This window comes from Algoriphagus sediminis (genome assembly GCF_030403435.1).
In the GTDB taxonomy this organism is placed as follows: Bacteria; Bacteroidota; Bacteroidia; order Cytophagales; family Cyclobacteriaceae; genus Algoriphagus; species Algoriphagus sediminis.
On sequence record NZ_JAUEPH010000004.1, the window covers coordinates 1 to 230,686 of the forward strand.

202 protein-coding genes, 4 tRNA genes, 1 pseudogene and 1 riboswitch (1 of these 208 cut by a window edge) are annotated in these 230,686 nt (G+C 40.5%); of the genes and pseudogenes, 103 read left to right on the forward strand and 104 right to left on the reverse strand.

The annotated features are described in order from the left end of the window. Nucleotides 1-77: 77 nt before the first annotated feature. The 8 genes from mnmE to QVH07_RS09355 all read right to left on the reverse strand — a co-directional run bounded on the left by mnmE (nucleotide 78) and on the right by QVH07_RS09355 (nucleotide 7,878). Nucleotides 78-1,460: a tRNA uridine-5-carboxymethylaminomethyl(34) synthesis GTPase MnmE gene (mnmE, locus tag QVH07_RS09320; RefSeq protein WP_289999905.1), complete on the reverse strand. Its 1,383-nt coding sequence runs from the start codon at nucleotides 1,458-1,460 to the stop codon at nucleotides 78-80. Next, complete coding sequence (locus QVH07_RS09325) at nucleotides 1,457-1,921, reverse strand: thioredoxin family protein (protein WP_289999906.1); 465 nt, start codon at nucleotides 1,919-1,921, stop codon at nucleotides 1,457-1,459. The genes mnmE and QVH07_RS09325 overlap by 4 nt, the downstream gene beginning before the upstream one ends. An 11-nt stretch (nucleotides 1,922-1,932) precedes the next feature. After that, complete coding sequence (locus QVH07_RS09330) at nucleotides 1,933-2,814, reverse strand: metal ABC transporter permease (protein ID WP_289999907.1); 882 nt, start codon at nucleotides 2,812-2,814, stop codon at nucleotides 1,933-1,935. Next, nucleotides 2,814-4,094 (reverse strand): metal ABC transporter permease, encoded by a 1,281-nt coding sequence (locus tag QVH07_RS09335; RefSeq protein WP_289999908.1) that lies wholly within the window; start codon nucleotides 4,092-4,094, stop codon nucleotides 2,814-2,816. Before QVH07_RS09335 ends, QVH07_RS09330 begins: the two co-directional genes overlap by 1 nt. After that, a complete protein-coding gene (locus tag QVH07_RS09340) occupies nucleotides 4,095-4,883 on the reverse strand; it encodes a metal ABC transporter ATP-binding protein (protein WP_289999909.1) in 789 nt (262 codons plus the stop codon). Continuing rightward, a complete protein-coding gene (locus tag QVH07_RS09345; RefSeq protein WP_289999910.1) occupies nucleotides 4,880-5,791 on the reverse strand; it encodes a metal ABC transporter solute-binding protein, Zn/Mn family in 912 nt (303 codons plus the stop codon). The genes QVH07_RS09340 and QVH07_RS09345 overlap by 4 nt, the downstream gene beginning before the upstream one ends. After that, the gene (locus tag QVH07_RS09350) at nucleotides 5,788-6,447 is read right to left on the reverse strand and encodes a metal-dependent transcriptional regulator (RefSeq protein WP_289999911.1); all 660 of its coding nucleotides are present in this window, start codon (nucleotides 6,445-6,447) and stop codon (nucleotides 5,788-5,790) included. The genes QVH07_RS09345 and QVH07_RS09350 overlap by 4 nt, the downstream gene beginning before the upstream one ends. Nucleotides 6,448-6,756: 309 nt before the next feature. Beyond that, nucleotides 6,757-7,878 carry a glycosyltransferase family protein gene (locus tag QVH07_RS09355; protein ID WP_289999912.1) on the reverse strand — a complete coding sequence of 374 codons (1,122 nt, stop codon included), beginning with the start codon at nucleotides 7,876-7,878 and terminating at the stop codon, nucleotides 6,757-6,759. A 20-nt stretch (nucleotides 7,879-7,898) separates the two neighbouring features. Here QVH07_RS09355 and QVH07_RS09360 point away from each other — a divergent pair, with 20 nt between their 5' ends. Then, nucleotides 7,899-8,714, forward strand: coding sequence for a 2,3,4,5-tetrahydropyridine-2,6-dicarboxylate N-succinyltransferase (locus tag QVH07_RS09360; protein ID WP_289999913.1), 816 nt, complete (start codon nucleotides 7,899-7,901; stop codon nucleotides 8,712-8,714). A 13-nt stretch (nucleotides 8,715-8,727) separates the two neighbouring features. Beyond that, a complete protein-coding gene (locus tag QVH07_RS09365; protein ID WP_289999914.1) occupies nucleotides 8,728-9,327 on the forward strand; it encodes a tetratricopeptide repeat protein in 600 nt (199 codons plus the stop codon). Between the two features lie 49 nt (nucleotides 9,328-9,376). On the opposite strand, the gene QVH07_RS09370 is transcribed toward QVH07_RS09365, so the two are convergent. Both QVH07_RS09370 and QVH07_RS17725 read right to left on the reverse strand, forming a co-directional pair. Beyond that, on the reverse strand, nucleotides 9,377-10,126 hold the full coding sequence (locus tag QVH07_RS09370) for an outer membrane protein assembly factor BamD (RefSeq protein ID WP_289999915.1): 750 nt from the start codon (nucleotides 10,124-10,126) through the stop codon (nucleotides 9,377-9,379). Nucleotides 10,127-10,175: 49 nt separating this feature from the next. Beyond that, nucleotides 10,176-10,220 (reverse strand): annotated as a pseudogene (locus tag QVH07_RS17725) (ComC/BlpC family leader-containing pheromone/bacteriocin); the annotation flags it as partial. Nucleotides 10,221-10,308: 88 nt separating this feature from the next. On the opposite strand from QVH07_RS17725, the gene QVH07_RS09375 reads away from it, so the two are divergent. The 6 genes from QVH07_RS09375 to QVH07_RS09400 all read left to right on the forward strand — a co-directional run bounded on the left by QVH07_RS09375 (nucleotide 10,309) and on the right by QVH07_RS09400 (nucleotide 16,500). Then, the gene (locus tag QVH07_RS09375) at nucleotides 10,309-10,716 is read left to right on the forward strand and encodes a DUF4332 domain-containing protein (RefSeq protein WP_289999916.1); all 408 of its coding nucleotides are present in this window, start codon (nucleotides 10,309-10,311) and stop codon (nucleotides 10,714-10,716) included. 68 nt (nucleotides 10,717-10,784) lie between these two features. Continuing rightward, nucleotides 10,785-12,320 (forward strand): helicase HerA-like domain-containing protein, encoded by a 1,536-nt coding sequence (locus QVH07_RS09380; protein WP_289999917.1) that lies wholly within the window; start codon nucleotides 10,785-10,787, stop codon nucleotides 12,318-12,320. Nucleotides 12,321-12,340: 20 nt separating this feature from the next. Beyond that, nucleotides 12,341-13,573, forward strand: a complete 1,233-nt coding sequence (locus QVH07_RS09385; RefSeq protein ID WP_289999918.1) for a BaiN/RdsA family NAD(P)/FAD-dependent oxidoreductase — start codon at nucleotides 12,341-12,343, stop codon at nucleotides 13,571-13,573. Next, nucleotides 13,566-13,910, forward strand: coding sequence for a hypothetical protein (locus tag QVH07_RS09390; RefSeq protein ID WP_289999919.1), 345 nt, complete (start codon nucleotides 13,566-13,568; stop codon nucleotides 13,908-13,910). Before QVH07_RS09385 ends, QVH07_RS09390 begins: the two co-directional genes overlap by 8 nt. 56 nt (nucleotides 13,911-13,966) lie before the next feature. After that, nucleotides 13,967-14,926, forward strand: a complete 960-nt coding sequence (locus QVH07_RS09395; RefSeq protein WP_289999920.1) for a YheT family hydrolase — start codon at nucleotides 13,967-13,969, stop codon at nucleotides 14,924-14,926. Between the two features lie 50 nt (nucleotides 14,927-14,976). Then, a complete protein-coding gene (locus tag QVH07_RS09400; protein ID WP_289999921.1) occupies nucleotides 14,977-16,500 on the forward strand; it encodes an FMN-binding glutamate synthase family protein in 1,524 nt (507 codons plus the stop codon). Here the strand turns inward: QVH07_RS09400 and lhgO are convergent. Then, nucleotides 16,497-17,699 carry an L-2-hydroxyglutarate oxidase gene (lhgO, locus tag QVH07_RS09405; RefSeq protein ID WP_289999922.1) on the reverse strand — a complete coding sequence of 401 codons (1,203 nt, stop codon included), beginning with the start codon at nucleotides 17,697-17,699 and terminating at the stop codon, nucleotides 16,497-16,499. The two genes, QVH07_RS09400 and lhgO, sit on opposite strands and share 4 nt — an antisense overlap. Nucleotides 17,700-17,853: 154 nt before the next feature. On the opposite strand from lhgO, the gene QVH07_RS09410 reads away from it, so the two are divergent. The 5 genes from QVH07_RS09410 to rplT all read left to right on the forward strand — a co-directional run bounded on the left by QVH07_RS09410 (nucleotide 17,854) and on the right by rplT (nucleotide 23,692). Further along, nucleotides 17,854-20,331: a DUF5686 and carboxypeptidase-like regulatory domain-containing protein gene (locus tag QVH07_RS09410; protein WP_289999923.1), complete on the forward strand. Its 2,478-nt coding sequence runs from the start codon at nucleotides 17,854-17,856 to the stop codon at nucleotides 20,329-20,331. Between the two features lie 106 nt (nucleotides 20,332-20,437). Next, nucleotides 20,438-22,384, forward strand: a complete 1,947-nt coding sequence (thrS, locus tag QVH07_RS09415) for a threonine--tRNA ligase (RefSeq protein ID WP_289999924.1) — start codon at nucleotides 20,438-20,440, stop codon at nucleotides 22,382-22,384. An 88-nt stretch (nucleotides 22,385-22,472) separates the two neighbouring features. Next, nucleotides 22,473-23,024 (forward strand): translation initiation factor IF-3, encoded by a 552-nt coding sequence (gene infC / locus QVH07_RS09420; RefSeq protein WP_289999925.1) that lies wholly within the window; start codon nucleotides 22,473-22,475, stop codon nucleotides 23,022-23,024. Between the two features lie 24 nt (nucleotides 23,025-23,048). After that, nucleotides 23,049-23,243 (forward strand): 50S ribosomal protein L35, encoded by a 195-nt coding sequence (rpmI, locus tag QVH07_RS09425; protein WP_289999926.1) that lies wholly within the window; start codon nucleotides 23,049-23,051, stop codon nucleotides 23,241-23,243. Between the two features lie 104 nt (nucleotides 23,244-23,347). Beyond that, on the forward strand, nucleotides 23,348-23,692 hold the full coding sequence (gene rplT, locus QVH07_RS09430; RefSeq protein WP_289999927.1) for a 50S ribosomal protein L20: 345 nt from the start codon (nucleotides 23,348-23,350) through the stop codon (nucleotides 23,690-23,692). A gap of 204 nt (nucleotides 23,693-23,896) precedes the next feature. Here rplT and QVH07_RS09435 read toward each other — a convergent pair whose 3' ends face one another. Together QVH07_RS09435 and QVH07_RS09440 are read right to left on the reverse strand one after the other, a co-directional pair. Then, on the reverse strand, nucleotides 23,897-24,049 hold the full coding sequence (locus QVH07_RS09435) for a GIY-YIG nuclease family protein (RefSeq protein ID WP_289999928.1): 153 nt from the start codon (nucleotides 24,047-24,049) through the stop codon (nucleotides 23,897-23,899). A gap of 38 nt (nucleotides 24,050-24,087) precedes the next feature. Next, nucleotides 24,088-24,161: transfer RNA gene (locus tag QVH07_RS09440), tRNA-Met, on the reverse strand. 240 nt (nucleotides 24,162-24,401) lie between these two features. Between QVH07_RS09440 and QVH07_RS09445 the strand changes: the two genes are divergently transcribed. The 8 genes from QVH07_RS09445 (at nucleotide 24,402) to bshB1 (ending at nucleotide 33,006) form a co-directional block, all read left to right on the forward strand. After that, entirely contained in the window at nucleotides 24,402-24,797 is a 396-nt protein-coding gene (locus tag QVH07_RS09445) for an START-like domain-containing protein (protein WP_289999929.1), read from the forward strand. 68 nt (nucleotides 24,798-24,865) lie between these two features. Beyond that, on the forward strand, nucleotides 24,866-26,629 hold the full coding sequence (locus QVH07_RS09450; protein ID WP_289999930.1) for an LptF/LptG family permease: 1,764 nt from the start codon (nucleotides 24,866-24,868) through the stop codon (nucleotides 26,627-26,629). Between the two features lie 63 nt (nucleotides 26,630-26,692). Then, entirely contained in the window at nucleotides 26,693-26,968 is a 276-nt protein-coding gene (gene rpsO, locus QVH07_RS09455; RefSeq protein ID WP_289999931.1) for a 30S ribosomal protein S15, read from the forward strand. Nucleotides 26,969-27,067: 99 nt separating this feature from the next. Next, nucleotides 27,068-29,212: a polyribonucleotide nucleotidyltransferase gene (locus tag QVH07_RS09460; protein ID WP_289999932.1), complete on the forward strand. Its 2,145-nt coding sequence runs from the start codon at nucleotides 27,068-27,070 to the stop codon at nucleotides 29,210-29,212. 63 nt (nucleotides 29,213-29,275) lie between these two features. Continuing rightward, nucleotides 29,276-30,139 (forward strand): sigma-70 family RNA polymerase sigma factor, encoded by an 864-nt coding sequence (locus QVH07_RS09465; RefSeq protein ID WP_057936313.1) that lies wholly within the window; start codon nucleotides 29,276-29,278, stop codon nucleotides 30,137-30,139. 148 nt (nucleotides 30,140-30,287) lie between these two features. Continuing rightward, nucleotides 30,288-31,232, forward strand: coding sequence for a thioredoxin-disulfide reductase (gene trxB, locus QVH07_RS09470; RefSeq protein ID WP_289999933.1), 945 nt, complete (start codon nucleotides 30,288-30,290; stop codon nucleotides 31,230-31,232). A 10-nt stretch (nucleotides 31,233-31,242) separates the two neighbouring features. After that, a complete protein-coding gene (locus QVH07_RS09475) occupies nucleotides 31,243-32,280 on the forward strand; it encodes a M23 family metallopeptidase (RefSeq protein WP_289999934.1) in 1,038 nt (345 codons plus the stop codon). A gap of 6 nt (nucleotides 32,281-32,286) precedes the next feature. Continuing rightward, nucleotides 32,287-33,006 carry a bacillithiol biosynthesis deacetylase BshB1 gene (bshB1, locus tag QVH07_RS09480; RefSeq protein WP_289999935.1) on the forward strand — a complete coding sequence of 240 codons (720 nt, stop codon included), beginning with the start codon at nucleotides 32,287-32,289 and terminating at the stop codon, nucleotides 33,004-33,006. Nucleotides 33,007-33,009: 3 nt separating this feature from the next. Here the strand turns inward: bshB1 and pdxH are convergent, their stop codons facing one another. Continuing rightward, nucleotides 33,010-33,645 (reverse strand): pyridoxamine 5'-phosphate oxidase, encoded by a 636-nt coding sequence (gene pdxH / locus QVH07_RS09485; RefSeq protein ID WP_289999936.1) that lies wholly within the window; start codon nucleotides 33,643-33,645, stop codon nucleotides 33,010-33,012. Nucleotides 33,646-33,744: 99 nt separating this feature from the next. Between pdxH and QVH07_RS09490 the strand changes: the two genes are divergently transcribed. From QVH07_RS09490 to QVH07_RS09500, 3 genes are all read left to right on the forward strand, one after another. Beyond that, nucleotides 33,745-34,314, forward strand: coding sequence for a YqgE/AlgH family protein (locus QVH07_RS09490; RefSeq protein ID WP_289999937.1), 570 nt, complete (start codon nucleotides 33,745-33,747; stop codon nucleotides 34,312-34,314). A 50-nt stretch (nucleotides 34,315-34,364) separates the two neighbouring features. Next, on the forward strand, nucleotides 34,365-36,560 hold the full coding sequence (locus QVH07_RS09495; RefSeq protein ID WP_289999938.1) for a DUF349 domain-containing protein: 2,196 nt from the start codon (nucleotides 34,365-34,367) through the stop codon (nucleotides 36,558-36,560). Between the two features lie 99 nt (nucleotides 36,561-36,659). Next, nucleotides 36,660-36,732, forward strand: a tRNA-Thr gene (locus QVH07_RS09500). Nucleotides 36,733-36,835: 103 nt separating this feature from the next. On the opposite strand, the gene QVH07_RS09505 is transcribed toward QVH07_RS09500, so the two are convergent. The 3 genes from QVH07_RS09505 to QVH07_RS09515 all read right to left on the reverse strand — a co-directional run bounded on the left by QVH07_RS09505 (nucleotide 36,836) and on the right by QVH07_RS09515 (nucleotide 42,312). Continuing rightward, the gene (locus tag QVH07_RS09505) at nucleotides 36,836-37,954 is read right to left on the reverse strand and encodes a Gfo/Idh/MocA family protein (RefSeq protein WP_289999939.1); all 1,119 of its coding nucleotides are present in this window, start codon (nucleotides 37,952-37,954) and stop codon (nucleotides 36,836-36,838) included. Nucleotides 37,955-38,046: 92 nt separating this feature from the next. After that, nucleotides 38,047-38,907, reverse strand: coding sequence for a sugar phosphate isomerase/epimerase family protein (locus QVH07_RS09510; protein WP_289999940.1), 861 nt, complete (start codon nucleotides 38,905-38,907; stop codon nucleotides 38,047-38,049). Between the two features lie 3 nt (nucleotides 38,908-38,910). Beyond that, a complete protein-coding gene (locus QVH07_RS09515; protein ID WP_435367061.1) occupies nucleotides 38,911-42,312 on the reverse strand; it encodes a PVC-type heme-binding CxxCH protein in 3,402 nt (1,133 codons plus the stop codon). Between the two features lie 226 nt (nucleotides 42,313-42,538). On the opposite strand from QVH07_RS09515, the gene QVH07_RS09520 reads away from it, so the two are divergent. Then, a complete protein-coding gene (locus tag QVH07_RS09520; protein ID WP_289999942.1) occupies nucleotides 42,539-43,420 on the forward strand; it encodes an AraC family transcriptional regulator in 882 nt (293 codons plus the stop codon). A gap of 93 nt (nucleotides 43,421-43,513) precedes the next feature. After that, nucleotides 43,514-43,885, forward strand: a complete 372-nt coding sequence (locus tag QVH07_RS09525; protein WP_289999943.1) for a hypothetical protein — start codon at nucleotides 43,514-43,516, stop codon at nucleotides 43,883-43,885. A 1-nt stretch (nucleotide 43,886) separates the two neighbouring features. Here QVH07_RS09525 and QVH07_RS09530 read toward each other — a convergent pair whose 3' ends face one another. The 10 genes from QVH07_RS09530 to QVH07_RS09575 form a co-directional block, all read right to left on the reverse strand. Beyond that, nucleotides 43,887-44,549, reverse strand: a complete 663-nt coding sequence (locus tag QVH07_RS09530; RefSeq protein WP_289999944.1) for a LytR/AlgR family response regulator transcription factor — start codon at nucleotides 44,547-44,549, stop codon at nucleotides 43,887-43,889. A 1-nt stretch (nucleotide 44,550) separates the two neighbouring features. After that, on the reverse strand, nucleotides 44,551-45,975 hold the full coding sequence (locus QVH07_RS09535) for a sensor histidine kinase (protein WP_289999945.1): 1,425 nt from the start codon (nucleotides 45,973-45,975) through the stop codon (nucleotides 44,551-44,553). Nucleotides 45,976-46,240: 265 nt separating this feature from the next. Further along, nucleotides 46,241-47,707, reverse strand: a complete 1,467-nt coding sequence (locus QVH07_RS09540; RefSeq protein WP_289999946.1) for an SLC13 family permease — start codon at nucleotides 47,705-47,707, stop codon at nucleotides 46,241-46,243. A 62-nt stretch (nucleotides 47,708-47,769) separates the two neighbouring features. Continuing rightward, the gene (locus QVH07_RS09545) at nucleotides 47,770-51,873 is read right to left on the reverse strand and encodes a non-ribosomal peptide synthetase (protein WP_289999947.1); all 4,104 of its coding nucleotides are present in this window, start codon (nucleotides 51,871-51,873) and stop codon (nucleotides 47,770-47,772) included. Between the two features lie 11 nt (nucleotides 51,874-51,884). Beyond that, the gene (locus tag QVH07_RS09550; RefSeq protein ID WP_289999948.1) at nucleotides 51,885-52,112 is read right to left on the reverse strand and encodes an acyl carrier protein; all 228 of its coding nucleotides are present in this window, start codon (nucleotides 52,110-52,112) and stop codon (nucleotides 51,885-51,887) included. Continuing rightward, nucleotides 52,109-52,873, reverse strand: coding sequence for a phytanoyl-CoA dioxygenase family protein (locus QVH07_RS09555; RefSeq protein ID WP_289999949.1), 765 nt, complete (start codon nucleotides 52,871-52,873; stop codon nucleotides 52,109-52,111). The genes QVH07_RS09550 and QVH07_RS09555 overlap by 4 nt, the downstream gene beginning before the upstream one ends. A 2-nt stretch (nucleotides 52,874-52,875) precedes the next feature. Beyond that, nucleotides 52,876-54,387 (reverse strand): amino acid adenylation domain-containing protein, encoded by a 1,512-nt coding sequence (locus QVH07_RS09560; RefSeq protein ID WP_289999950.1) that lies wholly within the window; start codon nucleotides 54,385-54,387, stop codon nucleotides 52,876-52,878. A gap of 17 nt (nucleotides 54,388-54,404) precedes the next feature. Then, the gene (locus QVH07_RS09565; RefSeq protein ID WP_289999951.1) at nucleotides 54,405-55,553 is read right to left on the reverse strand and encodes an acyl-CoA dehydrogenase family protein; all 1,149 of its coding nucleotides are present in this window, start codon (nucleotides 55,551-55,553) and stop codon (nucleotides 54,405-54,407) included. Between the two features lie 3 nt (nucleotides 55,554-55,556). Beyond that, nucleotides 55,557-57,797: a TonB-dependent receptor gene (locus QVH07_RS09570; protein WP_289999952.1), complete on the reverse strand. Its 2,241-nt coding sequence runs from the start codon at nucleotides 57,795-57,797 to the stop codon at nucleotides 55,557-55,559. Between the two features lie 100 nt (nucleotides 57,798-57,897). Further along, on the reverse strand, nucleotides 57,898-58,974 hold the full coding sequence (locus QVH07_RS09575) for an ornithine cyclodeaminase family protein (protein WP_289999953.1): 1,077 nt from the start codon (nucleotides 58,972-58,974) through the stop codon (nucleotides 57,898-57,900). 131 nt (nucleotides 58,975-59,105) lie between these two features. On the opposite strand from QVH07_RS09575, the gene QVH07_RS09580 reads away from it, so the two are divergent. The 4 genes from QVH07_RS09580 (at nucleotide 59,106) to QVH07_RS09595 (ending at nucleotide 66,512) form a co-directional block, all read left to right on the forward strand. Further along, nucleotides 59,106-60,329: a HupE/UreJ family protein gene (locus QVH07_RS09580; protein WP_289999954.1), complete on the forward strand. Its 1,224-nt coding sequence runs from the start codon at nucleotides 59,106-59,108 to the stop codon at nucleotides 60,327-60,329. After that, the gene (locus QVH07_RS09585) at nucleotides 60,330-64,478 is read left to right on the forward strand and encodes a non-ribosomal peptide synthetase (protein WP_289999955.1); all 4,149 of its coding nucleotides are present in this window, start codon (nucleotides 60,330-60,332) and stop codon (nucleotides 64,476-64,478) included. It begins immediately after the preceding gene. Between the two features lie 139 nt (nucleotides 64,479-64,617). Beyond that, nucleotides 64,618-65,283 (forward strand): 4'-phosphopantetheinyl transferase family protein, encoded by a 666-nt coding sequence (locus QVH07_RS09590; protein ID WP_289999956.1) that lies wholly within the window; start codon nucleotides 64,618-64,620, stop codon nucleotides 65,281-65,283. A 158-nt stretch (nucleotides 65,284-65,441) separates the two neighbouring features. Next, the gene (locus QVH07_RS09595) at nucleotides 65,442-66,512 is read left to right on the forward strand and encodes an alpha/beta hydrolase family protein (protein ID WP_289999957.1); all 1,071 of its coding nucleotides are present in this window, start codon (nucleotides 65,442-65,444) and stop codon (nucleotides 66,510-66,512) included. Nucleotides 66,513-66,705: 193 nt separating this feature from the next. Here QVH07_RS09595 and QVH07_RS09600 read toward each other — a convergent pair whose 3' ends face one another. Further along, a complete protein-coding gene (locus tag QVH07_RS09600) occupies nucleotides 66,706-67,782 on the reverse strand; it encodes a flavin monoamine oxidase family protein (protein WP_289999958.1) in 1,077 nt (358 codons plus the stop codon). A gap of 364 nt (nucleotides 67,783-68,146) precedes the next feature. Here QVH07_RS09600 and QVH07_RS09605 point away from each other — a divergent pair, with 364 nt between their 5' ends. Beyond that, entirely contained in the window at nucleotides 68,147-69,733 is a 1,587-nt protein-coding gene (locus QVH07_RS09605) for a CHRD domain-containing protein (RefSeq protein WP_289999959.1), read from the forward strand. 100 nt (nucleotides 69,734-69,833) lie between these two features. Here the strand turns inward: QVH07_RS09605 and QVH07_RS09610 are convergent, their stop codons facing one another. Together QVH07_RS09610 and QVH07_RS09615 are read right to left on the reverse strand one after the other, a co-directional pair. Continuing rightward, nucleotides 69,834-71,495: a DUF8832 domain-containing protein gene (locus tag QVH07_RS09610; RefSeq protein ID WP_289999960.1), complete on the reverse strand. Its 1,662-nt coding sequence runs from the start codon at nucleotides 71,493-71,495 to the stop codon at nucleotides 69,834-69,836. Between the two features lie 10 nt (nucleotides 71,496-71,505). Next, the gene (locus QVH07_RS09615) at nucleotides 71,506-72,723 is read right to left on the reverse strand and encodes a hypothetical protein (RefSeq protein ID WP_289999961.1); all 1,218 of its coding nucleotides are present in this window, start codon (nucleotides 72,721-72,723) and stop codon (nucleotides 71,506-71,508) included. Nucleotides 72,724-73,213: 490 nt separating this feature from the next. Between QVH07_RS09615 and QVH07_RS09620 the strand changes: the two genes are divergently transcribed. After that, nucleotides 73,214-73,519, forward strand: coding sequence for a hypothetical protein (locus tag QVH07_RS09620; protein WP_289999962.1), 306 nt, complete (start codon nucleotides 73,214-73,216; stop codon nucleotides 73,517-73,519). 77 nt (nucleotides 73,520-73,596) lie between these two features. On the opposite strand, the gene QVH07_RS09625 is transcribed toward QVH07_RS09620, so the two are convergent. Then, nucleotides 73,597-73,791 (reverse strand): cold-shock protein, encoded by a 195-nt coding sequence (locus QVH07_RS09625; RefSeq protein WP_289999963.1) that lies wholly within the window; start codon nucleotides 73,789-73,791, stop codon nucleotides 73,597-73,599. Nucleotides 73,792-73,897: 106 nt separating this feature from the next. Continuing rightward, nucleotides 73,898-74,863 (reverse strand): fatty acid desaturase family protein, encoded by a 966-nt coding sequence (locus tag QVH07_RS09630; protein WP_289999964.1) that lies wholly within the window; start codon nucleotides 74,861-74,863, stop codon nucleotides 73,898-73,900. A 505-nt stretch (nucleotides 74,864-75,368) separates the two neighbouring features. Between QVH07_RS09630 and QVH07_RS09635 the strand changes: the two genes are divergently transcribed. From QVH07_RS09635 to QVH07_RS09650, 4 genes are all read left to right on the forward strand, one after another. Then, entirely contained in the window at nucleotides 75,369-78,434 is a 3,066-nt protein-coding gene (locus QVH07_RS09635; RefSeq protein WP_289999965.1) for a VPS10 domain-containing protein, read from the forward strand. Between the two features lie 196 nt (nucleotides 78,435-78,630). Further along, a complete protein-coding gene (locus QVH07_RS09640; protein WP_289999966.1) occupies nucleotides 78,631-79,008 on the forward strand; it encodes an HMG-box domain-containing protein in 378 nt (125 codons plus the stop codon). Between the two features lie 99 nt (nucleotides 79,009-79,107). Continuing rightward, nucleotides 79,108-83,424 carry a CusA/CzcA family heavy metal efflux RND transporter gene (locus QVH07_RS09645; protein ID WP_289999967.1) on the forward strand — a complete coding sequence of 1,439 codons (4,317 nt, stop codon included), beginning with the start codon at nucleotides 79,108-79,110 and terminating at the stop codon, nucleotides 83,422-83,424. A 6-nt stretch (nucleotides 83,425-83,430) separates the two neighbouring features. Beyond that, entirely contained in the window at nucleotides 83,431-84,609 is a 1,179-nt protein-coding gene (locus QVH07_RS09650) for an efflux RND transporter periplasmic adaptor subunit (RefSeq protein WP_289999968.1), read from the forward strand. Nucleotides 84,610-84,646: 37 nt separating this feature from the next. Here QVH07_RS09650 and QVH07_RS09655 read toward each other — a convergent pair whose 3' ends face one another. From QVH07_RS09655 to QVH07_RS09665, 3 genes are read right to left on the reverse strand one after another with little or no spacing between them, the layout of a single operon-like run. Then, a complete protein-coding gene (locus QVH07_RS09655) occupies nucleotides 84,647-85,564 on the reverse strand; it encodes a bifunctional metallophosphatase/5'-nucleotidase (protein WP_289999969.1) in 918 nt (305 codons plus the stop codon). Then, on the reverse strand, nucleotides 85,564-86,361 hold the full coding sequence (locus QVH07_RS09660) for a 5'-nucleotidase C-terminal domain-containing protein (protein WP_289999970.1): 798 nt from the start codon (nucleotides 86,359-86,361) through the stop codon (nucleotides 85,564-85,566). Before QVH07_RS09660 ends, QVH07_RS09655 begins: the two co-directional genes overlap by 1 nt. A gap of 13 nt (nucleotides 86,362-86,374) precedes the next feature. Further along, on the reverse strand, nucleotides 86,375-87,961 hold the full coding sequence (locus QVH07_RS09665; RefSeq protein ID WP_289999971.1) for a purple acid phosphatase family protein: 1,587 nt from the start codon (nucleotides 87,959-87,961) through the stop codon (nucleotides 86,375-86,377). Nucleotides 87,962-88,211: 250 nt separating this feature from the next. Here QVH07_RS09665 and QVH07_RS09670 point away from each other — a divergent pair, with 250 nt between their 5' ends. Both QVH07_RS09670 and QVH07_RS09675 read left to right on the forward strand, forming a co-directional pair. After that, a complete protein-coding gene (locus QVH07_RS09670; protein WP_289999972.1) occupies nucleotides 88,212-90,245 on the forward strand; it encodes a c-type cytochrome in 2,034 nt (677 codons plus the stop codon). Between the two features lie 254 nt (nucleotides 90,246-90,499). Further along, nucleotides 90,500-91,036: a hypothetical protein gene (locus QVH07_RS09675; protein WP_289999973.1), complete on the forward strand. Its 537-nt coding sequence runs from the start codon at nucleotides 90,500-90,502 to the stop codon at nucleotides 91,034-91,036. Nucleotides 91,037-91,190: 154 nt separating this feature from the next. On the opposite strand, the gene QVH07_RS09680 is transcribed toward QVH07_RS09675, so the two are convergent. The 7 genes from QVH07_RS09680 to QVH07_RS09710 form a co-directional block, all read right to left on the reverse strand. Next, nucleotides 91,191-92,378, reverse strand: coding sequence for a hypothetical protein (locus QVH07_RS09680; protein WP_289999974.1), 1,188 nt, complete (start codon nucleotides 92,376-92,378; stop codon nucleotides 91,191-91,193). 231 nt (nucleotides 92,379-92,609) lie between these two features. Continuing rightward, nucleotides 92,610-93,095: a type VI secretion system tube protein TssD gene (gene tssD / locus QVH07_RS09685; protein ID WP_289999975.1), complete on the reverse strand. Its 486-nt coding sequence runs from the start codon at nucleotides 93,093-93,095 to the stop codon at nucleotides 92,610-92,612. Between the two features lie 360 nt (nucleotides 93,096-93,455). After that, complete coding sequence (locus QVH07_RS09690) at nucleotides 93,456-93,893, reverse strand: hypothetical protein (RefSeq protein ID WP_289999976.1); 438 nt, start codon at nucleotides 93,891-93,893, stop codon at nucleotides 93,456-93,458. 3 nt (nucleotides 93,894-93,896) lie between these two features. Next, nucleotides 93,897-94,556 (reverse strand): hypothetical protein, encoded by a 660-nt coding sequence (locus tag QVH07_RS09695; RefSeq protein ID WP_289999977.1) that lies wholly within the window; start codon nucleotides 94,554-94,556, stop codon nucleotides 93,897-93,899. A gap of 101 nt (nucleotides 94,557-94,657) precedes the next feature. Then, the gene (locus QVH07_RS09700) at nucleotides 94,658-94,819 is read right to left on the reverse strand and encodes a hypothetical protein (RefSeq protein WP_289999978.1); all 162 of its coding nucleotides are present in this window, start codon (nucleotides 94,817-94,819) and stop codon (nucleotides 94,658-94,660) included. 101 nt (nucleotides 94,820-94,920) lie between these two features. Further along, nucleotides 94,921-95,442 (reverse strand): dCTP deaminase, encoded by a 522-nt coding sequence (gene dcd, locus QVH07_RS09705; RefSeq protein ID WP_289999979.1) that lies wholly within the window; start codon nucleotides 95,440-95,442, stop codon nucleotides 94,921-94,923. A 118-nt stretch (nucleotides 95,443-95,560) separates the two neighbouring features. Then, complete coding sequence (locus QVH07_RS09710) at nucleotides 95,561-96,046, reverse strand: hypothetical protein (protein WP_289999980.1); 486 nt, start codon at nucleotides 96,044-96,046, stop codon at nucleotides 95,561-95,563. A 413-nt stretch (nucleotides 96,047-96,459) separates the two neighbouring features. Here QVH07_RS09710 and QVH07_RS09715 point away from each other — a divergent pair, with 413 nt between their 5' ends. Further along, complete coding sequence (locus QVH07_RS09715; RefSeq protein WP_289999981.1) at nucleotides 96,460-97,716, forward strand: NAD(P)/FAD-dependent oxidoreductase; 1,257 nt, start codon at nucleotides 96,460-96,462, stop codon at nucleotides 97,714-97,716. 3 nt (nucleotides 97,717-97,719) lie between these two features. Here the strand turns inward: QVH07_RS09715 and QVH07_RS09720 are convergent, their stop codons facing one another. The 5 genes from QVH07_RS09720 to QVH07_RS09740 all read right to left on the reverse strand — a co-directional run bounded on the left by QVH07_RS09720 (nucleotide 97,720) and on the right by QVH07_RS09740 (nucleotide 106,235). After that, a complete protein-coding gene (locus QVH07_RS09720; RefSeq protein ID WP_289999982.1) occupies nucleotides 97,720-98,403 on the reverse strand; it encodes an aspartate/glutamate racemase family protein in 684 nt (227 codons plus the stop codon). A gap of 4 nt (nucleotides 98,404-98,407) precedes the next feature. Then, on the reverse strand, nucleotides 98,408-100,057 hold the full coding sequence (gene glgP, locus QVH07_RS09725) for an alpha-glucan family phosphorylase (RefSeq protein ID WP_289999983.1): 1,650 nt from the start codon (nucleotides 100,055-100,057) through the stop codon (nucleotides 98,408-98,410). A 73-nt stretch (nucleotides 100,058-100,130) separates the two neighbouring features. Further along, complete coding sequence (locus tag QVH07_RS09730; RefSeq protein WP_289999984.1) at nucleotides 100,131-102,902, reverse strand: phosphoenolpyruvate carboxylase; 2,772 nt, start codon at nucleotides 102,900-102,902, stop codon at nucleotides 100,131-100,133. A gap of 136 nt (nucleotides 102,903-103,038) precedes the next feature. Beyond that, entirely contained in the window at nucleotides 103,039-104,430 is a 1,392-nt protein-coding gene (locus QVH07_RS09735) for an SLC13 family permease (RefSeq protein ID WP_289999985.1), read from the reverse strand. Nucleotides 104,431-104,567: 137 nt separating this feature from the next. Continuing rightward, nucleotides 104,568-106,235, reverse strand: a complete 1,668-nt coding sequence (locus QVH07_RS09740) for a formate--tetrahydrofolate ligase (RefSeq protein ID WP_289999986.1) — start codon at nucleotides 106,233-106,235, stop codon at nucleotides 104,568-104,570. Nucleotides 106,236-106,584: 349 nt separating this feature from the next. Between QVH07_RS09740 and QVH07_RS09745 the strand changes: the two genes are divergently transcribed. Then, entirely contained in the window at nucleotides 106,585-106,923 is a 339-nt protein-coding gene (locus QVH07_RS09745; protein ID WP_289999988.1) for a hypothetical protein, read from the forward strand. 196 nt (nucleotides 106,924-107,119) lie between these two features. Then, entirely contained in the window at nucleotides 107,120-107,815 is a 696-nt protein-coding gene (locus QVH07_RS09750) for a hypothetical protein (protein ID WP_289999989.1), read from the forward strand. 51 nt (nucleotides 107,816-107,866) lie between these two features. On the opposite strand, the gene QVH07_RS09755 is transcribed toward QVH07_RS09750, so the two are convergent. Together QVH07_RS09755 and QVH07_RS09760 are read right to left on the reverse strand one after the other, a co-directional pair. Continuing rightward, a complete protein-coding gene (locus QVH07_RS09755; protein WP_289999991.1) occupies nucleotides 107,867-108,361 on the reverse strand; it encodes a DUF427 domain-containing protein in 495 nt (164 codons plus the stop codon). Nucleotides 108,362-108,400: 39 nt separating this feature from the next. Continuing rightward, nucleotides 108,401-109,210: a lysophospholipid acyltransferase family protein gene (locus QVH07_RS09760; protein WP_289999993.1), complete on the reverse strand. Its 810-nt coding sequence runs from the start codon at nucleotides 109,208-109,210 to the stop codon at nucleotides 108,401-108,403. 147 nt (nucleotides 109,211-109,357) lie between these two features. On the opposite strand from QVH07_RS09760, the gene QVH07_RS09765 reads away from it, so the two are divergent. Continuing rightward, nucleotides 109,358-110,134 carry an SDR family NAD(P)-dependent oxidoreductase gene (locus tag QVH07_RS09765; RefSeq protein WP_289999995.1) on the forward strand — a complete coding sequence of 259 codons (777 nt, stop codon included), beginning with the start codon at nucleotides 109,358-109,360 and terminating at the stop codon, nucleotides 110,132-110,134. A 139-nt stretch (nucleotides 110,135-110,273) separates the two neighbouring features. On the opposite strand, the gene madM is transcribed toward QVH07_RS09765, so the two are convergent. The 6 genes from madM to QVH07_RS09795 form a co-directional block, all read right to left on the reverse strand. Further along, nucleotides 110,274-111,017, reverse strand: coding sequence for a malonate transporter subunit MadM (gene madM / locus QVH07_RS09770; protein ID WP_289999996.1), 744 nt, complete (start codon nucleotides 111,015-111,017; stop codon nucleotides 110,274-110,276). Further along, the gene (gene madL / locus QVH07_RS09775) at nucleotides 111,017-111,388 is read right to left on the reverse strand and encodes a malonate transporter subunit MadL (RefSeq protein WP_289999998.1); all 372 of its coding nucleotides are present in this window, start codon (nucleotides 111,386-111,388) and stop codon (nucleotides 111,017-111,019) included. The genes madM and madL overlap by 1 nt, the downstream gene beginning before the upstream one ends. Beyond that, entirely contained in the window at nucleotides 111,385-112,869 is a 1,485-nt protein-coding gene (locus tag QVH07_RS09780; RefSeq protein ID WP_290000000.1) for an acyl-CoA synthetase, read from the reverse strand. Before QVH07_RS09780 ends, madL begins: the two co-directional genes overlap by 4 nt. A gap of 98 nt (nucleotides 112,870-112,967) precedes the next feature. Continuing rightward, the gene (locus tag QVH07_RS09785) at nucleotides 112,968-115,181 is read right to left on the reverse strand and encodes a DUF5916 domain-containing protein (RefSeq protein ID WP_290000002.1); all 2,214 of its coding nucleotides are present in this window, start codon (nucleotides 115,179-115,181) and stop codon (nucleotides 112,968-112,970) included. A gap of 1 nt (nucleotide 115,182) precedes the next feature. Continuing rightward, nucleotides 115,183-116,184: a CobW family GTP-binding protein gene (locus QVH07_RS09790; protein ID WP_290000003.1), complete on the reverse strand. Its 1,002-nt coding sequence runs from the start codon at nucleotides 116,182-116,184 to the stop codon at nucleotides 115,183-115,185. Next, nucleotides 116,184-116,588, reverse strand: coding sequence for a MerC domain-containing protein (locus tag QVH07_RS09795; protein WP_290000004.1), 405 nt, complete (start codon nucleotides 116,586-116,588; stop codon nucleotides 116,184-116,186). The genes QVH07_RS09790 and QVH07_RS09795 overlap by 1 nt, the downstream gene beginning before the upstream one ends. Before the next feature lie 203 nt (nucleotides 116,589-116,791). On the opposite strand from QVH07_RS09795, the gene QVH07_RS09800 reads away from it, so the two are divergent. After that, a complete protein-coding gene (locus tag QVH07_RS09800; RefSeq protein ID WP_290000005.1) occupies nucleotides 116,792-118,825 on the forward strand; it encodes a glutamine--tRNA ligase/YqeY domain fusion protein in 2,034 nt (677 codons plus the stop codon). 73 nt (nucleotides 118,826-118,898) lie between these two features. On the opposite strand, the gene dinB is transcribed toward QVH07_RS09800, so the two are convergent. Beyond that, nucleotides 118,899-120,116: a DNA polymerase IV gene (dinB, locus tag QVH07_RS09805; RefSeq protein WP_290000006.1), complete on the reverse strand. Its 1,218-nt coding sequence runs from the start codon at nucleotides 120,114-120,116 to the stop codon at nucleotides 118,899-118,901. Further along, nucleotides 120,116-123,073, reverse strand: coding sequence for a DNA polymerase III subunit alpha (locus QVH07_RS09810; RefSeq protein WP_290000008.1), 2,958 nt, complete (start codon nucleotides 123,071-123,073; stop codon nucleotides 120,116-120,118). The genes dinB and QVH07_RS09810 overlap by 1 nt, the downstream gene beginning before the upstream one ends. Before the next feature lie 70 nt (nucleotides 123,074-123,143). Between QVH07_RS09810 and QVH07_RS09815 the strand changes: the two genes are divergently transcribed. Together QVH07_RS09815 and QVH07_RS09820 are read left to right on the forward strand one after the other, a co-directional pair. Further along, nucleotides 123,144-123,899 carry an XRE family transcriptional regulator gene (locus tag QVH07_RS09815; RefSeq protein ID WP_290000010.1) on the forward strand — a complete coding sequence of 252 codons (756 nt, stop codon included), beginning with the start codon at nucleotides 123,144-123,146 and terminating at the stop codon, nucleotides 123,897-123,899. A gap of 89 nt (nucleotides 123,900-123,988) precedes the next feature. Then, a complete protein-coding gene (locus tag QVH07_RS09820) occupies nucleotides 123,989-124,882 on the forward strand; it encodes a cation diffusion facilitator family transporter (protein ID WP_290000012.1) in 894 nt (297 codons plus the stop codon). On the opposite strand, the gene QVH07_RS09825 is transcribed toward QVH07_RS09820, so the two are convergent. The 6 genes from QVH07_RS09825 to QVH07_RS09850 form a co-directional block, all read right to left on the reverse strand. Then, nucleotides 124,870-126,582, reverse strand: a complete 1,713-nt coding sequence (locus tag QVH07_RS09825) for an adenylate/guanylate cyclase domain-containing protein (RefSeq protein ID WP_290000014.1) — start codon at nucleotides 126,580-126,582, stop codon at nucleotides 124,870-124,872. The genes QVH07_RS09820 and QVH07_RS09825 overlap by 13 nt on opposite strands. A 165-nt stretch (nucleotides 126,583-126,747) precedes the next feature. Continuing rightward, nucleotides 126,748-127,227 carry a hypothetical protein gene (locus QVH07_RS09830; protein ID WP_290000015.1) on the reverse strand — a complete coding sequence of 160 codons (480 nt, stop codon included), beginning with the start codon at nucleotides 127,225-127,227 and terminating at the stop codon, nucleotides 126,748-126,750. Between the two features lie 195 nt (nucleotides 127,228-127,422). Then, nucleotides 127,423-127,929 (reverse strand): hypothetical protein, encoded by a 507-nt coding sequence (locus QVH07_RS09835; protein WP_290000016.1) that lies wholly within the window; start codon nucleotides 127,927-127,929, stop codon nucleotides 127,423-127,425. Between the two features lie 78 nt (nucleotides 127,930-128,007). Beyond that, a complete protein-coding gene (locus QVH07_RS09840; protein ID WP_290000017.1) occupies nucleotides 128,008-128,481 on the reverse strand; it encodes a hypothetical protein in 474 nt (157 codons plus the stop codon). A 10-nt stretch (nucleotides 128,482-128,491) separates the two neighbouring features. After that, entirely contained in the window at nucleotides 128,492-129,562 is a 1,071-nt protein-coding gene (locus tag QVH07_RS09845) for a DUF819 family protein (RefSeq protein ID WP_290000018.1), read from the reverse strand. A 71-nt stretch (nucleotides 129,563-129,633) separates the two neighbouring features. Next, nucleotides 129,634-131,154, reverse strand: a complete 1,521-nt coding sequence (locus QVH07_RS09850) for a M20/M25/M40 family metallo-hydrolase (protein ID WP_290000019.1) — start codon at nucleotides 131,152-131,154, stop codon at nucleotides 129,634-129,636. 191 nt (nucleotides 131,155-131,345) lie between these two features. Here QVH07_RS09850 and QVH07_RS09855 point away from each other — a divergent pair, with 191 nt between their 5' ends. The 7 genes from QVH07_RS09855 (at nucleotide 131,346) to hrpB (ending at nucleotide 139,961) form a co-directional block, all read left to right on the forward strand. Further along, nucleotides 131,346-131,804 carry a (2Fe-2S)-binding protein gene (locus tag QVH07_RS09855; RefSeq protein ID WP_290000021.1) on the forward strand — a complete coding sequence of 153 codons (459 nt, stop codon included), beginning with the start codon at nucleotides 131,346-131,348 and terminating at the stop codon, nucleotides 131,802-131,804. Nucleotides 131,805-131,815: 11 nt separating this feature from the next. Continuing rightward, a complete protein-coding gene (locus QVH07_RS09860) occupies nucleotides 131,816-134,008 on the forward strand; it encodes a xanthine dehydrogenase family protein molybdopterin-binding subunit (protein WP_290000023.1) in 2,193 nt (730 codons plus the stop codon). A gap of 21 nt (nucleotides 134,009-134,029) precedes the next feature. Then, entirely contained in the window at nucleotides 134,030-134,350 is a 321-nt protein-coding gene (locus QVH07_RS09865; RefSeq protein ID WP_290000025.1) for a hypothetical protein, read from the forward strand. Between the two features lie 69 nt (nucleotides 134,351-134,419). After that, the gene (locus tag QVH07_RS09870; RefSeq protein ID WP_290000026.1) at nucleotides 134,420-135,556 is read left to right on the forward strand and encodes an MBL fold metallo-hydrolase; all 1,137 of its coding nucleotides are present in this window, start codon (nucleotides 134,420-134,422) and stop codon (nucleotides 135,554-135,556) included. A 94-nt stretch (nucleotides 135,557-135,650) separates the two neighbouring features. After that, the gene (locus tag QVH07_RS09875; protein WP_290000028.1) at nucleotides 135,651-136,799 is read left to right on the forward strand and encodes a Gfo/Idh/MocA family protein; all 1,149 of its coding nucleotides are present in this window, start codon (nucleotides 135,651-135,653) and stop codon (nucleotides 136,797-136,799) included. 78 nt (nucleotides 136,800-136,877) lie between these two features. Beyond that, a complete protein-coding gene (locus QVH07_RS09880; protein WP_435367060.1) occupies nucleotides 136,878-137,384 on the forward strand; it encodes a DUF2911 domain-containing protein in 507 nt (168 codons plus the stop codon). A gap of 81 nt (nucleotides 137,385-137,465) precedes the next feature. Further along, a complete protein-coding gene (gene hrpB, locus QVH07_RS09885; RefSeq protein WP_290000030.1) occupies nucleotides 137,466-139,961 on the forward strand; it encodes an ATP-dependent helicase HrpB in 2,496 nt (831 codons plus the stop codon). Here hrpB and QVH07_RS09890 read toward each other — a convergent pair. Next, on the reverse strand, nucleotides 139,958-140,584 hold the full coding sequence (locus QVH07_RS09890) for a hypothetical protein (RefSeq protein WP_290000033.1): 627 nt from the start codon (nucleotides 140,582-140,584) through the stop codon (nucleotides 139,958-139,960). The genes hrpB and QVH07_RS09890 overlap by 4 nt on opposite strands. 36 nt (nucleotides 140,585-140,620) lie before the next feature. Continuing rightward, nucleotides 140,621-141,145, reverse strand: coding sequence for a HEAT repeat domain-containing protein (locus QVH07_RS09895; RefSeq protein WP_290000035.1), 525 nt, complete (start codon nucleotides 141,143-141,145; stop codon nucleotides 140,621-140,623). Nucleotides 141,146-141,190: 45 nt separating this feature from the next. Here QVH07_RS09895 and QVH07_RS09900 point away from each other — a divergent pair, with 45 nt between their 5' ends. Continuing rightward, nucleotides 141,191-141,895, forward strand: a complete 705-nt coding sequence (locus QVH07_RS09900) for a hypothetical protein (RefSeq protein WP_290000036.1) — start codon at nucleotides 141,191-141,193, stop codon at nucleotides 141,893-141,895. A gap of 55 nt (nucleotides 141,896-141,950) precedes the next feature. On the opposite strand, the gene QVH07_RS09905 is transcribed toward QVH07_RS09900, so the two are convergent. From QVH07_RS09905 to QVH07_RS09915, 3 genes are all read right to left on the reverse strand, one after another. Beyond that, a complete protein-coding gene (locus QVH07_RS09905) occupies nucleotides 141,951-142,337 on the reverse strand; it encodes a TM2 domain-containing protein (protein WP_290000037.1) in 387 nt (128 codons plus the stop codon). Beyond that, nucleotides 142,330-142,635, reverse strand: a complete 306-nt coding sequence (locus QVH07_RS09910; RefSeq protein WP_290000039.1) for a DUF2752 domain-containing protein — start codon at nucleotides 142,633-142,635, stop codon at nucleotides 142,330-142,332. Before QVH07_RS09910 ends, QVH07_RS09905 begins: the two co-directional genes overlap by 8 nt. A gap of 109 nt (nucleotides 142,636-142,744) precedes the next feature. Continuing rightward, a complete protein-coding gene (locus QVH07_RS09915) occupies nucleotides 142,745-143,827 on the reverse strand; it encodes an oxygenase MpaB family protein (RefSeq protein WP_290000041.1) in 1,083 nt (360 codons plus the stop codon). A gap of 49 nt (nucleotides 143,828-143,876) precedes the next feature. Here QVH07_RS09915 and QVH07_RS09920 point away from each other — a divergent pair, with 49 nt between their 5' ends. Next, nucleotides 143,877-144,803, forward strand: coding sequence for a TolB-like translocation protein (locus QVH07_RS09920; protein WP_290000042.1), 927 nt, complete (start codon nucleotides 143,877-143,879; stop codon nucleotides 144,801-144,803). Between the two features lies 1 nt (nucleotide 144,804). After that, the gene (locus QVH07_RS09925; protein WP_290000043.1) at nucleotides 144,805-145,716 is read left to right on the forward strand and encodes an SMP-30/gluconolactonase/LRE family protein; all 912 of its coding nucleotides are present in this window, start codon (nucleotides 144,805-144,807) and stop codon (nucleotides 145,714-145,716) included. Nucleotides 145,717-145,728: 12 nt separating this feature from the next. On the opposite strand, the gene QVH07_RS09930 is transcribed toward QVH07_RS09925, so the two are convergent. Further along, on the reverse strand, nucleotides 145,729-146,571 hold the full coding sequence (locus QVH07_RS09930) for a hypothetical protein (protein WP_290000044.1): 843 nt from the start codon (nucleotides 146,569-146,571) through the stop codon (nucleotides 145,729-145,731). A 104-nt stretch (nucleotides 146,572-146,675) separates the two neighbouring features. On the opposite strand from QVH07_RS09930, the gene QVH07_RS09935 reads away from it, so the two are divergent. After that, nucleotides 146,676-147,254, forward strand: a complete 579-nt coding sequence (locus QVH07_RS09935) for a hypothetical protein (RefSeq protein ID WP_290000045.1) — start codon at nucleotides 146,676-146,678, stop codon at nucleotides 147,252-147,254. Nucleotides 147,255-147,277: 23 nt separating this feature from the next. Here the strand turns inward: QVH07_RS09935 and QVH07_RS09940 are convergent, their stop codons facing one another. Next, nucleotides 147,278-147,919, reverse strand: a complete 642-nt coding sequence (locus tag QVH07_RS09940; protein WP_290000046.1) for a DsbA family oxidoreductase — start codon at nucleotides 147,917-147,919, stop codon at nucleotides 147,278-147,280. 46 nt (nucleotides 147,920-147,965) lie between these two features. Then, nucleotides 147,966-148,112, reverse strand: coding sequence for a hypothetical protein (locus QVH07_RS09945; protein WP_290000047.1), 147 nt, complete (start codon nucleotides 148,110-148,112; stop codon nucleotides 147,966-147,968). A gap of 301 nt (nucleotides 148,113-148,413) precedes the next feature. On the opposite strand from QVH07_RS09945, the gene QVH07_RS09950 reads away from it, so the two are divergent. The 10 genes from QVH07_RS09950 to QVH07_RS09995 all read left to right on the forward strand — a co-directional run bounded on the left by QVH07_RS09950 (nucleotide 148,414) and on the right by QVH07_RS09995 (nucleotide 159,303). Further along, nucleotides 148,414-149,085, forward strand: a complete 672-nt coding sequence (locus QVH07_RS09950; protein WP_290000048.1) for a GNAT family N-acetyltransferase — start codon at nucleotides 148,414-148,416, stop codon at nucleotides 149,083-149,085. Between the two features lie 7 nt (nucleotides 149,086-149,092). Continuing rightward, nucleotides 149,093-150,295: an argininosuccinate synthase gene (locus QVH07_RS09955; RefSeq protein ID WP_290000049.1), complete on the forward strand. Its 1,203-nt coding sequence runs from the start codon at nucleotides 149,093-149,095 to the stop codon at nucleotides 150,293-150,295. Beyond that, nucleotides 150,288-151,256 carry an N-acetyl-gamma-glutamyl-phosphate reductase gene (argC, locus tag QVH07_RS09960; RefSeq protein WP_290000050.1) on the forward strand — a complete coding sequence of 323 codons (969 nt, stop codon included), beginning with the start codon at nucleotides 150,288-150,290 and terminating at the stop codon, nucleotides 151,254-151,256. Before QVH07_RS09955 ends, argC begins: the two co-directional genes overlap by 8 nt. An 8-nt stretch (nucleotides 151,257-151,264) precedes the next feature. Further along, nucleotides 151,265-152,407 (forward strand): aspartate aminotransferase family protein, encoded by a 1,143-nt coding sequence (locus QVH07_RS09965; protein WP_290000051.1) that lies wholly within the window; start codon nucleotides 151,265-151,267, stop codon nucleotides 152,405-152,407. 7 nt (nucleotides 152,408-152,414) lie between these two features. Beyond that, nucleotides 152,415-153,395 (forward strand): Rossmann-fold NAD(P)-binding domain-containing protein, encoded by a 981-nt coding sequence (locus tag QVH07_RS09970; protein ID WP_290000052.1) that lies wholly within the window; start codon nucleotides 152,415-152,417, stop codon nucleotides 153,393-153,395. Beyond that, nucleotides 153,392-154,192, forward strand: coding sequence for an acetylglutamate kinase (argB, locus tag QVH07_RS09975; RefSeq protein WP_290000054.1), 801 nt, complete (start codon nucleotides 153,392-153,394; stop codon nucleotides 154,190-154,192). Before QVH07_RS09970 ends, argB begins: the two co-directional genes overlap by 4 nt. Continuing rightward, nucleotides 154,192-155,277, forward strand: a complete 1,086-nt coding sequence (locus QVH07_RS09980) for a M20/M25/M40 family metallo-hydrolase (protein ID WP_290000055.1) — start codon at nucleotides 154,192-154,194, stop codon at nucleotides 155,275-155,277. The genes argB and QVH07_RS09980 overlap by 1 nt, the downstream gene beginning before the upstream one ends. Then, nucleotides 155,274-156,617 carry an argininosuccinate lyase gene (argH, locus tag QVH07_RS09985; RefSeq protein ID WP_290000057.1) on the forward strand — a complete coding sequence of 448 codons (1,344 nt, stop codon included), beginning with the start codon at nucleotides 155,274-155,276 and terminating at the stop codon, nucleotides 156,615-156,617. The genes QVH07_RS09980 and argH overlap by 4 nt, the downstream gene beginning before the upstream one ends. Before the next feature lie 78 nt (nucleotides 156,618-156,695). Continuing rightward, nucleotides 156,696-156,804, forward strand: a riboswitch (SAM riboswitch). A gap of 139 nt (nucleotides 156,805-156,943) precedes the next feature. Next, nucleotides 156,944-158,245, forward strand: a complete 1,302-nt coding sequence (locus QVH07_RS09990) for an O-acetylhomoserine aminocarboxypropyltransferase/cysteine synthase family protein (RefSeq protein WP_290000059.1) — start codon at nucleotides 156,944-156,946, stop codon at nucleotides 158,243-158,245. Nucleotides 158,246-158,250: 5 nt separating this feature from the next. After that, entirely contained in the window at nucleotides 158,251-159,303 is a 1,053-nt protein-coding gene (locus QVH07_RS09995; RefSeq protein WP_290000062.1) for a homoserine O-acetyltransferase family protein, read from the forward strand. A 1-nt stretch (nucleotide 159,304) separates the two neighbouring features. On the opposite strand, the gene QVH07_RS10000 is transcribed toward QVH07_RS09995, so the two are convergent. Then, entirely contained in the window at nucleotides 159,305-159,742 is a 438-nt protein-coding gene (locus QVH07_RS10000; protein ID WP_290000064.1) for a DUF2147 domain-containing protein, read from the reverse strand. Nucleotides 159,743-159,797: 55 nt separating this feature from the next. Here QVH07_RS10000 and pdeM point away from each other — a divergent pair, with 55 nt between their 5' ends. The 10 genes from pdeM to QVH07_RS10050 all read left to right on the forward strand — a co-directional run bounded on the left by pdeM (nucleotide 159,798) and on the right by QVH07_RS10050 (nucleotide 169,069). Beyond that, on the forward strand, nucleotides 159,798-160,463 hold the full coding sequence (gene pdeM, locus QVH07_RS10005; protein WP_290000067.1) for a ligase-associated DNA damage response endonuclease PdeM: 666 nt from the start codon (nucleotides 159,798-159,800) through the stop codon (nucleotides 160,461-160,463). A 52-nt stretch (nucleotides 160,464-160,515) separates the two neighbouring features. Beyond that, on the forward strand, nucleotides 160,516-161,406 hold the full coding sequence (locus tag QVH07_RS10010) for a cell division protein FtsX (protein ID WP_290000068.1): 891 nt from the start codon (nucleotides 160,516-160,518) through the stop codon (nucleotides 161,404-161,406). Between the two features lies 1 nt (nucleotide 161,407). Then, on the forward strand, nucleotides 161,408-161,617 hold the full coding sequence (locus tag QVH07_RS10015; RefSeq protein ID WP_290000070.1) for a DUF3098 domain-containing protein: 210 nt from the start codon (nucleotides 161,408-161,410) through the stop codon (nucleotides 161,615-161,617). 2 nt (nucleotides 161,618-161,619) lie between these two features. Next, nucleotides 161,620-162,414 (forward strand): undecaprenyl-diphosphate phosphatase, encoded by a 795-nt coding sequence (locus QVH07_RS10020; RefSeq protein WP_290000072.1) that lies wholly within the window; start codon nucleotides 161,620-161,622, stop codon nucleotides 162,412-162,414. A gap of 2 nt (nucleotides 162,415-162,416) precedes the next feature. Continuing rightward, nucleotides 162,417-163,082, forward strand: coding sequence for a tRNA pseudouridine(55) synthase TruB (gene truB / locus QVH07_RS10025; protein ID WP_290000074.1), 666 nt, complete (start codon nucleotides 162,417-162,419; stop codon nucleotides 163,080-163,082). Between the two features lies 1 nt (nucleotide 163,083). After that, nucleotides 163,084-164,007 carry a bifunctional riboflavin kinase/FAD synthetase gene (locus QVH07_RS10030; RefSeq protein ID WP_290000076.1) on the forward strand — a complete coding sequence of 308 codons (924 nt, stop codon included), beginning with the start codon at nucleotides 163,084-163,086 and terminating at the stop codon, nucleotides 164,005-164,007. 10 nt (nucleotides 164,008-164,017) lie between these two features. Then, nucleotides 164,018-164,719, forward strand: a complete 702-nt coding sequence (locus tag QVH07_RS10035) for a CoA transferase subunit A (RefSeq protein WP_290000077.1) — start codon at nucleotides 164,018-164,020, stop codon at nucleotides 164,717-164,719. A gap of 3 nt (nucleotides 164,720-164,722) precedes the next feature. After that, entirely contained in the window at nucleotides 164,723-165,379 is a 657-nt protein-coding gene (locus QVH07_RS10040) for a 3-oxoacid CoA-transferase subunit B (protein WP_290000079.1), read from the forward strand. A 45-nt stretch (nucleotides 165,380-165,424) separates the two neighbouring features. Beyond that, nucleotides 165,425-165,763, forward strand: a complete 339-nt coding sequence (gldC, locus tag QVH07_RS10045) for a gliding motility protein GldC (RefSeq protein WP_290000080.1) — start codon at nucleotides 165,425-165,427, stop codon at nucleotides 165,761-165,763. Nucleotides 165,764-166,081: 318 nt separating this feature from the next. Beyond that, nucleotides 166,082-169,069: a TonB-dependent receptor gene (locus QVH07_RS10050; RefSeq protein ID WP_290000081.1), complete on the forward strand. Its 2,988-nt coding sequence runs from the start codon at nucleotides 166,082-166,084 to the stop codon at nucleotides 169,067-169,069. A gap of 49 nt (nucleotides 169,070-169,118) precedes the next feature. On the opposite strand, the gene QVH07_RS10055 is transcribed toward QVH07_RS10050, so the two are convergent. The 4 genes from QVH07_RS10055 to QVH07_RS10070 all read right to left on the reverse strand — a co-directional run bounded on the left by QVH07_RS10055 (nucleotide 169,119) and on the right by QVH07_RS10070 (nucleotide 173,758). Further along, nucleotides 169,119-169,976, reverse strand: coding sequence for a PIG-L deacetylase family protein (locus QVH07_RS10055; protein WP_290000083.1), 858 nt, complete (start codon nucleotides 169,974-169,976; stop codon nucleotides 169,119-169,121). Continuing rightward, nucleotides 169,973-173,380, reverse strand: coding sequence for a HEAT repeat domain-containing protein (locus QVH07_RS10060; RefSeq protein WP_290000084.1), 3,408 nt, complete (start codon nucleotides 173,378-173,380; stop codon nucleotides 169,973-169,975). The genes QVH07_RS10055 and QVH07_RS10060 overlap by 4 nt, the downstream gene beginning before the upstream one ends. Before the next feature lie 178 nt (nucleotides 173,381-173,558). Continuing rightward, nucleotides 173,559-173,633, reverse strand: a tRNA-Glu gene (locus QVH07_RS10065). A 53-nt stretch (nucleotides 173,634-173,686) separates the two neighbouring features. Next, nucleotides 173,687-173,758 (reverse strand) — tRNA-Glu (locus QVH07_RS10070). Between the two features lie 188 nt (nucleotides 173,759-173,946). On the opposite strand from QVH07_RS10070, the gene gap reads away from it, so the two are divergent. Then, entirely contained in the window at nucleotides 173,947-174,945 is a 999-nt protein-coding gene (gene gap / locus QVH07_RS10075; RefSeq protein ID WP_290000086.1) for a type I glyceraldehyde-3-phosphate dehydrogenase, read from the forward strand. Between the two features lie 3 nt (nucleotides 174,946-174,948). Here gap and QVH07_RS10080 read toward each other — a convergent pair whose 3' ends face one another. The 4 genes from QVH07_RS10080 to QVH07_RS10095 all read right to left on the reverse strand — a co-directional run bounded on the left by QVH07_RS10080 (nucleotide 174,949) and on the right by QVH07_RS10095 (nucleotide 178,241). Continuing rightward, nucleotides 174,949-176,010 (reverse strand): VOC family protein, encoded by a 1,062-nt coding sequence (locus QVH07_RS10080; protein WP_290000088.1) that lies wholly within the window; start codon nucleotides 176,008-176,010, stop codon nucleotides 174,949-174,951. 129 nt (nucleotides 176,011-176,139) lie between these two features. Continuing rightward, nucleotides 176,140-176,889 carry a TIGR04283 family arsenosugar biosynthesis glycosyltransferase gene (locus QVH07_RS10085; protein ID WP_290000089.1) on the reverse strand — a complete coding sequence of 250 codons (750 nt, stop codon included), beginning with the start codon at nucleotides 176,887-176,889 and terminating at the stop codon, nucleotides 176,140-176,142. Between the two features lie 102 nt (nucleotides 176,890-176,991). Further along, nucleotides 176,992-177,657, reverse strand: a complete 666-nt coding sequence (locus QVH07_RS10090; RefSeq protein WP_290000090.1) for a DUF6134 family protein — start codon at nucleotides 177,655-177,657, stop codon at nucleotides 176,992-176,994. After that, nucleotides 177,609-178,241 (reverse strand): TIGR04282 family arsenosugar biosynthesis glycosyltransferase, encoded by a 633-nt coding sequence (locus QVH07_RS10095; RefSeq protein WP_290000091.1) that lies wholly within the window; start codon nucleotides 178,239-178,241, stop codon nucleotides 177,609-177,611. Before QVH07_RS10095 ends, QVH07_RS10090 begins: the two co-directional genes overlap by 49 nt. Before the next feature lie 140 nt (nucleotides 178,242-178,381). On the opposite strand from QVH07_RS10095, the gene QVH07_RS10100 reads away from it, so the two are divergent. Then, entirely contained in the window at nucleotides 178,382-179,017 is a 636-nt protein-coding gene (locus QVH07_RS10100; protein WP_290000092.1) for a peroxiredoxin, read from the forward strand. Between the two features lie 24 nt (nucleotides 179,018-179,041). Here QVH07_RS10100 and QVH07_RS10105 read toward each other — a convergent pair whose 3' ends face one another. The 5 genes from QVH07_RS10105 to QVH07_RS10125 are packed head-to-tail and all read right to left on the reverse strand — an operon-like array spanning nucleotide 179,042 to nucleotide 183,423. Then, the gene (locus QVH07_RS10105) at nucleotides 179,042-180,340 is read right to left on the reverse strand and encodes a TRAP transporter large permease (RefSeq protein WP_290000095.1); all 1,299 of its coding nucleotides are present in this window, start codon (nucleotides 180,338-180,340) and stop codon (nucleotides 179,042-179,044) included. Next, a complete protein-coding gene (locus QVH07_RS10110; RefSeq protein ID WP_290000098.1) occupies nucleotides 180,340-180,807 on the reverse strand; it encodes a TRAP transporter small permease in 468 nt (155 codons plus the stop codon). Before QVH07_RS10110 ends, QVH07_RS10105 begins: the two co-directional genes overlap by 1 nt. Next, nucleotides 180,804-181,775 carry a TRAP transporter substrate-binding protein gene (locus QVH07_RS10115; protein ID WP_290000099.1) on the reverse strand — a complete coding sequence of 324 codons (972 nt, stop codon included), beginning with the start codon at nucleotides 181,773-181,775 and terminating at the stop codon, nucleotides 180,804-180,806. The genes QVH07_RS10110 and QVH07_RS10115 overlap by 4 nt, the downstream gene beginning before the upstream one ends. Continuing rightward, nucleotides 181,772-182,443: a beta/alpha barrel domain-containing protein gene (locus QVH07_RS10120; protein ID WP_290000100.1), complete on the reverse strand. Its 672-nt coding sequence runs from the start codon at nucleotides 182,441-182,443 to the stop codon at nucleotides 181,772-181,774. The genes QVH07_RS10115 and QVH07_RS10120 overlap by 4 nt, the downstream gene beginning before the upstream one ends. Beyond that, nucleotides 182,440-183,423: a sugar kinase gene (locus QVH07_RS10125; RefSeq protein ID WP_290000101.1), complete on the reverse strand. Its 984-nt coding sequence runs from the start codon at nucleotides 183,421-183,423 to the stop codon at nucleotides 182,440-182,442. The genes QVH07_RS10120 and QVH07_RS10125 overlap by 4 nt, the downstream gene beginning before the upstream one ends. A 55-nt stretch (nucleotides 183,424-183,478) precedes the next feature. Here QVH07_RS10125 and QVH07_RS10130 point away from each other — a divergent pair, with 55 nt between their 5' ends. Then, the gene (locus QVH07_RS10130; RefSeq protein ID WP_290000102.1) at nucleotides 183,479-185,089 is read left to right on the forward strand and encodes a UxaA family hydrolase; all 1,611 of its coding nucleotides are present in this window, start codon (nucleotides 183,479-183,481) and stop codon (nucleotides 185,087-185,089) included. Here QVH07_RS10130 and QVH07_RS10135 read toward each other — a convergent pair. After that, on the reverse strand, nucleotides 185,086-185,370 hold the full coding sequence (locus tag QVH07_RS10135; protein WP_290000103.1) for a DUF1330 domain-containing protein: 285 nt from the start codon (nucleotides 185,368-185,370) through the stop codon (nucleotides 185,086-185,088). The genes QVH07_RS10130 and QVH07_RS10135 overlap by 4 nt on opposite strands. Before the next feature lie 14 nt (nucleotides 185,371-185,384). Here QVH07_RS10135 and QVH07_RS10140 point away from each other — a divergent pair, with 14 nt between their 5' ends. Next, nucleotides 185,385-186,728 carry a tagaturonate reductase gene (locus tag QVH07_RS10140; RefSeq protein WP_290000104.1) on the forward strand — a complete coding sequence of 448 codons (1,344 nt, stop codon included), beginning with the start codon at nucleotides 185,385-185,387 and terminating at the stop codon, nucleotides 186,726-186,728. Here QVH07_RS10140 and QVH07_RS10145 read toward each other — a convergent pair whose 3' ends face one another. From QVH07_RS10145 to QVH07_RS10185, 9 genes are all read right to left on the reverse strand, one after another. Then, nucleotides 186,729-188,114 carry a TolC family protein gene (locus QVH07_RS10145; RefSeq protein WP_290000105.1) on the reverse strand — a complete coding sequence of 462 codons (1,386 nt, stop codon included), beginning with the start codon at nucleotides 188,112-188,114 and terminating at the stop codon, nucleotides 186,729-186,731. Next, nucleotides 188,111-189,469: an HlyD family secretion protein gene (locus QVH07_RS10150; protein WP_290000106.1), complete on the reverse strand. Its 1,359-nt coding sequence runs from the start codon at nucleotides 189,467-189,469 to the stop codon at nucleotides 188,111-188,113. Before QVH07_RS10150 ends, QVH07_RS10145 begins: the two co-directional genes overlap by 4 nt. A gap of 6 nt (nucleotides 189,470-189,475) precedes the next feature. Further along, a complete protein-coding gene (locus tag QVH07_RS10155; protein ID WP_290000107.1) occupies nucleotides 189,476-191,182 on the reverse strand; it encodes a peptidase domain-containing ABC transporter in 1,707 nt (568 codons plus the stop codon). Then, a complete protein-coding gene (locus QVH07_RS10160) occupies nucleotides 191,175-191,852 on the reverse strand; it encodes a TetR/AcrR family transcriptional regulator (RefSeq protein ID WP_290000108.1) in 678 nt (225 codons plus the stop codon). Before QVH07_RS10160 ends, QVH07_RS10155 begins: the two co-directional genes overlap by 8 nt. Before the next feature lie 100 nt (nucleotides 191,853-191,952). Next, a complete protein-coding gene (locus tag QVH07_RS10165) occupies nucleotides 191,953-192,321 on the reverse strand; it encodes a DUF2237 family protein (RefSeq protein WP_290000109.1) in 369 nt (122 codons plus the stop codon). Between the two features lies 1 nt (nucleotide 192,322). Further along, nucleotides 192,323-192,733 (reverse strand): DoxX family protein, encoded by a 411-nt coding sequence (locus QVH07_RS10170; protein ID WP_290000111.1) that lies wholly within the window; start codon nucleotides 192,731-192,733, stop codon nucleotides 192,323-192,325. A gap of 36 nt (nucleotides 192,734-192,769) precedes the next feature. Next, nucleotides 192,770-193,153 (reverse strand): DUF983 domain-containing protein, encoded by a 384-nt coding sequence (locus tag QVH07_RS10175; protein ID WP_353890986.1) that lies wholly within the window; start codon nucleotides 193,151-193,153, stop codon nucleotides 192,770-192,772. Continuing rightward, on the reverse strand, nucleotides 193,150-193,362 hold the full coding sequence (locus QVH07_RS10180; protein ID WP_290000114.1) for a hypothetical protein: 213 nt from the start codon (nucleotides 193,360-193,362) through the stop codon (nucleotides 193,150-193,152). Before QVH07_RS10180 ends, QVH07_RS10175 begins: the two co-directional genes overlap by 4 nt. 1 nt (nucleotide 193,363) lies before the next feature. Continuing rightward, nucleotides 193,364-193,876, reverse strand: coding sequence for a DUF4920 domain-containing protein (locus QVH07_RS10185; protein ID WP_290000116.1), 513 nt, complete (start codon nucleotides 193,874-193,876; stop codon nucleotides 193,364-193,366). Between the two features lie 198 nt (nucleotides 193,877-194,074). Between QVH07_RS10185 and serA the strand changes: the two genes are divergently transcribed. Beyond that, complete coding sequence (gene serA / locus QVH07_RS10190; protein WP_290000118.1) at nucleotides 194,075-195,967, forward strand: phosphoglycerate dehydrogenase; 1,893 nt, start codon at nucleotides 194,075-194,077, stop codon at nucleotides 195,965-195,967. Between the two features lie 162 nt (nucleotides 195,968-196,129). Here the strand turns inward: serA and QVH07_RS10195 are convergent, their stop codons facing one another. Continuing rightward, nucleotides 196,130-196,576, reverse strand: coding sequence for a DUF1572 family protein (locus tag QVH07_RS10195; protein WP_290000119.1), 447 nt, complete (start codon nucleotides 196,574-196,576; stop codon nucleotides 196,130-196,132). A gap of 12 nt (nucleotides 196,577-196,588) precedes the next feature. Next, on the reverse strand, nucleotides 196,589-198,007 hold the full coding sequence (locus QVH07_RS10200) for a DEAD/DEAH box helicase (RefSeq protein ID WP_290000120.1): 1,419 nt from the start codon (nucleotides 198,005-198,007) through the stop codon (nucleotides 196,589-196,591). 175 nt (nucleotides 198,008-198,182) lie between these two features. Here QVH07_RS10200 and QVH07_RS10205 point away from each other — a divergent pair, with 175 nt between their 5' ends. The 12 genes from QVH07_RS10205 to QVH07_RS10260 all read left to right on the forward strand — a co-directional run bounded on the left by QVH07_RS10205 (nucleotide 198,183) and on the right by QVH07_RS10260 (nucleotide 211,158). Continuing rightward, nucleotides 198,183-199,250: a carboxypeptidase-like regulatory domain-containing protein gene (locus QVH07_RS10205; RefSeq protein ID WP_290000121.1), complete on the forward strand. Its 1,068-nt coding sequence runs from the start codon at nucleotides 198,183-198,185 to the stop codon at nucleotides 199,248-199,250. A 7-nt stretch (nucleotides 199,251-199,257) separates the two neighbouring features. Further along, nucleotides 199,258-201,129: a gamma-glutamyltransferase family protein gene (locus QVH07_RS10210; RefSeq protein WP_290000122.1), complete on the forward strand. Its 1,872-nt coding sequence runs from the start codon at nucleotides 199,258-199,260 to the stop codon at nucleotides 201,127-201,129. 52 nt (nucleotides 201,130-201,181) lie between these two features. Then, entirely contained in the window at nucleotides 201,182-201,820 is a 639-nt protein-coding gene (locus QVH07_RS10215) for a DUF4386 domain-containing protein (protein WP_290000123.1), read from the forward strand. A 244-nt stretch (nucleotides 201,821-202,064) separates the two neighbouring features. Next, nucleotides 202,065-203,939 (forward strand): DUF3604 domain-containing protein, encoded by a 1,875-nt coding sequence (locus QVH07_RS10220; RefSeq protein WP_290000124.1) that lies wholly within the window; start codon nucleotides 202,065-202,067, stop codon nucleotides 203,937-203,939. A gap of 45 nt (nucleotides 203,940-203,984) precedes the next feature. Further along, a complete protein-coding gene (locus QVH07_RS10225) occupies nucleotides 203,985-205,931 on the forward strand; it encodes a DUF3604 domain-containing protein (protein ID WP_290000125.1) in 1,947 nt (648 codons plus the stop codon). A 90-nt stretch (nucleotides 205,932-206,021) separates the two neighbouring features. After that, entirely contained in the window at nucleotides 206,022-207,899 is a 1,878-nt protein-coding gene (locus QVH07_RS10230) for a DUF3604 domain-containing protein (protein ID WP_290000127.1), read from the forward strand. Between the two features lie 59 nt (nucleotides 207,900-207,958). Further along, nucleotides 207,959-208,840 carry a peptidyl-prolyl cis-trans isomerase gene (locus QVH07_RS10235; protein ID WP_290000129.1) on the forward strand — a complete coding sequence of 294 codons (882 nt, stop codon included), beginning with the start codon at nucleotides 207,959-207,961 and terminating at the stop codon, nucleotides 208,838-208,840. Between the two features lie 2 nt (nucleotides 208,841-208,842). Next, a complete protein-coding gene (locus QVH07_RS10240; RefSeq protein WP_290000131.1) occupies nucleotides 208,843-209,832 on the forward strand; it encodes a HupE/UreJ family protein in 990 nt (329 codons plus the stop codon). Nucleotides 209,833-209,948: 116 nt separating this feature from the next. Beyond that, complete coding sequence (locus QVH07_RS10245; RefSeq protein ID WP_290000132.1) at nucleotides 209,949-210,194, forward strand: hypothetical protein; 246 nt, start codon at nucleotides 209,949-209,951, stop codon at nucleotides 210,192-210,194. A 9-nt stretch (nucleotides 210,195-210,203) separates the two neighbouring features. Continuing rightward, entirely contained in the window at nucleotides 210,204-210,530 is a 327-nt protein-coding gene (locus QVH07_RS10250) for a toxin-antitoxin system YwqK family antitoxin (protein WP_290000133.1), read from the forward strand. Between the two features lie 197 nt (nucleotides 210,531-210,727). Further along, nucleotides 210,728-210,919, forward strand: a complete 192-nt coding sequence (locus QVH07_RS10255) for a hypothetical protein (protein ID WP_290000134.1) — start codon at nucleotides 210,728-210,730, stop codon at nucleotides 210,917-210,919. 62 nt (nucleotides 210,920-210,981) lie between these two features. Then, nucleotides 210,982-211,158, forward strand: coding sequence for a hypothetical protein (locus QVH07_RS10260; protein WP_290000135.1), 177 nt, complete (start codon nucleotides 210,982-210,984; stop codon nucleotides 211,156-211,158). Here QVH07_RS10260 and QVH07_RS10265 read toward each other — a convergent pair. Further along, a complete protein-coding gene (locus tag QVH07_RS10265; RefSeq protein WP_290000136.1) occupies nucleotides 211,155-211,760 on the reverse strand; it encodes a TetR/AcrR family transcriptional regulator in 606 nt (201 codons plus the stop codon). The two genes, QVH07_RS10260 and QVH07_RS10265, sit on opposite strands and share 4 nt — an antisense overlap. A 12-nt stretch (nucleotides 211,761-211,772) precedes the next feature. Next, nucleotides 211,773-212,834 carry an alkane 1-monooxygenase gene (locus QVH07_RS10270; protein ID WP_290000138.1) on the reverse strand — a complete coding sequence of 354 codons (1,062 nt, stop codon included), beginning with the start codon at nucleotides 212,832-212,834 and terminating at the stop codon, nucleotides 211,773-211,775. 265 nt (nucleotides 212,835-213,099) lie between these two features. Here QVH07_RS10270 and QVH07_RS10275 point away from each other — a divergent pair, with 265 nt between their 5' ends. The 4 genes from QVH07_RS10275 (at nucleotide 213,100) to QVH07_RS10290 (ending at nucleotide 216,863) form a co-directional block, all read left to right on the forward strand. After that, nucleotides 213,100-213,255 carry a hypothetical protein gene (locus QVH07_RS10275; RefSeq protein ID WP_290000140.1) on the forward strand — a complete coding sequence of 52 codons (156 nt, stop codon included), beginning with the start codon at nucleotides 213,100-213,102 and terminating at the stop codon, nucleotides 213,253-213,255. 15 nt (nucleotides 213,256-213,270) lie between these two features. Then, nucleotides 213,271-213,459 carry a hypothetical protein gene (locus QVH07_RS10280; RefSeq protein ID WP_290000141.1) on the forward strand — a complete coding sequence of 63 codons (189 nt, stop codon included), beginning with the start codon at nucleotides 213,271-213,273 and terminating at the stop codon, nucleotides 213,457-213,459. Nucleotides 213,460-213,631: 172 nt separating this feature from the next. After that, nucleotides 213,632-215,293, forward strand: a complete 1,662-nt coding sequence (locus QVH07_RS10285; protein ID WP_290000143.1) for a carboxylesterase/lipase family protein — start codon at nucleotides 213,632-213,634, stop codon at nucleotides 215,291-215,293. Beyond that, entirely contained in the window at nucleotides 215,259-216,863 is a 1,605-nt protein-coding gene (locus QVH07_RS10290; RefSeq protein WP_290000145.1) for a carboxylesterase/lipase family protein, read from the forward strand. The genes QVH07_RS10285 and QVH07_RS10290 overlap by 35 nt, the downstream gene beginning before the upstream one ends. 141 nt (nucleotides 216,864-217,004) lie before the next feature. Here QVH07_RS10290 and QVH07_RS10295 read toward each other — a convergent pair whose 3' ends face one another. After that, on the reverse strand, nucleotides 217,005-217,607 hold the full coding sequence (locus tag QVH07_RS10295) for a hypothetical protein (RefSeq protein ID WP_290000147.1): 603 nt from the start codon (nucleotides 217,605-217,607) through the stop codon (nucleotides 217,005-217,007). Nucleotides 217,608-217,671: 64 nt separating this feature from the next. Next, nucleotides 217,672-220,077, reverse strand: a complete 2,406-nt coding sequence (locus tag QVH07_RS10300; protein ID WP_290000149.1) for a TonB-dependent receptor — start codon at nucleotides 220,075-220,077, stop codon at nucleotides 217,672-217,674. Nucleotides 220,078-220,407: 330 nt separating this feature from the next. Between QVH07_RS10300 and QVH07_RS10305 the strand changes: the two genes are divergently transcribed. From QVH07_RS10305 to QVH07_RS10320, 4 genes are all read left to right on the forward strand, one after another. After that, nucleotides 220,408-221,697 (forward strand): erythromycin esterase family protein, encoded by a 1,290-nt coding sequence (locus QVH07_RS10305; RefSeq protein WP_290000151.1) that lies wholly within the window; start codon nucleotides 220,408-220,410, stop codon nucleotides 221,695-221,697. 68 nt (nucleotides 221,698-221,765) lie between these two features. Further along, the gene (locus tag QVH07_RS10310) at nucleotides 221,766-222,815 is read left to right on the forward strand and encodes a ligand-binding sensor domain-containing protein (protein ID WP_290000154.1); all 1,050 of its coding nucleotides are present in this window, start codon (nucleotides 221,766-221,768) and stop codon (nucleotides 222,813-222,815) included. A 47-nt stretch (nucleotides 222,816-222,862) separates the two neighbouring features. Continuing rightward, on the forward strand, nucleotides 222,863-223,903 hold the full coding sequence (locus QVH07_RS10315) for an alpha/beta hydrolase family protein (protein WP_290000156.1): 1,041 nt from the start codon (nucleotides 222,863-222,865) through the stop codon (nucleotides 223,901-223,903). A gap of 98 nt (nucleotides 223,904-224,001) precedes the next feature. After that, complete coding sequence (locus tag QVH07_RS10320; RefSeq protein WP_290000158.1) at nucleotides 224,002-225,180, forward strand: histidine decarboxylase; 1,179 nt, start codon at nucleotides 224,002-224,004, stop codon at nucleotides 225,178-225,180. Between the two features lie 10 nt (nucleotides 225,181-225,190). Here the strand turns inward: QVH07_RS10320 and QVH07_RS10325 are convergent, their stop codons facing one another. Next, complete coding sequence (locus tag QVH07_RS10325; RefSeq protein WP_290000159.1) at nucleotides 225,191-226,558, reverse strand: M28 family peptidase; 1,368 nt, start codon at nucleotides 226,556-226,558, stop codon at nucleotides 225,191-225,193. Between the two features lie 259 nt (nucleotides 226,559-226,817). On the opposite strand from QVH07_RS10325, the gene QVH07_RS10330 reads away from it, so the two are divergent. After that, nucleotides 226,818-228,254: an amidohydrolase gene (locus QVH07_RS10330; RefSeq protein WP_290000161.1), complete on the forward strand. Its 1,437-nt coding sequence runs from the start codon at nucleotides 226,818-226,820 to the stop codon at nucleotides 228,252-228,254. 32 nt (nucleotides 228,255-228,286) lie between these two features. Here QVH07_RS10330 and QVH07_RS10335 read toward each other — a convergent pair whose 3' ends face one another. Together QVH07_RS10335 and QVH07_RS10340 are read right to left on the reverse strand one after the other, a co-directional pair. Then, nucleotides 228,287-228,565, reverse strand: a complete 279-nt coding sequence (locus QVH07_RS10335) for a hypothetical protein (RefSeq protein ID WP_353890987.1) — start codon at nucleotides 228,563-228,565, stop codon at nucleotides 228,287-228,289. A gap of 5 nt (nucleotides 228,566-228,570) precedes the next feature. Beyond that, the gene (locus tag QVH07_RS10340; protein ID WP_290000164.1) at nucleotides 228,571-229,323 is read right to left on the reverse strand and encodes a polysaccharide deacetylase family protein; all 753 of its coding nucleotides are present in this window, start codon (nucleotides 229,321-229,323) and stop codon (nucleotides 228,571-228,573) included. 49 nt (nucleotides 229,324-229,372) lie between these two features. Between QVH07_RS10340 and QVH07_RS10345 the strand changes: the two genes are divergently transcribed. After that, nucleotides 229,373-230,686, forward strand: partial view of a glycoside hydrolase family 9 protein gene (locus QVH07_RS10345; protein ID WP_290000165.1) — the 5' portion only. The gene runs 438 nt beyond the window's last position; the window shows 1,314 of its 1,752 coding nt (coding positions 1-1,314); its start codon is at nucleotides 229,373-229,375; its stop codon lies off the right edge, out of view.

Consider the following 230,686-nt stretch of genomic DNA (forward strand, 5'->3'; position numbering starts at 1 on the left):
ATTAGCAACAAGTAAAGGAAGTAAAAACAGTCTAAAATCAAGAAAAGGAAGGCTTTAGCGTACTATATGAAAAGTAATTACTTTCCGATACAAAACTTACTGAAAATATTAGCCAGCAAGTCATCTGTTGTGATTTCACCGGTGATCTCACCAAGGTAATGAAGAGACCTTCGAATATCCATAGCTACGAAATCATTGGTTACCTGATCCTCAAGGCCCTTTAAAATATCTAGCAGTGAATCTCTGGTTTTGATCAATCCATCATAATGCCGGATATTGGTCACTACTGTATTTCCAGTTTTGAACTTGTCAAGATTGACTAACTCAATCAGCTTTGCCCGGAGGGCTTCCAAATTCTCTTGGTTTTTTGCAGAAATAAAAAGTGAATCAGGATGCTCCTTCTTAAGTTTCGCGACTAATTCCGGATCGGCCTTATCGGTTTTGTTGGCCACCTTTACAAAAGGTACTCCCAAGTTTTCCAGCTTATTCACATCCCGATTGATCTCAATCAAATCGGTGTCTCCCAAGTCGAAAAGGTAAAGAATCAAAGAGGCTGTTTTCATCTTTTCCTGAGTTCTGGATACCCCTATGGCCTCAATCGTGTCTTGTGTTTCCCTCAAACCTGCCGTATCAATAAACCGAAAAATGACCCCGTTGATATTTATCTCATCTTCGATAAAATCCCTCGTGGTACCTGCTATATCGGATACGATGGCCTTTTCCTCTTTTAATAGGGCATTTAGAAGAGTGGATTTACCTGCATTGGGCTTACCCGCTATTACCGTTGGAACGCCATTTTTGATCACATTCCCCAAGTCAAAGCTCAAGATCAATTCTTCCACCACCCGCAGTAGCCTCTCCACCAATTCTTTCAATTCTGTACGGCTCGCAAACTCCACATCCTCTTCTCCAAAGTCCAGTTCCAATTCGATCATGGAGGCAAAATGGATAAGCTTTTCGCGAAGCTCCTGAATTTCGGAGCTAAAGCCACCCCGCATTTGATTGAGGGCAGCTTCATGGCTTGATTCAGAATCTGCATGGATTAAATCTGCCACCGCTTCGGCTTGAGCTAAATCAAACTGCCCATTTAAAAATGCTCGTTGAGTGAATTCACCGGGCTTTGCCAGCCTTGCACCTTTTTTAAGAAAAAGCTTTAAAACCTGATTGACAATGTAAGAAGACCCATGAGTGGAAATTTCCACCACATTTTCCTTGGTGAAGGATTTTGGTGCGATAAAAAGAGAGACCAGGACCTCATCAATAATCTTATCCTCATCCCGGATGGTGCCAAAATGAATGGTATGAGAATCCTGTTTAGAGAGGTCTTTTCCATAAAAAACCTCATTGGTCAGTTCAATAGCTTTGGCTCCGGAGAGCCGAATAACTGCTATTGCACCGATACCCTGCGGAGTAGCGAGGGCAATAATCGTATCATTCCGTTCAGCTAAAGAGAAACTCATTTTCCGCGGAAGCCATTTTTAGCCATGTATTGCAAAGCTTCCATAAAATCCTCAGGTCCTCTATAACCGGGGATTTGAGTGATATTCTGTAGGGTAGGGTCGATAAGAACGAAATTAGGATATGAGCGAACACGCATGGCGGCTGCCATTTGGGCTTCGGAGTACTCTTTACCCATAAACTCAAACTTTCGATTCATATCTTCAGCGTTCAGTTTAACCGGGTAGAAATCCTCCGTGACATAGGCCACCACGGTGGAGTCAGTGAAGGTATCCTTGTCCATTTTTTTACACCATCCACACCAGTCGGTATAGACATCTACCAAAATCATTTTTGGATTTTCCTGATTTTTGGCGACAGCCTCTTCAAACTTCAGCCATTCGATTTTCTCTTGGGCGAAAGTGCCAGCAGAGATGCCGAAGAAAAAAAGAGCGATTAAACCTAATTTATTCAAATTCTTCATTGAGGTTAAAACTAAATATTTGCCATCGAAGTTCCTGCAGATTTACTGCTTCTTCCTTTAATCAGTGCACTTAGCAAAAATAATACCCCAGCGACAGTTACCATCATCCCTGCAATGGAACTATCAAATAAATAAGCGAGATAATACCCTAAAATAGAAATTCCAATTCCAAGTATAGTTGTGAGTTTGATTAAGGGCATAAGGTTTTTAGTCCAAAGGAATGCAGTGGCAGGAGGGACCACCAAAAGAGCCACAACAAGTATGGCGCCTACGGCTTCAAAGCTACTCACAGTAGTGTAGGAGACCATGCTCATAAGAGCAAGATTGATGCCTTTGGAAGGAATTCCCATCACGGAACCGAAACTTTCATCAAAGCTGGTAAGGGTAAGTTCCTTAAAAAAGAAATAGATAAACCCTGCCACTAGAGTAAAATTCAAAACTGCCAAATAGGTAATTCTTGGTCCGAGGATCGTTCCTGACCCTGTAACCCAAAGATCGATGGGAAGGTATGCGATTTCTCCATAAAGTACGCATTCCTGATCGAGGTCCACGTTATAAGCGAATAGGTTGATAAGAATAATACCGATGGCAAAGAGTAATGTAAAGGTGATTCCGATGGAAGCGTCCAACTGTACCCGTGCCTTTTTTCTGAGCCAATCAATGATTAGGGTGGCAATAATTCCAAGTATTCCTGCCCCAATAATTACTTCCAGACCTCTCTGGCTTCCAGCCACAAAAAAGCCAATCACAATTCCCGGTAACACGGCATGCGAAATAGCATCTCCGGTCATGGCCATTTTTCGGAGCATCATGAATACTCCTAGCAATCCACAGGATATCGCGATCAATGATCCGGTAAGAATGATTAGAAATGCATTTTGGTCGAAGCTCATTAGTCTCTTGGTATGTTTTCCTGATGTGGGTCCAACTGTGGGAAGTTGAGTCTCTTTTCCAGCTGTGCTTCCAGTTCAGGAGTTATGATATGTTCTAGCTTTTCTGCCGAATCGTGTACGTGATCCGGTGCTATATTCATGTATTCCGTAAGGTAGGTTTCCCAGAGCCTATGAAGTCTTACAACTCGTTTGGCCTCATGGATTCCATAATCTGTTAAACTTATAAAGTTCTGATTTTTAAGTATTAAACCTTCTTTGAATAAAAATTCAATTGAATGCTTAATTTCTTTTTTTTGGTAGGGGTAGAGCTCATAGATATTTTCTATGGTTAGCATTCTTTGACCCAGTTCCCGATTTTTATAAAGAGCCTTTAAAAGATGCTCATTATTGGTTTTTTTAAGGTATTGGTTCCTTGAAAAGTATCTGGTGATCGTCCCTTTTTTTGGGGCAAATAGAAAGGAGATCAAGGCAATGAATGAAAGTGAAACTACCACCCAGGGTCCTGTTGGCATTTGGGGAAGGACGAATGAAATGTAAGTTCCCGCAATACCTGATACAACTGCGAAGAGAGCCGCAAGCAGCAGGAGTTTTGAAAGATTATCTGTCCAGAATCTTGCCGCGGCTCCGGGTGTGATTAGTAAGGCAGCCATGAGTACCACTCCAATGGCCTGAATCCCGATCACCACTGAGAGAATCATCAGTACATTGAAGGCAAACCGAATGATTTCCATTGGATATCCAATGGCTTTCCCATAATCAGAATTGAATACCAGAAGACTGAATTCCTTTTGAAAAATGGTCAGACTGAGAATGATGATCACGGCCAGACCTCCATAAATCCAAAGATCTTCCTCAAGGATGGCGATGGCATTTCCGAAAATAAAATGATTCAATCCGGCCATTTCCGGGTTACCACTTTTCTGGATCACTGTCAGCAGGACAATTCCAAAACCGAAAAAAACAGATAGGATAGAAGCAATGATTGCATCTTCTGAGAGCTTTGTGTTTTTCTTTAGCCAACTCGTCAAGAAAGTAGCAATTCCCCCGGAGATGAAGGCTCCAGTGACAATGTAGACTGGATTTTTTTCCCCTGCCAGGATAAAACCCAGGCATATTCCAGGTAAGACAGCATGGGAAATAGCATCCCCAAGCAGTGCCTTCTTATCCAGGAAACTATACGTTCCCACGTAAGCGGAACCAATCCCCAAAAGGATTATCCCTATTACTACATAAAGGATGCTTAGATCCTGGAAAGTAAAGAAGTAAACGAAATTGTCCATTTAGTGCTCTAAAGGATTAAAGTCCTGTTTTCTTACCAATTCGGAAACCTTAGAAAGTAAATTCAATTTACCACCATAGGTTTTCCTTAATAATTCCTCGGTAACTACCTGATTTTTAGGCCCTGAAGCTACCAAGTGTAGATTTAACATGATCATCCAATCAAAATAAGTCATGGCAGAATAAATGTCATGATGTACCACCACCACTGTTTTGCCTTCCAAAGCCATCTTTTTCAGTAATTCAAAAATCGCAGCTTCTGTGGCTATATCTACCCCAGCGAAAGGTTCATCCATTAAATAAAGATCTGCGTCCTGAGCCAAAGCCCTCGCAATAAATACCCTTTGCTGTTGTCCTCCCGAAAGCTCTGAAATCTGACGATTGATAAAGGCACTCATACCTACTTGGTCTAAACTTGCCAGAGCTACTTCTTTTTCTCTTTTTCCGGGTCGCTTAAATAAACCGAGCTTTCCATAAGTACCCATCATAACCACATCCAAAACTGACGCAGGGAAATTCCAATCCACAGATTCTCTTTGTGGAACATAACTAATTCTGGACCGAACCTCCTCGAGAGGCTTATCAAAAACCTTTACATAGCCACCTGTAGGGTTCACCAATCCCATAATGGCTTTGATCAGAGTGGATTTACCCGCGCCATTCGGACCTAAAATTCCAATTAGCTGTCCTGAGGGTAGAGTGAAGTCAATATTCCATAGCACAGGACTCTGATCATAACTGACCGTCATATCATGTATTTCTAAAACCGGTGATTCTGCCTGTATAATCATTGGATTAAGCTATTGTAAATGATGTCTAAATTGGTTTTTACCATGCCTACATAGGTTCCCGCATCGGTGCCTGGGGAATCCAAACTATCGGTATAAAGAGGGCCTGCAAGTTTGATTTTGTGATTTTGGTTTGTGCATCCTGCTACCACTGCTTCTATGGCTTTTGGAGATATGGTTTGCTCCGCAAAAACAGCCTTGATATCATTTTGAACAATAAAATTCACCAAGCCGGTAAGATCTCGGAGACCTGGCTCACTTAACGTGGATAGTCCCTGGAGTCCCAATACTTCCAAACCGTATGCCTTGCCAAAGTAGGCGAAAGCATCGTGGGCTGTGATTAAAGCTTGGTTACTTTCTTTCAATTTCTGAGCCTTTTGACTGATTTCCTGATCTAATTTGCTCAATTCTACCTGGTAGGCAGTATTTCTACTTTCTATCTCAGAACTCCAGTCCGGTCTCCACAGAATCAGTTTTTCACTCACATGATTCATGGCTTTTGCCCAAAGCTCCACATCAAACCAAATATGAGGGTCCACCGCATGTGCTTCCGGTCCGTTTTTTATTAACTCTGCCTGGGCTATTCCTGCACTTGCGTTGATCAGATCTTTCTGGATTTTCAGTTTCTCGAAAATCTCCGTCATTTTTCCTTCAAGAAACAAACCATGGTAAACGACCAAATCGGCATTTTGAAGTAGGTCTAAATCCCGAACAGAAGCCTTGTATAAATGGGGATCAACCCCTGCGGGCATTAGAGAAACCACCTCTGCCAAATCGCCGACAAGCTGATTAACTCCATCCTGAAGAATACTTGTGGTGACCACAATTAATGGCTTGGATCGCTCTTCAGTAGACTCAAACTTACAAGAGGATACAAATAGGATCGATATGATTAGCCAAAGCTTTTTCACGTCACCACGATCAGAATATTTGAGGCCACGTCTTTTGACATGAAAAGGGTTTTTTGATCAACCAGGATTTCTACAGATCCATCAAATTCGACTTTATCCAAAAGCTTCACCCTTGCACCGATATATGCACCAACTTTATCCAGATATCTGAGAAAAGCTGCTGAACTATCCTTCACAGCTACGATCTGACCCGCTGCATTTACTTCCATGTCATTTAGAGCTATTCTCGGTCTGGCCTTCACATCTCCAAATTCATCTGGAATAGGATCGCCGTGGGGATCAAATTTTGGGAAGTTTAGAAACTCATCTAGGCGCTGGGTCAGTAGGGGGGAGCGCACATGTTCCAGCTGCTCGGCTACCTCATGTACTTCGTCCCAATTGAACTTCAATTTATCCACCAGAAACACTTCCCAGAGCCGGTGTTTTCTGATTACCTGAAGGGCATAGTTTCTCCCTTCTTCTGTAATCTGTACCCCATAATATTTTCTGTAATTAATTACTTCCTTTTCCCCAAGCTTCCTCAGCATGTCGCTTACAGATGCGGGTTTGGTCTTCATGGAAGAGGCAATGTCGTTCGTAGATACACCCTTTTTCCCCCCGTCGGAGAGATGGTAAATAGCCTTCAAATAGTTCTCTTCAGAATTAGTAAGTGTCATGAATTGCGAATCTTTCTTCAAAGATAAAAACAATTTTAGATTAAGCTAAAAAAATATTTTAAAGAATCTAAAACCTCTGTTGATAACCTCAAATTTGATGTCGATTGTATTTTAGGGTTGGCTAAAAAATAATATCATCTCATCTAAAAAAAGATCTATTTAATTTATTTACAAGGTTTTATGATTTAATATTTCTGAGATTTAGCACTAAAAAAGTCACGATAGGTCAGTTTCCTAAAAATGAAATTCAGTTTCCTTAAAGGGGTTGGGGTGGATAACTTTTCAACAGGATGTTGAAAATGCCTAGCTCTAGCTTAGGAGCTTTTCTATCAGGTTGAGAAATTTTTTCTTGTCACTTTCCCAGTTGACTTCCCACTGATCAGGGTTTAAAAAGAAGGTGCTGGATTTTACTTCATCAAATTGCTGAATAGCTGAAAAGGGAGCAGTAAAATCAATAGGTCTTCCTCCATGACTAAATTCAAAAAACTCTTCCCAACCCATATGACCTGAATAAAGTAGAGGAGTGCCTAGAGCCTGAGCCTCGAAAAATTTCGAGGGTGTTTTTCCCAGGAATGCTTTTTCTCTTTGGTAAGGACAAAGCAGAAAATCCACCCCTTGGATCAGGTCTAAAATATCCTGATGATTAACCGGATTTTGATCTAATTTTAACTCGATATTGGGTGTGTCTTCAGATTCATCAAATATCCTATGAGCAAATTCCTTGAGGGTGACATGACCAAGAATCGTAAGTTTGGAGAAGGGGTATTTGATTAAAAGATTTTTAAAAAATGAAATGCCATCCAAAACACCGAAAGACTCTGCTAGCGTGCCCACCATCGCAAAATGATATCCCTGTTTGTCATTAATTTTTAAAGGCATGAGAGTTTCGATGGGCCCTACGAACTTATTTTCCAGAACCAAAGCAGGTTGCTTCTCAGGCATCTGAGTTGTGTAGCATTTTTCGGCAAGTATGAAGTGGTCCACTTTAGCTTTTGCTTCACTAAATCGGATAAACCTTGCTCGGAGGGATCGAGATGCTTTGCTGAGATCTTTTCGAAGACTGAGGTTGAGTTGGTAATTTTCCTGCACATCATAGATAAGCTTATATCCCAGCTTTTTTTTCAGTCCTCCGCAAAGCCTGAGATACTCAAAAGTGCAGCAAATAACCAGGTCAGGTTTAATCTCATGGATAAGCTCATAAAATCTTTTTTGCGCCAGCAACCTTTCACTCGGCTTTGAGTTTTTAATCCCGGAGGAGTAAAAGGTTACTCCATCAGCTTGTTCTTTCCTTTTGGCGGAAAAACCTATGATGTTTATGTCGTATTTATTTGTTTCGCGCAGGGATAGGCCAAACTTTTCCCAAGCTCTTGTATCTCGAGTTGGTTTGAGGATAGATGCGATCAGAATTTTGGGCAAAGCTGGACCAGACATAAACTAAACTAATTAAAAAAATGGAACTGAGGACGATTATCGAGCAAGCCTGGGAAAACCGGGAATTATTAAAAGAGAAGGATACTCAAATCGCAATTAAGGACACCATAGCAGAGCTTGATATGGGAAAAATAAGAGTGGCTGAGCCTATGGGTGAGGGTAAGTGGAAAGTGAATGATTGGGTGAAAAAAGCAGTCATTCTTTATTTCCCAATTCAGAAGATGAATACCATTGAAGTCGGGCCTTTTGAGTTCCATGATAAGATTGCTTTGAAGACAGGTTATGCTGAAAAAGGGGTCCGGGTAGTACCGCATGCTATTGCTAGATATGGCTCATTTCTCGCCAAAGGCGTGGTCATGATGCCAAGTTATGTTAATATCGGCGCATACGTGGACAGTGGCACGATGGTTGATACTTGGGCGACCGTTGGTTCTTGCGCGCAAATTGGTAAGAATGTCCACCTCAGCGGAGGTGTTGGGATCGGTGGAGTTTTGGAACCGGTACAGGCAGCTCCGGTGATAATCGAAGATGGAGCGTTCATTGGTTCCAGAGCCATTATCGTCGAAGGAGTTCATGTTGGAAAAGAAGCTGTAATCGGAGCGGGAGTGACGTTGACAGCGAGTTCAAAGATAATTGATGTGACTGGTGATTCTCCTGTGGAATACAGAGGAGAGGTCCCTGAAAGGTCAGTGGTGATTCCAGGATCTTTGGAAAAAACTTTCCCGGCTGGCAAGTACCAAGTGCCTTGTGCTTTGATCATAGGAAAAAGAAAAGCTTCCACAGATCTGAAGACATCCTTAAACGACGCGTTGCGCGAGAACGATGTCGTAGTTTAAACCTATTACCACAATGAAAACTTTACCCTCATTAATTGGGATCTTAGTATTGTCCTTTGCAATTGCCTCGTGTAAACCGGATGTTTCCCCAGGAGATAAATTCTTTGCCCAAGGCAAATATGAAGAGGCTATCAAAGCTTACACTGAAAAACTTGAGTTCTCAAAAAATGATGTGAAAGTTCTGTACAATCGGGGGAGAGCTTATGAGGAGCTGGACAACTATGAAATGGCCGAAAGAGACTTCCAAAATGTTTTGGACTTAGAACCAAATAACTTTCAAGCTCTGCTTTCCCTTTCTAACCTGAATCATAAAGAAAAGAAGTATACCACGGCATTACTTTATGCCAACAAGGCTGCTGATATTTCAGGTGCGCCAGCGATGGCTTCCTTTATGAAGGCAAGGGCCCAGCATCAGCTTGGTGATACCAAAGAGGCTTTAAAATCCTACGGTCAGGCGATTCAAATAGATAAAGAATTTGGACAGGCCTATTATAATCGTGGATTATTGAAAGTTGCTACCGGCAGAATAGGAGCAGCCTGCGAGGATTTTCAATTGGCTTTGGCTTTGGAATATCCGGGTTCTAAAGAAGCTCAGGAAAAGTATTGTAGATAAATCAGAATAAGAACTAGACAATAAAATGCTCACTAGAGGCTAGATGCTTTTAGTGAGCATTTCCATTATTGAGCCTCAATAAACCCATAATTTTATGTTCGTGGGGTTCATGATCACATATTTGATCGGAGGATAACTGTCCGGAACCCGAGCAGGTTCTACAAGCGCTTACTTCCTTTTTACTTCCCTGACAGACAGGGCAGGTCAATCTACCATTTGCAGAGCATCTTTCACATTCAAAGTACTCCACGATATTGAAGACATTCACTCGGGTGATCATTCCACTTCCTGCGCAGCGACTACAACCAACCACTCCTTTTGCTTTGCAGTAATCACAATCCTGTTCGATCTCTTTCTGACCTTCGCAAGTAAAGCAACTTTTGTATCGATAGCCTCTTCGGTCGCATAATTGACAAACCTGAATAGCTTTTAAGGGGTCCTGAAGTCTTAATTTGAGTTCTCTTGCTCCCTCATAATTCTCACCGGTAAAGCCTGTTATTTCCAGGTATTTATTTAAAAAGTTAGCACTATTATCGTACTGGTTAAGCTGAAAAAGGGTCTCTGCAAAATAGTATGGCATCTCCTCCGGCAAAGGAAGCCCGGAATCAATCAGGTTTCTGAAAATATTGTTTGCTGTTTCATAATCGCTTCTTTCCATAGCTGCCACAGCACCTTTCATCCAGCTATCTGTTTGGCCGAGATTAGGTAATTGAGCTTTGGCCGAAAAGGCCAGAATGAGAAAGAAAAGGGAGGAGAGACTAAAGTTTCTCAAAGTCAGAATGGTTCTACTAAATTTCATCCACAATCATTTGACGTCACAAGAAAACAAATGTAGGTGTTTTTCACAGTTAAATTTTATTAAGGGTATCTGTAGTAATCTCTTTGAAAGAATTTCAGAAATTGAAAATTGTCTTTAATTTGGGCAAGGTTTGATCGGAAGGATCAAATAAATCCAAATTTTAATCTTAAAAACAACAAATTATGGCACAACAAATCACTATGATCGAAAGCATAGGGCCAGCATTCAAAGAGAAACTAGCACAAGCTGGAGTAACCACAGTAGAAGGACTTTTAGAAAAAGGTGCGAGCAAAGCAGGCAGAAAAGCTATCGCAGAAGCCTCTGGAATCTCTGAGGGAAAAATTCTTGATTGGGTGAACATGGCTGATTTGTTTAGAATCAAAGGTGTAGGGAGTCAATTTGCAGAGCTTCTAAAAGCTGCAGGTGTAGATACTGTGAAGGAATTAAGAACTAGAAATGCAGCAAACCTTCATGCCGCATTGGTGAAAACCCATGAGGAAAAAGGGCTAACAAGAGCAGTTCCTTCTGAGTCTCAGGTAGCCGGGTATGTGGAAGCTGCGAAAGGGCTTGAACCAATGGTTACTTATTAAGCATATCATCTAAATGTTTTGAAAACCTTTTTGCCACGGCTTAAAGGTTTTTTTATTATCCTTACTAAATGGAACTGGTAGAAAAATTTAAGCAATCACTGGCAGAGGGTCAGGTTTATAAGAAGGAATTTATTACCCTTGGAACTGGAATTCTGGATTCGGAACCCGTAAGTGGCGCACAGATCAAAATTCCCTTAAAAACGATGAATAGGCATGGATTGATAGCTGGTGCCACCGGAACAGGGAAAACCAAAACTCTACAGGTTTTAGCCGAGCAGCTTTCCCTCAAAGGTGTTCCTTCTGTATTGATGGATTTAAAAGGAGATCTCTCTGGACTGGCTCAGCCTGGAGAGGCGAACGATTTCATTCTAAATCGCTCTAAGGTAATAGGAGTGGATTATGAACCAATGGGTCTCCCAGTGGAATTGATGTCCATTTCAAATGAAAAAGGAGTAAGACTTAAAGCGACTATTTCAGAGTTTGGGCCTGTACTCATTTCTCAGATCCTGGACCTGAATGATACTCAAAGGGGAGTAATCGCGCTTATTTTCAGATATTGTGATTTACACCACCTACCACTGCTCAACCTTCAGGATTTGAAGCGAATGCTTCAATTTGTGACCAATGAAGGGAAGGAAGAAATTACCAAGGAATTTGGGAGAGTGTCCTCTGCCTCTGTAAGTACTATAATGAGGAAAATTATCGAACTCGAGCAGCAGGGTGCAGAAAAGTTTTTTGGAGAGAAATCGTTCGAAGTAGAGGATTTCTGTAGGCAAATGTATGGTAGGGGAATGATTTCAATTATTAGATTGACTGATGTTCAAACTAAGCCCAAACTCTTCTCAACCTTCATGCTAAGCTTACTATCCGAGATTTACGAGACCTTTCCTGAGCAAGGTGATGATGATAAGCCGAAGCTCTGTCTATTTATAGATGAGGCACATTTAGTCTTTGATAATGCCTCAAACGATTTATTGGAAAAGATTGAATCCATTGTAAAGTTGATTCGATCAAAAGGAGTTGGAGTTTATTTTTGTACCCAAACTCCTACCGATGTACCTGAAAGTATTTTGGGTCAGCTGGGATTAAAAGTCCAACATGCCCTCAGGGCTTTTACAGCCAAAGATCGAAAAGCAATTAAGAAAACTGCTGAAAATTATCCTGATTCGGAGTTTTATGAAACCTCTGAGGTGCTCACCTCTATGGGGATAGGAGAGGCTTTAGTAACGGCTTTAAACGAAAAAGGTATTCCAACGCCATTGGCTCATACTTTAATCAGGGCTCCGATCACCAGGATGGATATTCTTAGTCCGGAAGAAATAGATTCTTTGGTGAATTCTTCAGGCCTTGTAGCCAAGTACAATCTGGATATAGACCGTGAGAGTGCTTTCGAAATGCTCGAAAAGAAAATGGATGAGATCGAAAAAGTACAGGTAAAAGCAGAATTACCCGGACCCAAACCAAGAACAGCACGGAGAACTAAGGAGGATGATTCTCTGATTGAAGAACTAAGTAAAAATACTATGGTCAGGCAATTAGGACGAACTATTTTCCGTGAGCTCACCAGAGGTATTCTTGGTTCTTTCACTGGTAGAAGAAGATAATTATAACTATCTAAATATCAGTGTCTAAAAAAATTAGAATAGCGGTAATTGGTGGAGGAGCAGCTGGTTTCTTTTCTGCCATTTATGCTTCATCGCAAAACACTGAAGTCCACCTTTTTGAAAAATCTTCCAAGCTGCTATCCAAAGTAAGGATTTCTGGTGGTGGACGCTGCAATGTTACCCATCAGCCCCTACCAGTTTCTGCCTTGGTGAAGAATTATCCAAGAGGTGAAAAGTTTCTTAAAAAGGTATTTCCCAAGTTCTCATCCCGGGACACCATGGATTGGTTTGAAAATAGAGGAGTCCAATTGAAAATTGAATCGGATGGAAGAGTATTTCCGGTCTCAGATGATTCCCAAAGCATTATCGATGCCTTGCTCGAAGAGAGCAAAAAAAAGGGGATCAGAATTCATTTGACAAGCGGTGTTGGGGAAATTATTCCTGAGGATAATTGCTTTCGGCTTAGAATAAATGAAAAGGAATTCAACTTCGATCGGGTCATCGTAGCTGCAGGTGGCCATCCCAAACTGAATGGCTTCTCTTTTTTGAGTCATCTGAAACATCAGTTAGTGGAGCCGATTCCCTCACTATTTACTTTCAATACACCCCAAGAACCCATCAAAAGCTTACCGGGCATTTCCTTTGCTGATTCAAAGGTTAAATTGGCTGGAACTAAACTGGAGTACCGGGGACCGATGATTATCACTCATTGGGGAGTGAGTGGGCCGGCCGTTTTAAAATTATCTGCTTTTGGGGCAAAGTGGCTTTACGACCAAAGCTACGAGGCCATGGCTGTGATAAACTGGAATTCAGAATTTGGGGAAAATGATTACTTGAATCAGATTCAAAACTTTAAACTAAAGCATCCCAAAAGGTTGGTTATCAAACACCCACTTTTTGGACTGCCTGCGAGATTCTGGGAACATTTGGTCGATAGATCTGGTATTGAGCCAAATGAAATTTTAGGCGATTTGTCGAAAAAACAGATCAATAAGCTAGTCCAGAACCTTTTTTGTTATAATTTACATGTGAAAGGCAAGACCACTTTCAAAGAAGAGTTTGTCACCGCAGGCGGAGTAGCCTTGGAAGGAGTCTCAAGTCAATCAATGGAAAGTAAATATCACCCTTACTTGTTTTTCGCTGGAGAAGTTCTGGATATAGATGGTTTAACAGGCGGATTTAATTTTCAATCTGCTTGGTCTACTGCGTATTTAGCCGGCACCTCCGCGAAAGCAACCCATAAAAATGAGTAAAATTTACCCTAATCTACCCGACAAAATTGAGGAGATGGCTGAAGGAGATTTGGAGTTCAAAACCCAATTAGTTCTGGCTATTCAAAACGGAATTCAGGAATTGAAGGAGAAATATTCCGAAGGCAGTTTGAGTCAGGATGCACAAATCATCCAGGCCATTAGACATAAGGTAAAGCCTACCCTTCAGTTGTTTGGCTTTGATGATTTGATCGATTATCTCAATGAAGGCAAGGAAATCCTCGAAAGCACAGGTTTCGGTTCAAAGTTTGACAAACATGCCAGCAAAGTGGATTTAAAATTAGACAAAGCCTTGGACAGATTGAAGTCCTTGAGTTAAGTATCATTTGAGATTATTTTTCAATTGAGTAGTTTTGGGTTTTTCTCTCCTTCAAAATGCCCATAGGACAACCTAACTATTCTCGTTATCCATTTTACCTTTTTAATGGTCATCTGGAAACTATTGTACCCAGTTTGTTCAGGCAGGTGGAGGGCATTAATTACACCCGAGAAAAAATTGATACTCCAGATGGAGATTTTCTGAATCTTGATTGGTCCAAAGTAGGCTCAGAATCGCTTTTGTTGATTTCTCATGGATTAGAGGGTGATTCTAATCGACATTATGTTAGAGGTCTAGTAAAGCTATTTAATAGTAGAGGCGTGGATGTTTTGGTTTGGAACAATAGAAGTTGCGGAGGAGAGATGAATCTTCAACCAATTCTTTACCATCATGGAGCCAGCTATGATCTGGACACCACCATAAAGCATGTTCTGAAAAATCATAGTTACAAAAACATCTATCTGGCTGGAATCAGCATGGGAGGAGCCCAGACATTGAATTATATGGGTGAGAAAGGAGCAGATCTACCTACCCAGATTAAAAAGGCTGCAGTTTATTCCACGCCTTGCAATCTCCCCAGCAGTGCAGCCACTCTTAAAGAACGGAGAAATGTTTTTTACAAAAAGAGATTCCTGGGAAAGCTCAAAAACAAAATGAAATTAAAGGCTGAGCAATTTCCTGATTTGGTCGATTTAGATCTTTTGGAGAGAGTGGATAATTTTGATGATTTCGATACCTATTTCACAGCAAAGCTTCATGGCTTTACGGATGCGGACGACTTTTATCAAACTGTTTCTCCGGACCAAAGGATGCCTTCTATTCCAATTGAAACTTTGGTTTTAAATGCTTTGAATGACCCTCTTTTAGGTCCAGAATGCTATCCTGTAGACCTCGCGAGTAAAAAGAGTGAGATTCTTCTGGAAATGCCAGAGAGAGGTGGGCATACGGGTTTTGTGGTACGAGGAGAGGAGTTTACCTGGGCCGAACACCGGCTTTGGGATTTTCTCATGAGTTAGTCTCTCTTGAGCATCTTTTGGTATATTTAGGATAAATCAATTGCTCGAAAATGAGAAAGCTATTTTTCGGCTCCATCATCCTGCTGGGGCTACTCACTATTTTTCTGATGTGGTATTATGAACTTACCCGGTTCACCATTGGACAAGCTATTTTGTTTTTGTTGGGGGTTTTGGTTTTGATAGGCATTTATGACGTGATTCAAAAGGATCATGCCATACTTAGAAACTACCCCGTGGTAGGTCATTTTAGATATTTACTTGAATCCATTAGTCCTGAGATCCAGCAATATTTTATTGAGGATAATACCAGCGGTAAGCCATTCGACAGGAATACCCGAGCCTTGGCGTATCGAAGGGCAAAAAATGTAAACGACACTCATCCCTTCGGAACGCAAATCGACATTTATGAGTCTGATTATATGGGTCTTAGACATTCTATTTACGCCAAGGTTCCTAAGGACAAAGATCCACGAGTAATAATCGGAGGAAAAGACTGTAAAAAACCATACTCCGCATCAGTTTATAATATATCTGCGATGAGTTTTGGATCCCTTTCGGGAAATGCCATTGCCGCTTTAAACAAGGGGGCCAAAAAGGGTAATTTTTACCATAATACAGGGGAAGGGGCTATTTCCAGTTATCATCAAAATGGGGGAGATCTGGTCTGGCAAATTGGAACGGGTTATTTCGGATGCAGGGACGAAAATGGGAATTTTGACGAAGTCAAGTTTCGGGAAAAAGCTACCATGGATCAGGTGAAAATGATCGAGATTAAGCTTTCTCAGGGAGCAAAACCGGGACATGGAGGAGTATTACCCGGTGTCAAAAATACACCTGAAATTGCTGCTATTCGTGGGGTAAAGCCTGGGGAAACGATTATCTCACCACCATCTCACAGTGCCTTTGGAAATGAAGAAGAATTGCTTGACTTCGTTGCGAAGCTCCGTGAGCTAAGTGGGGGGAAACCCGTAGGATTCAAGCTTTGTATTGGTAAAACCGAGGAATTTAACGCCATTTGCGAAGCAATTGTCAATAAACAAATCTATCCTGATTTCATCACCATCGATGGGGCTGAAGGAGGAACGGGAGCAGCTCCTTTAGAATTTTCGGATAGTGTAGGCATACCTTTGGAACCTGCTTTGATATTTGTGCGAAGCAGCTTAAGGAAGTATGAGATTCGTGACCAAATCAAAATTATTGCCTCTGGCAAAGCGATCAGTGCTTTTTCTATTTTGAAGAATATTGCTCTGGGAGCGGATTTATGTAATGCTGCCCGTGGTTTCATGTTCAGCCTGGGTTGTATTCAGGCCTTGAGGTGTAATTCAAATGATTGTCCTGCCGGAGTGGCTACTCAAAAAAGAGGATTAGCAAAAGGCCTGGTAGTTTCTCAGAAATCGGAGAGAGTGTATAATTATCACAAAAACACCATTCATGCTTTGGTCGAACTGTTGGGAGCTAGTGGACATGAACACACTTCAGAATTATCTGCTGCAGATCTGGTAAGAGGGGATGAAATGATTGCTATGGCAGACAAATATCTCCCAGACAGCGTGTTAAAGCATTTGGAAGACTAACTCAATCGCTTCATAACCATTTCTGAAATGGTACCACCTATGGCTAAAGAGCTGGTTGCCGCTGGAGAAGGAGCGTTTAGCACATTGATGGCAATGTCATTTTCTTCAATGGCGAAGTCATCCAGTAGTCCTCCTTTTTTGTCACATGCCTGAGCCCTTACTCCGGCACCTCCTTCCATCAGATCAGATTCTTGAACTTCAGGAATCAATTCTTGAAGTGCTTTAGTGAAGGCGCCTTTTGAAAAGGATCGATAAAGCTCCCCAAATCCGGTTTGCCAGTATTTTGCCGCTACTTTTTGAAAACCTGGCCAGGCCAGTGTCTCGCCAAGTTCTGAAAGGTCTATTTGGGATTTTTTATAACCCTCACGCTTGAATGCCAAAACGGCATTGGGACCAGCTTCCACTCCACCTTTTTTCATCCGTGTGAAATGAACTCCTAGAAATGGGAAATTGGGATCAGGAACTGGGTAGATCAGATTTTTTACCAAATATTCTTTTTCGGGGGTCAACTTATAATATTCACCCCGGAAAGGAATAATTTTTATCTGGCTCGGCATCCCAGAAGTCATTTCTGCAATTTTATCAGAATATAATCCGGCACAGTTAACAACGAGATTGGTCTCCACTACGCTTTCTGAAGTAATGATTACGATTTTACCTCCTGATCTATTGATTTTCAATACTTTATGGCTGTATTTGATTTCGCCTCCATTTTGAATAAACTTTCGGCCATAGGCGAGGGCAACTTGGTAGTAATCCACAATTCCAGTTTGCGGAACATGAATAGCCGCCACGCCGTGGCAGTGAGGTTCAAATTCCCGAAGCTCTTCTAAAGAAATAGATCGGGTGCCTTCCAGCCCGTTTTCCAGGCCTCTTTTTCGAAGATTTTCTAATAGGGGTTTTTGCTCTTCTCTTGTTGCCACCACCACTTTTCCAGTGAGTTCAAAAGGGATTTCTTCTTTCTGGCAAAACTCCACCAGCTCTTTGTATCCCTGAAGACAATTCCTGGCTTTTAGAGAGCCAGGTTTATAATAAAGTCCTGAATGAATGACTCCGCTATTGTTTCCTGTTTGATGTTTAGCCAGTCCAGCTTCCTTTTCGAGAACCACAATTTTTAATTTTGGATTCTTCGCTTGAATTTTCAAGGCTGTAGCAAGCCCAACTATACCGCCACCAATGATCGAAACGTCGTACTTCATTCTTACTTATTTCTGACAAATATAAATTCTCACAATTAGAAAGTGAGGACATTTTTAAGACCTTTTAATATCGGGCTCACAACTTTTATTAATCTGTCACGATTAACTTCCATTAATCATTTACTTTTGAAGGCCATTCACCTGGATACATCGAATGACTCGAATTTTTACCGGATTGTTTCTCCTCCTTCTTGCTTTACCCAGCTTTGGTCAAAGAACCATTACAGGAAAAGTCACTGATGCTGAAACTGGAGACCCCATACCTTTTGCTTCCGTACTCCTTAAGGGTACTACAGTGGGAAATTCCACGGATTTTGAAGGGAACTATGTGATTCAGACTCAAAATGCAGCAGATAGTATTTTGGTCACTTATCTCGGTTACATTTCACAGACTAAGCCACTTTCTGAGCAAACCGAGCAGGTGATTAATTTTCAGCTTAGGCCTTCTGATTTCGAACTTGAGGCTTTTGTTTTCGAAGCTGGAGAAAATCCTGCTTTCGAAATCATTCGTAGAGCGGTAGATAAAAAGAAATACTTTGATAAAAGGCAACTGGAAGCTTACGAGACCAAAAATTATACGAAAATAGAAATCGATATAGATCAGGTTTCTGAGGAATTCACAAAGCGAAAAGCCGTCCAAAGAGTTACCAATGTCCTGGATTCTATTAAGCAGTTGACCAATGATGAAGGTGAGAAAATTCTTCCCATTTTCTTTTCTGAAACACTGTCTAAATTCTACTTCAGGAATAATCCTGAGCTACGGAAAGAAATTGTAGAAAAATCTAAAGTGACCGGAGTGGGAATTACGGACGGGTCTACCACCAGTCAAATCACAGGGTCAGCATTTCAGGAGTATAATTTCTACCGTAATTGGATTTCAATTCTGGAAAAAGATTTTGTCTCACCCATTGCTGATGGCTGGAAGGGATTTTATGATTATGATCTGCTCGATTCGGTTTTTATTGAAGGCGATTCAGCTTACATGCTTCAGGTTTATCCCCGAAGGGAACAGGATTTGGCCTTTTCGGGAACCATTTGGATTACTAAAGATACTTATGCCTTGAAGCAAGTGGATTTGACTATTCCAAAAGAGGCCAATCTTAATTTCATAGAAAGAATCAAAATTCAGCAGATGTTGGAGCCCACTGCATCTGGTCCCCTTATTCCTAAGAAAACCCGAGTCCAAATAAAAATTGGTCAGGTAACTCCAAAAACTGCTGGGCTTCTTGCTAAATTCTATACTTCGGCTGACAGCGTTAAACTGAATGATCCTCAACCGACTTCGTTTTTTAATCAAGCGGTGGTTTTAAGACCGGATTACAACACTGGCGGTGAGGATTTTTGGGAAAGGAACAGGCAGGACCCTTTGAGTACAGAGGAATTGGCCGTTCTCCAGATGGTGGATACCCTACGGAAAATCCCAGTAATTCGATTTTATTCGGAAGGGCTTAAATTCTTTGCTACGGGCTATTTGCCAGTAGGCAAAGTTGATCTAGGTCCATGGCCAGGTTTCTTTAATTACAACGATGTAGAAGGAGTGAGGCTAGGAATGGGATTTAGAACTAACCTGAAGTTCAGCAATAAATGGTTACTAGAAGGATATGCAGCTTATGGCTTTAAGGATCAAAGAATCAAATACACGGGATCAGTCACGCGGATTCTTGATCGAAACCGATGGACTACGCTCTCACTGACTTCACAAAGGGAAATTGACCAGGTTGGTCTTGAAATAGAAAGTCTGGAAGGAAACAGTATATTCTTAGCCGCCAGCCGATTTGGAACCTTAAGGAGGCCATACCTAACCACCAATCATAGACTTGAATTTCAAAGAGAATTCTTCAAAGGCTTCCTTTTTAGAGCAGGACTCAGATCAAATCAGTTCGACCCTCTATATAATTTTTACTACCTGGATAAAGACACCAGAGAGTACAGACAGGAGTTTCAGACGGTAGAAGCCAGAGTAGGGATTCGATACGGTCGAGATGAGATCATCATTATTAATGATAATGAAAGAGTCTCGTTTGGCCCCTCCAGATGGCCTATTTTTGAAGTGAATTACACCCGAGGGATGAATCTACTGGGTGGAGATTTCACCTATTCCAAGCTAAGTTTTTACGCATATCAACGACTTAATTTGGGAATGCTGGGTGTATCCAGATATGAATTTGATGCAGGTAAAGTCTTTGGAGAAGTGCCTTACCCGGTCCTAAAAAACCACTTGGGTAATGAAACCTTGTTTTATACGGATGCAGCTTTTAATACCATGAACTTTAATGAATTTGCCTCAGATCAATACGCAAGTTTACGATACAGGCATTTTTTCGAGGGATTTCTTCTGAATAAGATCCCTCTGATCAAAAAACTGAAATGGAGAGGAGTAGCCAATGCAAACATTCTTTTCGGATCAGTCAGAGATGCTAATATAGAAAACGCCCCAACCGTTGATCCAGAAGGAAATCCATTGGAGACTTTTGGCAGACTAGACCCAGGAGTTCCTTTTGTGGAGTTAGGCTATGGAATAGAGAATATTTTCAAATTTTTTAGAGTGGACTTTTTTCACCGTATGACGTATTTGGATAATCCTGACGTAAAGCCTTTTGCAGTGAAGGTGAGTGCCCAGATAATTCTTTAATATCTATGCATTTTGTTTAACGCTCCTTTTTCTATGACAGGAGTCTTTGCATATTTGCAGTTAGAACCAATTTGCCTGTTGTAAAGGCGTTAATAAAGACAAAAATATGTCAGAAATGATCAAAATCACTCTTCCCGATGGAGCAGTGAAAGAAGTAGAAAAAGGAACCTCCAGCCTCCAAATTGCTGCTAGTATCAGCGAAGGATTGGCCAGGAACGTTCTAAGTGCCAAAGTTAATGGACAGGTATGGGATGCTACTCGTCCTATCCTTGAGGATTCCAAACTGCAATTACTCACCTGGAACGATGATGAGGGTAAAAATACCTTTTGGCATTCATCCGCTCACTTGCTCGCAGAAGCACTGGAAGATTTATACCCTGGAATTAAGTTTGGAATTGGCCCACCAATCGAAACGGGTTTCTATTACGATGTGGATTTCGGTGACCATACTTTAGAAGGTGGTGAACTCGAGAAAATCGAGGCCAAGATGACAGAACTCGCCAGGCAAAAAAATGAGTATATCCGAAAGGATATTTCCAAAGCAGATGCCGTGGCCTATTATAAAGAAAAGGGTGATGAGTATAAATTAGATCTTCTGGAGGGTCTGGAAGATGGTTCAATTACCTTTTATGAACAGGGTAATTTTACTGATCTCTGCAGAGGCCCTCATATTCCTAATACAGGATTTATTAAGGCGGTAAAGCTTACAAATATTGCCGGAGCCTACTGGCGAGGGGATGAGAAAAGCAAAATGCTTACCCGTATTTACGGCGTGACCTTCCCAAAAGCAAAAGAGCTAAAGGAATACCTCACCATGATTGAGGAAGCCAAAAAGAGGGACCATAGAAAACTCGGCCGTGAACTTGAACTCTTTACCTTCTCCGAGAAAGTTGGAATGGGCCTTCCGCTTTGGTTGCCAAAGGGGACTCTTTTACGAGAACGTCTAGTGAACTTTATGAAAAAAGCTCAGGACAAATCTGGTTATGAGCAAGTCGTGACTCCACATATCGGGCACAAAGCACTGTATGAAACTTCTGGACACTATGAGAAGTATGGAAAGGATTCTTTCCAGCCCATAGCTACCCCTCATGATGGTGAAGAGTTTCTGTTGAAACCCATGAACTGTCCTCATCACTGTGAAATTTATAAGCACAAGCCAAGGTCCTACAAAGACTTACCTATCCGTTATGCGGAGTTTGGGACAGTTTATCGCTACGAGCAGAGTGGCGAATTACACGGACTGACCCGTGTGAGAGGTTTTACTCAGGATGATGCGCACATTTTCTGTAGACCTGATCAGGTCAAAGAAGAATTCATTAAGGTAATTGACTTGGTTCTTTATGTTTTCAAAGCTCTTGGTTTTGAAGATTTTACAGCCCAGATATCACTCAGAGATCCAGAGAAGCCTGAAAAATACATTGGAGACGGGGAGCTTTGGGATAAAGCTGAGGCAGCCATCGTAGAAGCTGCAGCAGAAAAAGGACTTGTCACGGTTACTGAGTTGGGCGAGGCCGCATTTTACGGCCCAAAGCTGGACTTTATGGTAAAGGATGCTCTTGGAAGGAAATGGCAGCTTGGAACAATACAGGTTGATTATCAGCTTCCAAACCGCTTTGAACTGGAGTATATCGGTTCAGACAACCAAAAGCACAGACCTGTAATGATCCACAGAGCTCCATTTGGATCTCTGGAGAGATTTGTGGCAGTTCTAATTGAACACTGCGCGGGTAACTTCCCACTTTGGCTTTCGCCAGATCAAATTAATATTCTACCCATCTCAGAAAAGTATCTGGATTATGCAGAAGAGATCAAGTCTCTTTTGGATGAACAGGGAATAAGTGGAAATATTGATAACCGCGATGAAAAAATTGGTCGAAAGATTAGAGACTCTGAGGTGAAGAAAGTACCTTTTATGCTAATTGTAGGTGAAAAGGAGCAAGAAGAGCGTAAGCTTTCAGTTCGAAAGCATGGTGAGGGAGATCTGGGTAGTTATAGCCCGGAAGAGTTTATTGCTTATTTTCAGCGAATTATATCCGACTCATTGAGTCGTTAGCCATAGGGATATATTTTGTATCCCTTTCTTTAATTAGAATTTTATTACGATATTTGCACCCGATTTCAATCAAAGAACCAATTAAAATTTGAGAAACAGACAACCGTACAGAGGTAGAAGAGAAGAACCTTACAAAGTAAATCAGAAGATAAGAGCACGGGAGGTGAGAGTAGTCGGAGACTACGCCGATGGTGGTAATGTGGTATTGGCATTAGATGATGCCATTGCACTTGCTAAAGACAATGATCTAGACCTAGTGGAAATCTCACCAAATGTCAAACCTCCGGTTTGTAAGATTCTTGATTACGCCAAGTTTAAGTACGAGCAGAAGAAAAAGCAGAAAGAAATAAAAGCAAATGCGGCCAAGGTTGTATTGAAAGAAATCAGATTTGGACCAAATACTGATGATCATGACTTCGATTTTAAATTGAAGCATGCCATCAAGTTTCTAAAAGAAGGTGCAAAAGTTAAGGCTTATGTACATTTTGTAGGAAGAAGTATAGTGTTCAAGGAAAGAGGAGAGATGCTTCTATTGAAATTTGCCCAGGCTCTGGAAGAGTATGGGGCGGTGGAGCAACTTCCAAAACTCGAGGGAAAGCGAATGAATATTTTCATAGCTCCTAAGGGTTCTAAGAAATAATTTCAACCAAACTACTATAGTAAAATGCCTAAAGTAAAAACTAAATCAAGTGCCAAGAAGCGGTTCGCACTTACGGGAACCGGGAAGATCAAGAGGAAGCATGCTTTCAAAAGCCACATCCTCACGAAAAAATCTACCAAAAGGAAGCATAACCTAACCAAGACTGGTTTGGTACATGAGTCCGATGAGGGAAGAGTAAAAGACATGTTGAGAATTTGATCTCAACCTGTTTGAATTAATTTAAGGTTATTTATTCACCAGATGCTTTGGTAATCAAGATTCTGACTATATCAGAACACCAAGTGTCAAAAATTTAAAAAATCATGCCAAGATCAGTAAACGCTGTAGCGTCAAGAGCAAGAAGAAAAAAAGTGCTAAAAGCCACTAGAGGTTACTTCGGAAGAGGTTCAAACGTGTGGACTGTAGCGAAAAACAAGTACGAGAAAGGACTTCAGTATGCATACAGAGACCGTAAAGCCAAGAAAAGAGAATTCAGAGCTTTATGGATTCAGCGTATAAATGCAGGTGCCAGAGAGCACGGATTGTCCTACTCAAAATTAATGGGATTACTAGGTAAGTCTGAGATCGAGCTAAACAGAAAAGTATTGGCAGATCTTGCGATGAATCACCCAGAGGCATTTAAAGCAGTAGTTGAAAGAGTGAAGTAAGATTTAAATATCTTATTTTGCGAAAGCTCTGATCATTGATCAGAGCTTTTTTTTATTCCTGTTGGGGATATCCTTTACCTCTAAAAGAAAAAAAAGGCTTCCATTTCTGAAAGCCTTTGTAGTCCCGAAAGCTTTCGGGAGGAGTTCAACTTGCCTGCAGCAAGCAGGCCCGTGTCCGCCGCGGCGGATATTAATCCTTAGCGCTTAAACATAAGTAGGCAGAATTTCTTTTTTAATCCATTCTCGGCCTTTCCCTGTTTTCAATTCTTTTTCACGGATCAATGCTTGTCTTTTAGATTTAAAGAATTCAGCATGGATAACCATCCAAGGACGATATTTTTTAGTTAAGCCTTCCATAAAAAAATAAAAAAGGCTTCCATTTCTGAAAGCCTTTGTAGCGAAGACGGGAGTTGAACCCGTGACCTCAGGGTTATGAATCCTGCGCTCTAACCAACTGAGCTACCTCGCCATATGAGTTATTGTTCTCTAATAGAACTCGAATCCTAATTTTTCTAAACTTCAACCTTATGTTGAAATTAATCCCTATATTATGAATGTCACGATTGGCTGTACACACATCCTATCCTTTCATTCCTTTAAGAGTAGCTCACCTTTTCAAATGAGATTGCAAATATGACAGGATGGATTGTTAAAAGCAAGTGGGGTTAATTGAAATAATAGATTTTTCACTATCTAAATCTTTGTATTCATGGTAAAGAGCAAATTTGTCGCTGATTATCAGATCAACGCCTCTAGGAAAATGATATTTAATTATCTCAGTACGGCGAGCGGTTTAGAAGACTGGTTTGCCGATGAAGTGAGAATAGACGAGGATAAGAATTTTATTTTCTTTTTTGATAATGAGGAGCATCACGCAAGAGTGGCTTCCATCAGGCTAAATAATCATATCAAGTTTGATTTTTTTGATCCGGATAATCCAGACGAGGAGGATCACTCCTACGTGGAATTCAAGCTTGAGGAGAATGAGGTTACCCAAACCATGTTTTTAAAAGTAGTTGATTACACAGACGATTACAATGAGGAGGAGTCTCAAGCCATTTGGGATGGATTGATTGGCAAACTTAAAGAAACAATCGGTGGTTAATTTCCACAGTAATTCTCATTTTTGAACCGCTTTTCACGATTTACGTATTTTGTGAAGGGATTTAGTTCATGAAAAAACTCGATAAGCTAATACTGGGGTCTTTTTTAGGCCCATTTTTATTGACTTTTGTGGTGGTGGATTTCATCCTCCTTACGGTCAATATGCTGAAATACTTTGACGAGATATTCGGCAAAGGACTTGGTTTTTGGATTTACATGGAGCTGATCGGGTACTTTGTGATCAGTATTTCCCCAATGGCTCTCCCTCTAGCAGTTTTGCTGTCCAGTCTGATGACTTTTGGGAATTTAGGAGAGCATTTTGAGCTTACTGCCATCAAGAGTAGCGGTATTTCCTTGTTAAGGACACTTCTTCCAATTGGGGTTTTTGTGTTGATTTTGTCCGTGTTCGCTTACCTCTCGAATAATTATGTAGTGCCTAAAGTCAACCTGAAAACTTTTAGCCTTCTCTATGATATTCGAATGAAATCTCCAGCTTTGGAAATAAAGGAGGGTGTTTTTTACGATGGGATTCCTAACTACAGCATCAAAGTCAATGAGAAGATAGGAGAGAAAAATCTTCGCGATATCATTATTTATGATCATTCAGAAGGCATTGGAAATTTGAATGTCACTCTCGCTGATTCCGGTATAATGGAATCTTTCAATAATGAAAAGTATCTTCGATTCATTCTTTTTAATGGAAAGAATTATAGTCACTCGAGAGCAGAACGGGGCATAAGAGATGCCCCTGTGGAGTTTAGCCGAACAGCCTTTAAGGAAAACACCATTGTCTTCAACCTGGATGCATTTGAGCTGGACAGAACGCCCGAAGACCTTTGGTCTACTAATAGAGCTATAAAAAACATAAGTCAGATCAAAGATGGTCTTGATTCCATTAATACAAGAGTGAATGATCAGCTTTGGGAAAACTACCAAACTGCAGAAGGGATCTATTCCTATATGACTAAAAATAGATCTTTGGACCCTCCAACTGATATTTATAATCGTCGAGCCCTAGATGATACGGCTCGAATGCTTAAGTCCAGAAGGATGCGTGCTGAAAGGGATTCCCTGGATCAAGTGGCAAAAATGGATTCCATTCGCAGAGATAGTATTAGGGTAGCTAATAATCCTGATTTAAGGATAAATCCACCAAAAGAGGAAATCTTGACTAATGCGGTAAGTGAGTTGTCAAAGAGTGATTCTCTTTTTAGACAAAAAAAGATCAAGAACCGGAATGAAAGGGATTCTTCAAAAGTTATAAGTAAAGACACCCTTTTAGAAAAAGAAAAACCAAAGTTTTTAAGGACGGCACCACTCACTACTGAAGAAAAATCGGAGTTGGATTCGATTTTGGAGGCAAGAAGATATATGGACAATGCCTTAACTATGGCAACCAATAATGCCCGAAATCTTAAGAATACTTTTAATACCAAGAAAGTAACGGTTGAAAACCATCAACGCGAATTCAGAAGATACCAGATAGCCTGGTACCAAAAATACACTCAGGCATTCGCTTGTATTGTGATGTTTATGATTGGGGCACCATTAGGCGCAATAATTAAGAAAGGAGGGCTTGGAGCACCTGTTCTTTTCTCCATTATATTCTTCATCCTATACTATATGCTCACCATCACAGGGGAGAAGTGGGCCAAAGAAGGAGTGGTAGATCCACTGTTAGGTACATGGTTTTCCAATCTCGCTCTAATTCCATTTGGATTATTCTTTTTGAAGCAGGCCAGAAAAGACGCCAGACTCTTTGAACCGGACTTTTACCAATCAGCTTGGAAAAAGCTCAAAAAGACCTTTTCTAAAAAGAGTTCATTCGCATAGCAGGCTTTTATTATTTGAAGAATAGCGTTACCTTTGTAGCTGTTTTATAAAATTTAGCTAAACATGTATTTAACACCAGAGAAAAAGCAAGAGTTGTTTAAGAATCATGGACGGTTAAAATCTGACACTGATACTGGATCTCCAGAGTCTCAGATAGCCCTCTTTACACACAGGATTCTGCATCTAACAGAGCATCTAAAGTCAAACAAGAAGGATCACTCCTCAAGACTTGGATTGTTGAAATTAGTAGGTAAAAGAAGAAGCCTACTAGATTATTTATACAAGAAGGACATAGAGCGATACAGAGCAATTATTGCTGAGCTCGGACTTCGAAAGTAATCCGATGTAAGGTTCTCTATTTGAGAACCTTACTTTTTTCTTTTTATGGGGTTGCAAAATCTTTTTTTAGCTTAATAACCACACACTTATAACTTATATATGTTACCAAATTTAATCACAAAGACCATCACCCTTGAAGATGGAAGAGAAATTACAATAGAAACGGGTGCTCTGGCAAAACAAGCTGACGGATCTGTAGTCGTTCGCATGGGTAAAGCCATGTTATTGGCCACAGTAGTATCGAAGAAGGAGGCTGGAGAAGGAGTAGACTTTTTACCAATGTCAGTTGACTATCAGGAAAAATTTGCCGCTTCTGGCAAAATTCCTGGAGGATTCCTTAAAAGAGAAGGCAGGCTATCAGATTATGAAATTCTGATTAGTCGAATCGTGGATAGAGCGATTCGTCCGATTTTCCCAGATGATTATCATGCAGATACACAGATAGCCATCACTTTGATGAGCTCTGACGAGGAGGTTTTACCAGATGCCTTGGCAGGACTAGCTGCATCTTCAGCTTTGGCAGTATCTGATATTCCTTTCAACGGACCAATCTCCGAGGTGAGAGTGGCAAAAGTTGATGGAAATCTCATCATTAATCCTAAACCAAAGGACCTCGAAAAAGCATCTTTGGAATTTATAGTAGCAGGCTCATTAGACTATATCCTCATGGTAGAGGGAGAGGCAGATGAAATCCAAGAGGATGAAATGGTTGAAGCCATGCAGTTTGCTCATGAAGAAATAAAAAGACATTGTCAGGTACAGCTTGAGCTAACCAAAGCGGTAGGCAAAGAGGAGAAAAGGGAATACAATCATGAGAAATCTGATCCAGCCCTTTTTGACAAAATGAAGTCTGAGCTTTATGATAAGCTTTATGCAGCTGTTAGTAAGCAAATAGCCAACAAATCAGAAAGAAGTGCCTTGATTAAAGAAATCAAAGACGAATTCATCGAAAACCTAGGAGAGGAGCACGAATTTGAAGAGTCTTTGATTGGTCCGTACTTTGGGAAAATTCACAAAGAAGCAGCTAGAAATCTGACTCTTAATGAAAAGAAGAGATTGGACGGTAGACAACTGAACGAAGTTCGTCCTATCTGGTCCGTGGTTGATTACCTGCCATCGGCCCACGGGTCTGCAGTTTTTACCAGAGGTGAAACTCAATCTGTAACCACTTGTACTTTAGGTACTAAAATGGATGAGCAGATGGTAGATGGGGCTGTAATCTCCGGATATAATAAGTTTTTCCTTCACTACAACTTCCCAGGATTCTCCACCGGAGAAGTAAAGCCAAACAGAGGCCCTGGAAGAAGAGAAGTGGGACATGGAAACCTTGCTATGAGAGCATTGAAGAAGGTAGTACCTTCTGACGAAGAAAACCCATACACTATTCGGGTCGTTTCTGATATCCTTGAGTCAAATGGTTCTTCCTCCATGGCTACAGTTTGTGCAGGTTCACTTGCACTAATGGATGCCGGTATTCAAATTAAGGCACCTGTTACCGGAATTGCGATGGGAATGATTTCAGATAGTGAAACTGGAAATTATTCTATCCTATCTGATATACTTGGAGACGAAGATCACCTTGGTGATATGGACTTTAAAGTGACCGGAACAGCAAAGGGTATCACTGCTTGTCAAATGGACTTGAAGGTAGAGGGCCTAGATTACAATGTTCTTAAGGAGGCGTTGTATCAAGCTAAGGAAGGTAGACTGCATATCTTGGATAAGATCACTGAAACTTTGGCGAAGCCAAAGTCAGATTTGAAGCCTCATACGCCTAGATCATTCCAGATGTTCATTCCTAAAGAGCTTATTGGAGCGGTGATTGGCCCAGGTGGAAAAGTTATTCAGGAAATCCAGAAAGATACTGAGACCACTATTGTCATCGAAGAAATCGACAATCAGGGTAAAATTGCCATTTTCTCTGCTAATCAGGACAATATGGATGCTGCTCTGGCAAGGATTAAAGCTATCGTTGCTCAACCTGAAATAGGAGAGACATACACCGGAAAAGTGAAGAATATTCAACCATTTGGAGCTTTTGTGGAATTTATGCCAGGAAAAGATGGTTTACTACATATATCAGAAATCAAATGGGAACGAGTGGAGTCCATGGATGGAGTATTCGAACCAGGAGAAGAGATCGTAGTAAAGCTTATTGATATTGATAAGCGAACCGGGAAATTTAAACTTTCCAGAAAAGTGTTGTTGCCAAAGCCTGAAAAAAAAGCTGAGGACAAAAAGTAAAATCAGCCCATAAATGTGTATTTTATTGGGCTAGAAATAAGATAATTACAAAAATAATTCTGAATGAGGCAGCTAAAAATTAGCAAACAGATTACCAATAGAGAGAGTCAGTCTCTTGATAAATATCTTCAGGAAATCGGTAAAGTAGACCTGTTGACTGCAGATGAAGAGGTAGTTTTAGCTAAGCGAATACGTGAAGGAGATCAGCTCGCACTCGAGAAGCTCACTAAGGCAAACCTTCGATTTGTGGTATCTGTGGCAAAGCAGTACCAGAATCAAGGCCTATCACTAGGTGACCTAATTAATGAAGGTAATCTAGGTTTGATTAAGGCAGCACAGCGTTTTGATGAAACTCGAGGATTTAAGTTTATTTCTTACGCTGTATGGTGGATTCGTCAGTCTATTCTTCAGGCTCTTGCTGAGCAATCTAGAATCGTTCGACTTCCTTTGAATAGGGTGGGGTCGCTGAATAAAATCAGTAAAACCTTCAGTGAACTTGAGCAAAAGTTCGAGAGAGAGCCATCTCCAGAAGAACTTGCAGAAGTTCTCGAGGTAACTGCAAATGAAGTAGTGGATACCATGAAGATCTCAGGACGACATGTGTCTATGGATGCACCATTCGTTCAAGGAGAAGAAAACAGCCTTTTGGATGTTCTTGAAAATGACGGAGATGAAAAGCCTGATGATGGATTAATGAATGACTCTCTTCGCAAGGAGGTTCAGAGAGCATTATCCACATTGACTCAAAGAGAAGCTGACGTTATCACTCTTTATTTTGGATTGAATGGAGAGCATGCCATGACCCTTGAAGAGATTGGTGAGAAATTTAATCTAACCCGTGAGAGGGTAAGGCAGATCAAAGAGAAGGCCATTCGACGGTTAAGGCATACCTCAAGGAGCAAGACCTTGAAACCTTACTTAGGGTAAAGTAAAAAAGGGGTTTTAAAAGCCCCTTCTTTTTTTGCCAGATAATTTAAAAAATTTCTAAGCTTGGTTGCCTTTGGGAATTTTAACACCCCTATTTGTGGTTTAACCTAGGAAATAACAAAATTTGCGACTTTAAATTAGATTCGGAATGAGTCAGGAAACAGAAAGGGTAAAAGTTTTAATTATAGGCTCGGGGCCAGCAGGTTATACAGCTGCTATTTATGCGTCACGAGCGGGATTATCTCCAGTCTTATACACAGGTGGACAGCCTGGTGGACAGCTTACTATAACCAATGATGTAGAAAACTATCCAGGATATCCCGATGGGGTAATGGGTCCGGAAATGATGGAGGACTTTCGCAAGCAGGCAGAAAGATTTGGTACTGACGTAAGGTATGGGCTGGCTACTTCTGTAGACTTTGATTCTTTCCCAAAAAAGGTAACCATCGATGAGCAAAAGGTTATCGAGGCAGAAACAGTGATAATCTCCACCGGTGCATCAGCCAAGTGGCTAGGTTTAGAAAGTGAAGATCGCCTGAATGGCAAAGGAGTTTCAGCATGTGCGGTTTGTGATGGGTTCTTTTTCCGAGGTCAGGATGTAGCCATTGTTGGTGCTGGAGACACAGCTTGTGAAGAAGCTTCTTATCTTTCTAATATTTGCAAGAAGGTGTACATGCTCGTAAGAAGAGATGAAATGCGCGCTTCCCAAATTATGCAGAAGCGGGTAATGAATAATCCTAAGATTGAGATTCTTTGGAATACCGAAACTGATGAGATTTTAGGAGAGGATGAAGTAAGTGGTGTACGAATTTTTAACAATAAAACTCAAAAAACCTCTGAGCTTGCCATTTCTGGCTTTTTTGTTGCTATAGGTCATCAGCCAAACACTGAGATTTTCAAAGACTACCTTCACATGGATGATGCAGGTTATTTGAAAACTATTCCAGGGACCACTAAGACCAATATAGAAGGCGTTTTTGCCTGTGGGGATGCGCAAGATAATGTGTATCGCCAGGCAGTTACCGCAGCTGGTACGGGCTGTATGGCGGCTCTGGACGCAGAAAGGTTTTTGGCAGAATTAGAAACTGCTTAAGCATTTATTAATGAGATCTTTTGTTCTCTTTATCTTTTTGGGTTTGTTCTTTGTCTTGGGAACCACAAAGGTCCAAGGTCAAATTTTCCCGAAAATTATTAAGAAGGACAAAATAGATTCAGTTCCTACGACTCCCCGAAAAAACATCGAGTTGGGAGGTTTTGATCAGTCTGCCTTTCTCAGGGAACTTACTGCCCGGACTGATTCCATGCTCTTTAAAAATGAGGTAGACCTAAGAAGACCAAGATCCATAGTGGACGATTCCCAGGATTTTATGATTTGGGCTCCAACCAATAGATTGGTAAAGGTTTCAGAACAAATTCTTATCGATAGCATCTGGATTACAGCCTTTGAGCATTATGAACCCTGGGACAGTCAGAAAATCGATATCTACGATTTTGATCCTGAGAAATTTCAGGATACGGTCAGTCTAAGGTTGTATGATTCATTTTTCGGATACGATTGGAAAATGCCCCTAGAAACCACTCCCGTTACTTCACGTTTTGGGTTTCGGTGGGGTAGAAGACACCTAGGTACTGACCTTGATCTGCAAATGCGTGATCCTATTTATGCCGCGTTTGACGGCATAGTTAGAATTAGGTCCTATGACCGATATGGTTTTGGATACTATGTGGTGATCCGCCATAAGAATGGTTTGGAAACCGTTTATGGGCATATGTCCAAGATTCTCGTAGAAGTGGGTCAGGAAGTAAAAGCAGGAGAGGAGATTGGTAAAGGGGGAAGTACAGGCAGAAGTACCGGATCACACTTACATTATGAGTTGAGGTATCGTGGGTTGGCATTTGACCCGGAAATCGTTTATGACTTTGATAGTTTTAAGATTAAGTCAGAGTATTTAGACATTACACCAGAAACCTTTGGATATATTGCTCAGGCTAGATCAGCTGTATATCATCGGGTGAGGCGAGGAGAAACGCTTGGGGCAATTTCAAGGAGATACAGAGTCCCAATTTCTCAAATCACCAGGCTAAGTGGAATATCCACGAGGTCCATTTTGAGGATTGGACAAAGACTTAGGATACAATAAAAAATTATGGAGAAATTAGATATTCTCGTTTTCGCAGCGCATCCGGATGATGCAGAGTTAGGTTGTTCTGGAACCATTGCTGCACAGGTGGCAAGAGGAAAGAAAGTTGGAATTGTGGATTTAACTCAGGGGGAAATGGGTACCAGAGGAACTCCTGAGATCCGGCTGAAAGAGGCCGATGAAGCTGCAAAAATTCTAAGACTTTCAGCTCGCGAGAATATGGGTTTCAAGGATGTCTTTTTCGAGGATGATGAGGAGCATAGGATTGAGCTGGTTAAAATCATTCGTAAATATCAGCCAGAAATTGTGATTGCCAATGCAATTAAAGACCGGCATCCTGATCATGGTAAAGGTTCAAGTTTAGCTACTCATGCGTGTTTTATGAGCGGTTTGAGAAAGATTGAGACTACTTTAGATGGTAAAGTACAAAAGCCTTGGAGACCGAAAAACGTCTATCATTTCATCCAGAACAATTACATTGAGCCGGATTTTATCGTAGATATATCTGAATATTGGGACACAAAAATAAAGAGTATCCTGGCTTACCAATCTCAGTTTTACGATCCTGAAAGTAAAGAGCCCGCAAGCTTTATTTCTGATCCAGAATTCCTTCCATTTATTGAAGCAAGAGCTAGAGAATTTGGACATAGGATTCTAGCCACCTACGGCGAGGGATTTACTTCAGAGAGATACCTTGGGGTGGAAGATCTTTTTGATCTCAAGTAAGTCTTAAGGTGCAAGTCGCTTGCGACTCCAGTTGCCATCGTCTTCCCTATAGTACGCGATCCGGTCATGAAGTCGACTTGGTCTACCTTGCCAAAATTCTATTTGAGAAGGCATCAATCGGTATCCTCCCCAATGAGGTGGACGGGAAATTTTCTCTGACTTAAATTTTTCCTTGAGTTCTTCAATGTTTTCCTCCAAAATTTTTCTGGACTTAATTTCCTTGCTTTGAGGGGAAGCCCAGGCACCTATCTGAGAGCCTTCAGGTCTTGAGAAGAAATAGTCGTCAGACTCTTCTGTGCTGACTTTTTCAATTAAGCCTTTTACCCTGACTTGTCTCTCAAGTTCCGGCCAGAAAAAGGTTAGCGATGCCTTGGGATTAACTTCAATTTCACGTCCCTTTTCACTTTGGTAGTTTGTAAAAAACACAAAACCTTTATCCAGTTCCTTTAGAAGAACAATTCTTCCATTTGGAAAACCATCAGGAGAAAGGGTAGAAAGAGTCATGGCATTAACCTCAAGTGCTTCTGCCTCCACTGCCTCCTTGAACCAATGGTGAAACTGGGTTAAAGGATCAGTGTCTACATCACTGATTTCAAGTGATTTAAGACTGTAGTCTTTCCTAATTGAAGCAATATCCATGTGACTTTTTCTCTGTTATTTTTGTATTATAAAATTAGCCTAGCCATGGGATTTTTAAAATTATCATCTATATTTTTATTTCATACGGCCCCAGTCGGAATGGATAAACGAACAGAACAAATACCAACTGCAGGAGATCTTTTGATTTCCGAACCTTTTCTACAGGATCAGAACTTTATGAGGTCTGTCATACTGCTTTGTGATCATAATGAGGAGGGTAGCTTTGGGTTTGTCATGAATAAACCATCTATCTTAAGATTAGGTGAAATCGTACAAGATCTTGATTTTTTGGATAAGGAAGTTTTTGTCGGTGGACCTGTAGAACAAAATACTCTTCATTTTGTCTATTTAGGTGATAAGCAATTAGAGGGAAGTATATCTGTTGGAAATCAGATTTGGTGGGGTGGTGATTTTGATCAATTGGTAGAAAAATTGAAACTGAATCAAATGGAGCTTGACCGAATTCGTTTCTTTATTGGTTATAGTGGCTGGGGAGCGGGTCAATTACAAGATGAGATGAACGAGGAGACCTGGATTTTGTGTAGAGAGGATATTGATGAAGACTCCTTTGATTCTACTCCAGAAGATCTTTGGAAAGGTCTTTTGAAAAATATGGGAGGGGAGTTCAAGCTAATTGCAAATTATCCGAGAGACCCGCGTTTAAATTAGTCAAAATCCATACATTTGCTCACTGTAAGTGAGAATAGAGTTCTATTTATATGACTGAGAAAAGTAAGGAATTGTCTGAAAAAGACAAGGTGACTCAGAGCGCTCAGGTGACTGACGAAGTGAGTAAAGAAGTTTCAAAAGAAGAAAATAAGACCGAAGAGCAATCCGAGTCTACTAAGGCTGAAGAAGAAAAAGCAGAGAAGGTTCAAGAAGTCGCTTCAGCTGAGGTAGAAGAACAGGTTTCTGAAAAGGAAAACCCTGAGGTGGAAACAAAATCCGAATCCGAGGAAGCGAAGGATGAGGTGGTTGAAGAAGCAAAAGTTGAAGAATCAATTCCTGCCACTGAGGAGGTAAAGTCCGAAGCTCCTGAAATTGAAGAAAAGGAAGAGGCGAAACCAGCTGCAGAAAATGAAGGGGCTGAGGAAGAGGAGAGTTCAAAAGCAGGTGAGAATTCTGATGATGAGGCTTCAGAAGAAGAGACTGATTCCGATCGTGATTCTGAAGAGGAAGAATCGGACGAAGATCTGGAAGAAGAAGAGGAAATTGATCTTACTAATCTTTCAAAAGCAGAACTACTTACCTTACTGAGACAGAAGGTTTTAGCAGAGAAGCCTTCAACTGTTGATCGATTGATTCATGATATTAGAAACGCTTACACGGCTCTTACGGATATAGAGGAAAAAGAAGCTCTGATCAAGTTTAAAGAAGAAGGCGGGGCTGAAGACGATTTTGACTATAAACCCTCAGATGAGGATAAGCTTTTTGATACTTTCTATTTCGAGTTTAGAAGAAAAATAAACTCGGCTCGGAAAGAAGCAGAAAAGCAAAAGGAAAAGAATCTCCAACTCAAAAATGAGCTTTTGGATAAGCTCAGAGAATTGGTAGATGGTGAAGAAACCACCCTGAGCATGAATGCTATTAAGGCTATTCAGGAAGAATGGAAAGCCATTGGTCCAGTTCCAAATTCACAAAACCGTAGCCTTTGGGCAAATTACAATGCTCTTATGGACCGTTTCTATGATAATAGAAGCATCTACTTTGAACTGAAGGAGCTCGATCGCCAAAAGAATCTTAAAGGTAAAACCCAGCTTTGCGAAAAAGCTGAAGCACTAAAGGATGAGCCCGATCTTCAAACAGCCATAAAAGCCTTAAACGAGCTTCATGAAGAATATAAGCATATTGGACCAGTTCCCAGAGAGCAGCAGGAGCCTTTATGGCAAAGATTCAAAGCCGCATCAGATGCGGTTTACGATAGAAGAAAAGAATACTACGATAGTCAGAAAGAAGTATTCTTGAAGAATCAGGAGCAAAAAGAGAAGCTTATCGAGTCTCTCACTGAATTTGTAAACTTTGATTCTGACCGAATAAAAGAGTGGAACACAAAAACTAAAGCTATCCTTGCCATTCAAAAAGCCTGGGAGGCAATAGGACCAGTTCCACGAGAATCTGGTAAAGAAATAAATAAGAATTTCTGGAACAGCTTTAAGCAGTTCTTCCAAAACAAAAATCAGTTCTTCAAGAAGCTTGACGAAGTAAGAGCAAATAATGAAACTAAAGCTGAGGGCCTCATCGCTAAAGCTGAGGAGCTGAAGGATAGCACAGATTGGCAAAAGACGTCCAACCAGTTGATTGGCTTACAAAAGGAATGGAAAACCTTAGGTCCAACTCCTGAAAAGACTCGAGATAGTCTATACAAGCGCTTCAAGTCAGCTTGTGACACTTTCTTCGATAATAGAAGAAATGCAAACAAAGCCAATAACTCTGAGTATGAGGCTAACTTAAAACTCAAGAAAGAAGTTTGTAAAAAAATAATCGAAGCTGCAGGAGAAGATGATCCAAATGAGGAGGCACTTGCTACCTTGGTTGAGGAGTTTAATGGGATTGGCTTTGTTCCACGAAAAAGCATGAAAGAGATTCAATCTGAGTTTAAATCAGCCGTGGATACGTATATCGAAAAGCTTGATACAGAAGGATTTGATAGAGAAAACTTCCTTTTCAAATTAAACTTGAATAAGATTCAATCTGATCCAAATGCATCTAGGACTATAGGAAAGAAGGAACATGGCATCAGAAGACAGATTTCTGAATTAGAGAATAATATTTCGCTTTGGAAGACGAATCTAGAGTTTTTCGCTGCATCAAAAACGGCGGATAAATTGAAAGATCAATTCGATGTGAAGATTCAAAAAGCCGAAGATGAGATTCAAAAGCTAAAGCAGAAACTGGCGATTTTAAGAGATTTATAAATTAATCTTCCTCACTATTAGAGAGATATATTTTTTCTTCTTTATGGGCTTGGAGCAAATAGGGTAAGCATCTATATTTGCACCACCATTAAGGAAAAAGCCTCCTTAGCTCAGCTGGTAGAGCAACTGACTTGTAATCAGTAGGTCGTTGGTTCGATCCCGACAGGAGGCTCATAAAAAAACCATCCAAGAAATTGGATGGTTTTTTTGTAAAGTCATGTGGGAAGATTCCACTTTAGGTGATAATAAATCATCTCCTGAATGTATACATGTTTTTAACTCTTGGTTAGGGTAAATTCAGGCAGATATTTTATTTTCCCACCTTCCATGGCTGATTCATGAGCAAGGATACCCACGCAGGTAATATTTGCTGATTGGCGAGCATTAGGATACGGAGATCGGTTTTCGGCTAGAGCCGAAAGAAACTCATGAGCCAAATGAGGGTGAGAACCCCCGTGACCGGAACCTTGAGTAAAAGATAAATGCAGGTTTTCATCAGAATCATAAACGCCCTTGGTGGTGTACTCTTGAATTCCTTCAGGTAGGAGGTGAGCATAGTCGGGTATTTTTACTTTCTCCGGCACTTCTCCTGTGTGAATCACAGAATCCTCATGTTCGATTAGGGTCCATTCAAAAGACTTTTCTGAGCCATATACATCAAAGCTTTCACGGTATTGTCTTGCCGTGTTGAAAAGTGACCTGGTTACCTCAGCTGCAAGATCTGAATCCTTAAATTTGATATGACAGGTTTCGATTGCAAAGGGGGAGCCGTATTTTGAAATTAGATTTTCATCTATTCTTCCTGAACCTAAACAGGATACGTATTCCGCTTCTCCCTTAGGCAGAGCTAAAACTGGTCCAACACAATGCGTAGCGTAGTGCATAGGAGGGAGGCCTTCCCAATAGCCAGGCCAGCCTGCCATCTCCTGCTGATGTGAAGCTCGAAGGAATTGGATTTTACCTAATTCTCCCTTTTCATACATCTCTTTCACAAATAGAAACTCCCTGGAATAAACCACGGTCTCCATCATCATGTAGATCAGACCTGTTTTTTCAGTCAATTCAACGATGCGACGGCAATCTTCCACGGAGGTAGCCATGGGAACTGTACAGGCCACATGTTTGCCAGCTTCCAAAGCTTTGATGGATTGCTCCGCATGGTTTTGGATAGGAGTGTTAATATGAACTGCATCCACATTTGGATCCTTTAGCAACTCGTCATAATCAGTGTAGACTTTCTCAATTCCGAAGGCCTTACCAATGGCCTCCGCTTTCTCCTTATTTCTTTGACAAACAGCATACATGTTTGCAAGAGGATGTTTCTGATAAATTGGAATAAACTCAGCACCGAAACCAAGTCCGATGATGGCTATGTTGATGGGTTTTTTGCTCATAGTATGTTAATTATCAGTTAATAATTTCAAACTTCAGTATTCATTTTCTGGATTTGGGAACTCGTAAATCCAAAATCATAATTCGTAAATCATCATTCTGCAACCCATTTCTTTAGAAAGTCTAGACCTTCTTTGGCAAAACCATCCTGGTTTGGCACCAAAGGTTTCCAAATACATACTGCTCCAGCGAGCTCTTTTACATTTGGTGTGAAGCTTTCAATCGAGATGGTTCCTTGATAATTGATCTTTTCCAAGCCACGCTTCCAAGAAGCCCAATTCGTTTGCCCGGTTCCAGGGGTACCACGATAATTTTCCGATACCTGAACATGGATCAATTTATCTCCGACTTCCGCTATGGCATTCTCAATGCTAGGCTCTTCTATGCTAAGATGAAAGCCATCTAGTAAAGCCTTGGCCTGGGGTTCGTTAATATCGGTGATCAACTGCTTAAGCTCTGAGGCAGTATTAATTAAGTCAGTTTCAAAACGATTGAGCGTCTCAAGGGCAATTTCCAAACCGAATTCACCTGCTCGTTTACAAACCTTTTGAAGGTTTTTGACAGCTCGATCCCATTCCACTTTTCTTTGTTCAGGAGATACCAGGCGCGCTTTTCCAACAGCGGAGTACATAGGACCTCCCACAAAACCAGCTCCCAATTCGGAAGCAATTTCGAAGCAGGCATCCAAATACTCAAAACTGGTCTGATGGAATTTGGGATCTTCATGAGTGAAATCCCGAGTAGGTCCGAAAGCCCCGCAGATGATAGGTTTGAGAGAATGTTCTGCGAGCGCTTCCTTGACCAGTTCAGTGTTAATTAGTTCGGGATCTTCCACGGGTATTTCCACCGCATCGTATCCAAAAGACTTTATTTTTTCAAATAGAGATACAGTACTGGAATCAAATGGCGAAGTCCAAAGCCAGGTACTTACCCCAAATTTTACATTTAGTGACATGGCTTATTCTACGATCATGATTCCGTTCATAATTCTCCAGTGGCCTGGTACAGTACACACAAATGGGTACTCCCCAGGTTCGGTAGGTGCTATGAACACGAGTGATTCTCTTTCTTCTGGATCGACTAGCTGAGTGGCTGCAATCACCTCAGGGATGTCTGGAACAAAGCTTTGCGAAGCACCCTGTGGGTTCCGTGCTAATTCATCTGCTGCTGCACCGATCACCTCCATTGATCCTTTCTGACCGATGACCAGGTTATGTTGCATGAAATCCGGATTCTCGAAATCAATAGTTACCTGAGAACCCGCTTTAACCGTGAATGAGCCAAGGTCATATTTCATTTCATGAGGAATGACAGAAAGCTTGACCATGGTGCTTCCATTTGCCGCAACAGTACTTGTTGCACCTTCCTGGGCTATATCAGTACCTGGCTTTTTAAGAGACAAGGTTGACTTATTACTCAAACGTCCACCAAACCACCAGGTTCCCTCATATCTACCTACCACATTTCTACTGTCATTTGAACCTACACGGACGCGATCAGGAGATAATGGCTCATCAAATAGTCCTTTGGTTTTTCCTGTTGCTATTTCCTCACCATTTATTTTTAGGCTCAAATCCCCATTTTCTTTAATTTCTGCATCTACGGTAAATTGCTCATCTGGAAGAGGGTCTGAAGAACTAAGGAGGGTCAAGTTTTCATCTTGTGCCACGGCAAAGTAGAGCTTCTCATCCATAAAATAGAGGCTGTAGCCATTGGTATTATTTCCCTGAGCCATTAAGATTCCATGTAATGGGTCATCACCCCTTGAAACAATCATTCGAACTTGAATTTCCTTTCCAGCAACATTAGGAGGGAAGAGGATACTGTTTCTTTGATCTAGCTGATACTGCTCGGAAACCAAGCTTCTGCTGATTCGATCTGAAAGTGATAATTCGGAATCACCGGAGGCTCTCAAAGCAGCTGTATTATCCAGCTTCGCAAATTCGGTAGGATGGGAGAGGACCGCTGCAAACACCGCCTGAGGCAAATATGAATCATCTCCATTTTCTTCATTTCCTGCTAATTCAACCAGGTTTTTAGCTGCATCCTCTGAGAACGGCATCTCAGAAAGAGCGAGAAAAGCAAACTTTCGGGTTGGCAAATCGGGATCATCCAAGACCCCTGAATCCATTATCGCTTTAAGGCTTTGTTGGTCTCTTGGAAGTACACGAAGCGCATTTTTTCGGACTGCGGCAGAGGGATGCTTAAGAGCTTTTTCAGCTACAGCACTTGCTTCAGTGTTACTTCCATCCAGTTGTCCAAGACCGTGGAGTGCCCATAAAGCATTGACCGCTGGTGCATTCAAGCCAATTTCATCTACTGTTTGATCCTCGATTATTTTATAAAGCTCAGGAGCGATTTCAGTGTTTTGATTTTCCACAATAAGCCTTTGGGCCGTGAGGCGCCAAAACATATTCTCGCTTTTAATAGCTTCTATAAGCTCAGCGTTTGATGCATCCTTTAGGTCAAACACTTTTGAATCTTCTCCACCTTTATAGCTGATTCTATAGATTCTTCCATGCTGTCTATCCCTAAGTGGGTTGATGTAAGCATTACCTTCTCCATTCTCAAATCCTCTAGGTGTAGGGTTATGCTGAATAATGAAGTTATACCAATCTGCAACCCAAAGAGCTCCATCAGGACCAACTTCCGCATGAACAGGTGAAAACCACTCATCAGAGCTGGAAAGGATATTAAATCCATTTTTCTCAGTATACCCCGAGCCTTCAGGAAGAATAATATTATTGTGAAGTACTCTACCGGTAGGTTCTGCCACGAAAGCAATCCGATTCCAATAGCTCTTAGGAAAGCTTCTGGCGGTATAAAAATTATGTCCGGCAGCAGCCGTATACCCTTTATGCCAATCCACCTGTCGCAAAAATGGCGTCACATGGTACATGTCGTAATGAGTATCAATACCGTGAACAGTATTTGCAGAGCCTTGAAAAACAGGACGCTTCACAAACTTATTTTCCATAGAAAAATAGACACTGTGCTGTCCATTGGCAGTGGAAATGAAAGTTTCAAAATCTTCTGTGAAACCGAGTCCCCAAGTATTGTTTGAGGTATTTCCAAGGTATTCAAGGTTTTCACCATTTGGTTCAAAGCGATAAACGCCCTGACCAAAGGAGTGATCCTGACCAGAAACCGTACCTCTGAATCCTGAGTATCCTAAAACACCCCAGATTTTATTATCAAAACCATATTTCAAGTTAGATGGACCAGCATGGGTATCACTTTTTCCCCATCCAGTCATGATCACTTCACGCACATCCGCTACATCGTCTCCGTCTGTATCTTTCAGAAAGACGAAATCAGGGGCCATGGAAATCAAGATGCCTCCATTTACAGCCATGATCGAGGTAGGGATATTCAGATTTTCAGCAAACACTGTGGATTTATCTGCCTTTCCATCTCCGTCCGTATCTTCTAAAATTTTTATTTGATCATTACCACCTTCGGTTCTAACCTCGTTTGGATAGTCTACTGTTTCAATCACGTATAGCCTGCCACGCTCATCCCATGCCATTGACATAGGGTTGATAATCATTGGCTCTGAAGCAAAAAGGGTCATTTCAAAACCCACAGGAAGCTGTACAGTTTTCATACTTTCTTCAGGAGAAAGAGGCAACTGATACTGTGGGGGAGGATCTCTTCTTTCATAGTTCGGAATCACTTCATCACGGAATTTCGGTTCTGGCATATCGTAAGCATCAAGAAGTGCAATGACTTCATCGCCAACTGCCCAAAGAATTCCATTAGCTAGCAATTCTTTAAACTCTTCCTTCTCCCAAGTCCTTTCGTCGTGTCCATATGCAGTATAGAAAACTCGTCCTTTTCCTTCTTCTCTGATCCATGTCCAAGGCTCTCTATGATCACCTTCCACTCGCTCCATTAGGACCTGAATGTCATCGTTGATTTGAGAATGTACATAGGTTTCATCCCAGGTCTCGAATTCTTCAATTCCTTCCATTATGGGGTGATCGGCATCAACGATGTCCACGGTAAATTCACCCGTTTCATGTGATTTGAATTGCCCTCCAACGGCCTCTACATACCAATCTGAGTTTCGGAAGCACCAAGAGGCACTATGCACAGGAATTAATGCTTTTCCACTTTGCACATATTCTTTCAATGCATCTTCCTGATCTGGAGTGATTTCATCATGATTGGCATAAATCATCAGCCCATCATAATTATAGAGTACATCCTCATTTAGGTCATTTGGATCAGAGGTGTAAGTGAGATTAATTCCTTTTTGGAAAAGCTGCACCCCAAGGTGCATCATTAGCTGTTCGGAATTATGATGTTCGCTTTCATGTCCCAATACCAAGATCTCAACTCGTCTTGGCTCGGTCATGGATAGGTAAACCTCCTTTTTCTCGGGTTTACATCCCAGACCGATTCCCAGGATTATTGCAAAAGAAAGCCAGATGAAAATCTTGCGATTCATAATTATTTGGGTTTAAAGTAATTCAATAAGCAAATTCTCTTTTTTTTAGCAAATCTTCTTCCTATTTCTTGATTACTTCTGACTGTATTTTGCTTATTTTTCAATCAAAATTTCATTTTTTGGTCAAAAAGCAGTGAAAAAGCCTCTAAAAAAGTCTCGAATTCCCAATACCAATGCCCTTGTCATTAAGGATTTGGTGGCACCATTTTTTGATGTGAATTGGCACTTTCATTCGGAATATCAGCTGTTTACTGTTTTGGAAGGCAAAGGCACGCGGTTCGTGGGAGATAGTATCAAACCTTTTAGGGAAGGGGACATGGTTCTTACAGGCCCAAATCTTCCTCATCTTTGGAGGAATGATAAAGCCTATTTCCAGCCTAAATCAGATCTTTTTACAAGAGGGATAGTGATCTATTTTCCGAAGAGCTTTTTGAATGACTCAATATTCCGGTTTGAGGAGTTTGAGGATATTGCGCTTTTGCTGGAACAGTCGAATTACGGTGTAGAAATTAGAGGGGAGACGAATCACATGGTCCAAAATCTAATGCTGGAGATGCTAGAGCAAAAAGGTTCAGGACAGGTCATCCGTTTGCTCCAGATCCTTCAGCTTATCGCTTCATCAGATCAAGTAGAATTAATTGCAAATCCTGGGTACATCAATTCGCACAAGGAATCGGAGAGGGACCGTATGGGCAAAGTCCATGATTACGTGATGAATCATTTTCAGGGGAAGGTGTCTTTGAAAGAAGTGGCAGATCTGACCAACTTATCTGATTCTGCCTTTAGTCGATTTTTTAAGGCAAGGATGAATAGAAGTTTTTCAGATTTTCTTACCGAAGTGAGGATAGCACATGCCTGTAAACTCCTTCATGAATCCGACACGAATATCAGTGAGGTGGCATTTGCCTCAGGGTTTCACACGCTTTCGAATTTCAATAGACTTTTTCTCAAAAGAACTAATAAGACACCTCTGGAATATAGAAAGGAGCATCAGAGAAATTTTTCCAGAGCATAAACTTTATTTCATTAGTTCAAATTAACATTTTGAAATTAGCTTATTAGCCAACAATTTGATTTATTCAAAAGTTAAAAATCAAAACATCATTAAATGAAACGAACACTAATTGCCGCTTCTCTTGTAATCATCTTTTCAAGCTTTATTTCAATGGGTGAGTTTAGCGATCCTGAGTATTTTCAGGGTAGATGGAATGTAACTGTCTATGGAACTCCACAGGGAGACGCCACTATTCCTATGAGGTTTGAAGCACAGGATGGGGCTCTAAATGGCTTCTTTTATGGCGATATGTCTGGGCAGGAATCGGAGATGGACACTGTTTACATCAGTGATGGCACTTTGAACGCCGCATTCTTTATCGGGGGTTATGATGTGACCATAAGCCTTTCCGAAGTCGATAAGGATAACTCAGCCGGTTTTTTGATGAATATGTTTGAATTAAAAGGGGTGAGGGTACAGGAGTAGCTCATTCCAGAACTCCTGAAAAGCTCACACTAATTGGGACTACATATTTCCCGAGGTGAACTTGATGCCTTTCAATTCTATCCAGCTTTCGTTTATTGATCAGGTAGGAGCGATGTGTCTTCACGAAATGCTCAGGAAGTGTATTTTCCAGGTCCTTGAATGTCATTCTGGATATTAATTTTTGGTCTACTAGCTGGAAAGTGACATAGTTTCCTGCAGCTTCGCAAAACAGCAAATCATCAAAAGATACTTTTATTTTCCCCTCAGAGGTCTTGATAAACAAATGATCAGGTTCTTCTGAGGGTTGTAACTCTTTCCATTCCTGTGCTCTTTGGCAGGACTTTAAAAAACGGCTGAGTGGGAAGGGCTTAAGCAAATAATCAGTCGCTTCCAGCTCAAAGCCCTTCACAGCAAAGTCCGAATACGCTGTGGTAAAGATGACCAAGGTCTCCTTTGGCAGCATGGCTGCCAAATCAATCCCTGAAATATCCGGCATATTGATATCCAGAAAAACCACATCCACTTCTTCCTTTTTAAGGTATTCCAAACCCTGAATGGCGTCAGAAAAAACAGCCTGAAGATCAAGAAAAGGAACTTTACCCGCATGAGCCTTTATGACTTCAAGAGCCATATTTTCATCGTCTATGGCGATCGCTTTTAACATATCAATCTAATTGCAGAGAGAAATGTACGAAATGCTCAGAATCATTAGCAACGATATTTAACTCATGACGGGAAGGGTAGAGGACAGCCAGCCTTTTGCGAACATTTTCCAATCCTATTCCGGATTCATCCTTCGGATCTTTCAAGGCTTTGGGAGGATGAATACTATTCACCACATCCAGATGAATGGATCCATTAAGACATCTCAGATTGATCTTGATCCAGGATTTATTTTTGGTACTGATACCATGTTTAAAGGCATTTTCCACAAAAGGGATCAACATCATGGGAGCGATTTTTCCGTCACAATGGGCATCATTGATCTGAATCTCCACCTCCAGATTTTCTTCATTTTTAAATCTTAGCATCTGCAGGTCCAGATAATTTTGCAGGTACTCCAATTCTCGCTTTAAAGAAATCTTATCTAGCTGATTTTCATGAAGCATAAAGCGCATCATGTCCCCGAGCTTCTGAATTCCATCGGATGTCTTTTCGGCATTTTCCATCAAAGCACTTCCATAAAGGGTATTAAGAGCGTTGAAAAGGAAATGTGGATTGATCTGAGATTTGAGGAAACTCAAGTTTGCGGAGCCAACTTCCACCTTATGTGTAAGGGTATCAATTTGCTTTTTGATACCAAAGTATCGATCAAAGGCAAAGTTAGAAAGGGGGATAAGCACTAGTTGAATTACAAGGGCAATTCCTATCCCTATCAGTAGCAGAATGGGCTGACCTTCAGCGCTGGCACCGAGAATAAAAGCACCAGAGGGAAACCCGACCAATATGATATTGAAAAAGTTGGCCTGTCGGGTTTTACCTTTTTTCCTTTTTCTATAAATCAAAAGGTAATTGAAAAGGATCACGACAATGGAACCCACGAGGATTACCGCAATGATTTCCCCCATATGCCTTGGCATAATCATGGACATTTGTTCCATAAAAAGAATCAAGAAGAAAAGAATGCTACCGAGTCGAAGTGCATTGTAAATTTTGAAATCCTCGAATTTTGGAGGTAGAAAAACCTGCTTGAGCAGAAACACCCAAACCAAATAGCCTATGTAAATCCCGGCTGTCTTGAAGTAATAAGGTGTAAATGGCGTCCCGGTGATTTCAGCCCCCACTGAAAACAAGGTGATGATCAGATAGGAAATCAGAACGATCGGAATACAAAAAGCAATCAGTCTCAGTACCTTATGATTCTTGCGAAACCCTGGGATGAGCCGCATATGAACCAGGTAAAAAACAGTGAAAAACACCAGAGGTATAATCACCTTGGCAAAATATTCAATCAGCCTTTCGTCTTCGAATCGGAACTGGGTACTTCCGATATTCAGAATATTGACCAAAATAACGATGAGAAAAAGAAAGGTGACTATCCACCATTCTATCTGTCGGAAGTCCAGGGATTTAGCTTTTAAGCTGTTCATAGGGTGCAATTAATGAGATTCGATTAAATACTACCAAAGATTCCTGTGAATAAAGTTGAATCGAATAGCTTGAAACCAAAAGCTGTGAGGAGATTGTAAATCATCCCCACAACAATCAGAATCAAATAGCTGGTTTTAGTTTTCATCACACATCTTATGGTAGTTCAAGAATAGTGTCCCGAATTTTGCCCATCAAAAAATTGTGACGAACTGAATGATCTTTGTGACGAATCAGAATTTTACCCTAAAAAAGCCCCACAAATGGCTAAAAGGGATATTCAAGCAGGTCGATTCCCCAGATTCTTGGAAGCACAAAGAATACCATCAGGGTCACGACGATTATGGAGAGAATGTTCAGCCAAAACCCGGAACGAACCATATCCCGCATTTTGAGATAGCCCGATCCAAATACTACCGCATTGGGAGGGGTGGCTACAGGAAGCATAAAAGCACAACTGGCAGCGAGAGTAGCACCCACCATCAGGCCAAATGGGTGAAGATCAAGCTTTACGGCTACAGAAGCCAAAATCGGCAAAAGCATGGAAGCAGTAGCCACATTAGACGTGATTTCAGTAAGAAAATTCACAGAGGCTATGATGATCAATAGGAACAAGAATAGGCTGATTCCCTCTATCAGCGTGAATCTCTGACCGATCCATTCTGCCAGACCTGTTTCTCTGAAGCCTTCGGCCAAAGCCAATCCACCTCCGAATAAAATCAAAACTCCCCAGGGAATCTTCTCGGCTGTTTCCCAATCCAGGATTCTTTCCTGACCATCTTTTGAGGGCAAAATGAATAGGATGATGACGCCCACCAAAACGATGACTGTATCGTTGATTTCCGGGAGTAGGGGTTGAAGTAAAAATGAACGCGTAATCCAGGCAAAACAAACCAATCCAAAAACAATCATGACATTCTTTTCCTCATAGGTCACTTTGCCTAATTCCTTTAGCTGCTTGCGAATGATATCTCTTCCTCCTTCGATTTCAAATTTTCTCGGTAGGGGATTAGCATGATTCACCAGATAGTACCAGCAGAAAAAAAGCAAACCCAGCGCCAGGGGAAGTCCAAAAGCAAACCATTCTCCAAAACCAATGGTGTATCCATATAAATCAGCAATTACAGCAGTCATGATGGCATTGGTTGGAGTACCCACTAAGGTGGCCACACCACCTATAGAAGCTCCATATGCTATGCCCAACATAATGTTCTTTCCCAGGTTTTCTCCCTGGGATAGATATTTCTCAGTTATCTGGGTTTTTAGTTGGAGAATCACCGCAACTCCGATAGGAAGCATCATTAAGGAGGTGGCAGAATTGGAAATCCACATGGAGAGCAGGCCCGTAGCCAGAATAAATCCAAGAACGATCTTTCTCATATCCGAGCCGATGAGATTAATGATTCCCAGGGCTATTCGTCTATGAAGATTCCATTTTTCTATCCCTGTGGCTAGTAAAAACCCTCCCATATAAAGCATCACCGTAGGATGCATATAATTCGCAGAAGCGGTTTTAATCGGGAGAATATTGAGTAGGGGAAAAAGAACGAGCGGAAGAAATGCCGTAGCGGCAATAGGGATGGCTTCAGTAATCCACCAAATGGCCATCCACAAGGCTATACCCAACATGGACTGAGCATCTTTATTGAGATCTGGGGAATCTGCAAAGAAATAAACCAAAACGAACGCCAAAGGTCCCAAATACAAACCCAGGCTTCCAGCATTTACCTTCATTAATTTCAAAGCTAAAAATTTTCGCTAGATCAGTACTATTTGTCCGGACTAATGGCAGATTCCTAGTTATTGCGAGATTGAAGTCTTGATCTGATTTCTGACTCTATAAATGAAGAAATCTTCCTTATGGAACCCAATTCAAAGAAATTCTGAATTCCTACATCCAGTTTTAACCTTTTATTAAGAAGAGATACAATTCTAATGGCTAAGAGTGAGTTTCCTCCAAGTGCGATGAATGAATCAGTAACGTCAATATTATCTTCTTTCATTACCATAACCCATGTATCATGTACCAATTGCTCAATTTTATTTTTCGGTTTTTCAATGGGTCCCACTTTCTTTCTTTCAGATGAGAAATCATGCTTTACAAGAGCAGTTTTATCAATCTTACCATTAGAAGTTAGTGGGAAAGACTCCACCTGAATAAAATTCGAAGGAATCATATTAGATGGTAGGTATTGGCCCATGTGCTTGATTAAAGCATTTAGATCGACTTTGGAACTTGCTTTGAAATAAGCTCTGATTTCCTTTTTGTTTTTGGGTTCATGAAATCCTATTTCTTCCATTAGCTGGTCAATTTCTTCCTGGCTAAGGTAATCATTCAATTCATCAATGGTCTCTTCTCTTTTCTTGTGACCCACGCGAACATCCCAGCTGTATGGGAAGGCATAATTGTGATAACCTTTCCGTTTTTTATGAACATAAATCCCCAGATCATTTATGATACAATTCGTACTTCTGCCGGTATCTTCTGGCCTTTTCCAGCCTATCTTATTCTCCAGATAATCCATCATCTCTGAAAGGCTCACATCACTGAATCGGTAAAAATCTACAAAGGAAACTTTATCGAAAACCTCGTCATTTTCGAACAATGAAACATCCAAATACTCACTTACCGCATCTTTGGTTCTATGATAAGATTTCCGTGCTTCCAAAATAATATTGTCAATGTCAGTGGGGTCAAAGTCTTCCTTGACAAATAATTCTTCTGTGAGTCTTGTTTCAAAGAACTGACCTCTTGAAAGGCCGGTCACTATTACGGGAATATTCTTGTCCAGAGCCAATTTTGTACTTAGTGTATAGACTGTCTTGAAACAACCATTACATACATTTTGATGACGCTCAATGCTATCTCTAAAGATGGCGTTCATTGCCTCGGTTGTACCATAAACATGATCCACACGTAATTGCTTTGTCAAATGATCAATATTCGCTTTAGCATTGTCCGAAATAAATCCATTGTCAAGGGTGAAAGCGAGTACTTTTAGATCTAGCTCCACTAACTTTGCCAGTGCATAGCTACTGTCTTTACCCCCACTTAGAAGCATCAGACAATCATATTGAGTGTTTCTACCATCGCCTAATCCGGTAATTTCAGATTTCAGGTTTTCGATAGACTTGAAGTATGAAGAAACATTTCTTTGATAATCGTCAAAAGATTCACAGAGGCTGCAGACTTGCTCATCATTGAAGGTAGCATCAGGATAGTTGGATGGTAGTCCACAATTTCTGCAGTAGAACTCCGGTGTTTCATAATGATCCTGATTGGCATCAGCTACCACGATATGTGCTTCTTCAATTTGCGGCATACTGGCTATGACAGATTCTAATTCCTGGGCCTCAATCCTGACACCATTTAATTTGATCTGCTCATCAATACGCCCTAAATATTCAAGACATTCATTTTCATGAAGCCTTACCAAGTCACCAGTCTTATAAATAGTCGCGTTTTCTTCGAAAGGTGAATCAATGAAGGATTTAAGGGTTGCTTTTGGATTATTCCAATAGCCTTTAGCCAAACCTGGTCCGCTTAGATATAACTCTCCAGGTACTCCCATTGGAACCAGGTTTTTAGCTCCATCTAAGATCAGGTATTCACAACCTTCAATTGGCTTTCCAATTAATACGGATGGCAAGTCTTCCTTTGGGTTGAATTCATGAACAATACAACCAACCGTAGCCTCGGTAGGTCCATATTCATTGAAAACCTTGCCTTTTGAACCTAATTCAAATTGAATTTCTGAAGCTAAACCGCTCTCCAGGTTTTCTCCCCCAAAGATCACAACTTCAATCCCAGATTCTTTCCAGGCTCCTTGTTTTAACAGTCTTGCATGAGAAGGTGTCAGCTTAATGGTATTGATTTCCGGGTTTTTTATTGCTTCTAGCACTGATAAATCAGGACCAGATTTACTTTCTTCATAAATATGAATACTTCCTCCAGTAACTAGGGGAAGAAAAATTGAAGTTATAGTCAGATCAAAACCAATGGAGGTAAAGAAGGGCATGCTTGCTTTATGACCCTTGCTATACATGCTCCTTGATTGCTCTATGTAATTTGAAAGTGAATCGATTCCGATTTCGACTCCTTTAGGCCGGCCAGTTGACCCGGATGTAAAGAGTATGTATCCACTTTCGTTAGGACTTACATTTTCAAGATTAGTAGGTGAAAGTTTTTGTAAACTATCAATGCTGAAATCAAATTGATTCAACCCTGAAAGTTCCTGGGTTTGTTTGGTAATTATCAGTTTTGGATTGACGTCTTTTAGAATACCTTGCATTCTCAGAGATGGAATATCCATAGGAATCGGCACGAATTTTCCTCCAATTCTTAAAACCGCAAGCACAGCAATGATGTATTCAAAGGATCGAGGTTTATGTATGGCTACTACCTCACCGGCTTTAACTCCTTTAGATTGAAATTCACCAGCAAGCCTATTAACCAGATCATTTAATTCAGAATAGTTAAGAGTATGACCATCCTTTGAAAGAGCGATTAGGTCTTTATTTTCTTTAAAAGATTGAGATAATTGACTTGCTAAGGAGAGAATTTTTCGCGGAGCAGATTTTTCTTTGAAAAGCTTTTTTGATCCCAGGTCAACTTCTGAAATTAACTGATTATCGTCTAAAAGAAATGCATTAAACACTTCCACAAAATGCTGAGGAGCCCATTTTAAACCCTGATCAGAGAAATATTTTTCATTGATGTCAAAGTAAAAATCCTGATTAGATGAGCTATTGAAATCATAGGCTTGCAACCTAATTTGATGACTTTCATCTAATTCATCCGGGAAGTGCCATTTAGTCCTGGTAGGATAGAAGCCAAAATCCCCAAAATGTAAAGGGATATAATTTACTACGAAATGAATACCTCTGGAGCTTTGTAAGCTTTGCGCACCAGGATTTCCATGTTTAAAGAAATCAAAAAGCTCGGTTCTCACTTTTTGAAATAGAGAGAAAAATGAATCCTCAGCTTCTATCTTGATATCAAAGGGTAAGACTTCAATCAACAAGCCAACCGTATTTCTATATTTTTTGAGATTTCGATTGGGAAATGGGCTTCCCAAACGAACTACACTTTCTCCAGAAACTCTTGAAATGTATGCTGTAAAAACGGTGGCCCAAATAGTAAATTTAGTTAGATCCGGATTCAACGAACGATAAGAGTCAGAATTTACTTTGACATCAAGCTTATCCTTTAAACTCTCATCAATTGGAAGCTTTACTCTTCTACCTTTATTTCTTGTGGGGTCTTCTGGATATCCATAGAGTTTAGGCTTTTTAGGAGCCAATTGACCTTTTCTACCCCAGTAATCTTCATTGTTTGATTCTTTGACCCCTCTTTTATTGGCTTCAAATTCCCTGTATTCCAGAAAGCTTGCTGAATCTTTTTCTGCTGAAGATTCTTTTCCATCAATAAGGTTAAAATATTCCTTAGCCTGCTGTTCAAAAAGAATTTTAAAACTACTGGCATCTGCTACAATATGATGAATATTCAGATACCAAATAAATGAGCCAGAATCAGTTTTTATTAGAACAGAATCAAAGGGTCTTAATCCCAAGTCAATTGGTTTTCTGATCCTCTTTTCAATAAACTCCTTCAGATCGTTTGAAGGAATTTCAAAAAGCTCAATCTTATAATCAATTTCTTCCTTAATGATCTGACGAACATCCGATTTATCATCTTCCTCGAAAATGGTTCTTAAAGCGTCATTATTTTTAAGCAGAATTGAAAAAGCCTGGTTAAAAATATCAGGGTCTAATTTTCCCTCTATTTCAAAAGTATGAGGTAAATAATTTGCAATAGATTTGGGTGATAATTTTTGACCTGCCCAAATACTACTTTGACTGCCTGTCAGGCTATGGGTGATGGGGGAGTCCTGAGTCACGAATAATTGAATTAACTCTGGAGCTGACCCTTAAGGTAATCGCCCATGGATTGCACGGTATTGAAGTTTTCTATTACCATATCCTGAGGAGGAACTTTGACATCGTACGTTTCCTCGAGGAAGGCAATTACTTTCATAATCGTAATACTGTCAATTAGCCCACTGCTTAAAAGCTCCTCCTCAGCATTGATATCGGTATCAATTTCTTCACTAATATATTTTGTAATTTCCTCTATCATGGTTTTGGATTTAAAACTCTTTTTTCTCTCTTGACCATGTAATCCGGCCTTGGGTTTCCCACCTCCTGAATGTTTCGAGTTGGGTTAAATGTAAACATAAGCAGCTTTCTGTCCACTATTCCCATATTTTGATAGGAACCGTGAAGAATATTGCTGCTAAAGATAACTGCATCTCCGGCCTTTCCTGTAAGGGGTGTGATGGGACCAAATCTGGTGACCATTTTCGCCAATGTTTCCTGTCTAATCAAATACTTTAGATTTTCATCATGAACGCCATCAGGGTTGTTTAGATAGGATTCCACCTCGCCGTATTTCTGAGAACCAGGGATTGCCAAAATTGGTCCATTGGCGACATCGACATCCGTAAGAAAAATAGCTAATGTAAGCGCCTCTGCTTCAAGCATACCATCCTCCTTCCAAAACTTAAAATCCTGATGCCAGCTCCAAACACCTGATTGCAGACTAGCTTTTGAATTGAGTTTAGACTGGAAAAGATAAAATTCTGTTTCTAGCAATTGGCTAACTATACCTCGAATTTCTTCATTGTCTATAAGCTGCTGAATTTCTGGATGAAATTTTTCAGGAGCGAAAATGGTCCTGATTTTCCCTGATTTTTTTTCTCTAAAAAACTCAGGACCCTCCATGGCTTCTATTTCCTCAATTGCTTTATCCACTCGATGAAATAAATCATCCCTAAGAAGCTTTTCCAAGATCAAATAGCCGCTTTCTTTATATTCTGATATTTGCTGATTACTCAACATACTCAATCGCGAAATTGCTTTTCTAATTCCCTGTAGTGTACTTTCCCATTATCTGAATGCGGCACAGAAGGCATTTCAAGGATGTGTTTAGGCACATTTTGCTTTGGTAGAACTTTCATAAGTTTCCTTTTTAGTGCTTTCACATCCATTGATTCGCTATTTGATACGATGGCTGCGCAAATTTCCTTTACTCCATCTTTTGTAGTGGTAAAAACGGCTGCATCCTTAATTTCCGGTAGTCGGATCAATGAGTGCTCAACAGCTCCCAGTTCCACCCGGTATCCATTGATCTTCACCATTCGGTCAATTCTTCCTGCAAAAACCAGATATCCTTTCTCATTTAAATAGGCCTGATCACCTGTTCGATAATATTTTGTAATCTCACCATTATTATTATGTAAGTAAAAGGACTTTTTATTCAAGCTCTCATTATTCCAATACCCTGTCATCATCGTGATAGAACTGATCAAAAGCTCCCCTTTCACTCCTTTCGCTACTGGATTATTTTCGGTATCCAGTAAAAGAAATTCGGTGTTATCCCAGACTGTTCCAATGGGTATTTCTGCTTTCTCATCTACAGGCTTTTCTATGGTGAAGTACGTACATTGGTTTACTTCGGCTGGTCCATAAACATTGGAAATCTTTGCTCTGGGAGCTTTTTTCAATAATTCATTCACCAGGGCAGGAGGGAAGGACTCTCCACCATATTTAATCCATCTTACTGAAGGGAAATCCAAATCAAAACCACCGCGGATCAAAGAAATGAAGAGAGATGGTACAGAGTAAAGGATGGTAATCTCATTTTTTCTAACCGCTTCACAGAAGCTACCCAACATGATCAATTCACTTTGGCTGAATACATAGGTAGTACAGCAGGCGTATATAGCGGAGAAATAACCGAATGTACTTTGATCAAAATGCAGTGAAGCTACATTTCCGATAACATCATTTTCCTTTACTTCATACAGTTTAGAGGACTGCCTCGCATATGCAAGTCCACTCTCATGTGTGTGTACTATGCCCTTGGGTTCGCCAGTGGAACCTGAGGTGTATATGATATAGGCATTATCCTGAGGTGAAATAGCTACTTTAAGCGCTTCACTACTATAAGCAGAGAAGACTTCTTCCCAAGAAATCTCTTCATTTGAACCAAGTACCAGAAGTTCTGGACTGGAAATTTCATCGAGGGTCTTTTGATGTGAAGGAATTGATAGGACCACCTTGATTCCACAGTCCTTAATGATTGCTTTTAACTTATTTGCAGGTTGTGCGGGGTCCAGGGCTACGATGACTGCCCCAGTTTTAAGTATTCCATATAACCCGTAAGCAGTGTAAATATTTTTATCAATAAGAATACCCACTCGCTCACCCTTACTAACCTTATTTGCCAAAAGCCAATTTGCTATCTGGTTGGTTTTTCGGTCCAGTTCGGAATAAGTGATTTCACCTGAAGAACTTTTGAAAGCTATTTTATCAGGGTTTTTCCTTGCTCCTGCGGTAAGAAGCTCACTCAATATTGTACTCTTGGAATTCACTGTACTCCGTTCAATTTAGCGATTATGTTCCTTTGAATATCGGAGGTTCCAGAATAGATCAATCCTCCTAATCCGTCCCTCAGATCTCGTTCTATTTCATATTCTGTAACAACTCCTTTGGCTCCAAAAATCCGGATAATATCAGTACTGGACTCCACAAAAGCCTCACTTATGTAAAGCTTTGCCATGGCAGCTTCCTCCATAAGTGGAAGGTCGTTATGATCCAAATATGCCACTTTATATAAGTGCATTTTCGATGTTTCTAATCTAAGTTTCATATTGGCAATTCTATTTGAAACCGACTGAAAACCACCTATGTTTTGACCAAAGGATTTCCTCTCATTAGAATAGGAAATAGCATTTTCCAACTGCTTTTGCATTCTGCCGATTTGGCTTGCAAAAATGTAGCCTCTTTCTGATTCCATAGCCGATGTGAAGAGACTTAGACCTGATCCTTCTTTTCCCAGTCTGTTTTCATCCGGGACAAAGCAATCCTTTAGGTATAGATTTCCCATAGGGGTGGTTCGCATTCCCACCTTGTCTCTAACTTCACTTCTTGAAAAGCCTTTCATGCTGCTGTCCACAATGAAAGCTGTAATACCCCACCTTCCCAGTTTCGGATTGGTGGTGGCAAAAACCACGGCCATCTCACAAATGGGAGCAAGGGTAATGTAGTGCTTTTCTCCATTTAAGATATAACCACCTTCTGTCTTTTCAGCGGTCATCTGCAGGCTATAAGTATCGGACCCAGCTGTATCATTTTCAGTGATTCCGAAGGCTCCAACCGTTCCTGAAATCAAAGGCTTTAGATATTTCTTTTTTTGCTCTTCCGAACCAAAGGCATTTATCGCCACTTGAGTGCTCCACATTTGGGAATTAAGGGAAAAAGGAAGTCCATTATCTTCACTTCCATAGCCCAGCCCCTCTAGCATCAAAACCGTGGTCATAATATCATGCCCACCTCCTCCAAATTCCTTGGGGAAAGGCCAGCCCAAGACTCCGAAATCAGCACATTTCTTCCACTCATCGCTTGGGAAGATATTGCCCCTTTCTTTATGGCTAACGTTTGTATTTAAATGTTTCTGAGCAAAATCAGTAGCTTTTTGTTTCAGCTCCAGCTGCTCTCTACTCCAACTAAAATCCATTAATTAAAATGTAAATCTTACAAATCCTCTAAAGTTGAAGGGTGTTCCAGGTGTAAAATGAATTTCACTAACAGGTTCTGCTTCAAGGCTACCATCTGCCAGTCTTATTCTGGATTCAGTATCAAATTGAGTTTCTTTCCAATCGGAATCTAGCAAGTTTTCAATTAGGAATCCAACGGTAAAGGCATTGAATTTATAATTCGCATTAAGGTCTAAAATGGTATAACCCTCAGCTACAACACTATTGTCTTCATTTGCCGGGCGATCTTGTAAATATCTTGCTCTAAGAGCTGCTGCAAAACCATTTTTCTCAACCGATAATCCAGCGGTAGTTGTGATTCTAGGAGCCAAAGGAATCAAATTTTCACCTTCCGGATCATCGATACTTCTAGCATAGGAATAGGTGAAATCAGAATCGAAGTATAACCAGTCAATGGCTTGCCATCTGATTCCCACATCAACACCGCGTCTTGCTGTACGACCACTAGGCTCTACAATCCCAGCATCACCTACGTAAACGAATTCCTGCTCCAGTCTTAAGTACCAAAGAGCGGCATTAAATAATAGGCGAGGGGCCAATTTAAAGTTACCACCTATATCAGCTCCAAAGGCTTGTGGTAAAATCTGCTCATTATTTGGCCTTTCAAGGACAAGGCGGGTATCATTTGAATGGAACCCTATACCTGTTTTCAGAAATACCTGCACCTGATCCGATGCAGTGTAAATAAAATTCAATTTTGGACTTACAACCGCTGCTGTTAATGAGTTAGGGTCATATTCAGGAGTTAATTCATCCTGATATAAGTATCTGAAGTAATCCACCCTTACCCCGGGATTAATTCTAAGTCTGTTCAGATTTAAGTCGAAGTTTGCGTAAGCATAATAGTTACCCTCAGTAATATCACCTCGTTGGGTTACGAAGCGAACACTGTCTCTATTCTTAGTACCTGCGAGTTCATTGTCATTACTGAAATCACTTCTCAAACCCACCCCTACAGTTAAGGCATAATCCCCACCACTGAAATAATCGCTGTAGGTTACAGCAGATTCAGCACCAAAAAGCTTTCTATCTTCTCTTTGTCGAATCTGATCTCCATTCACGCTATCCTCTAAGAAGAAGGTAAAGTTGGAAAAAAGCTCAAAGTCATAAGTATTATAGAATACATTATTTCTGATGTAAAGCTTGTCATTGATCATTTTAGAGTGATTCAATGCAAGATTCATTCTGCTGGTTGTTCCACCTTCAGTGTCATCTAAAGCACCAAAATTTGTAATCTGACCACTTTGTACAGCTCTCACCGGAATCTGACCAGATGCATCCCACTGACTTGTAAAATAGGATGCAATCAGACTGATATCTGAACCATCATCCAAAGTCAAACCATACTTACCCATTAGGTTTATTCTGTTGAAATTCTGGCTGGATTCGAAAGGTCCATCACTTGAAAGATATTCCGCAGCCACGTAAGCGTGGTTTTTGGTCTCATTGATCAGGTTAAAGAGACCCACGGTTCTTGTGGTATTGAAGCTTCCTCCTTCTACAGTCACTGAACTCTTATCAATTGCTCTTTTGGTTTGGAAATTTACATATCCTGCTGTCGCAAAATTTCCTTTATCGGCATTGTAAGGCCCCTTATCGAAATCAATTCGCTCAATAGTTTCTGGAATCACAAAGTGTAGATCTGAATAACCTTGACCATGTGCATGGGAAACCATATTTACCGGCATACCATCCACGGTTATATTGATGTCTGTTCCGTGGTCAATGTCGAATCCACGAAGGAAAATCTGCTCGGCCTTACCACCTCCGGCATGCTGGCCAATAAAGAGACCAGGAACCTTTCTAAGGATAACTTGCGAATTGTTCACTGGATTCAGCTTCAGATCCACTCTTGAAAGAGTTTGAACAGGATTGATATCCTGACTGAAAACCACTTCATCTAGCTGAATGGATGTTTCCTTTAATCTCACCGTGATCTCTCTTGAGAGGTCAGTAATTTCAATTGTCTGTGATTCAAACCCTACGTGGGTGACCTGAATCGTTTGTCCTACTGCAACACCAGGAAGCACAAAATAACCTGAGGGGTTGGTATGTGCGTGATGTTCTGAATCCTGATGAATGATATATGCTCCTGGAACAGGGGCGTTGTTTTCATCAAGCACTCGGCCTCGTAAATCTTGGGCGGAAACTGTACTTATCAGGCAAAGGTATGCCAAGGCTAGAATGGGTAATCGTTTAATCATAAAATTGCACTTATGGTGGGAAATTAAAGTCTATTGTTCAATGAACTGAATATAATTGTAGAAAGCTAGCTTAATCAATTTCAAGAGAATTTCCTTTTAACTATGATTCTGATACTCTTGAAAACTGATAGATGGCTCCGTATGGATTTTTCTCATCTGAAGAGTATGATTCAATATTCATTTTGGTTCCAAGACCAAGCTCTTCGGCATATCTGGCAAATAATGTTGCAACAACCTGATCTTCTAAGGCCCATCCTGTTGAATCAAAAACAGTTAAATTGTTTTGATACTCACGCTGCATTTCTTCGTTTTTGATTAGTTCAACCCAACTTGGACCTATTTCTTCTGGGGAAAGTTGTTGGCATTCTCCTTCGATCACCGCCTGATCTAAAAAATCCGGACATACTTTTGAGTTTTTTAAAAGGAATTTTGGGAGTTCAAATTTTCCGGGAAAATCTGCGCCTACAGCATTTATGTGCAGATGAGCTTTGCAGTTATACTTTTCAAAGAGTGGTCCTTTATGCGGTTCGATGGATGTGGCTGTGGAAATGATATCAGACATTTCCAGAATCTCTTCAATTTTGGCTTGACGTAAAGAAATGTCAAGAGTGATAGGATTTAATCTTTCGGCTAAACTATCCATTGAGGCCTGATCTGAATCAAAGTAAAGAACCTCCTGTATATTGAAAAGCCTGCTAATGGCATGTATCTGTGTAATCGATTGAGCACCACATCCGATGATTCCAAGAGTTTCTGAGTCAGGATTTGCCATCAGTTTGCTCGCAACAGCACTAGAAGCTCCGGTCCTTAAAGCAGTCAGTAAAACTCCATCCAGAAGATGATTCAAATGACCGGTATGGGTATCGTAGCAGGAGATGGTTGAAAGAATGGTTGGAACTTTATAAAGCTCAGGATTCTCAGGATGATAACCGACTACCTTGATCACTACCTCTTCTCCTTTTTTCATCAGAGGCATCCATTCCACAAGACCTAAAAATGGTTTTTTATAATTAAATCCTGAACGGGTAGGAATCTGGATATTTTCACTGTTGTACTCTAAAAGGGATTCTTCAAGTGAGGATGTCAAATCATCCATAACTTTATCCAGCCCTTTCTTTATGATAATCTCATTGACAGCGTCACTGTCAATTATAATCGTTGCTTGGTTTTTTTTCATTACTCAGAGGTGACGAGGGCAATATACGGCTTTGATTTCAACTCTCAATTCTTTTCTTTTACGAAGATTAGAAAACTAGTTAGGGTCTTCCATTGTTTAGGCTCTGCATTGATATTACCCTACACCCGAATATGTCCACAACCAAATTATTTAGAACAGGTTTAACCCTACTTGCTTTTTTAATGCTGTTCACGCCTCTTGCAGAGGCCCACAAACCGAACCAAAACTACATATACTTAAGTATTTACGAGAATGAAATAGACTGTAGAGTAGAGCTCAGAAAGAGTGATATCGAACAGGTTTTTGGTTTTGAATTTGAAGCTGGAGAATATCCCGATTTGAATGATCCCCAAACCCTAACTATGGTAGATTACATACTGGAAAACCTTAAATTTTCCTCTGCCAGTGGAGATCATGAATTAATTTTCACCGGAACGGACATTCTTGATTTAGGCGGTAACGATTTTATACTCTTTAATTTTGACCTGTCCAACATAGATTCTATTCCATCTGAAATGGATATCTATGATGAAATTTTCCTTCAGGAAATTTCCGGACATGAGTCCTTACTTCATATCGAGAGAAACTGGAAGACCGGAGTTCTGGCCAATGAGGCTTTACCTTCTTTAATTTATGGACCTGCATCTACCAATCAAACTTTGGATATAGAGGAAGGGTCTGTATTCACGGGTTTTATGGCAATGGTAAAATCTGGTATTTATCATATCTGGATAGGCCTGGATCATATTCTTTTCCTTATTGCTCTATTGATTCCTTCCGTAGTGGTTTATAGACCAAAAGACCCGAAAGCTTCATGGATGGGAATAAAATACACTGATTTTGATACTCAGAATAGCTTTAAAACAGCACTCTGGTCCGTAGTGAAAATCATTACCATTTTCACTCTGGCGCATTCTGTTACGCTTAGTCTCGCTGCATTAGGGGTGATAAACCTTTCCTCACGGCTGGTTGAATCCATTATTGCAGTGTCGATTGCCATGGCTGCTTACCATAACATTACCCCATTCCTGAATAAGCGAGAGTGGTTGATCATTCTCATTTTTGGACTTTTCCATGGATTCGGGTTTGCATCAGTTCTGGCAGAGCAATCTAGAGGTGGTGAGTATCTTGTATATTCTCTGGTTGGCTTTAACATAGGGGTAGAAATCGGGCAGCTTGTCATTATTCTGATCGCATTTCCGATTTTGTTCTTCCTCAGTAAATGGAAAGGATACCAAACTATCCTAGTTGGCTTTTCAATCGCTCTTATTGCCATTGCGACTTATTGGGTGATAGAAAGGGCTTTTGATATAGATCTAAAGCTTTTGACCTGGCTGGTAAATCTGTTTAAATAAATGGGGGAAAATTCGGATGACTTACTCGACGAATGGCTAAATTTCAATGATGCCGAAGGGGAGGGGGCTGCTGAATTCACTATTCTGAAGGCGCCTGCACAGGATTCCTATCCATTATCTCAAACTCAGAAAAGACTTTGGCTGGTGTATCAAAAGGAACCTGAAAGCCCAGTCTACAATTATTCTGAAGTTTGGACTTTCCCGAATGACAGCTTTGATAAGAACACCTTCATTAAATCTCTTGAGCTTCTTGTAAAAAAACATCAAATTCTTCTCAGTAACTATTTGATAGTTAAGGAAGAACCAAGGCTGGTTTATCCAAAGCGTGAATCTTTTGAGCTACTAGAGTCTGAGGAAAAAATGGAGGAATCTTCAGCTTTTTCTTGGCTGAAAGCCAAAGCTAGTCGAGGTTTCCGATTAGAAACAGACCCATTGATTCGGGTTGCGATTTGCCCACTGACAAATGGGAACAAGGCGGTTGGGATTACATTTCATCATATTGTAATTGACGCATGGTCCATCGGAATACTGAAAAAAGATTTCGCCAAGTTCTATGCTGAAACCTCAAAGGGTAATTTGGATCAACTTACCGAGGAGAGGATTCAATTCCATGACTTTACTGTTTGGGACTCAGAAAGAGAAAGGAAATCTAGCGATAAGAGCAATCCTGAAGCTTTGCAATGGGATATTCTGGAACTGCCTTTGGATCATCCCAGACCGGCACGACCAAGCTACAGAGGGGGATTTCATCATTTCCTATTATCGAAAGACCTCACCAAGCCGATTCAAAAGCTTGCCGGAAAGCTTGAAACCACAGATTTTAACCTCTTTTTGGCTGCCTTTCAAATTTTGCTAAGCCGATATGGAAAGACTGAAAAGATATCGGTGGGCATCCCAGTTTTAAACAGAGAGGAGGAAGAGGTTAAAAATCTGGTCGGGTACTTCGTAGATACTCAAGTTCTGCAAAGCCAAATTGATCCTAATAAGTCCTTCGGACAATTCCTCGAAGAAGTCAAAAATGACTCTTTGGCTGCTTTGACAGGTGAAAAACCAAGCTATGAGGAACTGATCAAGCAATCTGGCATAAAGGCAAGTCAAAGCGAAAACCCACTATTTCAGGCCATGTTCGTTGGGCATTCCAAAGGTGAAAACCCTTTCCATGAACATGACCTGAAAGTAGAAATGGAAACCCTGGACCTAGATGTTTCCAAGTTCGATCTGACTTTGCATCATTTTGGTGAAAAAAATGGTGCCTTTGCGATTGGAATAGAAATCGCTTCAGATCTCTTTGAAAAGGCCTTTGCAGATCGAATGGCAGCTCATTTTGAAGCACTGCTCTTTGAAATTACTAGTAATCCAGAGCAGGCAATTTCTGAATTAAGTTTGATTTCAGAAAAAGAGAGGAGCTACCTCATTTCTGGTCTCTCTCATGGCTTTAATCCAAAGGATGATGGAAGCGTTCTGGATTACCTTGAAAAAGTCTTTGCAAAATCAAAAGATCAAACGGCTTTGGTTTGTGGAGAAGAGAGGCTAACCTATTGGGAGTTGGATCAAAAGAGCAGGGCTATAGCTCATGTATTGAAAGAGGAAAATGCAGACCCAACAAAACCTATAGGAATTTATCTACATCGATCAGTGGATTATGTGGTAAGCATGATCGGAATTATGAGATATGGAGGATATTATTTGGCCCTTGACCCGGAGTATCCCGATGAAAGAATTCAGCAGTATTTAACCGGGTCTTCTTGCGAATGGGTTATCTCCAGAAAAGGGAATTTTGAGTTAGGAAATCAGGATATCAAAACTTTAAAAATTGATTCTATAGAAATAACCAAAAATATTGATAATCAATTATTTAAAGATGTTAAATGTTCAGATTATGCTTATTTAATTTTTACTTCAGGAAGTACCAATAAGCCTAAAGGAGTTCCTATTTCCCATGCTAATCTTTGCTCTTCGTATAAAGCCAGACTGGATTACTATTCTGAGCTTCCTGAAAGCTTTTTGATGGTCTCTTCTTTTGCTTTCGATAGCTCCGTGGCCGGGATTTACTGGACCCTTGCTACCGGTGGGAAATTAATCATCTCAAAGAATAAAGAATCTCTGGATAGCACTTCGCTCACCCGCTTAATTCAAAGGGAAGAGGTTACCCATACCCTGATGCTTCCCTCGCTTTACCAGGCTATTCTTTCTCAGTCATTACCGCAAAGCTTAAAACATGTGATTGTGGCAGGAGAGGAGTGTCCTCCATCGCTGCCTGAGATGCATTTCAAGAAAAACCCTGAGGGCAGGCTGTACAACGAGTATGGACCAACAGAAGGAACGGTATGGTGCACGGTGCACGAGTTTCAAAAGGAAACTTACAGGGATAAAGCACCTATTGGACTGGCATCGAGCAATACTCTGGCATATATTCTAGATGAGCATCAAAAGCTGGTGCCGACAGGACTATCCGGTGAGCTGTGTATAGCTGGTCCAGCTGTTGCCGGCGGCTATCTGGACGCTAAAGAAACAGAAGAGAAGTTCCTGAAAAACCCTTACTCAAAGGACTGGGATAGGATTTACAGAACAGGAGACCTGGTAAGAATCCAAGCAGATGGACTTCTTGAATATCTTGGTAGAATAGATAATCAGATAAAAATCAGAGGACACAGAATTGAATTGAACGAAATTCAAAATGTGACCAATTCCTTTAAAGACATAGAGAAATCGGTGGCATTAGTCATAGATTCGGATAGTCCTGTAATAGCTTTGGCCTGGAAGGCCCAAAAGAAAATAGAAGCTGGAGACCTGCAGTCTTTCCTTCAGGAAAAGCTTCCTGCTTATATGATTCCTTCTCAATTTCTGCAGCTGGAGAAATTTCCGCTATTGCCGAATGGGAAAGTGGATCAGAAGGAGTTGGGGGAGTTATTCAGAAAAGAGCCAAAAACCGAAAAACAGGTTTATGAGAAAAAGGCCGGAACTTATTTACAAAATCAGGTAGCAAATATCTGGGCAGATGTGCTTGGATTGGAAGAAGTGCCAGTAAATGTGGATTTCAATGCTTTAGGAGGGAATTCCTTATTGAGCATTCGGATCATCGCGAGGTGTAGGGCTTTAGGTTTAAAGGTGACTCCAGAGCAGTTTTTGCGCTATTCTACGGTAGAATCTCTAGTAAATTCAGTTGGTCACGAGCAATACCAAAGACCAGGGAATTTGCAGGAATTGGAGATTCTAAAAATCTGGGAAAAGGAACTTTCGCAGAAGCTGATTGGCGTGAATGATTCTTTTAAAAACAATGGAGGTTCTGCCTATGAATGGAAGCGGGTAGAGGAGGAACTGAAGAATAGATTTGACTTTAAAGAAATGATCAATATCGAGAATACGATCAGCTCTATTTCTACTAAAGTTAAATCAAGTAAAAATACTGTAAATCAAGAAATTAAAAGAATTATTCCTATCAGCACAATAGGTAAAGAAAATCCTCTTTTCTGTGTCCACTCTGAGTTTTACTACGAGACGGTTTACAGCCAGTTGACCCGTCAACTTTCATCGGATTACCCGGTGTACGGATTGCTTTCAGTCAGTCCGGAATTGGTAAAGGATCAGGTGCCTGAAGGTATTCCTGAAGTGGCTGAGCTATGCATCAGAGATATGAAAAAAGTGCAGCCAAAAGGACCCTACAGACTTTTGTCGTATTCCATTGGGAATGTGGTAGCATTTGAGATGGCGAGACAGCTTTTGGAGGAAGGGGAGAAGGTGCAGCTCATTATGATTGATCCTCCTTTATTTTTCGATGAATCCAGGGTTTTTGGTAAAGGTGGTTATAAGAAGCTATTTACGCATCTTGAGCTTTGGAAGAAGCCGGCAACCTTATTTAACAAATTGAAGAAAAAACTTAGTAATGAGAAAAAACCAGCACTAATTGAGGATACAGGGCTATTGAAGAAATTTTTATATGCTTATCAGCCAAAGCATGTGAACGTGGATACTTTGCTGATTACCACACCAAGCGAATTCAAACATACCTATGGCTGGGAGCCTTTGGTTAATGTGGTGGATACCGAGCGAATCCAGGGCCCACATATGAAGCTTATGCGGGAGCCGTATGCTTCGAAAATGAATGAGGCGATAGAGCGGAGTCTTAGAAAATGGGATAAGGAAGGGTGATTTTGGAAGTACGATTTAGGATTTAGGATTTGAGAATGTCGAACATCGAATGATGAATTTCGAATATTAAAGTTTAAACTCTCCAACCGACAACTGGCAACCGACAACCGACAACTGACAACTGAGAATAGAAAATAAAATGAAAGTGGATCTTTGGGCAGCGGATTTAAATCAGATTCCGGATCAGGATTTCCAGATTCTGGCGCCTTTAGAACAAAAGCTAACGGATCAGTTTAAATTCGAGAAGCACAGGACGCGATTTATCAAAAGGAGAGTGATGCTCCGGAAAATTCTGGGTCACTACCTGGATAAATCACCCAGAAGCGTAGGAATAGGCTATACGAAGCTTGGAAAGCCATTTCTGGCTATGAGTGCGGAAAAACTTTATTTCAACATTTCACATTCCAAGGATCAGGTTCTTATAGGGGTCTCCAGAGATGCACATCTTGGGGTGGATATAGAATTCCTGGATCCTGAGATTGAGTCAGAGCTAATTTCCACGCATTTTTTCGCACCAACTGAAATCTCATTAATTAGGAATTCAGAAGGAATTAAAAAATCAGAAGCATTTTTTAGACTCTGGACCATTAAGGAAGCATTTATCAAACTGATCGGAAAAGGATTGAGCTATCCGCTGGAAGATGCTTTGGTGAAGGATACCATGGATAAACCAAAAATCCGAATTCCTGATGGAAAGGATTACACCTGTGAGTTTATTTCAAATATTCCCAATTACGCCATTGGGGTAGTGGTATCAGGAAAAGCCCTTGAGCTTAATTTGAGGAATATGGCAGAGGTTCTATAGGTTGGAAAACTCTGTTTAACATAATATAAATTATAGAACAGAATAAGGATTTCCGATAATACGTTCGCCACTAAAACCCCACATTTACTACTCATCTTTATTTTTCTATTTCAGGTCTTTCGCAGATCTTAGATTTAGTTAAATCAAAACAGAAAAATATGAAATGGATTTTTACGCTAGCCTTACTAGTATCAACCCTTGTAATCTGTCAGGCTCAGGAAGAGCAGTCTGAGATTGAGGCTCTTCGAAATCAGGTCAGGAATTTACGGCATAGCTTTGATGCTGTAAGCAAACAGCTAGATGATGTGCTTTGGTATGAAAAAGTGGGTGATGTGGCCTATATCGACAAGGTCTACCTGACCGGACCTCCAAAGGATGACCGGGTTGAGAAAAATAAGACAGCTCAGGGTTATGGAAATCCGCTTCGCTTCCAATCCTATATTTTTATCCCACGCGATATTGACCCTGATAAAAAGTATCCGCTTATGGTTTTGCCCCATGGGGGCGTTCATAGCAATTTCAATACTTTTTATGCTCACATCATCCGTGAATTGATGGCTCAGCAATATATCGTGGTTGCAGCTGAGTATCGTGGAAGTACAGGATATGGCAGAGGTTTTTATGAAAGCATTGACTATGGTGGATTGGAGATTGAGGATGTCTTTGCTTCCAGAAACTACATGGTGGAGAATTACGATATCGTGGACTCAAATCGAATAGGAATATTTGGTTGGAGTCATGGGGGCATGATCACACTGCACAATATTTTTGAGCATCCGAAGGATTACAAAGTCGCCTATGCAGGAGTTCCGGTGAGCGATTTGATTGCCAGAATGGGATACAAGTCGCAGGGATATCGGGATCTGTATTCTGCAGATTATCATATAGGGAAAACGGCTGCTGAAAATGTAGAAGAATATCGGAAAAGATCACCTGCATGGCAGGCTCATAAGCTGGAGACTCCCCTACTCATTCATACCAATACCAATGATGAAGATGTCAATGTGTTTGAGGTGGAGCATCTAATTAAATCGCTAAAAGCAGAAGATAAAGATTTCGAATATGAGATCTACGAAGACATTCCCGGAGGTCATACCTTCGATCGAATCGATACTAAAAAGGCCCAGGAAGTACGCTTGAAAATCTATAAGTTTTTGGCTTCTTACCTCTCCCCTCCCAATGAATTCAAAAATGTGAAGGATTTAAGGAAAGCGGCTTATCGGTTTTGAGTTGGATTACTTAAGATAAAGGGACGCGTCCGGAGACGCGCGCCAGTGAAGGTTGGAGTGTCAATAGCGCGCGTTTTTAACGCGTGCTATACTTTTCAGGTAATTTCTTGGTATTCATTATAAACGGTTCCAGCGGAGTTTTGCGTACAGCTAAACTGACTAATTCAAAACCAGCTTTTAAATCAAACCAAAACTATCCAAGATCAGCCAATAGCAGTTCCGCTGTACGATAGGCTGATAAAACCGCCCCTTCCATATACCCAGGATTTTTGGCAGAGGTCTCGGCTCCCGCAAAAAACAGGCGTCCGTCAAAATGAGGTTCTTGGTAGAAAGGATGGCCGTTGTTGTGATGTGGCACTAGTGACTGATTTAGATTCCTTCTTTTATCATCAATAAAGTGCTCATTCCATAAAAAATCTGCGTACCCTAATACATCAGATTCACTAATTCCAAATAGCTCTTGCAACTCTTGTACAACCAACTGTTGCCTTTGATCTTCATCCTTTAACCATCTTTCTGAAAGATTTAGGAAACCAAGTAAGCCAGGAATCTTTTCAGTGCCGATGGTATGATCTTGAATCTCGCGAATTAAGCCGTAATTGGAGAAAGCAAAACCAGAGAGCCGTTTAGACTTCCATCGGTCTTCCTTTAAAAAAATAGTAAACTTAGCCGATTCACCCATCCAGATGTGAGTTTCAGACATCAAATTATGCTGGTCTAGCTTTGGTGTGAGGTTAATTTGACTGGCAATCACTGCTGGTGGTAAAGCGAGCACGAGTTTCTTGGTATAAAGTCTGGTTCCATCCACCAGCCTGATTTCCAGCTGATCGTTTATATAGGCTATTTGTTCCACTTTGCTACCAAGAGAAATTCGATCTTGATTCAAATGTGAAACAAGCGCATGGATAATGGAACCGGTTCCTCCTTTGACTTTGTGATAAACAGCTCCGCCCATCAAGGCTTTGGTGGGACTTTTTTGGATTTCCATTGAAGGATCGTATTTGATCAGTGCATCTCCCTGTAAGTATTGAGGAACTAGGTCTAGGTCGAGTTCATTAATTAGCTTTCGAAGATGTTTATCCTCAAATACCCATGTGGCTCCTAATTCAAAAGAAAGGTTATTGCGTGATTTCGTGAAAATACGTCCACCTAAACGATCCGAGGATTCTAAGACCAGAGCGTTTATTCCCTGCTTTTTTAAGATAAAGGCAGTGGTAAGCCCCGCAAGCCCACCGCCGATTATGATCACATCCTCTTTCCTGATTCGCATTTAACATGTATCAATTCGCTCCAACAAGTGCATAGTGGATTAAGTTCTCATTTCTTTCATCCATCTTTCAAGAATCTAGAATATGGGGCAAATCTTAGATTAGCTAAATTTTTTACCCCCTCTTGAAAATGGTAATTTATTAGTGTTTTCTGTTTAAATCTATCTAGCGCGTGTTTCTATCGCCCTTCAGTGAATTGATTTTATAGCAGCGCTCCAGCGTCTATTCGGCCATTTGTGGGATTTTTTTAAAAAACTTCACTCCTCCTCAATCCAAAGAGCCATTAGGCCTCGTAAGTCCTTTCTAAATAATCAAAACCCCTATCGGATGTTAGTAATGCCTAAACCAAAACTAAATTTAAATTTTATGAACTACGCTAAACAATTTCTAAGAGGACTGTATATACTACTTTTCTCCGTTTTGTTTTTTGCCTGTAATGATGATGATGAGCCTATGATGCCCATGCCGAACCCTACGGGCAATATGATCACCTATCAATTAGGACCGGTTTCTAATCCATCCATCTCAGGAACAGCAGAATTCATTGAGAATGATGATAATACCATCACGATTAATCTGCAATTAAGCGGAACCAGTGACGGTGGTATGCATCCTGCACATATTCATTTTAATACTGCCGCTGAGGGTGGTGATATCGCCCTCTCACTGGGTATGGTCGATGGGGGAACTGGTATGGCTTCTGTAACCTTCGATGCTTTAGATGATGGAACACCCATTACATATTCAGGATTATTAAACTTTGATGGCTATATCAATGTGCACAATTCTATGAATGACTTGGGAACTCTTTTAGCTCAAGGTGATATTGGTCAAAATGCCTTAACTGGAGAGTTTAAGGTATATGACTTAGGTTCTGTCGACGTAGATGGTATCATGGGTACGGCTACTTTCAGAGAAAGACAAAATGGTGAGGCTCTCGCCCAAATTATTTTGCAAAATACACCCGATGGAGCTATGCATCCTGCACACATTCATGAGAATACAGCTGCCGAAGGTGGAGCGATTGCATTTTCTTTCAATCCTGTCAATGGTTCTACCGGGATGAGTATGACAAATGTAGCCGAGCTAGACAATGGTAATGCCTTCGTGTATGAGGATGTACTAGGATTTGATGGATACATCAATGTCCATCTGTCAATGGAGGAATTGGCTACCATAGTAGCCCAAGGAGATATTGGACAAAATGAATTGACCGGAGAAACGAAAAATTTTCTCTTGGGTGAAAAAGATGTAGCTGGAATTTCCGGTATGGCTACTTTTAGTCAACGTGTCAATGGGGAAACTTTAAGTGAAATCATGCTGGAAAACACACCTGAAGATGGGATGCATCCTGCTCATATTCACTTTAATACGGCTTTGGAAGGCGGTGGAATCGCCTTCTCATTTAATCCTGTTAATGGTGCCTCAGGAATGTCCAAAACCAATATTGCAATGCTTGATGATGGAACAGCAATTACTTACGATGAATTATTGGATTTTGACGGGTATATTAATGTACACCTATCCATGGAAGAGCTAGGGACTATTGTAGTACAAGGAGATATAGGTCAAAATGAATTGACTGGCGAGTCTACTACATATATGTTGAGAGAAATAGATGTCCCAGGGATCAGTGGAACAGCTGAACTGAAAGAGCGTGCCAATGGAAGCACACTGGCAGTTATCATACTAGAAAACACCCCTGAAGATGGAATGCACCCCGCACACATTCATGAAAACAGCGCAGAAATGGGCGGCCCAATCGCTGTATCCTTTAATCCAGTCAACGGTGCCACTGGAATGAGTATGACCAATATTATGATGATGGATGATGATACTCCAATTACGTACGAGGACCTATTAACTTTCAATGGGTACATCAATGTACACCTTTCCATGGCTGAACTGGCCACTATTGTAGCTCAGGGAAATATTGGAAGCAATAGCAATTAAGATTATAAGAATATAGGTTGGGGAAAGTCCGGGGCGGTTTTTTTGCCTCGGACTTTTTTGTCGGTACGATTCCAAACCCGTACTCGTCGTAAAAGGGGATTTATTCAGAAACTTCTACATCAAAAGCTCCATTTAGAATTTTTTTATTTCTTTTCATCTGCACATAAATTCTATACTGTCCTGCTTCAGGGAAAGCATAGGGAAACTTAACCACAGCATGGTCCGGGTGATCAGGATCATCTACAGAGTGATCCATTCCAATGGCTAATAGGCTATCTCTCTCCGCGTATGGCATACGATTTAGCCTGGCGATCACCTGGTCAACGCTATCCCTAAATTCTTTTTGATTTTGAATTTCATCCCAATTAATGATGCCACTCTGACCTTTAATTCGGGATTCTATCATCTCCTGAGATGCCATGGAATAAGTTCCTACCGGGTGAAGGTGGATATAAACATCCCCCTCTTCTTTAAAGACTACAGAATGTCCCATCATACCCAAATAAGGCTCCAACTCAGAGGGATTTCCTTCTTCATCTTCAAAGGCAAAAGTGAGCTGATAAAGCTGCTGACTTTTAAATTCTCCATCTTCTGGAAGTTCCAAAGTAACGAAGGAACTATCAGGCAGCATAGTTTTCTTCCCAGGACTACCACACATTACGATATCCCCACCCAAAAGCAATGACTTATTTTCAGTTTTGACAATAGGATCCGTGATATAGTAGGTGTCATCTATATCTATTAAAAGGGAATCATTCCAGGTACTTGTAATTAGTTCACTCGGCTCGGGAATGATGAGGGTATCTGCTATGGTTTCTGAAAAACCACTTAGTCTTGTGACATCAGAAAAAACGTAATAATCACCAGCTGGTAAAGGTGGGATTACGGTCTGAAACATGGCAGAATCAGTTCTTATTGGGTGCAAATGTGCAAAGACATCTAACGTGCCCATTTTCAGCAGAAACATGTGCATGATTTTCCCATGGTCAGGAATCAGATAATTGATATTTCTGGTTTGGCCAAGTTGTTCCAGTCTGGTAGAGTCAATGGAAAAATTTAAAACCTGCAGGTTATTTTCCGTTTCAACCCAAGAGGTAGCAGTAAATGGTTTATACATGTAACGTTCATAGCGATTGCCCCAACTATTCCACCAATTATTACCACCCCATAAAATCAAAATCAAGACGACTAAGCCTATCCCTGCACCTACCCAGCGTTTTCTTCTGACTTTGCTAGAACTTGGACTACCTGGCTCCACCATGGAATCACTGTTACTTAGGCTGATGATGGTGACCATTAGGAAAACAAGGAATGCACCAAGACCCGCAAGAGTCCATCCTAAAGTAGGATCCATTTCTTTCTTTGCTGTGGAAACAGCCATTACAGGTAGAAGGATAGCACCTTCTCCGGCTTCGCCTTTTACAGTTACCTCGATGCTGGCAGTACCAGGGGTCATTAGCCAAATCTCGCCTTTGTAGTGACCAGACTCACCCGGAACTGGTAATGCCAAATCTGCTTTTGGAGTGCCTTCCGGACCTGCAAACCAATATATTGGTTTGAGCTGAACTTCATCAATAGATGATTCGGTCAGATATACATCTACTGAGGCAGTACCAGGAATTACATCTGGAGAGTTCACCACCACTGTTACTGAATAAGGGCCGGCTTTTCCTTCGAGGGTGACACCAGGGCTACCGATATGAGCCACACTGCTAAAACTAACAAAAGCCAGAATAAGAAGGGTGCTGAGGAGTTTCTTCATGTTCATTGTATTACCTCAAAATTCTTTGCATCCATCTCCCCCATCGGATGGATAGTCGGGAACTTATTAATGCCACTCCAAGAGCTATGGCAAGACCTTTTACCATATCCAGACCTGTAGTTTCCATCCATGGAGCATAGGCATAACGATAGGGATGATCTGGATTCGAACCAAAATACCAACTTTCAGTGCCGAAGAACCAGTTTCTAGACCAGTCTGACATGAGAAAATCTCCAAAAGGATACTGAACTATAAATAAGCTAAAAAGGAATACGGTAGCATAAAGTAATGATCTCAGCCACACATTCTTATTTTCAAAACGCTGAGTAATTATGTCTATTCCAATTGCAGGAACTATCAACAATAAGGGGAAATTAAAGGACTGAAAATTAGTTATGGGATTTAAAACCGGACCTAACAAGGGTTCTGCTGGGAATAATGGCAATACCCAAACCATCACCGCCATAAATATGGTATAAACAATAGCAGCAAGAGTTGCTCCCCATTTACTAGGTGCGGCCATAGAAAATGCCACTAGTAATAAGGGGAAAAGAAGGCTTGCCACTTGATAAAAGGATGCATTATGCATTTCATGTCTACCGAAGTATTGAGAAGCGATGGTAAACACCATGCATAAGACAAAGCCAGAAGACAAAGCAAAGAATAATCTTAACCGCTTTTCAATCCTTGGATTAACCTGGTTTTGTAGGATCATCCGGTTTTTCACAGAGAGCACGGTGATCATTGCTCCAAACTGGATAGTGATCATTCCCAATGCCAGAATAGTATGCGGTGGAGAAAGGATGGTTACGTCTAAACCGTAGGTGTTATGCCACCAATCATCAAAAGGTGCCGAGGTCAACATGGCAAAAGCTCCCCAAATACAAAAAAGTGCTCCGAGAGATCCTTTAAAAAAGCCCCAAAAAGAGAGGCTGTCTTTTTTCTCCTGCTCAGTGCCTGCAAAGGTTACTTTAAGAACTCGAATTCCAGAGAAGACGCCCGCCAACACACCACCGAAGTAGATCGCCAAGTGTGGTGCTGAAAATAGCCCATCTCGGCCTATACTCATATGCCAACTTATGTCCCAGACCAATCCTATCATTATACTAAAAGAAGCTAATACCGTAGCGTAAAGGTAGGTTGGAAGTCGAATGGCTTTTTCTCCTAGATTTACCTTGGCCTTCGAATCCTTGATTAGGCTTGGGTTTGTTAAGCTTATTGTTTCCATCTGAAATTGAGATTGTTACTATGGTTTAAACTAATAAAAAATCATTAAAAAGTAAGAAACTGGCATGGAGGGAATTGCCGTTATATGTCACGCGTCCGGAGACGCGCGCCAGTGAAGGGATTTAAAGTAATCCCAATCTTTAGGGCATTTGGATTAATGCGTGAAGTACAAGTGACGAACTGGAATTAAATCTTAGCCCAAATGGCAACCAGTTCTTCAATTCTATTTTATTTTTTCTCTTTCTGATACCGTTTAATCTCAAAATACAGCCTAATTTCCAAGAAATACCGCGTATCACTCGCCTAGGGTTCTAATATTTATTATCTTTAAGATTCCCTAAGGCTTCTTAGCAATCAGATGTGCTGATTTTTAAGAATGCGCTGTATCGAAATTTAAAAATCACTCAATCAGTTAAATGTTATTTGACTCAAGACCAACCAATGAGTTTTTTCCAGTATGGAAAAAATATAAACCAGTAATCATCAAATTAATGAAGGATTCTCTGGAAGAGGATCAGGAATATCAGCTCTATAAGCATGAATTTGAGGATGTTAATCCCAAAAGCAGTTCTAGCTATTCCTTTAAACTTGTCTTGAACGAGGGAAAAGTGACCAATACCAAAAAAATCACCAAAATGGTGGAAGATTTGATGATCATGATTCATTCATCCCCAACAGGCAAAGAGTTGATGAATGAAAATGTTTTTAAGATTGATCTTTCTTCTGATTTCATTATCAAGATAAAAAGTGAGCCAGTTCCTGTTCCTGAAGAAGAAGAGGAAGCAACCGAAGATTAATTGAAAAAATAAAACTCTGATTCAATTCAGAGGAAAATAAAAAAGGCGGTTTAAAAACCGCCTTTATTTTTTACTGATTATCTGACCACCTTTACACGGACAGCATTCATACCTTTTTTTCCCTCTTCAGTTTCAAATTCTACCGAATCATTATCTCTGATATCTTCAGTAAGACCTGATTGATGTACAAAGATATCCTCTCCTCCATCTTCTGGAGCAATAAAACCATATCCTTTTGAGAAATTGTAAAACTTCACTTTTCCTTTTTGCATTGTAATAAACTTTTGTTGTAAATGATTTTTATAATTGAATTTGCGCTCCTTTATGGCTACGCAAAGTTTTTCGTATTTGAACTCACGCTATTTAATTCCAGCGATTTCATGATTTAACCGGCTGAACCTCTACCCTGCCTAAATCCCGGAGCATTTTAAAATGACTAAAAACAGCTGAAATGAACGATCCATTGGTATGATAAGGCAAACCGTACTCCTGAGCTGTTTTTTTGACTATCGGAGCTATTTTTCGGTAATGCACATGAGAAATATTTGGAAACAAATGATGCTCGATCTGATTGGTTAGCCCTCCTACCATCCAAGAAAGGAATGGATTCATCTGTGCAAAATTGCAGGTGGTTTCTAACTGATGCGCTAGTCTCTCAGATTCTAAATTTCCCTCCTTGTCAGGTAATGGAAATGATGCATTTGAAGTGACATGAGCAGATTGAAATACCAAAGATATGGTCAGGCCTGTGATGAAGTGCATCGCCAAAAAGGCAAGTACGATTATCCAGGCTGAGATTGGCGAAAATAAAATCGGTAAAACCAGAACATAGCTAAAGTAGATTAATTTCCACAAGACTATTTTCACGATCCCTTTTCTGTAGCTGGCCTGATCTTTCACTAATCCCTTTTTATAATACCGGGTGTATCGAATAAAGTCTTTTGAGGTAACCCAGGATACCGTGGACAAACCATAAAAGAACCAGGCATAAAAGTGCTGATATCTGTGAAGTTTGTTTTTTGGAGCGTGAGGAGAAAACCTTAAGAAAAAGGGAGCATTGATGTCGTCATCATGTTCATCGACATTGGTGTAGCTATGGTGAAGCACATTATGTTGAAGCCTCCATACTTTATCATTGGCTCCAATTAAATTAAGCGTGTATCCCACCAGCTTATTTATTCTTCTACTTTTAGAGTAAGACCCATGAATGGCATCATGCATTACGCCCATACCGATTCCTGCCATTCCAAAGCCACTAGTTATATACAATCCAAACAAAAGAGCAACGCTCTTTACTGGAATGACAATAATTGTGATTAAGGGAATAAAGAAAAGAAGAAGCATAATGACTGTCTTAATAACCATTTGGTTATTGCCATAGATGCTTAATTTATTGCTTTTGAAATACTCTTTGACCCGTGCTCTAAGTACAAGGGAAAAATCAGAATCTACTGATTTTGTGAAGGATAAATTTTTAATAAGAATAAAATTACTGACAGGATCTCAATAAGGAAGGAAATGTTGGAAATAGGTTTGTTAAAAATATTTCCTGAAACGTTGGAGAGAGTCTCTTTTGAAAAACTGTCTGACGGATGCTTTTCACCACAAGGGTGCGCACTTACTAAATTATTGGTCCGAACACTTGTTGGACATCGCAAATGTACGCCTTTTAAATGGATATAAAAAAATAGAGGGATTCATTAATTTTTAAATGAGATTTCTGGCGTCTGAGTGACGACAGGGAATGTAGAATGTCGAATATTCCTATCTCAATCAAAAACCACTTATAAAATCATCTTTTTTAGCTGTATATCTTTTCATAAATTCCGATCCAACCCAATTAAAAGCTATGAAGTACCTAAATCCCCTTTTATCACTTATTCTAATTTTTACATCTCATTTCGCCTTAAAGGCTCAAAATTCTTTACCTGTAGATCCATCTTTCTATCAGGGATATGAATGGAGGAATATAGGTCCGGAACGCGGTGGGCGCTCTCTGGGTGCCATGGGAAGTCCTGGTAGACCTAATGAATATTACTTCGGTGCCACTGGTGGAGGACTTTGGAAAACTACAGATGGTGGGAACAACTGGTTTCCAGTAACGGATGGTCAAATTACTTCTTCAAGCATTGGAGCGGTGGCCGTGGCAGAAACTAATCCAGACGTGGTTTATATCGGAGGCGGAGAAACTCAGCTTCGTGGAAGTATTACCCAGGGAGATGGAGTGTATAAAACCACCGATGGTGGTAAAACCTGGAGACATTTGGGTCTGAATGAAACTCAGGCGATTGCAAGAATAAGAGTTCATCCCACTGATCCAGATATCGTTTTTGTAGCGGCTTTAGGCCATGTTTATGGAGAAAACGAAGAGCGTGGCGTATTCCGATCAAAGGATGGAGGAAACACCTGGGATAAAGTTCTTTTTGTGAGTGACAAAGCTGGGGCTGCAGATCTGATTATTGATAGGAATAATCCAAATGTGATTTATGCAAGTACATGGCAAGTGTACAGAAAGGCTTGGAAAATGTGGGGAGGAGGTCCAGATTGTGGACTTTGGAAATCAACTGATGGTGGAGATACTTGGGAAGAACTAACTGAAATGCCTGGGATGCCGGAAGGACCGATAGGTAAGATTGGGGTAGCGGTCTCCCCTGCTGATTCAGATCGGGTTTGGGCTATTGTAGAGGCAAACGAGGGAGGAGTTTTTCGTTCGGATGATGCAGGTGCTACATGGAAACGAGTGAATTCTGAAAGGAAACTTAGGCAAAGAGCTTTCTATTACTCCAGACTGGTTCCTGATCCATTTGATAAAGACGTAGTATATGGTTTGAATGTGGGGTTCTGGAAATCCACCGATGGGGGTGAAACTTTTGATATCCGAATCCGGCCTCCTCATGGAGATCATCATGATCTCTGGATAGATCCCAATGATCCCATGCGAATGATTTCTGCAAATGACGGAGGTGGAACAGTCAGCATTAATGGTGGGGAGACGTGGACCGAGCAGGATTTTACAACCACACAGTTTTATCATGTAATGACTACTTCAGATGTCCCCTATCATGTGGCTGGTGCTCAGCAAGATAACAGTACTTTGGCTATGCCAAGTGATGGTTGGGATTTCAAATTGGGTAGAGGCCCAGGACATGGATATCACTATGCTGTCGGTGGTGGTGAAAGTGGCTGGATTACCCAAAGTCCCACAGACCCTGATGTTTTTTATGCAGGGAGTCAAGGAGCTTTGTTGACCAGATATAATCGGGCCACCGGCCAAATCAGAGATATTCAAGTTTACCCTCGCTTCTTTTCTGGTGAACCTTCAAGTGCTCTCCCAGAGCGATGGCAGTGGACTTTTCCGATTATGTTCTCCCCTCTCGACCCTTCGATAATGTATACTACTTCACAGCATGTTTGGAAGACCACGAATGATGGGCAGACCTGGGAAAAGATAAGCCCTGATTTGACTTATGCTGATCCGGAGACCTTAGGAAAGACTGGAGGAATAATCACCATGGATATGAATGGGCCAGAGATCTATGCAACTGTATTTGCTTTGGCGCCGAGCTCTCATGATGTCAATACTATCTGGGCCGGATCTGATGATGGAAAAGTACACATCACTAGAGATGGTGGTCAAAACTGGGAGGATATCACTCCAGCTGAGCTGCCAAAATTCTCTAGAATAAGCATAATTGATGAGGGTAAATTTAATCCTGGAACTTTGTATTTGGCAGCAAATCGCTATCAGGTGGACGACAGGGAGCCTTATGTCTTTAAAACCACTGATTATGGAAAAACCTGGAGCAAAATCATCAATGGAATAGCTCCGGGACATTTTGCTAGAGCGATAAGGGAAGACCTGGAAAAACCAGGATTACTTTATTTGGCCACTGAGCATGGAGTCTACATTTCCTTTGATGATGGAGCTAATTGGCAAAGCTTGCAGTTGAATCTTCCAGATACGCCGATCAGAGATTTGGTCCTGAAAAATGACGATGTGGTTTTGGGTTCCCATGGCCGTGGATTTTGGATTCTTGATGATATTCGACCTTTTAGACAGGCCGCAGAGATTTCAAAAACAAATGAGATTACTCTATTTAAACCTGCGAATCCGATAAGGGGAATTTATAATGCTGTCATTCAATATTACCTTCCCGAAGATGCGGAAGAAGCCACCATTGAAATTCTCGATGCGAATGATGAACTGATTCAATCTTATACTGCAAAAGCTGACTCCGAAGAAGAATCAGAGGATAACTCCCCTACCCTTAATCAAGGCTTAAACACATTCAATTGGAACCTTCGCTATCCAGGAGCTACCACTTTTGACGGAATGATTATTTGGAGTGCACGACCACAACGAGGCCCAATGGCTCCAATCGGTGAATACAGGGTAAAATTGACCATTGGAGGTCAGACATTTGAATCAGATTTTGAAATAGAAATGGATCCGAACCTTGAGGGGGTGACTGTTGCAGATATTCAGGAACAGTTTGATCTGAGTAAGGCAATCATGGCAAAGACATCTGAAGCCAATGAAGCGGTGATTCGAATCCGGGAGATCCGATCACGGGTTGAAGAAATGGAAGGGCTGGACTCAGGATTGAGTTCTGAAATTTCTGAAATGATGGAAAAGCTGGCGAAGATTGAATTGAATCTTTATCAGGTTCAAAATCAAAGCCCTCAGGATCCCTTGAACTTTCCGATTAAGCTTAATAATCGCTTAGCATCTCTTCGCAGAAGCGTTGAAAATGGACAAGCGAAACCTACTGATGCTGCATATGTGGTCTTTGATGAGCTGAAGGCTGAGCTGGCAAATCACTTAGGAGAACTGGCTGAAGTGGAATCAAATGACTTGGCAGCGGTGAATGAAAAGCTCAAGTCAAAAGGAATGTCGGTAATTATACTAGAGTAATTATTGGTTTCATTTGGTAGGATGTAATTAAAGTAGGCGCATAGATTACATTCTGCCAATTGGCTACTAAACTCCATAAACTAGTTCCTATATTTATTGGAGATTGAAAATCAATAACTGGAAACAGTCTCTTCGGTCTATGACAAAAGTCACTTTCTTTTTAAGACATTAAAGCTACTTTGGGAATGTGAAAGGAATGTCTAGGTTATTTATTGTTTTGATCAGCTTTGCCGCATTGATTCCCAAAGCTGATTTAAGTCAACTTAGACTTGTGGGAAACCTATACACCCATTTTTCAGAGTTTCATTCAGGAGGTGACCATAATTCTGCTTTTTCGGCATTTATGAGTTTTTGTGCGGAGCATTATGGAAACATGAATCATGAGCACCCCGATGAAGATGAGCATGAACAGCTTCCATTTAAGAATATTACGTCAAGTGGTTTCATTGTTTTGAATAAACCGTTTGCTGTTTTGCCTCTGGAAATTCCTGTTCAAAAGGATCAAACCTTCCCAGATTACATTTTTTATACTTTGGCTATAGATGATTCTATCGATCATCCTCCCACCGCCTAGACGCCAGAAGAGCCTCCTTTAGGGCTCTTGACTTATACTCACTTTAGTCTAAGTTATGGTTGGTCTTCTCTTTTTTTTGCGTACAAAACATAATTATACATGATTCATGGAATTATCTCCTTTTCCATAAGGAATAAACTGATCGTTATGCTTTTCACAATAGCGATCATTATAGCTGGTATTTGGAGTATCAGCAAGGTGCCGATTGATGCCGTACCTGATATCACAAATAATCAGGTGCAGGTCATCACACAGTCACTAAATCTTGGTACGGAAGAAATTGAACAATATGTCTCCTATCCTATCGAGATGGCAGTATCCAATCTTCCCGGTGTGTTAGAGATTCGTTCGGTTTCACGTTTTGGATTGTCTGTGGTTACCATTGTCTTTGAGGATGATATGGGTACCTATTTACCCAGACAGCTTGTTGCTGAAAAGCTGAATGAGCTTCGAGACGAGATTCCAGAGAATTTTGGGACTCCCATTATGGGACCAATCACCACAGGTTTAGGAGAAATTTATCAATATACTCTGGAAGTAGATTCTGCCTTTAAAGATCAATATTCGCTTTACGACCTTCGGACTATTCAGGACTGGATCATCAAAAGACAAATGTCCATGATCCCGGGTGTAATTGAAATAAATGCTTTTGGCGGAGCGGTGAAACAGTATGAGGTGGCGATTAACCCCCATCAACTGAATGCCATGAATATCAGCATGGATGAAGTTTTTCAGGCATTGCAGGACAACAATGCGAATACGGGCGGTGCATACATTGAGTATGACTACCGGGCCAATTTTATTCGGGGAGAAGGTCTGGTTAGAAATATCAGCGATATAGAAAATATAGTGGTGAAGACCATCAATGAGGTTCCCATTAAAGTGAAAGATGTCGCTAAAGTAGGTTTCGGAAATGCTGTTCGCTATGGTGCTTTCACAAAAAATGGAGAGGGCGAGGCCGTGGGTGGAATTGTCATGATGCTAAAAGGAGAAAACTCCAATGACGTAATCAAGCTGGTTAAGGAGCGAATGATCGAGATTGAAGCGAGCTTACCGGAAGGAATCTCTATAGAAGGTTTTCTGGACCGAACAGAACTAATTAAAAGTACTACCAGTACCGTTACCACAAACCTTACCGAAGGAGCACTAATTGTAATTTTCGTTTTGGTCTTCCTATTGGGTAATTGGAGGGGAGGACTTATTGTAGCCTCAACCATTCCTATTTCACTGCTATTCGCCTTTATCCTGATGAATGTCTTTGATGTCTGGGCGAATCTCATGAGCCTTGGCGCCATAGACTTTGGAATCATTGTAGATGGAGCCGTGATCATCGTGGAAGGAACGGTCTTCTTGCTTTATCAAAAAGTCCTAAATAAGGAGAAGATTGATGCTAGTGTCAGAGACGAAACGGCTGAAAAAGCCTCCAAAGAAATGATGCGTTCAGCCTTCTTTGGTCAATTGATTATTCTGATTGTATTCCTTCCGATTTTGGCGTTACAAGGTATTGAAGGTAAAATGTTCCAACCCATGGCTCTTACCTTCATTTTTGCCATGATTGGGGTGATTATACTCTGTTTCACTTATGTTCCCATGATGTCTGCGTGGTTTTTACGAGCTGGTGGCAAAAGTAATTCATGGGGAGATCGCTTTGTGCATTGGTTGGAAAACAAGTATGAATATGGACTTCGTTCAGTGATGAATTTTGGTGTTTGGATTGTAAGTACAGCAGTGATTTTACTGGTTTTGGCTTATATAACTTTTTCAAGTATGGGAGGAGAATTTATACCTCGATTAGATGAGGGAGATATTGCATTTCACGACATTATGCGGCCGGGAACAGCCATGAGCGAATCCGTAAAAATCACTTCAGAGGTAGAAAAGGTTTTACTCGAGGAGTTCCCTGAAGTAAAACAGGTGCTCAGCAAAGTCGGAGTAGCTGATCTTCCTACGGATATCATGCCCATGGATTTGGCAGATTGCTATATTATTCTGAAGCCCAAAGATGAATGGGTTACTGCCGATAGTAAAGAGGAGCTCATTCAAAAGATGAAAGCCAGACTTCTTCAGATTCCTGGAATAAATTATGAGTTCACTCAACCTATTGAGATGCGATTCAACGAACTGATGACAGGTATTCGTCAAGATGTAGCGGTGAAGATCTTTGGGGAAGATTTGGACCTTCTGGCCAGTAAGGCCAGAGAAGTAAGCAACCTAATCAGTAATGTGGAAGGTGTGGGGGATATTCATGTGGAAGCTACCGAAGGTCAACCGCAAATCAGCATTCAATATGACCGAAATAAACTGGCTTTTTATGGATTGAATATCAGTGACCTAAATACTTTGGTTTCATCAGCTTTGGCAGGAAGAAAAGCGGGGACTGTCTTCGAAGGGGAAAAGAAATTTGATCTGGTAATTCGTTTGGACGATAGATTTAAATCAGACCTTTCGGATGTAAAGAACCTCCAGGCCACACTCCCATCCGGTAAAAATGTTCCACTCAGTGAGATTGCTGATGTAGCTTATAGGCCGGGCCCCATGCAAATAAGTCGTGACAATACCCATAGACGAACCTACGTGGGAATCAATGTCAGGGGTCGGGATGTGAAATCTCTTATAGAAGAAATCCGAGGCGTCTTGGACGAAAACCTTGACCTGCCACCGGGATATTATATCCAATATGGAGGAGCATTTGAAAATCTGGAAAGAGCCACACAAAGACTTCAAATAGTGGTCCCTATATCTCTTGGGCTCATTTTTCTTCTTGTTTTCCTTGCACTTCGCTCATTAAAACAAACTATTATGATCTATGTAGCTATACCTCTTGCAGCTATTGGAGGGGTATTTTCCCTATGGCTCAGAGACATGCCATTCAGTATTTCAGCTGGTATCGGTTTCATCGTACTATTTGGTATTGCAGTCCTAAATGGGCTGGTGTTAATAAATGGCTGGAATGATCTAAAAGAAAATACAGATTTACCCCTCAAGGATCGGATTATTCAGGGTGCAAGACGTAGGATCAGACCGATCCTACTAACTGCGTCGACGGATATTTTGGGCTTTATGCCTATGGCTCTTTCTTCTTCTGCAGGAGCTGAAGTACAGAGACCTTTAGCCACGGTGGTGATTGGCGGTATGCTTACCGCAACACTGCTGACCCTTTTCGTTTTGCCTGTTCTTTATTCCTGGACTGAAAAAGGAATGGGAAATAAGCCGAAAATAGTCATGGCTTCCCTTTTCATACTGTTTCTGGCTTCGGTTAATTCAGTAAATGCTCAAGAGGTACATTCCATTAGCATGGAGGAAGCTATCCAAAGAGCCTCTGAAGTTTATCCCTCTATTCAGGCTGCTGAATTAATGATAGAAAAACAGGAGAAACTTAAGAAAACCAGTCTTGATTTGGGTAATACAGGGATTTTTAATGCTGGTGAGGAAATAGGTGAAGAATTTAATGGGGTGAATACCATCATTGGATTTCAGCAGCAAAACATTGACATATTCTCTTCTCCTGCCCGTAAAAAGCGTTTTGAGGCTTACCAGAGACTGTCTGAGTCGAATAAAGAGCTGGTGATGCTAGATCTGAAGCGTAAGGTCAGAGAGGATTATGCCAATGCATTTATCGCCTTTCAAAAACTGAAACTTTTTGAAAAGATCGATTCTATTTATACAGCCTTTGAAAGAGCCGCCACCCTGAGGCTTGAGGTGGATGCCACATCCAGATTGGAGTATTTGGCAGCAGCTAATGAGGCGAGGCAGGTGAATGTTCAAAGAGGTCAGGCCGAATATGATTATTCTATCTCTCTTCAAAATCTGAATCGATGGCTTCTATCCGATACCCTCTTTCAGGTAAAACCTGAGGATAGAGCATGGATGCAGCCTGTGAGCTCAGAAATTGATTCTTTGGCCACACATCCAGAGATTTTGCTTGCTCAAAATCAGGTTCTGGCAAGGGAACAAGAAGTGAGTCTGGAAAAGGCCGGTTATTGGCCAAAACTCAATGCCATGTACGGAATTCAAAATGTAAATGGACGCAGTGGTTTTCATCAATATCAAGTAGGCCTGACCTTTCCTCTATTCTTTAATCAGCAAAAAGGAAATGTGCAGGCGGCTAAAGTTGAAACGGCCATTGCTCAGCAAAACCTCAGCGAAACCACTATTCAACTCAACAATCAATACGAAGTGGCTATGGCCAATTACGAAAAATGGTTCAGAAGCTGGGAATATTATAAAGATCAAGCCATTCCAACTGCCGAAGAGCAGCTGCGAGGAGCGGCCCTCTCCTACCGTGAGGGAGCCATTGACTATGTGGCATTTCTCCAGAATTCAAATTCAGCTCTAGAGACTGAACTGAGAGGCTTAGAGTCTCTGGCTCTTTACCTACAGTCAAAATTTTACCTCATGTACTTATTGAAAAAATAACCCGATATGAAGACGATATATCAATTTTATACACTGGCTTTTTTATTCTTTCTGGCTTTGGGCTGTCAGCCCAAAGTTGAAAATGAGGTCTCAATGGAAGAAGAACATGGACATGCTGAGGAAGTTCACCTTTCTCTTCAGCAATTCCAATCTCTGGGTCTGGAGGTGGATTCCCTGCAAAAAAGACCTATGCAGGGTTTTGTGGAGACCAATGGTCAATTGACCCTTCCACCTCAAAGTCAGGCGGCGGTGACATCCATAGTCGGAGCCAACATCAGCTCAGTAGAAGTCATAGAAGGAAATAAAGTGAACAAAGGTCAAATACTGGCTTATATGTTTCATCCAAACCTGATCGAACTTCAAACAACGTATTTAAACCAGGTTAATGAATTAGAATTCGCTGAGCAAGACTATCAGAGACAGGAAAGGCTTTACAATGAATCCGTGTCTTCAGGCCGTGATTTTCAGCGGGTAAAAGCCAATTATCTTACCCTTCAGGGTTCAGTTAAAGGGCTGGAAGAACAACTGAAATTGCTTTCGATTTCACTAGACAAGGTGAAAGCCGGTGAGATTTCTGGGAATGTACCTTTGAGATCTCCTATTGCTGGTTATGTACAGCATATAGGAGTACGCACGGGGCAGTATGTAGCTCCTGAAGAAGTACTATTTGAAATCATCCAAAACGATCACATTCATGCTCATTTCAAGGTTTTTGAGAGTGACATTCAAAAAATTAAAGAAGGGCAGACGGTACAGTTTATTGTAGAGTCTAATCCAGACATTATGCATGAGGCGACTATTTTTTCAGTAGGTAAGATGTTTGAAAATGATACTAAGGCAGTGAATATTCATGCCGAGCTTGAAAATGAGGATGGCTCCCTCCTGCCAGGGATGTATGCACGAGGGCAGATCCTGTTTGATGCAGAAACTTCTTTTGCCTTGCCAAAGGATGCTGTGGCAATGGATGGTAATCGGTATTATATTTTTAAGGCCGAACAAGTTGAAGGGAATGGAGAAATGGAGTGGAATCTTACCCCGATGGAAGTCAGTATAGGAGTGGAAAATAGCGGCTGGTTAGAAATCAAGCTTCACAATCCTGTTTCGCCAGATGCTCAATTCGCTACAAACAATGCCTATTACCTAATTTCAGAGCTAATGAAAGAAGAAGCTGGGCACGATCATTGATTTCCAGCTGTGGTATTTCTGTTGGTGGACAGACTTATTAAACCTTGTTTAACAAGGGCATGGGGTTAAAGGCCACCACCTTTTTCCCTTTTTCCGTAAACATCACATCAATTCTACCCAGATTGATTCCAGCCCAACCTACTTGGTTAATAGTGGTAGTGAACCCTTCAGAATTGGTCAGAAGCAGAGGCTCTTCCATAAAAGTATGGGTATGTCCACCAAGGATCACATCAATTTCACTGACCTCTTTTGCTAGTATTAAGTCCGATGGTTTTCGGGAGTCTCCATAATCATAACCTAAATGTGAAAGGCATACAATCAAGTCACAACCTTGCTTCTGGAGCTCCTGGACCATTTCCTTTGCTGTCGCAATGGGATCAATATAGAGAGTTCCATCATACATTCTCGAGTTCACCAATCCTTCCAGTTCTATTCCAAGACCAAACACGCCAATTTTTATTTCTCCCCTTTCAAAGATTTTGAAGGGTTTAACTTTACCAGAAAGGGTATTTCTCGAGAAGTCATAATTGGCAATCAAATGAGGGAAGTTCGCGAACTGCATAGCATGTTCCAATCCCCCTATTCCATTGTCAAATTCATGATTCCCGACTGTGGTGGCATCATAACCCATTTCACTCATCAGTTTCAGCTCGAGTTCACCTCCAAATAAATTAAAATAGGGAGTTCCCTGAAACACATCACCTGAATCCAAAAGCATTACATTGGCTTCCTGAAACCGAATTTTATTCACAATACTTGCCCGGGCTGCCATTCCTCCAAGTCCTTGGTACCTCCCCTCTTCGAAAGGCTCGATATAGGAATGCATATCATTGGTATGAAGAATGGTTAGTTTTTTGCCATGAAGACTTGGTCTGCAAGAAGAAAATATGAATGGGGAGAATGCCATCGAGGCAGTAGCACTCAAAGAACGAAGTAAAAACTGTCTTCTTTTCATCAGTCGATAACCTTAATTGAATTGGCTATTTTGGTGTTTATTTTTTCTCCTCTGGCCGTTAGTTCTCTTATTTCAGAAAGTATCATATCTCTAAGAAGGATAGGTTTTATGTCTAGCCTTTTCAGGGGCTGCAACATTTCAAAACCACTTCCTCCATTTGCCTGATAATCACTTACTGATAAGATATAAGTTCTGTCTGATTCGATTTCTTTGCCATCCACTTGAATGTTAAGAATTTCAGCACCAGAAACATCGAAACTTACGGGCCAAATCATACTACTATTTCTATTCCCCACAAACTTTATGATCTCTAAGAGTTTATCTCCAGGAACTTCAAGTAAAAGCATTTCATTCTCAAAAGGCATTACCTGGAAGACTTCTCCAACGGTGACAGGACCTTCATTTATGGGAGCTCGCAAACCCCCATGATGATTCATAAGCGCTACATCGACAATTGTATTATACTGGGCACTTGATTGCTTGTGAAGCAATTCTGTGACAAAGGTTCCCAAGGTGGATTCATATCTCCCTTCAGTTGTCAGGTCCTTGGCACTGTATCCAATAACCTCATCCATGATCGAATCCAGTTTCGTCTTGTAAGGATTAATTATAGCCTCAATTTCTTCTGATTTCTTGATTTCAGAAGTAATCTCCACAGGCGCCCATGAATAGGAAAGTTCGTATTTCTTTTGTTCTGAACAGGAAACCAGAAAGACACAAAAGAACCCTAAACCTACAAGGAAAGCTGTTGTTGGGGATTGAAGAATGAAATTTTCTTTATCTATAACCTTGTTCATTTGGCCGGAGGAGTTACAAATTCTCTTCTTTCAGAATTTTTCCATCGAATGAAACGTCCAAAACTTTTCTTTGGGTTTCATTTTGCAAAAGCACCTTATAGCCATGAAGTTCTTCATCGTCCATAATCATCACTCGTGCGATTTCGAAATCAGAGTACTTTTCAGCAATCTCTTTCTCTATTTCCGCGGGTAATTGATCCTCATAAGCAATTGTGTTATCAAATCTCCTTGGCTCCAAAGCATAAGCACGTTTTTCTATGAATCGGTTTGGCTTTCCATCTGGCTGCTTGATTAAATCAAAAGCATCATAAAGCTCCCCTGCCGCAGTGAATGACTGATAGGAAAGGCTATCTCCATTCACATCGATTACCTGCACGAGTTGAGTATTTTCAGCCGCACGATCTCTTTCGGCATCCCAGCCTTCCCAGGCATTTGGGCGAAGTGGATACATCTTGCCCCCACTTACCGAAACGACATAAACAGTACCAGTATAATCACGCTTGTTCAATCCATCGAGGATATTCTCCTCCCCCTCAGCAATAACAGGTTCGACCCGTCCCCTGGCATAAGCATGATCATGCCCTTGAAGGGCTAAATCAACTTTGTATTTATCAAAAATGGGTTTCCATAAATCTCTCAGCTCCTTATTATCTCTTCCAGCAGATGCAGAAAATAGAGGATAATGATAGGTGACAACGGTCCATTTATTTGGATTATTCGAAAGCACTTTTTCAAGCCAAACAGCCTGTTCCTCCTGTTTTCTGAGACTATTCAAAGCAACGATTCTCATCCCCTGGTGATCGATGTAATAGTTAGTTTCTTCTAAACCTTCTACCCCATTCTCAGGAAGCGTAAACTGCGGATTCCATTGAACAGACAGCTCCCGCTCTCCATTTTCATTCGAAGTAGATCCGTACTCATGATTTCCAGGAACATTTATAGATGGTACCATACTATGAATAAAACCTCCTGCCGAATACCATTCATGCCACTGTCGTTCACTGTGAGCATTATTGATCATATCTCCTGCATGGATTATGAAACTGGCATCAGGTCCCCTTCTATATCCTTCCCTGATAAGTCTTGACCATAGTTCAAGAATATAATTTTGGGCGTCGCCCACATATAAAAATGAGAATGGTGCCTCTTCTACAGCAGCGGTTTTGAACTGAATCCACTCGCTCCAAATCTTCCCGTCTCCGACCCGATAGGCATAAAGAGTAGCAGGCTTAAGGCCTTTAAAAGTAACCGAGTGATATTTAGAGATTACCTGAGCATCTAATACCTCAGAGGCATCCAATATTTCTGTTTTAGCTTCGAAGGTCTCTGCTGTCCTCCAAAATTTAGGAGCACCTGTTGCGATAGCAATTTCCGCATAGCTGGTGCCTACTTCAAGTGAGGTTCTCCATGTCACGCTTGCGGTGGTAGCCGCATCCTGACCGAAATTCAGTATGATATGGTCTGGATGAAGCCCTGGCCTACTCCAGTTTTTGGCAAATTCAGGCACCTTATAGGCTCTTTGCTGCGCATGAATTAGCGTTGAATAGCCAAATATTGCGGTGAACATTATAGCCTTGATGAAAATTCTAATTTTAGGCATACGTAAAATTTTGGTGAATTTAAGGGTAATCCAAAGGTATTTCCAGGTCTTCATTTTATGAAATGATTATTTCTGATGGCCTTTAGTTTCTAGTTTGGTATTTTCATTTGTGATCTGAGCTTTACTTTGGATTAATTTGATTTCTTTGTTTAACATCCCGTAAAAGCACAATATTAAAGTTACTCATTCAAGATTTTTAAATAGGCTTTTGGCCTATATTTATGCAACAAAATTGCATTTAAATTACCTCATGGATAAAATTTTAAGAAACCCAACTGTCACATCACTACTTTTCGTTTTGATAGTTTTGAGCTTGTCATGTGAAAGAATTGAGAAGCCTAAGCCGTTTTTGACAGGTCAGGGTATTGGATTGAGTCAGACGACACTTTTGGTTGAAGATATTGAGCAAGCAAAGCAATATTTTGTAGATACGCTCGGCTTCAATATTTACAGAGGAATTACAGATGGTGCCTTTGACGGAACTCTTTCAAGTTCCATAATTCTAGGGGATATGACTGTTTTTGAGTTATTGTCTGCCAATGATGCCTTAAGCCAGGATAGCATTGTTGATTTCCTCTCTTCAGATGCTGAGATCAAAAATGGTGTTAGACTCTTTTCGCTTTCTACTTCCTCTATTGATTCGACCTACATGACTTTAAATAAAGTCGGATTAAAAACAGATTCAGTTCAGTCTTACAGAACTTCAGGAGAAGAGGTCAAAGGATGGTCTTGGGACAATGGAAATGACCAGAGAAAGAGTTTGGATTTCAATTCAGCAAACCCACCGCGCCTATTGCCAAGATTTATAGAGAGTATTGATTATGGTTATGCAGATGTGCAAAAGGATTGGAATACCTATTACATTTTTCGACGAATGTACAATACACACCCAAATGGTGTAGTAGGGATTTCAGGGATCAAAATTGCTGTTCAGAACCCAAAGGAAGTATCAGCCAAATACGAATCAATGGGATTAACCCCAGACTCAAAAAGCGATTCCAGTATTTCTTTTCCGGTCTTCAGGCATCAGAAAATTTATTTGGAATCAGCCTTATTCAATTCTGATCTAGGCGAACTTGTCATGGATAATGGTGAAGGCGTCTATGCCGTACAATTCGATGTGGAGAACCTGGATTCCACTTATCATTATTTTCAGTCGAAACTCCCCGAAGAGGCTATGGATAAAATGACTGATCGTCTGATAATTTCTTCTGAATTTGCTTACGGCATGCAATTAGAGTTCGTACAGGAACCTCAAGAGCAGGCTATCCTTGCCAGGAAGCTAAGTCCTTTGGCTGACCTTGATACCTTGGCAATAGAACATGCTTCCCAACTTTATGTAAAGTATTGTGCTCTATGTCATGGAGAAAACCGTGAAGGATATACTGCAGATAATGCCCCTTCGCTTCGCTCAAAATCTTTGCTCGGCACAAGCAAGGGCACCAATTTTATGAGGTATACCATTCAATTCGGTCGAGCCAATACCGCAATGGGTGGTTACTACGATTCCCATGGAGGGCCTCTTGAATATATTGAGATCGAACTTCTTTTAGAATACCTAAACCAAATGGCTGGAGTGAAAGAGAGGATAGAGCTTTCCAGAGAGCCTGTCATGGGTAATATTGAAAATGGTTCTATCCTGTATTCTCAACACTGTGCTGCCTGTCATGGAAACAAAGGGGAAGGAATCTCCGCTCCTGCCCTAGCTAATCCAATGCTACTCGCTACTGCTACTGATCATTTTCTCAGATATGCTATTGCTGAAGGTCGCGATGGAACTCCTATGATGGCCTTCAAGGACAGTTTAAAAAGTAATGAAATTGATGATCTAACGACTTTTTTGAGAAGTAGAGCCTCTGGTTGGGATATACCTATGCCAGAAAGTGTGACCGTGCCTACTGCAGAGCAGTTGATCCTTAACCCTGAAAATGAAGCGCCGGATTTTGAGTTGCGTGAAGGAAAGTTTGTGGCCGCTGAACAGGTGAACAGAGCTTTGGAAGAAGGAAAGCGGATGATCATTCTCGATGCCAGATCTGAGGTAGCTTGGAGGCAAATGCATATTCCAGGTGCTGCCCCGGTTCCATACTATGCAGAACCTGATGAATTTATCCATGATATCCCGAATGATGGAACTCAAATCGTCATTTATTGTGCCTGTCCACATGCAGCATCAGAGCGTGTGCTAAATACGCTGAGACGTTATGGATATGAAAACACAGCAATAATTGACGAAGGGATTTTGGTGTGGGCACAAATGGGCTTCCCTGTGCAAAGTGGAAGCTAAATTTTTTTAGTTAGGGTTTAGAAGTTTGAGTTAGAATGTGGGATTACCGAACAAAGTGAATAAGAATCTGGTGTTAGCTGGTTGGTGAATTGATAAGTCAGTAAAAAAGAACTGCCAAGCGAAAACTGTCGACTGACAACCGATCGACTAGTAAGGAAAAACACCAATGATTATATTCAGGTTATTAAACAGACAGGCCATCATCTTCTCCATTTATGCTCTTCCCTCCTTCTTCGAATAATGATTCTAAAAAAATGACTCTCTCCGAATTTCTTCCTCTCGGATATCTGTATGTTTTGATTTTGGGAATTATTGCGGAATCAATCTATTACGGATTGATCGGAATTAACTTTCTGAATTATGCAGGAATTTTGGACGTCTTGCTAGGTCCGGTGGCTATTTTAACTGACAAGCCTATTCTTCTGGTATTGTTAATTTTAGTCGGATCCATTTTCTATTACCTGATGATTTTGAGAAATAAAAAAAATGAGACCAAAACTCAAGATGTTTCAGCAGTGGATGCCAGCACCGCATTTCTGCTAGTTATGGCGATAATGATTCTTGCGGCTTTTGTAGGTTATGGGCTTGGCCGTGGAATGAGTGAAAGAAATGATATTGCAAAAAACGAAATCGAGCACAACACTGTCCTTCACTTTCTAAATGGAGAAAAGAAAGAAGTTCGGAATTTGGGAAACACAGGGTCTTTTATATTCTATATTCAAAAAGATAAAGAAAACATTTCTGTTGCCCCCATTTCCAATAATATTATGGAGATTGAGCTAATAAAATAATTTAATCTTTAATTGATTTTGGGATAAAAAAAGGCGATGTAAACACATCGCCTTAACAATTTTTGTAATTAATTATTCTTCACTGAAAGGATCAAAATTCCAGTCGTTAAAGATAGATATTACTTTTGCTTCTAGATTGTCAATTTCTTTCAAATCAGAACCCTATTTTTTCCTCTAGCCTTTCGATGATTTCATCAGAAAGCTTCCAAGGATAATCATTGAGAATTCTTGAATAGACCTCTTTCCACTTTGGTGAATCGGGATCACTGAGATCCGATCTTTCAGCTTTTAGCATTCTGTTTATATCATAGACACTATGAAAACCAGGATAGACTCTTTCTGCAGCATCCAAAGTTGCTATTACACGGTCTATATCCTTCTGAAAAAGATAATCAAAAGCCATTTTTTCAAGATTTTTAGCATTTTGGTATTTACTTACAGTACTCTTGCTTCCTCCTATTTGAAGTAAAATATCATTTCCATAATTATTCATCGGATCAGTTTCGCTTTGTCTTGGAGGATGTCCAGATTCAACTCCTCCTTCGGAATTTCCTAGCATGGGTAAGTGTTCATTTGATGGGTTTTCCGGTTGGGCCTCAGGAATATCCGATATTCCATCCGAAAAGTCCGGTAAAGGAGCTCTTCTTCTTGAGGTACTATCTGGTTTAATCGCCATTACCTGAGGAAATAGCTCTGTGTCTTCGTCATAAATTTTAGACTTTATAGTGGCAAGGGCCTGCATAGCGTTTTGAATTGTGGTCTGATTGATTTCCGATGGAAGTGGAAGTAATGTGGTCACCTCTCTAGATTTAATTCCTACTACTTCTATCATCATAGTACCTTTTACAGAACCTTGCTTTGCCGCGAGGCCTATAGAGGATAAATCTCCAATATTAATTCCAGATTCATTTGTTGTAAGCAAGGTGATTAATCGCAGACCCACACCTACTCTGCGAAAACCAATAAAGGATCCATCCTGCCGAACCTCTGCCAAAGTAGCGAACTTCATATAATCCATAGTCACCTTGTAACTTGAATTTTTGGTCGACACCGTCACCGGCAAGTAAGAAATACCACCTTCGGCATTTACCTGACCTATACTTACTAAAACGGTTTCATTATTGAGAAATTGAAAAATCTCATCGCTATCCATCACCTTAATGTCTTTGGTATAAAGATCCCCATCTTTTGAAAGAAGAATTTCATCATGATATTCGATAGGATCAATTGGAATGAATCCACGGAAGTTGGTATAAGTACTTCCATCTTCCAATAGGTTTTGATGAGATTTGCAAGCAAAAAGCAGCAGTACTAAGGTAATGGAACAAAGAAATCGAATCATTAATCAGTTGGGTAAATCGGTTAAACTTAAAAAGTGATTTTTTGAATATCGGAGTTTTAGTTGGGATTATAATAGTTGTAGCTGCAGACAGAAAATCTTCCACCTGATAATCAGACGGTCTCATTGAGTCAATAGGCTCCTATTTTTCGAAATGACTAAAACAAAAAAAACAAAAAAAATCTAAGCCAACCGACGATTCAAAGCTGACAACGGCAACTAACAATGCTCAAATCAAACCCTTGACTTTATCCAGGAATCCACTGCTTCTACGGCTCCACTTCCATCGTCGTAAGTGACAACTATACTCTCAAAAGCAATACTGTATTCCACCATCGCTTCTGTAGCCATTTCTGCTCCATTGGATTTAAGGTTATGGAGTTGAGTGAATTCACAACCAACTATTCTGGCATTGGTCAAGGTAAAAGTCGTGTAATTAATCTGGACACCTTCCACATTATTATGCCATAATCGTATTTCTACCTCATCGATTTTCCTACCACGGCATAAGTGGCTCCAGACTTCTGGTGCTGCTTTATCAATTCCACAAGTCACAGTAATTGGTTTGTGGGAATGCCGGGACCTTATTCTTATATCTCCTGGATCTCCCGGTCTTTCAGTCAAGAAAGAGAATGCATTGAATAGTGTTCGGTCCTTGCTTCGTTCGATTTCACATGATCCTGAAAATGATGAAAATTTGATATCGCCGTCTATAGCCATAGTATCCTCCTTTTGTTTTTGGTTAAAAATAAATTAAAGCCTGTTCCGATAGCTATCGGAATGGATTAAAAATTAATTATTACGGATTATCAGGTGGTTAAAAGTTAAGCATTTTCTGTTTAAGATTTAAGGGATTGGGATTTACGATTTGGGAATGAAGAATATAGGGGTTTGGAATCAGGGATTCGTTGATTGGTTATTTGGTAATAAGTCACACGTCATTCCTGATTAAGCCCGTCTAGCTAAATAGTCGGATAGCCATGGGGATTTGGGAAATAACGAACTTTGAATGATGAATGTCGAATTGTGAATTTTTTAACCCTGCCAACTGAAAACCGACGACTGAAAACTGAAAACCAACTACAGCCACCCAGAAATCAAATCCCCTTTTCTTACCGTAATCATTGATTCAATCTTATTCCCGTTACACTTTACGTATAGGTACTCCCCATTAGCGTATTTGACCACAACTAACTTAGATTGATCTTCAGAAGGATTCACCTGGGCAACATCCGCCCACTTTTTTCGGGCTCGCTTATATTTCATCACTTCAAAAGAACCCTGGGAAATGTTATCCTTAATTTTCTGGAAGAGGGAGTTGTAAGTTGGAATAGCCTTCGTCCTAATGGAATCCGAAAAAGTGAAGTAGTCTAACAAAATATCCTCAGTACTGAGAGTACCCAATGAAATATGCAGGTCCTTAACGATCGGAGATTTATCCGAGCAAGATGCCATTACCATGAACAAAACAAAAACCGGCATCTTCCTAAAAACCTTTATGTTGAATTTTGTTTTCATCGCTTATTGTCTTAAATCCTGACCAAGGTTACCAGGGTTAGATCCCCCACCTGTCAGCCTTTTCCCCATTCCAAAATTAATATCCCAAGCGCCATAAGTATCGGGAACATTTTCTCCAGCTGCAAGACCAACCTGTATGGCGAAATCCGCACAGTTATAATTATTGAGGTGATACTTCTTCTTTGTCCTTTCTACGGATTCTATGTAAGCCAAAGCCTTATCGAAATTCTCCTTAGTTAAGACATATTTTTTACTCACTTCAAAAAGGCGTTTGGTATCATCACGTAGCTCTCCATTAGTTTCGAGCTGATTGGGGTCATTTGGTATTTTATCTGGGTAATAGCCTATTATGATGGTAGTTTGAGTACTATCAGCATTTAGGCGTTCCAGTTTCACAAATGCATGTCCAGCATCCACATCCATAAAACCCACTGGAACCCAGGTTTCAGCCGTTCCACCAGCTCCAGGTTGATCGACGAAGATGGTGAGAGAATATTCCAGAGCTTCCACCTGATCATTAAACGCCGCAGCTATTCCTTTAAACTGTACAACCGGCGGAGCATTCTCTTCATCTTCATTACAGGAGACTAGGGTAAGCAGAAAAGCAAAAAGTAGGAAGCTTAAAAACGTTGAGTATGCCTTATTTGAAAGCCTGTCACACATAGATTTCTATTTCGGAACCTATGAAAATAAGAATTTAAAGGCTGGTTTTCACTTACCTAGAGATATTATTGAGAAGTTGATAGGAATATGCCTTTGCCAACTTATTCTAAAACCTCATCCAAAAAGGCAATTATTCGATTTAAGGGTTCTATCGCATCTTTATCGAAGGAATTGTCAAGAAACTCATTTTCACCTGAATGCAAATAGGTATAATTTCTTCCTTCGCAAAGCCAGTAGTTGGCCGCATACCCGGCATCTAACACCTCCTGGAAGTAGGTCTTACCAGCATTGGGTATAGTGCCTTGGTCAAGGCTTTCTTTTTACTTTGGCACGATTTCAAAAGAAAAAATACCTAGCCGGAAGTTTATTTCTTAAAATCCTCAAAGAGTCTACTGGCCTGAATCCCGCTATTGTTCTGGTATTTTCCACTTCTATATTTAGCGTATTCTCCATCCAAATGGTGATAATAAATCTGGCAAATTTCTACATTCGGATATATGATAAGGGGCTGAACCACAAATATTTCAAGTGTCCAGAATCCATTAAATCCTACATCGCCAAATCCTGCAGTAACGTGTACAAACATACCTAGCCTGCCAATACTACTTCTGCCCTCTAGCATTGGTACCAAAGTATCGGTTCGGGTATGCTCCACTGTCCTCCCAAGGTATAGTTTACCCGGGTCTAGCCTCAAACCAGATTCAGGAATAATGATCTTCGAAGCCTTATTTTCCACCTTCATATCGAGCACTTCTTTGTCATAAACCATCAGCTCATTATGAAGTCTGAGGTTATAGCTGTTTGGGTTTAGCTGCTCAGGATTATAGGGTTCGATTGCGATATCCTTACCCATACGCTCGGCTATTTCAAGGCCACTTAATATCATGTTACTCTGCTAAAAATGAATGTTACTTTGGATCCCTTACAGGGTCTCTGATTTGGTTGGGTGAAGTTACATCACTGTAAGCTTTTTTCGGCCTTTTGGCCAAAGCATTTCGCAAAATTTATTCTTTAATATCACTAATAGCCTTTTCTAAAGCTTTAATCTCGTCCAAAAGGTGCTGCTGAACATCTAAGTGCTGTTTTGGTGTGAGATCTGGTTCATCTCCATGGCTATGACTATGGTCATGGTCGTGATCATGTCCATCGTGATCGTGTTCATGCCCTGAATGGTCGTGGTCATGGTCATTGTGGCTATGCTCAAACCCTGGTACTTCTATTACCTGCTCATCCCATGCAGCCAAAGCGGAGTTCAAGGAATCTAATGTACCGGAGTGCTTTGCGGTAAAAGCAGAATCTTGATTTGCTAATAATACGGAAATCTTTTCTTCTGTGGATTTCCTTACTTCCATTGACTCATTATGGAGTTCAAAGGCTTTAATTAGGCTTTCGTCTTGTTTACTTTCTCCGCATCCGAAAAAAAAGAAAATAAGAGCTAGGGATATAAGGATTTCTTTACCGTGGGTATAGGTAAGGTTCAAACTTTTCATGGTCGCAACAAATATTTTTATTTCATTTTCTAGGGTTAAATCCTCTAGAATAGATTCTTAATTTTCTGATTTTTAATAGGTAGCGTGAAATTTATTAATAAATAAAATTTACCAATCCTACTGCAATACTAATATACAGCACATCTCTATTAATACAACAATGTTGCATCTAAAGCGATTTTGCCTTTTACATTCAAAAAAATTGGTAGCATACTCAAAATGATAAGGACGATTCAAAAAGTCCTTGAACAAAAAAAATCTCTTCTCTTAATGAGACCAAATAGAATTGGAAGTTTGGCTAATCAGTTTCCTGTAGTTGATTTATTTTGAATTAGGCCATAAAGTGACAATTATCACTTTTGAACTGCTAAAAATTTAATAAACTGCACAGTTGAAAAAGGAAAACCCATACTATGAAGTCACATTATCAAATTTTAATTATTGGAGGCGGTACGGCTGGAATCATGACCTCCTCCATGCTCCTGCAAAAAGACAAGTCCCTGGACATAGGATTAATTGAACCTGCAGACATGCATTATTATCAGGCAGCCTGGACGCTGGTTGGAGCAGGAACCTACGAATTCGAAAAGACAGGAAAACCCATGGCTGAGGTCATGCCTAAAGGTGTGGATTGGATCAAGGATTACGCAAGTGGTTTTGATCCCGAAAATAATACAGTTGAAACCAAAGGAAGTGGAAAAATTACCTACGACTATCTTATTGTAGCCCCAGGGCTGGTTATGGAGCCATCCTTGATTGAGGGTTTACCAGAGGCTTTGGACAAGGGAAATGTTTGCAGTAATTACACCGATCCGAATCATACCTGGGACGTCATCAAAAACTTCAAAGGTGGTAATGCGGTGTTCACCCAGCCCAATACTCCAATCAAGTGCGGTGGAGCACCACAAAAGATTGCCTATTTAGCAGCTGATTATTTCCAAAAAAATAAAGTTGATGCCAATGTGATTTTTGCCACACCGGGAACTGTAATCTTTGGTGTTCCAAGAGTTGCGGCTACCCTAAATAATGTTATAAGACGCTACGGAATCCATTTCCGTCCGCATTATGCTCCAGTGCATATTGATAATGAAAAAAATGTGGTCACTTTCAAGTGGGTCAATCCATCAGAAAGTCAATGCGTGATAAGCGAGCATAACAAGATTAAGGAGGAATTGTCCGGTAATTCATATATCAAGGTTCCTTTTGATATGCTTCATCTGGCTCCCCCACAGGCGGCACCAAAGTTTGTCCGAGAATCAAGTTTGGTAAATGATGCTGGCTGGCTGGATGTAAATAAGCACACCCTTCAGCATGTAAAATTTCCCAACATTTTTGGAATGGGTGATGTAGCAGGTTTGCCTACGGCAAAAACAGGGGCAGCTATCAGAAAGCAGGTACCTATCGTTATCGATAATCTTCGTAACATGATCAAAAGTCAGGAGATTGGTTCTATGTCATACAATGGCTACTCATCCTGTCCCCTTGTTACGGGTTATGGTAAAATGGTTTTGGCAGAATTCGATTATGATCAGAATTTCATCCCAGACCCTAAGCTGAAGCAAATGCTAGTTTTCGATAGCGCAAAAGAACATTGGAGACTGTGGATGTTAAAGAAATATGGCCTTCCTTATCTCTACTGGAATAAAATGCTTAAAGGAAAAGAAGTTTAAAAGTCAATTACTCAGAATAAAATCAATGGCCATTCGAACATGCAAATGAGTAGTGGCTAAAAGAGGCAGGTCAATGCTGGTTTCTTTAAATAGAATAGGGAGCTCTGTGCATCCAAGAATGATGCCTTGAGCTCCCTTGTTTTTTAAGGCTTCCATTTGTCCTAAATAAAATTTACGGGCTTCTTCGGAAAATATTCCCTGTGTGAGTTCTTTTGATATATAATAATGAGATTGATCTAAGTATTCCTCTTCGGGAATAATTGTCTCTATATCAAATTTCTCCTTAAGAGGTCCGGGTATGAAGTTACCGGTCATGGTAGGTCTATTTCCAAGTAATCCGAGCTTTTGAATGTTTAACCTTTTGGCTTCTTGACCTGTGGCATCCGCAATATGGAGAATAGGAATATTGATCTTGGGCTGTACATAGTCATAAGCCATGTGTGGCGTGTTGGCACAAATGATGATAGCCTGGGCACCAACCTTTTCCAGCTTTTGAGCCACATCTAGATACTTGGAATGAATTTCATCCCTCACCTGTCTACGCATCACTTCAATGCTAATGCTATGCAAAATTAAAGGAGGGTTATTTGCGGTTCCAATCTTCTTTCCTACCCCTTCGTTAATCAACTTATAATAATCTGTAGTCGCATGCCAGGATGTTCCACCTATCATTCCTAAAGTTTTCATAGTATTATTTTTTGATCACTAGATCTTCTTTTACCTCTGCATTATATAGTTCTCTGTAGTACTGATCGGCCATTCGTCCAGACTCGAAGAAAGGAAAAATGTCCTGCATACTTGCCTTCATCATCTCGAGCCATTTTTTAGGATTCTTGTAATAAGTTGGTAGAACTTGTTCCTTTAGAACTTTCATTAGAGCATCGAAATCGGCATCATCCTGCTCTTCAATTGAATTAAAGTCAGTTCTTGAAGGAATGATAAAGCAGTTTTCTCCTTCCTTGGCATATTCTGGAATCCAACCATCATTGATGCTCAAATTTAAGGCTCCATTCATGGAAGCAGTCATTCCGCTTGTGCCTGAAGCTTCACGGGTAATCCTGGGGGTATTTAGCCAGATGTCAGCTCCTTTTTTGATTTTGGCGCTTAAATCTAACTCATAACCTACCAATATCGCACAGTTTTTATGGGTGTAAGTGATATCGATTAGGTGATTGAAAATCTCCACAGCCCCATGATCTTTTGGGTATGGCTTTCCGGCCCAAATGATTTGCACTGGGTATTCTGAATCCTTTAACAGATCCAGGAATTGATAAAGATCTCTGGTAATCAGTTCAGGCCTCTTATAAGCTGCAAATCTTCTTGCCCAAACGATGGTCAAAACATTTTCATCGAAAAGATCACCTTCCTGAAGAGCTACTTCATGAAATAGTCTTTTTTTGAGTTCTTTTTTTCTTGCCAGTAAAGCTTCATCATCCCCGGATTTCAGGTGTCTTGCAAGTTTATAATCTTGCCAATATTTGGCGTTTTGGGAATTTGTAATACCCAAAATATGCCTTGGATCGACCACGTCCTTCCACATATCTCTGGCTACTTCTTTGTGCAACTGAGATACCGCATTAGCTTTTTTACTCATCCTTAAACCCGCAGGCGTACAGCCCATTTTTTCTCCCCTTTCACCTGATATTTGGTAGACCTCCTCTGGTTCAAGACCTGAGAAATAATTCATCTTGAATAAAAGGTTAAAGTCGTATTCAGAATTCCCTGCTTTTTCCGGGGTATGTGTAGTGAAAACGACTTGAGATCTGAGCTTTTCAAAATCTCTGTGTTTGCTGTATAGGTAGAAAGTCAGTGGCAAGGGATGCGCTTCGTTCATGTGATAGATATCGATATCACCTACTTGCTCCAGAACTTTGGCTCCTCCGGCACCCAAAATGATTTCCTGGGCTATCCTTGTACTCAAATTAGAATCATAAAGGTGATGACAGATGGTCTGAGAGACATAATCGTTCTCTGGGAGGTCCGTGGATAGGAAATAGATTGGAGCCGTTCCAAAAATCTCAGGTCGAAGCAAATATGCCTTAACCTTGACCAGTCCATCGTGTACTTTAATATCCACTGTGATTCCCGTGTCTTCTAAAAATGAATAAAACTTTTGTATGAATTTCGCCTCCATATGCGAGTTTTCTGCTCGTACCTGGTCATAGTACCCGTACTTCCAGAGCATAGTGACTCCCACCAGATTCTGATTGAGTTCATAAGCTGAGCGCATATGTGATCCGGCCAAAAAACCTAGGCCACCAGAATAGGTCTTCATAGTCTGATCTATGGCTATTTCCATAGAGAAGTAGGCTACTTTTTTTTGATAGTCATTATTTGACATAAAATATTGATAATTAGATTTTTATTGTTTTTTAAATAAATCTTGAATTGAAGGTGATTTAAAAAAATTCAAATTATCCCGTATTTCTCATTGCACCAGAAAGGGCGTTGATAGTGAGTAGGAGTTCCACCTGAAGCTTAGCAGCCAGTTTATCGTCGCTGTCTTTGGCTTTTCTCCAATTCTTAAGAATGGAAACTTGTTTTTCGTGTAATGATTGCATCAGAGAAGCTCGAAGCTGGTTAGAGTTGAAATGATTTTTTCTTCTCTCACTAAAAGGTCTTTCGATAAGGTAACTCATGTGATCCTTCACCAAGGCCAGCTCTTTTTTAAACTGATCAGCAAATTTTGTTCTTAGCACCTGATCTTCCACCAAATCCAGATAAAGTTCAAATACATTCTCATCTGTGGCAGCCAGACTTGTGTCAATATTAGTGAAAACATAGCGAACAAAAGCATCTGTCTTCAGCGCTTTTTTTAATTTCTCATAGGCTTCTGGTCTTTCAGCTTTTAATTCAGAAAGTGCGGATCCTACCCCATACCAGCTTGTCATGTGCACCCTGGATTGAGCCCAAGAAAATACCCAAGGTATTGCTCTTAAATCGGCCAATGTATTCATCCCTGTTCGTTTGGCCGGGCGAGAACCTATCTTCGAATTTTCTATGGCATCGATCGGAGTGGCTTGTCGAAAAAAGGCAATAAAACCCTCCTGGTTCATTAAGTTTTCATAGTAGTGTTTTGAGCTATTTGCCAGCCATTCGAGGGTATCTGCCAATGGGTGAAACTGCTTTTTTGAATGCTTATCTCTCAAGTATTTGTTCAAAGTGTTGGCTGCCAGCAATTCAAGATTAAATGCAGCATTTACTTTATTAGCGTATTTCTGTGCGATAGTTTCTCCTTGTTCGGTCAATCTTAAATCGCCGTTTGGAGCACCGTGGGGCATTGCTTTAATAAAATAGTGCGTTGGTCCTGCCCCCCTACTGATGGACCCACCCTTTCCATGAAAGAATCGGATTTTCACCCTAAATTCATCTCCCACCATTACTAGTTTATACTGAGCCTTGTAAAGATTCCATTGGCTGGCCATAATACCCCCATCCTTGTTGCTATCGCTGTAGCCTACCATTATTTGCTGAGTAGGCTGATTTTGGTTATTTCTGCTTTGAATGTGCTTCAGGGTTCTTCGTGTGATGGGATGAGCCAAAAATTGTCTCATAATCTCCTCGCCATTTTCCAAATCTTCTATAGTTTCCAAAAGTGGGACCACCGGGATTTCTGAAACCATACCTTCATCTGAAATAAAGGTTAACCCTGTTTCTCTTGCCAGTAGATACACCACCAAAAGATCAGAAATTGATCGGGTCATACTAACAATGAAGGATCCAATGCAGTTGAAGCCATACTTTTTAGAGTAAAAGGCAATAGCCCTATAACATTCCATAACGGCGGTAGCCTCCGGTCCTAAAACCGCTTCAGGATGGGTAAATGGACGCGAAGAGGTTAATTCTTTATTTAAAAATGCTACGCGCTTTTCTTCTGACCACTCACTAAAGTTAGTCTCGGACATTTGTGCTGCCTCCAAAAGCTGCTCTACAGCTTTATCATGAAAAGCAGAATTTTGTCTTATATCCAAGGCTGCTAAATGAAATCCAAAGGCATCCACTGTTCGAATGACTGATGTAACATCATCATAAGCGATGGTTTTGGCATCATAGGCTACTAAAGCTCTTTGCAACAGCTGTAAATCCTCTTTGAGCTTTGCAGAATGCAGGTAAGCACCTGGATGTTCCGAAAGTTTGGTTGCATGCCCTCTTGCCAAATCTATGGGGAGTTTATAAAGCATCAGGTTTACAAGCTGTCGAAAAGCTTCTTTTTCGTTTCTTTCCAGTGCCTCTTTACCCTTTTTCCCCAGCTCTTTGGACATCTCCTTCACTCTCGCCTGAAGCTCTTTTGTAGAATCTGAAATTTCGAGACTGAAACTGATTCGCTTAACAAGCTGAAGCAACTTTCTCCTTAATACTACAAAGGCATTTAACCTTAACTGCATCAAGGTATGCGATGTCAATTCTGCAGTTACGAGGGGATGCCCATCCCGATCACCCCCTACCCAATCCCCAAATGTCACTCTGGGGAAATTATGATGAATAGAAATTTCCTCCGTATCTAGGCCGACATATTCGGCTGCTTGAAGCATCCTACGATCTAAAATTGGAATAACTTCGGGAAAGACATTAACCAAATAATGAAGAATGTTTCTTAGCTCATCTTTGACATGTGGCTTTTCAAGATAGATTTCCCCCGTTTTCCAAAGCCTGTAAAGAGTTTGCTCGATATTTTTTTCTATTTCTCGGTTCTCGGCACTTGTAAAAATAGGGTTTTCGCGCTCCACCATGAGCAAATAGAGTTCCCTATAATGTTCCAAAACAGTGGCACGTTTAGCTTCAGTAGGATGAGCCGTCAGGACTGGCTCTATTGCTATTTCAGAAAGAGAGTTGAGTATCTCTTTTTTATCAATTCCCTGATCGATCAAATCTTGGAAATTCTTTGCCCAAAGGCCGTTGATGCTTTCAAGAGACTCATCTTCAAGTTTACGTCTATTCTGTACAGCCCCATTGATCTCGACCAAATTCACTAGTTGGAAGATTAGTGAATAGAGCTGGACATGTTTTGGAGTGATTTCTGAAATTTCAAGTTGATGGGTAGAAATCCATGGAATTTCCCCAGCAATTGCTTTTTCACTATTTTTCTCAAGTACAGATTTCAAACTGAGAAGGAGAAATTCTAGGTCTAAGTAGGGTTTCCCAATGTTTGTTTTGACCTGATCAAAGGTTTCTTTGAGTGTTGTCATATCTTCTAAGGTTCTAAAAAATGTCAGTGTTAAATGAAGTGATTAAATATGAAGGAATCGGATTAAAAATCTATTTCATTGGCCAAATGTTGGACAAAATCAGCTTCAAAGCATTTATATCTATCGTTTTTTGAATTTAATAAATCAGGAACACAAGGAAAATAATTGAAACGATCCCCACTAAAGCGACCAGTGCCCCAAGAGGCCTGAATTCTTTTATTTCTAAATCTCCAGTCGAAAAAACAATGGAATTTGGTGGTGTTGAAATTGGTAAAAACATAGCTGTTGAGCAACAGAGAGCCACTACTAAGCTCGATTCAATTGGATATAAATAAAGCATGCCAGAGGCTATCGGAATAAGAATTCCGGCGGCAGCGGTGTTGCTCATGAGGTTAGAGGTCACTGAGGCAATAACTCCCAAAGCGATAAATAATAATAACCCTGAGCTTTCTGCCGGAAAGACAGAAACCAATAAATCCACTAATTCTGTTTCTCTGATGATATCTCCTAAAATCAATCCTCCAACAATCAATATCAATGTGTCCCAAGGGATTTTTCTGATATCCTCTGAGTTGAGAATTCCGGTGATTGTAAGTGCAACAATGGGCAAAAATGCGATCACTGAAACAGGGATTCCATGAAGGCTTGAGGTAGTCCAAAGGAATACAGTTACTCCAAAAGTGATGGTGACTACCGAAAAAGGGAATGAACGCTTTTTAATAGATATTTTCGTCGGGAGTTCTACTGCCTTCTTGTCCGAAGGATATTTTTTCATAAGAAAAACCCAGGAAACAAAAGATAGAAAGACACTCAGTGGAATACCTACAATCATCCAATCAAGAAAAGTGAAATCAATCCCACTTTCTGCCATATTTCCCACGGCAATAGCATTGGGCGCAGATCCTATAATAGTTCCCATTCCACAAACTGTGGCACTCGCTGCAATTCCTAACAACAAAGCTTTTCTAAAAGGGTCTTTATCCTCAAGGTTCCTTAAGAGAGGTTGTATCACAGAGAGCATCATGACGGCAGTAGCGGTATTGGAAATAAACATACTAAGCAAGCCAGTAGTAAACATGACACCAAGCAATACCAAGGAGGGTTTGGTACCAAAGCGTGAAATAACTAATTGGGAAAAGTAAAGATCGAACTTAGTTTTCTTAGCCCCCTCCGCAAGCATAAAGCCTCCCAGAAAAAGCCACATTACTGGGCCTGACCACTGACTGATATAAATTTGCCAGTCTGGATTGACCGTATAAAGATGACCATCATCAAGGAGATAAATGGAATACCCCATGATCAAAAAACTCACAGCAAATACCGGAATAGCTTCAGTAATCCAGAGAAATGAAGCAGCCAGAAGAATAAAAAGAGCCCTACCCTGCGTTTCGTAGGCTTCGAAATTGAAAATGTATCGTGTGATCAAAAAAGCCAAAAGCAGCGAAGCAAAAAAAAGGATCACTTTTGGCTGGGTAGACCACTTTTTATGCACATAATATCGCAAGGCTGCAATCCGCGAATCATTCATAGGCTAGATAAATAGAGTTCAATAGGCACAGTGAATATCCTTTTTAAATTTTAAACACTAGGGTAAAACTTGAACATAAATGAAATTTGATAAAAAATTAACTTTCCATTCATCCAAAAACCGATTTTAAAAAATTATCAAAACAAACCGATCACCTCCCCATTCTCATCTATGTCTATTCCTTCAGACGCGGGGTGTGCAGGAAGTCCAGGCATCCTCATCATATCCCCAACAATCGGAACTAAAAATCCAGCTCCAGCTGCGATTTCTATTTCACGGATGGTTATTGAAAAGTTTTCAGGTCTTCCTAGAAGGTTTGGATCTCCTGAAAATGATTTTTGAGTTTTTGCCATACAAATCGGTAGTCCCTCTAGTCCTAACTTTTCTATTCGCTTAAGTTGAGCTTTTGATTTCACAGAATAATCAACATACTTAGCTCCGTAAATTTCACGGGCAATAGTTTTGATCTTTTCGGTTAAAGGAGAATTCCAATCATAAAGTGGTTTAAAAACTGAGGGCTCAGATTCTACAGATTGTATTAGTTTTCTTGCCAAATCAAGACCGCCTTCTCCTCCCTTTTCCCATATATCTGCAACGGCTACCTGAATATCGTTCTCCTGGGCATATTCTTCAATAATTTTTATTTCTTCATCTGTATCAGATATGAATTTATTGATCGCAATAATTGGCCTAATCTTAAATTTTTGGATGTTCTCTACATGCTTTTGAAGATTTTCAAGGCCTTTCTTCACGGCTTTAACGTTCGATTCAGTGAGGTTTTTTAGATCAACACCGCCATGATATTTTATTGCCCTTATCGTAGCAGTGAGTACTACTGCTTTTGGTTTTAGTCCAGATGATTGGCACTTGATATTAAAGAACTTTTCTCCACCAAGATCAAAGCCGAATCCGGCCTCTGTTACAGTAAATTCTGAAAAGGTCATCCCCATTTTAGTCGCCAACACAGTGTTGGTTCCCTGGGCAATATTCGCAAAAGGTCCTGCATGAATAATAGCAGGGTTCCCTTCTAGGGTTTGTACTAGATTGGGTTTGATCGCATCTTTTAGCAAGACTGTCATAGCTCCTTCTGCCTTCAAATCCCTCGCATAAATAGGTTGACCCTCAAAAGTGTAACCGATAAAAATATTCCCCAAGCGCCTTTTCAAATCCTCTAAACCGGAAGAAAGACACAAAATGGCCATGATTTCAGAAGCTGCCGTGATGTCAAAACCTGTTTCCCTCGGTACACCGGATGCAGTGCCACCTAGGCCGATCAATACTTTTCTTAGGGACCGATCATTTAAGTCCACTACCCTTTTCCAAACAACAGTTCTTCCATCAATACCCAATGAATTACTTTTACTCTGGATATTATTATCAATGATTGCTGCCAAAAGATTGTGGGCTTTTTCAATGGCGGAAAAATCACCGGTAAAGTGAAGGTTAATATCCTCCATCGGGATCACTTGGGAATACCCCCCTCCTGTTGCACCTCCTTTTATTCCAAATACAGGACCTAATGAAGGTTCACGAAGTACTACCGTAGTTTTCTTACCTAGCCTGTTTAATGCTTCAGATAATCCAATAGACATGGTCGTTTTACCTTCTCCAGCCGGCGTAGGCGAAATAGCAGTGACCAAAATAAGGTTACTCCTTTCAAGTTTTTTTTCATCAATTAAATGAAGTGGCAGCTTTGCTTTGTATTTACCATACATTTCAATCTCTTCCGGATCCACACCCAGTTTTTGAGCTATTTCTTGGATGGGTTTTAGGCTATGTTTTTTAGCAATTTCAAGATCTGTCATGATTCGAGTGATTATTGGAAAATGTGAGCCAAACGCAGAATTTACGATCAGGAATTTTCTCGACTTTTCCAATCGATTTTATGTTTACCTGAAATAGTACATTCAATATTGTTTTGGCCAAAGAAAGCATAAAATTAAACCTGGACTAATTGAGGAATATGAGATCCAGAATTTTTGTTAGTTCAATTTGGGAGTGATGCCAGACCATTTCAAGCTTTTAGAAAACTATTTTGAAAACCTAGACTAACGCAAATCTATCTTTAAGCTAAAACACGGATTTATTCCCCTAAACTATTTCATTTTATAATTCTTTTTATTCATTTTTCTCCCCTCAAAACAAGCCGACAATATGAGTACACAGAAATTAAGGGTGATCCAAGACTACGAAAAGCTGAGCCCTGAAATTCAAGAACAAATTAAGCTGGTATATCCTCAGGGATACAGTCAGCATCTTATTCGTTTTACGAATGCCAAAGGCGAGTATGTGAGTGCATTGCCATTCGAGACTTTCGAAAAAATCTACATGGTGAGAATGTCGTCTGAGAAAGCGAGCAGATTGATCGAGGAAGATGACGACTATGATGTAGATGGAAACTTACGTGAAGATGTTCGTGAGCAATACGAGGATGAACACTCCGATGTAGAATACCTCGGTGAAAACGACAATTACGAGGAGGAAGAAGATTGATTGAATGGTTTTGAGGGTAAAGCCTCATAAACTAGAAAAGGGAATCAACATTTTGAGACTGACCGTTTTGGTCTTTGAACGTAAATTACCTTTCATCTTTTTAATTACTTTTATTGTGTTTGACATATCAAAAAGACACTGGTTCTTATTATTTCTTTTGTTATGGATTTGCTTTCAGATTAAAGGGCAAAATGAGATGATGCTGGATAGTGAATTCAGGGGCTCTTCAGATTCTTACAAGGTCAAAAGAAAAGGTGTCAAGGTTGTAGGCCGATATGAGTTTGGGCCCTACAGAATTTTAAATGGAAGTAGTGGAATATATAAAGAAAAGGGAAGCTCCAACTTTTGGACTGGCGATGCAGTGAAAGAGGCAAAATTCTCTTCAAATTTCATTTTTCAAGGTGTTCTATATGATTCCATTTTGGTCAACACCGCTACAACGTCAGTGATTGCAATAGATGAAAAGGAGAGTTTTGCTTTGAGATCTCTTTTCGGTTGGTCTGAAGCAGAAATAACTCGAAAAGAAGTGTTTCTCGTAGACATGGTTTTCTCAGATGAATCCACAAACTGGACCCTCATAATGTCATATACTTCATCTGGAGAAGAAAACACCACTTTACCCGGTCAAGTACCTAATGGAATCCAAGGGAAATTGGTTAATGGAGACACCCTGATCGAAATAATTCCTGAGACAAACTGGGATAATGGAAAAGCTTCTTCCGTATTAAAGCCACTTGAAGCTTATTTATTCAAAATTAATGGGGAAACTATTGGAGCTGTTCAAGTTTTCCCTATTAATAAATTAATGGTTTGGATTAAGAAGGATTTGTCGGAGAGTTTGAAAGATGTCTTAGCTACTGGTGCGGTTGCACTGATAACTAAGTCTTTTTAATAAAGGAAACTTCCTTTTTAATTCAAGCAGCCCTCCGTTGCTATAATTATGTTACCAACCCCAGGTTCCTTCGCCACCTTTAAATGGGCCAACGATATCTGAAGTAATCCAACCGCCGTAAAAGTCTCCATTCTGTGCTTGCACCTTCTCATCGTTAATAAAGCAAGCGTCAACCTTGTGCGCATAGATCGAAACTGTGTTTTTTAATTCAGGGTATCTGGAATTTGGGTTTTTATATCCCCAGGCAGCTCGCTCTGATATTTTACTTACTATTCGGATATCGTAATAATTGGCCTCTCCTTTCCATTCGCAATAAGAAGCTCCTGCCACAGGAATAAGAACTCCTTCTTTAAATGCTGAATGAGGGATGTAGTAAGTTGGAGGGTGGCTGGTTTCCAGAATTCGAAAGGAAAGATTAGTATCGAGAATTACTTCTCCAGCAAAGACAATTCGAATATGCTTATTTGATTTTTCGAGCCTGGGAGGACGGGGATAGTCCCAAACCGATTCCTGGCCTGGTTTAGGTTTTATTCGTTTTGGATGCATGGAGGTATAAGCAAATTTCGACTAGCTATGTTCAGGGACTTAATTTCTAGCCAAGGAATAAACCCGCTCTCTCAAGAAAGGAAGAATATCATTTCTTGATAAAGACTTTTGAAGGTCTTTATCTATAGGTTCTCCAATTACTGCTTTCAAAGTTTTCCCCATTTTATTCTTTACTTCATTCAGTAAGAGTCCATATCTCAGATTTAGATGGATTAGGCTTGCAATCTGGAAAAGATGTGAGTTTTGACCCTGAAAGTAAATTGGGACGACCGTAGCCTCAGTCTTTTCTATAAGCTTTACTACAAATCGCTTCCACTCGAAATCTTCAGCTTTCTTAAAAATCTTTGGAGAAGTGGACACACCACCTGCTGGAAATATGACGATGGTTCCTCCTTGCTTTAAGTATTCCATGGCCTTGTTACGGGTGGATATGTTTATTTCCATGGCTTCTTTGGTTTCACGGAAATCTACTGGTAAAAAGCAGGAATTGATGGTTTGCTCTCTGCAAAGCACTTCGTTTACCAAGGCTTTGAAATGTGGTCGAATCTGAGTAGCTATATGAGCCATGGCAATACCATCCACCACTCCAAAAGGATGATTTGCGATTAAGATCAAGGGGCCATTTTTTGGAATTCTATCTACCATCTCCCAATTGATATCTAAAGGAATATTCAAGCCTCCAAGCATATCCCCCCAAATGGTCTGTTCGGTCGGGTTTCCTTCAAGAATTTTGTTTAGTCTTTTTTCCAACTTTGCACGACCAGTGGCATATTCCAATAACTGAATCAGAGCACTCTTTAAAAATCGGTCCTCCGGAGAGCTGTAGGTTATTTTAACTGGCTTTGTCAAATTTAATCTTTGCTTTTAAGGGTAATATGGTACAAAATCTTTTACACAAGAAATATTTTTGGTTAAGGTTATATTGTCATTGTCGGGCTTGAATACCAAAATAATCCATACACCTTTGAAAAGTATTATTTACAAAACCATCAACTGATGAAAAACATAGCATTAATTACCGGAGCAAGCAGTGGAATAGGAAAAGAGCTAGCCACCATCCATGCCGAAAAAGGCGGGGATATGGTTTTGGTTGCCCGAAGGAAAGAAAAGCTCGTGGAGCTTAAGTCCGATCTGGAAACTAAGTACTCTGTATCCGTAACCATCATTTCTAAAGACCTAAGTGTCGCAGGATCCGCCACAGAGCTTTTTGAAGAAATTCAGGCTTCTGGGACGGAAATTAATTTTTTAATAAACAATGCAGGCTTTGGATTAAGAGGGTATTTCCAGGAATTGCCATGGGAAAGACAGCAACAAATGATGCAATTGAACATGATCTCTCTATCTGAATTGACTTATTTGTTTTTACCCCAAATGATGAAAAGAGGTTCAGGAAGAATTCTGAATGTATCTTCTACAGCTTCTCTTATGCCAGGACCATTGCAGGCCGTTTATTTTGCTACAAAGGCTTATGTAACTTTTCTCAGCAATGCACTGGCCGAGGAACTGAAGAATACTGGGATTACCGTAACGAACCTTATGCCTGGCGCAACAGAAACTGAATTTGCTAAGACTGCAGATATGGAGAATACAGAACTGTTCAAGAATGCTTTTTCAGCTCGAGGAGTGGCTTCGGACGGATATGAAGGAATGATGAAGGGAAAACTTGACGTGATATCTGGTGTTTCTGGAAGTCAGAAAATATTGCAGTACATGATTCCTTTTATTCCTAAAAAGACCTTATTAGCACAGGTTAAAAAAATGCAGCAAGCCTAATTCAAAATTTATTTTTGTATTGTTCATTCAGCCTCATAAATCAATTGTCCGGTTCGTTTTTCTTAGAACGCTAGCCAAACTATAGAAAGCAAAACTGCAAAACTCTTTTTAATTCTTGGACTTGGGATAAGGTGAATCTTCAAAAAACCAATCTTACGACTACAAAAAACACGGAAGGACATAGCAGCACTCCCACCCCTGTATAAAAAGTAGCAGTCATCGCTCCATAAGGAACTAGTTTTGGGTCGGTGGCAGCTAGCCCCGCTGCCACTCCTGAGGTAGTACCAATTAAGCCCCCAAAAATCATGGCAGAACCAGGGTTGTCCAGCCCGATTCTTTTGGCAACAATCGGGGTTATGATTGTAACAAAAATAGTTTTGACCACTCCCGTAGCAATGCTAATTGCAATCAGATCAGTGGACGCCCCGAGGGCTGAACCGGTAATTGGTCCAACGATATAAGTACATGCCCCAGCTCCTATGGTGGTAAGGCTAACCGGATCGGTGTATCCCATTAAATACCCTATTACTACGCCTATAAAAAAGGTAATGCTCACTCCGATAAAAAGTGAAAGAACACCAACTAATCCGGTTTTTTTAAGCTCATCAAAACTGGCCCCCATGGCGGTAGCTACCACGGTGAAGTCTCTCAACATGGAACCACCCAATAGTGCCATACCAGCGAATAACGGATAGCTGGCAATTCCTTTTTCGCCTCCAAAATAGGCAATGACCAAAGCAGCAAGAATGGCCAAAGCAACCCCTGGAATCCTATTATTAAGTACATTTCTTGAAAACCAATTGAAGAAAAGCATCAAGATTCCTACAATTAGGAAAGCAACGATCAGCCCATTCTTGGTGAAGATTTGTTCTAGTTCTACCATTAACTAATCTTTTCTCCTGATTTGGACCACTTTGTCAAAACCGGCACCAGAAAATAACAAGCCCCTGTTGCTACTATTCCCACTATGACGGCTACCCATCCGCCTGATAAGGCTGCTCTCACGTTGAGAATCATCGACATAGCAATCACTACTGGAATGTACATGCTGCCCCAAAAATAAATTCCAGCCTTACTCTCCTGGAGCATTGGATATTTTTTACCTAACCGATCATTTATGATTACGAGCAAGAGCATCCCAAAACCGACACCACCTACGTTCCCATCAATTCCTATGGCTTTTCCCAACAGCTGACCTATGACCTGCCCCAAAAGAAAGCAAAGGGCTAAAAATGCTACTCCATAAATTTTCATGAGATATCTTTAAAATCCTTCTTAAGCTCTTTTTTGACAACTTTTCCCATCGCGTTTCTGGGCAAATCTTCCAGTATTTTAATCTTCCTGGGAATTTTATAAGAAGAAAGGTTCCCTTTCATCCATTCTTTAAAAGCCTCCAAATCAATATCATCTTCATTCGGAATCAATGCTGCAGCTACGATTTCACCCCATTCTTCATCCTCGATTCCCACCACCCCGCAGTCCTTGATGGATGGATGTTTTCGAATGACTTCTTCGATCTCAAGCGCAGATAACTTATAGCCTCCTGACTTAATTATGTCAACTGAACTTCTACCTACGATTTTTAAATTGCCCTCATTCACAATCGCGATATCACCAGTTTTAAACCAGCCATCTTCTGAAAACGCATCTCTGGTCGCCTCTTCTCTCTTCCAATACTCTTTGAATACACTGGGACCTTTCACCCAAATCTCCCCATCTTCCCCGCGGCTGACCTCATTTCCCTCCTCATCTACCAGTTTTAACTCTACATTTGGCAAGGGTTTACCAATATGCCCGGGGATTCTATCTCCCTCATAGGAATTGCTCACAGCCATTCCAATTTCGGTCATTCCATATCTTTCGAGCAAAATATGCCCACTGATTGATTTCCACTTTTCTAAAACAGAAACAGGTAGCGCAGCAGATCCAGAAACCATAAGTCTCATATTTTTTAGTCCTTCGGACAAAGCCGCTTTAGTATTCTCATCACACTCTTCCCAGTATGTGATAAGTTTGTAATAGATGGTGGGTACAGCCATGAATAGATTCACCTCTTTCGAGGCAATTCTCTTGAATACCTTTTCGGCATCAAATGGCATAAACTCACAAACAGCCCCAGACCAAAGGGCACATGAAAGTACGTTTATAATCCCATGGACATGATGTAGTGGCAAAACATTAATGATATGATCTTCTTCTGTCCATTGCCAGAAATCTACTAAACAAGAAACCTGGGCTTCGATATTCGAATGGGTGGTAACCACACCTTTAGGGTTTCCTGTAGTTCCTGAGGTATATAAAATCATGGCTCTTCGACCCGATTCCACATTGGGTAAAGAGTATGGTGCACCTGCCTTTTCATTCAATCCAACCAAACGAACATTTGATCCCATTGCAAGGGATTGAACAGTATTCAGAAGCTCTTCCTGAACGATTATTTGAACCAAGCCGGTGTCCTTAAAAATGTATTCAATTGAACTGATAGGAGCTTTAGGATGAATAGGAACTGCAGTACCTCCTGCTCTCCAAACTGCCCATTGGGCTTTTACATATTCATAGCCTGGATTTACCAAAATCCCTATTGGCTGCTCATGAAGATCAACTCCATCACCCAATAGCACTTGGGCAAAGTGTGCCGAATCATGAAGCAACTGATCGTAAGTGAAAGAATTGCCATCAGATATTATGGCAATTCGATTTCGAAACTTTTGAGCTCTCTCTACTAATTTTATCATACCATGGAACGTAGAAAATTTGAGCTCTGAAGTTAGCAACTCTCCATTAAATTAATTAGCGAACTTGGAACAGGAGAATTGAGAGTTTCTGGAATGAATTAGAATTGCTTCAAAAAGGTGATTTTTCCTATAATTTGTTGTTCTCGAAAAGGGTCATCCAAATTTTCAATTCGGGTGTCATTAAAAACCAAATAAACAAATGAGAGAGGCCTATATTCCCAACTTCCCCTTATGTTCCATCTTCCCTGTTGATCAAAGCTATTGAATTGATAGAATGCAGAAATTTGTAATCTTGGATTCAAGGCAAAACGAGCACCAGCAGTCGTTAAGTAAGTTTTCAAATCCTCTTCTTCCTCTCCTAAGCTTTTGATATTATTATATTCATGATCAATAGAAATGCTTGCTTTTGGGCTAGGAGCGAATCTTAATCCACCACTGATAGTAGTTCTGCTACCATTGTAAAAATCTCCCCAATTGACATTCCCACTTACCGAGAATCTTGCACTTTGGTCTGTATTAAAGTTGACTTGCTGTCGGGTATAGTAGTACCTACCTTGTTCTATACGAATTCCTAATGGAGCAAAATCAAAATTAATATTCTGCCAAGTTGGAAAGATTGCATACTGAAAGAAGCTGCCATCGGTAAAAAAAAGATAAATCGGAAACAAATAAATACTGGCTTGTTGAAATTTTCGAGGGTCTTTGAAATCTTGGTAATAATTAAAAAATGCACCAGGGTCAAACCTTCGAATCCATGGAATATTTTTTGGTCTCCAGATGTAATACCCACCTGGATTATGCCAAATCACATTCTTTTGCCGAACAAATCCCATATCTGGATTATACTGCTCGGATACAAAACTGCTCAGCCAACCGAGATAATATTTATTCGTCGAATTTCCGGCGAAAATCCTACCTGCCAGTCCCAAGGTATCCGTAGAGTTATCTCGTGAACCTGATACCATATAGGATACAGTCCATTCATCAGTAGGTCTTATAAATCCATCTACAGTTACTGTAGTATTATTCTTTGTGTTTTCACCCAATTCATTGGAACTCATATCCATTCGATGGGTGAGCATTACTCCCACATTATTTTCATTGCCATAGTTTTGGAGGTATCGACCTACAAAAAAATTAGCACCTTGAGAATTTTCAGTTTCTGCCTGATTTATTAAAAGAGCGGCGATCGCTCGATTTTCATTTCGGTCAGTAAATCTAGTTCCGGCATTAATTCTCGCTGGAGCAGCATTAAAAGCTCCTTGCAATCCTATAGTTCTACTGAAAAAAGGAACAATATCCGTATTGCCTGCACCAGCCCAAATCCCCGAGTTTTCAAGGAAAAACTGCCTCCTTTCAGGAAAGAATATGTTAAACCTTTCAAGGTTATTCACCGCCCTATCCACATCCGCCTGAGCAAAATCAGTGTTAAATGTGAGATCAAGAACCGACCTTGGATTAATGGCCCACTTAATATCCCCACCCAATTTCACCCCATCGTCGGTGAAGTTTTGATCAGCAGATTGCACTTGGTCGGATTGATAAAGCACATAAGGTTCGACCCTGATATTTGCGCTGGGTTCTGGAAGTTCCAATCCTTCCAACTGTGCAGAATACGTCATTCTAAAAGGTGAAAAAGATTGAGGAATCGCAGGAAAAACTGTTTGTTCAAAATCTCTTCTTGCAAGTCTGGCAATAGTGATTCCCCAGGTAGGGTCCTCCCCTTCTTCAGGCCGTTGATATCGCAAAGACTTAAACGGAATGGCATATTCTATAAAGTATCCATCAGGAGTACGTTGAGTACGAACCTGCCATAAAGCATTCCAATTTGAGTCCCGGTTTGAATCATTAAAAGCCTGTAGATCACCTTGGTTTCCATACGGGGTGGTTTGAAAGGATACACCATATTGCTTTAAATTCTGGGGATCCAATTGAACCAAGAATGAATCGTTTTCCCGATAATTAAAATCCCTCCTTAGATCTTGGACTCTGACTCCCTTTTTTCCTAATGAATCTGCACAAAATGCACCTACGTAAAGATTTTTCTCATCAAAAAGAATTCTTACTTCTGTTTCATAGAGAATGTTTCCACCCTGGCGAGGTTCCATTCGAAAAAAATCAGTTATGGGTTTAGCTTTTGACCAATCACTTTCATTTAAAATACCGTCTATTTTAATGTTGCCGGAAGCCCGCTCTGCCTTGATGATTATTGGCTCACTGGGTGGTGGAAAGTTCTCGTCACCTTGTGCTAAAATATAAGTGTTGAAACAAACATGGAAAAAAGCAGTAATAACAAGCCTCGACCACCACATGTCAATCAGCGGCTATTTGTCCTTGCTCGTGTCTTTGGAACATTTTCAAAAAGACTTCTTTCCTTAGGTTTCTTCCAATAAACACTAATCTGCCTTCCCGGGATTCGTTTGATTTCCAAGGTGAACCATCCGTCGCTATAAAGGAAGTTCTGGCTGATTGTAAGATAACCCTGTTTGGATAGTTTGGGATTGCTATATAACCTTTCACCCGGTAAACCTGACTTCGGTAAAGATTTACTAGCCTATTTAGATCCAAGGAAAGACTTTCCAAATCCAAAGGTTTTGGCAAGTTGATGGTAAAAGTTGTGATCTTGTGAGAATTACTATCTACTTCATGATCAAGATGATGATGGTGCTCATGATGATGAGCGTGATCATTTGCTTTTTTCTCGATTGTTCTGGATTGAGTTGTACCAAACTCTTCAATCTTATCCATGGAAAAGGCTCCAAACTCTCCCTTCATAACTTCAGACTGAGGATTAATGCCTTTTAGGAGGTTTTCAATTTTTGAGAGATAGTTGGGGGTTACAGTGTCGGATTTATTTAAAAGTATCACGTCTGAGGCCACTATCTGGCGAAGAGCCTCATCAGTTTCTGAAAGCCAATCTTCTACTAGTCCAGCATCTACCAGGCAAATTACCTGTCTCAAATCAAAATGTGCCTCGACTCTCGGATCCTGTAAAAATGCCTGAATTATTGAGCTGGGATCTGCAATCCCTGTGGTTTCAATTACCAGCCTGTCGATTTCCTTCTTCTTTTTTGAGATAGCTTCAAGCGCTTCCAATAAACCATCTGCGAGTGAACAGCAAATACAACCAGCATTTAGCTCAACAATATCCTCTACCCCATCCACAATGATGGCACCGTCAATATTTGTTTCTCCACACTCGTTTTCAATCACCAATACCCGGTCAGGCCTAACATCCCCAATTAAATTGTTGAGAAAAGTAGTTTTTCCACTACCCAAGAAGCCAGTAATTATGTGTACTGGAATTTGATCCATTATGATTTCTTGTTTTGAATAGGTGGTAGTTGATGCGATAGGTTTTTCCAATACATATTCTGTAAATGTGAATAAATGATTACCCCCGCCCCAGCCAAGGTAAGAAATAGGCCTATGCGCTCATTCGCTACTGATTCCCCATTTAGGATTAACAGAAAACCTGCAAAAAAAAGTATAGGAACATAATGCTTTTTGTGTAACCAAAAACCCCACATGAAGGACACCCCACCAATGATTAAGGAAGAGAGAATTATAGCGGTTTCTATCCATTCCTGATCAATGGATTTAATCATAACCTCAAACCCAAGAATCATAAAAATGGGCAAGGCTAAACAATGGACCATACAAAGGACTGAGGCACAAATTCCAAACTTATCTAAGACAATTGACAATCGGTCTTTCATGAATGAGTGTTTTTTAGTGATAGTAAAGGTAAAGTCGATTTTATATAAATGCAATTAGGTTGCATTTATAATGAGGAATTCAATCAATTTCAAATGCTTTTACTTGAGCTTAATTCTTTTTCCATAAATATGAAGTGAGTAAGATGTCATTAGAGGTTGCATTTGCTTTCATTTGACTTAATTTTGAACTTCAATTTTCTGAAATGAAAGAAGCACCTGAATCACTAAATTTTCTAGAACAAATTATAGAGGAAGACCTGGCAAAAGGACTACCTCAAAACAAGCTTAGGTTTCGTTTTCCCCCTGAGCCCAACGGTTACTTACACATTGGGCATGCAGCTTCTATTTGTTTGAATTTCGGACTTGGAGAAAGATATAATGCCCCTGTAAATCTCCGTTTTGACGACACCAATCCAGCCAAAGAAGAGCAGGAATATGTGGATGCCATCAAACGAGACATTCAATGGCTTGGCTTTAATTGGGCATCAGAGTGCTATTCCTCGGATTACTTCCAGCAATTGTACGATTGGGCAGTTCATTTAATTAAAAATGACAAGGCCTATGTGGATGGGCAATCTGCTGAAACGATGGCAGAGCAAAAGGGAACACCTACATCCCCTGGGGTCCCTAGTCCATTTAGAAACCAAAGTGTGGAAGAAAATATGGACATTTTTGAAAGAATGAAAAAAGGGGAATTTCAGGCGGGTTCCTATGTGCTTCGAGCAAAGATTGACATGACTTCTTCGAACATGCTTATGCGGGACCCCATTCTCTATCGTATTGTGAATAGGCCTCACCATCGCACTGGAAGTGAATGGTGTATTTACCCTATGTATGACTGGGCACATGGCGAATCTGATTACATAGAGCAGGTTTCTCACTCACTTTGCACCCTGGAATTCAAAATGCACAGAGAGTTATACGATTGGTTTTTGGATCAGATCCACGATCCTGCTCTCCTTCGTCCAAAGCAAAGGGAATTTGCTCGTAGAAATATGAGCTACACGGTGATGAGTAAGAGAAAGCTACTTCAACTGGTTCAGGAAAAAGTGGTTTCTGGCTGGGATGACCCCAGGATGCCTACTATTTCAGGTTTAAGAAGAAGAGGTTATACTCCTGAATCCATTAGGAAGTTTTCAGAGGTTTCCGGTATCTCTAAACGTGATAGCGTTACAGATGTATCGCTTCTGGAATTTTGTATTCGCGAGGACTTAAATAAGACTGCCACTCGTGTGATGGGAGTACTTGACCCGGTAAAGCTTGTGATTACTAATTATCCTGAAGGAAAGGTGGAGATGCTGGCTATGGAAAATAACCCGGAGGAAGATAATTCAGGTACTCACGAGGTTCCTTTTTCAAGGGAGCTATATATAGAGCGTGAAGATTTTAAGGAAGAAGCTGGTAGCAAATTCTTTCGGTTGACCATTGGGAATGAGGTTCGGTTGAAGTCGGCTTACATCATCAAAGGTGAATCTGTGGTTAAGGATGAAAATGGAAACATACTTGAGATTCATTGTACGGCTGATTTAGATTCAAGGTCTGGAAGTGGTACTGAGGCGAGTCAGCGAAGAGTGAAAGGAACCTTGCATTGGGTTTCCATTCAGCATGCGATAAAAGCTGAGGTCAGGGAATATGACCGCTTGTTTCTGGACGAAGCTCCAGATGCACATGAGGATAAAAATTTCATGGAATTCATTAATCCAAACTCTTTGAATGTGGTCAGGGAAGCATATCTAGAGCCTTTTCTTGCTAATGCAAAAATGGACGATAAGTTCCAGTTTCAAAGATTGGGATACTTCACTTTAGATAAAGACTCCAGTGATAAAAATTTGATTTTTAATAAAACTGTTGGTCTTCGTGACTCCTGGGGAAAGCAATCCTCAAAACCCAATCAGCCACAAAATCAACCTAAGCAAAGCAATCAGAATCAAGGTCAAAGGAATCCTTTGAATGAAATTCAAAAAATCAGTAAAAAGTATACCAATCTGTCTGGTGATAAGCTTTCAGCTGCGAGGGAGAACATTTTGAAATTGGCTGAAAGTGTACCTTACGAAGAACTGGAGCCACTTTTTAATACAGCAGCTAAAAAAGTCGGAACCCGAATTGGTGTAACTTTGGCACTTCGGGTCCTTCTTTCAAAAGGGCAAGAAAGGAATGAAGCGATTGATGCTTTTCTTCAAAAGGCCGCTGAGGATGGAAATGAGCTTTTGAGTGAAGAGGCTAAGTCCATTTTGTAGTTGGCAGTATTCTCTTGACTTGATTGCTCCTGCAAACTGTGACTGTTAACTGCTGCTGAGACTGCCTACTAAATCATTCCCTCCTATTCGCGAGCAATGGCGGAGCTTCTCCCGTAAATGGATTAAAGCGTCCAATCGTTTTGGCACCAAAGCCTGACGCTCTCAGTACTGCACGATCCCCAAACTTATCCCTCAGATAATCCATGGCATTATACAGCTGAATCAGCTCAGGCTTATCATCAAATAGATTAATCTGATGTCCGCCTTCTACCAGGTGACTGAAGCGAACCCCCACCATCCGAACGAGCAGACGCCGATTGTAAAGCTTATCGTACAGATCCATCACTACTGGGAGTAAAAGGTGGTCTGAGGCGCTGTAAGGCACTTTTCGTTGTTGCGTGTAGGTTGTAAAGTCGGAATACCGAATTTTGACAGTCACGCATGCAGTCAGCTTATTTCCACGTCTGAGTTGGAAAATCAGGTTTTCAGCCATAGCGGTGATGATACTTTTCAGTCTGACCACATCCGTGGTATCCTGATCAAAGCTTCGCTCCGTAGAAATGGATTTACGTTCCTGATAGGCAATCACCGGAGACAGGTCTATTCCATTGGCCTTTTTCCAGATAGATATCCCATTCTTCCCAAAAACCTTTCCCATGACTTTCACAGGCATCTGCTGAATATTCTGGATACGCTTCATCCCAAAGTCACAGAGCGACTGATAGGTCTTATTACCCACCATCGGGATTTTTTTCACTGAAAGAGGAGAAAGAAACCCCTTTTCTGTACCTCGCTGGATATGGATTTTGTTATTAGGTTTAGCTTCTCCGGTAGCAATCTTTGACACGGTCTTATTAATCGATAGTCCAAAAGAAATAGGCAGGCCTGTTTCCTTAATGATTCGATCCCTCAACTCAGAAACCATTTTATAGCATCCGAAGAACCGGTCCATTCCCGTAAGGTCTATATAAAATTCATCTACAGACGACTTTTCGTATAGAGGCACCTCTTCCTTAATGATGTCCGTAACCATATTGGAATATTTGGTGTAAATCCCTGTGTTTCCCCGAAGAATAATCCCTTCGGGACAAAGCCTTTTTGCCAACTTCATGGGCATGGCGGAGTGGACTCCATACTTCCTGGCCTCATAGCTACAGGCTGCCACCACTCCCCGGTCACTGGTTCCACCAACCATTACAGGCTTACCCACTAACCTACTGTCTATCAGTCTCTCACAGGATACAAAAAACGTATCCAAATCCATATGTGCTATTGATCTATTATCTTCCATTACGCGGCATATCTTGGGTCTTCGATGATGGGTAAGCGGCTCATGCACGTCACCTCTATACTTATACTTTCAAACTCTTCCATCACCTTTCCGGTGATCTTATACACTCCCGGCCCGGAAAAGGGATAGCGCTCTGCCACGGGTGGAAAATGTACCGTATCGATGAAATCCCCTGCTGAATCCAGAAAGGTTCCGAAATACATGCGTTTACCATTTGATGTGGATGTATTCTTGGTACAAATCAAGTAGCCATCTATACTGATGGTTCTTCCTACCATGGAGGGTAAATCCCTGGCCAATAGAAGATTCGGCTCATGGTCCTTAATCAGATCAAAAGGAGATTCCAGCGTAAAACCAAGATGCTCCAGCTGATCAAATGCCTGCTCGCTGTCTGTACTGGGTAAAGGCGGTAAATCAAACTCTGCTCCAGGCGGCCGAAACAGCAAAGGAATGTGTTCCTCGAATGAAACCCCGTTGATTTTCATATGGGCTTCCCAAAGTAGGCTACGCTTATCCTTCCCCATACTTCGAAGCCCATCCACTTTGATCAGAATGATCAAATTCTCTAATGTAACAGAGACTCTATCAATCAGGTCATCCAGAGAATCAAAAGGCCCATTTTTAACTCTTTCACGAATGATTTTCTGCGCAAAATTGCTATCCAAGGACTGTATGGTATGAAAGCCTAGATAGATGTCTTTTCCCTTAATGATGGTTTGCAGATTACTCCGGTTCACACAAGGAGCATGAATAGTGCCTCCATTCATTCTGGCTTCATGCACATAAAGCTCACGACTGTAGAACCCTCCCCCATTATTGATTGTGGCTACCATATATTCCAGGGGGTAGTATGCCTTTAGGAAAAGACTTTGATAGCTTTCCACTGCATAAGAAGCCGAGTGCCCCTTGGCAAAGGCATAGCCGGCAAAACTTTCTGTCTGACGCCATATTTCAGCTGTCAGTTCATCTGAATAGCCCTTTTCTTTACAGTTCGAAAAGAACTTAGCCTTTACTTTCTGGAACTCATCCTTCGAACGAAATTTACCTGACATCCCTCTTCTAAGCATATCTGCTTCTCCCAGGTCCAGTCCGGCAAAGTAGTGTGCCACTTTGATTACATCTTCCTGATAGACCATCACTCCATAGGTCTCCGGCATGATATCCAGCATAATGGGATGCGCATCTTTTCTTCGTTCAGGTTTTCTGTAGCGCTGGATGTATTCCCGCATCATCCCTGACTTTGCCACGCCGGGTCGAATGATGGAGCTGGCGGCTACCAGCCCCAGGTAATTATCTACCCGTAGCTTTTTCATCAGCATGCGCATGGCAGGTGATTCCACATAAAAACAACCAATGGCTTTGGCTTCTCTCAGAAGCTCTTTGATCTTCTCATCTTCCTTAAATCTCTTAAAGTCATTTATGTCCACACGAACACCGACATTACTTTCTACGATATATACTGCATCACGAATTTTACCCAGTCCACGCTGGCTCAAAATATCAAACTTATACAGTCCAATATCTTCTGCAACGACCATATCAATCTGTGCAGTGGGGAATCCCTTCGGGGGCAAAAAAGTGGCACAGTACGTCTGAATCGGCTCATCTGAAATAATAATGCCCCCTGCGTGAATCCCCAGGTAATTTGGCATATCCTGCAGATAGCTTGCATAGCGAATGACTAGCTGGGAAAGCTTATCCAGAGCATGGTAATCAAACTTGCCTTTGGCTCGGGTGAGCACATCGATCTCATGCTTTGGTAGCCCCATGACTTTACCCAGTTCACGGATAGCTGCTCTATACTGAAATGTGTTGTAAACAGCCACCAAAGCTGTATTCGGGAAGCGATTGAAAATAAATTCAATCACATCATCCCGATCCATCCAGGAAAAATCGATATCAAAATCCGGTGGGTTCTTCCTATAAAGGTTGATAAATCGCTCGAAATAAAGATCGAGGTCTATAGGGTCCACATTAGTTATCTGAAGCAGATAGGCGATAATACTATTCGCCCCACTTCCTCGACCCACATAGTAAAACCCTTTGCTACGAGCATATTTCAGTATCTTCCAGTTGATCAGGAAATAGGAAACAAAACCCTTCTGTCGGATGATCTCTAATTCCTGCTCTATGCGTTTATAAACTCTCTCTGAAGGTCTGGGATATCGATAAGTTAGCCCATCATAGCTAAGCTTTCGCAACAATCTGAAATCCAGCTCTTCATTCCCTGAATAACATTTTTGATTTTTAGGTGTGCTGCCATTTATATCTATTTTCACCTCACAGCTATCCAGTAAATCTTCTGTGTTTTTAATAATCTCTGGGAAGTCCCGAAACTTCTCACGCAGTTTTTCCACAGGAAGCATCTGATGCCACTCTTCTGCTTGCTCTTCTTTTGGAAGCTTACTCAGCAAAACGTTTTTGTCAATAGCTCTAAGCAAGCGATGCATGTTAAAACTGGTCTTTCCGAGAAAACTTACCGGATGCAAAATCACAAGCTTATGGAGTTGATTTTTCCATTTTGAGAAGCGTAGTTGATTTAATTCCTGAGACGCTACGCCGATAAATTCATTGGCTTTTAGTTGCCAATCAGCTTTCTCGATTTTCTTGAATGGATAGATGACATAAGTATCTGAAAGTAGTGGTGCTCGATCCGGGATCACAGCTTCGCTTTTGAGAAGAATTTTAGATAAATAATGGTTGATCTGAGTATATCCTTCAGCACTTTTAGCTAGCATAATAAACTGTTTTACAGCACTATTTCTAAAGTCAACCCCAAGTATTGGTTTAATGCCGTACCTTGGAGCCATTCGAAAGAAATCCATGCAGCAGCTGCTGATGTTGATATCCGTCAAAGCCAGTGTCTTTACCCCACTTTCCTGCGCTGTTTCCAGGAGTTTTTCCAGCGAAAACGTCCCATATCGAAGACTGAAATAAGAATGTGTATTGAGATACATTTTTATATCTGATTTTGATATTTCGAAATTAGCTACATAATCAATCACTAATTGCTTATATTTGTAGTAAATGCGACGAATAGCGACAAACCTCAGTTTTCTAAGAAAAAATCGTGGAATGACCCAGGAGCAATTGGCAGAAGAATTGGGCATTACAAGGTCAAGAATTGGCTCCTATGAGGAAGGTAGATCTGAGCCATCCATAGAGATATTAATCCTCATTTCCGGCTACTTCCATTTGCCCATTGATGCTTTGGTCAAGCATGACCTCTCTAAATCCCAGAATAGAACATTCATAGACATAGGCAATCAGAGGGTACTCTTCCCTATTGTGGTGGATGAGAAGGAAAATGACATTATCGAGGTAATCTCAGCTAAAGCCTCAGCAGGGTACCTGAATGGATACTCTGACCCGGAATTCATTGAGCAATTAGAAAAGATCAAGCTACCTTTTCTGCCTACTGGCAAACACAGAGCTTTTCCGATCAAAGGAGACTCCATGCTTCCGCTAAAGGATGGATCCTTTGTGATTGCTCGTTTTCTGGAGAGTATACAGGAACTTCATGAGGGCAAAACCTATGTGATCCTCACTGAGCAGGATGGAATCGTGTACAAGCGGGTCTACCGAAAAGATGAAGAGACTCTGGAATTACACTCAGATAATAAGGACTATGCACCTTATGAGGTAAAACTGGAAGAGGTGCTAGAACTATGGGAATTCAGCTGCAGTATCAATATGTCTGACTTCGAGGAAAAAGAACTCAAAATCAGTCATATGCTCAAGATGCTCAAGGATATGCAGACTGAGCTAGAAGGGATGAAGTAGAACGTCTGGAAATTCAATTAAGAAATATGGAATAAAGTGATCTTTCTGAGCTCACTTCACTTACCAATACTTTTCCTTAGATTAAGACCATGGCGCATCACCATCACCATGTACACTCTCATCATGAGGCAGAAGGAAATATCAAAACTGCATTTTTCCTGAATCTGGCCTTTACGCTAATTGAAATTATTGGTGGCTTTTATACCAATAGTCTAGCGATTCTTTCTGATGCAATTCATGACCTAGGTGATAGCTTAAGCCTTGGGCTTTCCTGGTATTTCCAGCGAATTTCTAAAAAAGGGAGAACGGAAACATTTTCCTATGGCTACAGACGCTTTTCTCTATTAGGGGCTTTGATTAATTCGGTGGTATTGATTATTGGCTCCATTATTATCCTCTACCACGCCATTCCTGAGCTATTTAATCCAGAAAATACGGATGCAGAAGGCATGATGTATCTGGCAGGTCTTGGGGTACTAGTGAATGGAGCAGCCGCTTTTAAACTTAGAAAGGGCAAAACACTGAATGAAAAAGTGGTTACTTTACATTTACTCGAGGATGTTTTGGGCTGGTTTGCTGTGTTAGTCGGAAGTATTCTCATGCAGTTTTTTGAGCTTCCATTTATTGATCCTCTTCTTTCGGTATTGATTTCATCCTGGGTTCTCTGGAATGTCTTTAAAAATCTTCGTAAAAGTCTTTTGGTCTTGCTACAAGGTATTCCTGAAGAAATAGTCATGAACGACATTCATACAAAACTTAAAAACTTTACTGAAATAGTTGGGATTCATGATTGCCATATTTGGTCTATGGATGGAGAGTACAATGTGCTAACTATTCACCTGAAGCTCGATCGTGACTACAAACTTTCCGAACAGATCGAGTTAAAAAAGAAGTTCAGGAAAGTCATTGAACATGAGTCAATTCATCATGTAACCATGGAATTTGAGACAAAAGAGGAAGACTGTGATCTTCAGGATTGCTGAGAATCGATTGGATTATTAAGGAAGTACATTTTCCAAACTCCCCTATTTTTTACTTCCACAACACCCCTAAATTCACAGGAATAATGATCTTTCAGGATTTCGTATGTCGTCTCGGAGATATTTATTTTTCCGTTTTCGGAATTGGTCTCCATACGACTGGCCACATTCACGGTGTCTCCCCAAATATCGTATTGCCACTTTTTAAGACCAACGATTCCAGCTACTACTGGACCTGTATGAATTCCAATTCGCATTTCAAAATCTACAATTCCATCCGGTTTATCCCTTTTAATAAAATCCATCATTTCCAAGGCTGCCTTGGCGACATCCAAAGCATTGCCTTCCTTACGATCTGGAATTCCTCCTGCAGTCATATATGAATCCCCAATGGTCTTGATTTTTTCAAGTCCATATTTCTCAGATATGCGATCAAATTCTTTAAAATAAAAATCAATGCTTTGAACCAATTGCTCTGGAGGTATACTTTCCGCCATGGAAGTGAAGAAAGCAAAATCTGAAAAAAGTACAGTTACATCATCGATTTTCTGAGCTTTGACCTTTCCTTCAGCCATTAATTCATCCGCGATTTCCACAGGAAGAATGTTTAATAATAGATCGTCTGATCTCTTCTTCTCCTTTTGGATTATTTCCTTGGTTTCTTTTTCAAATTTGAACCTTCTAAAGATTACCCAAACCAATAACCCTGCAAGTAAAAGCAAAAGAATAGCTCCATAAAGAAGTAGTTGCTGCCTTTTCGATCTAATTTCTACAATGGCCAGCTCAGCTTGCTTTTGTGCAACCTCAAATTCTGTTCTTTGATCCGCCATATCCCTGATCGTTTCTAGATTATTTAAACTATCACGATAAGCGATATAGGTTCTAAAATAGTCAAAGGCCTCTTTAGAAGAACCCAGCCTTTCATAAATGTTCGATAAAAGTAAGTTTGACTCTTCTTTGGCTTTTGGCAGATCATACTCCCGTGCTAATTCAAGGCTCTTTTTTGCGTAAGCAAGACTTTTTTCTAACTCGTTTTGATCCAAATAGACCAGTACAATTGATCTTAGGATTTCGGATATGTTTGAATAGTCGTAATAATCTTCAAAAATCTCAATAGACTCATCGAGATACTCCTCGGCTAATTCATCATTACCGCGATTTGCCTCAATAATTCCAAAACTCCCTAACCAGTAAGGTTTGTATCCTTCCAAGCCTGTCACCTCAAAAATTCCTTTTGCCTTTTTTATCAGGAACTCCGCAGAATCTACCTTTCCCATTTTTAGATATAAATCTCCTAAATTATATATGCCAGTGGCATATCTAGTAGAGTCATCTCTGGAATAAAGGTTGTTTTCAAAAATTTCTATACCTCTTTTGTAATAACTAATCGCGCTTTCTTCATTCTTGCTATCTGCAAAATTCCCAGCTATAGCAATAAAAGAGTTCCCTACAAGCATGTCTGAATTCATCCTTTCAGCCATTTTTACACTTACGAGATACATTTCTAGGGCCTTTGAATAATCTCCAATGTAATAGTAAGCATTGCCTCTTTGTAAGTATCCATCATACAAAAAAGGATGCAGAGAATCCTTAGCTGCTATTTCCAAAAGTAATTGCGAGTATTTTAAGATACTGTCCGGAGCTTCCTCCATACCTGATATTAGGGATAGAACATCAGGCTGCTCTGACTCCGGAAGTTCCATAACTATACCCTTTAAACTATCTAAGTCTCGATAATCCTCTGAAGTGTATTGCCGGGCAAAAGTTTTTGAACAAACAACAACAAAAATTATCAAAAAGGAATAGTGAATCCGCATAGTGGATCAAATATGTGCTAAGCCAATAATTTAGGAACTCAAGTAAATATGTTACCGAACCCTTAATCTTGGATCAAGTTCAAAATTCCTGGTTTCACCGGTATTTTTGGATTTGATTGAAAACCTTATGGTGTACTTTATTGTACCATCGGCAGAATTGTCATTCACTTTAGCTTTAGCTTTCCTTCCTCCTCCCTGCAATGGGTTTTTTGTAAACGCGTCGATATCACCCCTCCAAGGAAAATCCAAGAACTTGACTTGATAATTACTTGAGTTATCTCCAAAATCAAGAATTTCCCAGATTACAAACTTACCACGATAAGCCTCTGACTCGAAATCCTTAGGATTGCCATTTGGTGTTTTACCTTTGTTATCATCAACCAATTCACTATTACTTTCTACATCTCCACCATTAAAAATAGTTTCTGCGTCTATTTTGAAATCGATATGGATATTTTTAGGGCCTTGAGCAGACGCCATCTGTATGGTTAACATCGATAAAAGAAGTGCGAAAAAGAATGTTGTTTTCATTTGCATATGGGTTGTATTTATTGTTGTCTTTGGATTGGTAAACCTATGAGAGATCAAAGTATGTAATATTTTTGGATTAATGGTTTTTGAGGTTTAAAACACTGTCCTCATAACTTTCCGCAGATTGATTGAATTTTGAATTATCTGTTTATTAAACCAGGTTTCCGGTTTATACTAGAACCTTAATTAAAAGATTTAAGCTTGAGTATGCCTTCTTCTCACTTTTATTTTCGGATCAATAGTAAACCTCTTTTTTCCTCCATTATTTTCCCCGGTCTTCTCCTGAATCAGAAAAAATGAAAGAGAATATTCAGGATCATCAAGATTTGGATCCTCATTTTTTACCCTCTTACGCAAACGCGATCTTCCTCTTCCCCTGACGGTGTCCCACCTAAATGGAGATTGACCTTTTTTAAATTCTATTTCGTCGATTACCAAAGCATAATCATATCCATCATTGCCAACTACAACAAGCTTCCAAGTCACATAGCTTCCTACCCAAACATCACTTTCAAAGTCTTTGCCACTACCCCAGGTGTGGGTTGAGTTGATGATATTATAAAATGTTTCTAAGTCCTCTTTGCTTGGATTTTCTGCTGACCAGAGGGCACTTGCATTAATTTCGTAGGTAATCACCACATCCTGTTCCTTAATGACAAGTGGTCTTACCACTTCACCAAGCTGCTCTTCATACTTTTCCATAAAAAATGAAATTTAAATCGAAAAATTTATTCTTAGAAAGATACTAAAAATATTAAAAAAATGTATTTCAAATTATAATTATTGCAATTCATCAAACTTTAAATCATAATCATATTGTAGATCCGGGTGAAGACTTTCTACCAATTTTTGAGCTTTTTTGATCTGAACCTGATACAAGTTATCAAGGACACTAGATCGATGGTCTAAGAAACCCTCTTCTTTGAGTCGAAGACAGAAGTAAAGAATTACATCTATCTGCTGGGCTTTATCTTTAGTTAACTTGAGGAGCTTATTCATCTTTCTACGAATTTTTTGAGCAGATTTTTTTGCATAGTAGTAGTGATCAGACCGAGCATTTTGAAAGTCACTTTCGAGTTCCTCCTGAACCATTTCTACATAAAGATTTGGCTGTTCAAGCTGATTTAATTTAAAAAATAAATACGCCTTATTATCTCTATTGAATTTGGCTAAATCTACCATCAAAACCTGTAATTCATTATTATCCAGGTGATTCAATTCCTTTTTTAACTGGGCAAGACTTGGAAACTTCATCCTCAATATTTTACAGTGATTGAAATAGGAAAATGGTCAAAAACCCCCATGCAGTTCCTGTCACCATGCTCAAAATGGCCAACAGGACCGCATGAGGCATGAGATCTTTTCGATAAGCTGCAGTGACCGCAGGAGCAGTGGAAATACCTCCCAAATTAGCCATAGATGCTATAGGAACCCAAACCAGATTCAATCGAAGAAGTTTGGCTATCAATAGCATTCCTACAAAGTGTAGAATCAACCAAATTAAAACTAATTGAATAAATTCCATTGGTAAAGTGAGGTTCGAAAAATCCAATTTCAACCCAAGAATTGCCATGACTAAAACGATTCCTATTCCACCGATTTTTAAAGAAAACTGAGCATTCCAACTAGGAATGAAATTGCCAAGGGCAAATCCTAAAACCGATAAACTCACGACCATTTCGAGAAATGATAAATTCAATAGATAAATAGTTGAAGCTAAAGCGAGAAAAATTAGCAGGACAAAAATTGGTTTTACTTTCCTTCCATACTTTTCCGTCTCTCCTTCTAATTGTTCCGGTAGCGGATCATTGATATTAAATAGTTTCGAAAGGGAATCAGCCTTTTTGATGAATTGAAACATAAGAATGGTCCAGATATTCACGAGGATATTATCAAGGACCAAAACAGATAAAAATAAAGATTCAGGGGTATTTGCCAGTTCTTTAAGAATTAGCTGACTGGTACTTCCTCCTATCCAGCCTCCTACTATTGGAACCAGACCCTTCCAGTAAGAATCTCCTAAAAAAAGTAACTCTGCATTAGTATCAAGGGCTGAGAAACTCAAAACCAGAAGAACAGGAAGCGTAGCAATTATGGCTGATCCAAAAAAGAAAAGAATTAGTGGTCTAAAGCCTACAATCGCTAACTGTCTTACCGGTAGGGCACTCATGACTGCTAAAAGTGTAATTGGGATGATCCAATTTCTAGAAAATGGATGTAACCAAACATCAGATAAATTCCAATCGAAAATATGGGTAAAAGCAGCGGGAATTACATAGGCGAATAGAATAGCGGGAAACCAATCCAGTGCTACTTTGATTGCTTTATTTTCCACCTTGCTTATTTGCAAAACGAAAACTAGAGTCAGGACAACAATTGATGTTGCAGCTATATCCTCAAATGACATTATTGAAATGGCTGGGTCAGAATGGAAAGGCAACTTTGAATACCCTCTAAATAATTGCCAAGTCTTAAATTTTCATTGGGAGCGTGAATATTGTTGTCTGGATTAGGCACTCTCACTGAAACTGCCGGTATGCCCAAAACATTAATAAAAGGTGCCATAGGTTGTGAGCCACCAGTCTGCCGCATTTTTACATAATTATTTCCAAAAGCTCGTGACATTCCAGAGCTCAGCCACTGAGCAAAGTCGGAATTTAAATCAGCTCGAAAAGGCTGAGAGCCTAATCTATAAGAAAATGAAGCTAGCTTTTCATATTGTCGTCTTTCCTCCTCCGTAGGCTCCCCTTCAATCAGATGGTATCCTTCAGCCTCGATGAATGATCTTACTAATTCTACCTGTCTGCTTCCGGGAGCTTCTTTCACAGTACGCATATCAATTTCCACAGTCACTTCATTCGGGATAATGGTTCTCACCTCATTACCAACCCATGCGCCACTGATTCCCCTGATATTCAGTGATGGAAATTGAATGGCTTGTTGATAAGATTCTCCTACCTGATCCATACCCTTAAATCCAAGCTTTGCCCCTATTTCCTCATTTGATTCCGGTACTGCTGCCATGACCGCGAGATCTTCCTCGGTAAAAACTACACCCTCATAAAACCCAGGAATCAAAACTCTCCCATTTTCATCTTTGATTTTTGCTAACAACTGAGCGGTTCTAAAAACTGGATTAGGGGCAAAGTTTCCATACTGACCACTATGTAAGTTATTTTTGGCACCATAGATTTTTAAGGTAATTGTGGCTATCCCTCTGGCACCAAATGCTAGCGTGGGAAGATTAGAAATATGGCGAGTACCGTCCATAATCATAATCCCATCAGCCTCAAATGTTTCCTTATTTTTTTCTACCAAAGAAGCTAATTGTGGTGAGCTGATCTCTTCCTGAAAATCAAATATCATTTTCAAATTAACCGACGGCTCAATGCCTTTTTCGCTCAAAATGTCAAGGGCGGAAAAAAAAGTCATCCCAGGGCCCTTGCTGTCTGAGGCTGACCTTGCGAAAACTCTCCAGTCAGGATCTATTTTCCTTTCCAGGTTTTCCCAGTCAATTTCCTTCCAATCCCCGTTTTCATTCTCTTTCAAAACTGGAATCCAGGGACTTTCCTGAGACCACTCTGTGCTATCCACAGGCTGCCCATCTACTTGAAAATAAACCAAAATAGTCTTCTTTTCGGGGTTATTTCCCTTTTGAGCAAAAACATGTTTAATCCCATTTTCCACAAGAATCTCTCCTTCGATATTCCTTCTTTCCAGGGCATCAAGGATCCATTGGACATTTGCATCCATATCTTCCGGAACTGTAGGAAGGTTTGGAAAACTGAGGTATTCCTTGTATTCCTTTAAGGATTTAGGTAATTGATTTTCAGATAGGGCTAAGATTTCATTTTTGCTCATCTGAGCAAATGAGGGGAAACCAATGATAAGGCTTAACCAAATGAAGGTGAGGATGTAATGTTTCATGCTGAGTGAAAGATTTGAATATTACACAAATAATCAATTCATCCATTCACCTATTACAGTAAATTTTCCTTGGACAAAATTCCGAAATCGTAGGATTTTCACCTTTCACCACGAACTATCGCCTGTTGGGAAATTCTAAAACCATTGTCATTTTTTTTATGTAAATTCCTCTGTTTAAAAAGAATTAAAATATGGCAGTTTTCAATCTTAATGTTAATGGTAAAAAACGCAAAGTGGATGTTGATCCCGACACCCCGATGCTTTGGGTACTTCGTGATCATCTTAATCTAGTGGGAACTAAATTTGGGTGTGGTATCGCCCAATGCGGGGCTTGCACCATCCATGCAGATGGCAATGCTATCCGATCCTGCTCCACTCCTATCTCGGCTGTGGGTGATATGGAAATTGTAACCATAGAAGGGCTTTCGCCAAATGGAAATCATCCGGTTCAGGAGGCCTGGATAGAGCATGATGTCCCTCAATGTGGTTATTGCCAGGCTGGTCAAATCATGAATGCCGCTGCATTTTTGAAGAAGAACCCTAATCCTAGCAAGGAAGAAATCACGTCTGCTATGAGTGGAAATATTTGCCGATGCGGAACTTATACAAGAATTAATGCGGCGATTCAGACAGCTTCTAAAAAATCATAAATCCAAAGATCATGAAACTTAACAAAGGAATGAACAGAAGAAATTTTCTGAAAGTCTCAGCCGCGAGTGGAACCGGTCTTGTAATTGGTTTTAATTGGTTGGCTGGCTGCACACCCACTAACCCTGAAATGTCAGTTCCAAAAAGCTGGACAGATATAAATGCATACATCAAAGTTGCTGATAATGGATTGGTTACCATTTTTTCACCGAATCCTGAAATAGGCCAAAATATTAAAACTGCTATGCCTTTAATCGTGGCCGAGGAGCTTGATGTGGATTGGAAAAAAGTAATCGTTGAACAGGCTGACCTGAACACGATCAAATATAATCGCCAGGTAGCAGGTGGCAGCCAGTCCATCAGAGCTAGTTGGGACGGCTTAAGGCAAGCTGGTGCCACGGCTAAGCATATGCTTAGACAGGCTGCAGCGAATCAATGGAAAATAGATATTTCTGAAGTAAATACAGAAGGCGGTGAATTAATCAACGCTAAAACTGGTGATAAACTCGATTACGGAGATGTGGCTGTAGCGGCTGCCTCCCTTCCTATTCCTGAAGATGTGAAATTGAAGGATGTAAAAGACTTCAAACTGATCGGAACACATGTGAAAAATGTAGATGGAGAGAAAATCATCACAGGTCAACCACTTTTCGGAATCGATTACAATCGCGAAGGCCAAGTAATTGCCATGCTTATTCACGCACCAGCCTTTGGAATGAAGCTGAAGTCCTATGATGCAGAAGCTGCCAAAGCCATGCCTGGCGTAGATGATGTTTTTGTGGTTGATACCAGTTTAGAGGAACCTCAATGGTCCGACGTTAATGCTTTTAATGAGCTTATTGTGATCACTGGACAAACAACTTGGCAGGTGATGAAGGCAAAGAAAGCAGTAAACGCTGAATGGGAAGCTGTAACTCCCTTGGAGAATAGTGACGAGCACTTTGCAAAGCTTTTAGATGGAGTCGAAAGACAAAAAGGTAGGGTACTAAGAGAAGATGGAAATATTGATGCAGCTTTGCAGGGCGCAGCAAAAGTAGTGGAAAAAACCTACACTGCTCCTTTTTTGGCTCACAACACAATGGAGCCAATGAATTTCTTCGCTCATGTAACTCCGGACAAAGCTGAGCTCGTAGGACCTATTCAAACACCGGAATCACTTCGTGGAACTATCATGAAGGTTTTAGGGATGAATGAAGATCAAGTCACCATTGCTATGACTCGCATGGGAGGAGGCTTTGGCCGAAGGCTTTATGGAAATTTTGGACTGGAGGCAACATTGATTTCGAAGAAAGTAGGCAAGCCTGTGAAACTGATTTATACCCGTGAGGATGATATGACTCAAGGAACTTATCGACCTGCTTACCGAGTGAAGTATACAGCAGGATTAGATGAGAATAATAATCTGGTTGCCTTCAAGGCAAAAGCTGCTGGAATTCCTGGAAGCCCTCTTTTCCCTGATAGATTCCCAGCAGGAACGGTGGATAATTATAAAGGAGAAGGAGTCAATATCGATACGAATATTTCTACTGGTGCATGGAGAGCACCACGATCAAATTTCATAGCGGGAGCCGAGCAGTCATTCATCGATGAGGTAGCTGAAGCCTCTGGCAAAGATCCAATCGATTTCAGGCTTGAGCTATTCGATAGGGCAATAAACAACCCCGTTGGAGAAAACAACGATTACGATGCTGCAAGATATGCTGGAGTGCTCAAACTGGTGAAAGAAAAAGCCAATTGGGGACAAGACATGCCAGGTGTATCTAGGGGTGTTGCCGCTTATTATTGTCACAATTCGTACGTTGCCCAAGTTGTAGATGTGGTTATGAAAAATAATGAACCAGTGGTTCAAAAGGTTTGGTGTGCGGTCGATTGTGGTATCGTTGTAAATAAGGAAGGTGCAATCAATCAGATTGAAGGTGGTATAATTGATGGGATTGGACATGCCATGTATAGCCAACTTACCTTTAAGGATGGTAAACCGGAGCAGGAGAATTTCCACCAATATGATTTAATCCGTAATGTTCAGACCCCGGAGATAGAAGCATTCTTTGTTGAAAATGATATCCATCCAACGGGCTTAGGAGAACCCTCTCTCCCACCTGTGATTGGTGCTTTAGCCAATGCCCTTTATAAGGCCACTGGAACAAGGTTTTACAACCAACCTTTCACAAAGGCTAAACAAGCAGATGAAATTTTGGTAGGATAGCCATTTGGCTATCCTTTTTTTATGCAGCATCATTGGAACTTCAAGAATTTCAGACGCGCTGATCTAGAAAACTTAAAGAGCTTTTTAGAAGAGAAAATCGGTGAACTGGAAACCTTCTTGTCTTATTACTATAGAGGAGAGGGAGCGACTGTAGAAAATCTATCCATTACTTCCATCAAAGCGCCAGGAACTGAAGAAAAAGGTCTTCTCAATGTTAACTTCAAGGTAGCTTATTTTAACCTTTGCTGGAATATCGATGACCATGACTCGGATAAAATGAATATTGACATTTATTTTGACGAGAAAGGTGAAGCCTTGAAACTTATTGGTCCCGACTGGTGATTAGACAGCAGTTAATAATTTACCGTTCTAGTGAATTTCTTAAGAAATACTTAGTGCTTACTTTATCTCATGTTTAAATCAGTCCTGATTCTCCTCAAATACATTATGGGCACCATCATCTCGCTAGCTCTTCTGATTATTATTCTCGGATACCTATTTATTTCTCTGAGTCCGCAGTTTGGAGGAAGTCCCACAAAAGAAGATAAAGCTGAATATGGAAAGCTTTCATACTATGAGGAGGGGAAGTTTTCAAACTTGATTTCCACGGACATGTCAATGGATTTCGTGAAGGGATTGAAATTACTTCCAGAATTTTTTAGAGATGCCCCTGAAAGAAAGCCTGATTTCGAAATTCCCGTGAACGAGGTTGATTCTCTTGACTTGGTAATGGCTTCTGCCAAAGACCGTCTTGTTTGGTTTGGTCATTCGGCCTTTTTACTCCAGCTGGATGGGAAAAACATCCTTATTGATCCTATGCTAGGCAAAGTTCCTTCCCCTATTCCGATATTAGGTAATCCTAGGTATAGCGAGCAGCTTCCTATTGAAATTGAGCAATTACCTGAAATCGATCTGATTATTATCTCCCATGATCATTATGACCACTTGGATTATGGAAGCATTTCAAAGCTAAAAGAGAAAACCAAAAAATATTTTGTTCCATTGGGTGTTGGAGCTCATTTTAAAAAATGGGGAATTCCGGATGAAAAAATTCATGAGTTCGAATGGTGGGAGGAAAAGGACTTTGAGCAAATTGAATTCATTTTCGCCCCTGCAAGACACTTTTCTGGAAGAGGCATAGGTGATAGGTTTGCTACCCTTTGGGGTTCCTGGATTATCCAGAATAAAACCCGTAAACTTTACTTCTCAGGAGATGGAGGATATGGTCCACATTTCAAAGAAATAGGTGATAAATACGGGCCTTTTGACTTTGCTATGCTGGAATGCGGTCAGTACAATGAGCGCTGGAAGGATATTCACATGTCGCCGGAGGAGACTGCTATGGCTGGATTGGATCTGGAAGCCAAAGTAGGAATGCCCATTCATTGGGGTGCATTTACTTTAGCCCTTCATAGCTGGACGGACCCTGTGGTCAGGGTTTCTAAAAAGGCTGAAGAACTGGGTTTACCATTATCAATACCAGAAATTGGGGAATTCATTTATCTCGATAATATCGATACTCGAAATAATCCTTGGTGGGAGAATTAAAATTTTTAGGGCAATACTTCATTTTTCAGTTCTGATTTTGTCCATCAAATTCCCTATTTTAAGCCTTCATTTTTAACCAAAAACCTAAAATAACATGTCTCAAACCATTAATGCTGCCATTGTAGGAACCGGATTCATTGGGCCTGCTCACTTGGAAGCACTGAGAAGATTGCCCAATATCCTGGTCACGGCCTTAGTAGAGGTTAACCAGGAAGTTGCTGATCAAAAAGCAAAAGAACTTGGAATCCCAAATGCTTACACCTTTGAAGCCATGCTTGAGGATGACAGTATAGATGTGGTTCATATCTGTACTCCAAACTTTCTTCATTTTCCTCAAACTAAAGCCTGTCTTTTGGCGGGTAAGCATGTGATTTGTGAAAAGCCATTGGCGGTTTCAACTGAGGAGGCCAAAGAACTAGTAGATCTGGCAAAAGAAAAAGGTCTTGTGAATGCAGTTCACTTCAATCTAAGATACTATCCCATGGTACGTCAAATGCGAACCATGAGGCTGAAAGGAGAGCTTGGTGAAGTTTATGCTGTGATGGGATCATATTTACAGGATTGGCTATTTCACAAAACAGATTATAATTGGAGACTTGAACCTGATCAGTCAGGTGACTCCAGAGCCATTGCTGATATAGGTTCACACCTTTTAGATATGACTGAATACATTACAGGTCTGAAGGTAACTGATGTGATGGCCAACTTCTCCACTGTCCATAAGACCAGACTAAAACCATTAAAGGCCATAGAGACTTTTTCAGGAAAAGCTCTTGATCCATCTGACTATAAAGAATATCCGGTGACCTCAGAGGATTATGCTACAGTCTTATTAAAATTTGACAATGGAAATACCGGTTCCATCACGGTAAGTCAGGTCAATGCGGGTAGGAAGAATCGTTTAAATATCGAAATCGCTGGATCTAAAGCAAATTTCGAATTCAATACTGAAAGACCAAATGAACTTTGGATAGGAAATAGGGACTCAGCAAATGCTGTTCTTATGAAAGATCCAGGACTTTTGGATCAGGAGGCTACTGCATTAGTGAGCTTTCCCGGAGGTCATCAAGAGGGTTTCCCAGATACTTCAAAACAACTCTTTAAAGAAGTGTATGCTGCAGTTAGAGAGGGATCACAGCCAAAGGATCCACTATTCCCCACCTTTGAAAGTGGCTTAAGGGAATTGATCATTGGGGATAGAATAGTAGAGAGTAATAAAAAGCAAGCTTGGGTCGCGGTCTAAACATATCCTTGTTTGCTAATTGGAAGAATTAACTCATATTTATCTATAATTTTAAAACAACCACAAATACTATTCATCATGAACTTAAAAAAGTTACTATTCACATTTGCCATAATGGGATGCTTTGCTGTTTCAGCTTTGGCACAAGAAAAAGCTAGTCCTGCTATGACTGCAGAAGGAACTGTAGGAAGTGCTGAGATTACAATCAACTACTCCTCTCCTGCCGTAAAAGGCAGAATGATTTGGGGAGATTTGGTACCACTTGGCCAGGTTTGGAGAGCAGGTGCAAATGAAGCCACTAAATTCACTACTTCAGAGGACATTATGGTGGAAGGACAAAAGTTACCAGCTGGTACTTACTCTTTCTTCATCATTCCTAATGAGTATGAATCCACTCTGATTTTCAATTCTGAAGCTGAACAGTGGGGAGCCTTCAATTACGACTCTTCAAAAGATGTGCTCAGAGTAAATGTACCTTCTCAGCAGACTTCTACCATGGAAGAAAGACTTGTGTATGAGGTGAAGGATGATAGCTTCGAAATCCGATGGGAGTACGGCAAGGCTTCTGCGAAACTGTCTAACTGAAATAATTAAATTTGACCAAAAGCCGTAGGTTTTCGACTTACGGCTTTTTTTATATGCTGCCACCAGTCAATATTTGTAACTATGTCATTTTTCAAGTCATTTGATCTATCATCTTTTGATTTACCTGCTTCAGAAATCGTTCAGGAGCTTAAAGAAGTTCTTGAAAAAGACAACACGGCTATAGTAAAAGCTCCTCCAGGTGCTGGAAAAAGCACCCTTATACCAATCGTTTTGGCAAATGAATCTTGGCTAAAAGGAAAAAAGATTCTTATGCTTGAGCCAAGAAGATTGGCTGCAAAAAGTATTGCCAGCAGAATGGCAGAGATGACCGGAACTCAAGTGGGGAAAGAAGTCGGATACCGAATAAGATTTGATCAAAAAGCCACAGATGAAACCAAAATAGAGGTTATTACAGAGGGTATTCTAACCAGAATGATTCATTCTGACAATGCCCTCGAAAATGTAGGGCTTTTGATATTTGATGAATTTCATGAGCGCAATCTGCATTCTGAAGTTGGCCTGGCTCTGAGTAGGGAAATTCAGGAAATTCTCAGACCGGATTTAAGGATTCTTCTGATGTCCGCCACTATTGACACCCGCTCACTATCGCAGATGTTGAGTGCCAAAGTGATTGAAAGTAAAGGACGACAGTTTCCAGTAGAAATTGACTATTTAGGTGAAATTGATAGCTATGATCTGGGAGGAGACACCGCACGACAGGTGAGTAAAATTGTCAAAACTACCCAAGGTGACGTACTCGTTTTTTTGCCCGGACAGGGCGAAATAAAAAAAGCTGAAAAGCAATTAAAAGCCAGTTTACCGGATTTTAATATTTGTCCTCTTTATGGTTCACTTCCCTTTTCTGCCCAGCAAAAGGCAATACTACCCGATACAAATGGAAAGCGTAAAATTGTACTTTCTACTGATATTGCAGAGACCTCACTCACTATCGAGGGAGTACGGGTTGTGGTAGATTCGGGTTATTCGAAGACTTCGAAATTTGATCCTAAAACGGGATTATCTCGCCTGGTTCTTCAAAGGATTTCCCAGGATTCAGCTGATCAAAGATCTGGTAGAGCAGGTCGGTTAGAATCAGGAAAGGCATTTAGGCTTTGGACGAAAGCAACTCATGCAAATCTTCAAGAATTCAGAACACCTGAATTACTCGAGGCCGATCTTACCCCAATGGTCTTAGATATGGTTTCCTGGGGTAAGGAAGATATTTTCGACATGTCCTGGTTAGATTTACCACCTAAGCCCAATATCTATTCGGCCTACTCCACCCTAGAAGATTTAGGAGCAATATCTGACAATAAATTAACTGAACATGGAAAAGAAATTCAGAAGCTTCCATGTCATCCAAGGATCGCCCATCTACTGCTGGAAGCAAAGAAAATTGATGAGCTTCCATTGGCTACGGATCTAGCGGCATTATTGGAGGAAAGAGATCCACTTGGACCTGAGGCTGGTGTAGATATAAACCTGAGGATTGAAGCTTTGAGAAGATGGAGAAAGGAAGGTGTAGGTTCCAGCAGACTAAAGCGGATAGATCAGGTGGCAAATATCTACAGGCAAATGATGAGTACTGATGTTGAAAACTCTATTGTGGATTCATTTCAAACGGGTCTTCTTTTAGCCCATGCATTTCCTGAAAGAATTGCATCAGCCCGAAGAGGTAATAATGCCCAATTCCAGCTTGCTAATGGAAATATAGCCCAGATGAGCTATAAGGATGATTTAGCAGATGATTCATGGCTAGCCGTAGCTCATGTGGATGCAAGGGATGGTATGGGAAAGATTTGGCTGGCTTCTCCAGTTGATCCCAAGGATTTAAAGCCACTTCTCAAAATGAAGGAGGTAATCAAATGGGATAGAAAAGACGGCGGCTTAATCGCAGAAACGGAGATCAGAATTGGAGCAATTATTCTAGGCAAAAGGCCCATTAAAGACATTGATCAAAAGCAGATAAAAAAAGTAATCCTTGAGGCTTTGCCTTCGGAAGGTAAGTTTATACTGAACTGGGATGAGAGCTCTATTCAATTACTCAACAGAACCCAATCTTTAAAACTTTGGAACCCAGATGAGACTTGGCCAGATTGGTCACAGGAAGCACTTTTAAATGACCCTTCCATTTGGCTGGAAAGCTATTTGAATGAGGTCAAGAATGAAAATGATCTTTTTGATTTAAACCTGGAGGAAATTCTTTTTCATACTTTGGACTACCCATTACAGAAAAAGCTTAGTGAATTAGCTCCAAGTCATTTGGAAGTCCCTAGCTCAAGCCGAATTATGCTAAGATACCATGCGGATGGATCCTCTCCTCTGCTATCAGTTAGGCTGCAGGAAATTTTTGGTATGACTGAAACACCAAGTGTAAATAATGGGAAGGAGAAAATACTTGTAGAGCTTTTATCACCAGGTTTTAAACCTGTGCAGCTTACAAAGGACCTTGAATCGTTTTGGGCTTCAGGCTACTTTGAGGTACGAAAGGAGCTAAAAAGAAGATATCCAAAACATGAATGGCCAGAGGATCCTCTAAATGCTACTGCGGTAAGGGGAGTAAAAAGAAAACGCTAAAGGGAGAATTCCTCGTCCAAATAATTTAAAAACTTCAAATAAGATGCGATAGTGAAGGGAGTCGTACTGCTTTTTTGAACCATGCTCAAATAAGTTTGCCGAAGCTGGGGATAATCTTCCGGTTTGTAAATTTTACTCAAAGCTGTTCCACGGAAAGCATTATAAATGAAGTTTTGAGTCTTAAATTTTTTATCCTTTCGCGTGGCAAAAGCGGCTTCAAGATTCACCGGGTCACTCATCTCATCTAGCCAATTAAAACCATAACTCACAAAAAATTTCTCAACGTTCATGAGAGTACTAGACAAGCTTGCGGAATTTTCAATGAAAAAACGCTTTGGGAGTTCTCTACCTATTTTGTCTAATGTTTGCACCAAAGTGACAGAATTATCAGACTGACCTTGTAAAGAAGGTAAAAATTGATGGATCAAATATTCCACTTGATCTATTCTGATACCCAGATTATACTCAAGATAGGCACCATCTGGATAAGGCTGAAAATGAATAAAGATTAATTGAGTACCCTGATAAAAGGACTTTTTAAAAACATTTTGGGCAGGGTCAAGTGAGAATCCAAAATCTTGGAAAAAACTACTTTGCCTCCGCAATAAGTCCTCCTGATGCATATCATTATAACAGTAAAAAATTGTATTTGTTGCATATTAGTCAAAAAATAAATCCTTGATTTCCTGTAACATAGGCTCTACAAATCTTTTTTTGATTTCTACACTTCCCTCATCCTCGGGATTGTGTAAATAATGCTTCCAATGCTTTTCGGCCTTCCGGATAGTTCTGGGACTTATGTCAAATTCTACTTCATTTAAGTAAGTCTCTGCAAGCTGAGAAGCCTTAAAGTTTCCAAAGAGGTAAATTCTAAGAATATCAACGAATTTATCTTCAAGCTCATATCTCTCTAAAATCTGAGTGAAAGCTCCTTGAATACTCTTATTCTTTTTATCAAAAATTGCATCGATAGTAGCATTGAGCCCTGCCTGAGAATAGTTGCTTTGTGACATGGCCCTTGATGCCAAGTAACCCTTTTCCCAGTCATCCCCTTTAATCAAATCGATCATGGCCTGAGCAGATTCCTCGGTAAGAATTTCTCCTAATTGATCAGCAAATCTGTAGGCCTCCTTCTCTTCAGGGTGAATCATTCGGTTTAATAGGAACTGAGTTTTCTCATCCATGGCTTTTAGTCTATTTTTAGCAAATATATCGGTTTAAAATCTGGAATGGTAAGAACTGGCAACCTCAGAAAAATATTCAGAAATCAGTTTGATGAAATCATGAACTTCGCCAAAGAAGAAAACTTTGACGTAAATTTTGATTACAAGAGGCACCATTTTGAAATTATTTCTGACCAACAATCCATTGCTAAAATTTTTCTCCCCATTGACCAGACAGTTGGTCAAAACTATTCTTTGAAGGAAAAAGAAGACTTTTTTTTACCCATTTGCGTGATAAAGGCCGGACAGGCTTTTTTATGTCTTTTTCATAACTCAGAACTTATCGACCATAAGGTTTTTAGAGCATACATGGTCAGGAAAAAGCAGGGAAAAAGCCAGGTCAAACATCTAAAAACCAAAGGAAAGTCAAGGCTGGGATCCAGAATCCGTCTTTCTGAAACAGAGAGATTCTTTTTAGAAATTAATAAGAGGCTTAATTCGTATAATGAACATCCTATCGAGCGCTGGGCCCTAAGCTGCTCCAAAACCTTATTCCCTTTACTTTTCGATTCAGAAATTCCTCCTCCATTTGATTCCAAATCAAAGAGTATTTACAAAATTCCATTTCATATTGCTGAAGCAAAATTTGAAATTTATGAAGAGCTATATAAGCAGCTATGCTCCTTTCATCTTTCGGTAAATGAAAACGCAAATGACATTTTTGAACCATTTATTGAAAAGAATCAAAAACTGGATTCAGATGATTGGTAAAAATAAAGGCCGATTGATTCAATCGGCCTTGTTGGTTTAGTTTGAGTGCTGGGTCTTAGCTCTCTGTCGTTGTGGTAGCTTCGTCATTCGGGAAGCTCATTTGAAGTAAATTGATGGTTTCATTTGCCACCCTGACATTATACTCATAAGCAAGACTCTTATAATTTACCAAGTCCACAATGGTACCGATAAAACAAAGTCCCACAGTCAGGAAGTATAAAATACCCAAACCTATCTGACCAAGTATGAATCGATGCAATCCGGCAAAACCGAAGAAACCGATCAAGGTCAGAATCAGAATCATCTGGGCATCCTTTCTTTTTGCCCGATAAACTTGAGCAAATAGCGAAGCCTGATCTTCACTCATCCCTTTCATAAGTCCCTGGACATATCCCAGTTCCATTCCTTCCAATTCCGGAAGATGTCTTAATACATTAGCCATAATTGTGTGTTTGTTTAAGGTTTTTAATTAGTTGCCAAATTCTAGAAAGGATTACCACATAAGCTAGCAAGCCTATTGGATGCATAGCCCAGGATTCTGCAAAGCGCCCTCTAGCCAGAAGGTTCATTGATCGTCCTAATCCACAACCCGGACACCATTCTATCCCCAGATTATCCAGCGGACACAATGAAAAGTGTGCACTAGAATCAGGGTCGATTAAAAGAATAGCGATAATGCTTGCCACCCAGAAAATCAATTCAATTGGTAATTGTCTGAGTCGTTGGATAATCCCGTTCATTGCTCTTTAAAATGCCAAAAGAATGCCATATGCCAAAAAATGCCTAAAAGCTGAAATTTAAGAGATTTTAATTATTTCTTGTTTGGTAAACGTACAAAAAACTGTTCGATTATGAACGCATAATTACAGGAAGACTCACTTGAAGGACAGTACCGAACTGCTCGATTTGATTCTTTTTGAACTCAGATTCTATTCCTTTGTAGCTTTTTCCAGCTCCAAAAGATCGTAGTCCCATGATCTTAAGGAAGAGCCCAAGGATATTTCCATCTATTGAAATCCTCTGTTTGATTCCTACAGCTTTGGAGGCCTCCTCCCCAATGAAAAATGAAATTATACTTTCTGCTTCTTTCGCTAGCAAAGGTTCAGGTATGGTCTCTTGATAAAAAGAAATGAGGGCCCTAGTGAGCCTCTCACCTGCCTCAGAAAATTTGAGATGTCTTTTACGAATAAGTTTCTCTAATTCAAATGATTCTTTAGGCGTTTCAGGCCAATAACCAATATTCAAACCAAGCAAATCACCAATCCAAGACCAATAATTTAGAATCTGTATTGTCTCAATTGGACTTGCTTCTTGGTTTAGCTTTCTCATCCCCCTCAGAACCATAAGGCTGAAGGCCAAATTTGTCCCGATTAAATCTTCTTGATTTATAGGCTCGCCTAAATCTTCATTCCAATCCTTTGAATGGATTTTTATGAAATATCTGCTAAAGGCGTGGACGAGTCTGACTTTAGCACAAACCAAATAGGCTTCACTATTCTCATAAAAAGCTCCAGACTTAAAAAGCGAAAGCAAAAATGAGCCAGTCTCTCCTAGCCTTTCACCGATATTTTCTATAATCCTTTTCGATCGAATTAAAACCTGAGCCCCATCTGCAAAAGCATAGCAGTATGGCAAAGAATAAAATCCGAGCATGGCAAGGTATAAGTCACCCTTTTGCGAAAAGAACTCCTGCCCTTTTTGAAGAGTCTCTAGTGGTGCTTTAGCCTCCTTGGCTTTAAAAAAATCAAAATAAGCGGCTACATCAGATGGAAGGTCTGAGGGATAAACTTCGGGAATCACTTGCCATGAATTGATCTGCTCACATAAATCAGGTCGGTTAACTAGTATGCCTGCTACAGGGTCGGCTAATACATCTTGACGCTTTCTCAAAGAATTCAGGTTGTCGTCTGTGTAAAGGCGAAGCTTATTCATTTCTTTGTAACCTTGAATTTGTAATTTGGTTGATAGATTTAAAAATTAAATGAAATACATCATTTGGCAAGCGAAAAAGGTTTTACCCAGTTCTTTTTCAGTTATCATTTTACTTACCGTATTATTTTCAACTTCGGCGTTTTCTCAAAGTGGTCCGGATTTATTTAGCATAAGTACCACTGGTAAAGGGAAAAACCTGGCGCTGGACTTACCATCTCTGGACCAACTTACCGATAGAAGGGAGTATGACTCTCAGCCAAACTTTATCAATGAATATCAAATGGTTTTTTCAGCGGCTGATGACACAGGAAACCATGATATTATCGTCTATAATTTTGAAAGCAAGAAATTTACTAACCTAAGTAAAACTGCTGATCGAGGTGAATTCTCTCCAACTATTACAGACTGTGGACAGTATATTTCGGCCGTAGTATTGGAAGAAGATGGCACTCAAAAGCTTTGGCTTTACCCAACCAATTTCGAACCTGCGGAGCTACTTTATGATGATATAGAGCCAGTTGGGTATTACGACTGGTACAATAATAAGGCGGCCATGTTCCTTCTTGGGGAACCCAATCAGCTCGTTTATGCCAATGGAAGGGATGATATTTGGACCTTGGATTCAAACATCGGTCGCTCCATTAAAACACGACCAATGTCTTCAGAAATCGGATATTTATCCGTAAATAATTCTAGAGAGGATAAGGAAGGGCAAGCTTTGGGGTTTATGTTATATGATTTAGAGAAAAGGGAAATGACACAAAGTTTTCATGGACTTCCAGGCTCTCAAGACTTTATTTGGCTAGATAAAAATACTATTTTAATGGCACTAGATAATGAGATTTTCCTGCGAAACATTAAGAAAGAAGATTGGATTTCCTTGGGTACCATTTCTTCAGCGACGCATCAAAATATAACTCGTATGGCTTACAGCCCAGATTTGGAATTATTGATTTTTGCAATGAACAGAAAATAAGATGATCAAAAAATTTACTTCAATTCTATCATTTTTGGCTCTGGTAGCCACACAGGTTTTTTCACAAGTAGAAGGAGCTAAAGGCATTGTCGCAAAGAATGCCGAGCTCGTGAAAGTGGCCGATGGCTTTTCCTTCACAGAGGGTCCCGCAGTAAATAGGATGGGCGACATTTTCTTCACAGACCAACCAAACGATAAAATTTATAAATGGGCTGCTGGACCGAATGAGGTTAGTTTATTCATGGAGAACACCGGCAGAGCAAATGGCCTTTACTTCAAACTGGACGGCACCTTAATAGCTGCGGCAGATGCAGATAATGAAATTTGGCAAATCAGCCGTACAGGAGAAAAAGAAAAAGTCCTGGTAAAATCCTTCAAGGGTGAGCCCCTTAATGGACCGAACGACGTTTGGGTAAAGCCGTCTGGAGGAATTTATTTTACTGACCCTTTATATGCCAGGCCATACTGGGAAAGATCAAAAGAAATGCTACAAGATGGACAACATGTCTATTTCCTATCCGATGACGGAGCGCAGCTATTTAGAGTGGATGAAACTCTCGAGAAGCCAAATGGCATAGTTGGAACTCCGGATAGCAAAACATTATATGTGGCAGATATTGGTGCTGGAAAAACTTATAAATACGACATACGGGAAGATGGATATTTGCTAAATAAAGAGCTTTTCTGTGAGATGGGATCTGACGGGATGACCCTAGATGAAAGAGGAAACCTCTATCTTACTGGAGATGGAGTGACCATTTTTAACAGAAAAGGCGAAAAAGTGGGTAAAATCAATGTGCCCTCCGACTGGACAGCTAATGTGGTCTTTGGTGCCTTAGATAGAAAAACCCTTTTCATCACTGCAAAAGACGCTGTTTATACCATTGAAATGAAGGTTCGGGGAGTTTGGTGATAAGAACTCAGTCTAATTGCAGTTACCACAATGTGCACACGAAGTTTTGATTTCGGACTCTAGTCCTATATTATAATTTCGAATTTCCTCATAAAAAGTCCTCGTGTCAGAACTATTTGAAAGCCTTGATTTCAGATTTGAAAGGAAGGTTGCATCCACGCATCCTACAGCTCTCACATGGTCAAGTGCATAATCGACAGTTTGAATCATCCAATCATTGGGATAGCCTTCATATGAACCAACTTCCAGGTTACTTACAAGCCTACCCAGTCCAAAAAGCGAATGACAATTCCCTGTACTCGCAGGTTGACTAGAACCGTTTTGACCGAAAACATAAACAATGGCGTCTTGAGCTATATTTATAGCAAAGGCTTGATAAGGAACCTGCTTATTGCCTGAAAATTCAAGGGTATAGGTATTTGATAATTGTGGCTCATCATAATAATCATAAATACCACCGTAAGGTTGCGAAGTTCCGGCCTCTCTGATATTCTCATTATAAACAAATCCCGGAAACCCCGGGACAGATAAAATATTATTTGCCCCACTAACTGACGCAATACGCCATTTGTATCCACAAGCACTATTACAGGGGTCGCATTTCAAGTTGACATTAAATGATTCGCCAGCCCGTATTTCATTTAAACTTTTCGAAAAGGTCCAAACGATGCTATAATTACTAAGGCATCCTGATCTATGATTATACTTAAAATCAGCTCTACCTCCATTTTCATCTGCACGATAGCTGACCAAAGTTTCTCCAGATGAATTTTGAACAATGTCATCTAAAAAAAAGGTTTGACCAAAAGTTATAAAAGGAAGTAACAAAAAAAACAGGACTAAAATCTTCTTCATGCTAATCGGTTTTTCGAAATAAAATATACTATATTTTCAATTTTATTCGTAATAAAATTTTGATTAAATTGAAAATACAACCGAAATCATAGTTATTCTTTCTCATGAGAAAACCTGTTTCAATCCTCTTTATCGCCATCATAATGCCTTTCCTCTCTGGATGCGATCTTCTGGAAGAATTGAGCGAAGTAGAAATCCCATTAACTTTTGACGGGGACATAGCCATTTTAAAAGAATCAGCAGTCAGTAACCCTAATGACAATATCACGGTTGAATCTCAAATAGGTTTTTATTCAATAGCTGGAGACCCGGAGGTCAAGGAATTACTAGATGAAGGTGCAGAAATCACAAAAGTAACCATCGATCGGGTGATTTATTCTTACAAGAATTTTGAGGGAGATGAGGAAGCATTTCTACTGGATGGGCAAATGATAATTCGAGAAGCACTCACATCAACCACAGAGGTTTACCCATTCGTCGATTCAGGTACTAGAATAGCGGATGCTGATTTCAGGAATGAATCTTTTCAATTACTGGGAAATTTCGCTCCAATTGAATCAGCCCTGGTAAATCCCGCTTCTGGATTAGGCATTTCCTATATCTGTGTAATTGACAGGAATCCAGTGAGCTTTGATATCGGTGTTACCGTGAATTTAACTGTAACAGTGAAAGCCGACATTTAAAAAAATTTAATCTGGAATACATTTTAACCTTGACTTTCTTCCCAGGCCTTTTTTAGGGATTCATCAAAAACCACATCAGGTTGAGCTCCTGATATCCCGTATTTTCTATTAATCACGAAAAACGGGACACCTTGAACACCTATTTCCCTGGATTCACGAAAATCATTTTCAATTTCAATTTGGAATAAAGAATTTTCGAGTACTTCTCGTACCTCCGAATCTTTTAAACCTACTTCCTCACCTAGTTTTACTAAAGTTTCTTCATCATCAATATTTAAGCCTTCTGTGAAGTAGGCCTTTAAAAGCCTTTCTTTCATTTCTGAACCCAATGATTTTGATTTGGCAAGATGAAGCAACCGATGAGAGTTAATGGAATTAGCCACTACGGTTTTATCTAAGTGATACTCTAGTCCTTCCTCGGCGGCCATCGTTGTTACTTGATTCGAAATCTGTTTTGTTTGCTCTAAGGTCCAACCTTTTGATTTCGCCAAATACTCTTGGGAGTTAATTTCTGGTTGGGTTCTGGCATTTGGATTCAGCATGAAACTTTTCCATTCAATTTCTACCGAGTCTTTGAATGGCATTTTAGCAATGGATTTCTCGAGCTTTCTTTTTCCTATGTAGCAGAATGGACAAACTACATCAGACCAGATTTCAATTTTCATAGTAAAATTAGTTATTTACTTCAAAGTCAAATTTCAATTCAAAAGTTCACCTTAATTTGAAAACAAAAGAATGCCCCTCCTGTGCAATGGAAATAGATGAAAAAGCAGAAATCTGTCCCATCTGCAAATATGAGTTTCCTAAAAGGTCTCCTTGGATTGCATGGGTAGCCATTCTCCTTGTAATTGTTTTCATTCTTACTTTTATTCTTTAAAAGGTTTAGTAAGTAAACTACTCATACCTTGAAATTTTCGTAATAATTCTTGCATTCCAATCACTAATCAATAAGATTTGTATTGTCAATCGATGAAAAAGGCAAACAACATAGCTGCATTTCCAAAAACACGTCCACTAAGACATGTTAGCTACATTGCTGTGTCCAGCCTTAGGAGATTTTTTAGGAGGGTCTGACCCTTTATTTTACTCTTGTTGATCTACGTGATTGACCTTACCCCGCTTTCTTTAAAATATCTCCCACGAAAATCTTTCGTGATTTATGAATACTCCTATATTTAAAATTTCAGTATGTGACTCTAGCCATGAAGGCTTTGCAAAGGCTATAACCAATGAAATGGCCGAATCTGCAAAAGCGAGAGGTACCGGAATTGCCAAACGTTCACCAGAATATATTGTCCAAAAAATTAGGGAAGGGAAGGCGATTATCGCCTTGACTGATGAAGGAGAATGGGCCGGGTTTTGTTACATTGAAGCCTGGAGCCATGGTAAATACGTGGCAAATTCAGGACTAATCGTAGCTCCACAGTTTCGAAAATTTGGTCTGGCAAAAAGAATAAAGAGAGAGGTTTTTCAACTTTCCCGGAAAAAATACCCAAACAGTAAAATTTTTGGTCTCACCACAGGACCTGCCGTAATGAAAATAAATTCAAGGCTAGGTTACGTTCCTGTGTCCTATTCTGATCTTACGGATGATGAACAGTTTTGGAACGGTTGCCAAAGTTGTGTGAATTATGAAATCCTAAAATCAAAAAATCGTGAAAATTGCATTTGCACGGCTATGCTTTTTGATCCTCATGCTAAGCCGGAGGACCTGGAAGACATTGCCCTAAGAGAAAATTTCAAAAATAAAGTCAGCTTATTTGGTCGATGGGTGAGATTGAAGAAATCAATGTTCCTAAAAATTAAAAAGTCAAATCTAAAAGTATTCTAAAATTAAAATGAGCATCAACAAAAAAATAGTACTTGCATACAGCGGAGGGCTTGATACCACTTATGGTGCCTTACACTTATCCAAAGATTTGGGTTATGAAGTTCATGCAGTTTTGGTGAATACTGGTGGATTTTCTGAGAAAGAGCTTGAAGAAACTGAGGCTAGAGCCCAAAGCCTTGGAATTGCCTCATTCACTATTCTGGATGTGGTAGATAAATATTATGAGGAAGTTATCAAGTATCTCATTTTTGGCAATGTCCTGAAAAATCAAACCTATCCCCTATCGGTGTCTGCTGAGCGCATCCTACAGGCTAAAAGCTTAGCAGAATATGCCAAATCCATTGGCGCAAAATCTGTCGCGCATGGTTCGACTGGTGCCGGAAATGATCAGGTTCGTTTTGATATGATTTTTCAAACATTAATCCCAGACATTGAAATCATTACTCCTATTCGTGACAATAAGCTTAGCAGACAGCAAGAAATAGAATATTTAAAGAAACATGGAGTTTCGATGAATTTCGAAAAAGCAGCCTACTCTATAAATCAGGGAATTTGGGGTACTTCAGTAGGTGGTAAAGAGACTCTGAATTCCTGGGATAATTTACCAGAAGAGGCATGGCCAACACAAAAAAGCAAATCTGACCCAGAAGAAATTATACTCGGATTTGAAAAGGGAGAAATAAAGTCAGTGAATGGGAAATCTTTTGAAAATTCCGTTGAGGCAATTTTAGAAATTCAAAGACTTTCCTCTCCATTTGGAATTGGTCGGGATATCCATGTGGGTGACACTATTATTGGGATCAAAGGAAGGGTTGGATTTGAAGCTGCCGCTCCCCTGATCCTGATAAAAGCACATCAGCTTTTAGAAAAGCATACTTTGACCAAATGGCAAAGCTTTTGGAAAAATCAGCTTGCGGAATTTTATGGAAATCACTTGCATGAGGGGCATTATTTGGATCCTACCATGCGGGATTTGGAGGCGTTTATGGAAAGTACCCAAAAAATGGTTAGCGGTAAAGTCAGAGTTTTGCTTCAACCTTACAAATTTTCTCTCCTTGGCATTGAATCTGAACATGACCTTATGTCCAACAAGTTTGGGAGTTATGGAGAAATGAATAAGGGATACACCGCGGAAGATGTAAAGGGATTTACTCGGATTTTAGGAAATCAAACCGCTATCTATCATCAAATAAACGGCGATCATGAGTAAAATAAAAACCGGAATAATTGGCGCTGCAGGTTATACGGGCGGAGAGTTGATTCGACTACTTGTTAATCATCCGGATTGTGATATCACCTATATCCATAGTAATAGTCAGGCTGGCAAAAAGGTATATGAAGTACACTCTGACTTGATTGGAGATTGCGATCTTACCTTTACAAATGAGGTTAAAACAGAAGGCTTAGATGCAGTTTTTTTAGGTCTTCCCCATGGTCAGACCAAAGCTTTTCTAGAAGAAAATCCGATTGATGAAAACGTAGTAATCATTGATCTTTCTACTGATTTTAGAGATGAATCTGGAGGATTTGTCTATGGTTTACCGGAAATAAACTTTGAGAAAATTAAGGAATCAAAAAGGATTGCTAATCCCGGTTGTTTTGCAACAGCAATCCAACTCGGACTGCTTCCAGCGATTAAGGAAGGCTGGGCAAAAGAGGCCATCCATATTTCCGGAATCACGGGAAGCACAGGAGCGGGAAAAAAGCTATCGGAAACTTCCCATTTTAGCTATCGGAATAATAACTTCTCCGTTTACAAGCTTTTCAATCATCAGCATCTGAAGGAGATCAGCCAGTCATTTAAGCAGGTGATCGCTGGAATCAACCCAATCTTACATTTTGTACCCTATCGAGGAAACTTTACCCGCGGCATTTGGATCACTAGTTATTTCCCCTTTGAAGGAACCCTGGAAGAGGCAGTAACCATGTATTCAAAATTCTATGAAAAGTCCCCTTTCACTACCGTTTCAGAGCAAGATCTTTCTTTGAAACAAGTTGTCAATACAAATAAATGCCTGATTCACCTCCAAAAAGATTCAGGTCAATTGGTGATTTATTCTATCATTGATAACCTTCTAAAAGGAGCTTCAGGACAAGCTGTTCAAAATTTTAATATTGCTTTTGGTCTGGATCAAAAAGCGGGTTTAAAGCTTAAAGCAAGCGTATTTTAATCGGAATTATGAATTTATTTGACGTTTATCCATTAATGCCGGTTACCATTAAATCCGGTTTAGGCTCAAAGCTTTGGGATGAAAATGGTGCTGAATATCTCGATCTTTATGGAGGGCATGCAGTCATTTCCATCGGGCATTCTCATCCCCACTTCATTCATAGAATAAAAGAGCAATTAGACCAACTGGCTTTCTATTCTAATTCTGTTCAGATTCCCATCCAAAAAGATCTTTCCAAAAAACTTGGTGAACTTTCAGGTTATGGGGATTACAACCTTTTCCTATGCAATTCAGGTGCTGAAGCAAATGAAAATGCTATCAAAATGGCGTCTTTTGCTACTGGTAAATCTGGGATAATTTCTTTTGAGAAAGGGTTTCACGGACGCACTTCAGCAGCTGTAGCAGCCACCGACAATCCCAAAATCGTGGCCCCATGTAATCAAAGAGAAGATTTTGTGATCCTGCCATGGGAAGATTTAGAAGCTGTGGAAGCAGAATTGGAAAAAGGAAATACAGCTGGAATTATTATTGAAGCTATTCAGGGAGTAGGTGGAATAAATATAGCCTCTGATGAATTTCTAACTGGACTTGCCGGATTAGCAAAAAAGTATGGGGCTAAACTAATTTTGGATGAGGTACAGGCAGGCTTTGGCCGAACAGGTAGATTCTTTGCGCATCAATGGACCGCTGGTCTTAAGCCTGATTTAATCAGTATGGCAAAGGGAATGGGTAATGGCTTTCCCATCGGCGGTATTCTTATTTCGCCAGAATTTGAAGCCAGTTATGGCCTATTGGGAACTACATTTGGAGGTAATCATTTGGCTTGTGCAGCTTCACTTGCCGTTTTGGAAGTTCTAGAGTCAGAAGATTTAATGAATAAAGCTGAGGAAACTGGTAATTGGTTTATGAAAGAGCTTAAGGAAATTGATTTTCTAAAAGAAACGAGAGGAAGAGGATTAATGATTGGGATTGATTTCCATGAAGAAATTGGAAAACTTCGTTCTGAAATTTTAACGAAACACCATATTTTCACTGGAAGTAGCTCGAAAAAGGAGACATTACGATTGTTACCAGCTTTAAATATCCAAAGGAATGACCTAAATTCGTTTAAGGCGGCTTTGGTCGCTACCTTTTCTCAACAAACCTATTAGTCCTCAGATGAATAATCCAGCATCTGCATTTCATTTTACAGAGTTCCCAGGTTTTGAAATTGCTCAAAAGCTAATTGAATCAGGGATTTTCTATAAAAATTCCCCTCGCTATGATCTTCATAAGGGCCGTGGAAAAAGATTGGGGTGCATTTTCCTCAACCCTTCACTTAGAACCAGAATTTCAACTCAAATAGCAGCTGAGAATTTAGGTATGGAGTCCATTGTTTTAAACATGGATAAAGAGGCCTGGGCATTGGAAATGGAAGATGGAACCCTAATGAATGGGAATACCGTGGAACATATTAAAGATGCCGGAGGTGTTTTAGGAAGCTACTTTGATTTTCTCGCCATTCGATCATTTCCTACCCTTTCTGATAAGGAAGCAGACATGAATGATAAGGTTCTTAATAAGTTTATTGCAGCGACTGGAAAGCCAATCATAAGCTTAGAGTCGGCCTTGAGACATCCTTTGCAAAGCCTCGCAGATCAGATCACCATCCAGCAGCATTTACCTCAAGGTAGGAAACCAAAAGTAGTTCTTACCTGGGCCCCTCATATCAAATCTCTTCCTCATGCCGTGGCAAATAGCTTTGCCGAATGGACACTGGGAATGAAACATGACCTTACCATTACACACCCGGAAGGATATGAATTAGATGAAAAATTTACTGAAGGCGCTAGCATAGAATATGATCAAAGTAAAGCACTAGAAGATGCTGATTTTGTGTATGTTAAAAATTGGTCTTCCTTTAGAAATTATGGAAAGACGCCTCCTGTTAGAGATAATTGGATGCTAAAGGAGTCTAGCCTAAGCCAGGCAAAGAACGCAAAGGTAATGCACTGTCTACCGGTTCGAAGAAATTTGGTTTTGTCTGATGAAATTTTGGATGGTCCCAGATCACTGGTACAGGAACAGGCCGCAAATCGGGTTTTCTCTGCACAAGCTGTACTAAGCCATATGTTGGATTTAACTACTGGTCAAAAATGAAAATAAGTATCATTAAAATCGGTGGAAATGTCATTGACTATCCAGAAAAGCTAAATGAATTTATTCAGCAATTTTCAAAATTTCCTGGAAAGAAAATACTGGTTCATGGTGGTGGGGTAATGGCTTCAAGGTTTGGGGAATCACTTGGTGTAATGCCTGAAATGGTGGATGGTCGACGGATAACCGATAAGGACAGTCTAGATATTGTCACTATGGTTTATGCTGGTTTGATCAATAAAAATATGGTTGCAAGTCTTCAGAAATACAAGCAAAATGCAATTGGCTTGACTGGAGCTGATGGCAACTTGATACGATCTGTAAAAAGACCAATCAGAGAGATTGATTATGGTTACGTTGGAGATATTGTTGAGGTAAACACCAAATTAATTTCCGAACTACTTGAGCTTGATCTGGTACCCATTGTTTGTGCTTTAACTCATGACAAAAATGGTCAACTACTAAACACCAATGCTGATAGCATTGCGTCAAGCCTTGCAACTTCATTGTCGACTACGCATGAGGTAAACTTGTATTTCTGCTTCAATAAAGCAGGTGTTCTGATTGATGAGAAAAACGAGAATTCGATTATTCCTCTAATAAACGAGGATATTTATCAAGAACTTAAAAAGGAAAACGTGATCCATTCAGGCATGATCCCAAAGCTGGAAAATGCTTTTGCCGCCTTAGAAAAAGGGGTAAATCACGTTTGGATAGGTAAAGCGGAGAACCTGATTTTTGCTTCAAAAGGAAAGCTTTCAGGTACAATCATAGAAAAGCATCGCTACGATTTGTACTGATGAAAGACTTTGAACCTTATTCAAAAGATGCTATTGAGCTTTTAAAAAGTTTAATAAAGACTCCTTCATTTTCCCGGGAAGAATCAAAAACAGGAGACTTAATTGAAGATTTGTTCAATAAAAAAGGAGTCCAAATCCAGAGAATAGGCAATAATGTTATTGCCCTTCCCAAAGTTTTCAACCCTTCCTTACCGTGCATTTGGCTGAATAGCCATCACGACACCGTGAAACCAAATTCTGGTTACACCTTGGATCCGTTCGACCCAATAGTTAAGGATGGAAAATTATTTGGGCTTGGCTCAAATGATGCCGGAGGTGCTCTGGTGTGTCTGATTCAAACCTTTTTTTATTTCTATAAAAAAGATTTGCCAGTCAACTTGATCCTTGTAGCTAGCGCCGAGGAAGAAATATCGGGTGCTGGAGGAATAAGCTTGGTTATTGAAAAATTGCCTAAATGTGATTTGGCAATCGTAGGCGAGCCCACTCTGAATAAAGCAGCCGTGGCTGAAAAAGGGCTGATGGTGATTGAATCCACAGTTGGTGGTAAATCAGGTCACGCAGCTAGAGATGAGGGGATTAATGCTATTAATGAGGCCCTGGAGGATTTAATCACACTTAAGGACTTTAAGTTTAAGCGTGTCTCTCCTTTGTTGGGAGAATCCAAAGCTACCACAACCATCATCCAATCAGGTAGCCAGCATAATGTAGTTCCGGATACATGCACATACACGATCGATGTACGAGTGACTGATGCATACTCTTTGGAAGAGGCGCTAGACGAACTGAGAAAAATCTTGAAAGCCGAGCTTAAGCCAAGATCGATCCGACTTCAGCCCTCAAAACTTCCTGAAAGACATTTGATGCAAAAGGTTTTGGACGATTTAACAATTGAAAAGTATGGTAGCCCTACCCTTTCAGATCAGGCATTAATTCCATATCCATCCGTGAAAATGGGACCTGGAGACTCAGCAAGATCTCACACTTCGGACGAGTACATTTTTCTTGAAGAATTAGAGGAGGGAATAAAAAATTATGTGAGGGTTTTGGAAACTTACATTGATCTACTAAGAAATACGCAATCATGAAAATTTGGCAAAAGGATAAAGTAAGCCTTAAGGAAGTAGAACGATTTACAGTAGGCCGGGATTTGGAGTTTGATGCCCTTCTCGCAGCTTATGATGTGATTGGTTCGATGGCTCATGCCAAGATGCTGGAATCTATTGGACTATTGACAAAAGAGGAGAATCAAACACTTCAAACCGGGCTAAAGCAGATCCTTTCAGAAATTGATAAAGGAGATTTTGAACTTCCCGAGGGTGTAGAAGATGTACACTCACGGGTAGAATTTCTACTTACCGAGAGATTTGGTGAAGTTGGAAAAAAGCTTCACAGTGGAAGAAGTCGAAATGACCAGGTTTTGGTGGATCTTAAGCTTTACTATCGGGATGGAATTGAATCCTTGGTAAAAATAACCGAAGAGCTTTTTGAGCTTTTGATAGAATTAGCTGAAAAGCACAAGGGAGATCTTATGCCAGGTTATACTCATACGCAACTGGCAATGCCATCTTCATTTGGACTTTGGTTCTCTTCATTTGCAGAAGGCTTAGTGGAAGATTTAAACCTGATGAAGGTGGCCTTCGAGCTTGCAAACAAAAATCCTCTTGGCTCAGCTGCGGGCTATGGGTCTAGCTTTCCCCTAAATAGAAAAATGACCACTGAACTTTTAGGGTTCGAAAAGCTTCATTTCAATGTGATAAATGCCCAGAATAGTCGAGGTAAGATGGAAAGAACCTTATCATTTGCTCTTGCAGGATTGTCCGGGACCCTAAATCGCCTTGCCTCTGATATCTGTTGGTACATGAATCAACATTTTGGCTTTATAAGTTTCCCGGATGAATTGACCACGGGAAGTAGCATAATGCCTCATAAGAAAAATCCTGATGTTTTTGAGTTAATCCGAGCAAAAACAAACCAGATTCAAGCCATTCCAACCTCGGTCTCCCTGATCCTAACTAATACCACAACCGGTTATCACAGAGATTTACAATTGCTTAAGGAGGAAATTTTTCCGGGAATTGAAAATCTTAGAGATTGCATTAGCATGAGCACTTTTATGCTCCAATCTATTAACGTCAAAAAGGACATACTGAAAGACTCTTTCTACCAACATCTTTTTTCTGTGGAAAAAGTGAATGAGCTAGTGCTTCAGGGTGTACCCTTTCGAGATGCATATAGAGAAGTAGGTTTGGCGATTGAGGCGGGAAATTTCGAGGTAGACCAAAACAAAATTAATCATACCCATGAGGGAAGTATTGGTAATTTAGGCCTTGAAGAGTTGAAATTAGAAATGGACAGGGTCATAGAAAGCTTTGATTTTCAAAAAATAAAAGAAGCAATAAGCATCCTTACAGGTAGAAACTCGTAATCTTTTTTCAGGGGTTGTTTTGAAATTCAAATAAACTCCATTTTCTTTGAAGCATCCTTTCACAATTTTTTGTGTCTGGATTTATAAAGAAGAGGCGAGAGACAGGCTCGAAGACCCTCTGGCAACCTGGAAAGTCCAAGGTGCCAAGTCCTGCCGGTAAAGATAAACTTATCCGGAACTATAAATCTCAAATATGGAAAGGAATCCCTCCCACAGTTTGAATTTTGGTTCTCTAGCAACTTCTGCTAAGAGTTGTCTTTCGTTTATTACTATCAGTTAACGAAATATCATTTTCATCTTCTAATTTCCTATAAACCCTACAAACCATGTCAACTTACCATTTTGATACACTTCAACTTCACGCTGGTCAGGAACCAGATCCCACAACTAATTCAAGAGCGGTACCCATTTACCAAACCACTTCTTATGTGTTTAATTCGGCCGAACACGGAGCCAATCTTTTTGGGCTGAAAGAATTCGGAAACATTTACACCAGGATAATGAATCCTACCACGGATGTTTTTGAAAAAAGAGTGGCGGCCCTGGAAGGAGGCGTAGCAGCTGTTGCGACAGCATCAGGCCAATCTGCTCAATTCCTTGCTTTGAATAATATCCTTGGCACAGGAGACAACTTTGTCTCTGCTCCCTATTTGTATGGTGGAACGTACAATCAGTTTAAGGTGGCTTTCAAAAGATTAGGCATTGAAGCTCGTTTTGCTGAAAGTTCAGAGGTTGCTTCTCTTGAAAAGCGTATCGATGATAATACAAAAGCTATTTATCTCGAAACTATCGGTAATCCAGAATTCAATGTCTCAGATTTTGATGCAATTTCAGCCTTAGCAAAGAAATATGACATCCCACTTGTCGTAGATAATACATTCGGTGCAGCAGGTTTTCTCTTCCGGCCAATTGAACATGGAGCGGCTGTAGTAACAGCTTCTGCAACCAAATGGATCGGTGGTCACGGTACCTCGATCGGAGGAATAATAGTAGACTCCGGAAATTACAACTGGGGAAATGGCAAGTTTCCACAATTCTCTGAGCCCTCGGAAGGATATCACGGATTGAATTTCTGGGAAGTTTTTGGAGAAGGTAATCCTCTGGGACTACCAAATGTGGCTTTTTCTATCCGAGTGCGTGTAGAAGGTTTACGTGATTTTGGTCCTGCCATAAGTCCATTTAATGCCTTCCTTCTGCTTCAGGGACTTGAAACGCTTTCTCTAAGAGTCCAACGAACAGTTGATAATGCATTGGCTTTAGCCGAATGGCTTGAGGCCCACCCCTTGGTAGAAAAGGTGAATTATCCTGGTCTAGCATCATCACCTTATCATGAACTGGCCAAAAAATATCTCAAAAATGGTTTTGGAGGAGTCTTGTCTTTTACCTTGAAAGGGGACAAAGAATCCACTTCAGCGGTAATCAATAATCTAGAATTAATTTCACATTTGGCGAATGTAGGTGATGCCAAAACCTTAATTATTCAACCTTCTGCCACTACTCACCAGCAGCTTTCGGATGAGGAACAACTGGCGGCAGGAGTGACTCCTACCCTGCTAAGAATTTCTCTGGGTTTGGAGCATATCGAAGACATAAAAAATGATCTTTCACAAGCATTTGAGAAGGTTTAAATAAAATGAATCTAAAGAGTCAAGAGGTAGTTCAGATAATGAATAAGGGAATATTTCAATCCTCAGAAGGTTTAGAACTAGAGTCAGGTGAAAAGCTGGAACAATTTGAAATTCAATACACTACATATGGTAAATTGAATTCCAAATGCGATAATGTCATCTGGGTCATTCATGCATTAACCGGGGATTCGAACCCTGCTGAATGGTGGAGTGGCTTAGTAGGAGAAGATAAATTTTACGACCCCACCAAGCACTTCATTATCTGTGCAAATTTGCTTGGATCCTGCTATGGATCTACTAATCCTTTGAGCCTGAAACCGGGCTCAAAGGAAAAGTACTATTATGATTTCCCTGATCTTACTACAAGAGACCTAGCGGTAAGTCTAGACAAACTCAGGGATCATTTGGGTATAAGGGAAATAAATACGCTCATAGGAGGTTCACTCGGTGGACAAGTAGCTCTGGAATGGGCATATGCGTTAGGCCAAAAGCTAAAAAATCTGATTGTTTTGGCGAGTACCGCCAAAACCTCACCTTGGACCATTGGCTTTAATGAAGCCCAAAGAATGAGCTTAGAGTGCGATAGCACTTGGGGCGAAAGGATTGACCAGGCTGGACAGCGTGCATTAAAAGCTGCCAGGGCAATAGCCATGCTGAGTTATCGGCATCCTGAAGATTTCGAATCAAAACACCTGGATGATATTGAAAAACTAGATGATTTCAGAGCTTCGTCTTATTTGCGTTACCAAGGACAAAAGCTTAGCCAGCGTTTTAATGCTTTCTCTTATTGGGTGCTTTCCAAAACAATGGACAGCCATGATCTTGGAAGAAACCGAGGCGGAGTGGAAAATGCCCTTTCAAAAATTGAAGCAAGAATTCTGGCCGTGGGTGTGAACTCCGATTTACTATTCTTAAACAAAGAAGCGCATCATATTGCGAAAAATGCCCAAAAGGGCACTTTCAAAGAGATCAAATCAAATGCTGGTCACGATGCGTTTCTTATTGAATACGAGCAGCTTTCTACGCTTATCGGAGCATTTTATCTGGAGCAGGTTTAGCCTATTTAATTCGAGTCCACTCTACAGTTCTTCCTACCCATGAAACCCCAATGTAGCCTTTGACTTTCAATTTATCTTCACCCTCTAATTTCACTTCGCAGGAATAGGTCTTTCCCGATTCGGGATCATAAATCTCCCCATCTTCCCATGCTCCTTTATTGTACTTTAGCCCGCTAAGTATGCTTAATCCCATTAAGGGTCTATCCCTTAAGTCCGGGTCAGAGTTTTCTGTATCCAGAAAAGGCCCCTCACCATTTTCTTCTCGGGTCAAGAATATAATTTTGCCGAGATATACATCATCATTTTTAATGATTTCTATTTTAGCAGACTTTTCAGTATTCCACCAGGTGCCTAATATTGCATCCTGGTTCTGAGCCCGGACAATTTGTGACGTGCCGAGGAAAAAAAGTGAAAGAAAAAGTGCAATCGGAGTTTTCATGGTTAATCTTGTGGTTGGATAGAATATTCAAACTAAGAGATATTAAATATACAAAATGAGAACCCATTCTGTTCAGTTGAATTATCCAAAATTTACTCTGGAACTGCTAAAAGAAAAAGTAGTATGGTTACAGACAGAGAAAATTTTACTGATTGCAGACTTACACTTTGGCAAAGCTGCACATTTCAGAAAATCCGGAATTCCAATTCCAGAACCCATTCACCATCAGGACCTTAATCGATTAAATTTACTTTTTGGAGACTTTAAGCCTGAAGCAGTCTATTTTCTCGGAGATATTTTTCACAGTGATGTAAATGATCAATGGAAGGTTCTCAATAATTTTTTAGGAAGCTTCAGAAACATTGAGTTCCATTTAATTTTGGGAAATCATGATATTCTTTCTGAGGACTTTTACTCCGAATCCTGCTTCACAATTCACAAAAGGCCTTTAGAAATCATAGATGGCTTATTTCTATCTCATGAACCTTTAGAGATTTTGTCAGAAGAAAAATTTAATATTTGTGGCCATATTCATCCGGGAGTTCGGATGAGAGGAAGGGCCAGACAATCGATTAATCTTCCATGTTTTTATCTAAATCATAACCAGCTCATTCTTCCTGCTTTCGGAATATTCACCGGACTTTACACGATTACTCCCACTAATGGTGAGCGTGTATTTGGAGTGACCCCAGAACGAGTGATTGAATTGAAGTCTGAATAGGATTGGCAAAATCCTTGTACTACTCTATTTTTGTCTCTGACTTTATACACATATGGCTAAAATCCCTAAAAAAAAGAAACGTCTCGGATACTTTAAGTTTGGTAGCGTTCTTTTCAGTATTACACTCTCATTATTCATTGTTGGACTTTTTGGGGTAATTCTAATTCAAGCAAAAAGCCTGACCACAATGATTCGGGAGAATGTGGAAATCCAGATTTTCTTAGATAAAAATCTTGAGGAATCTGCCCTTTCTGCTTTAAAAGAGGATATTTCTGGTAGACCTTTCATTCTAAATAAAGAGGATAGTCTAGCCATAAGATATGTTTCCAGAGAGGAAGCAGCAGAGACTTTTATAGAAAGTACAGGGGAAGATTTCACTCAATTTCTTGAAGATAATCCACTACGTGATAGCTTCGTACTCATAATTGCAGAGGAATTTCAAACCAGTGAACAATTAGAAACCATTGTTTCTCAATTAGAAGAAATCCCAGGAGTTTTTGAGGTTTCTTATATGACAGACCTTGTAGACTCCATTAATAGAAACCTCCTAAAAGTGAGTCTTGTGCTTGGTGGGTTCATCCTCATTTTGATCATTACGGTGGTCATGCTGATCAATAATACGATCCGATTGGCGTTATTCTCACAACGTTTTCTCATCCGCTCTATGCAACTTGTAGGTGCGACCAGAGGATTTATTCGAAAGCCTTTTCTTTCCAGAGCTCTAGCATTTGGGCTACTTGCAGGACTTTTTGCTTCTTTAATCTTATTCATTCTAGTGAAATACACTCAAGCCAATATTGAAGGGTTCGCTGCGCTCCAGAATGAAGAATTACTTATTGCTCTCTTTGGAATTTTGATCTTTACAGGAGGAATTCTTTCTGTATTGAGTACCTTGCGGGCTGTAAACAAGTATCTCAACATGTCTTTAGACGAATTGTACTAAGATGAGCAAATCTGCATTCCCATTTTCAAAAAAAAATTACCGATTTATGTGGATCGGAATTGCATTGATTGTCCTTGGCTTCACGATTATTGGACTTGAATCTGCACCTCATGGTGAAGGTTTTTTAGGATTGACCTTAGGGCCGATAGTAGTACTTTCGGGCTTTATTTTTGAGTTCTTTGCCATCTTCGCAAAAGATCGCAAAAAGTAAACATGGACATTCTTGACGCAATCATCCTTGGTATCATACAAGGGCTAACTGAATTCCTTCCGGTTTCCTCCAGTGGTCATCTAGAACTGGGTAAAGCTCTTCTAGGTGAAAACAGACTTCCAGCTGAAAGTTTGCTTTTTACTGTGGTTGTTCATTTCGCAACGGCATTGAGTACCATTGTGGTCTTCAGAAAAGATATAGTGGAGATAATCAGTGCACTTCTGAAGTTTGAGAGAAACGAGGAAACGCTATTTGTAGGGAAGATTCTGGTATCTATGATCCCCGCAGTAATCATAGGAGTCCTTTTTGAAGAAGAGCTAGAGTCCTTATTTGGGGGAAAGATAGTGTTTGTAGGTTGTATGCTGATTTTGACAGCGCTATTGCTGTTCCTTGCGGACAAAGCTAAATACACTAATAAGCCGGTGGGCTTTCTTCAAGCTTTAATTGTTGGGGTAGCTCAAGCCATCGCCATTTTACCTGGTATATCAAGGTCTGGAGCCACCATTTCAACCTCTGTCCTTCTAGGGATTGATAAGAACAAAGCCGCCAGGTTTTCCTTCTTGATGGTCATCCCATTGATCTTTGGAAAAATTGCTAAAGACATAATGGATGGTGCACTTTCCTATGACACAGAGGGATTTACATATCTTTCTGCAGGCTTCTTAGCGGCATTTGTTTCCGGTATTTTAGCTTGTACTTGGATGATCAAATTAGTGAGACAGAGTAAGCTATCTTATTTTTCAATTTACTGTTTGATAGTAGGACTTATTGCCATTATTGGTGGACTTTACCTCTAGCTATGGAAGAACCATATGGAGAAGTATTCTTGATTGACAAGCCCATTGAATGGACTTCTTTTGATGTGGTGAAAAAGGTACGCAATGCATTAAGAATCAAAAAAGTGGGTCATGCAGGAACTTTGGATCCTTTGGCCACAGGCCTATTGATTGTTTGCGCCGGGAAAATGACCAAACAGATTGAGCGCTTCATGGGTCAGGAAAAAGAATACACCGGCACCTTTGAGCTAGGAAGTACCACTGAATCCTTCGATTTAGAAAAACCAGTAATTTTCCAGGCAGAAACTAGTCACCTTTCTGAGGCCGATGTAGAAAAGGCGATGGAAAAATTCACTGGCGAGATTCAGCAGATTCCACCTATGCATTCCGCAATAAAGGTGGATGGGGAGCGAGTTTATGAGGCAGCCAGAAAAGGTAAAATAGTTCAAATAGACCCGAGGCCAGTATTCATCGAGGAATTTGAATTAATGAAATTTGAAAACCCTACAATACATTTTAGGGTAGTATGCTCCAAAGGAACATATATTAGAAGCCTAGCAAGAGATTTAGGAAATGAGCTAGGTGTAGGTGCTTATATGAGTAGTTTAGTAAGAGTTCGTATTGGTGAGTATAAACTTGAGGAAGCCCATAATTTACCGGACCTTATAGCAGAGATAAAATCCAGATAAAATGAGGATTTATGAAGGTTTAGTTGACATTCCTGAGATTCCAACTCCAGTGGTGACGAGTGGAACCTTTGATGGTGTGCATCTTGGACATCAAAAGATTTTAAAGCGAATTGTTGAGCTAGCTAAAAAGGAAGAAGGAGAAACGGTACTCATTACTTTTTGGCCACACCCAAGGCTGGTCCTTTATCCAGAAGAACATAATCTTCGCCTACTAAGCACTTTTGAGGAAAAGGCAAAACTCCTTGAAAAATCAGGAATAGATCACCTTGTTAGTATTCCTTTTACCAAGGAATTTTCTCAGCTGACTTCTCAGGAGTTTATTCAAAGTGTATTAGTGGATAAGCTCAGGACCAAAAAGCTTGTGATTGGCTATGATCACAGATTCGGTAAAAATCGTGAAGGAGGATTTGAATACCTCCAGAAGAATAGCCAGTCTTTTGGCTTTGAACTGGAAGAAATATCCCGGGAAGACGTGGATGACATCGGAGTAAGCAGCACTAAAATCAGAAATGCCTTAATTGCCGGTGAGGTCGAAACCGCTACAAAATATCTTGGTCGCCCTTATGAACTAAATGGAATTGTTATCAAGGGACAACAAATCGGAAGATCCATAGGTTTTCCCACTGCAAACGTTCACATTCCAAACGATTACAAACTTATCCCTAAGGATGGCGTATATGCGATTGATGTGGTCGTGGATGGGAAAAAGCATCAGGCAATGATGAATATTGGTAACCGGCCTACCGTCGATGGCACCAAGAAAACCGTAGAAGCACATTTGTTTGATTTTGATGGAAACTTATACGATCATCAGGTTACCTTATATTTAAAGAAGTATCTCCGGGAAGAAAAGAAATTTGAAAATCTGGACGAGCTGAAAGACCAATTAAGTAAAGACCAGGTCGCTGCCAGAAAAGTATCATAAACCCAAATAAATGATAGATAAGAGAGTTAAAAATGCTGAGGAAGCTGTAAGGGATATACCCTCAGGTGCCACCTTACTTATGGGAGGTTTTGGGCTATGCGGTATTCCTGAAAATTGTATAGCTGCCATCGAGAAAACAGACGTCAAAGACCTGACCATTGTATCGAATAATGCAGGGGTTGATGATTTTGGAATTGGGCTGTTGCTTCAAAAAAAGAAAGTCAAGAAAATGATTTCAAGCTATGTCGGTGAAAATGCAGAGTTTGAAAGACAGCTGTTATCTGGAGAATTGGAAGTAGACCTGATACCTCAAGGGACTCTGGCTGAGAGGGTAAGAGCTGGTGGTGCAGGAATTCCAGCTTTCTTCACCCCTGCCGGTGTGGGAACAGAAGTAGCCGAGGGTAAAGAAACCAGAGATTTCGAAGGTAAAACTTACCTTATGGAAGAATGGCTTCGAGGAGATTTTTCTTGCGTCAAAGCCTGGAAGGGCGACTATGCAGGAAATCTTATTTTTAAAGGGACTGCGAGAAACTTCAACCCCATGATGGCGGCAGCAGGTAAAATATGTATTGCCGAGGTAGAAGAACTCGTTCCTCCAGGTGAATTAGAACCAAATCAAATTCATACTCCTGGTATTTATGTTCAAAGAATTTTCCAGGGAGAAAATTATGAGAAGAGAATTGAGCAAAAAACCATCACCAAAAAAGCTTAAGCCATGTTGACAAAAGATCAAATTGCTCAAAGAATCGCCAGAGAAGTAGAAAACAGACAACACATCAATCTTGGAATAGGCATCCCCACCCTTGTGGCAAATTATATTCCGGATGAGTTAGATGTAGTATTGCAATCAGAAAATGGACTTTTGGGAATAGGCCCATTTCCCACGGAGGATAAGGTGGACCCTGACCTCATTAATGCTGGAAAGCAAACCATCACCATTACCAAGGGTTCAGTTCTTTTCAGTAGTGCGGAGTCATTTGCAATGATCCGAGGAGGACATGTGGACTTAACCATTCTAGGAGCAATGGAAGTGTCCGAGAACGGAGACATCGCTAACTGGAAAATTCCCGGCAAAATGGTTAAAGGAATGGGCGGTGCGATGGATTTGGTGGCTTCAGCAGAAAACATAATAGTGGCCATGCAACATTGCTCACGTTCTGGTAGCTCTAAATTGCTCAAAGAATGTACACTGCCTATCACGGGAATCCGATGTGTGAAGAAGATTGTGACTGATTTGGCATTTTTAGAAATACATCCAGATGGTGGCTTTGTCCTTAAGGAACGAGCACCTGGAGTGACGGTAGAAGAGATTCGAGAGAAGACTGAAGGAAAGCTAATTGTAAATGGAAATATTCCTGAAATGAAATTCTAAGCGAACTTTCCTAAAAGGGATTTGGTTCGATTGAAAATTTATAAAATGAAGAAGTCAGATATCAATTTCCAGGTTTCCCTGGATGATCAAAATTTACCCAAGAAAATACTTTGGGAAGCATCAGATAAGGAGTCTATTGGCTTGGAATCTACAAACAGTATCAGTCTTAATGTTTGGGACAATTTAAATCAGAGTACCCTTCGGATTGATCTTTGGACAGAGGAAATGTCTGTAGCCGAGATGAAGCGATTTTATATCGATATTATGGGGGGTATGGCACAGACCATTCTCAATAGTACCGGTGATGAATATATGTCAGAAGAGATCAAAGCTCTTTGTGACAGATTAGTTCAACATGTCAACGAGGAAAATAAGAACTCGTAATCGATTGAAAAGCTCAGAAAGCCTGATTTTGTCAGGTTTTTTTTTGTCCAATATCAAAATGAATAGAAATCATTAAATACGTTTTTTTTAACAATCTCTAACATATGATTTGGCAATTATAATTTTTGACCGTAATCATTAAGGATTTGCCAGAATATGCCTTCAGTTTCCAGTTTGCGTGAAATTAGGCATACTTCTAGAATATTTTTTTTTGATCCAAAAACCTCTTTTTCTTCTGGAATTCGCCTAAATTTCGCCATAAACTGTACTCACCCTTAATCTACAGTTTGATAATTTACTTCTAAAATCAATCCGCATATGAGCAATTTTACTCGTTTGTTTAGTAGGTCAGTTTTCTTACTGACACTGCTAGTTTCCTTAGGCATGTCGTCGGCTTTTGCCCAAACGACCATCTCGGGAACAGTCATTGATGCCGAAACAGGAGAAACCTTGGTCGGTGTCAACATCCTGGTTAAAGGAAAAGTGATAGGAACCATCTCAGACTTGGATGGAAACTTCACTTTAAATGTAAATCAGGAACCTCCATTCACTTTAGTATTTTCTATGGTTGGTTATACCTCCCAGGAAGTAGAAATTACGGGTGGTACTACTAACCTGGATATAGAGTTAGCTGAGACCACTATACTTGGGCAGGAAGTTATTGTTTCCGCTTCCAGAGTGGAAGAAGGTGTACTCCAATCTCCTGTTTCTGTGGAGAAAATGGATATTATCGGTATTCGGAATGCTCCACAAGCGAGTTTCTATGATGCCCTTGCAAATATGAAAGGTGTTGAAATGAGCACCCAGTCTCTAACCTTTAAATCCTTCAATACTCGAGGTTTTAATGCAAATGGTAACGTCCGAACCGTACAAATGATTGACGGAATGGACAATCAGGCTCCGGGGCTTAACTTCTCTGTAGGTAACATTGTAGGTATATCTGAATTGGATTTAGAAAGCGTAGAATTACTTCCAGGAGCTTCTTCTGCTCTCTATGGACCAAATGCTATCAATGGTATCCTTTTGATGAATTCTAAGAATCCATTCCAGTATCAGGGCTTAAGTGCAAGCGTCAAAACCGGTATCATGAACGAGAGCGGTAGAATGAACTCCGCTACTCCTTTTTATAATTTTGCTGCGCGCTACGCAAAGGCAATCAACGATAAGGTCGCTTTCAAAGTGAATGTAGAATACCTTACCGCTGATGATTGGGAAGCCAATGATTTCCGTGATCAGTCCTTACTGAATGGTTCTACCATCGAGGATGGAAATATAATGAATAACCCTGGCTATAATGGTGTGAACGTTTACGGGGATGAAAATGCTGTAAACATGAATTCAGTTGCCCAATCTATGGTGGCTGCCGGTGCACTTCCTGCAGCAGCTTTAGGCTTTATTCCAAACACTTTTGTATCCAGAACCGGATATGAAGAAAGAGACGTCGCAGATTATGGTACTACTTCATTAAAGTTAAATGCGGCCCTTCATTGGAGAATCAACGATCGTGTGGAAGCTATTTTCCAGGGTAATTATGGAACTGGTACCACGGTATATACAGGTGCTGACAGATATTCCATCGCGAACTTTAACCTTGGCCAGTATAAGGCTGAGCTAAGAGGTGCTAACTGGTATTTAAGAGGATATACCACACAGGAAAGGTCAGGAGATTCTTATGCAGTAGGCATTGCTGCTCAGGGGATCAACGAGGCTTATAACCCTAGTACAATTTGGTTCCCTGAATATGTAGGTGCATATGCTCAAGCAATTCAAGGTGGGGCTGATCCTAGTGCAGCTCATGGCTTGGCAAGACAATTTGCCGATAGAAATAGATTCCAACCTGGAAGTGCTGAATTTGATGCAGCTTTAGCTGATGTGATTTCTAGACCTATCCCAGGTAATCAAAACGGTGTAGGTGCACGCTTTGTGGATAAAACAAATCTTTACCACTTAGAAGGTTCTTATAACTTCTCTGATGACATCAAATTTGCTGAATTCATCATCGGTGGTAATTATAGAGTTTATGAACTGAATTCGGAAGGAACTCTTTTTGCCCTTGATGAAGCTGGACAAGAGTTCAGTATTACTGAATTTGGTGGTTATCTTCAAGGCTCTAAAAAGCTTTTTGATGATAAATTGAAGATCACTGCTTCTGTGAGATATGACAAAAATGAGAATTTTGCAGGGCAATGGTCACCAAGAGTTTCCGGTGTATTTACAACAGGTAATCATAACTTCAGAGCCTCCTACCAGACAGGATTTAGAATTCCTACTACGCAGGATCAGTATATAGATCTTTTCACACCACAAGCTCGATTGTTAGGTGGATTACCCTTATTTAGAGACCGATATAACTTTGGCTCTAACCCAGTCTATCCACTAAATTCTGTTGAAAGATTTGGTGCAGGAGTATTAACTTCTGCACAGGACCCGGCCATCCAGCAGCAAGCTTTGGCACAAGCCACCGAAATTATATTGCAGCAAGTAGCCCAAGGATTAATTCCTAATGATCCAGCGATCATTCAGCAAGCCATCGCAACTCTTACTCCTCAATTGGTGCCTGTAGTTGCAGCTCAAGCTAATCAGGATTTGCTTGAAGAATTTGTTCCTCAAGAATGGAAGCCTGAGAGGGTAAAGTCCTTTGAAGTGGGTTATAAATCTCTTCTTGGACAGAGATTACTTATCGATGCCTATGTTTATTTCAATAGGTTTGAAAACTTTGCTGGTAGCCAGATTTTGGTTCAAAATGCAAATGTTCAGCCAGGTAATCCTGCAAGTGATCTTGGTCTGAACTTACTAAGTGCTGACACAAGAAATATTTACTCTATTCCTGTGAACAGAACAGAAACTATCGAATCCTGGGGTTGGGCCTTAGGTTTAGATTACAAGCTTGCTAAAGGCTATGAAATCGGAGGTAACGTTTCTTACAACACTCTTTCGAATCTTGATGAACTGGCTGAATCCGGATTCCAACCAGCATTCAACACACCTGATTACAGATATGTGATCAATTTCGCTAACAGAGAATTGACTAAAAACCTTGGATTTGCTTTTGCTTACAGATGGCAGGGTGAATTTGTATGGCAAAGCTCCTTTGTGGGTAGATCAGTTTCTTCTCAGCAGCTTTCTGTAATGCCTGCATTTGGAACCTTTGATGCTCAGTTTAGCTACAAGCTAAAGGATATAAAGTCAATCTTGAAAATCGGAGCTTCAAACCTATTCGGCAACGGATATAGACAGGCATGGGGTAACCCAACTGTAGGAACCATGTACTTTGTAAGTCTTACATTTGATGAGTTCCTGAATTAATATTCATAACCACCAATCAACCAAAAAGGCCGAATCACTTGATTCGGCCTTATTTTTTGACTTCATGATAATATTCCCTGTCGAATATTCTGGAGTATATCCAAACAGGAATCTGATCATGCCAGGGCATTAAATCGCTCAGAACATGCCTTTGGCTATGATGAGCTTTCATAACTTCCAACTTGGTATCAAAGTATGGCTGAATATTCACCGCAAAATCAGGCTTTGGCAGGCCCGAATCCTTTTCTTTCGGATAATTATTCCTGAATCCTTCAGAAAGCTCCAGAGCCAGTTTTATCTGTTTATTTGATAAGGTTACTTGATATAAAGCTTTGGGCGAAAAGCCCGGGTCTCCAATATGAGATAAAAAAACATTTTCCACAGCGAGCCCCGTCAATCTGTGATCTTCATGCCCATATAACCCTACTTTAGAATCATAGCTCAAAATAATATCTGGATTCAAATCTTTAATCCAACTCAAGGTAAGGGCTTCCAGGCTATCCTGTCCTAATAAGCTTAATCCTCCATCTTCATAATCCAGAAGAAAGAGACTATCGACCTCAAGAATTTGAGCGGAGTTTTTCATTTCTTGAGTTCTGATCTCTTTCAGTTTATCAGGTGGGTAATTTTCTGGCGAACTTCCTGCTTCACCTTTAGTCAAAGTCACCAGAAATACCTCATGCCCCTTTCTTTTTAAATCAATTAAAGTCCCTGAAACTGTCACCTCATCATCTGGATGAGGGAAGAAAGCCATTATTCGTTGTTTGGTATTCGCTGGACTTAACTCAGGAATTAATGGTACACCATTGTCATTAAGTGCATTTTTTCCAAACTGGATCAATAAAAATGGGGATATCAAAATGAATATCCCCAAAATTAGCCCTAGAATTTTAAGACCCTTTTTCATTCCTCACTATTCAATGTGCCGAGATAAGCCACCACATCTCTGAGCTGGCGTTTTGTTAAAATTAAGCCCATCGGCGGCATACTGGACATGGATAAAGTACTGGATTCAATAAGTTCTGAATCAACCAAGATCTCTTCATTTGAATCATTTAGATAGCGTATACCTTCATCGGTTTCGGAGATGTAAGTGCCCGAAATTTCTTCACCATCAGATTTTACAATTCTTACCTGACCAAACCCGGGTGCGATGCGATCACTGGGATCGACTAATGAAATCAGGAGTTCCTCTCTACTCAGTTTTCTTGCTATTCCATTCAGATTTGGGCCGGCATTTCCACCCATATCATCATAAGCATGGCAACGGATGCATTGTGCAGTTTGATTTTCGAGGAAAATAGCTCTCCCCAGTCTTGGATCACCTTGTGCCAAAGCTCCCGAATACATCTTCCAATCTTCATCACCTGCCTTTTCTGCCAAGAGATTGGAAAAAGAGGACATAAGATTCTCAGATCCTGTTAAACCAACCGCTTCTTCTAACTCAACCCAAACTGGTTGAGAAAGCTGATCAGTTTTAAACCAACTGAAGATATCATTCCATTCACTGAAGGAAGAGCTTCCCTCCATTTTTCCTAGAGCTAATAAGGCTGAACGTTTCTCGACATTTGTTTGATTTTCAATGATATCCATGAGTAATGCAATCTTTTGCTCATCTGGGATATCGATTTCTTCAATCATAGCTAAGGCCTCGACCCGAATAGGATAGTCCGAACTACTCATGGCATACTCTACCCCTTCAGGCAATAGATTTGATTTAATGGCCTGAAGTGACCTCAAGCTTTGTACTTTCATGTCCATGGAGGGATCATTTTTAAGGCTGGCTAAAAGGGCATTTTCAGCTCCTTTAATTTTCAATTTTCCTATCGCCTTCGCACTGGCAATTCGGATAGCTTCCTCGTTTCTGCCCAACTGGGCAACCAAGGCTTCTCCTGCCTTCTCAGCAATGTATGAATCATTTCTATTGACTTCTCCTCGATAGCGGCCATCCACTCTATCCACTAATGAAGGTTTAGCCCATGTGCCGATACTTTCAATTCCCTCTTCTTGCAAACCAATCGTAGAATTGGATGCCTGAACGAAATTTAAAACCTGATCAAATTCCTTTTCCGAACCTACTCTTTGATTCGCACTGATAATTCGTCTCATCAAGGGCTCGTTTGAAAAAGGTGTAGTGTTTATTAGGGCTGCAAGATCAGGAAGTGCCTCTGGTACAGAAAAATCATCATGGATTGCCCTGGCAGCTTCTGTGACGATAAGTTCATCCTCATCATTCAAAAATCGCCTTAATTCGGGAGAAGTTAACCTGCGGAGTGAAATCACCGCACCCATTCTTACTGCCCTCGAAGGGTCATTATAAAGGCTAGCAAGCATTGATTCATTCCCAATTCTAGCTAAGGCCAAAGTCGCTGCATGACGGAGATAGGCGTCTTCATCATTGTTCCTTCTCAAAACTTCAATTAGCTTATCCGCAGCATCCGAATAAGAAATTCTGCCCAAAGCCTCTGCTGCAAAGAACTGAACTCTAATCTTAGTGTCATCAAGAAGTTTCAACAACGCATCTGCGGGTTCCTTATATCTGATATCACCAATCCACTTCGCGCCCTGAGCTCTTATTTCAGGATCTTCGTCAGAAAGCGCAGGAAGTATGAGTTTTGCATACTTGATATCATCTAACCTCGCTAATTGACTTAGTCCAACGATAGAATGAATTCTAGCCAGCTGATTAGAGGATGTATTGAGTACATTCTCAAAAACGGTGGCGCCCTTCCCTCCTCTTTTGGCTAATTCAAATTGACTCTTTCGACGCACTCGTAAATCCTGGTGTTCCAGTAAAGTTTGAAGTTCTGAATCATTCTTTGGTCCAAAGTCAGAATTCAAAAGTTCTTTGGTTTCTTCCTGAATGGCTTGGAGGGATTTAGACTTCGATTCCATTTTCCACATTCGTCCATAACCTTTTGTACCCCATCCCATGATCCAATCGGCAAAGTATAAATCGCCATCAGCACTGAAATCCATTCCTGTAGGAAGAACTCCCGTTGCAATTTTCTCAGTTTTTTCTAATTCAAAAGTTGCTCCCTTGGGCTTTAAGGTAAATGCATGAATTGCAGATTGCGTTGGATTACCAACAAATTCAACTACAAAAAAATTATTGAAATATTTTTCATTTAGCGCGGTTCCGGGATTATAAACCATTCCTGTGGGTCCGCTTACGTAATTTGCTATGCAAGGGGTAATAAAAGCCGCTTGCTCTTCCCACCTTGGAGTGAAAAGTTTTTCATCCATCCAGACTTTATAAGGGTTGTTATCAGGATCTCTGTATTTACCGAATTGCCAATTCGTCCTCCATCCCGAATCAGATCCATTTGTGAGATAGACCAGTCTTTCTTTCTCACCAGGATGGTCGCCATCATTATCGACCGAAATGAGGTTGTTATATTGGTCAAAAACAAATTCATGGGTATTTCTTACTCCCATGGCAAAAATCTCAAAATCACTCCCATCGGGATTGGCTCTCGCAATTACGCCTCGGTTAGGATATTTCCATTCTGTACCATCAGGACCAATACCATTAAAGCCTATATCCCCAATACCCCAATAAATTCTTCCATCTGGCCCCATTTCCAAACCTGACATTCCATGTGCTCCAAAGCCAATATGGATTCCATAACCATGGGATAAAGACTCCTTTTCATCAATCATCCCATCCCCATTGGTATCCACCAGCTTCCATAAATCTGGACCTGCACCAACATATAGGGCCTCATCTGTCATCATTACAGCTCCAGCCACATCAGTCACTTCTTCATTAAAATCTTCTACCAGCCTTTCCTGAAAGTCAGCTTTTCCATCCCCATCTGTATCTTTTAGTCTGTAAATTTCCTCTTTTTCCACCAGCATATCCCTCCAATCATGAGAACCATCTCCATTTAAGTCAGCAAGCCATGAATTAACCTCAGATCTTTCTGGAGATAGCTCATTCCTGAGAAAGTTTCTTTTGTCTTCAATGGATTGAAGAGAAATGGATCTTATCTCCCAATCCTGATGACCACGTATATCAAACTCCGAATTCTTCTGTCTATTAGTGTGAGTATAAACTACATCTCCGTTGTCAAGAACCTGAATAGAAATTGCATCATTCATTAGAGAATCAACCGCCCAAATACTGAGCTCAAAATCCTCATGGACAGTTGGATTCAGTTTAGAAGAAATGTCTTCTGTGTACTGATCAACTTCAGCCTTGGATAAGAATTTTGTTTGAGGTTCATAAAGATTACTCGGCTCGGAACAGGATAGAAGAATACCGATGAGAACTGGAGAGAGAAATTTAAGACTTACTGATTCTTTCATTTTGGGTATTGTTTCCATCAAAATAAACAAATTCCAGAACTAAAGGGCTTTAGATTCTCTCAAAATGTGTAGGCATAAAAAAACCCGGTCTGATGACCGGGTTTTTATCACTTTAACCACTAACAACCATTAAACAATGGGATAAGACTTTAAAGGGGATTGAGCTATTTGAAAGTCTTGGTAGTCCGTACGGGAATCGAACCCGTGTTTCATCCGTGAAAGGGATGCGTCCTAACCCCTAGACGAACGGACCATTAATATGGTAAAGTTTTCAAACAAAAAACTACCTCATTATCAGGTAGTTAGTAGTCCGTACGGGAATCGAACCCGTGTTTCATCCGTGAAAGGGATGCGTCCTAACCCCTAGACGAACGGACCATCAGGGACTTGAAAAAGCTTGCTTTTCCAAAAGGTTGTGCAAATATAGAAGCTTAAAATTACAATCACAATCCGACTATGAAAATTTCTAATCGACTCCTTAAATCAAGGATTAAATATGATGGAAAATTTAGCTTGAAAAGAAGTGCAATGCCTATTTTCGTGATCTGAAAAACTCAACTCAAAAGATGAAAAAAACCAGAATTGCCATCAATGGTTTTGGCCGTATAGGCCGGTATGTCACCAAATTATTACTTGGCCTGGAGGAATTTGAAATTGTGGCCATAAATGATTTAGCCAATAATGAGGCCATCGCTCATCTTTTGAAGTATGATTCTATTCACGGGAGACTTGGTAAGCCAGTTAATTTAGATGGAGATCTACTCAGAATAAATGGTCAAAGTATAAAGCTACTTCAGGAGAAAACCCCTGATAAACTTCCCTGGCAAGAACTTAAAATTGACATAGCAATTGAATGCACAGGTAGATTTACTTCCCGGGAAGGAGCCACCAAGCATCTTACAGCAGGGGCTGGCAAGGTGATCATTTCAGCTCCTACTCATGACTCCTCCATTGCCATGGTTGTGCTAGGAGTCAACGATCAGATTCTTTCAGCCGAAAATAAAATTGTCTCCAATGCTTCCTGCACCACAAATTGTCTCGCCCCAATGGTTCAGGTTCTTGATGAGGCTTTTGAAATAAAAAAGGGATATGCTTCCACGGTTCACTCATATACAAACGATCAAAACCTTCATGACGCTCCCCACAGGGATTTGCGCAGAGCGAGGGCGGCGGCCTATTCCATTATTCCTACCACCACAAATGCCGGGAGGGCATTGGACATAGTCTTACCAGACCAAGCTGGAAAAATAGAAGCGTCGGCGATGCGTGTCCCCGTACCCGATGGATCCCTCACCGATTTGATTGTAGAGGTGGAGAGAATTGTCACAGCCGATCAAATAAATCAAGCTTTTGAAGCTTCAGCTAAAGGGAAATTAAAGGGATACCTTGAAGTAGTTCATGATCCAATTGTCTCAATGGATATTATTGGAAATCCTCATTCCTGCATTATTGATGCAAGCTTGACTTCGGCTAAACAGAACTTAGTTAAAGTTGTAGGTTGGTATGACAATGAAGCCGGATATTCAAACCGACTGGTAGATTTAGCACGAAAGATCTCCAAATAGAATCTAATCCTTTACTCGGTTCAAACTGAGCATTTTTACCATGAAGTTGGATAGGGTTTTGCTGGAATCACGTTTAGTTAGATCTAAAAACCAACCCCACTTTTCAAGAATCGGAATTTTGAAAGTTTCAACCATTTCAATTAGGGTTCCATCTGGATCTTCCAAATAAGAAAACCTTCCAGCAGCATTTCCCATATCAAATTCATTTTCACTGTCAACGGTGAAATGAACCCCTGACTTTTTTAAGGAGCTCTTTAGATCAGACATATTATTTACATCAAAACAAACATGAATAAACCCTAAATCTCCCCAGTTTCTTTCCGCAAAAACTTGCTTACGATCAGGCTGATCTGTTTCTATAAGTTCAATCGTAGTCCGACATAATAGTTTACCAAAAGCACCACTGGGTACACTATTACCAGCTAATATCACTCTGCGATATGGACTCTTACCAGATTCAAAGCATTCAAAATCAGGCCAGATCTCCGTTTGATCTAGTAGCGTTTCACTTTGCTGAAAGTGATCTCTAATGATGGGAATAGTAGAATCCACACTTGTTACACCTATCACAACTCCAGAAACGCCGCCAGTAAAATCCTTATTTTTACTAAACCATGAGCTGTTTTCTTCAATCTCAAATAAATTTCCAAAGGGATCCTCCACATAAAAATGAGCAACTCCCAAGGGGTTCTTTTTGGGTTTACTAAGAAGTTTGGCATCTAAATTTTCTAAGTGCTTATAAGTCTTATCAATATCTCTACATCGAATTTTTACTGCCAAAATCCCTAAATCTTTCCAGGTAGGCTTTGTTTTAGCTGCTACAGGCTTTTTAGAGGTGTATTGCCAAATTTCAAATCCTCCACCTCCCTGCATATTCATCGCTAAAATTGCGTGTCGACTTTCTACTCTATTAGAGGTATATCTGGTCATTAAGGTGGCCTCAGCGCTATCCTGAAAAATAGGCACATCCATTTTAAAGGCCTTTCGATACCAAGTCCAAGCTTCATTTGCATCCTTGACCCCAATACCCACTTGTTGAATACCATTAATTTTAGCCTTTTTCATCCCAATAGTTTAAAATTTCTCAACCCTAACTCGGCTAGCAAGGTAATTTGAAAGTATGAAATTAGTGCATACTTAAGTGCTTTTAGGATGTACGGTAGAGTGATAAACCCGGCTAGAAAACCAGCCACTTCAGCTCTTGAGATATTTAGCATAGATTTTCTTGAGCAAAATAGGATCAGTCCCCAAATGAAACCTTATAAACACATATAAATTAACCAGTTGAACCTTTAGCCAAGAGTTCTGATCGTATTTTCTTGCAGAAACAATAATGCTTTTGGGTATTAGGTAAAATCTAGTTTTTGCTCTTATCCTTTTTACCATATCGAACTCTTCCATCAAGCAATACTTTGAATCAAAGCCACCTAAGTCATGGAAAAGGCTTTTTTCTATAAAAAGGGTTTGGTCACCACCGCCAGTAAATAAACCATGGAACCTTGTAGCCCAGCTGTTCATTTTCAAAAGCCACTTATCAGAGTCAAATTCATATTGGTAACAGCCAGCTAAATACCCCATTTTCACCGCCTTATTTAAATCCAGAGCAAAACTTTTCAGGGGTATAGTATCCGCATGGACAAAAAACAAGATGTCCCCTTTTGCATGCTTGGCTCCAAGATTCATTTGCTCTGCCCGAGAAGGGATCTCTGATTTTAAAACCTTGGCTCCTAGATTTTCAGCGGTTTTAGAACTACCATCTGTACTACCCCCATCCACAACCCAAAGATCTACTGAATATCCCTGGCCATAAGATAGAAGCAAAGGAATCAATTTGGATAGGTTCTCTTTTTCGTTGATCACAGGGATAATCACAGAAATGGAGAGATCATCTTCTAATTTTAAAGCACTATTTGAAAAAATTCCCAAAGAACGCTCTACTCCCACTAGTCTGCTATTTTCATTCTCCAAAATACCTCCTGCAACTCGGTTTGATTTCTCCCATTATTCAATCTATCACTCCCATGATTACTCAGTTGAATTCAATTGTCATTCCTCAGGTTCTTTCCTTTTTATCCAATAATTTTTTAAGGTGCTATGCATATTAGCTTCCAAAAGGAAACCATCTTCAAAAAAATATTTGTTGTCATGCCCCTTTATATTTGCCTCTAATCCTCCATTCTTCAGTCTTCTGAAGGGACTGGTAACACCATAATTTTCAGATAGGAAAAGCTCGTCTCCTTTCGGTTCCTCAAAAAACAACAAGGCAGTGGAAAAATAGATGGGTTCGTAAATTGTGTCTTGATTACTGAATTTATAGCTATTCGCATTAACAATGTATTTTTCACCATCCCATCGGACTTCCGAATAAAACTCCTCTCCTCTTGCTTTAGAATTACTTTCTGAATAAATGAATTGCCCATCTTCATAAACACTCAATAATTCAAACTCTATTTTCAGCGTGCCGAAAAACCAAAAACTCACTATGCTTTTTACAAGATATTCGTCTCGGTTTTCTTTGGTTGTCTTGGTAGCAACCATATCTCCGATACTGAATCCAGCTAATTTTATTTCATAGTTTTTTACTTCCGTTTGGGCTTCGGCAAGAAAATTAAAACTTAAAAAAAGGATGACTGCTAAAGCAAAGCCTTTCTTATTTTTACAGTTTAAGGCTTTGAGAGTCTTTTTAAAACAAATTCTTCTTGCTGCTTCCAATCTTCATAGGTGTCTACATCTGAAAGTACTGGTAATAATCCGTAAGTCAAACCTTCGCTTTCAACCCTTTTCACTGTAAGGGACAAAACCTCTTCTGAACTCCATGGAATATTTTCAAAAATTTCAGGTCTTGAAATTTTCATTCCAATCAAATAATATCCACCATCCTGTGCTGGTCCAATCACAAGGTCTTTTTCATCAAGAATTTCAAATCCCCTATCAAGTAAGTCTGAGGTTAACACTCCACAATCAGTTCCAATTAAAAGAACCTTCTCATATCCTTTTGCCAAAACTTCTGCGAATGCATTTGCCATTTTTTGCCCAAGATTGTTTCCAGATTGAAATTGAACCTGGAATTGATCGGGTGTTGTTTCCTGAGTTTTATTCAATTGAAAATCAGAAAAATAGATAATCTTATCTCCAGTGATTTCAGACGCTACATCATGTGTATAAAGAACCAGTTTCTTGTAGATGTCCAGAGCTGCTTCATCACCTATTGTCTTGGCTACCCGAGTTTTTACCTTCCCGGCAATAGCTATTTTCTGAAAAATTATTACAGCTCTCTTTACAGGATTTTCTTGCATTAAGATTTGATTGGTTTGGTTTCGAGTAAAATTTAAAATCCAAGACTAAAACTACCCCTATATAACATTTGTCACCAAACAATCGTGAACTCTATGTGTATTTTTATGTAAACAAACATTAACCGACAAATCGAATTATTATGGCACTAAGACTTGGTGATACTGCACCTAATTTTCAAGCAGAAACTTCAGAAGGATACATAGATTTTTATGAATATCTAGGGGACGGATGGGGAATTTTATTTTCTCATCCAGCTGATTATACCCCTGTATGTACTACCGAACTGGGAAGTGTGGCGAGATTAAAAGATGAATTCGCGAAGCGAAACACGAAAGTCATGGCACTCAGTGTGGACGGGCTGGAAAGCCATAAAGGCTGGATTTCTGATATTAATGAAACCCAAAATACGGAAGTGAATTTTCCAATTATAGCAGATGAGGATAGGAAGGTTTCTGAATTATATGATATGATTCATCCAAACTCAGATGAGAACTTTACCGTCCGCTCGGTTTTTGTGATTGGAAATGATAAAAAAATTAAACTGATCATTACTTATCCAGCGAGCACAGGGAGGAATTTTGATGAACTGCTTAGGGTAATTGATTCCCTGCAGCTTACTGCAAATTATTCTGTAGCTACTCCAGCCAATTGGAAACAAGGAGAAGATGTGGTAGTCTCTCCGGCCATAAAGACGGAAGATATTCCAGCAAAATTCCCCAAAGGTCATAAGGTGATCAAACCATATTTAAGAACTACTCCTCAACCTGATCTCTAAAATTTGCCCCGAAAGGGGCTTTTTTTATAACAAATCGAAAAGTCTGGGTAGGAATAAAGAAAGCTCTGGAAAAACCATTAATAAAATCAGGGCGAATATCATGGCTAAAAAAAAAGGTACCATGGGCCTTAAAACCTTGGTTAGACTTGTCTTTGCTATGGTTACACCAACAAAAAGTAAGGATCCCACCGGTGGAGTACACAATCCGATACAAAGATTAAAAACCATCATTATTCCAAAATGAACTGGGTCTATCCCGATTTTGGTCACTACAGGTAGAAAAATGGGTGTAAAGATTAAAACGGCTGGAGTGATATCCATAAAGACTCCGACGGCCAATAGTATCAAATTGATCACAATCAGGATCATCCATTTATTATCACTGAAGCCTACCATGAAATCACTAATCATTTGTGGGATATTTTCACTCGACAAAACCCAAGACATGCTCATGGAGGAGCCAATAAGGAGCAACACAACAGAAGTGGTTTCTGCTGATTTTAAAAGCACTTTCGGAAGCCTTTTCAATTCGAGCTCATTGTAGAGGAAAGCTAAAATAAGGGTATAGACAACAGCAATTGCACTAGCCTCCGTGGCAGTAAAAACTCCACCAACAATACCCCCGATTACTATAAAAAGAAGAAGTAAACTAGGTACCGCTCTCCAGAATTTAATCCCAAGCTCCTTCCAGCCTACAGTCTCGCCCATAGGCAGCTTATTTTTTCGAATGAAAATGGTTGCTGTCAACATTAGTACCAGCCCTACAATAAGTCCAGGGATGTAGCCCGCCAAAAAAAGTGCAGCAATTGAAATTCCTCCGCTCGCCAGTGAATACACGATTAGAATATTCGAAGGCGGAATGATTAACCCAGTGGTAGAAGATGTAATATTGACGGCAGCACCCAGTTCCTTTGGATACCCTTCCTTTTGCATTCGCTCACCAAGAATTCCACCTATGGCAGAGGCTGCAGCTGCTGCTGATCCAGCAATCGCTCCAAAAAGCATAGCCGCTATTACATTGACATAGAGTAAGCCACCCGGTAGTTTACCTGTTAGGGCCTTTGCAAAATCAATCAGGCGATTTGCTATGCCTCCCCGATTCATAATTTCTCCTGCCAGAATAAAAAAGGGTATTGCCAGAAGGCTAAAGCTATCCAAACCAGTCGCCATACGCTGTGCAATCGTAGTGTATGCTGGCATTATAGGAATGGAAACCAAAAGTGTAAGGAAGCTGGAAATACCTAAACTCCAGGCCACAGGAACTCCCAAAATCAAAAGAGTAAGAAAGCTCAAAACCAAAACTGCAATACTAATCCATTCCATCAGGCATACTTGGTTTTGATGGACACAAGGAATAAACCATGATAGATCATGACCATTACGCCAGATATGGGAATCATAAGGTATATCCAGGATAGGGGCACCTGGAGGGTAGCAGTTCTTTGGTCAAGTATTTCCGTGATATAAACCAGGTTTCCTCCTCCTGCGACCATGACAATGGCAGCAAAAAGAATAATTACGGAATGAATAAAATATTGAAGAATCCGGGCTTTTTTTCCCTGTAATTTTGAAGGAAGAATATCAATCGCCAGATGTCCATTTCGACCAGAAACATATGCGGCACCGAGTAGCCCTAACCAAACCAACAAATATCTGGCTACCTCATCAGTCCATGAACTAGGATCTCCAAAAATATAGCGTGAAACCACTTGCCAGGTAACATTGATTACCATTAATCCCATCAAAACAACAATGCTGGTTCCCAGAACCTTATCGAGCTTTTCTTTCATTTCACTTCCTGAATTTGATCAATTAAAACTGCCAATTCAGGGTTTGTCAATTTAACCTCTTCATACATTTGACTTACTTCCTCTCTGAATGGGTCTTTTTCTGGATAAGAAATAATTACGCCTGCTTTTTGTACTTCTTCTAAAGATTCCTTCACCGATGCCGCCCAAAGCTCGTATTGATAGTCCGCTGACTCATCCGCTGCTTCCTGAAGCCAAACCCTTTCCTGCTCATTCAGTTTCTCCCAGACTTTTGTCGAGACCAAAACCACATCAGGGATCGCTGTGTGTTCATCGATGGAATAGTACTTACAGATTTCATAGTGACGAGAATTGTAAAAACTAGGAGGATTATTCTCAGCCCCATCCACTACTCCTTGTTGTAAGGCGGTGTAAAGCTCACCATAGGAAACAGGCGTTGGAGACCCTCCCATGGCTCTAACCATATTGATGGCCATGTTAGATTCCATCACACGAATCTTGAGTCCTTCGAGATCATCGGGACTCTGAATGGGGGCTTCGATACTATAAAAACTCCTTTTTCCTGCATCATAAAAACAAAGTCCCCTCAACCAGTATCTTTGTGAACCAAGCAGTAGATTCCTCCCAATTTCCCCTTTCAGAACCTTATTCATATGATCATCATCTCTAAAAAGGTAAGGCAAGCCCAGAACTTGTATCTCTGGTGAAAAGGCTTCTAAAGATGCAGCAGAGACCTTTGTCATACCCACACTTCCTATTTGCAAAAGCTCTAAAAGTTCTCTCTCAGTTCCTAGTTGCTGATTTGGATAAACCTTCACCAAGATCTTTCCTCCTGACTTTTCCTCAAGTTGTTTACCTAGAAAAACCATCGCCTCATGTACTGGATGAGTTGTAACCTGAGCATGACCCATTTTGATGATTTTAACCTTGGATTCTGGGCCACAGGCAAAGCATAAAAGTGCAATTATGGGAATAAAAATTCGTCTCATCTAGCTAATCGATATTCGGCTACGATTTCCAATGCTCTCTTCATTTCCTTCTGAATAGTCCCAAAGTCTCCATTAGCAATCTTTGATTTGCTAATGAGTTGAGACCCCATTCCAAGGCAACACACTCCTGCATCCAACCACTGCGTCATGCTTTCTGAAGTTGGTTCTACTCCACCTGTAGGAATTATTTCAATCGTGGGCAGTACAGCATGAACCGCCTTCACAAAAGCAGGTGTAAGAATATTTGCCGGGTATATTTTCACCAACTCAGCTCCTAATTCCTGTGCTTGAAAAACTTCAGTAACAGTGGCACAACCCGGCACCCAGGGAGTCTCATTTCTTTTGCAATAATCTCCTAATTCAGAACTCATGACTGGGGAAACAATGAACTCTGCTCCCATGTCTAGAAATTTCTCTGCCTCATACCCATGATAAATAGTACCTATTCCTAAGGATAGACCAGGCATTTTGTCTGCTGCTTTTCGGACTTCAGGAAACACATCCGGAGCTTCTTTTCCCCGGTTTACCATCTCTATGACCCGTATTCCGGCATCATAGGCAGTCTGAATAATTTTGACACAAATCTCAGGGTTGGGATGGAAAAAAATGGGCATGATTCCACCTGAATACATTTTGGCGATAAAAGCTGACTCTTTGTTTCTTCTCATCTCTTTATTCTCCCGAAAGTTTCTTGATCAATTATTTCCTCCAATTCCTCTAATGAGCAATGAAGAACATCACCCGAAATACTATGCTTCATCACCGATGCAGCCACCCCTAGGGCAATAGCTTTTTCTTCACTTTCATTCAAAATACCATGAATCAAACCACCTGCAAAAGCATCCCCGGTCCCTACTCTGTCCACAATATGATTTAATTGATATTTCCTCGAATGGAATGACTTCTCTCTGGTAAAAAGCGAAGCCGAATATTCATTTTCAGATGCATTCAAGGACTGTCTTGTAGTTGCTGCTATCCATTGAAGCTTTGGAAGTTTTTCAAAAACCTCAGGGAATCCAACTCCTGTTTCCAAACCAAGACAAGTTTCGAAGTCTCTGGCCCCACCAATTATCATATCAGAATATGATAACAACTCAGGCATGATTTCATGTGGAGATTTTCCGTATGCCCAGAGATTGCTTCTGTAGGATGGATCCGCTGAAACTTTTATCTCTCTTTCTTTGCATTCGGATAAAGCCTTTAGCGTAAAATCTGCTGCTTTCTGAGAAAGTGCTGGGGTTATTCCAGACCAATGAAACCAATCCACATTTTCAAAGACTTTGTCCCAATTCACATTCTTACAGACATTTTTTGCGAAAACTGAATCTTTGCGATCATAAATGATTTTAGAACTTCTCTGCATGGCTCCATACTCAAGAAAATAAGTCCCAATTCTTCCGGGAAAATATTGAATGAAGCTCGTATCTAGTCCATTTTTTCGAAGCTTAGAAACACAGGCCTCTCCAATTTCATGATTTGGAAAGGAGGAAAGAAAAGTGACATGATTGCCTAAACTTGCCAGGGTAGCACCAACATTTGCCTCAGAACCTCCAAATTCAATCTCGAAAGAAGAAGCCTGGAAAAACCTTTCATGATCCGGAGTACTCAGTCGTAACATTACCTCCCCGAGCGTCACAATTTTTTTCATCTGGGCTTCTTTTTCTATAATTTGATTGATGAATCCAAGATAAGGAAATCTGTCAATGAATAACAAAGCCTTGCAATTACATGAAGAAGACGACATAGCTGTCGCTTTAAAAAACTTATCCCAAGGTGAAATGGTAGTACTGGGGAATTTCGAGCTTGAGCTTAAAGAAGAAATCCCAGCAAAGCATAAGTTCGCAATGCGTAATTTGGCTAAGGGTCAAAATGTAATCATGTACGGGGAAATAGTGGGTCAGGCTACTAAAGAAATTAGCAAAGGAGCTGCTATCACACGAGATAATATAATCCATGAATCGAGTAAGTTTTCGATCCGGGAATCGAATTATGTCTGGAAGGCCCCTGCGGGATTAGAACGTACTTTCCTCGGCTACAAACGAGAAGATGGTCAGGTAGGGACAGCTAATTATTGGTTGGTTTTTCCTCTGGTTTTTTGCGAAAATAAAAATATTGAAACCCTGAAAGAGGCATTTGAAATTGCGCTGGGATACAGAAAACCCAATCCTTTTTTGAATCATGTTCTAGCTAACCTTCAAAATCAAGATTCAATATCAGAAAAAACTCCTTTTATAGAATTCGAATCTCCTTTTGAAAATGTGGATGGCATCCGGTTTATCACTCACCAACTAGGATGTGGTGGCACTCGCCAAGATGCGCAAACCTTATGTCATTTATTGGCCGGATATGTGAACAACCCGAATATTGCTGGAGCGACGGTTCTGAGCCTGGGTTGCCAAAATGCGGAATTTCAAATTTTCCAGGACAGATTAAACGAGATTCAAAAACCTTACTCTAAGCCTGTCTACCTATGTGAGCAGCAGCATTTTGGAACTACTGAAGCCTTTTTGAAAGCTGCCATAGAAAAAACCATTATTGGACTAAAGGAGGCAAATGAGGTATCCAGAACCCCTCAGCCCATTTCCAAATTGGTGATTGGCCTGGAATGTGGTGGTTCAGATGGGTTTTCAGGAATTTCAGCAAACCCAACCTTGGGCAGAGTCAGTGATTTGGTTATTGCTTCCGGAGGCTCCGCAATACTTTCAGAGTTCCCAGAGCTTTTTGGTGCAGAGCAAAACTTAATTGATCGCTGTTTATCTATCGACCTCGCAGAAAAGTTTGCAAAACTTATGTCTTCATATAATGAGAGGGCGAAATCCGTTGGAAGTGGTTTTGATATGAATCCAAGTCCGGGAAATATCAAAGATGGACTTATTACTGATGCCATGAAATCTCTCGGTGCAGCAAAAAAGGGAGGTTTAGCACCTATAAGCGATGTTTTAGATTACACAGAATACGTCAAGAAACCAGGATTAAACCTTCTATGTACCCCTGGAAATGATGTGGAAAGCACTACCGGACTTGCCGGGTCGGGAGCGAATTTGATCCTGTTCTCCACAGGACTTGGCACCCCTACTGGAAATCCAATTTGTCCCGTGATCAAAGTTTCCTCAAATACTCAGGTGAAAAGCAGGATGAGTGACATCATTGATTTTGATACTGGCGAAATTATCACGGGGTCCAAATCTGTGAATAAAATGGGTGATGAATTAATGGATTTTGTCATTGAAGTAGCTAGCGGAAGCCGAAAAGCAAAAGCTGACTTGAATTCCAATTTTGATTTTATCCCCTGGAAAAGAGGAGTATCCCTTTAAACCTCAACCAATAATAAGCGCCCATTAGAGGCTTTGGTCCGTAACCCCCTGACAGCTTGATAGTCTTCAGAATCATACCATTTTTGGGCAGCTTCTGCACTTTCAAATTTTAACAAGACAAGCCTATCCTCCTCCCATTTTCCCTCGAGAACTTTTACCTCTTGTCCACGAATAACAAACTCTCCTCCATGTTTTTGTAGGGTTTCAGGAGTTTTACTCGCATATTGTTTGTAGACCTCAGGGTCCTTAATTGTAATTTCAGCTAAAACGAAAGCAGGCATTTTAATTTTATTTTGTGAGTGAATCGAATATAAATGTAATCCAATTTGGAACAGGAAATTTTTTACGTGGATTTATTGAGCCTTTATTTCAAAAGCTCAAAGATGACGCTTTATGGGAACCAAAAATTGCCCTAGTTCAATCCACCAACTCCAATTCAATTAAAAGACTAGAGGAAACTAACTTCAATTATCCCTTGTGGCTGGCAGGATTAAAAGATGGAAATGAGATCAATGAAGAACTTCAAATCAATGTCATAAGGCAAGGAATCAAACTTCCAGATCAGCAAAATGACTTCTTTAAACTTGCTGAATCCAATGATTTAGAGTTTGTGATTTCCAATGTGACGGAAGCTGGATTCAAACTTGAAACGGAAAAAGATTATCCTACTTTTCCGAATAGTTTTCCAGCTCGACTTACCCACTTCCTTTATAGACGCTTTGAATTTTTTAAAGGAGATAACACAAAAGGACTCTATTTTTTGCCATGTGAGCTAATCAAAAATAATGGAGATAAACTCCGGGAGATGATTCTGGAGCAATCCAAAATTTGGGGGCTCTCTGAGGAGTTTGAAGTTTGGGTCATAGATTCAAATTTATTTTATAATACATTGGTAGATAGAATAATAACTGGTTTACCTTCAAATAGCACTTTAGAAAAGTATGGCCCCAATTCAAAATTTCATCCCTCAAGAGTTCAGGGAGAACCTTATTTCTTTTTTGGCATTGAGGAAAGGAAAGGAAGTCATCAAGAGACTATTCTGCACCACCCTGCTCTACCGATCACTTTTACCGAAAGCCTAACTCCCTTTTCTCTTCGAAAAGTTCGAATTTTAAATGGTGCTCATATAGCCATGGTTGCCTTGGGACTTCCACATGTGATCAAAACCGTAAGTGAATTCATGAATAATAAGGAGCTATTTGCTTTTTTGAAGGAAATGATCTTGTTAGAGGTTATTCCAATTCTCCCTTTGCCAAAGCAAGAACTGGAAGAATACATGCTTGAAATATTTGATCGTTTTAGAAATCCATTTATCGAACATAAGCTGAATAGTATTGCCCTTAATTCCATCGCAAAACTCTCACCCAGAATATTGGCTTCTATTCGAGATTACTATGACCAAACGCAAGCTCTACCCGAAAAGCTTACGGAAGTTTTTACTCTGACTGTCCAACGGTATATGAAAAATCCTGAATCAATTCAGGATACGGAGCAGATTAAGCAAATTTTTTCTGAGGCAAGAGCTATAAAAAACCCGGAGGACCAAGCAGAATTTTTACTTGGTCATCCGGAACTGTGGTCTTTTGGCCTTTCATATCTGAAAGGTCTTAAGTCAAAACTCTCTGCCAGAATTGGATAATTACTCGAAGCCTAATCCAGCAGCAAATCGAGCTTTGGCGTAAGCCACGAGCTGCTTCATACGAAGGTTATTTAGCGTCACTCTGGAGTCAAAAACCTTTACTTCACGGCTATTTACAAGGAAAAGACTACTCTCGCCAATCTCAAACCTTCTCATCTCTCCTCGAAGTAGAAACTCGAGACTTTCAAGATTTTCAGAATATGTATCCACCTGCAAACTCAACTGATCCCAACTATTGATTTCACTCTCTAGCTTCGCTCTCAGTTGTAATTCCTTCAGGTCCCTCGAATTTTGCTTGAAGTCAATTTTAGCTTTGGCCAACTCAAAAGCACCCCGACTTTTTCTCCACCCCAAAGGCGTATAAACGGAAACACCCCATTTGTAATTATTTTCGAAAAATGGGGAATTAAATTCCCCCAGATCTTCAGTGAGGAAATTATATTTTAATTTCACCACAGGGAGTATTTCCTGGGCCTTCAGTCTCCTTTCCACGTCAAGGCTTTCCAGTTCATAGTCTGCCACCTGCAGATCAGGGTGGTTAATCACCAAAGTCCTTAATTCAATAGGATCCAAAACCCGAAGATTTTCATCGAAAAGTGGCTCTGGCGCGATTTGTTCATTTAGGAACATTGGCTCCCCTTCTTCATTCCAAAGAAAAGTATTCAACTCCTGTTCAGCTGCAAAAAGCATTTGCTGTGCGGCCTGAAGAGTATATTGCCTATTTAGCAAGTTCGAATAGGCTTCCACCGTATCGATGGCTGGCAAATCACCTTGCTCAAAACTCCTCCTTACAAATTCAAACCTGTCCTGTGCTAAATCCACTCCTTCCTGAAGAACCTGTACATTTTCGTTGGCCATAGACCATTTCCAATAGGAATTCGTGGCATCTACATATAATCCATTCAAGAATTGAATTCGCTGAACTTCTGTAGATTGCTGGTAAATCTGCGCTTGACGCAAAGCTGCTCTCCTTTTATCTAGTATCAATCCCTGCCCCACATTTATTGCGGCGCCTGCGGCAAAAAGCCCATCCGTGGGAACATTAGCTTCCGGGTTCAAAAACTCACCTGAATTCCGTTCAAAGGTTCCCATTAGCTCCACCCCCATCCAGGTAGGAATGGTAACTCCAGCCTCCTGCCGATTATAATAATCAGTCTCTTTAAATTCTTTTCTGTCCAGGTTCCCATACAAAAGCGGATCAAATCCACCACGTGCCTTTCTCACCTCCATATCTCCCATCCTGAGATTGATTTCAACTTGGGCAGCTACGGGATGATAAAGTCTTACCCACTCCAAAAACCCTTCATATTCAAGGGTATCCAATGATTGAGCTTTTGTAAAAAAGGTCAGGCTAAGAAATAGTATACTAATCCCTAGTTTTCTCATTTTTTACTGTCTTTAGCGATCGCGTCTTTTTCTTCCTGAGTGTAATAGTCAGCCGGGAATCCATTTAACTGTCGCCAGATTTCATACCAAACTGGTACATCATTTAACAAAGCAATACCGTCTGCTCCAGAACCAATTCTCAGCAGGTCTGGCCATGCATCTTCTTCAGGATCTTCCACGACCAAGACGCGATATTGATTATTCGGACCAGCATACTGATCAATGGCAACCACAACACCACCGAAAGTACCATTAGAGATCTGCGGCCATCCTGAGAAAACAATCGCCGGCCACCCATCAAAGATAAACCTAACTCTATTTCCTACGGAAATTAGTGGCAAGTCCACAGGAGCAACAAACATCTCCACGGCTAAATCAGCATCAGCAGGTACTATGTTTAGAATAGCATCGCCTTCCTTAATTGTTTCACCAATACCCACCTGAACGGCTCTTGCTAAATATCCATTTTGCGGAGCAAGAATATATCTGAAACCGGTTCTCTGTTCGTAATTCGAGTATTGATTTTCCAACTTGGTTACTGATGCTTCAGTGTCAAACTGAGCAGACATTGCTGTATACATCTCGGACCTGGCTTTGGCGATTTTATCTATGAATTCATTCTCAATAGCATCCAGATCAATAAGAGCGGTAATTCTTTTATTCTTGCTGCTTAAAAGCTTGTTTTCAGCAGCTATAATTTTTGCCTGAACTTCCTGAAACTTCAGCCTTCTGGTTTCTAAATCCAGCAATGACCTTAGACCTTCTTCATACAATTGCTCAGCACGTTTAAGCCTGTCCTGACCAACCTTAAAGTCTACTTTTGCCTGCTCCAAATAAATACTATCAGACATCACGTCCAATTCCGCCATATTTAATTTATTCTGAGCTTGCTGGAGCTTTAACTCTCTATTTCTCTCAAGTGCTCCAATTTGGTTTTGTAATTGAACCACTTTCTCCTGGTAAGATTGTGCAGATAGTGTTTTAACATCTACCTGTCTTTGGGTTCTTGGTAAGAGCAATGAGTCAAAATACTCATCTTTAATCTCAGAGATCTGCAGAATGGTATCACCTTTGGCTACAAAAGACCCTTCCTGAACGTACCACTTCTCAATTCTTCCAGCAATGACCGAATGGATGGTTTGTGGTCTCATTTCAGGCTTTAATGCCGTGACATAACCCTTTGACCTTATATTTTGAGTCCAGGGCAAAAACAACATTAAAAAGAGGATCAGAATGATACTTGTCAAAACCCTAACTCTCTTTGAACTCTCCTTAAGAGGAAGGGTCATCACTAAACTCTTGGCCCCACTAAATGGGATAGAATCTTTGATCTTATTTAGTGTGATATCTAACATCGCTAATTAAGATTTAGAGTTAAAATTTAAATATTCCTCGTAGGTGCCTTGGAAAATGGCCCTGCCATTATCCATTAATATAATTTCATCGGCTCGCTTCATAATTCCCTCTTCCTCAAGCTCTACGATCAACATTAGCGTCCAATTTCCTTCAAACAGATAATCCAGAACTTTGGTCTTAATCTCCTTGTCTGTGTTTCTAAGTACATTTTCCATAAGAATGGCCTTGGTATCACCCACAAAACCTCTAGCTAATAGAATTCCTTGTGCAAAGGACTTGGAAAGACCTTTACCTTCCGGTTGGATGATGGTATCCAAATCATCGGGAAGCTGAAAGATTTCATTTTTTAGCTCAACCATTTCAAGAATTTGATCAAGCTTCTCCTGATCAAAATCCCTACCGACCAGGATATTCTCTTTGATGGTTCCATGGAAAATCTGTTCTAAATCAAGGCAAGCTCCAACGTTATCCCTGAGCCTCTCCAGGTTCACCATTTCAAGTGACAAATCATTGATACTGATTTTTCCTTCATATTCTTCATAAAGACCTGAAAGCAATGCCAGTACGGCTGTTTTCCCACTTCCACTTTTACCTGTAATCACCACTTTCTTTCCAGCTTCCACACTAAGGCTATTTCTTTTCAAAACAGGCTCAGCTTTGTCCTGAGGATGGAAAGTCACATTATCCATAGAAAATTTTAGACCATCTTCCTTGGCGAGTGTTTTATCATTTTCATGAGATCGCTCTAAATCGAGATCCATCACATGCCCAAGCTTCTCCACTGCTACCAAAGTGTCATAAACAGTCTCTAGTGAAAGAATAAGCTTCTCCACAGAGTTTACTACCAGAATGATGATCACTTCAGCAGCTACAAATTGTCCGATACTAATCTGCTCATTGATTAACAAGAAACTTCCTGCCAGTAAGAGGGAAGTCACAATAAGTACCTTGAACACAATCATGATCTTATACTGAAAGATCAGAACCGCAAAGTGCTTTGAACGGAATTCAACATATTTTTGAAGAATTTTATCCGCTCTGAGAATGGGTAGGCGTGTATTCCCCACAAGTTTAAAAGTATTCAAAGTCCTTCCAACTTCTTCCAGCCAATAAGCAGTTTTATACTTATATGATGATTCCTTCAAGGCAGTTTCCATTCCTTTGTCGCTAGTGAAATAGAAAATCAAAGCAAGAAGACCAAGTAATACCAGACCAAAGAGAATAAATGTGGGATGATAAAATGAGAGCAATAGCAATCCAAATATCATCTGAAGCAAGGCTGTAGAGAAATCCAGAAGGATTTTAGAAAGTCCTTTTTGAAGATTTACCGTATCAAAAAACCTGTTTACCACTTCCGGCCCATATTCTCCATGCATCACTTCGGTCTTTACTCTTGGAAGCCTGTAGGCTATGGCGAGTCCTGATTTGGTGAAAATTCTCTGCTGAAGTTTCTCCGATATTTGCATTTGGGAAATTTGAAGAAACCCACCAAAAGCAACACCAAGAGCAACTACTACTACCAGGATAATCCAAGAAGTGGTGATTCTTCCACCCAAAATGAAATTCAGAATTGCCTGAATTCCCAAAGGCAGGGAAAGTGTCACCAGACCATTCAGTATAGCATAGAAGTAAATGGAATAAACCTGACCCCTTTCCTCATCCAAGAGATTGAAAAATCTTTTTACTGGGGTAATTCCTGCCTGACTATTCATTTGATATCGCGTTTATTACGAGTTGATGGAAAAAGGTAAATCGACCGGTAGACTCATAGGCACACTCGGTCATTCCCGGTAAATGTTGTGAATTGAAACTCTGGAGAAGACTGGACTCCATGACAGTCGAAACCAAAGTTTTCGGGTATTTATACTCCGGATTAATTTCCGAAATAATCTCTGAAATTCGGTCGCCGAACTTATAAACTTGAGCGAAAATTCCGCTTTCATGTTCATTATCAACGGCCTTGGTAAGGTAACCTTTGAGAGATTCGTTCACTACTAAATTTCTCAAAGCTTTCGGATTTAGATAGTCATTTTTTTCAAAGATGGGACCATCCACCATAAGCCGAATTGCCACTACCAATCGCTCCGATGCATCTTGAAGATTTGCCGTAGCAAAGACCAAGTTATGCTCCATCCACGCCCAATACCAGGCATTTAAATAGAGAAGTAGCTTATGCTTATTCTCAAAATAACGATAGATAGCAGCCTCTGTACTCCCTATTTCGGCAGCAAGCTTCCTAAAGGTGAACTGCTCCATTCCCAACTCCTGAATTAATCTGGTTGATACCCGGACGATCTGCTCACCTAACTCAGAGCTGTAAGGATCCTTCAAATAAAGATTTGAATTGACCTCAATCTTAAATGTCTTTAAAATATTTTCCATACCCTTTGAATTCCAAACCCAAGCAATAACGCAAAAGGGAGAAAAGGGTTTAGTAAAGCTTCTATTTTTGTTAGTAATATTTACAAGACTGGTAATATTCCTAACTAATTGGCTTGTAAGCGTGCTTCAGGAGTATTTCTAGTGGTATTATTCGAAGCGTTGCTTCATTGGTTGCTTCTAGTTTCACCTTTGGTGCAAAGCCTGAACGATAAGCCTCAAGCCATCTCAAAGCACAAAGACACCAGAAATCTCCAGGCTTTAATCCAGGAAAGTCATATTGAGGGATGGGCGTACTTAAATCATTCCCCTTTGACTTCGTAAAGGATAAGAACTCTTCAGTCATTTGGGCGCAAACTGTATGTGTTCCCAAGTCATCTTCACCAGTTTCACAACAACCGTTTCTATAAAACCCAGTCATTGGGGAGGTACTACAAGTAATTAAGTTTTCGCCAAAAACGTTTTGTGCCATATTAATCTCGGGTATAAAGCCATGCCCAAAAAATCAGGATAGGATGAATGATTACTAATCTTACCCAACCTATCCACTCTTCAGTACAAAGTCCTTCAGGAATACATGAGCCAACCTGAATGAAATAAACATGGGAAGGAATAAAGGCTATCAGCATGATTACGATGCCCCAGGCAGCCAATTTCTGGAACCTAGGAATAAGAAGACCAATTGCCCCTAAAACCTCAGCTATTCCAGCAATTAAGTTGAGTAGTTCCGGTTCCGGAAAATATTCCGGTATCAGTGGGAGATAAAATTCTGGCTGGACAAAATGATTAATTCCCCCTAAAAAATAGAAAAGTGCCATAAGGTACTTTAACCATTTTAAAACATTTTGCTTCATAGAAGTAGTGATCATCTGATGGATTCTCAATATAAACCAATTTAATCCATCAGCTTCACAAACTTCCTAGGACTTTGGCTCCTCGTACTTGAGTTTTCCCACCAAATAGAGATATAAAACCTTTGAGTACCGTATCATGGCCGGAAAAAGCAGGAGATTTAAAATAATCACAGGAGTGATATACATCCACAACTCAGGGTCAGTGAAAAGCACACCAACCGCCACAAAAGTCGTAATGACCAAAGCCACCGAAAAGGCATAACTGATGTACATCGCGCCGTAGAAGAAATCTGGCTCTGGTTGGAAGTTTGCACCACAATTATCGCAGTAATGATTCACCTCCGTAATTTTCCTAAAGCTAAAAATAGAGACTGGAAAAAGTTTGCCCTTTCTACATTGGGGGCATTTTGCTCCTATAATTGCCTGAGTTAATCCTCTTCTTTCCATCATTTGGGGCCTCTTAATTCATCAAGATCATAATCTTTCCCTTTACCCCATTGAAGAAGTTCATGCAGCGTATAAAATTCTAATGTATCTAGATCTTTGACTCTGAAATTATCACCTGAGAGTCGGTCCATCACTTCGATTTTTCTGGATTCTCCCATATTAATGAAGCGATATTTTCTACCCACCCGGAGGTTATCAAGCGCTATTGCCATATTAGGCTTTATCCTTAATGATTACCCCGGTAGCTTCAAAGGTGATTTCTACCTTTGGTTCAGTAATTTGAGCTATTTCCTCTTCCGACTTACCCTGATCTTCGGCAAAGTGACGCAAGGTCTCAACATCCGTAGTTACTCTGGTCGCAACTCCTTCTAAAAGAATGGGGAATCCCTGAGAGGTAGTAGGAACAAAAAACCCGTAATCCTTAAAAGTCACTCTCATGCTTTCTCCATCAGGCAAATCCATAGTAAGCCAGCATCCTTTTTTAGTGCAGACTTCTTTAATTTCACCATAAACCTGTCCTTCATAGCTATCAGCTTCCGCCATCTTTACCACAAGCTCTGCTGTATTCATCGCTTCCATTTCCTCGACTCCTTCTCCATAAGATCCCGGGATTGCTTCAGAAGTTACTTCCACTTTCTCTTCCATCACAACTTCTTCTTTTTTCTCGGTTTGGCATGCAAACAATATCCCTGTGGCTAAGACCGCTATTACTTTGGTGTATTTCATATTCTGATTCTTTGCTGCAAAAATAACTTAGAAATTCTAGGTTCAAAACTTAATTGACGCTTATCAACCAGAAGAGATTAAAAGCCGATTAACAATTTCATATTCTTTCTGATTTTTGATAAGAATTCTCACAATTAAACTTCCAAATTCTTAGCATTCCTCTAATTTTACAGACTCATTTACCCAAACCTAGAACCTATGAGCAGTCCCAAAAAATTTGTCATTGACTTTGACAGTACTTTTACCCGTGTGGAAGCTTTGGACATACTTGGAGAAATTAGCCTTGAGAATGATCCAGAGAGAGAGCAAAAGCTGAAAGCTATAAAAGATATCACGGATCAGGGCATGGGGGGCACCGTAGATTTTAGAGAAAGCCTGGAAAAAAGACTTGAAATTCTTAAGGCGAATAAATCTCAAATTGCTGATCTGGTTGATTCATTAAAAAATTACGTTTCAAAGTCCTTTGACCGCAACAGAGAATTCCTTGAAGATAATGCGGATGATATTTTTATCCTATCGAATGGCTTTAAGGATTTCATCATCCCTATCGTTGGTCAATATGGAATTAAGCCTGAGAATGTCTTTGCCAATGAATTCGTATACGATGAGTCCGGAGCCATCGTGGATTTTAATCGTGATAACCCACTTTCAGTTAATAAGGGAAAAGCTGAAACGCTTAAAAGGCTAAATTTAGAAGGCGATATCTACATGATAGGTGATGGCTATACGGATTATGAAGTCAAAGAATCAGGGATCGCGAATAAATTCTACGCTTTCACCGAAAATGTACACCGTGATAATGTAGCCGAGAAGGCTGATCATATCGCGCTTAGTTTAGATGAAATTTTATACGTCAATAAATTGAATAAGAAATTCTCCTACCCCAAAAGTCGAATCAAGGTCTTACTCCTTGAAAATATTCACCCAATCGGCGAGCAAATCCTTCGTGATGAAGGCTATCAAGTAGAAGTAGTAAGCTCCGCCATGGGCGAGGATGAGCTTTGCGAAAAGATAAAAACTGTCTCCATAATAGGAATCAGGTCCAAAACTCAGATCACCAAGAAAGTTCTGGAGAATGCCAATCGACTTCTTGCGATTGGGGCTTTCTGCATCGGGACAAATCAAATAGACTTAGTGACCTGTCAGGAAAAAGGAATTGCTGTATTTAATGCACCTTTTAGCAATACCCGCTCGGTGGTAGAAATGGCTATCGCTGAAATCATCTTCCTTATGAGAAACTTCCCGGATAAGGTTCATAGCATGCATCAGGGCAAATGGGATAAATCCGCCAAGGGCAGCTTTGAAATCAGAGGTAAAAAACTGGGAATCGTCGGCTATGGAAATATCGGTGCCCAACTTTCAGTTTTGGCAGAAAATATGGGAATGAATGTCTTTTACTTTGACGCAGTAGAAAAACTCGCCTTGGGTAATGCCACCAAACTTGAAAGCCTCGAAGAGCTTCTTAGGACTTGTGATGTGGTAAGCCTTCATGTGGATGGTAGAAAAGAGAATAAGGACCTTATTGATGCCCGTCATATCAAAATGATGAAAAAAGGCTCATATCTGCTTAATCTGAGCCGAGGCCATGTAGTAGAAATAGAGGCCTTGAAAGATGCCGTCGAATCTGGACATTTAGCGGGCTGCGCTGTAGACGTCTTTCCTGAGGAGCCAAAGAACAATTCGGAACCATTCGTTTCTCCACTGAAAGGGCTGAAAAACACCATTTTAACTCCACACATTGGAGGTAGCACATTAGAAGCCCAGGAAAACATCGCAAATTTCGTCCCGGGAAAAATCATGGATTATGTAAACACTGGAAACACTTACAATTCAGTGAACTTCCCTAACCTTCAACTGCCATTCTTATTAGATGCACACCGATTAATTCATGTTCATGAAAACTCACCTGGTGTTCTTGCAAAGATCAACCAAATACTCGCGGACTTCGAAATCAATATTGTTGGTCAATATTTAAAGACTAATGAGAAAATCGGATATGTGATTACAGATATTGACAAGGCCTATTCTAAAGAAGCTATCGAAGCCTTAAAAGCAATTAAAGGCACCATTAGATTTAGGGTGTTGTATTAAACCTGATTGATTTGATTTCCAGCACGGCCCTCAAATCAGAAAATTTAAAGTGAATCAAAAAAAAGCCATTGGGATTAAACCAATGGCTTTTTTTTGGATCAATCAATTCATTTGTAACCTGAAATAAATTAAGCTTGAGCAGGGAAACAAGTTGTTTTACTATTACGAATTAGCCACCAGGCGACGGTGATAGTTAATCTGTCCTAAATGATAATTCAAGTGACCATACAGGTGTAGCAAAAAATTCTGATAGGTTATTTTTTGAGGAAAGGGTTGGATTGGAAAGTCTTTATTTAAGTCCCAGTCTTCAATTTTTTCTAGTGAAACCTTTAGCCATTGGCTGCTTTCCTCAATCCATTTATAGATTTCTTCCCTCTTCACTGGGGTGCCTGAAAACTCAAATTCCCGGTCCCTGACATAGTCAAACTCACCTATTTCCTTTCCGATAAAGGCTCGAAGATTCCCACATAAATGAACGGCTAGTGTACCACCTGAATTTGCTATCTGGCCTTCTATACGCCACAGATCCTCCTCATTTTCATAAGCTTCCAGTTCAGCCTTTAGTTTCTGCAGGTCTCTTTGGAAAAGGTAATTCAAATCTTTAAGCATGGTTTCTAAAGGTTATTTCTTATCCACTACATTCTTACGTTGTCCAAACTTACTATTCGATTTTTTGGACTCTTCCTTATTCTGCCCAGTTGAAGCTGATGGACTTTGCTGTGAAGGTTTTGGCTGTTGTTGACTTTTTTCGGAATGCCTATGTTTCTGCCCGGACTGGTTTTTCCCGCTTTTGTTTCTGTGTGGAAAACGCTTATCTCCATTTCTAGACTTGCTGCCATTTCCACCTTTCTTCGAATAATTCTTGTTATCAGAATATTTCTTTTTGCCACTTTCGCCATAAACATATTCAGGGCCTTTTTCAAAACCCTCAGGCAATGGAATTTGAGTGATTTCCATACCAATTAAATCCTGAATTCGATCGAACTTCTGGCGGTCTTTAGGATTCACAAAGGTTAGGGCCTCCCCTTCCATGTCGGCTCTGGCTGTCCTTCCAACCCGGTGCACATAATCTTCAGGGTCCCCAGGTGTATCATAGTTGATGACTAATTCTATCCCGACTACGTCGATTCCTCTGGAAATAATATCCGTTCCGACCAGGATTTTCACTTTCTTATTTTTAAAGGCTGACATGATCTTTTCACGATCGATTTGCTCCAAATCTGAGTGGAAGGCTTCCACATCAAACTTCTTTTTCAGTACCCGAAAGAGTGATTTGACCTTATCCTTCGTAGAAGCAAAAATGATTACAGCCTCATAGTCTTTTTTAGACAACACATGCTTCACCAAGTCTTCCTTCTGTGTATCGTAGACCGAATACATTCCCTGGGTTACCCCTTTGGCTGTTTTGCCTATGGCAATAGAAATCTCTTCAGGATTCCTAAGAATCTTAAGGCTAAACTGTCTGATTTTAGGAGGCATGGTAGCCGAGAAAAGTACGGTTTGCCTATCTTTTGGAAGGTAATTGACGATTTTTAAAATATCGTCCGAAAAACCCATATCCATCATCCGGTCCGCTTCATCCAGGACTAAATGCTGGAGACTGGAAAGATCCATTTTGCCTCCGGCCAAAAGTGCAATGAGTCTACCCGGAGTGGCTACGATAATTTCCGCACCGGTTTCCAGCGCACGTTTTTGCTGCTCCCAGACTAAACCGTCACCACCACCATAAACCGGAATGGAACTGATTCCGAGGAAATATGCAAAACCTTGAATCTGCTGATCTATTTGCAAAGCAAGCTCACGAGTGGGAGCCAGAATCAGCGTATTCAGCTTTCCGGCTGGAGATTGAGAAATCTTATTAAGAATGGGCAAAATAAAAGCCGCTGTTTTGCCTGTCCCTGTTTGAGCACAGGCGATCAAATCTTTATTTGAGAGAATGGCAGGAATTGCTTTTTCCTGAATGGGTGTGGGTTCAGTAAAACCCATGGCATCTAGTCCCTCCTGAAGGGTGGGATCAAAATTAAATGTAGAGAAATCCAAGTGATGGTATTTTATGTTTTGAAAGAACTTGTATTTGTTCCTTTCGGTAAGTTTTCCCTAAATATCGCATAAAGAAACCAATTGCCCATAATTTGAGTAATATGAACGTGAATGAAGATTATTTGCATGCTTAATCTCAATCTGGCTATATTACATTAGTAACTCAAAAGGATTTATGTCCATCACCCAACTACTCAAAACCAACTTTCTATTCACTGTTCTTTTTCTGCTGTTCACCACATTCATGGCAGAAGCCCAGACCTATTCTCTCAAAGGAAGAATTCTCGATGTGGATTCCAAAGATTTCATTCGTGGTGCGACCGTCACTCTTAGAGGAACTGCCGCCGGAGTTAAATCAAACCCCGCAGGATACTTTGAACTTGAGGATTTAATCGCCGATAGATATGTGCTCACCATTCGGGCTGAAGGGTATAACTTCTATGAACAAGTAGTCAATCTGGATGAAGACCTGGACCTGGAAGAAGTTTACCTAATTAAAATCGGAGCTGAAGGAACAGGTGCTGCCATTCAGAAAACCATTCGAACCAATAGTGCTGCGAGATTGCTCATGGAGCGTCCAAATTTCATAGGTGGAAATATGGTATATGGTATTCCTCCTGAGCCTAAAAAACTGGTAGGAGATGCTTACATAGATAAAAAATGGAATAATGCCACCATTTTGCTTTACAGGGATCAGGAGCTTCTCGAAGGATTCAGGGCCAGATACAATGTGATCTCAAATATGTTTGAGCTGATGGAGCCGGAAAACAATCTGGTTTCAATCATGCCTGGATTGAGGATTCAGAATATTGTCTGGTTGGACTCAACTTATAAGGTCCCAAGATACTTTGTGAATGGGATGGATTTTAAAGAAGATGGCGCGCCTATCTCCGGTTTCTTTGAGGTGCTGGTCGATGGGGAGCTCCCTCTTATGCGCCGAACAAAAGTCATTCTCAAAGAATCCAATTATAATCAAGCACTCATGGTGGGAGAGCGAAATGATCAGCTCCTCAAGCGAAATGTTTACTATTACCTAAAGGAAAAAGACGTAATCGAAGTACCTAAGAAACGAAAGAAATTTTACGAGCTATTTGGAGAGGATGCTGAAATGATGGAGGAGTTTGTAAATAACAATAGCCTTAGCCACCGAGAACCAAATGATCTATTTGAAATATTCACTTTTTATAATTCCCAGTTTCCGGGTTTTGTACCCATCATTACCCAACTGGTAGACGAAAATTAACCTGAAAATGAAAAAAATTCTACTGATCCTGTTTTCCTTTTTGGCGAGCCAAAGTTTTGCGCAGCTACCCAATCAAGCTCCTGGCTCCACACCCACTGAAAAACCCATTCTCCATGGTAAGGATTGGGTGGCAATTACAGGAAAGCCACTTGCCGCCACGGCAGGCTCTCATATATTTCAACAAGGTGGAAATGCAGTCGATGCTGCCTGTGCTATGCTTGCGGCCACTGCCACCATGTGGGATGTACTTTCATGGGGAGGAGAAACTCAGGCACTGATTTACCATCCTGAGGAAAAGCGCGTGATCGCAATTAATGCCCTTGGATATGCTCCTACGGGAGCTACCGTGGATTTTTATAAGTCTGAAGGAATGGAGTACCCTCCAGCTTATGGGCCTTTGGCAGCGACTACACCCGGTACACCAGGAGGCCTTATGACCATGCTGGCCGAATATGGAACCATGAGCCTTGCAGAGGTTCTCGCTCCCGCAATGGATCTCGCAAAGGGCTATCCAATCGAGGCTCAAACCGCGGACAACATAGAAAGAGGGAAAGAAAGGATTAAGCAGTGGCCCTATTCGAAAGATTTATTTTTAACTCACTTGGGTAAGGATCGGGAAGCTCCATACCCTGGTGAAATTTTCGTTCAGGAAGACTTGTACAAGACCTTATTGAAGCTGGTGGAGACAGAGAGAGAAGCTTTGGCCGCAGGCCAAAGTAGAGAAGAAGCCATCTATGCGGCTAATGATCGATTTTATCGAGGGGACATAGCCAAGGAAATCGTTCGTGGAGCAAGAGAGCAAGGTGGACTTTTCACAGAGGATGATCTGGCAAACTGGACGGTAAAGATCGAGGAGCCTCTGATGGTAAATTATCGGGGAATAGATGTGTATAAGCTCCAGGAATGGACTCAGGGGCCGGCTTTGCTTCAGGCACTTAATATTCTTGAGAACTTTGATCTCAAGTCCATGGGTTATAATTCCAGCAGGTATATCCACACAGTGTATCAGGCGATGAGTATGGCTTTTGCAGATCGGGACTTTTACTACTCAGACCCTGCATTCGATCCAGTATCTCCAATGAAAGGTCTACTCTCCAAAGAATACGCAAAAGCACGAGCGGCTGAAATCAATCCTGATTTGAATGATCCAAATATAAAAGCCGGAGATCCCTACCCTTTTCAAAATGGTGAAAATCCTTTTTTAGAGATATTAAATGCACAGGATGAAACCTTGGCAATCAAAATTTCAGAAACTCCGCTATCAGGACCGGAAGATCCTTATTTAGAAGAATTTCTTAGCGGAACCACATCTATCCAAGCCGCTGATAAGGACGGTTGGGTGGTATCTGTGACACCTAGTGGGGGTTGGATTCCTGCCGTGATAGCCGGAAATACAGGTGTAGGCATGAGTCAGCGTATGCAAAGTTTCGTGCTGGACGAAAATCTAAACCCATATAATCTTGTGGAGCCAGGCAAAAGACCAAGAGTCACCCTCACTCCCAGCCTTGCCCTGAAGGATGGAATGCCATTCCTTTCTTTTGCAGTTCAGGGTGGTGATTCTCAGGATCAGAATCTTTTGCAGATGTTTTTGAATGTGGTAGAGTTTGGAATGAATGTGCAGGAAGCAGTGGAAGCCGCCAACTTCAACAGCCTTCAGCTGCAAAGCTCTTTTGGGGATCATGCTATCAAACCCGGAAACCTAATTCTTCGGGAAGATACTTCTCCCTGGGTAAGAAATGAACTGGCTAAAATGGGCTACACCATGGACTTTTGGAACAGAACTTCCGGACCCATCAATGGAATCTGGTTTGACTGGGAAAATGGTACCCTCTGGGGTGGTAGTTCAAATTATGGAGATGATTACGGGATAGCCTGGTAAACGAAATTTATAACACCTTTTGAAATTTCTGTGAAGCCAAAATCTATTTAACATGGAAAGCAAAACTTTGAGTCTGCGATCTTTAGCATTGATTGCTGGGGTGAGCTATTTGATTATTTTTTTTGCTGCAATTTTTGCCAATTTCATGGCTTTGGAATCCTTAACCCAGTCCCCTCTGGAAACCATACAGAACCATGACATGCTCGTTCGATTTGGGGTGATTGCTTTTTTGATAACCGTTGTTTTTGATGTAGTAGTTGCATGGGCTTTAAAAGAATTTTATAAAAGTCATTATTTGACTTTACCGAGCACCTATTTTAGGATGATGCATGCGGCCATTATGGGTGTTGCTATTTTTGCCCTTCCACTTGCACTAAAAGCGAATACGGAAAATGACATTTTTCATTATGTTGATTTATTCAATACGATTTGGTTAATAGGTCTTTTCTTCTTTGGAATACATCTCATCTTACTGAGCAAAATAGCCGATACTCCTAAGTTTATTAGGGTATTTCTCGCAATCGCGGGAATCATGTATATCCTGGACACAGTGGCTCATTTTACACTTTCCAATTATTCCGAATATGCTTCTGTTTTCCTGGCCTTAGTGGCCATACCAAGTATTTTTGGCGAAATGGCTTTTACGGTCTGGCTTTTGGTTAAGGGCGGAAAAATGAGGAAATCTGTATAAGGTTGATTAAAGGGGTAAAACCCTTTCTCATTTCAATTCTGATGTAGTATTTTGTTTGCTGAGATGCCAGAGTTTCTGTCCTCACCACCCTCGCCATGGTTTGTGTCTTTACAAACCATTATTCATTCAATCACGGAGCAAGGAACTCCCAATTGTGTAAAAATCATTCTGTTTCAATGACATTTATCATTCTTGGAAAAAGTAGTATGGAATTTTCTATATTGAAATATCTAAACCTATGAATATGAAAAGCTTCAAATACACCATTTTAATGGTTTCAGTCTTGATTTTTTCTTCTTGCAATACAGAAACCAAAGAGGATACCGCTGAAAACATGAGCCAAGGCGAAAGTGGTTCGAGAGTATCTCAACAGCCAAACCCACTTAAGGATGCTTATTTCGGAAATTTACATATCCACACCTCCTGGTCATTTGACGGGTTTACAAATGGCAGTGTAACCCAACCAGATGATGCTTATAGATGGGCCCAAGGGGAAGCCATCCCTGGTGGAGGCGGTGGAGGTGACCTTCAAATTAAAGTGCCGTTAGATTGGTATGCAGTCTCGGATCATGCTGAGTGGATGGGAATGTTTAATATGATGGCAGACACCACCACGGCTATTGGAAAGTTAGATTTTGCCAAAAGAGTAACTTCAGATGATCAGGCAGTTGCCTTTCAGGCTTTTGCCGATTTTCTCTATGATTTTAGTACAGGTGGAGAATTATCCAAAGAACCACTTTTTTCTGATCCTACCATCATGAAGTCTGTTTGGAAAGAAATCGTTGCTTCTGCTGATAAATTTTACCAGCCAGGAGAATTCACCACCTTCCCGGCATTTGAATGGTCTTCAAATCCGAATACCAGAAACTTACATAGAGTGGTAGTATTCCAAGATTCTGAAAATATCCCTGAAATGGCTTTTTCCAGCCAAGATTCTGAAAAGCCGGAGGATTTATGGGCATGGATGGAAGTGAGCCGAGCGAATGGTGCCACCCTATTGGCTATTCCTCATAATGGAAATGCGAGCGATGGTTTGATGTTTTCAATGGTAGATTCAGAAGGGAACCCTCTCACCAAAGAGTACAGTGAAACCAGAATGAGAAATGAACCACTTTATGAAATAAGTCAAATTAAAGGTTCTTCAGATACTCATCCGGATTTATCCCCAAATGATGAATTTGCAGATTTTGAATTATGGGATTACACCTTGGCGGCTACAGCCGATCGACCTACCAATAGAAAAGGTAGTTATCTGCGTAAAGCATTATTGGATGGAATAAAAAGTGAAAATGAAGGAAAAGGGAATCCCTTCAAATATGGGATCATAGGAGATTCTGACTCTCATAATGCTGCGGCGGCCGTTGAAGAAGACAACTACACAGGAAAATTTGCTATTGAAAATGATCCTGAACATCGATTGAATGGGGTTCCGGGGATGGCTGATAAAAACAATCTTCAGCTGAGAGAATTTGGCTCTGGAGGATTAGCTGGAGTATGGGCAGAAGAGAATACCAGAGAGTCAATTTTTGCTGCCATGATGCGCAAAGAAACCTTTGGCACCTCTGGAACTCGATTAAAAGTGCGATTCTTCGGCAGTTTCTCCTACGAAGAGGAGCTTATCAATAAAGAAGACTGGCTTACAGATGCCTATGCTACCGGAGTGCCAATGGGTAGTGATTTACAAGGGTCGGGAGACTCTCCTACTTTTATCATCCATGCCATCAAGGAAGCTGATGGTGCCAATCTGGATAGGGTTCAGATCATTAAAGGATGGGTAGATGAATCGGGTAATGCGCAGGAGAAAATCTTTAATGTGGCCCTGTCTGATGGTAGAGTGCCTGATGCTCAGGGAAATGTACCTCCTGTAGGAAATACGGTGGATTTGGCCACGGCAAAATATGAAAACTCCATTGGGGATACCGAGTTCCTGACTACCTGGACTGATCCTGAATTTGATCCCAGCCAAAATGCATTTTATTATGTCCGGGTCTTGGAGATTCCTACTCCAAGATGGTCCACTTATGATGCCGTAAGAACAGGATTACCTCTTAGACAGGACGTTCCATCTACCATTCAGGAAAGAGCTTGGTCAAGCCCGATTTGGTATAAGCCTAATTAATCTCATTTTTTATTTTTAATTTCTGAGCAAAACTTTTTGAATGTCATGAAAGCAAAACACTTTCTATTCCTTTTTCCATTGATTCTGTTGGGTTGTAAAAATGATTCAAATTCACTCAACCAATCGGAAAGTTCTGATGCTGAAACGCAGACCATAGTTTCCGGACAGCCAGAGACAGCAAAAGATATAGACTATTCACCTCATGTTGGTGAGGACTATCCTACTCAAGCCTTTTTTGGTGACACGCATTTGCATACCAGCTATTCGTCCGATGCCGGAATGTTCGGAAACACGCTTGGCCCGGCCGACGCCTATCGTTTTGCATTGGGGGAAGAAGTGATAAGCAGTAGCGGAATTCGTGCTCAACTCCGTCGACCATTGGACTTCCTGGTCATTTCAGACCACGCTGAAAACCTCGGTTTGGCACCAGCCATAAATTCCTCAAATCCAGACCTCCTGGCAACTGAATTTGGTGCCATGCTCCACGGCCTTGTTAAGAATGGTGGTGAGGAGGGTGCTATGCAGGCCTTTGATTTATTGATGGTAGAACTCGGTAAAAACGTAAACCCACTTCCTGAGCTTTCCGGTTTAGTACAGAGCATGTGGAACGAACTTACAGATGCAGCCGAACAGTTCAATCGACCTGGCCACTTTACGGCCTTAATTGGCTACGAATGGGGGCCAGGGCCCGAGGGTGCGAACCTGCACCGCAATGTTATATTTCGCGGCGACAAGGAAAAAGCCGATCAGATTATACCCTACTCGGCCTTTGATAGTGAAGATCCAGAAGATCTTTGGGAATGGATGGCGAATTATGAAAAGCTCACCGGGGACAGAGTGCTGGCTATTCCTCATGGTGGGAATCTATCCAATGGCTTGATGTTCGATGATGTAACCCAAACAGACAAAAAGCCCATAGACCGCGACTATGCCGAACGGCGCATGCGTTGGGAGCCCCTTTACGAAGTGACCCAGATGAAGGGTGATGCGGAAGCGCATCCACTTTTTTCGACGAATGACGAGTTTGCAGATTATGGTAACTGGGATAGGGGAAGTTTTGGCCCTATACAAAAAACACCTGATATGCTACCAAAGGAATATGCGCGACCGGCTCTGAAAAGAGGTTTGGCGTATGAAGCTAAACTCGGGGTAAACCCGTTTAAATTTGGTCTTATTGGATCATCAGACGCACATACCTCCCTGGCAACTACTGATGAGGATAATTTTTTTGGCAAGGTCGTTATACTAGAACCATCAGCAAATCCCATTCGCTTTGAAGAGGTTGTTGCAGGCAGACCTGGTCCACCAGCAGCCAGAATGTATTCACGTGAGACCCTCGCTTCTGGATTGGCTGGGGTCTGGGCACGAGAAAATACCCGAGAAGCGCTCTGGGATGCGATGTCTCGAAAAGAGGTTTTTGCTACCACGGGTACGCGTATGAAGGTAAGAGTATTTGGGGGTTTCGATTTTGTTAAAGATGATCTTTATCGTTCTAACTATGTAAAATACGGTTATGAAAAGGGTGTTCCTATGGGAGGCGACCTGGTACAAGCCCCTGCGGGCAAAGCTCCAAGCTTTCTAATCGTAGCAACACGAGATCCTGATGGCGCAAACCTTGACAGAGTCCAAATTATAAAAGGGTGGCTGGATGCGTCTGGTGAAACCCAGGAACGAATTTACGATGTCGCTGTGTCTGGTGGACGTAAAATTGGCAGTAACGGACGGGCCACCGAACCCGTTGGGAATACCGTCAATGTGGAAGACGCTAGTTATACGAATTCTATCGGAGCTCCAGTTTTAGAAGGGTACTGGACAGACCCAGACTTCGATCCGAGTTTAAGGGCGTTTTATTACATCCGGGCCTTAGAAATCCCCACTCCGAATTGGACCACATACGACGCCAAAGTATTTGGAATAGAACTTCCGGAAGATGTAGAACCTTATCAGCAAGAACGCGCCTACAGTTCTCCTATTTGGTACAGTCCAAATTAAATTTACACTACTACCTAAAATGGACATAATAATCCCGAATAATAAGTTTTTTCTAACTTTAATGAGTATAACCATCTAACTGGATTATCCATGAGAGCTTTTCTCTATGTCTTTTTAACTGTCATCTTATTTGGATGTCAACAGGACAAGCAAAAAACCAACGATAAGGCAACTTCAGAAGCCTCGGGACAAGCTTCAGGAACTCAAGGTATGGAAAGCACGGGTAATGCCACCAATGTTTATTGGGGGGACACGCACCTGCATACCAACTTATCCCTAGACGCAGCACTTGGTGGAAACACTCTGGGTCTGGATGAAGCCTACATGTTTGCCAAAGGAGAACAGGTAACTTCCTCTACAGGTCTTTCCGCTAAATTAAGCAGACCGCTGGATTTTCTGGTGGCGGCAGACCATTCCGATGGGATGGGCTTGTTTCAATCCATTGAGGCAGGTGAAGAATGGATCATGAATACGGCACAGGGAAAGCGGTGGAACAGCATGATAAAAAGTGGTGAGGGGGCCGAGGCTTCAGTAGAATTAATCAAGGCCTTTTCTCAAAAAACGATGGATATGGAGCCAAATGACCCTGAACTTCAGAAATCGGTATGGTCGATGACGGTAGAAGCTGCCGAGCGCCACAACAATCCCGGTACATTCACCGCTTTTATCGGTTATGAATGGACCTCTCTTATTGATGGTAATAATATGCACCGTGTCGTGATTTACCGTGATAATAAGGATAAAACGATCAATTATCTCCCCGCCGTCACCTATGATGTTCAGGACCCTGAGTCGCTTTGGAAACACTTAAGCGCTTATCAGGAGCAAACAGGCGGTAAGGTTCTGGCTATTCCGCATAATGGTAATTTGAGCAATGGGCTCATGTTTGCAGAAACAAGAATTAATGGAGAGCCTTTGGATGAGTCCTATGCAAAAGAACGTAGTAAATGGGAACCCCTGTTGGAAGTCTCGCAGACAAAAGGAGATGGTGAATCGCATCCTTTTTTATCTCCAAATGATGAATTTGCCGATTTTGAAACTTGGGACTTTGGGAATTTGGATTTTAGTGCCGTAAAGACCAAAGACATGTTGGAACACGAATATGCCCGTTCTGCACTGAAACTAGGTCTTAAATTTAAAAACGAACTGGGTACCAACCCTTTTAAATTTGGGCTTGTTGGAAGTACCGATTCACACACCTCTCTATCGACTGCAGATGATAATAATTTCTATGGCAAAACTCCACATGCTGAAGGAGGTGCGGATCGCTGGAAAAAACCGTTTATGGCATCCGATAAGGGCACCATATACGACTGGCAATCTGTTGCTTCTGGTTATGCCGCAGTTTGGGCAAGGGAAAATACAAGAGAAGCCCTATGGGATGCCATGAAACGCAAAGAAACCTATGCCACCACCGGAACAAGAATGACAGTAAGGTTTTTCGGCAGCTTTGATTATAACCAGGACGATTTAGATAATTTGGTTGATAAAGGCTATGAAAAAGGAGTTCCTATGGGTGGAGATATCTCTAATGCCGATGGGAAAAGCCCAAGTTTCATGATACATGCGGTTATGGATCCAGAAGGTGGAAGCTTAGACCGTGTTCAGGTAGTAAAAGGATGGGCCAATGCCGATGGAACGCTGGGAGAACAAGTGTACGATGTTGATTGGAGCGGAGATCGAAAAATTGGCAGTAATGGCAAATTGCCAGCCGTACCCAATACGGTTGATTTAGAAGACGGTTCCTGGGACAATGCTACAGGGGCTACAGAATTAAAAACCTTTTGGACAGATCCTGACTTTGATCCTGCTATGGAAGCTTTCTATTATGTGAGGGTACTGGAAATCCCGACCCCGAGATGGACACTTTATGACCAACTGAAGTACAATATTAAAATGGATGATGAGGTGCCCTTGACCACTCAGGAAAGGGCCTACACCTCACCGATCTGGTACAGTCCAAATTAAAACATTGATAACTACAAATTAAAAACTCTCATTTTTTGAGGGCTTTTTCAATAACTCTAATGAAGCAACTACTAAAAGAACCCCTACTCCATTTTATTGGTTTGGGATTATTGATTTTTATAGTGTACGGCCTCGTTGCTAAGGACGAAACTGATGAAAACACCATTGTTTTTGATTCCTATGATTTAAATAGCCTTCTAAGCAAATGGGAATTACAATGGAAACGTCCACCTACCGAAGAAGAGCTGAAAGGCATTCTTGAGACAAACATTAAACAGGAATTGTTTTATCAGGAGGCTTTAAAGATGAATCTGGACCACAACGATGAGATCATCAAAAGAAGGCTTTCTCAAAAAATGGAATTCCTAAGTAATGATCTGGTGAGTATGCAACCGCCTACGGACGAGGAATTAACCGCGTATTATTCGCTGAAAATGAATAATTATTTAACGAATTATAAGTACACATTACATTATGTAAATTATTCATTTGATAAAAATAAACAACCTTTTCAGGTCGCTTCCAAAGCGTTGAGCCAAGCAAATAAAGACCAATTAGCCTCACTTAGGGGTGCTGGTGACCCCTTGCCTTTTCCCAACTATTTTGAGAATAGTGACGAGTTGAGCATAAGAAAAACGCTTGGTAGTTCTTTTACCGACACATTAAGAGTAATAGACACAAATGTCTGGACAGGGCCAATACAGTCTGGATTTGGATTCCACTTGGTATACATCACTGATCGAAAGCAGCCAGCACCAATACCTTTAGAACAGATTAAAGAACGTGTATTGAATGACTACAACTATGATCGACAACTCAAGCTGGATTCTGCTTTGTATAATGAGATAAAAAAACAATACTCGTTTGAGTTGGATCTCAATGAGGAAGAATTTGATCCCGAGATCATTGAACTTGTAGAATCTACATTAAAAGGCACCTGAGAATGAAAACACTCAGATTATTTTTGCTCTTCGTTCTTCTGGGACTAAACCTCAAAGTATGCGCACATGAGATCAGGCCAGCTTACTTGCAACTTGTGCAGATCGACGAAACCAGCTTTGAAATATATTGGAAAGTACCAATGTTAGGCGATTTGGTCCCAAAGATCAATCCGGTATTCCCTTCAGGTTTTCAGCTAGAAAGCCTCAATCTTCCAAATCGAACAGCCGGATCAGTTATTTACAGCTATCGCTTAACTTCAGATAAGACCTTAGCTGGGCAGCAGCTTTATATTGATGGCTTAAATAAAACACTTATTGATGCCCTACTTACAATCACTTACCTCAACGGGGAAACAGTCAGTGTGCTGCTGCAACCGGATAAAGATACCATCATTATTCCGGGGGAATCCAAGCTCATTGATATTATTCAAACCTACACCATACTCGGCATTGAACATATTCTTTTGGGAATAGATCACCTGCTTTTTGTTCTGGCACTTATTCTTATTGTCAAGGGCAATTGGAAGATAATCAAGACTGTCACTGCCTTTACTCTAGCTCATAGCATCACTTTAAGTGCAGCAGCTTTAGGTTTGGTTTTTATTCCAGGGCCTCCTGTAGAAGCTGTGATCGCCTTGAGCATTGTATTTCTTGCTTTAGAAATAGTCGCAAATCAAAATGGAAAAGAGACCCTAACCAGCAAACAGCCCTGGATCGTAGCATTTACGTTTGGCTTACTTCATGGATTTGGCTTCGCTGGAGCATTAAGTGATATAGGACTCCCCCAGCAAAATATCCCTTGGGCTTTAGGGTTTTTCAATGTCGGGGTTGAGCTGGGTCAGATTCTTTTTATCCTTGTGGTATTGGGTATATTAAGGATCTTGGCAATCTATAAAAATTGGTCACCTAAGTTAAAGTTGGTCCCTCCTTATCTAATAGGATCCATCGCTTGTTTCTGGCTGGTAGAGCGGATTTTATCCTTTTTTAATTAGCAGGTGTATTTGTAGCTATCAGAAATCTAATTCCCTGATTTTGGTCGTATTTTAACTATATCCAGTAGTTCGGAGTTGAGCTACTAATCCTTTTTATTAAACTAATAGAAAATCAAATGATCCCTAACCTCAAAAACTCTTTAACTCTATTCCTTGCCATTCTCCTACTTGGGCTTCCAGAAATAAGCAATGCTCAGACTTCTATTTCCATGTCTGCGGTAGAAAGCAGGAAAGAAGTATCCATGGCTGAGGCTACAGGAAAAAGATCAGATGGTGTGTATCGCTACTATGCAAAAGGTGAAAACAAGCCCTTTACAGGAGCTCTCTTTGCCAAATACCCGAATGGCAATTACTCCTCATAGCAGGAGTATGTGAATGGTATCGGTCAGGGTAAGTGGATCAACTATTACGAAAACGGCAATTACAAGGAAATCGGTCACTATGAAGAAAATCGGGTGGAAGGCCCCATCCAAAAGTTCCATGAAAACGGCAATCTAAAAGCTGAAGGAGAGTATAAAGATTGGAGAATTCGAATTGGTGAATGGAGGTACTTCGATGAAGATGGCAAGCTTCTGTATTCGGAAGACTATGGCGAAAAAGGCAGCATTTCTGAAGTTCAGGCTTACTATGATCGCGGGGATATTTCCTACAGCTGGTACTATGATATTTTGGAGAAGAATGGATTTGAGCTGCGCTGAGTCTTAAGTTGGACCCCTTTGGCTTTTAAGCAGAAGACTTTTACTTAAAAATTGGCTACAAAACCATCGGAGAAATCAGAGAATATATAAAAGGACACAGAAGAATATAGTGTTAAAATATACTAGTGAAATAGAATTGAAGCTAGACTTGTTTGGCATCCTACTTGTTCGATGTTGTCTACACAAATTTTAGCAAATTGAAACCTACCTATTCAAGCATAGTAACTTTGATTGTTTCCTTATCAATCTTATTAATCAGCTCTTTCACCTGTTCTGAAAATGATAATGATTTATCAGTAAATATCACTGTCAATGAGGCCCACAAGGAGATATCAGTGGTGACTTTACCGGGAATGGCGGAAGCGGAGAACGTACTATTTCTTGGATAAATAATTTATCCACAGCAGATTATAATGCTGACATCACAGCTGAATTTCCAGGTAAATTTCAGATGATCGTGAGGGATGATGCTGGAATGATCGTGCTGGATAGAAGTATAGAGGGGGGTAGAGAGCCAAACAGTATTTATGGGGTGACTTCACCTGGCCAACCAGGAAATTGGACAGTAACCATTCTTCTAACTTCCTTCATTGGGGATGGAAGCTACTCGTTGAGTGAAGGAGATTAAATCTCGTATTTCAAAGCACTCATTCTTAAATTCAGGTATTCATTAACCAGTCCTTTTAGGGACATTTGATGTTCTTCAACTTGTGAGGAATCGGTAATCATACTCATCACAAAATGGCGATCTAGTGCCAGTAAAAGAGGAAGATTAAACTTTCGAAATGTACCCTGAGCCATTCCCTTCTGATAGACTTTTTCAAAATTTGCTAAGAGGCTATTGATGAAGTTTTCCACTATCCCCCAACTTTCGGGAAAGTATTTCTGTATTTGTTCCAAAAACTGAATTGATATTCCCTCCAGTCCTTCACTGATTTTGAAAAGCATAGACCTGAATACTTTTTCCATATCCTCTCCTTCTATAGCTTCAGGAGAAACTAGAAAGGACATGTCTTCTAGGTACAAAATAATAGAGGTCTGATAGATTTCTTCCTTGGTGGAGAAATAGGAGTAAATGGTGCTTTTGCTTTTGCCCATAAGGGCAACCAACTCATCTAAAGTCAGATTCTCAATATCCTTATCCTGTAATAACGGAATTAAGCCCTTCACCCATTTTTTGGCTTTCTTGGTAAGTTCCTTTCTCTCCCGATTTAATGCCTTTCTACCCATGGCAACAAGTACTTATGAAGTCTGGAGTATAGTCTCTTTTACCTTTTTCACTCTAGGATTCATTACCGCAAACCAAAGCGGTGGAACCGTAGAAAGGATCATCATTCCAGGATAGCCTGTCGGCATCTGAGGAGATTTTTCCATATGACGGAGAATCTGGTATTTCCTGCTTGCAATAAAGTGGTGGTCAGAATGTCTGGACAGTTCAAAAAGATGCAATCGTCCTACCATATGATCCGAATTCCAGGAATGATGAGGCATTACGCGCTCGTATCTATCGCCCTTTTTATTTCTCATCAACCCATAATGTTCGATATAATTAACTGTTTCGAGTAACAAATGACCTACCAAAGCAGCAAGTAAAAAATAGCCCACCATGGAAATACCAAAGAAATACCCAATAGCTACAATGAGACCAATCTGAATCAAATGATCTGTTATCATTTGATTCTTGAGAGACCAAAAGGGAATACCCTTTCTTTTAAGTCGTTGACTTTCCAATTTCCAGGCCATGGCATAAACTCCTGTTATAGATCGAAACCAAAAGAAATAAAGTGGCTCACCAAACTTTGCTGTGGCTGGATCCTCTGGGGTGCTCACCATTTTATGATGATGAAGATTATGCTCATGCATAAAATGCATATTCAAAGAGGTCATTAGGTTGATTTTAGCTAGGCTGCGCTCCCAGGACTTCTTTCTATGCCCCAGCTCGTGACCGACATTAATTCCAATAATCCCACAGCAAAGTCCCATGGATAGAGTTCTACCTGCTTTGTCTACCAACGTCAAACCGACTTCATGCATGGAAAAGAGAAAATACAAAAGAGTAAAAAGCTGAATGGGTACCATCATATAGATTAAAATATCATAGAGCACATTATCCAGCTGAGTCGCCTCCTCACCTTTGTCGAAATTACTTCTGTCCGCAGAAATCAGAAGCTCTGACAAAGGAATCATCATGAAAATATAGACAAAGGGGAAAAACGTCACCCAACCATGAGAGTTAAAGCTTATCCAGGTCAAAATTGGAAGAATAAATCCAACAGAATATTTAAGCGCCTTTAATCCTTTCATTTCCTTTTTATTAATTTGAATAACACATAATCGAACTATTGATACAAAAATAGTTCGATAAAATTTAATTTCAAAGAGAAATTCAAAAGCTCTAATTTTAACTATGAGCCAATTTGAAAACCGATTAAAAAGCGGTCACCCGAATTCGCTGGGGGACACTGTGAAAATTGTAGAGGAGGTGTAAAAAGAACCTGTGCGATTTAAAGAGCTATTTAATTGTTTTTTCAGCGATGAGGAAGTGATCAGACTCAGGACCTCAAACTCCATGAAAAGGATTTGTAAAGAGAATAAAAGCCTTCTTCTCCCTTTTATTGATCGTTTCTTGAATGAGGTTTCAGAAATCGACCAAGCCTCTGTTCAATGGACATTATCCCAGCTTTTTGGTTCACTTCAAAAAGAAATGAGCAAAGATCAAATCTAAAAGGCCAAGAAAATAATGAAGTCCAATCTTGCTAATCATGAAGATTGGATTGTATTAACTCAGACCATTGAAACCTTGAGGAATTGGGCTAAAAAAGAGCCAAATCTAAAGGCATGGATTCTTCCACATTTGGAAAGGCTTTCACTAGATTCCAGAAAAGCAGTTTCTGGTAAAGCCAAAAAAATGAAGGACAATCTAAGCTAGATTTTCGGATTGGAACTTATGCTATACACAACGCATCCTTCACCAGTTATAAAAAATCATATCATTTTTAAGCTGAAAATTTCTAGTATTTGATAAGCAGAAGCAGTTTTTACCCTGAAAATCAATCTGTACAAAGTGTATTAATTATCAACCTTTAAACCCATCCAACACTATGAAACTATTTTCTAAAATCACCTTGGGAACGGCGACTGCAATAGTCGCAGGATTAATATCCTGTAGTCAGCCTAACCAAACCACGGAACAGTCCGTGGGTATTGATCCGGATGAGCAGCAATTATTAATTGGAGATGATATTGCCATAGCTGACACTGAATATGGAAAAGTTCAGGGCTTTATCCTTCGAGGTATTTACAATTTTCGTGGCATACCCTACGGTGATGATACAGGAGGCGAAAATCGCTTTATGCCACCCCAACCACCCAGGCCATGGACAGAGACCTACCCCGCTCTTTGGTGGGGAAATACTGCTCCACAAATAATGGATAACAGATATGCCAATACCCATTATTCCTTTGCTGATCATTGGAATTATGATGATGTGAGTGAAGACTGCCTAAAACTAAACGTTTGGACTCCTGCACTGGCAGATGGTGGAAAACGTCCAGTTCTTGTTTGGCTTCATGGCGGTGGCTTTACCAATGGAAATGGGATTGAGCAGGATGGATACAATGGTGAAAACTTAAGCCGCAAGGGTGATATTGTTTTTGTTTCCATTAACCACCGCTTAGGTCCAATCGGTTTTTCTGATCTTTCAGCGGTAGGCGATGAAAAATATGCTCACTCAGGAAATGTAGGTGCCCTCGATATGGTGGCAGCCTTAGAATGGGTCAGAGATAATATTGAGAATTTCGGAGGTGATCCAGGAAATGTAACTATCATGGGTCAGTCAGGTGGCGGCGCCAAGGTCAATATCCTTATGGGAATGCCTGAAGCTAAAGGTTTGTTTCACAAAGCAGTCCCTTTAAGTGGTTCAACCATTCAGGCACAACCTCAGGAAAATTCCCAAAAGCTGGGCGAATATGTTTTGGCGGAAGCAGGTCTACAACCTTCCGAAATCGGAAAATTACAGGAAATACCCTGGAAAGAATACCTTTTGATCGCAAACCGTGCGGCTCAAAAATTCAGAGAAGAAAATCAAATGACTGGCTTCAGAGGTGGATTTTCTCCTGTAGCAGATGGCATTCACATTCCCGAAGGTCAGTTTTTTGATGGAGAGTTATCTTCAGATATTCCTATGCTGATCAGCAGTACATTTCATGAGTGGGCTATGAGTAGAACGAGTCCTGAAATGGAGAATATTGATCGTGAGGGAGCCATTGAATCCCTATCGGGGAATATGGGCTTCAGAGCAGGCCTAGGGGACAGAGCAGAAGAAGTCTATGATGGATATGCTGCTGTATTTCCTGAGGCCAAGCCTATTGAAATCATGGCACTTATTGCGTCTAATCGTTCGGGTCTAGTTGAAACAGCAAATGCAAAGGCTAGTCAGGAAGCTCCGGTTTATGTGGCTTGGTTCGGTTGGGAACCACCTTTATATAATAACCGTATGCGTGCTTTTCATTGCCTGGACATTTCATTTTGGTTCTACAATACAGACCTCATGCTAACTCATAGCGGTGGCGGAAAACGTCCGAGAGAATTGGCAGAAAAGATGTCTGACGCCTTGCTTGCATTTATGCGAACTGGCAACCCCAATGTGCCTTCACTTCCTGAATGGCCTGAATATACCATTGAGAATGGAGAAACAATGATCCTAGACGATCAGAGTGAAGTAAAAAATGATCCCGATAGAGCAGCAAGAGCATTACTTTAAGGAAATGTTGAAATCAAGAGCTGTTTTACTGCTTATCCTTTGTGCTTTCGCTTCCTGCGCAATGAATGAAAATGGAATTAATGAAACTGTGGAGGTCACAGGAGGAACCATTGAAGGATACTTCGATGAGGAGACGTCACTTTATGTTTACAAAGGAATTCCATTTGCGGCCCCTCCTACGGAGGAATTGAGATGGAAGGCCCCTCAAGCGGTTATTCCTTGGGAAGGAAAAAAGGAAACCAAGGAATTTGGACCTAGTCCCATGCAACAGAAACCTCAACCCTTTATGTTTTGGTCATCTGAGTTTCTCATTCCAGAGGAGCCCATTAGCGAAGATTGCCTTTTCCTAAATGTTTGGACCGGTGCAAAAGATATCACAGAGAAGAGACCCGTTATGGTCTACATCTATGGCGGTGGTTTTCAATCTGGTGGAGCAGGTTGCCCAATTTATGATGGGTCAGGCATGGCCGAAAAAGGAGTGGTATTCGTAAGCATCAATTATCGAGTCGGGCCATTCGGATTCCTGGCACATCCAGATTTAACCGATGAATCGGATTATGGAGCTTCTGGAAATTATGCACTTCTTGATATGATAGCCGCCCTAAAATGGGTTCAGGAAAATATAGATTCTTTTGGTGGAGATCCCGATAATGTAACCATCGCTGGTCAGTCAGCAGGAGCTTTTAGTGTAAACTTTCTGACCGCTTCTCCTTTAGCTTCAGGACTTTTCCATAGGGCTATCGCCCAAAGCGGGGCTAGTTTTCATTCTGGCCCATTACGTGGTTCTCTAAACTTGGAAATGGCAGAAGAAATAGGAAGTTCGTTTGCAGAAAGTCTTGGAGCTGAATCCATTGAAGAAATGAGAGAACTGTCGGCCGAAGACATTCTAAATGCACCAGGAGCAAGGTTAACTCCGTTTGTGGATGGATATGTCCTCGAGGAATCAATTATGGATACTTACCAAAATCTGAATCAGAGTGATGTCCCAATGCTTATTGGCTGGAATAAAGATGATATTCTAGGCGGTGCATCACTTGACGAAAATGCCTTTCATGAAATGGTAAGCAACAGGTTTGGTGATCTTTCGGAAGACTTTTACTCGGCCTACCCTACTTCAAATGAAGAGGAAGTACGAAACACGCAATTGGAAATGAGTCGTGATGAGGCTTTCGCAATTCAAGTTTACACCTGGGGGAAAATCCAGAGTAATCTGGGTAAATCCCCTATTTACATGTATAATTTTAACAGAGGCTTACCTGCATACAATGAAGAAACCGCTTTCGGAGCATTTCACTCAGGTGAAATTGTTTACGCATATGACAATTTGCACACTTTGGATAGGCCATGGGAAGCGGTGGACCATGAGATTGCTGAAATGATGTCGGACTATTGGGTGAATTTTGCCGCTACTGGAAATCCAAATGGTGAGAATCTACCCGAATGGAAGCCATTCGAGGAAGACGAGCAATCAGTTTTAGTGTTTTCTGAGGAAACCCGCTCGGTTGAGTTGCCTATTAAGGCAAAGCTTAATTTCTGGGAAAAATTTTATCAGGCCTCAAATGAAGATTGATCAAAAATTGAATAATACTTGAATTAAGTTGCCATGAAGATTGAAGCGGCATTGATCTTTAATTCAAGCCTCAAGTTATCAAACAAAAAAGCCAGACAATTCAGAATTGTCTGGCTTTTAAATTTTTGCTAAGGGCTTGGCTTAGCTAATGATTAAGTTGAAAGTGAGGTCAAAATCTGTATCACCATCATTTGCTCCAGTAGAGCAAGTTTTAATGTCTGGCTGATGCTGAAGTCTCACTCGGAATGTACCTGTTTGAGCGCTTCCTGCGGTCCATGTAGTTTCCAAGCCTAGGTTACATCCATTTCCATCCTGGTCATTATAGTCTACAGGGTCTCCAGCATTATCAATATTTCCGTTTCCAGTTGGGTTTGCAAAAGCACCTTCAGTAAATCCGTAGAAAAGTTGATGCTCATCATCTTCTTCAGCAATCTCCTCACCAATATCTTCTGGATCTGTAGGATCCTGACGATCTAGAATTTCATAAGTCAAAATATAAGTTGCATCAGCTGCAAGTTCAATATCATCAAGCACTTGAATTGGCTGTGCTCCGATACCATCTGGATCTACCGCTCTGGCAGTAACTGTAGAATTATCTGCGGTATTAGTGAAAACCAATGTCACATCCGTAATTAGTTCAGTGGTGTTTTCTGGTTCTGGGGCATCATCATCACATGCTGTGAAGAAAAATCCAGAGCCTAGAATAAGTAGGGTAATCGATAAATAGTTTTTAAGGTTTCTCATGGTAAATTAATAGTTTAGAAGTAGCAAAGGTAATTAAAAAAAACCTAATGCATCAAGGTTGCATTTAGAAATTATAGTTAAATGTGATGAGCACGTTTCTGCCTAGATCATCGGCAAATAACCACATTTGATTGAGGTAATCTCTATAGGAAGTATTGAGCATGTTCCTTACTTCTACTTGTCCACCCAGCTTCCCTTTCTTCCATTGCCAAAGCACATTAGCCAAAAAATATCCATCTGGAGCGTCTTTCCAATCAAAAATTTCAGCATCCAGATTAAACTCTTCTTCCCCACTAAGGAGGTCATCGGGAGAAACTGTTCTTGGGGCTTGAAATTGCCTGAACGTATAAGAGGTACTCAGGATTAATTTGGATTCATCTAAATTAAGAAATGATGGGGTATCCCAAGAGATCTCAGCATTTACATTTATCGGCGGCTGATTAATCAGTGGCTCATTCCTCTCCACATTCTTAGACCAAAGAAAACTAGCCCCAAAATTACCACGTACATTTTTAGAAAATTCCCGTCGGTAAGTGATATCCGCTCCTAGAAAAAGCGCGTCTGACTGATCATAAATATAAATTGGGCCAGGGCCCCAGAAAAAAGATCCAAGACCACCTGGCCTAAGAAAAATAAAATTATCGATGTAATTCACATACCCGGTTAAGGCAAGATCATGCTCGCCTTTTCTATATCTGAATTCATTAATCCACTTCACTCCCTTTTCAGCATTGACTTCTTTATCCTGACCGGTTAGAACCCTATCGGTACTAAGCTGTCCATCCTCATCTGCTTCATATCGCCACAGCCCATATTCTATTCTAAAGCCAGCCTGGCCAAAACTGTAAAGCTCGGCCATGTTTGGTGCTCGCCACGCAGTTCCTAAGTTTGTTCTGAAATTCCATTCTGGGGAAAGATCCCTGACTATACCTAGAGTAGCGGTCAAATTGGTAAATGAGAATTCATTTGTATATATACTCTGATCACGTTCTCTACCTCTTACCGAATTAAATTCATGATCCAACCTCAGCCCCAATTCATAGGTACTCTTCCCCTTTTGTAAACTCTCTATAGCAAAGATACTTGTCCTGTAGTTATTATAATTTGGGATAAAAGGCGAAGTGCCTGTTCCTGGATTATTGTCATTATTTTGGGAGAAAAACTGGACTCCAACTGATCCGGACATTCCTCCGATCTCAGGATGATACCATTCCAATCGGTTATCTGTGGTGTATAGAGTAAGGTCAATAACAGGTAATTCAGCATTCCGTCTTACATCGAATTCTCTTCTATTATTTACCTGATAGCTAGCAAGTAGCTCAAATTTTCCTACCGACGAATACCAGTCTACCTCAGTTTTAACTAAATGATGGGATAAGTCTTGCCGGGGCTCATCTATACTGTAGGTAAAATCCCTCATTAAAATAGGTTCTTCAGCTTCAATGATCTCTGCAAATTTTTCGATAGTTCTTGCTACCGATGGACGAAGAACCCCAAGTGTTTGATCTACAAAGCTGTAATAAGCCTTGAAGTCCCATTGAGGTAAATGATACCTGAAGCCGGCGTTTGCCGAGTATTCCTCCATTCCGGTATTGTACAGAAGGTAATCTCTGGTACTTCTATCTCCGACTTTTCTAAAATTACCACCCAAATGATAGCTAAACTTCTCTTTACCCTCTCCATAAAAGGCATTTGCATTATATCCACGACCATTTGTTTGATATCCGGCAGTAACCCCTCCATAACTCTCCTGAGAAAGCCTAAGCGGGTTTCCTTCCACCACTACTACTCCACCTAAAGCTTCAGAGCCATATCGAACCCCGGCGGCTCCTTTAATGACCGAAATATTATCTGCACCGGTGATATCAATTTCAGGGGCATGCTTCGCTCCCCAATTTTGGAACCCATGCTTCACATTATTATTGATGATCAGAATTCGGTTTCCATATAGTCCATGGATCACCGGAAGCTGCACATTCGAACCAAGAGAAGTAAAAGTCACCCCTTGAACATCACCAATAGCCGAGGCCAGGGATTGATTGGTTTTAGCCGAAATGGCTGAGCGACTTAATTTTTCTGCGGTAAGGGATTCCAATCCACCAACCAATTCACTTCCTTCCACTACCACGCTTTCAAGAAGGTTTTCATCCACCGATAAATAGATCAGGTCGGCATTTTCTTCAGCTTGTCTATTTTTGAAATCGTGATGATGTATGACGGATTTATAACCTAGCAGAATCACTTCAAAATCCAGCTCGTCCTCACAAATTCCAGTTAAGGTGAAGTAACCTTCTTCGTCACTGATAGCCGAATATTTGGCCTTCCGATCTTTTATGACAGCATAGGCAAGTGGAAGACCAGATTCCTGATCTAGAACTCTCCCATTGATGACCTTATCACATTCACTCTGAGCGAATGATGACAATGCCAAGAATAATCCGAGAAATATGAAAGAAATCCTAAGCCTCATTCTATTAAAATATGTAAGGAAAATTGAGCACGCGACATTTGATGATTTTCAAGAATTAGGCTTTGATCAAATATGGCCCAAAATTATGGCATTCATTTAGTGTTTTTGCAATGAAGTTGCAAGTTTTGCAAAATTAGGGGTGATTTAAGGTATTTACAAGTTGATTTATTTAATAACTCTTTCATTGAAAACAAATGGAGCCTTTTCTCTTCCATTGAAAGATGAAAGAGACTGAAGATCAAATTTTGATTTAAAGGTTGTTAAGAGATACCCTCCATAACTTTTTGCTTAGCATATTGACGACGGTTTTTTTCAAAAACGTTAAGATCAATGCGGATATCACTTCTTACTATTGCACTTTTATTTTCTTTGCATATCAGCTTATCTGACGATGATACCTTGGAATGGATAAACGAAAACTCTATTGAAATTGAGGATTCGAATCAGAACTCAGAGTTAAAGGAATTTGATAAAGCCGTCCCAGAGCGTTTTAGCAATGCCAAAATTTTCGGCTTTGGGGAAGCCACGCATAATAGTAAAGAGTTCTTTGACCTAAAGGCCAAATTTTTTAGGTATCTGGTTGAAAATCAGGATGTTAAAACCTTTATTATGGAGGATGCTTTTCAAGCTGAAAAGGGAATAAACGAATGGATTTCAGGAGGTGAGGGAGAGAAAGAAACCATCGCAAATAATTTCCACATTGGTTTTTGGTATACAAAAGAGGTGGTGAATTTACTTTTGTGGATGCGTCTGTATAACAAAGGTAGACCTAAAGGCGAGCAGTTGAGGTTTTATGGTATGGACATTCAGTCTGGTAAAGGCTTGAATAAAGAGATACGAGATTTTGTAAAAAAGAATAATCTAGACATCGATGAAGAATTGCTTGCTATAGCAGACGATAGTTCGAATCAAGTTTTTAATTCAAACCAGGCTAGAGGTTGGGCTGAGAAACATATGCCCAAACTACGTCAAATTGAAAAATCCATAAATGAATTCAGAGATCTAAACCCTAACCAAAGGGATGAAGCGAATGTAGCTTTGCGCAGCATAAATTACCTTATCCAATTCACAAATTATGTCGAACATACTGAAACAGAAATCAGAGATTCGAGCATGTTTGAGAATGTAAAATGGATAATTGAGAACCAGACAAAAAATGGAAAAGCCTTTATCTGGGCTCATAATGAACACATCAATAAGGCGGAAATGTATTATTTGGGAAGCAGGATCAAAAACCTGGGACGACATTTAAAAGATTTTTATAAAGAGGATTATTTCAGCGTTGGTTTTGATTTTGGAGGAGGAAATCTTCGTGGATATATAAACGATAAAAAAGAAGGTGGTAAATGGAAAAATTATTATGTGCCTGAACCGATTAAAAAAACCTATGCTCAGACACTTTGGAAGGCGGATAAAGAAATCTTTTTTCTAGATATGAAAGAGGCTCTACTAACAGATCCCACTAATTTCTTTAGCACAAAGAATCGAAATATTCTGGTGGCGGCCGGAGGATATCAGCCAAAGCCTCTTCACAAGGTGATGGTAAACAAGGTTTATACGGACTTTTATGATGGACTCATTTTTGTAAAAAATGTGTCATTACCCGAGCCCATCAATTAAGTTTCTTCCAAATTTATGGTCTTAATATTTTTCAAAAAAGCGATAAGAATATATAAACAATTCAGAATATGAGTCAAATAAAGAGCCGAGCGGCAATTCTTATCCTCTTAATTCTTTTTTGTTTCTGCCAAAACCCAAAAGGAGAATCTGAGGTAACCGAAGCCACTGAACCGTTTGCAAATAGTTTTGAAATGGAAGCTTCTTCAGCCCCTAAGGCCATTACCCGAATGATTCTTGAGGATAGAAAAGGAAATATCTGGTTAAGTACTTTTGATGGGGTTTTTATGTATGAGGGTAAGGAGTTCTTTAAAGTACCTTCCAGCATTAGTAAAGCACGATTTTTCTCAGTTCTGGAAGACCGGAAGGGAAACATTTGGTTTGGGACCATTGGAGAGGGAGTTTTTAAATTCGATGGCAATGGTTTTGAGAATATCACCAACCGTGATGGACTAGCCAGCAATGAAATCACTTCCATCTATGAAGATGGCAATGGACATATCTGGTTTGGTGGAAATGGTGGGTTTAGCATTTTCGATGGACAGTCTTTTAAAAACTTTATCCTTGAAAAGGATCAAATAGTTGAGGACCCTAACCTCAAACCTAAAATCATCCCAAACCCAACTGATTTTAATAATAGATCGATTAATGAAGTAAACTCCATAATCGAAGATCGAAATGGCCTTTTTTGGATAGCGACGCGAGGAAGTACTTACACTTATGACCGAGTAGAATTCAAAAAAGTGGAACATGAAGATGGACCATTTTCAAATGTGAGATGGATTATGGAAGATCAGTCTGGTGATGTTTGGCTTGTTGGTCAGTCTGGAGTGTGGAGATATTCCAAGGATAGTTTCACTAGAATAGTTGAAAACTTCACTGGATACATTTTTCAAAGCAGAGAAGGTCATATCTATATCAGCACAAATTTGGGAAATGATGAAGGTTGGGGTCTTTTAAAAATCGATCAAAGCCGCCTGAATGACTCTGTCCCGGAAGTTGATATTATAAGTTCGGGTCTTGGAATGGCTTTTGGGATAGAAGAGGCTGAAGATGGCCTAATTTGGTTTGGGACCCTTCAAGGCATTAGGCAGTATAATCCAAGCCAGAAAACCCAATAAACATAGGCTGATTTTATTCCATTCTTATGTTTTCAAATCATCATCAAATGAAATTTATTTCTCTTTGCTTTTTGGTAATCAGTTTTACCAATCATGGTTTTTCTCAGCAAAACGAAGAAATTTTTGATTTCGAATTTGAAGGAAGCACCTTAAACGGGATAATTAATTATCCCGAAAATGCTGAAACAAAGGGATTGGTGATGATAGTCCATGGGGCAGGTTGCCCAAATTCAGTAGGCACGAATCTCCATGGTGATATCAGGAAAACTATCAATCAGGCTGGATACACCACCTACATGTATGATAAAAAGGGCTGCGGCAACAGTGAAGGGGTTTTTGACTATAATCAGCCTGTAGACAATAGCGCAGAAGAAGTGATTATCGCAATTAAAGCTTTGCAAGCAGCAGGTATTGCAGGCACCAAGAATATCGGGCTTTGGGGAATCAGTCGGGCAGGCTGGATCAATCCTATCGTCATCTCAAAATATAAGGATATCGCCTTTTGGATAACTGTCAGTGGAGTAGACGATAAAGAAAACTTCAATTATCTATTTCGCGAAAATTTAAGGATTGAAGGCTACCCTACTGACTCTATTGAACTTCTGGTGAACGAATTGGAGAAAGGGGTCAGACTCACACACTCAGGCGCCCGTTTTGAAGAGTATTTGAAAGCAACCCAGAATTTGAGGAAAAACCCATTCTTGAACAGATTCAATGGAGGGTTTCAAATAACGGAAGCAGGGTACTACGAGTACCAAAAAGAGTTTATGAAAAAGGAACTGGATGAGAATACAGGATTGGAGATTTACATTCCGAATTTTGAACAGATTCTATCCGATGTCCATTGTCCGGTCCTCGCCATTTTTGGTGAAATGGATATGAATGTCAATTGGAAGAAAACAGAAGCCCTATACTCTCGGACTATTCCAAGTAATCAGCTCACAATTCGAAGTTTTCCAAATTGCAATCATAATATTTTTCAGACTAAGACAGGAGCCTTTTATGAATTTGAAGATACCCAAAAGGAATACATCCGATGTGATGGATACCTGGAAACTCTCTACAACTGGCTTAAGCAAATAGATTAGAAAATGGGTATTAAACCTATGATCTACAGCTGTCGGTTTTGACTTCTGATTCCTCATGTCTTGGTAATTTTCGCGATTACTGTGACCTTTGTACTCCCATGAAAGAATCAACCCAGGCACAATACGAAACTCAAACTGCCGCAGAAATTCGCCTTGCTGAATTCCTTGCCGAGCAAATCAGAAATTCTGTTACTTATTTTGGTTATCCAGAGATTCCACAGAATAATGACCTTGCGATTTTAGGGGTCAGTGGCTTAGCCAAACTACACCTCAATAATGCTGGTGATCCTTCCATTCATGGCAATTCCAAAATGCACACCAAAGAATTCGAAAAGGAAGTTTTGGCTTTTGTTGCGGAGTTATATGGACTCCAGGATCATTGGGGATATATCACCAGTGGCGGAACGGAGGGAAACCTGTATGGGATGTACATGGGTAGGGATTACTTTAATATTCAGGGTAAAATTCCCTATTTTTTATTTTCAGAATCGAGTCATTATTCCATTCCTAAGAATGCTCACCTTCTTGGCTTAAACCATAAGCAGGTCTCGAGTCAAGACTCTGGAGAGATGGACTACAAGCATCTCAAAACGGTCATCACTGAAATTCATTCTTCAGAAGAAAATTACGGTTTGATCATTAACCTGAACATTGGAACCACCATGACCGGGGCCATGGATCAGCTGAGTGCAGTCCGCAATATTCTGGATGATCTAGGCATAGCTGATGAAAACATCTTTTTACATGCCGACGCTGCTCTTATGGGGTTTCTTTATCCATTTCTTGAGATTAAAGAAGATCTTTTCAAAAATGGTTTGAACAGTATAGCCATCTCAGGACACAAGTTTCCCGGAACTATCCACCCATGTGGCGTATTTCTTTCCTCCCAATCTCTGCAGGACAAAATATTCAAGGAATCAAGCTGGGTTCCTTACCTGGAAGTGAATGATACCACCATCAGCGGCTCAAGAAATGGCTTTCTGGGGATTAACTTCTGGTACATCGTAAAGAAAAAAGGTAAACAAGGTTTTAGGCAAGAGACGGAGACTTGTATTAAAAATGCAACTTACCTCTACGATCAATTGAAATCAATGGATTATCCTGATGTTGGGTATAATCCTCATCAGATCATTGTCACCTTCAAAAAACCAGTGGAATCGATAGTTAAAAAATACCAACTGGCCACTCAGGAGGACAAAGCGCATGTGGTGGTCATGCAACACATAAACCGCCACAAGATTGATGAATTTTGCGAAGAGCTTAAAGGTACTTTTTAAGGGTTCGCCCTTATCTGCTTCTCATCCTTTGGTAGGGAAATACAACAGTTGATTCATTACCGTCTTTTCCTACAGCAGCCACACCGAAATAATAATTGTCAATGACAATGCCTTCCAAGGTGTGTGCATTCACACCTGATACATAGACAAAATTATCCCATGTAGGAGAAGTGGTCAGTCTGAAATAGATTTTATAACCCGCAATATTTGGATCATCGCTCTCATCCCAAGCCAAGGTGGTGGATGGACGAACAGCTCCTCCTATTCTTACATTGGTTGGTGCAGGTGGAGCCCATGCCAGACCAGCAAGAGAAATGGCATTCACTGAAGTAAGTTTCTCGGCATAGTCAAAATTCACACCCTCAATTACGTCTCCGTATTCTATTCCATCTTCAACTCGGATATCCTGGTGCTGGCGGTTATAATTTTCATGTGCTTCCATAATTCTGACACCAGCAAAACCCAAGTCATTGAAGGGACGATGGTGACCTCCACGACCAAAACGATCGAGCCTATAAATCATCATAGGATTCATTTCAGGCATGTAGGTTTTTACTTGCTTATGAATATATCTTGCCAGCTGTCTGGAAATTCCATCTACTTCACCTCCAGTAAACCTTCTCGCTCTCCTCTCCTGCTCTGTTTCATTAGCAGGTGTTGGTTCTGAGAAAATCCTAAAGGTCCGGTTATCAATCACCCCATCTACTCCCTCGATATTTCCGATCATATCATTATTCAGGATACCCACTATGTTCCAATCCTGTCTTCGGGAATATTGGGCTAGGCCCTGTCCACCAAAAAGACCCTGCTCCTCCCCGGAAAGCCCAACGAAAACAATGCTATGCTTGAATTTATATTTGGACAAAACCCTAGCAGCTTCAATGGTGCCCGCCATTCCCGAGGCATTATCATTTGCTCCTGGAGCATCGATGGTATAGTTCATTGTGTCCGAGGCTCTGGAATCGATATCGCCTGACATGATTACATGGGAATTCGGATAATCAGTGCCTCTTAAAATTGCCACCACATTAACTACATAAGCATCCTTGGGAACTCTGGCATTTCCTTCTGCGGTTACGAGATCCTTTTGGTAAAACACTTCAAGACAGCCTCCGCAGTCAGCGGAGATCTTATCAAACTCCGCCTTTATCCATCTTCTGGCGGCTCCAATACCTCGGGTATCAGAAACAGTATCTGAAAAAGTATTTCTCGTTCCGAAACCTGCCAATCTTCTAATGTCTGCCTCTATTCGTTCTGAGGATGTATTTTGAATAATGTCATAAATGCGTGTATCAATTTGTGGAGGCGCCTCTTGGGCAAAGCTAATACTCGCAAAAACAAAGATGAAAATGGGTGTAAGGAGTCTTGATAATCTCATTGGATGATTTTTAGGAACCGGAAAATAAAAGAAGATATTCGAGGGTAAAAAGGAAAGTTTATGAACGGATGGTGGGTTATTGGTAAATTGGTTGATTAGGGATTAGGAGACTATGAAATAAAGAGATTTGAAGACGAAGACATTGAACCCAAAACCAACTACCTTCAACCAAGAGGACAAGAGATAAGCGCCAACCATTAACAAAGTTTTCATCTTAAAAACTATATTGTTTCCAGATTTTATCAACCACCAAACCATTATGAAGAAAAAATTATTACTCTCATCCATGTTTTTACTCGTATTCAATATGGGGGTAAAAGCACAGGATGAAATAAAGGAAGCCGTTCAGGCGAACATTGACGAGAGCTTCGAAGCTCTGACTAATCTCTCGGATCAAATCTGGGCTTTTGAAGAAATAGCTTTTCAAGAAACTCAGTCCGCTGCAGCGCTTTCTGATTATGCGGAGAGCCTTGGGTTCAAGGTCACTCGGGGAGTAGCTGAAATTCCCACTGCTTTTGTAGCAGAATATGGAAGTGGAAGTCCAGTCATCGGGATTCTAGGTGAATTTGATGCTTTGCCAGGCTTGTCCCAAAACAAAGTTCCTTACAAAAGCCCATTGAATGAAGGGGCTCCGGGACATGGCTGTGGTCATAACCTATTTGGTGTGGCTTCCTTAGGCGCCGCCGCTGCTATCAAAGAACAAATTGAAAATGGTGAACTGCAGGGTACAATTCGATTCTATGGAACTCCAGCAGAGGAAAAGTTCTTCGGTAAGCTCTGGATGGTGAGAGCAGGTTTATTTGACGATGTGGACGTGGTCATGGATTGGCACCCCGGTGCTGAGACAAAAACAGCGGTACAAAAAGGATTAGCACTAATCGACTTCCAGGTAGAATTTACAGGACAAGCGGCACATGCATCCTCAGATCCCTGGAATGGCAGAAGCGCAGGTGACGCCTTGGAGCTATACACCACAGGTATCAATTATTACCGTGAACACGTGAAACCAACCGTCAGAATCCATTATCATATTCAAACGGCCGGTGAGGTGGTGAATGTAGTCCCTGACTACTCCAGAATCTGGGTAAGAGTGCGTGATAGCAGCCGAGAAGGACTTATTCCAGTGTATGAGCGTATTCAAGCAATGGCTGAAGGAGCTGCGATTATGGCAAACGTAGATTACAAAGTAAACCTGATATCAGGTGTTCATGAGGTTTTGATAAATAGAACGGGATCTGCGGCTATGCAGAAAAACCTTGAGACATTAGGATCCATTTCTTACACCGAGGAAGAACAGGATTTCGCTCGAAAAATTCAGGAGGCTACAGGAAAACCTCAAATTGGATTGGTTTCTAAGATTGAACCCATGGAAGAAACTCAGGAACATAGCATGGGAGGAAGTACTGATGTAGGAGATGTCAGCTGGGTGGTGCCAACTATCCGACTTCGGGCGACCACAGCACCAAATGGAACACCCTGGCATTCTTGGGCAGTGGTAGCTGCGGGAGGTATGTCTATTGGGCATAAAGGCATGGCCTATGCAGCCAAAGCATTATCTATGACCATGGTAGATCTATTTACAAACCCTGAGCTAGTTGCCGAAGTGAGAAAAGAATTTATAGAGAAAAAAGGAGATTATGTGTACAAGGGATTTGTTCCGGATGGACCACCCCCTATTAATTCTGATCTTCAATAAGAAAAAAAGTCGAGCCAACAGGTTCGACTTTTTTATGCAATTTTCCCTTCAGAATAAAGGTCATAAGCAGCCACTAATGCCTGACGACCATAAGATTCACCAAGCCGTTCATATTCGGCAATTTCATCCCTTGTCTCTGCAAATTTCGGAAGATAGTCCTGCTCCCCTTCATCCCAAATAACCAAAAGAAAAGCATAAGAAATCTTACTCTCTCTCCCCTGTTCTAACCAGGATTCAAATATGGATTCATCTAGAGGTTTGGGGTAATCCCGGCTATCAAACATGGAGAAATTTTGTGTTCTTGTTTGCATCAAATTTAGAGCCTTCTGAATTTATATCCACGATTCTTTAGTTTTTGAATTAGCTCTTGCAATCGAAAATAAAATTTATCACTTCGCTTTGAGTCTGTTCCAGTATGAAGAAGCAAAATAAAGCCATTCAGCCCATTTGAACTTTGTGATTCAAAATTGAGAATACTTTGGATAATGGTTTCAGAATCGACATATCTTTCATCCATATCAGGTGTGGTATAATCCGCATTTGATCGTGTACCCGGACTGAAATTAATAAGTTTAAGTCCTTCCTTACTAGTCCATAGGCTTATCGAATCATTATACCATTCGTATGGAGGCATGAAGAATGACGCCTGGTCTTTTTCTATTCCAAAATCCTTCATCACCCTGTAATTCATTCTAATATCTTCCACAAATTCCTCTCGACTTACCAAAAGTGAATCTCTATTTTCCCAAGCAGCATAAAGCAAATGTTTGTCGGAATGGGCACCAAGGTAATGATCGCTTCTAATCAGTGAGTGGATACCAGATGTATACTTAGAATTTCTGTAAAAATCTCCCGTGAAGAAAAAACTAGCCCTTACATTTTCAATTTCCAGGGTTCGTTGAATGGTATCTAATCCCTCACCAAAATCTCCTCCAGTAAAAACAAGGTAGATTTCCTTTTTCGTAGTGTCCATTCTAATGATACCACCGTAGCTTTTAATGCAATTCTCTTGACCCACACAACCAAGGGAAACTAGGAAGAAGAAAAAACTAATGATTTGGATTCTCATTTTGTCCAATTATCTTTTGAATTCACCCGGTTTACAAATGCCAGCCTTTATGAAACACTTAATTGTAATTCTTTTTTTGAGTTCAATTCTTCGAATTTCTTTTGGTCAAGATATTTATGTCAGAATCAATCAAAATGGCTACAAACCTGGAGAGAAGGTTTCTGCCATAATTCTTTCAAAGAAAAAACTTAATGGAACCTTCGTCATCCAAAATGACGAAAAGGAACAAAAAATAAAACCACAACGAATCGAAAAAGGACTCTGGGGAAACTTTGATTATCAATACGAATTGAATTTCACCGCCGGTCCTTCAGGAGTTTATGAGTTTCTGTATTCTGATGAAATAGTTAGTGAGATAATCATAACTAAAAAACCATATAGTCCTTATTTAAACGATTTAGTAACTTTTATGCAGCAACAGCGATGCGGCTACAATCCGTATTTTGGTGTGGTATGCCATCAAAATGATGGGAAATTATTTTATTCCCCAGTTCCTGATTCCACATTCTATGATTTCAGCGGCGGATGGCATGATGCTGGAGACCAACTGAAATATTTAATCACTTCGTCTAATGCCACAGCTAGAATGCTCATGGCTTATCAAATGGCTCCAGAGAAGTTTGTGGATTCTGTAGATCATTTGGGTCATGGATTCCCTAATGAAATTCCTGATGTGCTTGATGAAGCGAAATGGGGTTTGGATTGGTTATTGAAATTGCATCCTAGGGAGGATTGGCTCATTCATCAAGTGGCAGATGACAGAGATCACCGAGGATTCAAATTTCCTCATTTGGACAATGCCAACTACGGTTGGGGTGAGAATTCTTATCGTGCGGCTTACTTTGCAACCGGTGAGCCGCAAGGGCTAGGAGAATGGAAAAGTGAGGCCACTGGAATAGCCAACCTCGCTGGTCGCACGGCCGCTGCCCTGGCCCTTGGTGCACAGGTATGGCAAAACCTAGATGAATCTTTTGCCTTGAAACTGAAAAAGGCTGCTAAGGAACTTTACGAAATGGGAAGGAAACAACCTGGCTTTCAACAAGGAAATTCTTTTGGGGCACCTTATCGCTATGGAGAGAATTCTTGGGAAGATGATATGGAATGGGCAGGAGCTGAACTTTTTAAGCTTACAGCAGAATCACGGTATTTAAATGAAGCAATAGAATATGCCTACATGATAAAGGATGATGGGGCATTAGCACGCGATAGCATTGCGCACTATGAGAAGTACCCGTTTATGAATATGGGGCATTTTTCTCTGCATGAAGTGGCTCCTGATACTGTTAAAACCCAACTTGAGAAATGGTATAAATCCAATCTGGATAAAATTGAAGAAAGAGCAAAAAGGAATGTCTATCGCATA

Coding starts and splice junctions, on each gene's coding strand:
- QVH07_RS10030 (WP_290000076.1), top strand. CDS start 163,084: ATGAGGATTTATGAAGGTTTAGTTGACATTCCTGAGATTCCAACTCCA.
- QVH07_RS09340 (WP_289999909.1), bottom strand. CDS start 4,883: ATGATTATACAGGCAGAATCACCGGTTTTAGAAATACATGATATGACG.
- QVH07_RS09515 (WP_435367061.1), bottom strand. CDS start 42,312: ATGACCGAGCCAAGACGAGTTGAGATCTTGGTATTGGGACATGAAAGC.
- QVH07_RS09870 (WP_290000026.1), top strand. CDS start 134,420: ATGTTTAAATCAGTCCTGATTCTCCTCAAATACATTATGGGCACCATC.
- QVH07_RS10305 (WP_290000151.1), top strand. CDS start 220,408: ATGCGGATATCACTTCTTACTATTGCACTTTTATTTTCTTTGCATATC.
- pdeM (WP_290000067.1), top strand. CDS start 159,798: ATGAGAACCCATTCTGTTCAGTTGAATTATCCAAAATTTACTCTGGAA.
- QVH07_RS09390 (WP_289999919.1), top strand. CDS start 13,566: ATGAGTAAAATTTACCCTAATCTACCCGACAAAATTGAGGAGATGGCT.
- rpsO (WP_289999931.1), top strand. CDS start 26,693: ATGTATTTAACACCAGAGAAAAAGCAAGAGTTGTTTAAGAATCATGGA.
- rplT (WP_289999927.1), top strand. CDS start 23,348: ATGCCAAGATCAGTAAACGCTGTAGCGTCAAGAGCAAGAAGAAAAAAA.
- QVH07_RS09600 (WP_289999958.1), bottom strand. CDS start 67,782: ATGCGAATCAGGAAAGAGGATGTGATCATAATCGGCGGTGGGCTTGCG.
- QVH07_RS09930 (WP_290000044.1), bottom strand. CDS start 146,571: ATGAAGAAGATTTTAGTCCTGTTTTTTTTGTTACTTCCTTTTATAACT.
- QVH07_RS09645 (WP_289999967.1), top strand. CDS start 79,108: ATGATTCATGGAATTATCTCCTTTTCCATAAGGAATAAACTGATCGTT.
- QVH07_RS09570 (WP_289999952.1), bottom strand. CDS start 57,797: ATGATTAAACGATTACCCATTCTAGCCTTGGCATACCTTTGCCTGATA.
- QVH07_RS09395 (WP_289999920.1), top strand. CDS start 13,967: ATGCCCATAGGACAACCTAACTATTCTCGTTATCCATTTTACCTTTTT.
- QVH07_RS09665 (WP_289999971.1), bottom strand. CDS start 87,961: ATGCCTAAAATTAGAATTTTCATCAAGGCTATAATGTTCACCGCAATA.
- QVH07_RS09995 (WP_290000062.1), top strand. CDS start 158,251: ATGAATCTAAAGAGTCAAGAGGTAGTTCAGATAATGAATAAGGGAATA.
- QVH07_RS10335 (WP_353890987.1), bottom strand. CDS start 228,565: ATGCAAACAAGAACACAAAATTTCTCCATGTTTGATAGCCGGGATTAC.
- QVH07_RS10060 (WP_290000084.1), bottom strand. CDS start 173,380: ATGAAAGAATCAGTAAGTCTTAAATTTCTCTCTCCAGTTCTCATCGGT.
- QVH07_RS09580 (WP_289999954.1), top strand. CDS start 59,106: ATGTCCACAACCAAATTATTTAGAACAGGTTTAACCCTACTTGCTTTT.
- QVH07_RS10055 (WP_290000083.1), bottom strand. CDS start 169,976: ATGAAAAAGGGTCTTAAAATTCTAGGGCTAATTTTGGGGATATTCATT.
- QVH07_RS10010 (WP_290000068.1), top strand. CDS start 160,516: ATGGCTAAAATCCCTAAAAAAAAGAAACGTCTCGGATACTTTAAGTTT.
- QVH07_RS09680 (WP_289999974.1), bottom strand. CDS start 92,378: ATGATTCGATTTCTTTGTTCCATTACCTTAGTACTGCTGCTTTTTGCT.
- QVH07_RS09850 (WP_290000019.1), bottom strand. CDS start 131,154: ATGAAACATTACATCCTCACCTTCATTTGGTTAAGCCTTATCATTGGT.
- QVH07_RS09675 (WP_289999973.1), top strand. CDS start 90,500: ATGACTCTCTCCGAATTTCTTCCTCTCGGATATCTGTATGTTTTGATT.
- QVH07_RS09475 (WP_289999934.1), top strand. CDS start 31,243: ATGAGATCTTTTGTTCTCTTTATCTTTTTGGGTTTGTTCTTTGTCTTG.
- bshB1 (WP_289999935.1), top strand. CDS start 32,287: ATGGAGAAATTAGATATTCTCGTTTTCGCAGCGCATCCGGATGATGCA.
- QVH07_RS10035 (WP_290000077.1), top strand. CDS start 164,018: ATGATAGATAAGAGAGTTAAAAATGCTGAGGAAGCTGTAAGGGATATA.
- QVH07_RS09915 (WP_290000041.1), bottom strand. CDS start 143,827: ATGAATAAGCTTCGCCTTTACACAGACGACAACCTGAATTCTTTGAGA.
- QVH07_RS09755 (WP_289999991.1), bottom strand. CDS start 108,361: ATGCATCCAAAACGAATAAAACCTAAACCAGGCCAGGAATCGGTTTGG.
- QVH07_RS10300 (WP_290000149.1), bottom strand. CDS start 220,077: ATGAGGCTTAGGATTTCTTTCATATTTCTCGGATTATTCTTGGCATTG.
- QVH07_RS09690 (WP_289999976.1), bottom strand. CDS start 93,893: ATGAAAACAAAATTCAACATAAAGGTTTTTAGGAAGATGCCGGTTTTT.
- QVH07_RS09965 (WP_290000051.1), top strand. CDS start 151,265: ATGAATTTATTTGACGTTTATCCATTAATGCCGGTTACCATTAAATCC.
- QVH07_RS09490 (WP_289999937.1), top strand. CDS start 33,745: ATGGATAAACGAACAGAACAAATACCAACTGCAGGAGATCTTTTGATT.
- QVH07_RS09360 (WP_289999913.1), top strand. CDS start 7,899: ATGGAACTGAGGACGATTATCGAGCAAGCCTGGGAAAACCGGGAATTA.
- QVH07_RS09740 (WP_289999986.1), bottom strand. CDS start 106,235: ATGACAGATCTTGAAATTGCTAAAAAACATAGCCTAAAACCCATCCAA.
- QVH07_RS10110 (WP_290000098.1), bottom strand. CDS start 180,807: ATGAAAGAAAAGCTCGATAAGGTTCTGGGAACCAGCATTGTTGTTTTG.
- QVH07_RS09610 (WP_289999960.1), bottom strand. CDS start 71,495: ATGAAGAAACTCCTCAGCACCCTTCTTATTCTGGCTTTTGTTAGTTTT.
- gap (WP_290000086.1), top strand. CDS start 173,947: ATGAAAAAAACCAGAATTGCCATCAATGGTTTTGGCCGTATAGGCCGG.
- QVH07_RS10000 (WP_290000064.1), bottom strand. CDS start 159,742: ATGAAAACTCCGATTGCACTTTTTCTTTCACTTTTTTTCCTCGGCACG.
- QVH07_RS09605 (WP_289999959.1), top strand. CDS start 68,147: ATGAACTACGCTAAACAATTTCTAAGAGGACTGTATATACTACTTTTC.
- QVH07_RS09325 (WP_289999906.1), bottom strand. CDS start 1,921: ATGAAGAATTTGAATAAATTAGGTTTAATCGCTCTTTTTTTCTTCGGC.
- QVH07_RS09435 (WP_289999928.1), bottom strand. CDS start 24,049: ATGGAAGGCTTAACTAAAAAATATCGTCCTTGGATGGTTATCCATGCT.
- QVH07_RS09445 (WP_289999929.1), top strand. CDS start 24,402: ATGGTAAAGAGCAAATTTGTCGCTGATTATCAGATCAACGCCTCTAGG.
- lhgO (WP_289999922.1), bottom strand. CDS start 17,699: ATGAAGTACGACGTTTCGATCATTGGTGGCGGTATAGTTGGGCTTGCT.
- QVH07_RS09730 (WP_289999984.1), bottom strand. CDS start 102,902: ATGACAACACTCAAAGAAACCTTTGATCAGGTCAAAACAAACATTGGG.
- QVH07_RS09970 (WP_290000052.1), top strand. CDS start 152,415: ATGAATAATCCAGCATCTGCATTTCATTTTACAGAGTTCCCAGGTTTT.
- QVH07_RS09530 (WP_289999944.1), bottom strand. CDS start 44,549: ATGTTAAAAGCGATCGCCATAGACGATGAAAATATGGCTCTTGAAGTC.
- QVH07_RS09510 (WP_289999940.1), bottom strand. CDS start 38,907: ATGTCACTAAATGTAAAATTTGGGGTAAGTACCTGGCTTTGGACTTCG.
- QVH07_RS09410 (WP_289999923.1), top strand. CDS start 17,854: ATGACTCGAATTTTTACCGGATTGTTTCTCCTCCTTCTTGCTTTACCC.
- QVH07_RS10115 (WP_290000099.1), bottom strand. CDS start 181,775: ATGAGACGAATTTTTATTCCCATAATTGCACTTTTATGCTTTGCCTGT.
- QVH07_RS09890 (WP_290000033.1), bottom strand. CDS start 140,584: ATGCATCAGGAGGACTTATTGCGGAGGCAAAGTAGTTTTTTCCAAGAT.
- QVH07_RS09330 (WP_289999907.1), bottom strand. CDS start 2,814: ATGAGCTTCGACCAAAATGCATTTCTAATCATTCTTACCGGATCATTG.
- QVH07_RS09715 (WP_289999981.1), top strand. CDS start 96,460: ATGAAGTCACATTATCAAATTTTAATTATTGGAGGCGGTACGGCTGGA.
- QVH07_RS09650 (WP_289999968.1), top strand. CDS start 83,431: ATGAAGACGATATATCAATTTTATACACTGGCTTTTTTATTCTTTCTG.
- QVH07_RS10175 (WP_353890986.1), bottom strand. CDS start 193,153: ATGATGGAAAGAAGAGGATTAACTCAGGCAATTATAGGAGCAAAATGC.
- QVH07_RS09750 (WP_289999989.1), top strand. CDS start 107,120: ATGATGCTGGATAGTGAATTCAGGGGCTCTTCAGATTCTTACAAGGTC.
- madL (WP_289999998.1), bottom strand. CDS start 111,388: ATGAAAATTTATGGAGTAGCATTTTTAGCCCTTTGCTTTCTTTTGGGG.
- argC (WP_290000050.1), top strand. CDS start 150,288: ATGAGTAAAATAAAAACCGGAATAATTGGCGCTGCAGGTTATACGGGC.
- QVH07_RS10160 (WP_290000108.1), bottom strand. CDS start 191,852: ATGGAAAATATTTTAAAGACATTTAAGATTGAGGTCAATTCAAATCTT.
- QVH07_RS09830 (WP_290000015.1), bottom strand. CDS start 127,227: ATGAAAACAACATTCTTTTTCGCACTTCTTTTATCGATGTTAACCATA.
- QVH07_RS09765 (WP_289999995.1), top strand. CDS start 109,358: ATGAAAAACATAGCATTAATTACCGGAGCAAGCAGTGGAATAGGAAAA.
- QVH07_RS09880 (WP_435367060.1), top strand. CDS start 136,878: ATGAACTTAAAAAAGTTACTATTCACATTTGCCATAATGGGATGCTTT.
- QVH07_RS10120 (WP_290000100.1), bottom strand. CDS start 182,443: ATGAGAAGAAACAAAGAGTCAGCTTTTATCGCCAAAATGTATTCAGGT.
- QVH07_RS10235 (WP_290000129.1), top strand. CDS start 207,959: ATGAAGCAACTACTAAAAGAACCCCTACTCCATTTTATTGGTTTGGGA.
- QVH07_RS10240 (WP_290000131.1), top strand. CDS start 208,843: ATGAAAACACTCAGATTATTTTTGCTCTTCGTTCTTCTGGGACTAAAC.
- QVH07_RS09350 (WP_289999911.1), bottom strand. CDS start 6,447: ATGACACTTACTAATTCTGAAGAGAACTATTTGAAGGCTATTTACCAT.
- QVH07_RS10145 (WP_290000105.1), bottom strand. CDS start 188,114: ATGAGAAAACTAGGGATTAGTATACTATTTCTTAGCCTGACCTTTTTT.
- QVH07_RS09595 (WP_289999957.1), top strand. CDS start 65,442: ATGAAATGGATTTTTACGCTAGCCTTACTAGTATCAACCCTTGTAATC.
- QVH07_RS10105 (WP_290000095.1), bottom strand. CDS start 180,340: ATGGAATGGATTAGTATTGCAGTTTTGGTTTTGAGCTTTCTTACTCTT.
- QVH07_RS09365 (WP_289999914.1), top strand. CDS start 8,728: ATGAAAACTTTACCCTCATTAATTGGGATCTTAGTATTGTCCTTTGCA.
- QVH07_RS09910 (WP_290000039.1), bottom strand. CDS start 142,635: ATGAACGGGATTATCCAACGACTCAGACAATTACCAATTGAATTGATT.
- QVH07_RS09940 (WP_290000046.1), bottom strand. CDS start 147,919: ATGAAAATTGAAATCTGGTCTGATGTAGTTTGTCCATTCTGCTACATA.
- QVH07_RS10260 (WP_290000135.1), top strand. CDS start 210,982: ATGATCGTGAGGGATGATGCTGGAATGATCGTGCTGGATAGAAGTATA.
- QVH07_RS09795 (WP_290000004.1), bottom strand. CDS start 116,588: ATGAAAGACCGATTGTCAATTGTCTTAGATAAGTTTGGAATTTGTGCC.
- thrS (WP_289999924.1), top strand. CDS start 20,438: ATGTCAGAAATGATCAAAATCACTCTTCCCGATGGAGCAGTGAAAGAA.
- QVH07_RS09380 (WP_289999917.1), top strand. CDS start 10,785: ATGGAACTGGTAGAAAAATTTAAGCAATCACTGGCAGAGGGTCAGGTT.
- QVH07_RS10180 (WP_290000114.1), bottom strand. CDS start 193,362: ATGGCAATAGCGCTTGATAACCTCCGGGTGGGTAGAAAATATCGCTTC.
- QVH07_RS09840 (WP_290000017.1), bottom strand. CDS start 128,481: ATGAAGTTTCCAAGTCTTGCCCAGTTAAAAAAGGAATTGAATCACCTG.
- QVH07_RS09620 (WP_289999962.1), top strand. CDS start 73,214: ATGAAGGATTCTCTGGAAGAGGATCAGGAATATCAGCTCTATAAGCAT.
- QVH07_RS09640 (WP_289999966.1), top strand. CDS start 78,631: ATGTCTAGGTTATTTATTGTTTTGATCAGCTTTGCCGCATTGATTCCC.
- QVH07_RS09590 (WP_289999956.1), top strand. CDS start 64,618: ATGAAAGTGGATCTTTGGGCAGCGGATTTAAATCAGATTCCGGATCAG.
- QVH07_RS10330 (WP_290000161.1), top strand. CDS start 226,818: ATGAAGAAAAAATTATTACTCTCATCCATGTTTTTACTCGTATTCAAT.
- QVH07_RS09935 (WP_290000045.1), top strand. CDS start 146,676: ATGAGAAAACCTGTTTCAATCCTCTTTATCGCCATCATAATGCCTTTC.
- QVH07_RS10325 (WP_290000159.1), bottom strand. CDS start 226,558: ATGAGATTATCAAGACTCCTTACACCCATTTTCATCTTTGTTTTTGCG.
- QVH07_RS09335 (WP_289999908.1), bottom strand. CDS start 4,094: ATGGACAATTTCGTTTACTTCTTTACTTTCCAGGATCTAAGCATCCTT.
- QVH07_RS09810 (WP_290000008.1), bottom strand. CDS start 123,073: ATGTATCTCAATACACATTCTTATTTCAGTCTTCGATATGGGACGTTT.
- hrpB (WP_290000030.1), top strand. CDS start 137,466: ATGTCATTTTTCAAGTCATTTGATCTATCATCTTTTGATTTACCTGCT.
- QVH07_RS10265 (WP_290000136.1), bottom strand. CDS start 211,760: ATGGGTAGAAAGGCATTAAATCGGGAGAGAAAGGAACTTACCAAGAAA.
- QVH07_RS10290 (WP_290000145.1), top strand. CDS start 215,259: ATGATCCCGATAGAGCAGCAAGAGCATTACTTTAAGGAAATGTTGAAA.
- QVH07_RS10165 (WP_290000109.1), bottom strand. CDS start 192,321: ATGGCACAAAACGTTTTTGGCGAAAACTTAATTACTTGTAGTACCTCC.
- QVH07_RS09460 (WP_289999932.1), top strand. CDS start 27,068: ATGTTACCAAATTTAATCACAAAGACCATCACCCTTGAAGATGGAAGA.
- QVH07_RS09400 (WP_289999921.1), top strand. CDS start 14,977: ATGAGAAAGCTATTTTTCGGCTCCATCATCCTGCTGGGGCTACTCACT.
- QVH07_RS09955 (WP_290000049.1), top strand. CDS start 149,093: ATGAGCATCAACAAAAAAATAGTACTTGCATACAGCGGAGGGCTTGAT.
- QVH07_RS10270 (WP_290000138.1), bottom strand. CDS start 212,834: ATGAAAGGATTAAAGGCGCTTAAATATTCTGTTGGATTTATTCTTCCA.
- QVH07_RS09735 (WP_289999985.1), bottom strand. CDS start 104,430: ATGAATGATTCGCGGATTGCAGCCTTGCGATATTATGTGCATAAAAAG.
- QVH07_RS09835 (WP_290000016.1), bottom strand. CDS start 127,929: ATGGAAAAGTATGAAGAGCAGCTTGGTGAAGTGGTAAGACCACTTGTC.
- QVH07_RS09820 (WP_290000012.1), top strand. CDS start 123,989: ATGGCGCATCACCATCACCATGTACACTCTCATCATGAGGCAGAAGGA.
- QVH07_RS10295 (WP_290000147.1), bottom strand. CDS start 217,607: ATGAGAAACCTTAAAAACTATTTATCGATTACCCTACTTATTCTAGGC.
- QVH07_RS10210 (WP_290000122.1), top strand. CDS start 199,258: ATGAAAAAAATTCTACTGATCCTGTTTTCCTTTTTGGCGAGCCAAAGT.
- QVH07_RS10125 (WP_290000101.1), bottom strand. CDS start 183,423: ATGAAAAAAATTGTGACGCTCGGGGAGGTAATGTTACGACTGAGTACT.
- glgP (WP_289999983.1), bottom strand. CDS start 100,057: ATGTCAAATAATGACTATCAAAAAAAAGTAGCCTACTTCTCTATGGAA.
- QVH07_RS09555 (WP_289999949.1), bottom strand. CDS start 52,873: ATGTTGAGTAATCAGCAAATATCAGAATATAAAGAAAGCGGCTATTTG.
- QVH07_RS09785 (WP_290000002.1), bottom strand. CDS start 115,181: ATGTGGTGGTCGAGGCTTGTTATTACTGCTTTTTTCCATGTTTGTTTC.
- QVH07_RS09615 (WP_289999961.1), bottom strand. CDS start 72,723: ATGGAAACAATAAGCTTAACAAACCCAAGCCTAATCAAGGATTCGAAG.
- QVH07_RS09865 (WP_290000025.1), top strand. CDS start 134,030: ATGCAGCATCATTGGAACTTCAAGAATTTCAGACGCGCTGATCTAGAA.
- QVH07_RS10225 (WP_290000125.1), top strand. CDS start 203,985: ATGAAAGCAAAACACTTTCTATTCCTTTTTCCATTGATTCTGTTGGGT.
- QVH07_RS10020 (WP_290000072.1), top strand. CDS start 161,620: ATGGACATTCTTGACGCAATCATCCTTGGTATCATACAAGGGCTAACT.
- QVH07_RS10015 (WP_290000070.1), top strand. CDS start 161,408: ATGAGCAAATCTGCATTCCCATTTTCAAAAAAAAATTACCGATTTATG.
- QVH07_RS09505 (WP_289999939.1), bottom strand. CDS start 37,954: ATGAGCAAAAAACCCATCAACATAGCCATCATCGGACTTGGTTTCGGT.
- QVH07_RS09630 (WP_289999964.1), bottom strand. CDS start 74,863: ATGCTTCTTCTTTTCTTTATTCCCTTAATCACAATTATTGTCATTCCA.
- QVH07_RS09790 (WP_290000003.1), bottom strand. CDS start 116,184: ATGGATCAAATTCCAGTACACATAATTACTGGCTTCTTGGGTAGTGGA.
- QVH07_RS09550 (WP_289999948.1), bottom strand. CDS start 52,112: ATGATAGAGGAAATTACAAAATATATTAGTGAAGAAATTGATACCGAT.
- QVH07_RS09670 (WP_289999972.1), top strand. CDS start 88,212: ATGGATAAAATTTTAAGAAACCCAACTGTCACATCACTACTTTTCGTT.
- QVH07_RS09450 (WP_289999930.1), top strand. CDS start 24,866: ATGAAAAAACTCGATAAGCTAATACTGGGGTCTTTTTTAGGCCCATTT.
- QVH07_RS10095 (WP_290000091.1), bottom strand. CDS start 178,241: ATGCAAGAAAATCCTGTAAAGAGAGCTGTAATAATTTTTCAGAAAATA.
- QVH07_RS09855 (WP_290000021.1), top strand. CDS start 131,346: ATGGCAGTTTTCAATCTTAATGTTAATGGTAAAAAACGCAAAGTGGAT.
- QVH07_RS10340 (WP_290000164.1), bottom strand. CDS start 229,323: ATGAGAATCCAAATCATTAGTTTTTTCTTCTTCCTAGTTTCCCTTGGT.
- QVH07_RS09745 (WP_289999988.1), top strand. CDS start 106,585: ATGAGTACACAGAAATTAAGGGTGATCCAAGACTACGAAAAGCTGAGC.
- QVH07_RS09920 (WP_290000042.1), top strand. CDS start 143,877: ATGAAATACATCATTTGGCAAGCGAAAAAGGTTTTACCCAGTTCTTTT.
- dcd (WP_289999979.1), bottom strand. CDS start 95,442: ATGATATTAAGTGGCCTTGAAATAGCCGAGCGTATGGGTAAGGATATC.
- QVH07_RS10245 (WP_290000132.1), top strand. CDS start 209,949: ATGATCCCTAACCTCAAAAACTCTTTAACTCTATTCCTTGCCATTCTC.
- QVH07_RS10315 (WP_290000156.1), top strand. CDS start 222,863: ATGAAATTTATTTCTCTTTGCTTTTTGGTAATCAGTTTTACCAATCAT.
- pdxH (WP_289999936.1), bottom strand. CDS start 33,645: ATGGATATTGCTTCAATTAGGAAAGACTACAGTCTTAAATCACTTGAA.
- truB (WP_290000074.1), top strand. CDS start 162,417: ATGGAAGAACCATATGGAGAAGTATTCTTGATTGACAAGCCCATTGAA.
- QVH07_RS09875 (WP_290000028.1), top strand. CDS start 135,651: ATGTCTCAAACCATTAATGCTGCCATTGTAGGAACCGGATTCATTGGG.
- rpmI (WP_289999926.1), top strand. CDS start 23,049: ATGCCTAAAGTAAAAACTAAATCAAGTGCCAAGAAGCGGTTCGCACTT.
- QVH07_RS09655 (WP_289999969.1), bottom strand. CDS start 85,564: ATGAAAAGAAGACAGTTTTTACTTCGTTCTTTGAGTGCTACTGCCTCG.
- QVH07_RS09895 (WP_290000035.1), bottom strand. CDS start 141,145: ATGGATGAGAAAACTCAGTTCCTATTAAACCGAATGATTCACCCTGAA.
- argH (WP_290000057.1), top strand. CDS start 155,274: ATGAAAATTTGGCAAAAGGATAAAGTAAGCCTTAAGGAAGTAGAACGA.
- QVH07_RS09825 (WP_290000014.1), bottom strand. CDS start 126,582: ATGGAACTTCCGGAGTCAGAGCAGCCTGATGTTCTATCCCTAATATCA.
- QVH07_RS09980 (WP_290000055.1), top strand. CDS start 154,192: ATGAAAGACTTTGAACCTTATTCAAAAGATGCTATTGAGCTTTTAAAA.
- QVH07_RS10135 (WP_290000103.1), bottom strand. CDS start 185,370: ATGCCTGCTTTCGTTTTAGCTGAAATTACAATTAAGGACCCTGAGGTC.
- QVH07_RS09585 (WP_289999955.1), top strand. CDS start 60,330: ATGGGGGAAAATTCGGATGACTTACTCGACGAATGGCTAAATTTCAAT.
- QVH07_RS09635 (WP_289999965.1), top strand. CDS start 75,369: ATGAAGTACCTAAATCCCCTTTTATCACTTATTCTAATTTTTACATCT.
- QVH07_RS10215 (WP_290000123.1), top strand. CDS start 201,182: ATGGAAAGCAAAACTTTGAGTCTGCGATCTTTAGCATTGATTGCTGGG.
- QVH07_RS09370 (WP_289999915.1), bottom strand. CDS start 10,126: ATGAAATTTAGTAGAACCATTCTGACTTTGAGAAACTTTAGTCTCTCC.
- QVH07_RS09535 (WP_289999945.1), bottom strand. CDS start 45,975: ATGAACAGCTTAAAAGCTAAATCCCTGGACTTCCGACAGATAGAATGG.
- QVH07_RS09900 (WP_290000036.1), top strand. CDS start 141,191: ATGGTAAGAACTGGCAACCTCAGAAAAATATTCAGAAATCAGTTTGAT.
- QVH07_RS10220 (WP_290000124.1), top strand. CDS start 202,065: ATGAAAAGCTTCAAATACACCATTTTAATGGTTTCAGTCTTGATTTTT.
- QVH07_RS09925 (WP_290000043.1), top strand. CDS start 144,805: ATGATCAAAAAATTTACTTCAATTCTATCATTTTTGGCTCTGGTAGCC.
- QVH07_RS09495 (WP_289999938.1), top strand. CDS start 34,365: ATGACTGAGAAAAGTAAGGAATTGTCTGAAAAAGACAAGGTGACTCAG.
- QVH07_RS09575 (WP_289999953.1), bottom strand. CDS start 58,974: ATGAAAAAAAACCAAGCAACGATTATAATTGACAGTGACGCTGTCAAT.
- QVH07_RS09625 (WP_289999963.1), bottom strand. CDS start 73,791: ATGCAAAAAGGAAAAGTGAAGTTTTACAATTTCTCAAAAGGATATGGT.
- QVH07_RS09540 (WP_289999946.1), bottom strand. CDS start 47,707: ATGAAGGTAAATGCTGGAAGCCTGGGTTTGTATTTGGGACCTTTGGCG.
- QVH07_RS10080 (WP_290000088.1), bottom strand. CDS start 176,010: ATGAAAAAGGCTAAAATTAATGGTATTCAACAAGTGGGTATTGGGGTC.
- gldC (WP_290000080.1), top strand. CDS start 165,425: ATGAAGAAGTCAGATATCAATTTCCAGGTTTCCCTGGATGATCAAAAT.
- QVH07_RS10285 (WP_290000143.1), top strand. CDS start 213,632: ATGAAACTATTTTCTAAAATCACCTTGGGAACGGCGACTGCAATAGTC.
- QVH07_RS09375 (WP_289999916.1), top strand. CDS start 10,309: ATGGCACAACAAATCACTATGATCGAAAGCATAGGGCCAGCATTCAAA.
- QVH07_RS10150 (WP_290000106.1), bottom strand. CDS start 189,469: ATGTTAGATATCACACTAAATAAGATCAAAGATTCTATCCCATTTAGT.
- trxB (WP_289999933.1), top strand. CDS start 30,288: ATGAGTCAGGAAACAGAAAGGGTAAAAGTTTTAATTATAGGCTCGGGG.
- QVH07_RS10280 (WP_290000141.1), top strand. CDS start 213,271: ATGAAGTCCAATCTTGCTAATCATGAAGATTGGATTGTATTAACTCAG.
- QVH07_RS10275 (WP_290000140.1), top strand. CDS start 213,100: ATGAAAAGGATTTGTAAAGAGAATAAAAGCCTTCTTCTCCCTTTTATT.
- madM (WP_289999996.1), bottom strand. CDS start 111,017: ATGGTAGAACTAGAACAAATCTTCACCAAGAATGGGCTGATCGTTGCT.
- QVH07_RS09660 (WP_289999970.1), bottom strand. CDS start 86,361: ATGAACAAGGTTATAGATAAAGAAAATTTCATTCTTCAATCCCCAACA.
- QVH07_RS10100 (WP_290000092.1), top strand. CDS start 178,382: ATGGCACTAAGACTTGGTGATACTGCACCTAATTTTCAAGCAGAAACT.
- tssD (WP_289999975.1), bottom strand. CDS start 93,095: ATGGCTATAGACGGCGATATCAAATTTTCATCATTTTCAGGATCATGT.
- QVH07_RS10185 (WP_290000116.1), bottom strand. CDS start 193,876: ATGAAATACACCAAAGTAATAGCGGTCTTAGCCACAGGGATATTGTTT.
- QVH07_RS09780 (WP_290000000.1), bottom strand. CDS start 112,869: ATGATAAAATTAGTAGAGAGAGCTCAAAAGTTTCGAAATCGAATTGCC.
- QVH07_RS10195 (WP_290000119.1), bottom strand. CDS start 196,576: ATGCTTAAAGATTTGAATTACCTTTTCCAAAGAGACCTGCAGAAACTA.
- QVH07_RS10130 (WP_290000102.1), top strand. CDS start 183,479: ATGAATAACAAAGCCTTGCAATTACATGAAGAAGACGACATAGCTGTC.
- QVH07_RS09525 (WP_289999943.1), top strand. CDS start 43,514: ATGAAACGAACACTAATTGCCGCTTCTCTTGTAATCATCTTTTCAAGC.
- QVH07_RS10230 (WP_290000127.1), top strand. CDS start 206,022: ATGAGAGCTTTTCTCTATGTCTTTTTAACTGTCATCTTATTTGGATGT.
- QVH07_RS09565 (WP_289999951.1), bottom strand. CDS start 55,553: ATGGATTTTAGTTGGAGTAGAGAGCAGCTGGAGCTGAAACAAAAAGCT.
- QVH07_RS10155 (WP_290000107.1), bottom strand. CDS start 191,182: ATGAATAGTCAGGCAGGAATTACCCCAGTAAAAAGATTTTTCAATCTC.
- QVH07_RS09945 (WP_290000047.1), bottom strand. CDS start 148,112: ATGAAAACAATTACAAGGAGAATGGCTACCCATGCAATCCAAGGAGAC.
- QVH07_RS09815 (WP_290000010.1), top strand. CDS start 123,144: ATGCGACGAATAGCGACAAACCTCAGTTTTCTAAGAAAAAATCGTGGA.
- QVH07_RS09355 (WP_289999912.1), bottom strand. CDS start 7,878: ATGTCTGGTCCAGCTTTGCCCAAAATTCTGATCGCATCTATCCTCAAA.
- QVH07_RS09800 (WP_290000005.1), top strand. CDS start 116,792: ATGAAAGAAGCACCTGAATCACTAAATTTTCTAGAACAAATTATAGAG.
- QVH07_RS10040 (WP_290000079.1), top strand. CDS start 164,723: ATGTTGACAAAAGATCAAATTGCTCAAAGAATCGCCAGAGAAGTAGAA.
- dinB (WP_290000006.1), bottom strand. CDS start 120,116: ATGGAAGATAATAGATCAATAGCACATATGGATTTGGATACGTTTTTT.
- QVH07_RS09950 (WP_290000048.1), top strand. CDS start 148,414: ATGAATACTCCTATATTTAAAATTTCAGTATGTGACTCTAGCCATGAA.
- QVH07_RS09465 (WP_057936313.1), top strand. CDS start 29,276: ATGAGGCAGCTAAAAATTAGCAAACAGATTACCAATAGAGAGAGTCAG.
- QVH07_RS09695 (WP_289999977.1), bottom strand. CDS start 94,556: ATGTGTGACAGGCTTTCAAATAAGGCATACTCAACGTTTTTAAGCTTC.
- QVH07_RS09905 (WP_290000037.1), bottom strand. CDS start 142,337: ATGGCTAATGTATTAAGACATCTTCCGGAATTGGAAGGAATGGAACTG.
- QVH07_RS09720 (WP_289999982.1), bottom strand. CDS start 98,403: ATGAAAACTTTAGGAATGATAGGTGGAACATCCTGGCATGCGACTACA.
- serA (WP_290000118.1), top strand. CDS start 194,075: ATGAGCAGTCCCAAAAAATTTGTCATTGACTTTGACAGTACTTTTACC.
- QVH07_RS09860 (WP_290000023.1), top strand. CDS start 131,816: ATGAAACTTAACAAAGGAATGAACAGAAGAAATTTTCTGAAAGTCTCA.
- mnmE (WP_289999905.1), bottom strand. CDS start 1,460: ATGAGTTTCTCTTTAGCTGAACGGAATGATACGATTATTGCCCTCGCT.
- QVH07_RS09710 (WP_289999980.1), bottom strand. CDS start 96,046: ATGAAAAGTTTGAACCTTACCTATACCCACGGTAAAGAAATCCTTATA.
- QVH07_RS09990 (WP_290000059.1), top strand. CDS start 156,944: ATGTCAACTTACCATTTTGATACACTTCAACTTCACGCTGGTCAGGAA.
- QVH07_RS10050 (WP_290000081.1), top strand. CDS start 166,082: ATGAGCAATTTTACTCGTTTGTTTAGTAGGTCAGTTTTCTTACTGACA.
- argB (WP_290000054.1), top strand. CDS start 153,392: ATGAAAATAAGTATCATTAAAATCGGTGGAAATGTCATTGACTATCCA.
- QVH07_RS10320 (WP_290000158.1), top strand. CDS start 224,002: ATGAAAGAATCAACCCAGGCACAATACGAAACTCAAACTGCCGCAGAA.
- QVH07_RS10310 (WP_290000154.1), top strand. CDS start 221,766: ATGAGTCAAATAAAGAGCCGAGCGGCAATTCTTATCCTCTTAATTCTT.
- QVH07_RS10205 (WP_290000121.1), top strand. CDS start 198,183: ATGTCCATCACCCAACTACTCAAAACCAACTTTCTATTCACTGTTCTT.